The organism is Saccharopolyspora kobensis (genome assembly GCF_900108315.1).
In the GTDB taxonomy this organism is placed as follows: domain Bacteria; phylum Actinomycetota; class Actinomycetes; order Mycobacteriales; family Pseudonocardiaceae; genus Saccharopolyspora; species Saccharopolyspora kobensis.
Genome location: NZ_FNVB01000009.1, coordinates 171334 through 398089, shown reverse-complemented (window position 1 = coordinate 398089; position 226756 = coordinate 171334). Strand labels below are relative to the sequence as shown.

The 226756-nt window shown below is 71.2% G+C and carries 229 protein-coding genes, 3 tRNA genes, 1 other RNA gene, 2 pseudogenes and 2 riboswitches (2 of these 237 running past the window's edge); of the genes and pseudogenes, 88 read left to right on the top strand and 147 right to left on the bottom strand.

Annotated features, from left to right (window positions below; translation table 11 throughout):
• From C4T78_RS29090 to C4T78_RS29025, 14 genes are all read right to left on the bottom strand, one after another.
• On the bottom strand, positions 1 to 1034 hold the start of the coding sequence (locus C4T78_RS29090) for a DUF8728 domain-containing protein (protein ID WP_093351994.1). Its footprint begins 1186 nt before the window's first position; the window shows 1034 of its 2220 coding nt (coding positions 1–1034); its start codon is at positions 1032 to 1034; its stop codon lies off the left edge, out of view.
• A gap of 430 nt (positions 1035 to 1464) precedes the next feature.
• Positions 1465 to 1855: RNase P RNA component class A (rnpB, locus tag C4T78_RS29085), an RNA gene on the bottom strand.
• Between the two features lie 135 nt (positions 1856 to 1990).
• Positions 1991 to 2962, bottom strand: coding sequence for an N-acetylglucosamine kinase (locus C4T78_RS29080; protein ID WP_177247573.1), 972 nt, complete (start codon positions 2960 to 2962; stop codon positions 1991 to 1993).
• Positions 2959 to 4215: a 6-phospho-beta-glucosidase gene (locus C4T78_RS29075; protein WP_093352152.1), complete on the bottom strand. Its 1257-nt coding sequence runs from the start codon at positions 4213 to 4215 to the stop codon at positions 2959 to 2961. The genes C4T78_RS29080 and C4T78_RS29075 overlap by 4 nt, the downstream gene beginning before the upstream one ends.
• Before the next feature lie 2 nt (positions 4216 to 4217).
• The gene (locus C4T78_RS29070) at positions 4218 to 5069 is read right to left on the bottom strand and encodes a carbohydrate ABC transporter permease (protein WP_093351991.1); all 852 of its coding nucleotides are present in this window, start codon (positions 5067 to 5069) and stop codon (positions 4218 to 4220) included.
• Between the two features lie 90 nt (positions 5070 to 5159).
• Positions 5160 to 6140 (bottom strand): carbohydrate ABC transporter permease, encoded by a 981-nt coding sequence (locus C4T78_RS29065; protein WP_177247572.1) that lies wholly within the window; start codon positions 6138 to 6140, stop codon positions 5160 to 5162.
• On the bottom strand, positions 6140 to 7480 hold the full coding sequence (locus C4T78_RS29060) for an ABC transporter substrate-binding protein (RefSeq protein WP_093351989.1): 1341 nt from the start codon (positions 7478 to 7480) through the stop codon (positions 6140 to 6142). The genes C4T78_RS29065 and C4T78_RS29060 overlap by 1 nt, the downstream gene beginning before the upstream one ends.
• Positions 7477 to 8748 (bottom strand): ROK family transcriptional regulator, encoded by a 1272-nt coding sequence (locus tag C4T78_RS29055; protein ID WP_235863500.1) that lies wholly within the window; start codon positions 8746 to 8748, stop codon positions 7477 to 7479. Before C4T78_RS29055 ends, C4T78_RS29060 begins: the two co-directional genes overlap by 4 nt.
• A 310-nt stretch (positions 8749 to 9058) precedes the next feature.
• On the bottom strand, positions 9059 to 10153 hold the full coding sequence (locus C4T78_RS29050) for a bifunctional RNase H/acid phosphatase (protein WP_093351987.1): 1095 nt from the start codon (positions 10151 to 10153) through the stop codon (positions 9059 to 9061).
• Entirely contained in the window at positions 10150 to 10881 is a 732-nt protein-coding gene (locus tag C4T78_RS29045; protein ID WP_093351985.1) for a zinc ribbon domain-containing protein, read from the bottom strand. Before C4T78_RS29045 ends, C4T78_RS29050 begins: the two co-directional genes overlap by 4 nt.
• On the bottom strand, positions 10878 to 11759 hold the full coding sequence (locus tag C4T78_RS29040) for a Nif3-like dinuclear metal center hexameric protein (RefSeq protein ID WP_093351982.1): 882 nt from the start codon (positions 11757 to 11759) through the stop codon (positions 10878 to 10880). Before C4T78_RS29040 ends, C4T78_RS29045 begins: the two co-directional genes overlap by 4 nt.
• Positions 11740 to 12789, bottom strand: coding sequence for an Rv2231c family histidinol phosphate aminotransferase CobC (gene cobC / locus C4T78_RS29035; protein WP_093351980.1), 1050 nt, complete (start codon positions 12787 to 12789; stop codon positions 11740 to 11742). The genes C4T78_RS29040 and cobC overlap by 20 nt, the downstream gene beginning before the upstream one ends.
• Before the next feature lie 198 nt (positions 12790 to 12987).
• A complete protein-coding gene (locus C4T78_RS29030) occupies positions 12988 to 13653 on the bottom strand; it encodes a response regulator (protein ID WP_093351977.1) in 666 nt (221 codons plus the stop codon).
• Positions 13646 to 14731 (bottom strand): sensor histidine kinase, encoded by a 1086-nt coding sequence (locus tag C4T78_RS29025; RefSeq protein ID WP_177247571.1) that lies wholly within the window; start codon positions 14729 to 14731, stop codon positions 13646 to 13648. The genes C4T78_RS29030 and C4T78_RS29025 overlap by 8 nt, the downstream gene beginning before the upstream one ends.
• Before the next feature lie 110 nt (positions 14732 to 14841).
• Between C4T78_RS29025 and C4T78_RS29020 the strand changes: the two genes are divergently transcribed.
• The 8 genes from C4T78_RS29020 to C4T78_RS28990 all read left to right on the top strand — a co-directional run bounded on the left by C4T78_RS29020 (position 14842) and on the right by C4T78_RS28990 (position 20660).
• Complete coding sequence (locus C4T78_RS29020) at positions 14842 to 16242, top strand: serine hydrolase domain-containing protein (protein WP_235863499.1); 1401 nt, start codon at positions 14842 to 14844, stop codon at positions 16240 to 16242.
• A gap of 448 nt (positions 16243 to 16690) precedes the next feature.
• Positions 16691 to 17104 carry a low molecular weight protein-tyrosine-phosphatase gene (locus C4T78_RS29015; protein WP_235863511.1) on the top strand — a complete coding sequence of 138 codons (414 nt, stop codon included), beginning with the start codon at positions 16691 to 16693 and terminating at the stop codon, positions 17102 to 17104.
• Complete coding sequence (locus C4T78_RS29010; protein ID WP_177247570.1) at positions 17101 to 17970, top strand: fructosamine kinase family protein; 870 nt, start codon at positions 17101 to 17103, stop codon at positions 17968 to 17970. Before C4T78_RS29015 ends, C4T78_RS29010 begins: the two co-directional genes overlap by 4 nt.
• 132 nt (positions 17971 to 18102) lie before the next feature.
• On the top strand, positions 18103 to 18246 hold the full coding sequence (locus C4T78_RS36590; protein ID WP_177247569.1) for a hypothetical protein: 144 nt from the start codon (positions 18103 to 18105) through the stop codon (positions 18244 to 18246).
• A gap of 178 nt (positions 18247 to 18424) precedes the next feature.
• Complete coding sequence (locus C4T78_RS29005; RefSeq protein ID WP_093351970.1) at positions 18425 to 18628, top strand: cold-shock protein; 204 nt, start codon at positions 18425 to 18427, stop codon at positions 18626 to 18628.
• A gap of 250 nt (positions 18629 to 18878) precedes the next feature.
• Positions 18879 to 19175, top strand: coding sequence for a hypothetical protein (locus tag C4T78_RS29000; protein ID WP_093351967.1), 297 nt, complete (start codon positions 18879 to 18881; stop codon positions 19173 to 19175).
• A gap of 69 nt (positions 19176 to 19244) precedes the next feature.
• Positions 19245 to 19487 carry a hypothetical protein gene (locus C4T78_RS28995; protein ID WP_143185834.1) on the top strand — a complete coding sequence of 81 codons (243 nt, stop codon included), beginning with the start codon at positions 19245 to 19247 and terminating at the stop codon, positions 19485 to 19487.
• 270 nt (positions 19488 to 19757) lie between these two features.
• Positions 19758 to 20660 (top strand): SURF1 family cytochrome oxidase biogenesis protein, encoded by a 903-nt coding sequence (locus C4T78_RS28990; RefSeq protein WP_093351962.1) that lies wholly within the window; start codon positions 19758 to 19760, stop codon positions 20658 to 20660.
• Positions 20661 to 21045: 385 nt separating this feature from the next.
• Here C4T78_RS28990 and C4T78_RS28985 read toward each other — a convergent pair whose 3' ends face one another.
• On the bottom strand, positions 21046 to 21990 hold the full coding sequence (locus C4T78_RS28985) for a cobalamin biosynthesis protein (protein ID WP_093351959.1): 945 nt from the start codon (positions 21988 to 21990) through the stop codon (positions 21046 to 21048).
• 207 nt (positions 21991 to 22197) lie between these two features.
• Between C4T78_RS28985 and C4T78_RS28980 the strand changes: the two genes are divergently transcribed.
• The 5 genes from C4T78_RS28980 to C4T78_RS28960 are packed head-to-tail and all read left to right on the top strand — an operon-like array spanning position 22198 to position 31135.
• A complete protein-coding gene (locus C4T78_RS28980; protein WP_374703911.1) occupies positions 22198 to 23769 on the top strand; it encodes a TIGR02677 family protein in 1572 nt (523 codons plus the stop codon).
• Complete coding sequence (locus tag C4T78_RS28975) at positions 23766 to 24971, top strand: TIGR02678 family protein (protein WP_093351954.1); 1206 nt, start codon at positions 23766 to 23768, stop codon at positions 24969 to 24971. The genes C4T78_RS28980 and C4T78_RS28975 overlap by 4 nt, the downstream gene beginning before the upstream one ends.
• Positions 24968 to 29065, top strand: a complete 4098-nt coding sequence (locus tag C4T78_RS28970) for a TIGR02680 family protein (RefSeq protein ID WP_093351952.1) — start codon at positions 24968 to 24970, stop codon at positions 29063 to 29065. The genes C4T78_RS28975 and C4T78_RS28970 overlap by 4 nt, the downstream gene beginning before the upstream one ends.
• A gap of 19 nt (positions 29066 to 29084) precedes the next feature.
• On the top strand, positions 29085 to 29846 hold the full coding sequence (locus C4T78_RS28965) for an alpha/beta fold hydrolase (protein ID WP_093351949.1): 762 nt from the start codon (positions 29085 to 29087) through the stop codon (positions 29844 to 29846).
• Between the two features lie 26 nt (positions 29847 to 29872).
• A complete protein-coding gene (locus C4T78_RS28960; protein ID WP_093351947.1) occupies positions 29873 to 31135 on the top strand; it encodes a TIGR02679 family protein in 1263 nt (420 codons plus the stop codon).
• Here the strand turns inward: C4T78_RS28960 and C4T78_RS28955 are convergent.
• Entirely contained in the window at positions 31116 to 31604 is a 489-nt protein-coding gene (locus C4T78_RS28955) for a GNAT family N-acetyltransferase (RefSeq protein WP_093351944.1), read from the bottom strand. The two genes, C4T78_RS28960 and C4T78_RS28955, sit on opposite strands and share 20 nt — an antisense overlap.
• A 96-nt stretch (positions 31605 to 31700) precedes the next feature.
• On the opposite strand from C4T78_RS28955, the gene C4T78_RS28950 reads away from it, so the two are divergent.
• Positions 31701 to 32261 carry a VOC family protein gene (locus C4T78_RS28950; protein WP_093351942.1) on the top strand — a complete coding sequence of 187 codons (561 nt, stop codon included), beginning with the start codon at positions 31701 to 31703 and terminating at the stop codon, positions 32259 to 32261.
• 307 nt (positions 32262 to 32568) lie between these two features.
• Here the strand turns inward: C4T78_RS28950 and C4T78_RS28945 are convergent, their stop codons facing one another.
• Together C4T78_RS28945 and C4T78_RS28940 are read right to left on the bottom strand one after the other, a co-directional pair.
• On the bottom strand, positions 32569 to 33624 hold the full coding sequence (locus C4T78_RS28945) for a saccharopine dehydrogenase family protein (RefSeq protein WP_093351939.1): 1056 nt from the start codon (positions 33622 to 33624) through the stop codon (positions 32569 to 32571).
• Positions 33625 to 33721: 97 nt separating this feature from the next.
• Positions 33722 to 34468: an IclR family transcriptional regulator gene (locus C4T78_RS28940; protein ID WP_093351937.1), complete on the bottom strand. Its 747-nt coding sequence runs from the start codon at positions 34466 to 34468 to the stop codon at positions 33722 to 33724.
• 257 nt (positions 34469 to 34725) lie between these two features.
• Here C4T78_RS28940 and C4T78_RS28935 point away from each other — a divergent pair, with 257 nt between their 5' ends.
• On the top strand, positions 34726 to 35115 hold the full coding sequence (locus C4T78_RS28935) for a hypothetical protein (protein WP_093351934.1): 390 nt from the start codon (positions 34726 to 34728) through the stop codon (positions 35113 to 35115).
• Between the two features lie 125 nt (positions 35116 to 35240).
• Here C4T78_RS28935 and C4T78_RS28930 read toward each other — a convergent pair whose 3' ends face one another.
• The 4 genes from C4T78_RS28930 to C4T78_RS28915 all read right to left on the bottom strand — a co-directional run bounded on the left by C4T78_RS28930 (position 35241) and on the right by C4T78_RS28915 (position 39219).
• Positions 35241 to 35792 (bottom strand): TMEM165/GDT1 family protein, encoded by a 552-nt coding sequence (locus C4T78_RS28930; RefSeq protein ID WP_258958372.1) that lies wholly within the window; start codon positions 35790 to 35792, stop codon positions 35241 to 35243.
• Positions 35793 to 36196: 404 nt separating this feature from the next.
• A complete protein-coding gene (locus C4T78_RS28925) occupies positions 36197 to 36664 on the bottom strand; it encodes a hypothetical protein (RefSeq protein WP_093351932.1) in 468 nt (155 codons plus the stop codon).
• A gap of 348 nt (positions 36665 to 37012) precedes the next feature.
• Positions 37013 to 38599 (bottom strand): alpha/beta hydrolase, encoded by a 1587-nt coding sequence (locus tag C4T78_RS28920; RefSeq protein WP_235863497.1) that lies wholly within the window; start codon positions 38597 to 38599, stop codon positions 37013 to 37015.
• Between the two features lie 158 nt (positions 38600 to 38757).
• Positions 38758 to 39219 (bottom strand): DoxX family protein, encoded by a 462-nt coding sequence (locus C4T78_RS28915; protein ID WP_093352134.1) that lies wholly within the window; start codon positions 39217 to 39219, stop codon positions 38758 to 38760.
• Between the two features lie 108 nt (positions 39220 to 39327).
• Between C4T78_RS28915 and C4T78_RS28910 the strand changes: the two genes are divergently transcribed.
• Positions 39328 to 39936 (top strand): MerR family transcriptional regulator, encoded by a 609-nt coding sequence (locus C4T78_RS28910; protein WP_093351929.1) that lies wholly within the window; start codon positions 39328 to 39330, stop codon positions 39934 to 39936.
• Positions 39937 to 39981: 45 nt separating this feature from the next.
• Here the strand turns inward: C4T78_RS28910 and C4T78_RS28905 are convergent, their stop codons facing one another.
• The 5 genes from C4T78_RS28905 to C4T78_RS28885 all read right to left on the bottom strand — a co-directional run bounded on the left by C4T78_RS28905 (position 39982) and on the right by C4T78_RS28885 (position 44450).
• A complete protein-coding gene (locus tag C4T78_RS28905) occupies positions 39982 to 40764 on the bottom strand; it encodes a putative hydro-lyase (RefSeq protein ID WP_093351927.1) in 783 nt (260 codons plus the stop codon).
• Between the two features lie 234 nt (positions 40765 to 40998).
• Positions 40999 to 41853 (bottom strand): 5-oxoprolinase subunit C family protein, encoded by an 855-nt coding sequence (locus C4T78_RS28900; RefSeq protein ID WP_093351924.1) that lies wholly within the window; start codon positions 41851 to 41853, stop codon positions 40999 to 41001.
• Positions 41850 to 42461 (bottom strand): 5-oxoprolinase subunit PxpB, encoded by a 612-nt coding sequence (gene pxpB / locus C4T78_RS28895; protein ID WP_093351921.1) that lies wholly within the window; start codon positions 42459 to 42461, stop codon positions 41850 to 41852. Before pxpB ends, C4T78_RS28900 begins: the two co-directional genes overlap by 4 nt.
• Positions 42461 to 43222, bottom strand: coding sequence for a LamB/YcsF family protein (locus C4T78_RS28890; RefSeq protein ID WP_177247568.1), 762 nt, complete (start codon positions 43220 to 43222; stop codon positions 42461 to 42463). Before C4T78_RS28890 ends, pxpB begins: the two co-directional genes overlap by 1 nt.
• 7 nt (positions 43223 to 43229) lie before the next feature.
• Entirely contained in the window at positions 43230 to 44450 is a 1221-nt protein-coding gene (locus tag C4T78_RS28885) for an NRAMP family divalent metal transporter (RefSeq protein ID WP_093351916.1), read from the bottom strand.
• 160 nt (positions 44451 to 44610) lie between these two features.
• On the opposite strand from C4T78_RS28885, the gene C4T78_RS28880 reads away from it, so the two are divergent.
• Complete coding sequence (locus C4T78_RS28880; protein ID WP_374703910.1) at positions 44611 to 45321, top strand: GntR family transcriptional regulator; 711 nt, start codon at positions 44611 to 44613, stop codon at positions 45319 to 45321.
• A gap of 105 nt (positions 45322 to 45426) precedes the next feature.
• The gene (locus tag C4T78_RS28875; RefSeq protein WP_093351913.1) at positions 45427 to 46128 is read left to right on the top strand and encodes a maleylpyruvate isomerase family mycothiol-dependent enzyme; all 702 of its coding nucleotides are present in this window, start codon (positions 45427 to 45429) and stop codon (positions 46126 to 46128) included.
• Here the strand turns inward: C4T78_RS28875 and C4T78_RS28870 are convergent.
• Together C4T78_RS28870 and mshB are read right to left on the bottom strand one after the other, a co-directional pair.
• On the bottom strand, positions 46119 to 46676 hold the full coding sequence (locus tag C4T78_RS28870) for an AAA family ATPase (protein ID WP_093351911.1): 558 nt from the start codon (positions 46674 to 46676) through the stop codon (positions 46119 to 46121). The genes C4T78_RS28875 and C4T78_RS28870 overlap by 10 nt on opposite strands.
• Before the next feature lie 107 nt (positions 46677 to 46783).
• Positions 46784 to 47608 (bottom strand): N-acetyl-1-D-myo-inositol-2-amino-2-deoxy-alpha-D-glucopyranoside deacetylase, encoded by an 825-nt coding sequence (gene mshB / locus C4T78_RS28865; RefSeq protein ID WP_093352132.1) that lies wholly within the window; start codon positions 47606 to 47608, stop codon positions 46784 to 46786.
• 159 nt (positions 47609 to 47767) lie between these two features.
• On the opposite strand from mshB, the gene C4T78_RS28860 reads away from it, so the two are divergent.
• Positions 47768 to 48682, top strand: a complete 915-nt coding sequence (locus tag C4T78_RS28860; protein WP_235863496.1) for an endonuclease/exonuclease/phosphatase family protein — start codon at positions 47768 to 47770, stop codon at positions 48680 to 48682.
• Positions 48683 to 48728: 46 nt separating this feature from the next.
• On the opposite strand, the gene C4T78_RS28855 is transcribed toward C4T78_RS28860, so the two are convergent.
• The 5 genes from C4T78_RS28855 to C4T78_RS28835 form a co-directional block, all read right to left on the bottom strand.
• Entirely contained in the window at positions 48729 to 49688 is a 960-nt protein-coding gene (locus C4T78_RS28855; protein WP_177247567.1) for a DUF3048 domain-containing protein, read from the bottom strand.
• A 129-nt stretch (positions 49689 to 49817) separates the two neighbouring features.
• Complete coding sequence (locus C4T78_RS28850; protein ID WP_093351907.1) at positions 49818 to 50387, bottom strand: NADPH-dependent FMN reductase; 570 nt, start codon at positions 50385 to 50387, stop codon at positions 49818 to 49820.
• Between the two features lie 54 nt (positions 50388 to 50441).
• The gene (locus C4T78_RS28845; RefSeq protein ID WP_093351904.1) at positions 50442 to 51281 is read right to left on the bottom strand and encodes an arylamine N-acetyltransferase family protein; all 840 of its coding nucleotides are present in this window, start codon (positions 51279 to 51281) and stop codon (positions 50442 to 50444) included.
• 33 nt (positions 51282 to 51314) lie between these two features.
• Positions 51315 to 51656 (bottom strand): hypothetical protein, encoded by a 342-nt coding sequence (locus C4T78_RS28840; RefSeq protein ID WP_093351902.1) that lies wholly within the window; start codon positions 51654 to 51656, stop codon positions 51315 to 51317.
• Between the two features lie 48 nt (positions 51657 to 51704).
• Positions 51705 to 52154, bottom strand: coding sequence for an Lrp/AsnC family transcriptional regulator (locus tag C4T78_RS28835; protein ID WP_093151805.1), 450 nt, complete (start codon positions 52152 to 52154; stop codon positions 51705 to 51707).
• A 155-nt stretch (positions 52155 to 52309) separates the two neighbouring features.
• On the opposite strand from C4T78_RS28835, the gene C4T78_RS28830 reads away from it, so the two are divergent.
• Positions 52310 to 55735 carry an indolepyruvate ferredoxin oxidoreductase family protein gene (locus C4T78_RS28830; protein ID WP_093351899.1) on the top strand — a complete coding sequence of 1142 codons (3426 nt, stop codon included), beginning with the start codon at positions 52310 to 52312 and terminating at the stop codon, positions 55733 to 55735.
• A 93-nt stretch (positions 55736 to 55828) separates the two neighbouring features.
• On the opposite strand, the gene C4T78_RS28825 is transcribed toward C4T78_RS28830, so the two are convergent.
• The 4 genes from C4T78_RS28825 to C4T78_RS28810 all read right to left on the bottom strand — a co-directional run bounded on the left by C4T78_RS28825 (position 55829) and on the right by C4T78_RS28810 (position 59053).
• The gene (locus tag C4T78_RS28825) at positions 55829 to 56281 is read right to left on the bottom strand and encodes a GreA/GreB family elongation factor (protein WP_093351896.1); all 453 of its coding nucleotides are present in this window, start codon (positions 56279 to 56281) and stop codon (positions 55829 to 55831) included.
• A 64-nt stretch (positions 56282 to 56345) separates the two neighbouring features.
• A complete protein-coding gene (locus tag C4T78_RS28820) occupies positions 56346 to 57077 on the bottom strand; it encodes a Clp protease N-terminal domain-containing protein (protein ID WP_093351894.1) in 732 nt (243 codons plus the stop codon).
• Positions 57078 to 57126: 49 nt separating this feature from the next.
• A complete protein-coding gene (locus C4T78_RS28815; protein ID WP_093351891.1) occupies positions 57127 to 57432 on the bottom strand; it encodes a hypothetical protein in 306 nt (101 codons plus the stop codon).
• 109 nt (positions 57433 to 57541) lie between these two features.
• Positions 57542 to 59053, bottom strand: coding sequence for an SDR family oxidoreductase (locus C4T78_RS28810; RefSeq protein ID WP_093352125.1), 1512 nt, complete (start codon positions 59051 to 59053; stop codon positions 57542 to 57544).
• Positions 59054 to 59197: 144 nt separating this feature from the next.
• On the opposite strand from C4T78_RS28810, the gene C4T78_RS28805 reads away from it, so the two are divergent.
• Together C4T78_RS28805 and C4T78_RS36190 are read left to right on the top strand one after the other, a co-directional pair.
• Positions 59198 to 60520 (top strand): cryptochrome/photolyase family protein, encoded by a 1323-nt coding sequence (locus tag C4T78_RS28805; protein WP_093351889.1) that lies wholly within the window; start codon positions 59198 to 59200, stop codon positions 60518 to 60520.
• 164 nt (positions 60521 to 60684) lie between these two features.
• Positions 60685 to 62103 carry a hypothetical protein gene (locus tag C4T78_RS36190; RefSeq protein ID WP_143185832.1) on the top strand — a complete coding sequence of 473 codons (1419 nt, stop codon included), beginning with the start codon at positions 60685 to 60687 and terminating at the stop codon, positions 62101 to 62103.
• Between the two features lie 59 nt (positions 62104 to 62162).
• Here C4T78_RS36190 and C4T78_RS28795 read toward each other — a convergent pair.
• The 3 genes from C4T78_RS28795 to C4T78_RS28785 form a co-directional block, all read right to left on the bottom strand.
• Positions 62163 to 62234: transfer RNA gene (locus C4T78_RS28795), tRNA-Val, on the bottom strand.
• 105 nt (positions 62235 to 62339) lie between these two features.
• Positions 62340 to 62804 carry a peroxiredoxin gene (locus C4T78_RS28790; RefSeq protein WP_093351884.1) on the bottom strand — a complete coding sequence of 155 codons (465 nt, stop codon included), beginning with the start codon at positions 62802 to 62804 and terminating at the stop codon, positions 62340 to 62342.
• Positions 62805 to 62916: 112 nt separating this feature from the next.
• Positions 62917 to 63351, bottom strand: coding sequence for a DUF3052 domain-containing protein (locus tag C4T78_RS28785; protein ID WP_093351882.1), 435 nt, complete (start codon positions 63349 to 63351; stop codon positions 62917 to 62919).
• Between the two features lie 295 nt (positions 63352 to 63646).
• Between C4T78_RS28785 and aceE the strand changes: the two genes are divergently transcribed.
• Entirely contained in the window at positions 63647 to 66415 is a 2769-nt protein-coding gene (gene aceE, locus C4T78_RS28780; protein WP_093351880.1) for a pyruvate dehydrogenase (acetyl-transferring), homodimeric type, read from the top strand.
• A gap of 79 nt (positions 66416 to 66494) precedes the next feature.
• Here aceE and C4T78_RS28775 read toward each other — a convergent pair whose 3' ends face one another.
• The 3 genes from C4T78_RS28775 to C4T78_RS28765 form a co-directional block, all read right to left on the bottom strand.
• Positions 66495 to 68060 (bottom strand): alkaline phosphatase D family protein, encoded by a 1566-nt coding sequence (locus C4T78_RS28775; RefSeq protein WP_093351878.1) that lies wholly within the window; start codon positions 68058 to 68060, stop codon positions 66495 to 66497.
• 157 nt (positions 68061 to 68217) lie between these two features.
• Positions 68218 to 69495, bottom strand: a complete 1278-nt coding sequence (locus tag C4T78_RS28770) for a M14 family metallopeptidase (RefSeq protein ID WP_093351875.1) — start codon at positions 69493 to 69495, stop codon at positions 68218 to 68220.
• A gap of 154 nt (positions 69496 to 69649) precedes the next feature.
• A complete protein-coding gene (locus C4T78_RS28765) occupies positions 69650 to 70312 on the bottom strand; it encodes a nicotinamide mononucleotide transporter family protein (RefSeq protein ID WP_093351873.1) in 663 nt (220 codons plus the stop codon).
• Positions 70313 to 70404: 92 nt separating this feature from the next.
• Positions 70405 to 70538: riboswitch (FMN riboswitch) on the bottom strand.
• Between the two features lie 164 nt (positions 70539 to 70702).
• Here C4T78_RS28765 and C4T78_RS28760 point away from each other — a divergent pair.
• A complete protein-coding gene (locus tag C4T78_RS28760) occupies positions 70703 to 71890 on the top strand; it encodes an MFS transporter (RefSeq protein WP_093351870.1) in 1188 nt (395 codons plus the stop codon).
• Positions 71891 to 71973: 83 nt separating this feature from the next.
• The gene (locus C4T78_RS28755) at positions 71974 to 72210 is read left to right on the top strand and encodes a DUF3263 domain-containing protein (protein ID WP_093151851.1); all 237 of its coding nucleotides are present in this window, start codon (positions 71974 to 71976) and stop codon (positions 72208 to 72210) included.
• Between the two features lie 97 nt (positions 72211 to 72307).
• On the opposite strand, the gene C4T78_RS28750 is transcribed toward C4T78_RS28755, so the two are convergent.
• Positions 72308 to 73198 carry a peptidoglycan recognition protein family protein gene (locus tag C4T78_RS28750; RefSeq protein ID WP_093351836.1) on the bottom strand — a complete coding sequence of 297 codons (891 nt, stop codon included), beginning with the start codon at positions 73196 to 73198 and terminating at the stop codon, positions 72308 to 72310.
• A 175-nt stretch (positions 73199 to 73373) separates the two neighbouring features.
• Entirely contained in the window at positions 73374 to 74105 is a 732-nt protein-coding gene (locus C4T78_RS28745; protein ID WP_107916110.1) for a mechanosensitive ion channel family protein, read from the bottom strand.
• Between the two features lie 219 nt (positions 74106 to 74324).
• On the opposite strand from C4T78_RS28745, the gene C4T78_RS28740 reads away from it, so the two are divergent.
• The 5 genes from C4T78_RS28740 to C4T78_RS28720 all read left to right on the top strand — a co-directional run bounded on the left by C4T78_RS28740 (position 74325) and on the right by C4T78_RS28720 (position 79174).
• Positions 74325 to 75539 (top strand): PucR family transcriptional regulator, encoded by a 1215-nt coding sequence (locus tag C4T78_RS28740; protein WP_177247566.1) that lies wholly within the window; start codon positions 74325 to 74327, stop codon positions 75537 to 75539.
• A gap of 195 nt (positions 75540 to 75734) precedes the next feature.
• Positions 75735 to 76655 (top strand): ACP S-malonyltransferase, encoded by a 921-nt coding sequence (locus C4T78_RS28735; protein ID WP_093351831.1) that lies wholly within the window; start codon positions 75735 to 75737, stop codon positions 76653 to 76655.
• Entirely contained in the window at positions 76652 to 77632 is a 981-nt protein-coding gene (locus C4T78_RS28730) for a beta-ketoacyl-ACP synthase III (protein ID WP_093351828.1), read from the top strand. Before C4T78_RS28735 ends, C4T78_RS28730 begins: the two co-directional genes overlap by 4 nt.
• A gap of 61 nt (positions 77633 to 77693) precedes the next feature.
• Complete coding sequence (locus C4T78_RS28725; RefSeq protein WP_093151868.1) at positions 77694 to 77933, top strand: acyl carrier protein; 240 nt, start codon at positions 77694 to 77696, stop codon at positions 77931 to 77933.
• Positions 77930 to 79174 (top strand): beta-ketoacyl-[acyl-carrier-protein] synthase family protein, encoded by a 1245-nt coding sequence (locus C4T78_RS28720; RefSeq protein WP_093351825.1) that lies wholly within the window; start codon positions 77930 to 77932, stop codon positions 79172 to 79174. The genes C4T78_RS28725 and C4T78_RS28720 overlap by 4 nt, the downstream gene beginning before the upstream one ends.
• A gap of 179 nt (positions 79175 to 79353) precedes the next feature.
• Here C4T78_RS28720 and C4T78_RS28715 read toward each other — a convergent pair whose 3' ends face one another.
• Together C4T78_RS28715 and C4T78_RS37175 are read right to left on the bottom strand one after the other, a co-directional pair.
• On the bottom strand, positions 79354 to 79962 hold the full coding sequence (locus C4T78_RS28715; RefSeq protein WP_309599295.1) for a Rossmann-fold NAD(P)-binding domain-containing protein: 609 nt from the start codon (positions 79960 to 79962) through the stop codon (positions 79354 to 79356).
• A 42-nt stretch (positions 79963 to 80004) separates the two neighbouring features.
• On the bottom strand, positions 80005 to 80193 hold the full coding sequence (locus C4T78_RS37175; RefSeq protein WP_235863495.1) for an SDR family oxidoreductase: 189 nt from the start codon (positions 80191 to 80193) through the stop codon (positions 80005 to 80007).
• A gap of 272 nt (positions 80194 to 80465) precedes the next feature.
• On the opposite strand from C4T78_RS37175, the pseudogene C4T78_RS28710 reads away from it, so the two are divergent.
• Positions 80466 to 81386, top strand: a pseudogene (locus C4T78_RS28710) (AraC family transcriptional regulator); the annotation flags it as partial.
• 18 nt (positions 81387 to 81404) lie between these two features.
• On the opposite strand, the gene C4T78_RS28705 reads toward C4T78_RS28710, so the two are convergent.
• The gene (locus C4T78_RS28705) at positions 81405 to 81983 is read right to left on the bottom strand and encodes a hypothetical protein (RefSeq protein ID WP_093351819.1); all 579 of its coding nucleotides are present in this window, start codon (positions 81981 to 81983) and stop codon (positions 81405 to 81407) included.
• A gap of 58 nt (positions 81984 to 82041) precedes the next feature.
• Entirely contained in the window at positions 82042 to 82518 is a 477-nt protein-coding gene (locus C4T78_RS28700; protein ID WP_170210483.1) for a DUF3145 domain-containing protein, read from the bottom strand.
• Positions 82519 to 82936: 418 nt separating this feature from the next.
• Between C4T78_RS28700 and C4T78_RS28695 the strand changes: the two genes are divergently transcribed.
• Positions 82937 to 84175 carry a hypothetical protein gene (locus C4T78_RS28695; protein ID WP_093351817.1) on the top strand — a complete coding sequence of 413 codons (1239 nt, stop codon included), beginning with the start codon at positions 82937 to 82939 and terminating at the stop codon, positions 84173 to 84175.
• A 61-nt stretch (positions 84176 to 84236) separates the two neighbouring features.
• Here C4T78_RS28695 and C4T78_RS28690 read toward each other — a convergent pair whose 3' ends face one another.
• The 3 genes from C4T78_RS28690 to C4T78_RS28680 form a co-directional block, all read right to left on the bottom strand.
• Positions 84237 to 84848: a hypothetical protein gene (locus C4T78_RS28690; RefSeq protein ID WP_177247565.1), complete on the bottom strand. Its 612-nt coding sequence runs from the start codon at positions 84846 to 84848 to the stop codon at positions 84237 to 84239.
• A gap of 152 nt (positions 84849 to 85000) precedes the next feature.
• Positions 85001 to 86032 (bottom strand): hypothetical protein, encoded by a 1032-nt coding sequence (locus C4T78_RS28685; protein ID WP_235863494.1) that lies wholly within the window; start codon positions 86030 to 86032, stop codon positions 85001 to 85003.
• Entirely contained in the window at positions 86029 to 86571 is a 543-nt protein-coding gene (locus C4T78_RS28680) for a SigE family RNA polymerase sigma factor (RefSeq protein ID WP_235863493.1), read from the bottom strand. Before C4T78_RS28680 ends, C4T78_RS28685 begins: the two co-directional genes overlap by 4 nt.
• Before the next feature lie 226 nt (positions 86572 to 86797).
• Between C4T78_RS28680 and C4T78_RS28675 the strand changes: the two genes are divergently transcribed.
• From C4T78_RS28675 to C4T78_RS28665, 3 genes are all read left to right on the top strand, one after another.
• A complete protein-coding gene (locus C4T78_RS28675) occupies positions 86798 to 87622 on the top strand; it encodes an LLM class F420-dependent oxidoreductase (protein ID WP_093351814.1) in 825 nt (274 codons plus the stop codon).
• 178 nt (positions 87623 to 87800) lie between these two features.
• On the top strand, positions 87801 to 89942 hold the full coding sequence (locus C4T78_RS28670; RefSeq protein ID WP_177247564.1) for a carbon starvation CstA family protein: 2142 nt from the start codon (positions 87801 to 87803) through the stop codon (positions 89940 to 89942).
• The gene (locus C4T78_RS28665) at positions 89939 to 90145 is read left to right on the top strand and encodes a YbdD/YjiX family protein (protein ID WP_093151891.1); all 207 of its coding nucleotides are present in this window, start codon (positions 89939 to 89941) and stop codon (positions 90143 to 90145) included. Before C4T78_RS28670 ends, C4T78_RS28665 begins: the two co-directional genes overlap by 4 nt.
• Positions 90146 to 90190: 45 nt before the next feature.
• Here the strand turns inward: C4T78_RS28665 and C4T78_RS28660 are convergent, their stop codons facing one another.
• Positions 90191 to 90817 carry a LysE family translocator gene (locus C4T78_RS28660; RefSeq protein WP_093351812.1) on the bottom strand — a complete coding sequence of 209 codons (627 nt, stop codon included), beginning with the start codon at positions 90815 to 90817 and terminating at the stop codon, positions 90191 to 90193.
• A 221-nt stretch (positions 90818 to 91038) separates the two neighbouring features.
• On the opposite strand from C4T78_RS28660, the gene C4T78_RS28655 reads away from it, so the two are divergent.
• From C4T78_RS28655 to C4T78_RS28645, 3 genes are all read left to right on the top strand, one after another.
• Complete coding sequence (locus tag C4T78_RS28655; RefSeq protein ID WP_093351810.1) at positions 91039 to 91737, top strand: class I SAM-dependent DNA methyltransferase; 699 nt, start codon at positions 91039 to 91041, stop codon at positions 91735 to 91737.
• A 64-nt stretch (positions 91738 to 91801) separates the two neighbouring features.
• On the top strand, positions 91802 to 92119 hold the full coding sequence (locus C4T78_RS28650; RefSeq protein WP_103908171.1) for a hypothetical protein: 318 nt from the start codon (positions 91802 to 91804) through the stop codon (positions 92117 to 92119).
• A 46-nt stretch (positions 92120 to 92165) separates the two neighbouring features.
• A complete protein-coding gene (locus tag C4T78_RS28645) occupies positions 92166 to 92981 on the top strand; it encodes an LLM class F420-dependent oxidoreductase (protein WP_093351805.1) in 816 nt (271 codons plus the stop codon).
• A gap of 33 nt (positions 92982 to 93014) precedes the next feature.
• On the opposite strand, the gene C4T78_RS28640 is transcribed toward C4T78_RS28645, so the two are convergent.
• The 5 genes from C4T78_RS28640 to C4T78_RS28620 all read right to left on the bottom strand — a co-directional run bounded on the left by C4T78_RS28640 (position 93015) and on the right by C4T78_RS28620 (position 95532).
• Positions 93015 to 93470, bottom strand: a complete 456-nt coding sequence (locus C4T78_RS28640) for a VOC family protein (protein WP_218161574.1) — start codon at positions 93468 to 93470, stop codon at positions 93015 to 93017.
• Positions 93471 to 93639: 169 nt separating this feature from the next.
• A complete protein-coding gene (locus C4T78_RS28635; RefSeq protein ID WP_093351803.1) occupies positions 93640 to 94050 on the bottom strand; it encodes a DMT family transporter in 411 nt (136 codons plus the stop codon).
• A 62-nt stretch (positions 94051 to 94112) separates the two neighbouring features.
• Positions 94113 to 94433 carry a DMT family transporter gene (locus tag C4T78_RS28630; protein WP_093351800.1) on the bottom strand — a complete coding sequence of 107 codons (321 nt, stop codon included), beginning with the start codon at positions 94431 to 94433 and terminating at the stop codon, positions 94113 to 94115.
• A 26-nt stretch (positions 94434 to 94459) separates the two neighbouring features.
• Entirely contained in the window at positions 94460 to 94939 is a 480-nt protein-coding gene (locus tag C4T78_RS28625; protein ID WP_093351798.1) for a tRNA-specific adenosine deaminase, read from the bottom strand.
• The gene (locus tag C4T78_RS28620; RefSeq protein ID WP_093351795.1) at positions 94936 to 95532 is read right to left on the bottom strand and encodes a DsbA family oxidoreductase; all 597 of its coding nucleotides are present in this window, start codon (positions 95530 to 95532) and stop codon (positions 94936 to 94938) included. The genes C4T78_RS28625 and C4T78_RS28620 overlap by 4 nt, the downstream gene beginning before the upstream one ends.
• Before the next feature lie 121 nt (positions 95533 to 95653).
• Here C4T78_RS28620 and C4T78_RS28615 point away from each other — a divergent pair, with 121 nt between their 5' ends.
• Positions 95654 to 96013 (top strand): MerR family transcriptional regulator, encoded by a 360-nt coding sequence (locus tag C4T78_RS28615; RefSeq protein ID WP_093151912.1) that lies wholly within the window; start codon positions 95654 to 95656, stop codon positions 96011 to 96013.
• 26 nt (positions 96014 to 96039) lie between these two features.
• On the opposite strand, the gene C4T78_RS28610 is transcribed toward C4T78_RS28615, so the two are convergent.
• Positions 96040 to 96864, bottom strand: a complete 825-nt coding sequence (locus C4T78_RS28610; protein ID WP_093351794.1) for a TetR/AcrR family transcriptional regulator — start codon at positions 96862 to 96864, stop codon at positions 96040 to 96042.
• Between the two features lie 29 nt (positions 96865 to 96893).
• Here C4T78_RS28610 and C4T78_RS28605 point away from each other — a divergent pair, with 29 nt between their 5' ends.
• The 3 genes from C4T78_RS28605 to C4T78_RS36580 all read left to right on the top strand — a co-directional run bounded on the left by C4T78_RS28605 (position 96894) and on the right by C4T78_RS36580 (position 98233).
• On the top strand, positions 96894 to 97571 hold the full coding sequence (locus tag C4T78_RS28605; protein ID WP_235863492.1) for a GNAT family N-acetyltransferase: 678 nt from the start codon (positions 96894 to 96896) through the stop codon (positions 97569 to 97571).
• Positions 97572 to 97715: 144 nt separating this feature from the next.
• On the top strand, positions 97716 to 97889 hold the full coding sequence (locus tag C4T78_RS36585; protein WP_177247563.1) for a hypothetical protein: 174 nt from the start codon (positions 97716 to 97718) through the stop codon (positions 97887 to 97889).
• A gap of 170 nt (positions 97890 to 98059) precedes the next feature.
• A complete protein-coding gene (locus tag C4T78_RS36580; protein WP_177247562.1) occupies positions 98060 to 98233 on the top strand; it encodes a hypothetical protein in 174 nt (57 codons plus the stop codon).
• A gap of 70 nt (positions 98234 to 98303) precedes the next feature.
• On the opposite strand, the gene C4T78_RS28600 is transcribed toward C4T78_RS36580, so the two are convergent.
• Complete coding sequence (locus C4T78_RS28600) at positions 98304 to 98747, bottom strand: hypothetical protein (RefSeq protein ID WP_093351789.1); 444 nt, start codon at positions 98745 to 98747, stop codon at positions 98304 to 98306.
• 2 nt (positions 98748 to 98749) lie between these two features.
• Here C4T78_RS28600 and C4T78_RS37460 point away from each other — a divergent pair, with 2 nt between their 5' ends.
• Entirely contained in the window at positions 98750 to 98938 is a 189-nt protein-coding gene (locus C4T78_RS37460; RefSeq protein WP_093352115.1) for a sensor histidine kinase, read from the top strand.
• Positions 98939 to 98944: 6 nt separating this feature from the next.
• Here the strand turns inward: C4T78_RS37460 and C4T78_RS28590 are convergent, their stop codons facing one another.
• Complete coding sequence (locus C4T78_RS28590; protein ID WP_093351786.1) at positions 98945 to 99736, bottom strand: NAD(P)-binding domain-containing protein; 792 nt, start codon at positions 99734 to 99736, stop codon at positions 98945 to 98947.
• Entirely contained in the window at positions 99733 to 100704 is a 972-nt protein-coding gene (locus C4T78_RS28585; RefSeq protein ID WP_235863491.1) for a threonine ammonia-lyase, read from the bottom strand. The genes C4T78_RS28590 and C4T78_RS28585 overlap by 4 nt, the downstream gene beginning before the upstream one ends.
• A 72-nt stretch (positions 100705 to 100776) precedes the next feature.
• On the opposite strand from C4T78_RS28585, the gene C4T78_RS28580 reads away from it, so the two are divergent.
• Positions 100777 to 101262 carry an Lrp/AsnC family transcriptional regulator gene (locus C4T78_RS28580; protein WP_093351784.1) on the top strand — a complete coding sequence of 162 codons (486 nt, stop codon included), beginning with the start codon at positions 100777 to 100779 and terminating at the stop codon, positions 101260 to 101262.
• Between the two features lie 117 nt (positions 101263 to 101379).
• On the opposite strand, the gene C4T78_RS28575 is transcribed toward C4T78_RS28580, so the two are convergent.
• The 3 genes from C4T78_RS28575 to C4T78_RS28565 form a co-directional block, all read right to left on the bottom strand.
• Positions 101380 to 101454, bottom strand: a tRNA-Ile gene (locus C4T78_RS28575).
• A 205-nt stretch (positions 101455 to 101659) separates the two neighbouring features.
• A complete protein-coding gene (locus tag C4T78_RS28570) occupies positions 101660 to 101866 on the bottom strand; it encodes a hypothetical protein (RefSeq protein WP_093351781.1) in 207 nt (68 codons plus the stop codon).
• Positions 101867 to 102382: 516 nt separating this feature from the next.
• The gene (locus tag C4T78_RS28565; protein WP_093351779.1) at positions 102383 to 102988 is read right to left on the bottom strand and encodes a TetR/AcrR family transcriptional regulator; all 606 of its coding nucleotides are present in this window, start codon (positions 102986 to 102988) and stop codon (positions 102383 to 102385) included.
• A gap of 67 nt (positions 102989 to 103055) precedes the next feature.
• Between C4T78_RS28565 and C4T78_RS28560 the strand changes: the two genes are divergently transcribed.
• Positions 103056 to 103271 carry a hypothetical protein gene (locus tag C4T78_RS28560; RefSeq protein ID WP_093351776.1) on the top strand — a complete coding sequence of 72 codons (216 nt, stop codon included), beginning with the start codon at positions 103056 to 103058 and terminating at the stop codon, positions 103269 to 103271.
• Positions 103272 to 103347: 76 nt separating this feature from the next.
• On the opposite strand, the gene C4T78_RS28555 is transcribed toward C4T78_RS28560, so the two are convergent.
• Entirely contained in the window at positions 103348 to 104166 is an 819-nt protein-coding gene (locus C4T78_RS28555) for an alpha/beta fold hydrolase (protein WP_093351773.1), read from the bottom strand.
• 63 nt (positions 104167 to 104229) lie between these two features.
• On the opposite strand from C4T78_RS28555, the gene C4T78_RS28550 reads away from it, so the two are divergent.
• The 4 genes from C4T78_RS28550 to C4T78_RS28535 all read left to right on the top strand — a co-directional run bounded on the left by C4T78_RS28550 (position 104230) and on the right by C4T78_RS28535 (position 109750).
• Positions 104230 to 105252: a sigma-70 family RNA polymerase sigma factor gene (locus tag C4T78_RS28550; protein WP_093351771.1), complete on the top strand. Its 1023-nt coding sequence runs from the start codon at positions 104230 to 104232 to the stop codon at positions 105250 to 105252.
• Positions 105253 to 105476: 224 nt separating this feature from the next.
• Positions 105477 to 106532: a hypothetical protein gene (locus C4T78_RS28545; RefSeq protein WP_143185830.1), complete on the top strand. Its 1056-nt coding sequence runs from the start codon at positions 105477 to 105479 to the stop codon at positions 106530 to 106532.
• Positions 106533 to 106663: 131 nt separating this feature from the next.
• Complete coding sequence (locus C4T78_RS28540) at positions 106664 to 107515, top strand: SAM-dependent methyltransferase (protein WP_093351766.1); 852 nt, start codon at positions 106664 to 106666, stop codon at positions 107513 to 107515.
• A 231-nt stretch (positions 107516 to 107746) separates the two neighbouring features.
• Entirely contained in the window at positions 107747 to 109750 is a 2004-nt protein-coding gene (locus C4T78_RS28535) for a neutral/alkaline ceramidase (RefSeq protein WP_093351764.1), read from the top strand.
• A gap of 72 nt (positions 109751 to 109822) precedes the next feature.
• Here C4T78_RS28535 and C4T78_RS28530 read toward each other — a convergent pair whose 3' ends face one another.
• Positions 109823 to 110599, bottom strand: a complete 777-nt coding sequence (locus C4T78_RS28530) for a sporulation protein (RefSeq protein ID WP_093351761.1) — start codon at positions 110597 to 110599, stop codon at positions 109823 to 109825.
• A 114-nt stretch (positions 110600 to 110713) separates the two neighbouring features.
• On the opposite strand from C4T78_RS28530, the gene C4T78_RS28525 reads away from it, so the two are divergent.
• The 4 genes from C4T78_RS28525 to C4T78_RS28510 all read left to right on the top strand — a co-directional run bounded on the left by C4T78_RS28525 (position 110714) and on the right by C4T78_RS28510 (position 113832).
• Entirely contained in the window at positions 110714 to 112366 is a 1653-nt protein-coding gene (locus C4T78_RS28525; protein ID WP_093351759.1) for a caspase, EACC1-associated type, read from the top strand.
• Between the two features lie 93 nt (positions 112367 to 112459).
• Positions 112460 to 112957, top strand: a complete 498-nt coding sequence (locus C4T78_RS28520; protein ID WP_093351756.1) for a DUF2975 domain-containing protein — start codon at positions 112460 to 112462, stop codon at positions 112955 to 112957.
• Positions 112957 to 113166, top strand: a complete 210-nt coding sequence (locus C4T78_RS28515; protein WP_093151955.1) for a helix-turn-helix domain-containing protein — start codon at positions 112957 to 112959, stop codon at positions 113164 to 113166. Before C4T78_RS28520 ends, C4T78_RS28515 begins: the two co-directional genes overlap by 1 nt.
• A 393-nt stretch (positions 113167 to 113559) precedes the next feature.
• On the top strand, positions 113560 to 113832 hold the full coding sequence (locus tag C4T78_RS28510; RefSeq protein WP_093351753.1) for a hypothetical protein: 273 nt from the start codon (positions 113560 to 113562) through the stop codon (positions 113830 to 113832).
• Positions 113833 to 114058: 226 nt separating this feature from the next.
• On the opposite strand, the gene C4T78_RS28505 is transcribed toward C4T78_RS28510, so the two are convergent.
• From C4T78_RS28505 to dnaG, 5 genes are all read right to left on the bottom strand, one after another.
• Positions 114059 to 115123, bottom strand: coding sequence for a threonine aldolase family protein (locus C4T78_RS28505; protein ID WP_220389071.1), 1065 nt, complete (start codon positions 115121 to 115123; stop codon positions 114059 to 114061).
• A gap of 146 nt (positions 115124 to 115269) precedes the next feature.
• Positions 115270 to 115342: transfer RNA gene (locus C4T78_RS28500), tRNA-Asn, on the bottom strand.
• Positions 115343 to 115453: 111 nt separating this feature from the next.
• Complete coding sequence (locus tag C4T78_RS28495; protein ID WP_093351748.1) at positions 115454 to 116209, bottom strand: trans-aconitate 2-methyltransferase; 756 nt, start codon at positions 116207 to 116209, stop codon at positions 115454 to 115456.
• A 61-nt stretch (positions 116210 to 116270) separates the two neighbouring features.
• A complete protein-coding gene (locus tag C4T78_RS28490) occupies positions 116271 to 116801 on the bottom strand; it encodes a hypothetical protein (RefSeq protein WP_093351745.1) in 531 nt (176 codons plus the stop codon).
• Complete coding sequence (dnaG, locus tag C4T78_RS28485) at positions 116798 to 118687, bottom strand: DNA primase (protein ID WP_093351743.1); 1890 nt, start codon at positions 118685 to 118687, stop codon at positions 116798 to 116800. Before dnaG ends, C4T78_RS28490 begins: the two co-directional genes overlap by 4 nt.
• Before the next feature lie 104 nt (positions 118688 to 118791).
• Here dnaG and C4T78_RS28480 point away from each other — a divergent pair, with 104 nt between their 5' ends.
• Complete coding sequence (locus C4T78_RS28480) at positions 118792 to 119685, top strand: sigma-70 family RNA polymerase sigma factor (protein WP_093351740.1); 894 nt, start codon at positions 118792 to 118794, stop codon at positions 119683 to 119685.
• A gap of 47 nt (positions 119686 to 119732) precedes the next feature.
• On the opposite strand, the gene C4T78_RS28475 is transcribed toward C4T78_RS28480, so the two are convergent.
• The 5 genes from C4T78_RS28475 to C4T78_RS28455 all read right to left on the bottom strand — a co-directional run bounded on the left by C4T78_RS28475 (position 119733) and on the right by C4T78_RS28455 (position 125146).
• Complete coding sequence (locus tag C4T78_RS28475) at positions 119733 to 120827, bottom strand: serpin family protein (RefSeq protein ID WP_093351738.1); 1095 nt, start codon at positions 120825 to 120827, stop codon at positions 119733 to 119735.
• 293 nt (positions 120828 to 121120) lie between these two features.
• The gene (locus C4T78_RS28470; RefSeq protein WP_093152102.1) at positions 121121 to 121306 is read right to left on the bottom strand and encodes a hypothetical protein; all 186 of its coding nucleotides are present in this window, start codon (positions 121304 to 121306) and stop codon (positions 121121 to 121123) included.
• A gap of 149 nt (positions 121307 to 121455) precedes the next feature.
• Positions 121456 to 122736 carry a deoxyguanosinetriphosphate triphosphohydrolase gene (locus tag C4T78_RS28465; RefSeq protein ID WP_093351735.1) on the bottom strand — a complete coding sequence of 427 codons (1281 nt, stop codon included), beginning with the start codon at positions 122734 to 122736 and terminating at the stop codon, positions 121456 to 121458.
• A 259-nt stretch (positions 122737 to 122995) separates the two neighbouring features.
• On the bottom strand, positions 122996 to 123649 hold the full coding sequence (locus C4T78_RS28460) for a YdcF family protein (protein WP_235863490.1): 654 nt from the start codon (positions 123647 to 123649) through the stop codon (positions 122996 to 122998).
• Between the two features lie 111 nt (positions 123650 to 123760).
• Positions 123761 to 125146 carry a glycine--tRNA ligase gene (locus C4T78_RS28455; RefSeq protein WP_093351733.1) on the bottom strand — a complete coding sequence of 462 codons (1386 nt, stop codon included), beginning with the start codon at positions 125144 to 125146 and terminating at the stop codon, positions 123761 to 123763.
• A gap of 214 nt (positions 125147 to 125360) precedes the next feature.
• Between C4T78_RS28455 and C4T78_RS28450 the strand changes: the two genes are divergently transcribed.
• Both C4T78_RS28450 and C4T78_RS28445 read left to right on the top strand, forming a co-directional pair.
• Complete coding sequence (locus C4T78_RS28450) at positions 125361 to 125834, top strand: ArsR/SmtB family transcription factor (protein ID WP_093351731.1); 474 nt, start codon at positions 125361 to 125363, stop codon at positions 125832 to 125834.
• On the top strand, positions 125831 to 126247 hold the full coding sequence (locus C4T78_RS28445) for a Fur family transcriptional regulator (protein WP_093152114.1): 417 nt from the start codon (positions 125831 to 125833) through the stop codon (positions 126245 to 126247). The genes C4T78_RS28450 and C4T78_RS28445 overlap by 4 nt, the downstream gene beginning before the upstream one ends.
• Before the next feature lie 6 nt (positions 126248 to 126253).
• Here the strand turns inward: C4T78_RS28445 and C4T78_RS28440 are convergent, their stop codons facing one another.
• The 5 genes from C4T78_RS28440 to recO all read right to left on the bottom strand — a co-directional run bounded on the left by C4T78_RS28440 (position 126254) and on the right by recO (position 130267).
• Positions 126254 to 126952 (bottom strand): TIGR03943 family putative permease subunit, encoded by a 699-nt coding sequence (locus C4T78_RS28440; RefSeq protein ID WP_093351728.1) that lies wholly within the window; start codon positions 126950 to 126952, stop codon positions 126254 to 126256.
• Entirely contained in the window at positions 126952 to 127953 is a 1002-nt protein-coding gene (locus tag C4T78_RS28435) for a permease (protein WP_093351726.1), read from the bottom strand. Before C4T78_RS28435 ends, C4T78_RS28440 begins: the two co-directional genes overlap by 1 nt.
• Before the next feature lie 182 nt (positions 127954 to 128135).
• Positions 128136 to 128567, bottom strand: coding sequence for a hypothetical protein (locus tag C4T78_RS28430; protein WP_093351723.1), 432 nt, complete (start codon positions 128565 to 128567; stop codon positions 128136 to 128138).
• Positions 128567 to 129400, bottom strand: coding sequence for an isoprenyl transferase (locus C4T78_RS28425; protein WP_093351721.1), 834 nt, complete (start codon positions 129398 to 129400; stop codon positions 128567 to 128569). The genes C4T78_RS28430 and C4T78_RS28425 overlap by 1 nt, the downstream gene beginning before the upstream one ends.
• A gap of 69 nt (positions 129401 to 129469) precedes the next feature.
• The gene (gene recO / locus C4T78_RS28420) at positions 129470 to 130267 is read right to left on the bottom strand and encodes a DNA repair protein RecO (RefSeq protein ID WP_093351718.1); all 798 of its coding nucleotides are present in this window, start codon (positions 130265 to 130267) and stop codon (positions 129470 to 129472) included.
• Between the two features lie 116 nt (positions 130268 to 130383).
• Between recO and C4T78_RS28415 the strand changes: the two genes are divergently transcribed.
• Positions 130384 to 130746 (top strand): DUF4190 domain-containing protein, encoded by a 363-nt coding sequence (locus C4T78_RS28415; protein WP_093351717.1) that lies wholly within the window; start codon positions 130384 to 130386, stop codon positions 130744 to 130746.
• Here C4T78_RS28415 and C4T78_RS28410 read toward each other — a convergent pair.
• From C4T78_RS28410 to hrcA, 12 genes are all read right to left on the bottom strand, one after another.
• Entirely contained in the window at positions 130743 to 131174 is a 432-nt protein-coding gene (locus C4T78_RS28410) for a DUF2752 domain-containing protein (protein WP_235863489.1), read from the bottom strand. The genes C4T78_RS28415 and C4T78_RS28410 overlap by 4 nt on opposite strands.
• A complete protein-coding gene (locus tag C4T78_RS28405) occupies positions 131171 to 131560 on the bottom strand; it encodes a CD225/dispanin family protein (RefSeq protein ID WP_235863488.1) in 390 nt (129 codons plus the stop codon). The genes C4T78_RS28410 and C4T78_RS28405 overlap by 4 nt, the downstream gene beginning before the upstream one ends.
• A gap of 68 nt (positions 131561 to 131628) precedes the next feature.
• Positions 131629 to 132048 (bottom strand): CD225/dispanin family protein, encoded by a 420-nt coding sequence (locus C4T78_RS28400; RefSeq protein ID WP_093351709.1) that lies wholly within the window; start codon positions 132046 to 132048, stop codon positions 131629 to 131631.
• Positions 132049 to 132169: 121 nt separating this feature from the next.
• Positions 132170 to 133075 (bottom strand): GTPase Era, encoded by a 906-nt coding sequence (gene era, locus C4T78_RS28395; RefSeq protein WP_093351707.1) that lies wholly within the window; start codon positions 133073 to 133075, stop codon positions 132170 to 132172.
• Between the two features lie 279 nt (positions 133076 to 133354).
• Complete coding sequence (locus C4T78_RS28390) at positions 133355 to 133720, bottom strand: cytidine deaminase-like protein (protein WP_093351704.1); 366 nt, start codon at positions 133718 to 133720, stop codon at positions 133355 to 133357.
• A complete protein-coding gene (locus C4T78_RS28385; protein ID WP_093152144.1) occupies positions 133713 to 135035 on the bottom strand; it encodes a hemolysin family protein in 1323 nt (440 codons plus the stop codon). The genes C4T78_RS28390 and C4T78_RS28385 overlap by 8 nt, the downstream gene beginning before the upstream one ends.
• Positions 135036 to 135052: 17 nt before the next feature.
• A complete protein-coding gene (gene ybeY / locus C4T78_RS28380; RefSeq protein ID WP_093351701.1) occupies positions 135053 to 135616 on the bottom strand; it encodes an rRNA maturation RNase YbeY in 564 nt (187 codons plus the stop codon).
• Positions 135613 to 136695, bottom strand: a complete 1083-nt coding sequence (locus C4T78_RS28375) for a PhoH family protein (protein WP_093351698.1) — start codon at positions 136693 to 136695, stop codon at positions 135613 to 135615. Before C4T78_RS28375 ends, ybeY begins: the two co-directional genes overlap by 4 nt.
• A 167-nt stretch (positions 136696 to 136862) precedes the next feature.
• Entirely contained in the window at positions 136863 to 137228 is a 366-nt protein-coding gene (locus C4T78_RS28370; RefSeq protein ID WP_093351696.1) for a histidine triad nucleotide-binding protein, read from the bottom strand.
• Positions 137229 to 137628: 400 nt separating this feature from the next.
• Positions 137629 to 138372 carry a 16S rRNA (uracil(1498)-N(3))-methyltransferase gene (locus C4T78_RS28365; protein ID WP_093152154.1) on the bottom strand — a complete coding sequence of 248 codons (744 nt, stop codon included), beginning with the start codon at positions 138370 to 138372 and terminating at the stop codon, positions 137629 to 137631.
• A gap of 280 nt (positions 138373 to 138652) precedes the next feature.
• A complete protein-coding gene (gene dnaJ / locus C4T78_RS28360) occupies positions 138653 to 139828 on the bottom strand; it encodes a molecular chaperone DnaJ (RefSeq protein WP_093351693.1) in 1176 nt (391 codons plus the stop codon).
• A gap of 58 nt (positions 139829 to 139886) precedes the next feature.
• Entirely contained in the window at positions 139887 to 140909 is a 1023-nt protein-coding gene (hrcA, locus tag C4T78_RS28355; RefSeq protein ID WP_093152160.1) for a heat-inducible transcriptional repressor HrcA, read from the bottom strand.
• Positions 140910 to 141076: 167 nt separating this feature from the next.
• Here hrcA and C4T78_RS28350 point away from each other — a divergent pair, with 167 nt between their 5' ends.
• Positions 141077 to 141421, top strand: coding sequence for a type II toxin-antitoxin system VapB family antitoxin (locus tag C4T78_RS28350; RefSeq protein ID WP_258958371.1), 345 nt, complete (start codon positions 141077 to 141079; stop codon positions 141419 to 141421).
• On the opposite strand, the gene hemW is transcribed toward C4T78_RS28350, so the two are convergent.
• Positions 141411 to 142640, bottom strand: coding sequence for a radical SAM family heme chaperone HemW (gene hemW / locus C4T78_RS28345; RefSeq protein WP_093351690.1), 1230 nt, complete (start codon positions 142638 to 142640; stop codon positions 141411 to 141413). The two genes, C4T78_RS28350 and hemW, sit on opposite strands and share 11 nt — an antisense overlap.
• Before the next feature lie 66 nt (positions 142641 to 142706).
• Here hemW and C4T78_RS37335 point away from each other — a divergent pair, with 66 nt between their 5' ends.
• The 10 genes from C4T78_RS37335 (at position 142707) to C4T78_RS28305 (ending at position 156913) form a co-directional block, all read left to right on the top strand.
• A complete protein-coding gene (locus C4T78_RS37335) occupies positions 142707 to 142799 on the top strand; it encodes a putative leader peptide (protein WP_309599294.1) in 93 nt (30 codons plus the stop codon).
• 103 nt (positions 142800 to 142902) lie between these two features.
• Positions 142903 to 144600: a nitrite/sulfite reductase gene (locus C4T78_RS28340; RefSeq protein WP_093351688.1), complete on the top strand. Its 1698-nt coding sequence runs from the start codon at positions 142903 to 142905 to the stop codon at positions 144598 to 144600.
• Positions 144597 to 144755, top strand: a complete 159-nt coding sequence (locus C4T78_RS36575) for a hypothetical protein (protein WP_177247560.1) — start codon at positions 144597 to 144599, stop codon at positions 144753 to 144755. Before C4T78_RS28340 ends, C4T78_RS36575 begins: the two co-directional genes overlap by 4 nt.
• The gene (locus C4T78_RS28335; RefSeq protein WP_093351686.1) at positions 144752 to 145471 is read left to right on the top strand and encodes a phosphoadenylyl-sulfate reductase; all 720 of its coding nucleotides are present in this window, start codon (positions 144752 to 144754) and stop codon (positions 145469 to 145471) included. The genes C4T78_RS36575 and C4T78_RS28335 overlap by 4 nt, the downstream gene beginning before the upstream one ends.
• 217 nt (positions 145472 to 145688) lie before the next feature.
• Positions 145689 to 146627, top strand: a complete 939-nt coding sequence (cysD, locus tag C4T78_RS28330; RefSeq protein WP_093351683.1) for a sulfate adenylyltransferase subunit CysD — start codon at positions 145689 to 145691, stop codon at positions 146625 to 146627.
• Positions 146628 to 146920: 293 nt separating this feature from the next.
• The gene (locus C4T78_RS28325; RefSeq protein WP_235863487.1) at positions 146921 to 148258 is read left to right on the top strand and encodes a sulfate adenylyltransferase subunit 1; all 1338 of its coding nucleotides are present in this window, start codon (positions 146921 to 146923) and stop codon (positions 148256 to 148258) included.
• Positions 148255 to 149007 carry a sirohydrochlorin chelatase gene (locus C4T78_RS28320; RefSeq protein ID WP_093351681.1) on the top strand — a complete coding sequence of 251 codons (753 nt, stop codon included), beginning with the start codon at positions 148255 to 148257 and terminating at the stop codon, positions 149005 to 149007. Before C4T78_RS28325 ends, C4T78_RS28320 begins: the two co-directional genes overlap by 4 nt.
• A gap of 207 nt (positions 149008 to 149214) precedes the next feature.
• A complete protein-coding gene (locus tag C4T78_RS28315) occupies positions 149215 to 149460 on the top strand; it encodes a hypothetical protein (RefSeq protein ID WP_235863486.1) in 246 nt (81 codons plus the stop codon).
• Between the two features lie 230 nt (positions 149461 to 149690).
• A complete protein-coding gene (locus tag C4T78_RS28310) occupies positions 149691 to 154541 on the top strand; it encodes a type VII secretion system-associated protein (protein WP_093351678.1) in 4851 nt (1616 codons plus the stop codon).
• 5 nt (positions 154542 to 154546) lie between these two features.
• The gene (locus C4T78_RS28305; protein WP_093351675.1) at positions 154547 to 156913 is read left to right on the top strand and encodes an ADP-ribosylglycohydrolase family protein; all 2367 of its coding nucleotides are present in this window, start codon (positions 154547 to 154549) and stop codon (positions 156911 to 156913) included.
• Positions 156914 to 156980: 67 nt separating this feature from the next.
• Here C4T78_RS28305 and C4T78_RS37170 read toward each other — a convergent pair.
• A pseudogene (locus C4T78_RS37170) lies at positions 156981 to 157193 on the bottom strand (winged helix-turn-helix transcriptional regulator); the annotation flags it as partial.
• 6 nt (positions 157194 to 157199) lie between these two features.
• Between C4T78_RS37170 and C4T78_RS28295 the strand changes: the two are divergent.
• Positions 157200 to 157889 (top strand): alpha/beta fold hydrolase, encoded by a 690-nt coding sequence (locus tag C4T78_RS28295; RefSeq protein WP_235863508.1) that lies wholly within the window; start codon positions 157200 to 157202, stop codon positions 157887 to 157889.
• A gap of 112 nt (positions 157890 to 158001) precedes the next feature.
• A complete protein-coding gene (locus C4T78_RS28290) occupies positions 158002 to 158778 on the top strand; it encodes an enoyl-CoA hydratase family protein (RefSeq protein ID WP_093351673.1) in 777 nt (258 codons plus the stop codon).
• Between the two features lie 9 nt (positions 158779 to 158787).
• Here C4T78_RS28290 and C4T78_RS28285 read toward each other — a convergent pair whose 3' ends face one another.
• The 5 genes from C4T78_RS28285 to C4T78_RS28270 form a co-directional block, all read right to left on the bottom strand.
• Entirely contained in the window at positions 158788 to 159225 is a 438-nt protein-coding gene (locus tag C4T78_RS28285; RefSeq protein WP_235863485.1) for a Uma2 family endonuclease, read from the bottom strand.
• Positions 159203 to 159340: a hypothetical protein gene (locus C4T78_RS37165; protein ID WP_235863512.1), complete on the bottom strand. Its 138-nt coding sequence runs from the start codon at positions 159338 to 159340 to the stop codon at positions 159203 to 159205. Before C4T78_RS37165 ends, C4T78_RS28285 begins: the two co-directional genes overlap by 23 nt.
• 83 nt (positions 159341 to 159423) lie before the next feature.
• Entirely contained in the window at positions 159424 to 159792 is a 369-nt protein-coding gene (locus C4T78_RS28280; RefSeq protein ID WP_235863484.1) for a barstar family protein, read from the bottom strand.
• 50 nt (positions 159793 to 159842) lie between these two features.
• The gene (locus C4T78_RS28275) at positions 159843 to 160274 is read right to left on the bottom strand and encodes a guanyl-specific ribonuclease (protein WP_093351671.1); all 432 of its coding nucleotides are present in this window, start codon (positions 160272 to 160274) and stop codon (positions 159843 to 159845) included.
• Entirely contained in the window at positions 160271 to 160510 is a 240-nt protein-coding gene (locus tag C4T78_RS28270; protein WP_093351669.1) for a hypothetical protein, read from the bottom strand. Before C4T78_RS28270 ends, C4T78_RS28275 begins: the two co-directional genes overlap by 4 nt.
• 207 nt (positions 160511 to 160717) lie before the next feature.
• Between C4T78_RS28270 and C4T78_RS28265 the strand changes: the two genes are divergently transcribed.
• A complete protein-coding gene (locus tag C4T78_RS28265) occupies positions 160718 to 161917 on the top strand; it encodes a cytochrome P450 (protein ID WP_093351666.1) in 1200 nt (399 codons plus the stop codon).
• Positions 161918 to 161978: 61 nt separating this feature from the next.
• Here C4T78_RS28265 and mmsB read toward each other — a convergent pair whose 3' ends face one another.
• The 6 genes from mmsB to C4T78_RS28235 all read right to left on the bottom strand — a co-directional run bounded on the left by mmsB (position 161979) and on the right by C4T78_RS28235 (position 167937).
• A complete protein-coding gene (gene mmsB, locus C4T78_RS28260) occupies positions 161979 to 162866 on the bottom strand; it encodes a 3-hydroxyisobutyrate dehydrogenase (RefSeq protein WP_093351664.1) in 888 nt (295 codons plus the stop codon).
• Positions 162867 to 162898: 32 nt separating this feature from the next.
• On the bottom strand, positions 162899 to 163933 hold the full coding sequence (locus C4T78_RS28255; protein WP_093351661.1) for an enoyl-CoA hydratase/isomerase family protein: 1035 nt from the start codon (positions 163931 to 163933) through the stop codon (positions 162899 to 162901).
• Between the two features lie 172 nt (positions 163934 to 164105).
• Positions 164106 to 165275: an isobutyryl-CoA dehydrogenase gene (locus C4T78_RS28250; protein ID WP_093352101.1), complete on the bottom strand. Its 1170-nt coding sequence runs from the start codon at positions 165273 to 165275 to the stop codon at positions 164106 to 164108.
• An 86-nt stretch (positions 165276 to 165361) separates the two neighbouring features.
• Positions 165362 to 166861, bottom strand: coding sequence for a CoA-acylating methylmalonate-semialdehyde dehydrogenase (locus C4T78_RS28245; protein ID WP_093351659.1), 1500 nt, complete (start codon positions 166859 to 166861; stop codon positions 165362 to 165364).
• 294 nt (positions 166862 to 167155) lie between these two features.
• Entirely contained in the window at positions 167156 to 167599 is a 444-nt protein-coding gene (locus tag C4T78_RS28240) for an NUDIX hydrolase (RefSeq protein WP_093351656.1), read from the bottom strand.
• 50 nt (positions 167600 to 167649) lie between these two features.
• On the bottom strand, positions 167650 to 167937 hold the full coding sequence (locus C4T78_RS28235) for an ArsR/SmtB family transcription factor (RefSeq protein WP_143185827.1): 288 nt from the start codon (positions 167935 to 167937) through the stop codon (positions 167650 to 167652).
• A 66-nt stretch (positions 167938 to 168003) separates the two neighbouring features.
• Here C4T78_RS28235 and C4T78_RS28230 point away from each other — a divergent pair, with 66 nt between their 5' ends.
• Both C4T78_RS28230 and C4T78_RS28225 read left to right on the top strand, forming a co-directional pair.
• On the top strand, positions 168004 to 168441 hold the full coding sequence (locus tag C4T78_RS28230; protein WP_093351654.1) for a VOC family protein: 438 nt from the start codon (positions 168004 to 168006) through the stop codon (positions 168439 to 168441).
• Between the two features lie 172 nt (positions 168442 to 168613).
• Positions 168614 to 169618 carry a methyltransferase gene (locus C4T78_RS28225; protein WP_235863483.1) on the top strand — a complete coding sequence of 335 codons (1005 nt, stop codon included), beginning with the start codon at positions 168614 to 168616 and terminating at the stop codon, positions 169616 to 169618.
• On the opposite strand, the gene C4T78_RS28220 is transcribed toward C4T78_RS28225, so the two are convergent.
• Positions 169593 to 170246, bottom strand: a complete 654-nt coding sequence (locus tag C4T78_RS28220; protein ID WP_093351649.1) for an MOSC domain-containing protein — start codon at positions 170244 to 170246, stop codon at positions 169593 to 169595. The two genes, C4T78_RS28225 and C4T78_RS28220, sit on opposite strands and share 26 nt — an antisense overlap.
• A gap of 221 nt (positions 170247 to 170467) precedes the next feature.
• On the opposite strand from C4T78_RS28220, the gene C4T78_RS28215 reads away from it, so the two are divergent.
• Positions 170468 to 171088, top strand: a complete 621-nt coding sequence (locus tag C4T78_RS28215) for a GNAT family N-acetyltransferase (RefSeq protein ID WP_093351646.1) — start codon at positions 170468 to 170470, stop codon at positions 171086 to 171088.
• Positions 171089 to 171098: 10 nt separating this feature from the next.
• On the opposite strand, the gene C4T78_RS28210 is transcribed toward C4T78_RS28215, so the two are convergent.
• The gene (locus C4T78_RS28210) at positions 171099 to 171659 is read right to left on the bottom strand and encodes a Uma2 family endonuclease (RefSeq protein WP_093351644.1); all 561 of its coding nucleotides are present in this window, start codon (positions 171657 to 171659) and stop codon (positions 171099 to 171101) included.
• Between the two features lie 257 nt (positions 171660 to 171916).
• Complete coding sequence (gene aceA / locus C4T78_RS28205) at positions 171917 to 173230, bottom strand: isocitrate lyase (protein WP_093351641.1); 1314 nt, start codon at positions 173228 to 173230, stop codon at positions 171917 to 171919.
• Positions 173231 to 173348: 118 nt separating this feature from the next.
• Between aceA and C4T78_RS28200 the strand changes: the two genes are divergently transcribed.
• Together C4T78_RS28200 and C4T78_RS28195 are read left to right on the top strand one after the other, a co-directional pair.
• The gene (locus C4T78_RS28200; protein ID WP_093152223.1) at positions 173349 to 174815 is read left to right on the top strand and encodes an XRE family transcriptional regulator; all 1467 of its coding nucleotides are present in this window, start codon (positions 173349 to 173351) and stop codon (positions 174813 to 174815) included.
• A gap of 266 nt (positions 174816 to 175081) precedes the next feature.
• Positions 175082 to 175498: a YfbO family protein gene (locus tag C4T78_RS28195; protein ID WP_093351639.1), complete on the top strand. Its 417-nt coding sequence runs from the start codon at positions 175082 to 175084 to the stop codon at positions 175496 to 175498.
• Between the two features lie 5 nt (positions 175499 to 175503).
• Here the strand turns inward: C4T78_RS28195 and C4T78_RS28190 are convergent, their stop codons facing one another.
• Together C4T78_RS28190 and C4T78_RS28185 are read right to left on the bottom strand one after the other, a co-directional pair.
• The gene (locus C4T78_RS28190; RefSeq protein WP_143185825.1) at positions 175504 to 176058 is read right to left on the bottom strand and encodes a hypothetical protein; all 555 of its coding nucleotides are present in this window, start codon (positions 176056 to 176058) and stop codon (positions 175504 to 175506) included.
• A gap of 46 nt (positions 176059 to 176104) precedes the next feature.
• Positions 176105 to 176695 carry a TetR/AcrR family transcriptional regulator gene (locus C4T78_RS28185; RefSeq protein ID WP_093351634.1) on the bottom strand — a complete coding sequence of 197 codons (591 nt, stop codon included), beginning with the start codon at positions 176693 to 176695 and terminating at the stop codon, positions 176105 to 176107.
• Positions 176696 to 176763: 68 nt separating this feature from the next.
• Between C4T78_RS28185 and zapE the strand changes: the two genes are divergently transcribed.
• Positions 176764 to 177771 carry a cell division protein ZapE gene (gene zapE, locus C4T78_RS28180; protein WP_093351631.1) on the top strand — a complete coding sequence of 336 codons (1008 nt, stop codon included), beginning with the start codon at positions 176764 to 176766 and terminating at the stop codon, positions 177769 to 177771.
• A gap of 52 nt (positions 177772 to 177823) precedes the next feature.
• On the opposite strand, the gene C4T78_RS36570 is transcribed toward zapE, so the two are convergent.
• Positions 177824 to 177994: a hypothetical protein gene (locus C4T78_RS36570; RefSeq protein WP_177247559.1), complete on the bottom strand. Its 171-nt coding sequence runs from the start codon at positions 177992 to 177994 to the stop codon at positions 177824 to 177826.
• A 238-nt stretch (positions 177995 to 178232) separates the two neighbouring features.
• Positions 178233 to 180083 carry a translation elongation factor 4 gene (gene lepA, locus C4T78_RS28175; RefSeq protein ID WP_093351629.1) on the bottom strand — a complete coding sequence of 617 codons (1851 nt, stop codon included), beginning with the start codon at positions 180081 to 180083 and terminating at the stop codon, positions 178233 to 178235.
• Between the two features lie 130 nt (positions 180084 to 180213).
• Between lepA and C4T78_RS28170 the strand changes: the two genes are divergently transcribed.
• Positions 180214 to 180801 carry a class I SAM-dependent methyltransferase gene (locus C4T78_RS28170; RefSeq protein WP_093351626.1) on the top strand — a complete coding sequence of 196 codons (588 nt, stop codon included), beginning with the start codon at positions 180214 to 180216 and terminating at the stop codon, positions 180799 to 180801.
• A 60-nt stretch (positions 180802 to 180861) separates the two neighbouring features.
• Complete coding sequence (locus tag C4T78_RS28165) at positions 180862 to 181845, top strand: adenosine deaminase (RefSeq protein WP_177247558.1); 984 nt, start codon at positions 180862 to 180864, stop codon at positions 181843 to 181845.
• A gap of 19 nt (positions 181846 to 181864) precedes the next feature.
• Here the strand turns inward: C4T78_RS28165 and C4T78_RS28160 are convergent, their stop codons facing one another.
• Together C4T78_RS28160 and C4T78_RS28155 are read right to left on the bottom strand one after the other, a co-directional pair.
• Positions 181865 to 182104: a hypothetical protein gene (locus C4T78_RS28160; protein ID WP_093351624.1), complete on the bottom strand. Its 240-nt coding sequence runs from the start codon at positions 182102 to 182104 to the stop codon at positions 181865 to 181867.
• 4 nt (positions 182105 to 182108) lie between these two features.
• Positions 182109 to 182702 carry a TetR/AcrR family transcriptional regulator gene (locus C4T78_RS28155; protein WP_093351621.1) on the bottom strand — a complete coding sequence of 198 codons (594 nt, stop codon included), beginning with the start codon at positions 182700 to 182702 and terminating at the stop codon, positions 182109 to 182111.
• Between the two features lie 140 nt (positions 182703 to 182842).
• Between C4T78_RS28155 and C4T78_RS28150 the strand changes: the two genes are divergently transcribed.
• Positions 182843 to 184405, top strand: coding sequence for a carboxylesterase/lipase family protein (locus C4T78_RS28150; RefSeq protein WP_093351619.1), 1563 nt, complete (start codon positions 182843 to 182845; stop codon positions 184403 to 184405).
• A gap of 25 nt (positions 184406 to 184430) precedes the next feature.
• On the opposite strand, the gene C4T78_RS28145 is transcribed toward C4T78_RS28150, so the two are convergent.
• The 3 genes from C4T78_RS28145 to C4T78_RS28135 form a co-directional block, all read right to left on the bottom strand.
• Positions 184431 to 184811 carry a VOC family protein gene (locus C4T78_RS28145; RefSeq protein WP_093351616.1) on the bottom strand — a complete coding sequence of 127 codons (381 nt, stop codon included), beginning with the start codon at positions 184809 to 184811 and terminating at the stop codon, positions 184431 to 184433.
• Positions 184812 to 184902: 91 nt separating this feature from the next.
• Positions 184903 to 185766, bottom strand: coding sequence for an EamA family transporter (locus C4T78_RS28140; RefSeq protein ID WP_093351613.1), 864 nt, complete (start codon positions 185764 to 185766; stop codon positions 184903 to 184905).
• A 239-nt stretch (positions 185767 to 186005) separates the two neighbouring features.
• The gene (locus C4T78_RS28135) at positions 186006 to 186812 is read right to left on the bottom strand and encodes a TSUP family transporter (RefSeq protein ID WP_093351611.1); all 807 of its coding nucleotides are present in this window, start codon (positions 186810 to 186812) and stop codon (positions 186006 to 186008) included.
• Between the two features lie 208 nt (positions 186813 to 187020).
• Here C4T78_RS28135 and rpsT point away from each other — a divergent pair, with 208 nt between their 5' ends.
• Entirely contained in the window at positions 187021 to 187281 is a 261-nt protein-coding gene (rpsT, locus tag C4T78_RS28130; RefSeq protein ID WP_093152258.1) for a 30S ribosomal protein S20, read from the top strand.
• Positions 187282 to 187334: 53 nt separating this feature from the next.
• Here the strand turns inward: rpsT and holA are convergent, their stop codons facing one another.
• Positions 187335 to 188321 (bottom strand): DNA polymerase III subunit delta, encoded by a 987-nt coding sequence (gene holA, locus C4T78_RS28125; RefSeq protein WP_093351608.1) that lies wholly within the window; start codon positions 188319 to 188321, stop codon positions 187335 to 187337.
• Positions 188322 to 188417: 96 nt separating this feature from the next.
• Positions 188418 to 188551: riboswitch (SAM riboswitch) on the top strand.
• Between the two features lie 12 nt (positions 188552 to 188563).
• Between holA and thrC the strand changes: the two genes are divergently transcribed.
• Positions 188564 to 189820 carry a threonine synthase gene (gene thrC / locus C4T78_RS28120; protein WP_093351606.1) on the top strand — a complete coding sequence of 419 codons (1257 nt, stop codon included), beginning with the start codon at positions 188564 to 188566 and terminating at the stop codon, positions 189818 to 189820.
• Between the two features lie 62 nt (positions 189821 to 189882).
• On the opposite strand, the gene C4T78_RS28115 is transcribed toward thrC, so the two are convergent.
• The 13 genes from C4T78_RS28115 to C4T78_RS28055 form a co-directional block, all read right to left on the bottom strand.
• Positions 189883 to 192234: a DNA internalization-related competence protein ComEC/Rec2 gene (locus C4T78_RS28115; RefSeq protein WP_093351603.1), complete on the bottom strand. Its 2352-nt coding sequence runs from the start codon at positions 192232 to 192234 to the stop codon at positions 189883 to 189885.
• Entirely contained in the window at positions 192231 to 193010 is a 780-nt protein-coding gene (locus C4T78_RS28110; RefSeq protein ID WP_093351601.1) for a ComEA family DNA-binding protein, read from the bottom strand. The genes C4T78_RS28115 and C4T78_RS28110 overlap by 4 nt, the downstream gene beginning before the upstream one ends.
• A gap of 113 nt (positions 193011 to 193123) precedes the next feature.
• Positions 193124 to 193984, bottom strand: a complete 861-nt coding sequence (locus C4T78_RS28105) for a DegV family protein (RefSeq protein ID WP_093351598.1) — start codon at positions 193982 to 193984, stop codon at positions 193124 to 193126.
• Between the two features lie 54 nt (positions 193985 to 194038).
• The gene (locus tag C4T78_RS28100) at positions 194039 to 194434 is read right to left on the bottom strand and encodes an SdpI family protein (RefSeq protein ID WP_177247557.1); all 396 of its coding nucleotides are present in this window, start codon (positions 194432 to 194434) and stop codon (positions 194039 to 194041) included.
• A gap of 122 nt (positions 194435 to 194556) precedes the next feature.
• Positions 194557 to 195171 carry a histidine phosphatase family protein gene (locus C4T78_RS28095; protein WP_093351594.1) on the bottom strand — a complete coding sequence of 205 codons (615 nt, stop codon included), beginning with the start codon at positions 195169 to 195171 and terminating at the stop codon, positions 194557 to 194559.
• On the bottom strand, positions 195168 to 195557 hold the full coding sequence (gene rsfS, locus C4T78_RS28090) for a ribosome silencing factor (RefSeq protein ID WP_093152278.1): 390 nt from the start codon (positions 195555 to 195557) through the stop codon (positions 195168 to 195170). Before rsfS ends, C4T78_RS28095 begins: the two co-directional genes overlap by 4 nt.
• Positions 195558 to 195788: 231 nt before the next feature.
• Positions 195789 to 195962, bottom strand: a complete 174-nt coding sequence (locus C4T78_RS28085; RefSeq protein ID WP_093351591.1) for a DUF1737 domain-containing protein — start codon at positions 195960 to 195962, stop codon at positions 195789 to 195791.
• 76 nt (positions 195963 to 196038) lie between these two features.
• Complete coding sequence (locus C4T78_RS28080; protein ID WP_093351589.1) at positions 196039 to 196692, bottom strand: YdcF family protein; 654 nt, start codon at positions 196690 to 196692, stop codon at positions 196039 to 196041.
• Positions 196693 to 196710: 18 nt separating this feature from the next.
• A complete protein-coding gene (nadD, locus tag C4T78_RS28075; RefSeq protein ID WP_093351586.1) occupies positions 196711 to 197319 on the bottom strand; it encodes a nicotinate-nucleotide adenylyltransferase in 609 nt (202 codons plus the stop codon).
• 345 nt (positions 197320 to 197664) lie between these two features.
• Positions 197665 to 197886, bottom strand: a complete 222-nt coding sequence (locus C4T78_RS28070) for a ferredoxin (RefSeq protein WP_093351584.1) — start codon at positions 197884 to 197886, stop codon at positions 197665 to 197667.
• Between the two features lie 70 nt (positions 197887 to 197956).
• On the bottom strand, positions 197957 to 199150 hold the full coding sequence (locus C4T78_RS28065; protein WP_093351580.1) for a cytochrome P450: 1194 nt from the start codon (positions 199148 to 199150) through the stop codon (positions 197957 to 197959).
• Between the two features lie 217 nt (positions 199151 to 199367).
• Positions 199368 to 199952 (bottom strand): TetR/AcrR family transcriptional regulator, encoded by a 585-nt coding sequence (locus tag C4T78_RS28060; protein ID WP_093152290.1) that lies wholly within the window; start codon positions 199950 to 199952, stop codon positions 199368 to 199370.
• A gap of 1 nt (position 199953) precedes the next feature.
• Entirely contained in the window at positions 199954 to 201291 is a 1338-nt protein-coding gene (locus C4T78_RS28055) for a glutamate-5-semialdehyde dehydrogenase (protein ID WP_093351577.1), read from the bottom strand.
• Positions 201292 to 201393: 102 nt separating this feature from the next.
• Between C4T78_RS28055 and C4T78_RS28050 the strand changes: the two genes are divergently transcribed.
• On the top strand, positions 201394 to 203514 hold the full coding sequence (locus C4T78_RS28050; protein ID WP_093351574.1) for a RecQ family ATP-dependent DNA helicase: 2121 nt from the start codon (positions 201394 to 201396) through the stop codon (positions 203512 to 203514).
• Here C4T78_RS28050 and C4T78_RS28045 read toward each other — a convergent pair.
• The 3 genes from C4T78_RS28045 to C4T78_RS28035 all read right to left on the bottom strand — a co-directional run bounded on the left by C4T78_RS28045 (position 203511) and on the right by C4T78_RS28035 (position 206316).
• The gene (locus C4T78_RS28045; protein WP_093351572.1) at positions 203511 to 205142 is read right to left on the bottom strand and encodes a DUF885 domain-containing protein; all 1632 of its coding nucleotides are present in this window, start codon (positions 205140 to 205142) and stop codon (positions 203511 to 203513) included. The genes C4T78_RS28050 and C4T78_RS28045 overlap by 4 nt on opposite strands.
• Before the next feature lie 128 nt (positions 205143 to 205270).
• Positions 205271 to 205468 (bottom strand): DUF397 domain-containing protein, encoded by a 198-nt coding sequence (locus tag C4T78_RS28040; RefSeq protein ID WP_374703909.1) that lies wholly within the window; start codon positions 205466 to 205468, stop codon positions 205271 to 205273.
• On the bottom strand, positions 205465 to 206316 hold the full coding sequence (locus C4T78_RS28035) for a helix-turn-helix domain-containing protein (protein WP_093152301.1): 852 nt from the start codon (positions 206314 to 206316) through the stop codon (positions 205465 to 205467). The genes C4T78_RS28040 and C4T78_RS28035 overlap by 4 nt, the downstream gene beginning before the upstream one ends.
• Before the next feature lie 233 nt (positions 206317 to 206549).
• Between C4T78_RS28035 and C4T78_RS28030 the strand changes: the two genes are divergently transcribed.
• Positions 206550 to 206768 (top strand): HC3 family zinc finger protein, encoded by a 219-nt coding sequence (locus C4T78_RS28030; protein WP_093152304.1) that lies wholly within the window; start codon positions 206550 to 206552, stop codon positions 206766 to 206768.
• Positions 206769 to 206922: 154 nt separating this feature from the next.
• Positions 206923 to 208200 carry an MFS transporter gene (locus tag C4T78_RS28025; protein WP_093351569.1) on the top strand — a complete coding sequence of 426 codons (1278 nt, stop codon included), beginning with the start codon at positions 206923 to 206925 and terminating at the stop codon, positions 208198 to 208200.
• A gap of 44 nt (positions 208201 to 208244) precedes the next feature.
• Here the strand turns inward: C4T78_RS28025 and proB are convergent, their stop codons facing one another.
• From proB to rplU, 4 genes are all read right to left on the bottom strand, one after another.
• Positions 208245 to 209366: a glutamate 5-kinase gene (gene proB, locus C4T78_RS28020; RefSeq protein ID WP_093351567.1), complete on the bottom strand. Its 1122-nt coding sequence runs from the start codon at positions 209364 to 209366 to the stop codon at positions 208245 to 208247.
• Between the two features lie 39 nt (positions 209367 to 209405).
• Positions 209406 to 210890 (bottom strand): GTPase ObgE, encoded by a 1485-nt coding sequence (obgE, locus tag C4T78_RS28015; RefSeq protein WP_093351564.1) that lies wholly within the window; start codon positions 210888 to 210890, stop codon positions 209406 to 209408.
• A gap of 170 nt (positions 210891 to 211060) precedes the next feature.
• Positions 211061 to 211318 (bottom strand): 50S ribosomal protein L27, encoded by a 258-nt coding sequence (gene rpmA / locus C4T78_RS28010; RefSeq protein ID WP_093152311.1) that lies wholly within the window; start codon positions 211316 to 211318, stop codon positions 211061 to 211063.
• A 14-nt stretch (positions 211319 to 211332) separates the two neighbouring features.
• Complete coding sequence (rplU, locus tag C4T78_RS28005; RefSeq protein WP_093152314.1) at positions 211333 to 211641, bottom strand: 50S ribosomal protein L21; 309 nt, start codon at positions 211639 to 211641, stop codon at positions 211333 to 211335.
• Positions 211642 to 212052: 411 nt separating this feature from the next.
• Between rplU and C4T78_RS28000 the strand changes: the two genes are divergently transcribed.
• From C4T78_RS28000 to C4T78_RS27990, 3 genes are all read left to right on the top strand, one after another.
• Positions 212053 to 213756 carry a hypothetical protein gene (locus C4T78_RS28000; protein ID WP_093351562.1) on the top strand — a complete coding sequence of 568 codons (1704 nt, stop codon included), beginning with the start codon at positions 212053 to 212055 and terminating at the stop codon, positions 213754 to 213756.
• Positions 213753 to 214721 carry a glycosyltransferase family 2 protein gene (locus C4T78_RS27995; RefSeq protein WP_093351559.1) on the top strand — a complete coding sequence of 323 codons (969 nt, stop codon included), beginning with the start codon at positions 213753 to 213755 and terminating at the stop codon, positions 214719 to 214721. The genes C4T78_RS28000 and C4T78_RS27995 overlap by 4 nt, the downstream gene beginning before the upstream one ends.
• Before the next feature lie 191 nt (positions 214722 to 214912).
• The gene (locus C4T78_RS27990) at positions 214913 to 218080 is read left to right on the top strand and encodes an arabinosyltransferase domain-containing protein (protein WP_309599293.1); all 3168 of its coding nucleotides are present in this window, start codon (positions 214913 to 214915) and stop codon (positions 218078 to 218080) included.
• 52 nt (positions 218081 to 218132) lie between these two features.
• Here C4T78_RS27990 and C4T78_RS27985 read toward each other — a convergent pair whose 3' ends face one another.
• The 6 genes from C4T78_RS27985 to C4T78_RS27960 form a co-directional block, all read right to left on the bottom strand.
• On the bottom strand, positions 218133 to 219611 hold the full coding sequence (locus C4T78_RS27985; protein WP_235863480.1) for a carboxylesterase/lipase family protein: 1479 nt from the start codon (positions 219609 to 219611) through the stop codon (positions 218133 to 218135).
• 137 nt (positions 219612 to 219748) lie between these two features.
• A complete protein-coding gene (locus C4T78_RS27980; protein WP_093351553.1) occupies positions 219749 to 220369 on the bottom strand; it encodes a TetR/AcrR family transcriptional regulator in 621 nt (206 codons plus the stop codon).
• A gap of 128 nt (positions 220370 to 220497) precedes the next feature.
• Entirely contained in the window at positions 220498 to 223428 is a 2931-nt protein-coding gene (locus tag C4T78_RS27975) for a translation initiation factor IF-2 N-terminal domain-containing protein (protein WP_093351550.1), read from the bottom strand.
• Positions 223429 to 223593: 165 nt separating this feature from the next.
• Positions 223594 to 224388 (bottom strand): TIGR03936 family radical SAM-associated protein, encoded by a 795-nt coding sequence (locus C4T78_RS27970; protein ID WP_093351548.1) that lies wholly within the window; start codon positions 224386 to 224388, stop codon positions 223594 to 223596.
• A gap of 238 nt (positions 224389 to 224626) precedes the next feature.
• Entirely contained in the window at positions 224627 to 226591 is a 1965-nt protein-coding gene (locus C4T78_RS27965; protein ID WP_093351545.1) for a TIGR03960 family B12-binding radical SAM protein, read from the bottom strand.
• A gap of 112 nt (positions 226592 to 226703) precedes the next feature.
• Positions 226704 to 226756, bottom strand: partial view of a GNAT family N-acetyltransferase gene (locus C4T78_RS27960; RefSeq protein ID WP_235863479.1) — the 3' portion only. Its footprint extends 502 nt past the window's final position; 53 of the gene's 555 nt are visible here — the last part of the coding sequence; the start codon falls outside the window, past its right edge; its stop codon occupies positions 226704 to 226706.

Below are 226756 nucleotides of genomic sequence, written 5' to 3'. Positions count from 1 at the left end.
CACTGCGGAGCCCGGCGGAACAGCCCGACCACGCCGAGGATCGCGAGCAGCAGCGCGCCGGGGAAGACGTAGTCGTAGGTGGTCAGCCCGGTGAACGCGGTCAGGAAGATGCGCAGGTTGGTCAGCGCCTTGTCCGCGACCTCGAGCGGGTACACGGCGGGCATGTGCAGCAGCGACTTGGCCAGCACGCCGTTCTGCTCCGCCGAACCGGTCACGATCCGGTAGAAGGCGAACTGCGCCACCGCGGCGTACGCGGGCAGGCCGATCCACAGGACCCGGCCGAGCACGCGCAGCCACGGGGCCTTGGTGCCGCGCGCGTGCGCGACGATGTGCCAGACCATCGCCACGCTCAGCACGGCGGCGAACACCAGCAGCTCGGTGCGGGTCAGCGCCGCGGCCACCGCGACCACGGGCGTCCACCGGAAGCGGTTCTCCGCGCGCTCGCCGGTGAACACCAGCAGCAGCGCGACGAGCAGGAAGGCGACGAACGCGATCTCCATGCCGCTGGTGGCGCCCCAGGCCAGCGGGCCGCTCAGCGCGACCAGCAGGCCGGTGCTGATGCCGACGCCGCGGCCGGCGAGCCGGGTGCCGAGGCGGTAGGTCAGCGCGGCGGTCAGCGCCAGGGACAGCGCGCCGAAGAGCATCGCGAACGGCAGGAACGCCGAGCCCGTCACGCCCAGCGCGTAGGCACCGCCGAGGATCAGCACGTAGAGCAGGCTGCTCGCGCCGGTGCTGATCGGGTCACCGGTGTTGTACTGCAGGAAGTGCCCGCTGCCGATCTGGCGCGCGTACTGCAGGTGGATGTAGGCGTCGTCGACCGGCGGGATGAAGTTCCACTGGTTGTAGGCCAGGTTCACGACCAGGAACAGCACGCTGACCAGCAATGAGAGCCCGCCGATCAGCCACGCGGTGGCGTCCCGGAACGGACGTCCGGCCGGCTGCGGGCCGGTGCTGGTCCCGACCTCGGTCCCACCGGCCGACCCGGCCGGGATCTCGTCGTGCTCCCCGGCGCTGGGCGCCGCGAATCTCGTCATGGCTCGCTCTCCGGAAGAGGTGTATCAGCGCGCGCTGCGACCGCGCGCGAAAGAAAGGAGTGGTGGCGCCTGCTGGCGGCGGAATGTCCGGGCGGCGTTGCAGGTCCGTGAGGACGACGTGGTCGTCCGACATCGAGCATCCGATGCTAAGAACCCAACGCCGTCACCCTCCGCATCCGCGCGGGATACCCCTCGCAAAACGCCCATCCCACGCAGATCGAGATTAACCCGTCCGAGTCGAGAGCCGCACGCAGGGTCACCGACTCCGGACGACGGCCACCAGGCAGCCCATCGATGCGGGAAGCTGCGGCTTCCACCGAACGCCGACCGCTCGCCCCGAGACATCAGCGGTGCGGCGAGTTCGCAGATCAGGGTCCCGGAGTCCAGGCGGGCGCTGGGGTTCCGCCACGCGAAATGACCACCGGTATAGCGGATGAGTCGGCCTGTAAGCCGGATTCTGTTCTGGAGGCCTCGCGGCCTGCCCTTCGGTGACCATCCATCTCGACCTGCCGTTGCCGACAGGCTCGTGCGGCCTACCCGCGGACTCGGGCGGGCCGCCCTCGATCGTCCGCGCAGACGCCCTGGGGCGTCCTCTTGGCCTTGCTCCGGGTGGGGTTTACCCAGCCACCCCGGTCACCCGGGGTGCTGGTGGTCTCTTACACCACCGTTTCACCCTTACCCGGCGGAGTCCGCCGGGCGGTCTGGTTTCTGTGGCACTGTCCCGCGGGTCGCCCCGGGTTGCCGTTAGCAACCACCCTGCCCTGTGGAGTCCGGACTTTCCTCGACGGGATCGCTCCCGCCGCGGTCACCCAGCCGACTCATCCGCACCGCCGAGTCTAGATGATTGGTTCCGGGCTCCTCTTGCGAGGCGGTTCGGGTGGCGGATCCCGGACCGCGGGTGCCCGGCCCGATGCATGCCGGGTGCGTGCCGGGTTCCGCCCCCGGCACGCACCTGCTCAGCCAGCCGTCCGGCGGAGGTTGTCCGCCGCGGCCCGGTCGGCGCCGATGCGGTCCAGGCCGAGCAGCCCGGCGCCGATCACGGGAGGCGCTTCGACCAGGCGGACCTCCACCTCCGGGGCGACTTTCGCGCACCGGCGGTGGATGTCGGGGAGCAGCCGCCGCCCGGCTCCGGCCAGCACGCCGCCGCCGAGCACCACCGTCGGTGCGTCGAGGAGGTCCAGCCGCCGCAGCGACACCGAGGCCAGCAGCCCGATCTCCTCGGCCTGGCGGTCGACGAGTTCGGTGGCGATCGCATCGCCCGCCTCGGCGACCTCGAACAGCAGCGGGCACAGCTGGTGCAGCACGTCGTGGTCGAGTTCGCCGAAGTGCAGCGCCTCGACCACTTCAGCCGCGCTGCGCTTGCCGAAGTGGGCGACGACGGCGGGCAGCAGTTCGGTGGGTGCGCCCCGACCGTCCTCGGCCCGCACCGCCCACCACAGCGCTTCCTGGCCGAGGAACGCCCCGCCGCCCCAGTCGCCCGAGATCCGGCCGATCGCCGGGAATCGGGAGACCCGGCCGTCGGCGGCGACACCGACGCTGTTGATGCCCGCCCCGCACACCACCGCCACGCCGACGCCGTCGTCGGTCCCGGCGCGCAGCAGCGCGAAGGTGTCGTTGTCCACCGACAGCGTCTCCGACCAGCCGAGTTCGGCCATGGCCCGGCGCAGTTCGTCCTCCTCGCGCGGCAGGTCCGCCCCGGCCAGGCAGGCCGCGGTGTGCCGGGCGAACGGCGGGCCGGCGGGGAGCCCGGCCCGCGCCGCGGCCGTGGTCGCGAGCTCGGCGAGGGCTTCCATGCAGCGCCGCACACCGACGTGCTGCGGCGATGCTCCGGGCCCGCGCACCGAGGCCAGCACCGAGCCGTCGTCGGCGATGAGCAGGACGTCGGTCTTGCTGTTGCCGCCGTCGATGGCCAGCACCGCGGGCTTCATCGGGCCCACGGCAGGAACTGGGCGTTGCGCTGCACGAGCTCGTCGGCCAGCTGGTCGGCGATCGCGTGCTGGCCGATCAGCGGGTGCGCCAGCAGCGCGTCGGCCACCCGGTCGCGGCCGCCGCGCAGCGCCGCGTCCAGCGCCAGCTGCTCGTAGCCCGCGACGTGGCCGATCAGCCCGGCCAGCGCGGGTTCCAGCGGCCGCACCGGCAGCGCCTCAGCACCTTCGCCGTCCACAGTGGAGTTCGTCTCGATCACCATGTCGTCCGGCAGGAACGGCAGCGCGCCGTCGTTGCGGACGTTCACGACGTGCTCCTCGGCCGGCCCGCCGGAGGTCAGCGAGTGCACGAGCTGCACCGCCGCCTCCGAGTAGTAGGCGCCGCCGCGCTTGGACAGCTCCTCCGGTTTGGCGGTGAGCGCCGGGTCCGCGTAGCGCTTGAGCAGATCGCGCTCCACGTCGGCGACCACTGCGGCCCGCGGCGGCGATGTGCGCTGCTGGGCGACGACTTCGTCGTGCGCGTAGAAGTACTTCAGGTAGTACGACGGCACCGCGCCCAGCCGCCGGAACAGCTCCGGCGGCAGTCCGATGTGCTCGGACATCGCCTCGGCGTGCTCGCCGAGCAGGTCCGGCAGGACGTCGCGGCCGTCGACCTGCACACCGCGCACCCAGGTGAGGTGGTTCAGGCCGGTGTGCTCCAGCCGCACCGCATCCGGCGTGACGTCGAGCAGCTGCGCGATCCAGCGGCTGAAGGTGATCGCGACGTTGCACAGCCCCACCGCGCGGTGCCCTTCGGCGAGCAGTGCGCGGGTCACGATGCCGACGGGGTTGGTGAAGTTGACGATCCACGCCTCCGGCGCGACCGCACGCACGTGCTCGGCGATGTCGAGCACCACGGGCACCGTGCGCAGCGCCTTGGCCAGCCCGCCCGCGCCGGTGGTCTCCTGGCCGACGCAACCGCACTCCAGCGGGAACGTCTCGTCGCCGTACCTGGCCTGCTGGCCGCCGACGCGCAGCTGCAGCAGGACCGCCGCCGCCCCGGTCGCCGCCTCGACCACGTCGGGCGTGGTGCGCAGCCGGGCCGGGTGCCCGGCCTCCCGCAGCAGCCTGCGGCAGAACTCGGCCACCACGTCCAGCCGCTCGGCGTCCGGGTCGACCAGCACGATCTCCTCGATCGCCGGTTCGCGGCGCCGGGCCAGTCCGTCGATCAGCTCGGGCGTGTAGGTGGAACCACCGCCCACCACCGTCAGTTTCATGGTCACCCCTTGACTCCGGTGAAGGTGATGCCGCGGACGAAAGCACGTTGGGCGAACAGGAAGAGCACGATGACCGGCAGCATGACCAGGACGGTGGCGGCCATCGTCAGGTTCCACTCCACCCGGTGCATGCCGCGGAACGAGGCCAGCCCGATGGACAGCGTCCAGGACTGCTGGTTCTCCCCGGCGTAGAGCAGCGGGCCGAAGAAGTCGTTCCAGGTGTAGAGGAAGCAGAACATCGCCGCGGCCGCGATGCCCGGCCGGGCCATCGGCAGCACGATCCGCAGCATCGCGGTGAACTCCGAGCAACCGTCCACCTTGGCCGCGTCCACGTAGGACCGCGGGATGGTGAGGAAGAACTGCCGCAGCAGGAAGATGCTGAAGGCGTCGCCGAACAGGTGCGGGATGATCAGCGGCCAGAGCGTGCCGGTCAGCTCGAAGCGGGCCCACAGGATGTACAGCGGCACCGCGGTGACCTGCGGCGGCAGCATCATCGCCGCGATCACCAGCATGAACGACACGCCGCGGCCGCGCCAGCGCAGCTTGGCCAGCGCGTAGGCCACCGGGATGCTGGAGACCAGCATGAACGCGGTGGCCAGCGTCGAGTACAGCAGGCTGTTGAGCAGGAAGCGCAGCATCGGCGCCTCGGTGAAGACCTTCGCGAAGTTCTCCCAGTGCCACTCCTGCGGCCACAGGTTCGCGGTCAGCGCCTGCTCGTCGGACATCACCGCGGTGAGGAAGACGAACACCAGCGGCATCAGGAACATCACCCCGAGCGCCAGCCCGAGGCTGTGCACCGCGATCCAGTGCAGCCGCTGATGACGCCGATTCCGCGCGAATTCGGCGCGATTCACGCCTACCGGAGGGCGATTTCGCGCGAAGTCGCCGTCTCCCCCGCCCCGGTTCCGGGTCGCCGTGGAACCTCTCGCGTCGGGCTCGGACACTCAGCCCACCTCCTCGGCGTTGGTGCCGCCGCGCATCCGGCGGATCAGCAGGGCGGTGAAGCCTAGCGAGAAGACGAACAGCACGACGGCCATCGTCGCCGCGTAACCCATGTTGTAGTAGTGGAATCCCTGCTGGTAGAGCCAGGCGGGGAAGGTCAGCGTCGCGTTGTCCGGGAAGCCCACGACCTTGCTGCTGCCCACCACCTCGGCCTGCCCCGAGGCCACCGCCCCGGCCACCAGCGCCTGCGTGAAGTACTGCAGCGAGAAGATGATCGAGTTGACCACGCCGAAGAGCAGCACCGGCGCGATCGACGGCAGCGTGACGTGCCAGAAGCGGCCGATCGGGCCGGCGCCGTCCAGCGCCGCCGCCTCGTGCAGCTCCTGCGGGACGTCCAGCAGCGCGGCCAGCATGATGATCATCAGCTCGCCGCAGCCCCACAGCGTCAGCAGGGTCAGCGCCGGTTTCGCCCACGCCGGGTCGTTGAACCACAGCGGCCCGTCGATGCCCAGCGTCCTCAGCAGCCCGTTCACCGGCCCGGTGCCGGGGTTGAACAGGAAGGTGAACGCGAGCGTGGCGGCGACCGGCGGGGCCAGCGCGGGCAGGTAGCACAGCGTGCGGACCAGCCCCACGCCGCGGCGCAGCCGGGCGATCACCGCGGCGACCCCGAGGGCGAACACCACGCGCAGCACCGTGAGGACCAGGACCAGCCACAGCGTGTTCGCCGCCGCGATGCGCACCACCGGGTCGCCGAACAGCAGGTACGCGTAGTTGCGCAGGCCGACCCAGTCGGGCGGGCTGAGCAGGTCGTAGCTGGTGAGCGAGAAGTAGCCGGTGGCCAGCAGCGGATACGCGAAGAACAGGCTGAAGCCGATGATCCACGGCGACATGAACCCGATCACCTGCAGGCGCTTGCGGCGCGCTCTGCGGGACCGGGCCGGGGCGGTGCGCCCCGGCTCCGTCCTCTCCAGCGTCGCGGTCATCAGTTGCCGCCGAGCGCCTTGGCCGCGTCGATCTGGGCGTCCAGATCCCGCAGCCCGGCACCGAGGTCGCCGACCTGGCCGCTCTGCCACTTCACCGAGAAGTCCTCGGCGGACTTCATGTAGGCGCTGCCGTTCGGGCTCGGCGGGCTCGGCACCAGCTGCGGGTTGTCGAACAGGTCGAGGAAGGTCTGGTACTGCTCGCTGCGCTGCACCCGCGGATCGTGCAGCGCTTCGGTGGTGGTCGGCACGTTCTTCAGCCCGTTGCCCAGCTCGACCAGCGCGTTGGTGTCGGTGGTCAGGTAGCGGACCAGTTCCCAGGCCGCGCCCGCGTTCTCCGCGCCGCGCGGGATGCCGATGATGGTGCCGGTGACGAACCCGGTCCCGTAGAGCTCGGGCCTGCCGTCGGCGACCGGGAAGGGCGCCGTGCCGTAGCGCAGCTCCGGCGCGTACTGGTCGATGAAGCCGGTGCGGTACTCACCGTCGATCATCATCGCGATCTTGCCGCGCTGGAAGGCGTTGTCGGCGGAGTACTGCTGGCCCAGCCCGGAGGTGAACTGCACCAGCTTGTCCCAGCCGTAGAAGTCGACGAGCTCCTTCTGCCAGCGGTACATCTCCTGCCAGGCCGGATCCGTGCCCAGCGAGGACTTGCCCTGCTCGTCCATCCACGAGGCGCCGAAGTGGGGCGCCCAGTTCCACGGGTGGTTGGCCTGCGAGCCCAGCACCGGGAGGAAGCCGGCCACCTTGATCGAGCCGTCCGGGTTGAACTCGGTGAGGCGCTTGGCCATGTCGGTGAGCTCCGACATGGTCTTCGGCGGCTCGGTGATGCCCGCCCGGGCGAAGGCCTCGGCGTTGTAGTACAGGCCGTAGACGTCGGCCAGCAGCGGCATCGCGCAGCGCTTGCCCTCGTACTCGGTGTACTCCTGGGCGACCTTGACGATCCGGTTCATGTCGACCTGGTCGCGCTGCAGGTAGGGCCCGAGGTCCTGCCAGGCGCCGCTGGAGCAGAACTGGCCGAGGTTGATCGTCTCCGCCGAGATCGCCACGTCCGGCGGGTTGCCGCCGCGGATGGCCTGGGTGATCTTGTCGTCGTCCTGGTTGCCCTGGCTGTTGATGGTGATGTTGGGGTGCTTGGCGTGGAAGCCGTCGAGCACCCGGTTGAGCACGTCCAGCTCGCGATCGGTGAACTGGCTGGACACGGTGATGGTGACCTGCTCGTCCGGGCCCGGCGCGGGCTGCGGACCGTCCGCCGCGGACCCGGCGGTGCAGGACGCCGCCACCAGCGCCGCCGTCGCGGTCGCGAGGGCTAACAGACCGCGCTTGACCTGGGACCTCGATCTCATCGCGCCTCCTCCTCAGTGCCTTGCTGGACACCCGCACCCGGCCGGGACTGCTCCTCGTGCGGGACGGACCGAACCCCCACCGCGGTGACGGGCAGCCCGAAGACCTGTTCCCGGGCCAGCCCGAGAGCGACTTGCAGCGCACCGGCGCGCACCGCGTCATCGGTGCACTGCGCGGGTTCGACCGGTGTCCGCGGCACCACCAGGCGGTGCAGCTCGGCGGTCACCAGGTCGGTGAGCTCCGGGCCGCCGACCTGCGCGATCTCGGCGGTCAGCAGCACCAGCTCGGGGTCCAGGACGCTGACCACGCCGGCGACGCCGGTGGCGATCCGCCGCGCGAGGTCGGTCAGGAACGCCCGCCCGTCGGCCCCGCCGGCGCGCGCCGCCTGCACGGCGGCGACGGCGTTGCGGGCCTTGATCCCGTGCGCCCGGGCGAGCTTGTTGATCGAGCGGTAGCTGAGGAGCCGGCCCAGGCGGTCGCCGGTCCGGTCGACGCCGGTGTCCTGGCGCGCCCGGTCGGGCACCCGGATCCAGTCGATCTCGCCGGCGCCGCCGGTCGCGCCGCGGTGCAGCACGCGGTCGATCACCACCGCGGCGCCGAGCCCGTCGCCGAGCCAGACGAGGACGAAGTCCCGCACGTCGCGGGCGCGGCCGGTGGTCATCTCCACCAGCGCGACGAGGTTGACGTCGTTGTCGACGAGGACGTCGGTGCCCAGTGCTTCGCGCAGCCTGCCGGGCACGTCGAAGCCCTCCCAGCCGGGCAGGTGCGGGGCGAATCCGAGGTGCCCGGTGGCCGGGTCGACGCCGCCCTGCGCGCCGACGACGACCTTGGCGAGCTGATCGGAGTGCAGGCCGACGCGCCCGGCGGCCTCGACCACCGCTTCGGCGAACGCTTCGGGCGCACCGGCGCCGGAGGGCAGTGCGCTGCGGTGCTGCACGCGGATCTCGCCGGTGATGTCGGCGATCACCACGTCGACCTCGTCGGGCACCAGGCTGACGCCCGCGACGTGCGCGAGATCGCCGTTGACCGACCACATCTGGGCGGCCGGGCCGCGGTTGCCGCCGCGCAGCTCGCCGCGCCGCACCATGCCGGCCTTCTCCAGCCTGGCCAGCAGCGAAACGGTCGCCGGTTTGGAGAGCCCGATGGCCGCTTCGAGTTCGGCCCGGGTGAGCGCGCCGCGCCGCAGCATCGCCTCGATCGCGGCCCGATCGTTGATCTCCCGCAGCAACCGCGGGCTGCCGTCCCGCGATCCGCTCGCCTCCCGAACCACCAGCGCCCCTATCCGTTAACTTCCCATACGGTTTCAGGGACGCTAGTAACCCACCTCACACATGTCAATGGTCTGCACCAGAGACGGCCACCGGCCGCCGGCGGGCGAGGGCCGCGCGCGACGAGCGTGACCTACGCAATTTCAATGGAAATCAAGTCTTCGATTTCAATGGAACTTGCGGGAGCACCGGCGCGTCGGCGACCGACACGCCCGCGCGCGTCGGGATCGACGCGATTTCAATGGAAATCAGACGTCGAATTTCCATTGAAATCGCGTTGGACCCGGCACGGGACGACCTCGGCGGCGGGGGTCACTGCCAGTGCGAGATGTCGTTGACCAGCCGGACCGAGGAGTGGCCGTCCGGGTAGAACTCCACGATGGACAGCGACGCCAGGTCCAGGTGGAGGCTGTAGAACAACTCGGGGCCCACGCCCAGGCCCAGCCGGAGCAGCGCCTTGATCGGCGTCACGTGGCTGACCACGATGATCGTCCGGCCCGCGTAGCGCGCCACCAGGTCGTCGCGGGCGGCGGTGACGCGCCGGTAGACCGCGTCCAGGCTCTCGCCGCCCGGCGGCACGACGCTCGGATCGCCGAGCCACTCGCCGTGCAGCTTCGGGAACTGGTCGGCGGCTTCCTGGAAGGACAGGCCCTCCCACTCGCCGAAGTCGGTCTCCAGCAGACCGTCGTGGAAGTGCAGCTCGCCGCCGGTCGCGTCGACCACCGCCTGCGCGGTCTGGCGCGTGCGGGTCAGCGGCGAGGCGATCACCGGGGCCACGCCGTCCGGGGTGATCACCCCGTCCATCGCGGCCAGCCGCTCGCCCGCAGCACGCACCTGCCGCTCGCCCAGCTCGGTCAGCGAGACGTCGCCGCGACCGGAGTAGCGCCGTTCCACCGACAGCGGGGTCTGACCGTGCCTGAGCAGCAGCATCTTCGTGGGCGTGCCGTTGGCGCCGAGCCAACCGGACGGCCGGGTGCGCGCGCTCTGCTCGTTCCCGCCCGCCTGCTCGTCCATCGCTTCGTTGGCCAGCCGGTCCGCGTGCGCGTTCGCCGCCCGGGGCACCCACTCGAAGCTCACGCGGTCGAACCCGTCGACCAGGCCGCGTGCCTCGGCGGCCAGCGGCTGCAGGTTCGCGTGCTTGACCTTCCAGCGGCCCGCCATCTGCTCGACGACCAGCTTGGAGTCCATCCGCACCGCGACCTCGACGGCTCCGAGCTCGGCGGCCGCCCGCAGCCCGGCGATCAGCCCCTGGTACTCGGCGACGTTGTTGGTCGCGACGCCCAACCCGATCGAGCGCTCCGCCAGCACCGCACCGGTCTCGGCGTCGCGCACCACGGCCCCGCAGCCGGCCGGGCCGGGATTGCCGCGCGAACCCCCGTCGGCCTCGACGAGGACCGCCGAGCTCACCGGTTCTCCCCGGTGCGCACCAGGATCGCGCCGCACTCCTCGCACCGGACGACGTCGTCGTCGGCCGCCTCGCGCACCTCGTTCAGCGCCGTGCGGTCGAGCTCGATCCGGCATGCGCCGCACCGGGAGCCCTGCAGCAGGCCGGCCGCGACGCCGCCCCGCGACCGGATGCGGTCGTAGAGCGCGACGAGTTCGTCCGGGAGCGCCTTGGTGATCAGGTCGCGGTCGCGCTGCAGCCGGGCTTCCGAGGATTCGAGCCCGGAGAGAGCTTCGTCACGGCGCTCCTGCACCTCGGTCAGCCGCTCCTCGGCCTCGGTCAGCGCCTCGCGGGACCTGGTCACGTTGGTCTCCAGCGCTTCGCGCTGCTCCATGACCTCCAGCTGCTCGTCCTCCAGGACGCCCTGGCGGCGGGCCAGGGTCTGCAGCTCGTGCTCCAGGTCCTCCAGCTGCTTGGCCGAGGCTCCGGCGGCCATCAGGTCGCGGTCGCGCTGCTCCCGCTTGCGCACCTGCTCGACCTCGTTCTCCAGCCGCTTGACCTCGCGGTCGAGGTCGCTGAACGCGGTCTCGGCCACCACCAGCTCGTCGCGCTTGGCCCGCACCTCCCGCTCGGCCTCGCCGATCTGGTCCAGCTCGGGCAGCGACCGCCGACGGTGCTGGACGCGGTTGAGCTCCGCGTCCGCGTCCGCGAGATCGAGCAGCCGTCGTTGCACGGCGGGGTCGGCTTTCACGCCAGCGCCCTCCCTGGGTCTGATGCCGCACCGGCGTGGAGCGTCCACGGATCGGTTCGGCGGGTGGAAACGAGGACTTCGACTGTATCCGGCAGCGCGGCGGCCACGATGTCCGCGGCCTGCTGGCACCACGGCCACTCGCTGGCCCAGTGCGCCACGTCCACCAGCGCGGGCACGTCGGTGCCCGGCACACCGGCGCGCGCGATGTGCTCACCGGCCGGGTGGTGCCGCAGGTCAGCGGTCACGTAGGCGTCGACGCCGGCCGCCGCGGCGGTGGCCAGGTACGAGTCGCCCGCGCCGCCGCACACCGCCACGGTGCGGATCGGGCGCTCCGGGTCGCCGGCCCCGCGCACGCCCCAGGCCGTGGTCGGCAGGTTGTGCGCCACGCGCGCGACGAAGTCGCGGAACGGCTCGGCCGCGGGCAGCTCGCCGATCCGGCCCAGCCCGGTGCGCGCGCCTTCGGCGTGCGGAGCCAGCGGGCCGGTCACGGTCAGGCCGATCGCCGCGGCCAGCGCGTCCGACACGCCCTGCACCGCGCTGTCGGCGTTGGTGTGCGCGGTGTAGAGGCCGATGCCCGCGCGGATCAGCCGGTGCACGATGCGCCCCTTGGGATCGTCGGCGGGCACGCCGTGCACGCCGCGCAGCATCAGCGGGTGGTGCGAAACCACCAGCTGTGCGCCGAAATCCACCGCTTCGTCCACAGTGACCTCGACCGGGTCGACGCAGAACAGCACCCGCTGCACCACCGCCTCCGGGTCGCCGCAGGCCAGCCCGATCGCGTCCCAGCTCTCCGCCAGGTCGGCCGGGTAGGCCACCTCGAGCGCCTCGATCACATCACGAATCCGAACCGCCACCGGTTCACCCCCATCCCAGAACATCGCGAAAAGCCTTGACCAGCAAGGCGTTCTGCTCCGGATCGCGCACCGCGACCCGGATGTGGCCGTCGCTCAGGCCGGGGAAGGTGTCGCCGCGCCGGACGGCCACTCCCCGCGCCCGCAGCTCCGCCCGGACCTGCTCACCGCCGTCCACCCGCAGCAGCAGGAACGGCGCCCGCGCGGGCAGGGCGACGTGCAGGCCCGGGATCGCGGCCAGCTCGGCCACCAGCCCGGCCCGGTGCTCCTCGAACTCCGCCGCGGCCCGCTCGGACTCTTCCAGCGCGGGCGGCTCGCAGCAGGCGACGACCGCCTCCAGCACCAGCGAGTTGACCGGCCAGTGCGGGCGGGTCCGGCCGAGCTCGGCGAGCAGTTCCGGCGCACCGAGCGCGTAGCCCGCGCGCAAGCCGGGCAGCGCCCACATCTTGGTCAGGCTGCGCAGCACCAGCAGACCCGGCTCCCGGCAGCCCGCCAGCGACTCCGGCTCGCCGGGCACGGTGTCGCTGAACGCCTCGTCGACGACCACGATCCGGCCCGGCCGCAGCAGCCGCTTGATCTCGGTCGCCGGGTGCAGCACGGACGTCGGGTTGGTCGGGTTGCCGAGCACCACCATGTCGGCCTGCTCCGGCACGGCGTCGGCGTCCAGCCGGTAGCCGTCGGCCGGGTCCAGCTGGACCCGGGTGACCTCGACACCGGCGGTGCGCAGCGCCAGCTCCGGCTCGGTGAACGACGGGTGCACGAGCGCGGCCGACCGGGGGCGCAGCGACGGCAGGAGCGCGAAGCCCTCGGCCGCGCCCGCGAGCACCAGCACCTCGTCGGCGTCGCGACCGTGGCGGGCGGCGGCGGCCGCGCGAGCGGCGAGGTCGTCGGCGGCCGACGGGTAGCGGCCCAAGCCGTCCAGGGCCGCCGCGAGGCGCTGGCGGAGCCACGTCGGCGGGCGGTCCAGCCGGACGTTGACCGCGAAGTCGAGCAGTCCGTTCTCGGCGTCCACATCGCCGTGGTGGCGCAACAAATCCCGTTCGTGCCCGCTGCTCATCGCCGGAAGTCTAACCAGCGCGAAATCGTCCCCGTCGAGGCAAGCCGCCGCGTCCGCGCTCCGCACCCGCTCCGACGACATGCTCCGGAGTTTCCGCAGGTAGCGTCCCGTGAGTGCTTTGGGGTGCTATGACACCTCAAAACACTCACGGCCTCTGAACAGCGGAAACGGAGACTCTGCCGGGACGGGCCAGGGTGCTCAGGGGCGGTCGGCCAGGCCTGACTCGTAGCCCGCGATCACCAGTTGGGCGCGGTCGCGGGCCGCGAGCTTGCTCATCAGGCGGCCGATGTGGGTCTTGACCGTGCTGCGGCTCAGGTGCAGGGACTGCTCGATCTCGGTGTTCGACAAGCCGCGCGTGATCAGCGCCAGGACCTCCCGCTCGCGGGGTGTGAGCATGTCGAGTTCCCGGCGCGGCACGGCGCGCACCGCCGCCGACACGCGCGTGTACTCCGCGATGAGCCGGCGAGTCGCGCTCGGTGCTAGCAGCGCGTCCCCGGCCGCGACCACGCGCATCGCCTCCAGCAGCTGAGCGGGCGGGACGTCCTTGAGCAGGAAGCCGCTGGCTCCGGCGTGCAGCGCCCGGTAGACGTAGTCGTCGAGGTCGAAGGTGGTGAGGACCAGCACGCGGGGCGCGGGCGAGCGCGCGGTGATCCGCGCCGTGGCGGTGATCCCGTCCAGCTCCGGCATCCGCACGTCCATCAGGACGAGGTCCGGTTCCGCGACCGCTGCCTCCCGCACGGCGGCGGCACCGGTGGCCTCCTCCGCCACCACGGCCATGCCCGGGGTGGCGTCGATCAGCAGGCGGAGCGTGCTGCGCAGCAACGCCTCGTCGTCGGCCAGCAGCACGCGGATCGGGTCAGCCATCGGAAGCCTCCGCGAACGGCAGCCGGGCGCGCACGGCGAACCCGCCGCCGGGCTCTGGGCCAGCGCTGATCGTCCCGCCGTGCAGCGCGACCCGTTCCCGCATCCCGCGCAGGCCGTGGCCCGGCGTCGCCGTTCCGGTCCCGTTCCCGTCGTCGACGACGGACACGCTCAGCGCACCGGGCACCACCGCCAGGCCGAGCGAGCAGCGGGTCGCACCGGCGTGGCGCAGCACGTTGGTCAGCGCTTCCTGCGCGATGCGGTGCGCCGAGCTGCGCACGTCCTGCGGCACCGCCGACAGATCCGCCCGGTCGAGCACGACGTCCACACCGGCGGACCGCACGTCGGCCACCAGGCGGTCGAACTCGACCTCCTCCGGTCGATCGCGAAGCGCACCGAGCACCGCCCTGATCTCGTCGAGCGCCTCCCGGCTGACCCGCTCGATCGTGCCCAGCGCCTCGCGTCCCGCCGCCGGGTGGCTGTCCACCAGGTGGTTGGCGACCGCGGCCTTCATCGCGATCACGCCGAGGCTGTGCCCGACGACGTCGTGGACGTCCCTGGCGATGCGCAGCCGCTCCTCGGTCGCGGCCTGCCGCTCCCGCAGCTCGACGAGCTGCGCGGCCTGCTCGCGCCGCGCCCGCACCAAGCGGCCGAGCGCCCACGAGCCGCTGATCAGCACCGCGTTGAAGGCGAACACGGTGATCGGTGTCGTCTCGAACGACTCCGCCCCGGCCTGCGGCGCGACGAGCGGGAGACCCGGCACCGCGACGACCAGGAGCCCGGCGGCGGCGATCCCGGCCAGCGCACCCACCAGCGCCGAGATGGTCCTCGCAGCCGGGTGGACGGCGAGCGCGATCACCACCGCGGCGATCTCGTCGGCGACTCCGGCGACGACGGCTCCGGCGCCCAGCAGCACGACACCCGCGAGGACCGCGTTCGGCCGACAGCGGCGGGCCAGCAGCGGCGCGCAGAGCACGGCGGCCGAGATCCACCCGAGCGCGCCGGGCGTGCGCAGGCCCTCGACGACGACCAGCACGACCGCCACCGAGGCGTCCAACGCGGTCTGCCGGATTCTGCGCACCACGGCACGATATCCAGCTGGGACCGGCCCGCCATCGGACCACGGTCCGATCTTGGCTTTCGCCCTGCGGTCCGATGTGGACGCACGGGGTTCCGGCCAAGACTGGGCGCGTGATCTTCCGAACGCTCGTAGCGGCGCTCGCCCTCGCCGCACCGCTCCCACCCGCACCGGCCGACATCGACGCCACCGTCGAGGAGTACCTCCGGAGCACCGGCCTGCCCGGCGCGGCGGTCACCGTCACCCGGGGCACCGAGGTGCTGCACACCGCCGGCTACGGCCGGACTCCCGATGGCGAGCCGATCACCGAGCGCACGCCGATGGCGGTGGCCTCGGTCAGCAAGTCCTTCACCGCGCTGGCCGTGCTCCAGCTCGCGGAATCCGGCCGGCTGGAGCTCGACGGGCCGGTGCGCGCCCACCTGCCCGAGTTCCGGCTCGCCGATCCGCGCGCCGACCGCATCACGGTGCACCAGCTGCTCGACCAGACCTCCGGGCTGTCGGACTCGACGGTCCACCCGTTCACCCGGCCGCAGCCGGGCTCGCTGGCGGAGGCGGTGGCGAGCATGCGCTCGGCGACGCTGGTCGCCGAGCCGGGCGAGCGGTGGGAGTACCACAACCCGAACTACCAGGTCGCCGCCCGACTGGTCGAGGTGGTCAGCGGCCTGCCCTTCGACGACTACCTGCAGCGGCACGTGTTCGGGCCGCTCGGCATGGCCGACAGCCGCGCCATCGACACAGCCGACGAGCTGCCGTCGAGCGCGCGCGGCCACCTGCTGGTCCTCGGCGGCGCCATCGCGGTGCCCGAACCACCGGCGTTCGGCGGCGGCTCGGGCGGAGTGCTCAGCACTGCGCACGACATGGCGGCGTGGCTGATCGCGCAGAACAACCCCGGCCGGGCGCCGATCGCCTCCGCGGCGACCATCACCGAGGCGCACACGCCGTCACCGGAATCCGGGTCCTACGCGCTCGGCTGGTCGGTCGGCATCACCGAGTCCGGTGAGCGGCTGATCTCGCACAGCGGCGACCTGTTCACCTCGACCGCCTACCAGGCGCTGCTGCCGGATTCCGGGTACGGGATCGCGGTGATGAGCAACACCGGGCTCGCCCACGGCGATGCGGCCGCGCTCGCCGACGAGCTCATCGCACTGGTGACCGGCCAGCCGACGCGGCCTCCGAGCAGCGCTGCGCCCGCCATCGACGCCGTGCTGCTCGGGCTGGCCATCGCCGCAGCGCTGCTGGCCACGCGCGGTGCGGTGCGAGCACGCCGGTGGGCGGCCAGCCGAGCGGGACGCATCAGCACCGCGCTGCGCTTGCTGCCTCTGCTGGTCCCGGCCGTGCTGTGCGCATCGATCAACCGGATCGTCGGAGCCCTCTACCGGGGCCGCGACGTCGCCCTGATCCAAGTGCCCTACCTCTACCCGACGTTCACCGTGCTACTGGTCACCGCGGCCCTCGGCGGTGTCGTGGTGATCATCGCCCGGTTGACCGGGCTCGCCCGTGCCGTGGGCACGTGAACTCCGCGGACGATCCACCACCCGACGCGTTCCCAGCGGCCGCCCCGAGGACGGCAACCCGCGCTCGGGGACGGCTCCGCAGAAGAACGAATTCCTTCCGGTCCGGGATGGGGAGAAGAGAAACGGCCCCGTCCCCGGGGCCGTTCTCGCCTCGCTATTCGTTCTCCTCCGCCACGGCGTTGCCGCTCTCGTCCGTCATCTGGGTGCCGGACGTGAATCCCGCGGAGAGCACGTCGATCGGTCTGGCGAGGTAGACACCCGGCGAGTAGGCGAGGCCGGGGACGTCAGCGTTGGCCGCTGCCCCAGCGCCCCCGGACTAGAGCGCCGACGCGTACTCGCGAGCGTCGTAATGCCTGGTAGAAATGGCCCTGGCACCCAATCGCGCTGATCGGAGCTTCCGCACGTGCACATCTCCTTCATCTGCAGCGGCAACATCTGCCGGTCCCCGATGGCCGCGCTGGTGTTCCAGGAACAGCTGCGCCGGGCCGGGCTGGACGGGCAGGTCGAGGTCTCCAGCGCCGGGACCGGTCCGTGGCACGTCGGAGAGCCTGCCGATCCCCGGACCGGGAAGGTCCTGGCGGACCACGGCTACCCGACCGAGCACGTCGCCGCGCAGATCGACGACCGCCACCTGGACGCCGATCTGCTGGTGGCGATGGACGCCGGGCACCTGAGCGCGGTGCGCCGCCTCGCCGACGACCCGTCCAAGGTTCGCCTGATGCGCTCCTTCGATCCGGGTTCCGAGGAGGGCGCCGAGGTGCCCGACCCGTACTACGGCGGCCCGAACGGCTTCGAGGACGTGCTGGCCATGGTCGAGGCCGCGACGCCGGGGCTGCTCGACTGGGTTCGCGAGCGGCTGTGACGGCCCGCTCAGCGGTGGCGGACCTCACCGGCCGCACTCCCGTCGACGTGCAGCAGCTCAGCGGCGGGGATACCGCGGCGGCGTTCGCGGTGTCCCTCGACGACGGCGCGGTGGTGTTCGCCAAGACCGCGCCGGAGTCGATGCCGGGCGCGATCGCGGCCGAAGCCGCGTCCCTGCGCTGGCTCGCCGAGCCCGGCTCGGTCGCGGTGCCCGAGGTGCTCGGGCACTCCGAGCGCTGGCTGGTCACCGAGCACATCGCGGAAGCCGCGCCCACCGCGGCAGCGGCCGAGCAGCTGGGCCGCGGGCTCGCCGACCTGCACGCGGCCGGGGCACCGGCGTTCGGCGCCGCGCCACCGGACGGCCCGGTCGACGCCTGGATCGGCCTCGCCCCGATGCGCAACGAAACCGCGCCCGACTGGCCCGCCTTCTACGCGACGCACCGAATCGAGCCCTACCTGCGGAAGGCCGTGGACTCCGGTGTGCTGAGCACCGCCGACGGCTCGGTGATCTCGCAGGTCTGCGCGGACATCGACCGGCTGGCCGGTCCGGCCGAACCGCCCGCCCGGCTGCACGGCGACCTGTGGAGCGGCAACGTGCACTGGGGGAACGACCGGGCCTGGCTGATCGACCCGGCGGCGCACGGCGGTCACCGCGAGACCGACCTCGCGATGCTGCACCTGTTCGGCTGCCCGCACCTGGACCGCATCGTGGCCGCCTACGAGGAGAACCGCCCCCTCGCGGAAGGCTGGCGCGACCGCATAGCCCTCCACCAGCTGTTCCCGCTCCTGGTGCACGCCGTCCTCTTCGGCACCGGCTACGCCGCCCAAGCCGTCAGAGCCGCGCGTTCCGCCCTCCGAATCCGCTGAGGCGAGTTCGTCGGCGACTCCACCGGGGCAGTGCTCGACGCGGATGTCCCGGCTGCCGCGTGGGCCGAGAGGTGCGCCCCGCCGGTGCGACCGTCCCTCGATCGCCTTGCGCGGCAACGGGATCTGCCTCGGTTGGCCGCCGCTGGCGACACCCACCGCAGCTCCGCGATCACGACGCATGAGACCGCGCTGACCGAACCCGGCGGCCCGTGCGCCGCCCACCGGATCGGCGGCGCAGCGACGATCGGGATGGCCGAGGTCGTCAAAGGCGTGTAGCGTTCGTGTTGGTCGTTGTTTCTGGGTTCGTGTTTCGCGCATGCTCGCAGGATGTTGAAGCGGGCGAGCTGCTGTCTTTGGTGTAGCTGGAGTTGAGCCGCCGTCTGATCCCCCGGCCCGGGACGCCGCGCCGTGCGGTGCCCCGTGATACTTCCCCAGCTCCCGAACGGAGACGCACATGACTCAGGGAACCGTGAAGTGGTTCAACTCGGAGAAGGGCTTCGGCTTCATCGCCCCCGACGAGGGCGGACCGGACGTGTTCGTGCACTACTCGGCCATCGACGGCGCCGGGTTCCGCACCCTCGAGGAGAACCAGCCGGTGGCCTACGACGTCACCCAGGGCCCCAAGGGTCCGCAGGCCGAGCTCGTCCGCGCGATCTGAGCCGGCACCGCGCAGGGTGTCCCGGCTCCGCCGGGGCACCCGCCGCCTGCGGGCAGCGCCTCCGTGGTGGACACGTCGAGGCGCATGTTCTCTGTCCAGGTCGCCGGGCACCACTCCTCGCGCGAGCCTGGTCCTCAGCTCGGTCGAGCCGGATCGATGAGACGGCTCCCGGCACTTCGTTCTTCCCGTCCTCGGCCCGCGGCCGCGACACCGCTGTGTCCGCGCCGGGCCCGAGATCCCGCACAGTGCATTGGAGTTCGATGCGGACCGACCCCGCTCGATTCGACGTTCCCGACTCTTCCGCAGCGGATCACCGCGCCCTCCTCGAAGTGAGCACCGCAGCAGTGCGGTCCGCCGCGGTGGTGACGGCCTGATCCGGCACACCAGGCACGTCGCGCGGACGCTGTCCGAAGACGCCTGGCAGATCACCGATGCCGAAGGGCAGCACACCGCTCGGGTCACCGGCACCGTGGAGGAGGCCGTGGCCCGCGCCCACTGCCAACTCGCCGCCTACGGCGGGGGCGACGTGCGCATCACCGGTGACTGACCGCCCGCGTCACACCACTCCGCACCGCGATGCGGCAGCGGAAAAACCACTGCTTTGAAAGGACTTCCCATGAACCTGTCCAGTCCCGCGCGTCGCTGCGCCCAGCGACGAGCGCACCCTGCGCCCGCGGTGCGGCACGCACCGGGCTCCGGTCGGCCTCTCGGCGTTCTGGTGCCGCCGGTCCACCCGGTCGCGTTCGTCGAACCCGGCCGACCGCGCGGCAACGCCGGTCCGCCCCAGCCCCGCGCGGACCGCAGCCACGACACCATGCGGCGCCTGCGGACCCCGTTCACCGCACCCGAGGACGAGTGAGCACCGGCCCGTGAGTCACGCGGCCGGTGTCGTTCGTCACCGGCCCCGCAGAACCCACCACTCACCGCGGATCTCGTCGGCGGCCGCCGCTTGACGAGTGCACGGACCGGCGCGGTCGAGGCCGCCAGCCCAACGGGCCTTTCGGACATCCCGACCGAACCGGAAGAGGACGCGGGCTGACCTGCTGGGACGCAGCTGCGCGCCGTTCTCCGCCGCTCCGCAACCGGATCCGAAAACCGCAGGTCAGCATGGCTGAGCTACCGTAGTGGGGTGCGTCTGAAGTTCTTGCTGCGACCCGGCTGGCTCGGCTTGATCGCGCTGGTCGCGGTCTTCACCACGCTGTGCTTCACCCTGCTGGCACCCTGGCAGTTCAGCCGCAGCGATGAGGCTCAGGCCCGCAACAACGCGATCTCCGAGTCCTTCCACACGCCACCGCGCCCGCTGGGCGAAGTGCTGCCCGCCGGCCGAGCGCCGGACGAGCGCACCGAGTGGGCGCAGGTGCTGCTGCGCGGCCAGTACCTGCCCGAGGGCGAGACGCTGGGCTGGCAGCGCACCGTGCTCGGCGAGCCCGCGTTCGAGGTGCTGACCCCGTTCCGGCTGACCGACGGCACGACCGTGCTGGTCAACCGCGGCTTCATCCGGCCGGTGAACGGCACGCAGGCGCCCGCCTACGACGCGCCGCCGAGCGGCGAGGTCACGCTCACCGCGCGCGTCCGCACCGATGAGAACGACAGCAAGCAGCGCCCGCTGTTCGAGCACGACGGGCACCGCTGGGCGTACGCGGTCAACTCCGGGACCATCTCGCAGGGCACCGGCATCGCCCTGCAGCCCGGCTACTTCGCGCTCAACGAGGGTCAGCCCGGCGTGCTCGGCGCCCTGCCGCTGCCGCGCCTGGAGTCCGGGCCGTACTTCTCCTACGCGCTGCAGTGGATCGCGTTCGGCATCATGGCGGTCATCGCGATCGGTTACCTGATCTACTCGGAGCTGCGCCCCGGCGCCCGCCCGGCCTGGCGGGACGCGGAAGCCGGATCCGAGGAGGGCGCGAAGTCCGAACCGCAGCCCCGCCGCAAGAAGATGTCGGTGGCGGAGGCGATCGCCGAGGACGAGCGCCGCGAGCGCGAGGAAGCCGAGCGCCGCGAAGCCGCGGACGCGGAACCCAGCAGCAAGACCTGAGCACCACGAGCAACGCGAGGGCCGGAAGCGACGCGAGGGCCGCAGTTCCCACTCAGCTGGAACTGCGGCCCTCTCCGTGCATCAGGACCCCAGCACACCGACCGCAGTGCGTACTCTCCGCAATTTCAATGGAACTTGCGGACCCCGTCGGCGTGTCGGCACCCCGACACACCGACGACGGCAGGGACCTGTGCAATTTCAATGGAAATTGGACCTCTGATTTCAATTGAAATTGCGTCACCACGACCTCGGGTCCGCAGCCGGGTGCACGAGTCTCTCGGTTTCGAGGCCCGTTCGGTCTGCCGGGCGGGGTGCAGGTGGGTGTCCTCGGCGGAACCGTCGTGCGGTTGGGGCGCGGTTTCGGGCAGCCGTGTACCGATTGAGCTCAGCGGCGGCGGAGGGCCCTGGTCAGGGCGTAGGCCGCCGTCAGGACGCCCGTTGCCGAGCCGATCACCCGGGACAGCTCGACGCTCCTGGTCACGTCGCCCGCGTCGGCCGTGCGGCCTTCGCCCAGGACCGGGCGCTGCTCGACGACGTGGCCGTACACCGTCCGGCCGCCGAGGCGGATCTGGAGCGCTCCGGCGAAGGCCGCCTCGATCTGCCCGGCGTTCGGGCTCGGGTGCGCCGAGGCGTCACGGCGCCAAGTGCGCCACGCGCCCTTCGCCGAGCCGCCGACCACCGGCGCGCACGCCGAGGTCAGCACCGCCGCCAGCCGCGAGGGCACCAGGTTGAGCAGGTCGTCCAGGCGCGCGGAGGCCCAGCCGAAGTTCCGGTAGCGGGGCGAGCGGTGGCCGACCATGGCGTCCAGCGTGTTCGCCGCGCGGTAGGCGACCAGTCCGGGGATGCCCGCGACAGCGCCCCAGACCAGCGGGGCGACCACGGCGTCGGAGGTGTTCTCCGCCACCGATTCCACCGTGGCGCGGGCCAAGCCCTGGCCGTCGAGGACCGCCGAGTCGCGGCCGCACAGGTTGCGCAGCCGCTCGCGGGCCGCCTCGATCTCGCCGGCGTCGAGCAGCCGGGCCATCGCGGTTCCCTCGTCGGCCAGCGACGATCCGCCGAGCACCACCCAGGTCACCAGGCCGGTCGCGGCCGCTTCCAGCACCGGGCTGCGCTTGGACCAGCGCTGCGCGAGCACGCCCAGCCCGACCGTGCCGCCGACCAGCACGCCGGTGTAGACGATCCCGGCCGACTTCTGGTCGCGGTGCAGCAAGCGCTCCGCAGACTGCGCGATCCGGCCGAAGGCCGCGACCGGATGCCCGCGCTTCGGATCACCGAGGGCCGCGTCCGCAGCCACGCCGAGTAAGAGTCCGACCGCCCGTCCCGCGCTCACCGGTGCCGCTCCTCCAGAATCGTCCAGCCGGGGCCTCCCCCGCGCCCTGAGCCGTCCCGAAACGCTACCCCCGGGGCGCCCGCGGCCGGTCACCGCATGCCAGGTGACCGGCCGTGTCCGCCCCACGGGATATCGTGGCGGACCGTGACGGCCCCGGACCACGAAGCTGATGTGCTGCGCGCGGGCGTCGCGGGAACCGCGGCGGACGTGCCTGCGCACGCTCCCGACCAGACCCGCGACGACGGGCAGCGCCTGCAGCTGTTCGCCTACCTGCAGGCACCCGAGCACCGCACCTACCTGGCGATCATGCGGCTGTTCACCTCGACGCTGCTGGCGGACCTGTCGGCGGGCGAGGTGGGCGCGGCGCTGGCGGCCGCCGAGCGGGAGGGCCGGGTGGCACCCGGCGAGTCCGATGTGGACACCGTCATCGACCGGCTCAAGCGGCTGGTGAAGTGGGGCAACCTGGTGGTGGGCCGCCGCGAGACGATCGCGTCGAGCATCGCCGAGTTCCAGCACGGCAGCGTGCGCTACCAGGTCAGCAAGCTCGCGGTCCGCGTGCAGCGGGACGTCGACGCGCTGCTGCGGGTGCCCGAGGGCGCGCGCGAGGTGTCCCGCGAGCTGCTGCCCGCCATCGACCGCGGGTTGGCCGGGATCGGCAGCGCGCTGTCCGAGGCGCTGTCCGCCGAGGTCCGCGATCCGCGGGCGAAGGCCGCGCGGCAGGCCAGGGAGCGGCTCGCCGAGCAGGTCACCACGGTGTTCCTGCAGCACGCTGAGCTGGCCGCCACGGTCCGCGACTTCTACGCCTACCTGGGCCAGGTGGTGACCCGCCACCAGCTGGCGCCGGAGGAGATCTCCGGGTTCCGCAACCTGCTCGTCGAGTACATCCAGATGGTGGTGGAGGACGTGCTGCGGCACACCGAGACCATCGCCGGTTCGCTGGCGGGCCTGGCCGGGGTGCGCGGCGAGCTGCTGCGCCTGCTCGGCCCGGCCGACCAGCTGGGCACCGACGTCGAGCGGGCGCGCGGCCGGACCGCGGCGGACTGGCAGGAGCTCACCGACTGGTTCGTGGACTCGCCGGGCCGCCCCAGCCAGGTCGCGGCGCTGCGGGAGGCCACCGCGCGGGCGATCGGCTCGCTGCTGGCCAGCGTGAAGCGGGCCACCTCCGGCGGTGGGCTGGTGCCCGGTCGCCGCGGTGAGCTGCTGAAGCTGGCGAAGTGGTTCGACGGCGCCGACGAGGCCACCGCGCACCAGCTGCACTCGGCCGCGTTCGGCCTGCACTCCGCCCGCCACCTGCAGCCCGCCCCGGACTACGACACCGACAACGACAAGGTGTCCTGGCGCGACGGCCCGGTGCTCGACGTCACGGTCAGCGTGCGCAGCCGCGGCGATCGCGGCGCGCGCGGCCGGACTTCGCGGGTGCTCGACGACCCGATGACCGAGGAAACCCTGCTGGCCCAGGCCCGCGAGGCCGACCAGAAGCGCAGCGCGGCCGTCGCCGAGCTCGCCGCGGCCGGGCCGCGGCTGGCCGAGCAGGAGCTGTCGCCCGATGCGCTCGGTGTGCTGTGCGAGCTGCTGACCTTGGCGATGGCCCAGCGCGAGGGCTCCGACGAGCCGGGCACCGCGCTCGACCCGGTGCACCGCCTGCGCGTCACGGTGCGGCCCGCGGCCGGTCAGGACACCGAGATCGCCAGCGCCGCGGGACGCCTGACGTTGCGCGACACGGTGCTGGAACTCAGCGGGGACGGCGCGATCCCGCAGGAGCAGGGGGCCGCCCGATGACCACGACCTTCGACGAGCTGCCCGACATCGACGCGGCGAACGTCGTCCGCTGCGCCCGGGTGCTGCTGCGCCGCCCGCTGCTGCGCGCCGGCGGCCCGGACGGCGACCTGCTGCCGATGATCTACCGGCAGCGCGTGGTGCTCCAGGAGGTGTTCTCCTCGCTGCTGGGCTACCGGCTGGTGGTGGAGCGCCGCTTCGCCCGGCTGTACAAGTCGGGCGCGGGCGAGGACACCACCCGCGGCGAGGCGTCGCTGAGCCCGCGCGGCTACGCCTACCTGGCGCTGACGCTGGCCGCGTTGACCGGCATCGGCCGCCAGGTGCTGCTCTCCCGGCTGGTCAGCGACGTCCGCGCCGCCGCGGCCGAGGCCGAGATCGCGGTGGTCGACGACCCGGCGGACCGGCGCGCGCTGACCGCCGCGCTGCGGCAGCTGGTGGCGCTGGGCGTGATCACCGAGACCGAGGGCTCGGTGACCGCCGAGTCGTCCGCGGAGGCGCTGATCACCATCGACACCGACCTGCTCGGACAGCTCGTCGCCGGGCCGCTGGCCGAGGCCGAGAGCCCCGAGCAGCTGATCGAGCTGGCGAGCGCGGCCGGGCCGCGCAACCTGGAGCACGCGGTGCGGCGTCGGCTCGTCGAGGATCCGGTGGTGCTCTACGGCGACCTCCCGGCCGACCAGGCAGGCTGGCTGCGCGAGCACGTGACCGTGGAATCCCGCCGCCTGGAGCGGTTCTTCGGGCTGGTCAGCGAGTGCCGCGCCGAGGGCGTGGTGGTCTGCGACCCGGAGGACTACCTCAGCGACGTCGCCTTCCCCGGGCCCGGCACGGTGGCCCGCGTCGCGCTGCTGGCGCTGCCCGAGCTGCTCGACCGCGCCGCCGCGGACGCCGCGGGCAAGCACCCGGTGACCTGGCAGGACCTCACCGACGTGTGCCAGGAGCTCGTCGAGGCCTACCCTGCCGCGTGGTCGCGGCAGGCCACCGAGGACCACCAGGAGCTGGTGCACTCGGTGGTGGCGCTGCTGCGCAGGCTCGGTCTGCTGCAGGACGCGGGCGGGAGCTGGCTGCTCAGCCCGGCCGCGCACCGCTGGCTGCCGCAACCGGACGCCACCCCGGCCCCGGGCCGGGAGCCGGAACCACCCGCCCCCGAGCCGGCGGGCTGGTCCTTGTTCGACGAGATCGACGAGATGCGAGGGGAACAGCGGTGAGCGACGAGAGCACCGGGACCGGGGCGAACCGCTGGCGGCTGCACCGCGGCGGGATCGTCAACATCTGGCAGTACGCCGAGACGACCTTCGACCTCGACGGCGGGCGGGCGATCTTCCAGGGCACCAACGGCTCCGGCAAGTCCCGCACGCTGGAGCTGCTGCTGCCGCTGTGCCTGGACGGCGACCTGCGGCAGCTGGGCTCCAAGGGCTTCGACACGGTCAGCATCCGCCGGCTGATGCTCGACGAGTACCCGGGCGGGCCGAACCGGATCGGCTACGCCTGGATCGAGCTGCGCCGCGAAAACGCCGACGGCGGCGAGGAATTCCTCACCTGCGGCGTCGGCGTGAAGGCGTCCAAGACCTCGCAGTCGATCAGCGACTCGTGGCGGTTCATCACCAGCCGCCGCGTCGGCATCAACCTCTACCTGGTCGGCGCGGACCGGGTGCCGCTGGGCTCTGCGCAGCTGCGCGACCTGCTCGGCGCCGACTGCGTGCTCGACGACCAGGCGTTCCGCGCCAAGGTCGCGGCCACCGTCTACGGCGTGCCCGCCGCCCGCTACGGCGATCTGCTGCACCTGCAGCGCACGCTGCGCAACCCCGACGTCGGGCTGAAGGTGCTGGAGGGCCAGCTGGAGCAGATCCTCTCCGACGCGCTGCCGCCGCTGGACGCCGCGCTGATCGAGCGGCTGGCCACCTCGTTCGACGACCTGGAGTCGATCCGGGAGAACATCGTCCGGCTGACCGGCGCGGACAAGGCGCTCACCGCGTTCCTGTCGACCTACTCCGGCTACGCGTTCGGCGCGCTGCGCGACCGGGCCGAGGCGATGCGCACCGCGCAGCAGCGGCTCCGCGCGCTGCGCAAGGAGCTGACCGGCCTGGAGAAGCAGGTCAGCGGAAAGCAGCAGGACCGGGAGACCGCGGAGCGGACGATCGCCGAGCTGGAGCAGCGCGAGTCCGAGCTGGAATCCGGCATCGACGCACTGCGCTCCCACCCGGCCTACTCCGAGCTGCAGAACCTGCGCGACCGCGAGCAGCTGGTGGAGAGCGCCCGCAGCTCGGCGGTTTCCGCGCTGGACACCGCCGCCAAGCACCGCGCGCAGGAGCACCGATCGGCGGAGTCGGTCGTCGGCGTGCTGCGGCGGCTCTCCGGGGACGCCGAGGCAGCCGGTCAGGCCGCGCAGCGGGCGGCGCAGCAGTTGTCGACCGCCGGGCTGGACGGGTCGCTGGTGAGGCGACCGCCGGTGATCCCGGTCGCGGAGCTGCGCGCCGAGCAGGCCGAGGTGCGGACCTCGCCGGAACCGGATGCCGTCGCGCAGGAGGTGCGGCGCGCCGTCGAACCGCAGCTGGACGCGGAGGCGATCGCCGCCGAATTCCGCGCTGTGGTGGCGGATTCGCAGCAGCTCGCGGCCACCGCGCGGCAGCGTTCGGCACTGACGCTCGCCCTGCACCAGCAGGCCGTGGAGCTCGACGCCGAGCGGGACAAGGTCGCCGAGCTGCAACGGCTGGCCCGGCAGGCGCAGCTGACCGCGACCGAAGCCGCGGGGCGGCGCAACCAGGCGCAGCAGGAACTCGCCGACGCGGCCGCGGTCTGGGTCGAGCGGGCGCAGAAGTGGGCGACCGAATGGCCCTCCACAGTGGAGGATCCGGCGCCGGAACCGCCTGCCGCCGAGGAACTCGCCGAGAACCGCACCGCGACGCGGGGCGCCCGCGAGCAGGCGCGGCGGTGGGCGCGGCCGCAGCTGCACGAAGCTCGCCGCCAGGTCTCCGCCGTCGAGCAGGAGATCACCGAGCTGCGCGTGGACTCCCGCACCCGCGAACAGGAGCTCGCCGAGCTCCGCGCCGGTCACGAGCAGACACCGGGCCGCCCTGCCTGGGCCGAAGCCGAGCGGAACCCGGAGCAGGGCCGCGCCTTCTACGAGCTGGTCGACTTCCAGCCGTCCCTGACCGCCGACGAGCGGGCGGGGCTGGAAGCGGCGCTGCAGTCCAGCGGGCTGCTCAACGCGTGGGTCACCGCCGACGGCGCGGTTCCCGGGCTGGCCGACCTGCTCGCCGAACCCGCCGACGCGGGCAGCGGTGCCACGCTCGCCGACCTGCTCTCCCCCGCCGCCGTGACCGACTGCCCGGTGCCGCCGGAGCGGGTCGCCGCACTGCTGGCCGCGGTGTCGACCGACGGCAGCGCAGGGCTCTCGGTGTCCACCGACGGCAGCTGGCGCGCCGGCGTGCTCTCCGGCGCGTGGCGCAAGAGCGCCGCGGAGTACGTCGGAGCGGGCGCCCGCGAAGCGGCCCGCGCGCGGCGCATCGCGGAGCTGGAAGAAGACCTGTCACGGCTGCGCGCCGAGGTCGGCGAAGCCGAGCGGCGCCACCACGAGGCCTCCGAGCACGCTGCGGAGCTGGAGCAGCACCTGGAGGCCTACCCGGACGACGGTGACCTGCTGACCGCGCACGCGAAGCTGACCACCGCGATCGAGGCCGCCGCCGACAGCGAGCAGAAGGTGGTGCAGCTGCGCGAGCAGCACGAGAGCGCCGACCAGCGCTGGCAGGCGGCGCACGCCGAGCTGGTGCGCTCGGCAGGCGAGGCGGATCTGCCCGCCGACACCCGGGCGCTCGACGCGGCGAACCGGGCCGCCATCGACGCCCGCGGCGGGATCGACGCGCTGTGCGAGGCGATCGAGTCGCGCTGCTTGCCGACGCTGGCCGACCTGCAGGAGATCTCGCTGCACCACGACGTCGCCATCGCCGACCGGATGGAGGCCGAGTCCCAGGCCGAGCAGCGCTGCGCCGCCTACGCCGAGCAGGCGAGCGGGCTGGCCGAGCTGACCTCGGCGGTCGGCGGTGAGGCGCAGGAGATCTCGGACAAGGTCAGCGCGTTCGAGCGCGAGCGCGCCGACCTGCGCAAGCAGCTGCCGCAGGCGCGGGAGCAGATCAGCTCGCTGCGCGAGGCCGCCGCGCGGCTGGAAACCCAGCTGGAGAACAAGCAGGCGCAGCTGCCGGGCCGCGAGCACGACGCGTCCTCGGCGACCGAGACCTTCCAGCAGGCGCTGCGCATCCCGGGCCTGTGGTCGGCCGCCGAGGTCGGCGAGGAACTGCCCGAAGAGCTCGACGAAGCCGCCGCGCTGCTCACCGCCGCCGAGCGGCGCGGATCGTCGGAGGCCACCGTGCTCAACCGGCTGCAGACGCTGCAGCACTCGCTGAGCGGCAACTACGACATCACCGCCGCCGACCAGCACGGCCTGCTCACCGTGACTGTCACCGGTGAGGAGGGGCCGCAGCCGGTGGCCGAGGCGGCGCGGCGGGTCGGCGAACGGCTCGGCGAGCAGCGCGGCTACCTCAACGAGCGCTACCAGTCGATCTTCGCCGACTACCTGATCCGCGACCTCGCCGAACGCCTGCGCGGGCAGATGTCCATCGCCGAGGACCTGTGCAAGCGGATGAACGAGGTGCTCGACGGGGCCCGCTCCAGCCAGGGCGTGCACGTCCAGCTCGACTGGCAGCCGTCGGCCGCGCTGGGCGACGACATCAAGCAGGCCATCGACCTGGTGCGCACCCCGTTCGCCGACCGCAGCGACGACCAGGACGCCCTGCTGCGCCGGGTGTTCACCGACCTCATCGAGGCCGAGCGGGACAGCACCTCGGGCGGCTACGCGGAGATCCTGGCGCGAGCGCTGGACTACCGCTCGTGGTTCGCCTTCACCGTGCGGGTCCGCGACACCGGGCCGGACGGCAAGCCGCGGGTGCGGCGCCTGCGCCAGCTCTCCTCCGGCGAAACGCGCCTGATCTCCTACGTGACGCTGTTCGCGGCCGCGGCGGCGTTCTACGACGCGGTCAGCGTGTCCTCGGACGGCCGCGGCCCGCTGCGGCTGGTGCTGCTGGACGAGGCGTTCGAGCGCCTGGACGACCCGACGATCGCGCGGATGCTGGGCCTGCTGGTCGACCTGGACATGGACTGGTTGATCACCTGGCCCAGCGGCTGGGGCGTCTCGCCGAAGATCCCGAAGATGCACATCTACGACGTCCTCCGCCCCCGCAGCGGCCACGGGATCGCCTGCACGCACACGACCTGGACCGGCACCGCGCTGCACCGGGCGGACGCGTGAGCTGGATAGGATCTTTCGGATGAAGCTCGCACACGACGTGGCCGGTGACGGCGCCGCGCTGGTCCTCCTGCACGCCGGGGTCTGCGACCGGAGGATGTGGGACGGCCAGCGGCCCGCGCTGATCGACGCCGGATACCGGGTGGTGCGCTGCGATCTCCGGGGTTTCGGTGCGACTCCCGCGGCGGATCGGCCGTACAACGACGCCGATGACGTGCTGGCGCTCCTGGACGACCTCGGCATCGCGCAGGCCGCCTTCGTGGGGGCTTCGTTCGGCGGGCACGTCGCTCTGGAGATCGCCGCGCGCCGTCCGGAGCGGGTGGGCGCGCTCGCGCTGCTCTGCGCCGCCATGCCCGGGCACGAGCCCTCCGCCGAGCTGACCGCGCTCGGCGAGCGCGAGGAAGCGCTGCTGGAGGAGGGCGATCTCGATGGTGCGACGGAGCTGATGGTCGAGAGCTGGCTCGGCCCGGAGGCCGGCGAACCGGCCCGCGAGTCGGTGCGCCTGATGCAGCGGCACGCCTTCGAGCTGCAGTGCGCCGCCGAGGAGTTCGAGAAGATCGAGCACGAGGTGGACCTGGCGGCGGTGCAGGCGCCGTGCCTGGCCGTTTCCGGAGCGCACGACCTGGCCGACTTCCGGCGGATCGCCGCCCGGCTGCCCGAGATCCTCGTGGACGCCGAGCACGTCGAACTGCCCTGGGCGGGTCACCTTCCCGCCCTGGAGCGGCCGTCGGCGGTCGCCGAGCTGCTGATCGAGTTCCTGCGGAAGACGGTTCCCGTCGGCTGAGCCCGGCGTTGTTTGGAGGTTGTGCGGTGGGGATCGCGGACGACGTTCGCGCGGCGTGGGGCGTTGCTGCGCTGCGCGGCCTGTGGGAGCAGGCGCGGGAAGCGCTGGAATCGCCGAAGCCGCCGGCGACGTTCCGGCTGGAGTTGCCCGACGCCGAGGCGCAGCGGCTCGTCGGCGAGGTGTACGGGCGGCCGATGCTGGGGCGCGGAACGCGGATCAGCGTGTCCAAATTGGACGATGCGGTGCGCGGGAGCCGGTTCGGCCTGGGACTGGCGGAAGTCCTGGAGATCCTGCACGAGCGGCCGGTGGTCCAGCGGGAGTCGAGCTCGCGGGACGAGCAGCGGGAACTCGAACCGCTGCGCGCGGCGTTGGTGGCGCACGGGCTCGCGGAGACCGGTTGGGCCGTGCCGTGGATGCAGTGGATCCGCCAGTACGGGCGCGTGGCAGCGGACGAACTTCCCGCCATCGCGCGGAGCGCCGCTGGAGTTCTGTCCGCGCTCGCGCTGGATCGCGCGCCCGCGGCCTGGGTTTCGCGTGGTGAACTCGCCGCTCGGTTCGGTGATCCGCACCAGCTCGACAGCGGCACGACGTTGAGCCGGGTCGTGCTCAAGGCCGCTGCCCTGGCCCACGGAGTCGAGTCACCCGGGAACGAGCGGGAGCGGCGGGCGCTGTGGGAGCGCTGCGGCGTCACCCTCGACGCGGTGTCCGCGAGTGTGCTGACCTGGGCGTTGCCGCTGGTCGGCGCCGATTCGTGGTCGTGCGGTGTCCGGCAGCGGTCCGCGATCGGCCTGCCGACGCACCTGACCCACCTCGACCTGCGCGCGGCTCCGGCACGGCTCGTCGAGCCCGGTACCGCCGTCGCGGTGTGCGAGAGCCCGCGCGTGCTGGAATCCGCCGTGCAGGAAGGCATCGAGCACCCCGTGGTGTGCGTGTCCGGCCACCCGACGACGGTCGCGCTGGCCCTGCTGGACCGGCTGACCACCGAGGGCGCGACCCTGCACCACCACGGCGATTTCGACTGGGCGGGCATCGGCATCGCCCGGGCCCTCTGGGAGCACCACCGCGCCCGGCCCTGGCGGATGTCGGCCGCCGACTACCGCGAGGCGCTCGACCGCGCGGCCGCGGACCGCACCGACCTGCCGAACCTCGTCGGCGCCGCACTGGAGACGCCGTGGGATCCGGCGCTGGCCGAGCTGATGTCCACCGCGGCCCGCGCCGTCGAGGAGGAGGTCGTGCTGCCGAGCCTGCTCGCCGATCTCCGGGCCGGGCTCACAGCAGCTGGTACATGACGTGCAGGCCGACGTAGCCGTGCGCCGGGTGGTGGAAGGCCTGCGGGAGCGTCGCGACGATCTCCATGCCCAGTGAGCGCCACAGCGCGACCGCCCTGGTGTTGGTCTCCACCACGGCGTTGAACTGCATGGCGCGGAAGCCGTCGGCCCGCGCCTGGTCCAGCACGTGACGCCCCAGCGCCCGCCCGACACCGCGCCCGGCGCGCGCCGCGTCGACCATGAAGCTCGCGGTCGCCACATGACCGGCCGGGCCCTCGTGGTTCGGCCCGGACACCGCGGTGCCGAGCACCGCGCCGTCGTCGTCGACCGCCACCACCGTGCGCCCGGGCAGCTCCGGGAACCACCGCTCCCGGGCCCGTTCCTCGGAGATGTCCCGGTCCCAGGAGAACGTCTCCCCCGCCGCCGCGATGTCCCGCATGAACGGCCAGATCGCCGACCAGTCGTCGAGGCGCGCTTCACGAATCCGCATGGCAGCAGCTTCGCCCGCCCGGACGCCGGGACGCCAGTCCTTTTCGCCCCCGCCGCACGACGAGTTGCCGTCCGGGATCTGCGGTAGCTTTCGCCCATGGCATCGGTCGTCGTGGAGTTCTCGGCACGGGAGCCGCAGCGGCTCGCGCGGTGGTGGGCCGACGTGCTCGGCTGGAACCTCGATGCCGAATCCGGGACCGCGGTGCACCCGGGCGGTGCGGGCGTCGAGCTGCGGTTCGTGCCGGGTGCGGTGGACAAGACCGCCAAGAACGGTGTGCACCTGGACCTGCGCAGCGAGTCGCACGACGACCAGACCAAGCTCGTCGAGCGGCTGTTCAACGCCGGCGCCCGGTTCGCCGACATCGACCAGAGCAGCGACGTGCCGTGGGTGGTGATGGCCGACGTCGAGGGCAACGAGCTCTGCGTGCTCGAACCCCGCAAGATCTACGAGCGCACCGGCCCGATCGCCGCGATCGTGGTCGACACCCCCGATCCGCGCTCCCTGGCCCGCCGCTGGGCCGAGACCACGGGCATGGACCTCGCCACCGACAGCGCCGAATTCGCCGCCCTCCACCCGGCCTCCGGCGAAGGCCCCCACCTGGAGTTCCTGGCCGCGTCATCCGCCCCCACCGGGATGCTCCGCATCCTCCCCACCTGACCCGACAATGCCAACCACGCAACTTCAATTGAAATCACACCCGCAATTTCAATGGAAGTTGTGGACCGGTCCGGTGTGTCGGGCACCCGACACACCGACGGTGCGTCGGACATCGCGCAATTTCAATTGAAATCAGAGGTGTGATTTCAATTGAAATTGCACGACCACCGGAGGCAGCACCGGGCGAGGTAGCGTCCGGGCGGGTACCGGCAGGGCGTTGGAGTGCGGGTTTCTTCGGTAGGACGGGTCGGGCGGAGTGTCCGCGCCTCGGGGCCTGCTGATGTCCGCGCCTTGGGGCCTGCTGTTGTCAGCGGCGGGCTGGTTCGATGATGCGGATTCCGTGGAGGCGGCGGATGAAGTCCGCGCCGAATGCCGTGGACGGCGTGTGGGCGCCCGGTTCCGGCGGTTCGGACTGCAGGGCGTTGACCGCGCGCAGGACCGAGTCGGCCGTGAGGTCGTAGGTGTCCGGGCCGAGCAGGGCCGCGCAGACGCTGCGGCCGGAGTCGTCGGTGGCCTCGGCGTACACCTCCACCCAACTGCGCGAGCGGGCGGTGTGGCCGGGTCCGCGCACGACAGCGCCGATCGCCGCTTTGCCCAGCCGCTGCACCACGTGCGTGCGCATCAGCGCTTGGGACAGCCGGCTCGACCGCGCACCCGCAAGGTCCAGGCCCGGCAGGTGGGCGAAGGTGGTGATGTTGCCGATCCCGGTGCTGCGGTAGGCCGTGCTCACATCGCCCCAGGGCAGCGAGGTGACCCGCCGCGGGCCGGACGGGAACGGCACCTCGCGCCGCCGCCAGCCCATCGGCACCACTCGCACTTCGCCGTCGACGCGGGCGCGACCGCCCAGCGCCGCGCCCTCCAGCGCGCTCTTCAGCGTGCCGCCGCTGATCCCGCCGCTGGCGTGGAAAGCGAGGTCCAGGTGGGTCGCGGTGGGCAGCTCGGCGGCGACCATCGCGGCCAGGCAATCGGTCGGCACCACGTCGAAACCGGCACCGGGCAGCAGCACCGACCCGGCGCTGCGAGCCTCCTCGTGCCGCGCGAACACCGCCTCGAACACGTCGATCTCACCGGTGATGTCCAGGTAGTGCACGCCGTTTCGCAGGCAGCCGTCGACCATCGCCTCCGCGGTCGCGGAGAACGGGCCTGCGCAGTGCGCGACGACGTCCACGCCCTGCAGGCCGGCGTCCACCGCGTCGGGATCGGCGAGGTCGAAGGTGCGGTGGGGCAGCCCGCGCGGGGCGGCCACCGCGGCGACCTTCGCCGGGTCGCGACCCGCCAGCACCGGGCGTTCACCGCGATCGACCGCCAGGTCGGCGACCAGCCTGCCGGTGTAGCCGCTCGCGCCGTAGATCATCCAGGTCATCGCGATCCTCTCCGGGTTGCGCCGAACATCCTGCTAACGAACACCGTTCAGCGGGGTCACGGGTTGCCGGGAGTTTCGTCGATCACCCTGGCGGGTGTCAGCGCAGCGGGCGGCCGAGCGCGGTGGCGATCGCGTTCGCGGCCTCCCGCATCCGGTGCAGCGGCTTGTCCGGCACCGGTTGCTCGACCGACGCGCGGACGGTGGTCAGCGAGATCGCCGCGCCCAGCTGTCCGGTCGCGTCCGGGATCGCGACGCCGATGCAGTGCACCAGGGGCTCGAACTCGGCCTGGTCGGTCGCGTAGCCGAGGCGGGCGACCGTCGCGAGGTGTTCCCGGAACTCCGCCGGGTCGGTGATGGTGCGCTCGGTGAAGCGGGTGAAGGTGTGCGCGGCCAGCAGTCGGTCGCAGTGCGGTGCGGGCAGCGCGGCCAGGATCACCTTGCTGGCCGCCGCGGTGTGCAGCGGAACCGCTCGCCCGATGCGCGACCAGGTGCGGATCGTCGCCGCGCCCTCGATCTTGTCCACGTAGACGATCTGGTCGTCCACCAGCTGGGCCAGGTGCACGGTCGCGCGGGTCGCGTCGGCGAGCGCGATCAGGTGCGGCCGGGCGAGGACCCGCAGGTCCATCTCGTCGAGCACCTGCTGGCCGAGTTCCACCAGGCGCAGCCCGAGCCGGTACCGGTTGTCCGGCCCGCGGGCGATCAGCCCGCCGTCGGCCAGCGGCTGCACCATGCGCAGCGCGGAGGAGCTGTGCACGTCCAGCTCCCGCGCCAGCTCAGCGATCGTCTTGGGCGCCTCGGCGAGGGATTCGAGCACGTGAACCGCCTTGGCGACCGTCTTGGACATCCCCACCCCCTCCAGGGCTGCAAGATTAACAGACCTATTGCACATATTGCACAGTCGCCGAGATGTGACCACGATTCATATTCGACGGAATCGAGCGGAATTGCGCGGATCAAGACCGTGGACGACACGCCGAAAAGCCTTACTCGGTCGGGTGAAAAACTTCTCCCCACTCGACCCCGAATTGACAGCCATCACGCCGGGTGATCGACTTCCGATGCCCCTGACGGCAATTCGGCAGACGGAAAGAAGGCATCGGAATGCGACGTTCACCCGTCCTGTTCAGCATTGCGGCCGCACTCACCGCGTTCGCGATCGCGCCCGCGGTCCCGGCGATCGCCGCCACCCCCGAACAAGCCCCGGCGTGCGCGCTCTTCGCCTACCAACCGACGCGCGAGGGCAACACGCTGGTCGCCAACGGCGGGCGCACCGGATGTCTGAACACGGCGACGGTCAACGTCCGCATCGTGGTGTCCCAGAAGAACGCCGCACCCAAGGTGATCGGTGAGTTGGCTCAGAGCGGCACCGAAATCAACCTGACCGCGAAGGCGCCGTGCAACACCGGCGCCACCGTCGAGGTCTACACCGAAACGGCCAGCTCCACCGGAGCCGTCTACCGCTCTTCTTCGACCACGTTCGAGAAGTGCTGATCCCCCGGCGGCAGATTCCGCGAGGCGGTTCAGACAGCGGAAACCCGGCCGCCGCCTGAAATCCCGCCTGTGCATGCGCCGCAGGTGAATTGCTCGCCTGCGGCGCATGCCGCGGTCGCTCTCCCTCAGAGGAGGGCGAGTGCCGCGTCGACGACCAGCCAGGCCCCGAAGATCGCGAAGAGGGCCGCCGCGCCGTAGCGGATCAGGCGCTCCGGCAGGTGCTTGCCGAGCAGCAGGCCGATGCCGATGGCCAGCGCGTCGGCCACCACCATGCCGATCGTCGAGCCGATCCAGGTGCCGAGCCAGTCGTGGTGGGTGGCGAGCGTGACCGTGGCCAGCATCGTCTTGTCGCCCAGTTCCGCGAGGAAGAAGGCGACCGTCACCACCAGCACCGCCGAACCCGCGCGCCGGGAGGCCTTGCGCTTCTCCTCCTCGGTCAGGTGATCACCGCGCAGCGTCCACGCGGCGAAGCCCAGGAACGCCACTCCGGCGATCAGCGCGATCCACTCGGTCGGCAGCAGTTCGCCCATCCCGAAGCCCAGCGCGACCGAAACCGCGTGCACCACGGTGGTGGCGATGGTGATGCCGAGCAGCACCTGCCACGCGCGGTAGCGGGTCGCGAAGGTCATCGCCATCAATTGGGATTTGTCCCCGAGTTCGGCCACGAAGATCGCCACGGAACTCAGCGCAAGACTGCCCAGCACGATGAATACCCACCTCTTCGATCACGGCCAGGACGAAGGCGCGCAGCATCTTCGGCCCGGCATGCCATTGCCGGTTCCGAAGGTCTCGCCCACCTCTGGTCCAAGGCTCCGCGACCGGGTGCGCATCGAACGGGCACCAGCATGTCGACCGCGGGATTGCGGACTACTCCCCTTCTCCGCTCCGGAACATTACCTCCTTTCCGCGAAATATCCAAAGCCCAATCCGGACGCCGCACCCCATTCCATTATTCCGATTCGCCAAATAGAGTTTTCGGCGCGCCGAGAACCGGAATTTCGCCGAACCAATCGTGCTCTTCCCGAATTGCGAACCACCGGTGTTCGGAATTCAGCAGGAGCGGTCGCGACCTGCGCCGACGTCAGGCCTGCCCGAGCGGCCGCCCCGGCACGTCCGGGTCGCACCCGAGCCGGGGCAGCTGGGCGCGCACCGCCGCGCGGGTGCGGCCGAGCTCTTCGGCGAGCTCCCCGGCCAGCCGCGCCGCCGACTCGCCGAGCGCGCTCAGCCACCGCTCGCGCAGCAGTTCGCCGTCGGCATCGGTCCACGGCCGCCCCGCGTTCGGCGGCCGTGGCCGACTGCGCCCGCGACCGTTCGACCACGGCGCGTGCAGCGCCGCCAGGCCGTCCAGGGTCCGGGTCAGGAAGGCACCGGCATCGCCCAGTCCGTCGACGGCGATCAGCAGGTTGCCCTCCGCCACCACGCGGCCGTCCGCGTCCGCTCCGGCGAACTCCACCGCCACGCTCGCCGGCTGGTCCTGGCTGGCGGGCTCGCCCCTGGCCTTGACTCCGTAGGTGTGCTGTCCGACTCGAATCTCGTCGTGGAAATCCATGCCCCGAAGCTAAGGCCGACCACGGCGGAATCCCGGGAGTCAAGCATCGAACCGTCGCATGTCGGGATGGGCTCTCGGACGAGTGAGGGGCGGCTCACACCGGCACCAGGAACACCACCACCGCCCCGCCCGTTGAACAGGCTGGTCGATGCGCCCGTGTCCCCCGGGCCTCAACTATCGCCGTCGCGGAATACCGTTCGGCTGGAGCCGCGTCGCGCCACTCGCCGCAGAGGCGACCGGCGCGTCGACCCCTTACGAGAAAGATCCCCCGCCCTTCTCCTCGGACGGGGGATCTCTTCGTTACTCCCGGATCGGCGCTCCGTCCGCGACGAGCCGGCGGAACGCCGGTCAGCTGAACGGCTGCTCGTCGGGTTGGCAGACGAATCCCGGCTCCGGGACCTGCAGATCCACCAGGTAGTTCGCCGCGATCGTGTCCGCGCAGGAGCTGCGGCCGCCCAGGATGCAGTGGCCGTGTGCCTCGACGGTGACCAGGCGGGCGTTGCCCAGCTGCTGCTCCATCCGGCGGGAGAACTCGTAGCGGGTCGCCGGGTCGTAGCTGTTGCCGAACAGCAGGACCGGGTTCTCCGCCTGGTGCGCCCACGGACCGCGGTGCACGTCAGCGCTGGTCTCCGGCCAGGTCGAGCAGCCGGCCAGGTCGCTGAACGCCTGCGAGCGGCCGAACGTCGGCGATTCCGCCTCCCACTGCGCCGCGATCTCCGCCACCCGCTCGGGCTCGGCGGGGATCGGCTTGTCCGTGCAGTTCACCGCGAAGTAGCTGTCGTCCACGTAGCTGGACTCGGCGTCGGGCGCCGCGTCGAGCTTGCCGAGCGTGGTCGGCACGTTGAGGACCGTGAGAAGCTCCGGGACCAGCCCGGGCTTCGGGTTCAGCTGGCGGTGCAGGGACTGCAGGTCGGTGGCGAGCCGGCGGAAGTTCTCCGGTTTGTACAGCGCGCTGCCGGTGCTGTCGGTGAACTGGTCGAGAGTGATCTCCGTGCCGTCGGGCATGGTGATCGGCTCTTCGCGCAGGTGATCGCGGATCTCGTCGAACTTCGCCCGCGGGTCGCCCTCGCCGAATGCGCACTTCTTCGGGTTCTCGGCGCAGCGCTTCAGGAATCCGTCCAGCGCGAGCTCGAAGCCCTGCGCGCGCTCGCGGTCGTACTGAACGCCGTCGGAGGTCCGCAGCGCGGGATCGACGTTGCCGTCGAGGATGATCGCGCGGCTGCGTTCCGGGAACAGGTTGACGTAGGTCGCGCCGAGCAGGGTGCCGTAGGAGAAGCCGACGTAGTTGAGCTTCTCGTCGCCGACGCCCTGCCGCATCAGGTCCAGGTCCCGCGCGACGTCCTCGGTGGACATGTGCCGCAGCAGCTCACCGGCGTTCTTCGCGCAGGATTCGCCGTACTCCTGGTAGGCGTCCATGGTGGTGTCGATCTGCTCGTCGGTGACCGGCACCGACGAGATCCGGCCCAGCACCTTCTCCGCCTGCTGAGCGGACTTGAAGCAGCGCAGCGGATCGCTGTTGTTCACCCCGCGCGGGTCGAACCCGATGATGTCGAAGCGTTCCAGCACCTCCGGGTCGAAGCGCTCGACCGCCGTGGTCGGCCGGTTGTAGCCGCTGCCGCCGGGGCCGCCAGGGTTCAGGAACAGCGATCCGATGCGCTGGTCCGGGCTGGTCGCCGCCCGCCGCATCATCGCCAGCTCGACGGTGCCCTTGCCCGGGTCGGCGTGGTCGATCGGCACCGGGTAGGTGGCGCACCGGAAGAGGTGCCGCTCGGTGATCGGAACGCCGCTGAGGTCCGCTGAATCGCACTTCTCCCAGGAGACCGGCTCGGCGCCGGCCGGTTGGGCCGCGGCGGATGCCACCACCCCGGTACCCGCTACCAGCGCACTCGCCGCCACGGCCAGCACTTTGCGTAATCGGCCCGAATGCGCCGCCACGCGCACCTCCTCGTTCCACGGGTCAACTCCGCACCGGAGTCAACAGGCGGAACGGCCGCCGTCACACCGCAGAATGCAGGAACCCCGATGGCCACGGAACGCGGTATTCGGCCGAATCCCGCCTCCGCCAGCGCGATTCCGGGGTCCAAATCGGACGCTCAGCGCACCTCGTGCCGCCGCTCGCGCACGTGGTGGACGACGATCGACACCGAGGCGGCCAGGAAGACGACCTGCATCGAGGTGCGCGGGAGCAGCGCATCCGTGATGTCGGCCGGGGCGGTCAGAGCTTTGTGGACGTTCGCGGGGAACATCACCACCAGCAGCGCGGCGAGCCCGGCGGCCGACCACGGCGCGGTCCGCCGCAGCAGCAGTCCCGCCGCGCCGAGCAGTTCGAGCACACCGGTGATGGTCACGAGCAGGCCCGGCGCGGGCAGCGCGGGCGGGACCATCGCGATCAGCTGCTCCCGCATGTGGACGAAGTGCACGACGCCGGTCAGCACGAACATGGCGGCGAGTCCGCCGCGGACGGCCACCGGCCAGGGGCGCAGCTTGCGGACTCCGGCGGCTCCGGCCACCAGCAGCACAGCGGTCACGACGACGAGGGTGATGAGCGGTTCCACGCGCACGAGTCCCTTCAGCGGCGGCCAGGTCCGGCCGCACCGGTATATTGGAGAGCAGCGCTATCCAATATAAGAGAGTGACACTATCCAATTCAAGGAGCAGACGGCGTGCGCATCTCCGAGCTCGGCCGCGACAGCGGCGTCGCGGTGGCGACGATCAAGTACTACCTGCGGGAAGGACTCCTCCACGAAGGCCGGCGGACCTCGGCGACCCAGGCGCAGTACGACGAGAGCCACGTGGCGCGGCTGCGGCTGGTGCGCGCGCTCATCGGCGTCGGAGGGCTCAGCGTCGCGGCCGCCCGCGACGTGCTGGAGCAGCTGGACAACCCGCCGGAGACCATGCACGACCTGCTCGGCACCGCGCACCGGTCGCTGGGCCCGGCGGTCGACGAGGAGGTGGACACCGCTGCGGCGGAAGCGGTGCTGGAACGGCTCGGCTGGCGGGTGCAGAGCGCCGACCGCCAGGCCGTCCGCCAACTGGCCGCAGCGCTCGACGCACTCGAAGCGGCCGACTTCCCGCTGTCCGAGGAGGCCGTGACCACCTATGCGCGAGCGATGCGCGAGCTGGCCGAGGGCGAAGTCTCCGGCGTCCCGGTGGAGTCGAGAGAAGCCGCGGTGCGCTACCTAGTCCTGGGCACCGTGCTGGTCGAGCCGCTGCTGCTCGCGCTGCGCCGCCTGGCGCAGGCCGACGCCTCTCTGCGCCACCACGGGTCGTGAGTGCGCAACAGTGTTCGAGCACTGTTACGCGCTCACGACCTCCTGCTACGGGACCAGGTAGCGGCTGTCGCGGCTGTCGGTGATGGCCATGTGGCCCGGCGCGTGGCCGATGGCGAACGGCGGCTTGGACCGCATCACCGCTGCCTGCGGAGTCACCCCGCAGGCCCAGAACACCGGGATCTCACCGGGGCGGATCTCCACCGCGTCGCCGAAGTCGGGCCGGTCGATGTCGGCGATGCCCAGCGCTTCCGGCGCTCCGACGTGCACCGGAGCACCGTGCACGGACGGGTAGCGGGAGGTCACGCGGACCGCGGCGGGGACGAGTTCGGCCGGGACGGGCCGCATCGACACGACCATCGGCCCGGACAGCCTGCCCGCCGGGCGGCACTCGCGGTTCGTCCGGTACATCGGGACGTTGCTGCCCGCCTCGATGTGGCGCACCGGGACCTCCGCCTCCAGCAGCGCGGCCTCGAAGGTGAAGCTGCAGCCGACCAGGAACGACACCAGGTCGTCGCGCCACAGATCGACGACATCGGTGCGCTCCTCGACCAGCTCGCCGTCGCGGTAGACGGTGTAGGCGGGCAGATCGGTGCGCAGGTCGCCGGCGAAGATCCCGGCGCTGGTCTCGCCGGGCTCGGTCACGTCGAGCACCGGGCAGGAGCGCGGATTGCGCTGCGCGAACAGCAGGAAGTCGTAGGCGAACTCGCGCGGCAGCGCGATCAGGTTGGCCTGGGTCCAGCCCGCGCTGTAGCCCGAGGTGGGCACGCGCAGCCCGGCGCGGAACGCGGCGCGAGCCTGCTCCGGGGACATCTGCTGCGGTTCGGTCATCGCGGAACTCCTCGTCTATCAGCACTGTCGGCGAAGCCGACCGCGCTTGTATGAGCGGCGGCAGCCGCTCGGGCCACCTCGGCAAAGCGACCACCGGCGGGTTCTGGGTGCTTTCCTGGCGAGGACGGACCCTCCGCTGTGCATCGGACATGCATCAGGAGGGGCACCCGCAGTCCAGGGAAGCACTCGGGTTCCACCGGCAACCACCCGCGCAGAACAACCACCGACGGATTCTCAGCGGCGGAAGCGGATTCGCTGGCCGGGCCGGGCTTGCGCGGCCTTGTCCAGATCGGCGGCGACGACCACGGCGATCACCGGGTAACCGCCGGTCACCGGGTGATCGGCCAGGAACAGCGTCGGCCGGGCCGAGGGCGGCACCTGCAGCGCGCCCGCCACCATGCCCTCGCTGGGCAGTTCATCGGTGCGGCAGCGCTCCAGCGCCGGCCCGGACAACCGCATGCCGACCCGGTTGCTGTCCGGGGTGACCTCGTAGGAGCTGCCGACCAGCGCGGTCAGCGCGTCCTCGGTGAACCAGTCGTGCCGCGGCCCGAACGCCACGCGCAGCGTGATCTCGCCGTCCTCGCACGCCGCCACCGGTGCCAGGTCCACCTGCGGGAACCGCTGCGGCGGCGGCCCCACCGGCAGCTGTGCGCCCGGCGCCAGCGGCTCCGGGCCCAAACCGGCCAGCACATCGGTGGCCCTCGAACCGAGCACCGGTTCGACGGCGATACCGCCGCGCACGGCGAGATAGCTGCGCAAGCCGCGGTCGGGCATCCCCAACCGCACGACCGCGCCCGCGGGGATCCGCAGCACCGAGTTCACCGCGGCACCACGACCGTCCACAGTGACCGGACACGGCGCACCCGTCACCGCGGCGGTCAGGTCCCGGGTCGCGCGCACTTCCAGCCCGCCGAAGGTGACCTCGATCGCCGCCGCGCCCTCGTCGTTGCCGACCAACCGGTTGGCCAGCCGGAACGCACCGCTGTCGGCCGCGCCCGAGGACCCGACGCCGATCCCCGCCAGCCCCGGGCGCCCGAGGTCCTGGACCGTCGCGAGCGGCCCGGTGGCCAGCACCTGCAAGCAGCTCATCGGACCTCCTGAAAGCGCACCCGCACACCCGGGCGCAGCAGCGCGGGCGGATTGCGGTCCACCCGCCAGACCTCGAGATCGGTGCGCCCGATCAGCTGCCAGCCGCCGGGCGATTCGCGCGGGTAGATACCGCTGAACGCACCGGCCAGGCCGACCGAGCCCGGCGGCACCTTGGTCCGCGACTCGACCCGCCGCGGCACCGCGAGCTCCGGCGGGCCACCGGCGAGGTAGCCGAAACCCGGTGCGAAGCCGCCGAAGGCGACCGTCCACACCGCACTCGTGTGCCGGTCCACCACCTCGCGCTCGGTGAGCCCGGTCAGCTTCGCCACCTCCGCGAGATCCGCGCCGTCGTAGACGACCGGCACCTCCACCAGCGCACCGTCACCGCCGGTTGTTCCGCGCGGCTCGACCGCGCGCACCGCCGCCTCGATCGCGGCGACGTCGGCGCGCTGCGGATCCAGGTGCAGCAGCAACGTCCGCGCCGCCGGGACCAGATCCGTGACTCCTTCGGGCGGCGCCTCGGCGAGCGCGGCGTAGAGCGCCTGCACGGCTTCGAGGTCGGCCAGTTCGACGAGCAAGCCCGAATCAGCGCACCGCAGGAACCGCATCACAGCCCTCGCGCGGCGAACGGCTGCAGCTGAACTCCGCCGGCGACCAGCTGGTCCCGCACGGCTTGGGCGATGGCCACCGCGCCGGGGCTGTCGCCGTGCACGCAGATCGAGTCGGCGTCGACGCGGATCTGCGAACCGTCGACGGCCTCGATCGGCTCCCCGGCCGCCAGCCGCAGGCAGCGCTGCGCGATCAGCTCGGGGTCGTGCAGCACGGCACCGGGCTCGCGCCGCGACACCAGCGTGCCCTCCGGGGTGTAAGCGCGGTCGGCGAAGGCCTCGCGGAACACCCGCAGCCCGGCGCGCTCGGCCTGCTCCAGCCACTGCGAGCCGGGCAGCCCGAGCACCGCCAGCGACGGGTCGTAGGCGCGCACCGCCTCGACGACGGCGGCCGCCTGCTCGGCGTGGTGCACGATCGCGTTGTAGAGCGCGCCGTGCGGCTTGACGTAGGCGACCTCGGTGCCGGCGATGCGGGCGAACCCGGCCAGCGCGCCGATCTGGTAGATCACGTCGTTGGCCAGCTCGCGCGGCGGCACGTCGATGAACCGCCGCCCGAACCCGGCGAGGTCGCGGTAGCTGACCTGCGCGCCGACCACGACGCCCTGCTTGGCGGCCTGCTCGACGGCGGCGCGGATCACCGTGGCGTCCCCGGCGTGGTAGCCGCAGGCGACGTTCGCGCTGGTCACGATGCCCAGCAGCGCCTCGTCATCGCTGAGCTCCCAGCGCCCGAAGCCCTCCGCGAGGTCCGAGTTGAGGTCCATGCCCACCTCACTTCCACAGCGCGGCGATGCCGCCGAGCGCGTTGTAACCCAGGTACACCGTCAGCAACCAGGCGACCACACCCACGATCAGCAACCACCGCGGGTAGCGGTATCCCCCGAGCAGGTCGCGGCGCTTGGCGGCGACGAACATCAGCACCCCGAAGCCGACCGGCAGGATCAGCCCGTTGAGCGCGCCCGCCAGCACCAGCAGCGTGGTCGGGGCCTTGTCGAGCAGCAGGAACACCGCGGCGGAGATCGCCACGAAGCCCACCACGAGCCAGTTGCGGGACCGCTCCAGCTTCGGCGAGAAGGTCACCAGGAACGACACCGAGGTGTAGGCGGCACCGACGACCGAGGTGATGCTGGCCGCCCAGAGGATCATGCCGAACAGCCGCATGCCGAACTCGCCCGCGACGTGCTGGAACGCCTCGGCGGTCGGGTTGGCCGAGGTCAGCGCCACACCACCGGCGACGACGCCGAGGATCGCGAGGAACAGCACCAGCCGCATCACGCCCGTCACCAGCAGCGAGACGACCGAGCTGCGGCTGACGTCGACGATCCGCTCCGGGCCGGTCACCCCGGCGTCGACCAGGCGGTGCGCACCGGCGTAGGTGATGTAGCCGCCGACGGTGCCGCCGATGAGCGTGGTGATGGCCAGGAAGTCGACCTCGCTGGGCCACACCGCCTGCACCAGGGCCTGGCCGACCGGCGGCGCGGAGGAGAACGCGACGAAGGCGGTCAGCAGGATCATCACCACGCCCAGGACCACGACGATGCGGTCCATGGCCACGCCGGCCTTCTTGCTCAGGAAGATGCCGATGGCGATGACGGCCGACAGCGTGCCGCCGATCTTGGCGTCCAGGCCGATCAGCGCGTCCAGGCCGAGCGAGGTGCCCGCGATGTTGCCGACGTTGAACACCAGCCCGCCGAAGACGACCAGCGCGGCCATCACGTAGCCGAGGCCGGGCACCACCTTGTTGCCCAGGTCCTGGGCCCGCATGCCGGAGACGCCGATGACCCGCCAGACGTTCAGCTGGACGGCGATGTCGACCAGGATCGACACCAGGATCGCGAAGGCGAACGCGGCGCCGAGCTGGATGGTGAACTCGGTGGTCTGGGTGATGAAGCCGGGTCCGATCGCGCTGGTGGCCATCAGGAACACCGCGCCGAGCAGGGTGCGGCGCTTGGCCGCCGAGGATCCCTTCTCGGCCGTGGTCGTCTCAGCCATGGCACTCCGATCAGCTGCGCACCGGCCGGGGACCGGTGACGGGAACGTCGACTTGGAGACCGCAAGAGCAGGCGGTTCGGGCCAAGATAGAGAATTGTTGAACAATTCTGCAATACCCTGCGTGGAACTTTCTCGTTACACTCGAGATCAACTGCAATCGTTGGGAGCTGGATTGACCGCGGACCCGTGGGCGGACCTCCTGGCGGCCGACCGGTCGCTGCTCGACCGCACGAGCACGGCCGAACGGGTCGCCGACCTGCTGCGCCAGCGGGTCATCGACGGCGCGCTGGCGCCGGGCACCCGGCTGTCCGAGGAGAGCGCGGGCCGCGCGCTGGCGGTTTCGCGCAACACGCTGCGCGAGGCGTTCCGGCTGCTGGTGCACGAGCGGCTGCTGGTGCACGAGTTCCACCGCGGGGTGTTCGTGCGGGTGCTCAGCGACGAGGACGTCATCGACCTCTACCGGATCCGCCGGCTGCTGGAGATCAGCGCGGTGCGCCGGGCCGGCGGGGCTCCGGCGGAGCTGGTGGCGGCGGTGGACCAGGCCGTCACCGACGGTGAGCGCGCGGCCGCGGAGGAGCGCTGGTGGGACGTGGGAACCGCGAACATGCGGTTCCACGAGGCGCTGGCAGCGCTGGCCGGGAGCCCGCGGGTGAACGAGACGATGCGGCGGCTGCTGGCCGAACTGCGGCTGGCGTTCCACCGCATGTCCCGGCCGCGCGAGCTCCACGAGCCGTACCTGAAGCCGCACCGGGAGATCTCGGACCTGATCAGCGGCGGGCGGGTGCAGGAAGCCGCCGACCGCCTGGAGGGCTACTTCGACGCCGCCGAGGCCCAGCTCGTCGCCGCTTACCGCAGCTACACGCCGGAGTGATCCCCGGCGAGGACGGCCCTCCGCCGCGCATCGGAGCGGCCCACGGGTTCGGCCGAACCACCACCCCGGCAACGCGAGCACCAGCAGGCCCTAACATCGCCGTGCGTGAGGCTTCCGCTGAACGCCGTCGTCGAGGGGCACCAGTACCTCCGCGAGGCCATCTCCGCCCTGACCGATGAACAGGTCGCCGCGCCGTCGCTGCTCCCCGGCTGGAGCCGCGGGCACGTGCTCGCGCACCTGACCGACAACGCGCGGGCGTTCGCACGGGTCTCGGCGCACGCGCTGCGCGGTGAGCTCGTCGACGCCTACGACGGCGGGCAGGCGGAGCGCGACGCGATCATCGAGGGCCTCTCCGGGGACAGCGCCGAGCAGCACCGCGCCCGGCTCGACCGGCACAGCGCGGCGCTGGAGGCGGTCTGGTCGCAGGCGACCGACGCCGACTGGGACCGCCCGGTGCGTTTCCGCAACGGCGACCTGGCCGGGATCGTGCGGATGCGGTGGCGCGAGATCTGGATCCACCTGGTGGACCTGGACGTCGGCGTCGGCCCGCAGCAGTGGCAGCCGGAGTTCTGCGCGCACGCCATCGACTTCCTGCTCCCCCGCCTCCCGGAGGGCTTCGCGCTCCGGCAGACCGACGGCACGGGCACCTGGGCGGACGGTCCGGTCGAGATCAGCGGCCGGGCCCACGACCTCGCCGCCTGGCTGGCGGGCCGGACCCCGCAGCGCACGCCGACCGGCCCGCTCCCCGAGCTGGGACCGTGGCCTCCCCACCCGATCCCGGACCAGCGGTCGAGCGCTCAGGACTGAGCGTCGAGGACCTCGACCAGGGCTTCGTAGGTGCGCTGAACCGCGCCCGCCTCGCTGACGAGGACGGTCGCGGTCGGCCGCGTCCGGATCACCTCGGTGAGGCGGTCGTGCATCTCGGCGAGGAAAGACGCGCCGCCTTCCTCGGCGACGATCTCCTTGATCTGCCCGTGCCACGGCAGGTCGTCGTCCTCGCCGCGCCGCGCGAAGCGCTCGACGGACCGCTCCTTGCTGTCCATCAGGACGATCTCGCGGAACTCGGCGCCGTTCTCGCGCGCCACGGCCTCGAAGCGCTCGATCTCGCTCGACCGGGCCAAGAACTGCGGCATCACGACATCGCGCCCGGCGGCGAGGTGGGTGCCCGCCATGCTCAGGGCGATCGGGCGAACGATCTCGCCGGTCTCCGCGAAGCGGTCCCGCCAGCCGCCGATCAGCCCTCGCAGCTGATCGATGTCGAGGTTGAGCACACCGACGTGGTCGTCGACGTAGCGCCGCGCGAGCGTCGACTTCCCGATGCCGGGCGGTCCGTTGAGGTGGATGAGACGCGGCATTCCGCGCAGTCTAGGGATCGCCGCGCCCGCGCGGGGTGGTGATGCTGGCGATTCGCCCGAGCGGCCGCCCCGTGAGCGACGATGTCGGCACCGCCGCTCACGACGGCTCAGGCGAGACCGGCGAAGAGGTCCGATTCCCAGTTGTTCGGGCCGGATCCAGGTCCTCGGTCGCCGCGGACCAGCAGGTAGTGCTCCAGGGCGAATTCCGGGCGCAGGACCAGCTTGGCGAAGAACTCCCCGTCGTCGAGGTTGACCTGGCTGGGGTACGCGCGCAGTGCGGCGATCTTGGCGGCGTGGAAGGCCCGGCCGTCGACCATCGCGGTCAGCTCCTCGTCCGGCACCGTGAACGGCTCGAAGCCCTCCACCCCGGCTTCCTCGACCTGCTTGAGGATCGAGCGCGGCAGCGTCGTCCAGTACACCTTCGGCACCTGCCACGCCTCGCCGAGCTCCGGCGCGTAGTCCGGGTCGGCGGCCGGGTCGAGGGAGGTCATCACGGCGCGGTGCGCGGCGATGTGGTCCGGGTGCCCGTAGCCGCCGTTCTCGTCGTAGGTCACCACGACGTGCGGCCGCTCCGCGCGCAGGATCTCCACCATGGCCCTGGTGACCTCGGCCGGATCCGCCGCGGCGAATGCGCCGGGTGCGGAATTGCCGTCCTCGCCCGCCATGCCACTGTCCCGGAAGCGGCCCGGGCCGCCCAGCCAGTGGTGCCGGATCTCGCCGAGCTCGGCCAGCGCCGCGCGGATCTCGCCGCGCCGGTGCTCGCCCAGCGCGTCCTGGTCGCCGCGCAGGTGCGCGAGATCGTCGCTGACGACCTCGCCGAGCTCGCCGCTGGTGCAGGTCACCAGTGCGACGGAGGCACCTTCCGCGCTGTAGCGGGCCATCGTGGCCCCGGTCGCGGTGGCCTCGTCATCGGGATGGGCGTGCACCAGCAGAAGACGACGATCGTTCATGCTTCGAGCCTAGCCGCGCTCACCGACAGCCGGTGGGAAAATCCGGATTCGCCGGGAAGTTCCGGCAATGTTCGCTCATCGGTCGACGACCGCGGGGCCGGGCCCGGGTGAAGATCTCCAGACGCAGAAGAAGGAGGCATCGTGTCTGGACTATCCCGACGAGGCGTGTTCGGCCTGGCCGGCGCCGCAGCGGTCGCGGGCGCGCTCGGCACCGGGCAGGCGGTGGCCGCACCGGCAGGCGTGGCGCTGATCGGCCCGGCGAAGGGCCCGCAGCTGCACGTGATGAGCTTCAACATCCGCACCGACACCAAGGCCGCGCCGCCGGACCCGGACTCGTGGCGCACCCGCCGCCCGATCCTCGCCGAGCTGCTCGGCACCGAGCAGCCCACCGTGCTGGGCGTGCAGGAAGCCCTGTACACCCAGGTCAAGCAGGTGCTGCAGGACATCCCGCCGTTCTACGACTGGATCGGTCTGGGCCGCGAAGGCGGCGGCCGCGGCGAGTTCATGTCGATCTACTACGACACCCGCCGCCTGGAACCGCTGGACTACGACCACTTCTGGCTCTCCGACACGCCGTCGGTGATCGGCTCCAAGTCCTGGGGCAACAACGTGATCCGGATGGTCACCGCGGTGCGCTTCCACGACCGCCGCAGCGGCCGCGAGTTCGTCCACGTCAACACGCACTTCGACCACCGGTCGGAGCCGTCCCGCCAGCGCAGCGCGCAGCTGGTGCGCGAGCGGATCGCCGGGTTGGACGCCGACCTGCCGGTGGTGCTCACCGGTGACTTCAACACCCCGGCCGGTGACTCGGAGTCCTACCGGATCCTCACCTCGGGCGGTCTGGCCGACACCTGGACGACCGCGCAGCGGCGTCTCACCCCGGCGTGGGGCACCTTCGGCGGCTACAAGGAACCGGTCGAGGGCAAGGAGCGCATCGACTGGATCCTGCACAACGACCGGGTGGCGGTGCGAGCCGCGGCGATCAACGACTTCCGCCGCGACGGCCACTTCCCGTCCGACCACCTCCCCGTCCAAGCCCTGATCGACCTGCGCTGACCACGCCCGCACCCGGCACTGCGCCGATTTCGCGTGAAATCGACCATCACGGCGCCGGGACGAGGACGATCCAGATCTGGCCGGGGGCGAAGGGGATCGGTTCCCCGGCCGGAGTCGCGTAGGTGGTGCCGAGTTCCGGGGCCGGGCGGTGCCAGCGGCCTTCGAACGCCGCGCCGTCGCGGAGCACCACGGCACGTCCGGTGCCGACGGTCTCCGCGAACGGCGAGGCGTTGCCCACCACGTCCTGGAACGGCGAGTCCGACACCGGAACCTCCTGCAGCACAACGGTGCTCGCCGCGAGGCGTCCGCTGTCGGTGGCCGCGTAAGGCCGCCCGTCCATCGACACCAGCCACCGCTGCTGCGCCGGGGACCAGGTGAAACCCACCCGCGCCGACCGGTAGGCGACTTCCTCGGCGCTGGCCGGGACACCGCCGCCGGGCACCGGCCCGAACGTCAGCGCGGCGTTCGGCGACCACCCTCCGCCCGCGGGCAACCGGGCCGGACGCACGTAGAGGTTGTGCGGCTTCTGGCCCGGGCCGCGGTAGAACGCGCCGGGCACCGCTTCCGGCGGCGCGCTGACCACCGGCGTCCGGCCGATCTCCGGCAGGAGTTCCGGTGCCGCGCCGGAGAACGCCAGCGCGGGGCGGCCGAACTGCGGCAGCAGCCGGAGATCGGTCTGCCGCGCGCTGCGCACCGGCCCGACGACCGGTGGCCGCCGGGTGCCGAAGACCGCGATCAACCGGCTGATCCCGGCTTCCACCGGCTCCACGTACACGATGTCGGCCGCACCGATGCCGGTCGGCGGGCGGGCCGGTGGCGCGTTGTCCACCTTCACCGCGAGCACCGGCGGTCCGGCGGGCGGCGGCGCGGGTGGCGGTTCGGGCGGTGGTGGCGGCGGCGGTCCCGCTATCGGCACCGTTCGCGTGCCGGCCGGTTGCAGGGCCAGCCCGCCGAGCATCACGGCCCCGACGGCGACCAACGTGCCGAACACGCGCAACCACCACATCGCGCCTCCCCCTGCGGAGCGGTCCGCTGCCGGGTAGCTTCACCCGCTGCAACGGCAGCGACAAGGGGCCGACTGGCGTCTTTACCCGGCAAGAGCTCCGCGAGCGGCAGCCCGGAGCACTCGCCCGGTTCAGCTGTACGGACGCCGGTCGCGCGCCTCCGCGGTCGCCCGCGCCCACCACACGAGCTGGTCCAGCATCACCTTCGCCGCCGCGGCCGGACCGGTGGTGTCGTGCGGGTTTCCGGACGCGTCGAAGCGCTCGTGGGCGTAGTGGAAGCTGACCGTGTCGCGGACGGTCACCGCGTGCAGCTCGGCGAAGACCTGCCGCAGCTGCTCCACCGCCCGCAATCCGCCGGAAATGCCGCCGTAGCCGACGAATCCGACGGGCTTGGTCTGCCACTCCGCGTGCGCCAGGTCGATGGCCGCCTTCAGCGGCGCCGGGTAGCCGTGGTTGTACTCCGGGGTGATCACCACGAAGCCGTCGGCGGCGTCCAGCCGGGCCGTGTAGTCGCGCAGCTGCTGGGTTTCCGACGCGGGCATCACCGCGGGCAGATCGACCTCCGCCAGGTCGATGAGGTCGATGTCCAGCTCCGGGTGCTGCCGGGCCTGCGCGGCGAACCAGTCGGCCACGGTCCGGGCGAACCGCCCTTCCCTGGTGCTGCCGACGATGATGCCCAGGCGCAGTCGGTTCTCGGTCATGTCTTCCTCCCATGGTGATCGGCTTCCAGACCATCATGGAATCTCCACATTACTTTAAGTCAAGGACGAATCGGCCGAGACTTCGAAGGACTTCCGCAGCGCCGCGAACTCCTGTTCCGACAGCTCGACGCCCAAGCCGCGCAACACCTCCCGCAGCTGGCCCGGCGCCACCTCGGCCACCTCGCGCTCGCCCGAGGCCCGCTCCACGGTCAGCTTGTTCCCGACCAAACCCCGGCTCACCCCCGGTTCCAGCCGGAACACCACGGGTTTGGCGACGAACGGCGAGTTCGGGTGGGTGGCGACGTAGTGGTGCGCCACCTCGTAGTCGGTGAACCGCTGCGGCAGCTCGTCGGAGGCGTGCAGCACCTCCCACCCGTCCGCGCCCGCCTTCTCCAGGTTCCACAGTGGACCGTTGCGGACCAGCCGGTGCCGCCAGCCCGCCTGGTCCACCACCGCGCCGTCCTCGAACGGCATCGGCGAGAGCATTCCGGCGCCGAAGCCCACATCGGCCAGGTGGTCCGCGCCCTCGACCCGGACCCGAAGCACCATGTGCGTCCGGTAGCCGGAGCCGTCGGGATCGACCCGCGCCATCCGCCGCTCGACGTCGAAGCCCAGGTTCTCCAGCACCGCCGCGAACAGCAGCGCGTGCTCGAAGCAGTACCCGCCGCGCCGGCTGCGGACGAGCTTGTCGTAGATGGTGCCCAGTTCGATCCCGGGGTGCTGCCCCAGGACCACGTCGACGTTCTCGAACGGGATGGCCTGGACGTGCGCCTCGTGCAGCGAGCGCAGCGCCGCCACCGAGGGGCCGGGAACCGCCGGGTGCCCGATCCGCGCCAGGTAGCCCTCGAGATCGGCCTTCTCCGTCCGCCACTCGTCTTTCGCGTGCTTTCCCATGCGCTCAGGCTGGCAATTCGAGCGCGCTGGAAGTCAACGCAGGTGCTCGCACTCCTCGGGCTCGGCGTGCAGGCCCCCGAGGGAGTGCCAGAAGCCGAGCGCCTCGGTCGTCGGCTCGAACGGCCCCGCGCTCCACCGGTAGTCCGGCCAGGAATCGCGCAGCATGCCGACGGCGAGGGTGGCCAGCCCTCGGCGGCGGCAACGCCGGTCGATGCGGACGTGCTCGAGCACCACGACCTGGCAGGCGTGGCAGACCCGCAGCTCCAGCTCGCCCACGACGAGCCCGTCCAACCTGATCTCGATCCCGGGCGGCCCGGCGGGCAGCAGCGCCGGGACCGCGGCCAACTCCAGATCACCGAGCATGCGGTCCAGCATGTCCGGTCCAGACCGGTTTGTCCTCCGGAAGAACGGGGTATTTCCGGCTCACTTGACGCCGCGCTGCCAGGAGTCCAGGGCGATCAGCGTCTTCGTGCTCGTCACGCGGTGGCTGCGGCGGATCTCGTCGATGGTGCGCTGCAGGTGCGCCATGTCCCGCACCCGCATCCAGACCAGCGCGTCCGGATCTCCCGCGATGGTGAAGACCGCCTGCGCCTCCGGCATCCGGGTGGTGGTCTGGACGATCTCGTCCACGTTGCTGGTGCCCAGGAAGCGCAGCTCGATGAAGGCCTCCACCGGCCAGCCGAGCTTGGCGTGGTCGAGCTGGACGGTGTAGCCCAGGATCACGCCCAGCTCCTGCAACCGGTCGATGCGCCGCTTCACCGCGGCTGTGGACAGCGTCACGCGGGTGGCGATGTCCGAGAGCGTGCGGCGTGCGTCCTCGCGCAGCAGCGCCAGGATCTCGTGGTCCGTCGCATCGAGCGTCTGATCGGCCATGCGCAGCGATGGTACGCAAAATTCAGCGGTGCGGAAGGGCCTCATCGACCGAAGTTTGCGTGCGCGTCACCGTTTCGGGTCGCGGTGTTGTGCGCCACACCGATATGAGTTGGAGTGTCGGCGATCACGATGCCTGCCGGGAGAAGGAGTTCGACATGGCCGGGTTCACGCTGGACGACCGCTACCTCCGGGAGGCGGGCACGGTCTACGTGACGGGGGTGCAGGCCCTGGTGCGGGTGCTGTTCGACCGGATCCGGCTGGACCGGCGCGCCGGATCGAACACCGCGGCGTTCGTCTCCGGCTACGAGGGCTCCCCGCTGGGCGGGTTCGACCTGGAGCTGGCCCGCCGCGCGAAGCTGCTCGGCGAGCACGACGTGGTGCACCGGCCCGGCGTGAACGAGGAGCTGGGCGCCACCTCCGTGCTGGGCAGCCAGCTCACCGGACGCCTCAGCACGCAGCGCCCGGACGGCGTGCTCGGCGTCTGGTACGGCAAAGCCCCCGGCCTTGACCGGGCCAGCGACGCCCTGCGGCACGCCAACCTCGCGGGCGCCGACCCGCGCGGTGGCGCGGTCGCGCTGGTCGGCGACGACCCGAACGCCAAGTCGTCGACGGTTCCGGCCGCGTCCGAGGCCGCGCTGGCCGACCTGCACATCCCGACGTTCTTCCCGGCGGATTCCCAGGACGTGCTGGACTTCGGGCGGCACGCGGTCGAGTTGTCCCGGGCGAGCGGGCTGTGGTCGGCGCTGAAGGTGGTGGCCAACGTCGCCGACTCGGCCGGGACGGCGACCGTCACCCCGGACTGGACCCCGCCCGAGATGCGCGCGGAGGCCTACTCCCACCGGCCCAGCGCCCGGCTGCTCGGCGCGGAGCTCGCCGGGTTGGAGAGCAGCCTCTACAACATCCGGATCCCGCTGGCGCTGGAGTACCTGCGGGGCAGCGACGTCAACCGGATCACCCGCTCCGCGGCCGGGGACCGGATCGGCATCGTCGCCGCGGGCAAGTCCTACCTGGACCTCCGCCAGGCGCTGCGCACTCTCGGCCTCGACGAGCAGGCCCTGGCCCAGCTCGGCATCCGGCTGCTCAAGCTCGGCGCGATCCACCCGCTGGAGCCCGGCATCATCCGGGAGTTCGCCGCCGGGCTGACCGAGATCGTGGTGGTCGAGGAGAAGCGGTCGTTCCTGGAGCAGGCGATCAAGGAGATCCTCTACGGCCGCCCGGACGCCCCGCAGGTGCACGGCAAGAAGACCCCGGACGGCCGCACCCTGTTCACCGAGCTCGGCGAGCTCGATCCCGACCGCATCGCCCGCGGCCTGGCCGACCGGCTGACCGCGCACGGCGAGGTCCCGCAGGTCGACGCGTGGCGCAAGCGGCGCAGGCGCGAGCGGATCTCCGTTCCGCTGCTGGCCCGCACGCCGTACTTCTGCTCGGGCTGCCCGCACAACTCCTCGACCAAGGTGCCCGACGGCACCGTGGTCGGCGCGGGCATCGGCTGCCACACCATGGCGCTGTTCATGGACCCCGACCAGGTCGGCGACGTCGTCGGCATCACGCAGATGGGCGGCGAGGGCACCCAGTGGATCGGCATGGCGCCGTTCGTCAGCACCGAGCACTTCGTGCAGAACATCGGTGACGGCACCTTCACCCACTCCGGCAGCCTGGCGGTGCGCGCGGCCGTCGCGGCGGGCGTGAACATCACCTACAAGCTGCTGCACAACTCGGCGGTGGCGATGACCGGCGGGCAGGACGCGGTCGGCGCGCTGCCGGTGGGCAAGATCGCCGAACTCCTGCTGCTGGAAGGGGTTTCGAAGGTCATCGTCACCAGCGACGCGCCGAAGCGGTTGCGCGGCCTGATGCCCCGCGGCGTGACCGTCCGGCACCGCGACGAACTCCTCGCCGCGCAGGCGGAACTGGCCGAGGTACCGGGCGTCACGGTGCTCATCCACGACCAGGAGTGCGCGGCGGAGAAGCGCCGCAAGCGCCGCCGCGGCAAGCAGCCGACGCCGGCGGAGAAGGTGCTGATCAACGAGCGGGTGTGCGAGGGCTGCGGGGACTGCGGCGCGAAGTCCAACTGCCTGTCGGTGCAGCCGGTGAGCACCGAGTTCGGCCGAAAGACCCAGATCCACCAGTCGTCCTGCAACGTCGACTACTCCTGCCTGGCCGGGGACTGCCCGTCGTTCCTGACCGTGGTGCCCAGCGGCCGCAAGCAGCACCGCGAGATCAGCGAGCTGGCCGCCTCCGAGCTGCCGGAACCGGAGCGCGGCGAGGACGACTTCACCGTCCGCATCACCGGCATCGGCGGCACCGGCGTGGTCACGGTGACGCAGATCCTGGCCACGGCCGCGGTGATCGACGGCCGCCAGGTGCGCACCCTGGACCAGATCGGCCTCGCGCAGAAGGGCGGCGCGGTGGTCTCCGACCTCAAGATCACCTCGGCGCCGGTCGAGCAGGCGCCGAAGCTCGCCGCCGGCGAGTGCGACCTCTACCTGGGCTGCGACCTGCTGGTGGCCGCCGACCCGGTGCACCTGGCGGCGGCCGCCGCGGAGCGGACGACCGCGGTGGTGTCCACGACCGAGGTCCCGACCGGCCGGATGGTGGTGGACACCGAGGTGTCGTTCCCGGCGCAGTCCGGCATCCGCTCGGCGCTCGACGACGCCACCGCCCGCGCGTTCTACCTGGACGCGCGCGGCCTGGCGGAGGAGCTGTTCGACGACGACCAGTTCGCCAACATCCTCCAGCTCGGCGCGGCCTACCAGTGCGGCGCGCTGCAGCTGTCCGCCGAGAGCATCGAGCAGGCGATCGAGCTCAACGGCACTGCGGTGGCCGCCAACATCCAGGCGTTCCGCCGCGGCCGCCAGGCCATCGCCGACCCGGACGCGCTGCGGGCCGAGATCACCCCGGCCCCGGTCGAGCCGCCGGCGCCGAGCGCGGCCGCCCGGCGGGTGCGGGCGCTGGTCAAGGCCGACGAGGGCTCGGAACTGGCCCGACTGCTCGACATCCGGATCCCGGACCTGGTCGACTACCAGGACGAGGCCTACGCCCGCGGCTACGCCGAGTTCGTCGAGCGGGTGCGGCGCGCGAGCTCGGCGGAGGTCGCCGAGGCGGTGGCCCGCAACCTGTACAAGCTGATGGCCTACAAGGACGAGTACGAGGTGGCGCGCCTGTCGCTCGACGAGCGCCTGCAGGCCGACATCGAGGCCCAGTTCGGCCCGGGTTCCCGCTACGCCTTCCGCCTGCACCCGCCGGTGCTGCGCGCGCTCGGCATGAACCGCAAGATCAGCCTCGGCCCGTGGTTCCGGCAGGTCTTCCGGCTGCTGCGCGCGATGCGCAAGGTGCGCGGCACCCGCCTGGACCTGTTCGGCTACGCGAAGGTCCGCCGCGTGGAGCGCGAGCTGGTCGAGCAGTACCGCGCCGTCATCGAGCGCGCCGTGGCCGCCGACCACCCGGCGCTGCTGGAGCTGGCGGAGCTGCCGGACGTGATCCGCGGCTACGAGGAGATCAAGCTGGCCAACGTCGAGACCTACCGCGCGAAGCAGTCCGAACTGCTCAAGTCGCCGGCGCCCGAGCGGGTCGTCGCGGTCTGAGGCACGGCGAGGGGCCGGGGATCCCGCGATTTCAATGGAAATCGGACGTCTGATTTCCATTGAAATCGCATCCGGGAACCCCGGCCCACCGCTTCAGCTCGGCCGGCGGATGCTGAGCACTTCGACCTCGACGGCCCCGTCCGGTGTCGGATACCGAACGGTCTCGCCCTGCTGGCCGTGCGCCAGCGCCAGGCCCAGCGGGCTGTCGGAGGTCACCGTGATGTCCTCCTCCCCGGCCAGCACCTCCTCCGGAATCGCCACGACCTTGAAGGTCTGCGTCGAACCGTCGGAGAACCGCAGCACCACCTCGGTGCCCGGAGCGACGCCCTGCACGTCGATCCGGCCGGCCCGCAGCTTCTCCAGCTCGGCGATGCGCTCGTCGATGGCGGCGACCTCGTCCCCGCCCTGCAACTCCTGCGAGGCATCACCGCTGTCGCCCGGTCCCGAGCTCTGCACGAGCTCGTCGACCAGCCGCTCGCGCCGCGCGCGCAGCGAGCGGATCTCCTCCGCCAGCCGCTCCCGGGTGGCCTGGTCCGCACCGCTCATCGCCGCTCCTCCCCGAAGTTTTCGCAGCTGATGCTCGGCGTCGGTGCCCGGGAGCACAACTCGATCAGGCCTGCTCGCCGGTGATCTCGGCCAGCGCGGCTGCGACGTTCTCCTCGACGGCGCCCTTCTCGATCCCGAGACTGCTCAGCACACCGGTCCCGGCCTCGTTCTCCAGCAGCGCGAGCAGCACGTGCTCGGTCCCGATGTAGTTGTGCCCGAGCCGGAGGGCCTCCCGGAAGGTCAGCTCCAGCACCTTCCGCGCCCCGGCGTCGAAGGGAACGAGGTGCGGCACCTCGTCGACGGCGGTGGGCAGCGCCTCGACCGCGGCCTGCCGCACGTCGTCGAGCGAAACCCCCTGCGCGACGATCGCTTTGGCGCCGAGCCCGTCGGACTCCCCGATCAGCCCGAGCACCAGGTGCTCGGTCCGGATCTCGGCGTTCCCGGCGTCGCGGGCCTCCTTCTGCGACACCACCACGATGTTGCGGGCGCGCGGCGTGAACCGGCTGAACCCCTGCGACGGGTCGAGGTCGGAGACCTCGCCCGGTCCCTTGGGCACGAACCGCTTCTGCGCGGCCTGCTTGCTGACGCCCATGCTCTTGCCGATGTCGGTCCAGGAAGCCCCGGACCGCCGGGCCTGGTCGACGAAGTGCCCGATCAAGTGATCGGCGACCTCGCCCAGGTGCTCTCCGGCGACGACAGCGCTCGACAGCTGCTCAAGAGCATCCCCGTGCACCTTCTTGATGGCGGAGATCAGCTCGTCCAGCGAAACGTGATCCGAAATCTTCAACTCATCCATACGTCAACCATAGGTTGACGATAGCCACGCGTCAACCTCAAGTTGACGATCAGCCCAACCGCTCCTGCACGACCCGCGCCAGAGCCAGCGCAGCCGGATCGACCTCCGCCGCCCGAGCGGCCGACCGAAGCCACTCGACGAGCGGTCCCGCCACCGCGGGCGAGAAGACGGCGATCCACCGAGCACTCCTCGCCCGAGCCTCGGCGACGTGCTCGGTCGAGCCATCGGCGAAGTGCGCGACGACGTCCGGCCGAGTGGCGAGCAACCCGCCACCCCGCCAGTCCCCACCGGTGGAAGCACCGGCAAGCCGCTCGATCCGATCGGCCACCGCAAGAAGCTCATCCCGCTCGCTCATACCCACATCATCCGACGTGGGCCGAAGCGGTCCACGCCGCGCTCGACGAGGCAGGCCTCGAAGGCGACGCTCTGGTGCGGCTCGCTGCGACACCCCCAGCGCCCCGCACTCATCGAGACGGCTCCGCCGAGACCGTCCCGCGCTTCCCGGCGGGTGCGCGTTCCGCCGCAGCACCGAGGATCCGGCGCACCATCCCGCCGAATACCAGCCCGTGGAAAGGCGCGACCGCCCACCAGTAGAGGTGCCCGAGCAAGCCGTGCGGGATGAACACCGCTCGCTGCCGGTAGCGGGTGCCGCCGTCCTCCGGTTCGACCGACAGCTCCAGCCAAGCCCGACCCGGCACCTTCATCTCCGCCCGCAGGCGGAGGAAACGTCCTTCCACCAGCTCTTCGACCCGCCACCAGTCCAACGCGTCGCCCGTGCGCAGGCGCTGCGGATCGCGTCGGCCGCGGCGGAGCCCGACTCCGCCCAGCAGCCGGTCGATCCAGCCGCGCACCGCCCAGGCCAGCGGGAACGAGTACCAGCCGTGACGGCCGCCGATGCCTTCCACCACGCGCCAAACCGCTGCCGGCGGCGCATCTGTCACGCGCTCGCGCACATCCCGGTAGACCGTGCCACCGGACCACGCCGGGTCGGACGGGATCGGTTCCCACGGGGCGCTGACCGGTGACGCGTCCGACCACCGCGTCTCCACCTCGCCGCGCTGGATCCTGCGCAACGCCAGGGCGATCGCGTCCGCGAGCCCGGTCAGGCCTCCCTCGGGGCGCGCGATGTGGTCGTCGATGTCGTGCTCAGCGCAGACGGCCTCGTTGATCAGCGATTCGATGAGCGGAACGCCGACGCTGCGCGGCACCGGAGTCACGATGTTGATCCACAGCGAGCTGAGCTTCGGTGACAGGACCCGCACCGGCAGCATCACCCGGCGCGGCAGACCGGCCACCGCGGCGTAGGTGCGCATCATCTGCGCGTAGGTCAGGACGTCCGGGCCACCGATGTCGAAGGCGCGGCTGACCACCTCGGGCAGGTCGGCCGCCGCGACCAGGTAGTGCAGCACGTCGCGCACGGCGATCGGCTGCACCCGGTTGCTCACCCAGCGCGGCGTGACCATCGCGGGCAACCGCTCGGTGAGGTACCGCAGCATCTCGAAGCTCGCCGAGCCGGAACCGATGATCACCGCGGCTTGCAGCACAGCGGTCGGCACCCCGCTGCGCAACAGCGTCTCCCCCACCTCGGCCCGCGACCGCAGGTGCTCCGACAACTTCCCGGCGGGATGCACTCCGCCGAGGTAGACGATCCGCGACACCCCGGCCTGCCGAGCGGCCCGCCCCGCACCGGCCGCGGCACGCCGGTCGAGATCGCCGAACCCCTTCTGCTGCAAGGAATGCACCAGGTAGTACAGGACGTCCACGCCGTCGCACGCCGCGCGCACCGCGTCCTCGTCGAACAGGTCCCCGCGCACCACCTCGACCTGATCGCGCCACGGAACATCGCGGAGCTTCTCCGGAGTCCGCACCAAGCACCGCACCCGATACCCGCTGACCAGCAACTGCGGCACGAGCCGCCCGCCCACGTAACCGGTAGCCCCGGTCACCAGGCACAACTTCGACTCCCCAGTCCCCATCCACACCTGGCTACCCGACTTCGCCCCCGACCACGCGGCCGCCGCGTCGTGGGCGTCGACCGGCAGCGGCGCGCGACCACGGCCTGGCGCTTCGTCCGCTGGTAGCCTCGGCGGGATTCCGCTCGCGAGACGGGGTCGAGGCCATTGCGCACGGCGATCTGCCTGTTCACCCGCGACCTGCGGGTCCACGACAACCCGGTCCTGCAGCACGCCGCACGGGCCGATCGAGTGGTTCCGCTGTTCGTGCTCGACGAAGCCGTCCTCCGCCGATCCGCCCCCAACCGCACCGCCTTCCTGCTGGACTGCCTCCGCGATCTCCGCGGTTCGCTCCGCGCTCTCGACGCCGGGCTGGTCCTCCGAGCAGGTGCTCCCGCGACCGAGGTGGCGCGACTGGTCGAGGAGGTCGGCGCTTCAGAGGTCCACGTGGCCGCCGACGTCAGCGCATACGCGCAGGTCCGCGAGAACAACCTGCGACAGGCCCTGACCGATTGCGCGCTGCTCGTCCACGACGCCGTGGTGACGGCGCACCCACCAGGGCACCTCGTCCCGAGCGGCAAGGATCACTTCGCCGTGTTCACCCCGTACTTCCGCCGCTGGTCAGCAACGCCCCTCCGGCCCATCGCGGCCATGCCGGAGGCGCTTCGGACGCCGCGGCTGCGCACCGGGAAACTGCCGACCCGCGAGGAGCTCTGCCCAGGCGAACTGTCGCCGAAGCTGCCTCCCGGAGGCGAAACCGCGGGCCGCGATCTCGTGCGGCGGTGGTACGCCGAAGGCGTCGCGGACTACGGCGACCTGGACGGTGCGACCTCGCGGCTGTCGCCATACCTGCACTTCGGCTGCGTGTCCCCGATCGAGCTCATCGACCAGGCCGGGGACGCCGAACCGGAACGCGCGTTCGTCCGCCAACTCGCCTGGCGCGATTTCCACCACCAGGTGCTGGCCGCCCGCCCCACCGCCGGCCACCGCGACTACCGCCCACGAGGAAGCCGGTGGCGCGAAGACCCGGAGGCGTTCCAGGCCTGGCGCGAAGGCCGCACCGGCATCCCGATCGTCGACGCCGGAATGCGCCAACTCGCGACGGAGGGCTGGATGCACAACAGAACCCGCATGATCACGGCGAGCTTCCTGACGAAGACCCTCCACCTCGACTGGCGCCTCGGCGCCCAGCACTTCCTGAACCTCCTGGTCGACGGGGACATCGCGAACAACAACATGAACTGGCAGTGGATGGCAGGAACAGGAACCGACACCCGCCCCAACAGAGTCCTCAACCCATGCCGCCAAGCCCAGCGCTACGACCCGGAGGGCACCTACATCCGCCGCCACCTCCCAGAGCTGGCCGACCTCCCAACACGAGCCCTCCACGACCCGAACCGCATGGAACCCGAACAGCGAGTAGCCCGCGGCTACCCACCCCCGATAGTCGACGTGACCGAAGCCAACGCCCACTCCCGAACCGCGCGTTGAATTGCAGCTTGCGCCTTCCAGGAATTAGCGCGCAAAATCTCGATCCGGTTCCCTGCTCCAGATGGCCCGCAGCCGACCCGGTGAGAACAAAGGTGGAAGCTTGCAGCACCACGGCCTCCTCAGTACTTTCAATTCGGCAGCGAGGCTTCCAATCACGGAGGGCGATGCGCGTGACCATCGACAGGGCATTGCGCCTCTTGCGAGGAGAAGGAACCGTCGATCTGGAGTCATCTCATCGCCTTGTCGACAAAGTCGTCGAATTTTCACGAAAGGAATCCAAGAAGAACCCCGCCTACTCCTTCCGCAAAGATCCGACACCGGTCCCGATCCCGCTTCCACGAATCATGCGCACCAGCCCATTAGAAGTACTCCGCCAAGTCGGAGTTGCGACCGCATTCGACGGGAACTCACCGTTCGCCGCGGTTTCTCGCCACTGGGCACAGTTGCGCTATTGCGCCACCATGGAGACGAAGTCCGGCCGCCTTGCGGTTTCAGCCTTGGGAAACGACGTGGTCTACCACCACAAGGTGGCCCAGTCCGAGTACTTAGGCATCGGCTTTGCGCTCGTCGTGGCCCGGGAGATCCTGCGAAGGCAATACCCCAATTGGGAATTCCATCCCGTCGATGCAGAATACGCGCTCACCCGCGGGATACCGGAAGCCGGATCCGCAAACCAGCTGAACGGCACGCAGAGCCGACCGGACTACTTTCTTATCGGACGCCCGAACAGCGGACGCGGAGGGCTCAAGATCGTAGTCCTGGAGTGCAAGGGCACGCATTCAGAAGGAGAACAACAGGCGGTCAGGCAACTGGCGAAGGCATGCACGCAGGTCCGGTCCGTTGAGATAGAAGGTCATGATCTCTCATCGTTGATGTGCGTATCCCGCCTACTGAGATCCGGCATCAAAATTCTCGTAATAGACCCGCCAGGGGACGCCGATCTCTGGTCGGGAACGCCAGGAGAGCTGAACGCTCTCCTGGATGGAACCATCGAGGAACCACCTGAGTTTTTCAGCGTTCGCCCGCCAGCCGTCTCCGAACCGGAGGAACCCGACTCCCAGACGGCATCGGCAGGCGAGGCATCCGAGGACACCGAGTCGCCGGAAGAAGAGTTGCGCACTCCACATGTCGTGACGGTTCCACGAGCGAGCCGCAACTGGTTCGCGCAGGTCCTCGCTCGCACCTTCGCCTCGTCGGTATTGGCATTCGCCGGGGACGACAAGGCCGCCGCCGACTACCGGCTGCCAAGGCGCTACGAAGGTCAGAGCGGCCAGCAAGGCCTGCCGCTGGACGAGCCCATCGAGGTCGAGAGATCCGCGAGCATCAGCATGCAGGACGGCTTCCGCGCCCGAGGAACCAGCTACACGATGCCGCTAACGGGAGACCGGCACCTCGAAGTCTTCAGAGGCATCGAAGAAGGCATATACGCGGATCTGGGCGAGCAGCGGTTGAGTTCTTACTTCCAGACTTCGCGCCGCTTCTGGGACAAATGGCGGCACCGCTCACGACGCCAGGCTTCCGACAACACCACGATATCGGTCGGCCGGGACGGGACAGTGCTCGCGATCCGCGTCAGGGGATGACTCTCGGCAGGGCAAGCTGTCACATCAAATCCAGCGCGGATGCAGGAATCCGCCAATTGTGGGCGCAGTAGGGTTCGAACCTACGACCCCTTGCTTGTAAGGCAAGTGCTCTTCCGCTGAGCTATGCGCCCTGGGTGGTGGCCGTCCGGGCCGGGGGCCCGGTTGATCACCGCCGACACCTTACCTCCGGGTCGGGGCGAACCGGGCACCCGGTCGGCCACCTGGTGCTCGCCGGATCAGGCCTTGAGCTCCGCCAGGGCCTTCTTCCAGACCTCCTGATCGCGGGCCTCGCCCGGCTGGTTCGCCTCCGCGAAGCGGACGACGCCCTCGGTGTCGATCAGGAACGTACCGCGGTTGGCCATGCCCGCCGCCTCGTTGAACACGCCGTAGGCCTTGGCGACCTCGCCGTGCGGCCAGAAGTCCGACAGCAGCGGGAAGGTGTAGCCCTCCTTGTCCGCCCACGCCTTCAGCGCGAACGGGGAGTCGACCGACACGCCGAGCACCTGGACGTCGTCGTTCTGGAACTCGCTGAGGTCATCCCGGACCTGGCAGAGCTCGCCCTGGCAGATCCCGCTGAACGCGAAGGGGTAGAAGACCAGCAGGACGTTCTTCTTGCCGCGGAAGTCGGCCAGCGAGACCGACTCCTTGTTGTAGTCCGGCAGCGTGAAGTCCGGCGCCTGCGCACCGACCTCGACCGTCATGAGCGAACCCTCCTGTTCGACGTGACCATGTCCTCGCCGAACCTACACCGAACAGACGAACGTGGGCACCGATGGCGGCCACCGGTGCCCACGTGCTGGACGTCCTGGGCCGTCAGCGCTTGGCCTTCGCCGAGCGCAGGGCCAACCGGGTGCCCTTCCACCCCTCGCTGACGGTGACGTTGCCCGTCTGGGCCAGATTCGCCGTCGATGCCGCTTCCGTGATGTCGGCCGGGTCGACGGACCCGTCCCGACCGGTCTTCGGGGTCAGCACCCAGATGACCCCTTCGTCGGACAGCGGCGTCATGACGTCGAGAAGAGTGTCCGTCAGGTCGCCGTCGTCTTCGCGCCACCACAGCAGCACGACATCGACCACTTCATCGGCATCTTCGTCGAGCAGATCGCTCCCGCAACGCTCCTCGATCGCGGCCCGGACATCATCATCGACATCCTCGTCCCAGCCGATTTCCTGGACAACCATCTCGGGCTCGATGTCGAGCCTCTCGGCGACGTCGGCTTCGCCTTTACCGGCGTCTCCCGCGGCGACCACGGTTTGCTCACTCCTCCAATGCACCGGCGCGGCGCCCGCTGGCGCCGCACAGCTTTCAGATATGGCCGATAGCGAACACTGCGGACCGCCCTCGGCGCAACTGCTGACGGCACGACACGCCGCAGCAGCGGTCAGGCCATGACTGTAGACCGGGAAACCTCGCACCAACAGCCTGGTCCGCGGCGCGGCCGCTGTCGATGCACGCATCCGTGGCCGAAATGGGGGACGATGACAGTGTTCGACATCACTGTTCGAACACCCTGCCACCGCCACCGAAGCAGTCGAGGAGTTCCTCTTGTCCCCGCTCAACAACGACGCCGGTGCCGTCCCCACCCAGCGGGTGCGGGTCATCCGCGACGGTCTCGCCTCCTACCTGCCGGACATCGATCCGGAGGAGACCGAGGAGTGGCTGCAGTCCTTCGACTCGGTGCTGTCCGGCCACGGCCAGCAGCGCGCGCGCTACCTGATGCTCCGGTTGCTGCAGCGCGCCCGCGAGAACGGTGTCGGCATCCCGTCGCTGACCAGCACGGACTACGTCAACAGCATCGCCACCGAGCAGGAGCCCTGGTTCCCCGGCGACGAGGAGACCGAGCGCCGCTACCGCGCCTGGATGCGGTGGAACGCGGCGGTGATGGTGCACCGGGCGCAGCGCCCGGGCGTCGGCGTGGGCGGCCACATCTCGTCGTTCGCCTCCTCGGCCAGCCTCTACGAGGTCGGGTTCAACTGGTTCTTCCGGGGCAAGGACCACCCGGGCGGGGGCGACCACCTCTACATCCAGGGCCACGCCTCCCCCGGCATCTACGCCCGCGCCTTCCTGGAGGGCCGGCTGTCGGCCGATCAGCTCGACGGCTTCCGCCAGGAGTACTCGCACGCGGGGCCGGGCGGCGGATTGCCGTCCTACCCGCACCCGCGCCTGATGCCGGACTTCTGGGAATTCCCCACCGTCTCCATGGGGCTGGGCCCGATGAACGCCATCTACCAGGCGCGGTTCAACCGCTACCTGCACGATCGCGGCATCAAGGACACCAGCCGGCAGCGGGTGTGGGCGTTCCTCGGCGACGGTGAGATGAACGAGCCGGAGTCGCGCGGGCTGCTGCAGGTCGCGGCCAACGACGGCCTGGACAACCTCACCTTCGTGATCAACTGCAACCTGCAGCAGCTGGACGGGCCGGTCCGCGGCAACGGCAAGATCATCCAGGAGCTGGAGGGCTTCTTCCGCGGCGCCGGGTGGAACGTGATCAAGGTGATCTGGGGCCGCGAGTGGGACGCGCTGCTGCACGCCGACCGCGACGGCGCGCTGGTCAACCTGATGAACACCACCCCGGACGGCGACTACCAGACCTACAAGGCCAACGACGGCGCGTTCGTCCGGGAGCACTTCTTCGGCCGCGATCCGCGCACCAAGGAGATGGTCAAGCACCTCTCCGACGACGAGATCTGGGGCCTGCGCCGCGGCGGGCACGACTACCGCAAGATCTACGCGGCGTACAAGGCGGCGACCGAGCACCACGGCCAGCCGACCGTGATCCTGGCCAAGACGATCAAGGGCTACGGCCTCGGCCCGCACTTCGAGGGCCGCAACGCCACCCACCAGATGAAGAAGCTGACCCTGGACGACCTGAAGCAGTTCCGGGACAGCCTGCGGATCCCGATCTCCGACGACCAGCTCGACCCGTACCTGCCGCCGTACTACCACCCCGGCCAGGAGGCACCTGAACTCCAGTACCTGCAGGACCGGCGCCGGAAGCTGGGCGGCTACCTGCCGGAGCGGCGGGCCAAGGCCAAGCCGCTGGTGCTGCCCGGCGACAAGGTCTACGAGGTGGTCAAGCGGGGCTCCGGCAAGCAGGAGGTCGCCACCACGATGGCGTTCGTCCGGCTGCTCAAGGACCTCGCCAAGGATCCCGAGATCGGGCCGCGGATCGTGCCGATCATCCCGGACGAGGCGCGGACCTTCGGCATGGACTCGATGTTCCCGTCCCAGAAGATCTACAACCCGCTCGGCCAGCTCTACACGCCGGTGGACTACCAGCTGATGCTGGCCTACCGGGAGAGCGACCAGGGGCAGATCCTGCACGAGGGCATCAACGAGGCCGGGTCGACCGCGTCGTTCACCGCGGCGGGCACCAGCTACGCCACGCACGGCGAGCCGATGATCCCGATCTACATCTTCTACTCGATGTTCGGCTTCCAGCGCACCGGCGACAGCTTCTGGGCCGCCGCCGACCAGATGGCGCGCGGGTTCGTGCTCGGGGCGACGGCCGGGCGCACCACGCTGACCGGTGAGGGCCTGCAGCACGCCGACGGGCACTCCCAGCTGATCGCGGCGACGAACCCGGCGGTGGTGGCCTACGACCCGTCGTGGGCGTTCGAGGTGGCGCACATCGTCAAGGACGGTCTGCGCCGGATGTACGGCGAGGACGCCGAGAACGTCTTCTACTACCTGACCGTCTACAACGAGCCCTACCAGCAGCCCGCCGAGCCGGCCGACCTCGACGTCGACGCGCTGCTGCGCGGCCTGTACCGCTACCAGGCGGCGCCGGGCGGATCCGGGCCGAAGGCGCAGATCCTCGCCTCGGGCGTGAGCATGCCGCTGGCGCTGAAGGCCCAGCAGCTGCTCGCCGAGGAGTGGGGCGTGCAGGCCGACGTGTGGTCGGCGACCTCCTGGTCGCAGCTGCGGCGCGAGGCCGAGGCCGCCGACCGGCACAACCTGCTGCACCCGGAGGCGGATCCGCAGGTGCCGCACGTGACGCGGGTGCTGGCGAACGCCGAAGGGCCGGTCGTGGCGGTCAGCGACTGGATGCGCGCGGTGCCGGACCTGATCCGGCCGTGGGTGCCGGGCGAGATGGTCAGCCTCGGCGCGGACGGGTTCGGCTTCTCCGACACCCGACCGGCCGCGCGGCGGGTGTTCCTGGTCGACGCGGAGTCCACCGTCGTCGCGACGCTGGCCGCGCTGGCGCGCTCCGGCCAGGTGGACAAGTCCAAGGTCGTCGAGGCCACCCGCCGCTACCGCCTGGACGACGTCCAGGCCGCGGGACCGCAGACCTCGGACGCCGGGCTCGCCTGATCGACGCGGGGGCATCTCCGAGCGGAGGTGCCCCCGTCGTCGTCCTGGTCCGCGATCTCGGTGGAGATCGCCGGGCGGGTCAGACCGCGTGGAGGCCCGGGTCGCGGTCCTGGGTGATGAAGCTGGCCGCCGTCGTCACCGGGGCGTTCGGCTTCGAGACGTACGGCAGCACCCGGTAGTCGGCGCGGACCTGCTCCGGGGTGAACTGCGTGCGCACGTAGCCGCGGCGAGCGCTGTAGAAGTGCACGTGCTCGTTGGCGGCCTTGAGCTTGTCGCCGCCCTCGTTGGTGTCCGCGCCGTCGCGGCCGGAGGTGACCGAGGTGGTGGTCAGCTCCACGGCGACGGTGCGCGAGCGGGAGTCGTCGAAGTCGTCCTTGAGGTCGGCCGCCCAGTGCGAGTGCACGTCACCGGTGAGCACCACGACGTTGCGGGTGGTGCTGAAACCGGCCTTGATCCGCTGGCGCGAGGCCTGGTAGCCGTCCCAGGCGTCCATCGGCAGGATCTTCGCCGGGCCCGGGTCGTGGTCCATCTGGGCGAACCAGACCTGCTGGCCGAGCACGTCCCACCGGGCCCGCGACTGGCGCAGCCCGTCCAGCAACCACACCTCCTGGTCCTTGCCGGTGATGGTGCGCTCCGGGACCTTCAGGTCCGGGCCGTCGGGCTTGTTGCCGTCGCCGTAGGCCTGGTCGTCGCGGTACTGGCGGGTGTCGAGCATGTGGAAGTTCGCCAGCGAGCCCCACTGGCGGCGCCGGTAGAGCCTGATGCCGTTGCCCTGCGGCATCGACTCCCACCGCAGCGGCATGTTCTCGTAGTAGGCCTGGAACGCGGCGCGACGGCGCTCGAGGAACGCCTGCCCCGGCGTCTCGGACTTGTCCTCCGGGACCTCGGCGGCCCAGTTGTTCTCGATCTCGTGGTCGTCGAAGACGACCAGCCACGGCGCGGTGGCGTGCGCCAGCTGCAGGTCCGGGTCGGTCTTGTACTGGGCGTGCCGCTGCCGGTAGTTGGCCAGCGTGACGGTCTCGGGGCCCTCCACCTTGCGCACGTTCTTGGACGGGTTGTCGGCGTACTCGTACTGGTAGTCGCCCAGGTGCAGGATCAGGCCCGGCTCGTCCTCGGCCATCCGCCGGTAGGCGGTGAAGAAGCCCTCGCCGTAGTGCGCGCAGGAGGCGAAGCACATGGTCAGCGCGCCGAGCGTGCCGGGCGCCGGCGCGGTGCGGGTGCGGCCGACCGGCGAGAGCTCGCCCCGGGCGCGGAACCGGTAGAAGTACTCCGTGCCCGGCCGCAGGCCGTTGGCCTCGACGTGCACGCTGTGCGCCCACCGCGGCGAGGCCTCGGCCTGCCCGCGCTGCACGACGTTCTTGAACCGCTCGTCCGTCGCGACTTCCCAGTCCACCTTGATCGCCTGGTCCGGCATGCCGCCGAGGCCGTTCTCGGCCAGCGGATCGCGGGCCAGCCGGGTCCACAGCACGACGCCGTGCGGCAGCGGCTCACCCGATGCGACGCCGAGCGTGAACAGCTGGCCGGGGCGCATCGGACGGCCGACACCGCGGAGTTCGGAAGCCGCGGCGGGGACGGCGGGCGCGGCTGCGGCGAGCACGGCGCCGCTGAGCAGCACCGACCGGCGGGACAGGGAATTTCCGGGCACTTTCGATCCTCCAGAGATGTGGTGGTCGGACCGATCTTCATCGGCGCGGCCTAACGGCAGAGCGCTCGCGCATGGCCGTCGGATGAACAGTGCCGTCCGGATGATCCGGACTGTCCGGGTGCCGTGAGCGGCGGTGCTCGCCGCTCACGGCAACGGCTCAGCAGGACAGCGGTCGCCCGTCGGTGAGGCGGAACTCGGCGCGGGAGTCGAGCAGCAGGGCGACCAGCGAGCGGGCCTCCTGGCGCATCGGCACCACGCGCCCGCCGTCCGGGGCGGGGATGCTGCGCACGCCGTGCAGGTCGAGCTCGTCGCGCACCTCGCCGAACTGGTCGGCCGTCAGGCGGTAGGCGCACGGCGGGTTCTCGTCGACCTCCTCCGGCGCGGGCGGTTCGTTGTCGGCGCCGCCGAAGTAGACCGGCCCCTCCCCGCGCAGACCGGCCAGCCGGGCCTGCGCCGTCGCGGTCGCGATCTCGGCGCGGCGCTCGGACATCATCCGCAGCGTGGCGCTGATCCCGGCGAGCTGGGAGTCCACGCGGCGGTGGTTGTTCACCGCCGGATCCGCCTGCTCCTCCTCGGTCAGCGGGTCGACGCGCGTCTCCACCAGCAGGCCGATGGCGTTCTTGACGCCGGTGGTGTTGCGCAGGATCCGCTCCTGCCCGTCGCCGGCGACCTGCTTGATCGGCTCACCGGTCTCCGGGTCGGTCCAGATCCCGTAGACACCGGTGGAGAACCCGATGTCCTCGACCGCGGGCCGGACGTACTCCTCGGACAGCCGCTCCGACTCCCCGTGCACGCCCTCGGCGGTGTTGAGGTTGCGCGGCCACAGCGCGAGGAAGTCCTTCACGTAGTAGGGCGGTTTCGCGCCGTACTCGTGCAGGTCGTGCACGACGTCGGGCTGCTCGTCGCGCAGCACCTGCGCGAGTGCCCGCGCCTCCGGCGACTTCAGCGCAAGATGGTCGCGGTTGATGTCCACGCCGTCGGCGTTCTCGCGCGTGTCGGCGACGTTTCCGTCCGGGTTGGCGTTCGGCACGAACAGGACGCTCGTCGTGCGCAGGAACTGGCGCACCGCCGGGTCTTCGGAGAAGCCCAGGTCGCGGATGCTGCTGAGGCAGGCCTCGCGGCCGGACGGCTCGTCACCGTGCTGCGAGCAGGTGAACAGGACGCTGGTGCGGGCCGACGGCGCGCCGATGCGGACCAGCCGCAGCGGGCGGTCCTGCGTGCTCGCGCCGATCTGCTCGACGGAGACGTTCCTGCTGCCCTCGTCGACGGCCCGCAGGAACTCCGCCTCCTCCTCCGGTGTCGTCCACCGGCTGCCGTCGCTCTGCTCGAAACCCGTGGTGGGTGCAGCGGTCCGCTCCTGCGCGGACGCCATCGGCGCTGCCAGCAGAGCGCAGACCGCCAGCGGAACCACCGCGCTTCGCGCGAGACGCCCCATTTCGACCCCTTTCGGCGATTGTGATCACTGCGTATACACCATCGCCGAACATCAGGAGTCAAGCCTTGACGGCCCAGCTGCACGCTGGTGCTCGCTGGCGGAACCCGAGTGCTTCCCGGGGATAACCCCGTGCTCCAAGCGGCCAGCGCCGCTTCTAAAGCGGACGGCTGCCGCCGACAGGTTCTAAGGCCTTCCGGGCGCGCTGCACGCGCGCCGTGCGGTTCCAGCTCCACCAGCCGTGGATCACCAGCGCCGCGAACACCACGTAGATCGCCGCGCTGAAGTGCAGGCCCGAGGCGATCTGCAGCGGCACGCCGACCGCGTCCACGGCCAGCCACACCAGCCAGAACTCGACCAGACCGCGGCCCTGCGCCCAGAAGGCGACCAGCGTGCCGACGAAGATCCAGGCGTCCGGCCACGGGGCCCACGAGGCGTCCAGCGCGGACAGCAGCAGCGCGAACGCGGACGTGCCGATGGCCAACGCGCCGATCAGCACCAACCGCTCCACGCCGCTGGCCTTGCGCACCACGACGCCGTAGACGGGATCGCTGCGGCGGCTCCAGGCCCACCAGCCGTAGACGGAGATCAGCAGGATCATCACCTGCCGGACGGCCAACCCGCCCAGGTGCGCCGAGGCGTAGACGGCGAACAGCAGCACCGTCGCCGAGACCTGCACCGGCCAGGTCGCCAGGGTTCTGCGCTGGGCGAGGAAGACCACGGCCAGGGCGCACAGCTGCCCGACGAGTTCCGCCCACGAGATCTGCTGGCCCAGCACGGTGATCCCGTTGCCGAGCAACCATTCCGCGACAGTCCGCACGCCCGCTCCTCCCACCGGCGACGTGCACACCGGGGTACGCGAGCAGCGCGAGGGCGCAGCCGGCTGTGGTTACAGCTCCGCCCTGGCCACCCGTGCGCTGCCTCTCATCCGGACTTTCACCGTCGGTACCGGAATTCCACCGGATCGGCCGACACCTCGTTGCGGGAGGCGCCGGTTCGCGGACTTTCACCGCCGGTTCGGATTTTCACCGAGCCCCGGAGCGCACGACTTCGTTCGTTCTGCGCAACATCGTGCGCCTGTCGATCTGTTCCCGGGTGCGGACGTGGGCCGCATCACACCACCGGCCGGTGCGAAAACCGGTTGCGCGAGCGCCGGTGCGCGCTGGATCTTCCGCAGGTGACCGAACCTGCTCGACAACCTGCGCGCGGGATGAGCCGCCCCCTCGTCCTGCTGCTGTCGCTCACCTGCGGGATCAGCGTGGGCAACATCTACTTCCCGCAGGCGATCAGCCCGCTGGTCGCGGTCGGGCTGGACGTCCCGCCCGACGCCGCGGCGCTGGTCGCCACCGCCGTGCAGCTCGGCTACGCGGTCGGGATCTTCCTGCTGGTGCCGCTGGGCGACCGGGTGCCGTACCGGCCGCTGATCGCGTGCTTGCTCGTCGCCACCGGCCTGGGCCTGCTGGCCGCCGCGGTGGCTCCCGCGCTCCCGCCGCTCGTGGCCGCCAGCGCCTTGATCGGCACCACGACCGTGATCGCGCCGCTGGTCAGCCCGCTGGCCGCGGGACTGGTCGGCGAGGAGCGGCGCGGCGCGGTCATCGGGATGCTGCTGAGCGGGTCGATCGGCGGGATGCTGCTGTCCCGCGCGTTCGGCGGCCTGCTCGGCGACTGGCTCGGTTGGCGGGCGCCGTACCTGGTGGCCGCCGTGCTCGTCCTGATCGTCGCCGGGGTGCTGGCGTTCGCGGTGCCGCGCACGGCACCACCGTCGGCGCAGCGCTATCCGGCGTTGCTCGGCGAATCGCTGCGGCTGCTGCGCACCGAGCCCGAGCTGCGCCGTTCCTGCTTCTACCAGGCGATGGTGTTCGCCGGTTTCACCGCTGTCTGGACCGGTGTGGCGCTGCTGCTCACCGGCCCGGCCTACGGGCTCGGGGCGCCGGCGGTCGGGGCGCTCGCGGTGGTCGGCGCGGCGACCATGTTCTGCACCCCGATCGCCGGTCGGCTGGCCGATCGGCGGGGGCCGGACGCCGTCAACCTGGTGTGCCTGATCGGCGCGATCGTCGCGGCCGCAGTCCTCGTCGGCGGCGCCTCCGGCGGGATCGCGGGGATGGCGGCGCTCGTGCTCGGCACGCTAGTGCTCGACGTCGCGATGCAGTCGGGCATGGTCGCCAACCAGGTGCGGATCTACGCGCTGCGCCCGGAGGTCCGCAGCAGGCTCAACACGGCCTACATGACCTGCGCGTTCCTCGGTGGCAGCGCCGGGTCGTGGCTCGGGGTGCGGGCTTTCGCGCAGTTCGGCTGGGCGGGCGTGTCCGGGCTGGTGGCGCTGCTGGCCGGGACGGCGCTGGCCGGGCACCTGATCGCGATGCGGCGACTGCGATTCCGCGCGAGATCGGCGGTGTGACCGACCCCTCCGGACGGCCGATCGAACAGGCGTGCCCCTACCGGTAGACTCGATCAGCAGCTCGTCGAGGAGGGGGACGCCGGATGAACGACACCGATCACGCGATCCTCGCCTTCGAGCTCGAGCACTGGCAGTACCAGGGCAACAAGGAACGCGTCATCCAGGAGCGCTTCGGCTTCTCCCCGAACCGCTACTACCAGCGGCTGAACCGCCTGCTGGACGAGCCCGAGGCCTTGAAGCAGCAGCCGGCCCTGGTCAAACGCCTGCTGGACCGCCGCGACGAACGCGCCGCCCGACGCCGCGCCCCGCGCGAATCCTGACGCCCCGCCGCGAAGAGCGCGCCGAAACTGATCCGCCCGGAACGCGGGAGCCCCGCGACACCTGTGCGGTGGCGCGGGGCTCCGGGTTCTGCTGCCGCTACTGCTGAGCGCGCTCGGCGTACTGCTCCGGGGTGAGCTGGCGGTCCTGCTGGATGCGGACCAGCTCGGCCAGCAGCGGTGCCGCCTGGTCCGGTGGCAGCGCCTGGAACGCCTTCTTGATCGCCTCCGGGTCGCCCGCACCGGTCTGCGGCGGGATCTCCGGCGCCTGCCCCTTGGCGATCACGGTGTTCACCAGGTCGACGAGCATCGCGACGATGGTGCGCGGTCCGACCTCGGTGTGCCAGCCCTGGATCTCGCCGTTCGGCCCGCGCGGGCCGAGCAGCTCGTGCTCCAGCCGCCGCAGGATCGCGTCCTGTTCCGGGTTCATCTGGTCCTCCTGGTCCTTGTTCCCGAGGTCGGCGCGGAACCGGTCCATGTCCACGTGGCCGGGATCGATCTTGCCGGTGACGCTGGTCTCCTTGTGGCCGCGCGCGGCGTCCGCCGGACGGCCCAGGTGTTCGAGCACCGCGCGGGTCGCCTTCAGCGCCGCCGAGTACTGCTCCGGGCTCGGCCCCTGGTCGACGCCCTGGTAGTCCCACTCGAAGCCGACGTAGAGCGTGTTGCCGTCACCTCCCGGATTCGGGCCGGACGCCTTCGCCTCGCCCGCGTGGTTCGCGCGGCCCGCGGCGATCACGTGCACCGTCCCGTCGAAGCCGATCACCGCGTGGCAGAGCGGACCGGCGAGGTCCGGACGGCCGTCGATGCACAGCTGAACGCTGGGTGCTGGGTTCTCGTAGGACGCGGGCGTGGCGGTGTGGTGCTCGAGCACGCCGACCGGTGCCGGCTGCGGTCCCGAGGAGGCGGTGCGTTCCCGCCAGCCATCGGTTTCGACCACCGCCAGTCCGACCGAGCGCAGCGCGTCCGCCAGCCAGACGAGGGGCAATGCCAACCTGATCACTCTCCTGGCTTGATCCGTTCCCTCATGGTGTCGCGATCGAATGCGGGCGACCACGGCCAAGTGCGTGAAAATGGTCGAGACCCACCCAACGGGTGAGCCTCGACCACCGAATGAGTTTTCCCTATCCGTCGCGCGCGGGAGCCGTTCAGCGCGCCTTCCCGCTTTTCTAGAGCCCGCTGGTTCCGGTGTTCGGGGTGACCTGCTCCGTCGGTTCCGCGCCGTTCTTGGTGCCGTTGGGAGTGCTGAACTGCTTCTCCACGCCGGACAGCCACTTGCCCCAGCGCTGCTGCATCGGCCCGATCAGCCCGCCGCCGACGCCCACCACGATCACGCCGCCGACGGTGGCCAGCACGGTGATCAGGATCGGGGTGGTCACGGTGAGCGCGATGCCCATCTGGTTCAGCGCGGCGATCACGCCGAGCGCCACGATGAAACCGAAGGTGATCTTGCTCAGCACGCCGCCGACCGGGCGGCCGCCGAGCGCGCCGCGCACCAGGTCGCCGACCACGCGGCCCACCGCGGCGGCCACCAGCACCAGCACGATCGCGACCAGCACGCGCGGCAGGAACAGGACGATCTGGTCGATCAGGTCCTTGACCGGGTTGGGGCCGAACGCGCCGAGCGCGAGCTGCAGGAAGATCAGCAGGATGAAGTAGTAGACGACCTTGATCAGCAATCCGCCGAGGTCGACCTGCGTCTTGGCCGCCATGTCGGCCAGCCCGGCGCGCTTGAGCAGCCGGGTGAAGCCGAGCCGCACGAAGGCCACCTGGATGGCCTTCGAGACCGCCTTGGCGATCAGCCAGCCGATGAGCAGGACGACCAGGAACATGGCGAGCTTGGGAACGAATGTGGCGATGTTGGCCCACGCCTGGGCCAAGCCCGTTTGCAAGGTATCCACGATTTCACCTCGGAAAAGCCCAATGGAGACGTTTGATGGGTGATCGTTTCTGCTATTCGGCCGAGGGACAAACCGAAAGCCCGCCTCGAACGGGCGATTTAGTTACTCGAACGGATTAAGACAAATCACGCCGAGTCAACACCGCTCGGACTGTGAGCCCGCGCGCACCGCCGACCGGTGGCCGCACTGGGCTGATCGGCGGCGTGCGATTCTGACAGCATGAGTACCGAACGCGCAGGTGAGCGGGACAGCGGTGCGCAGCGGCAGATCTCCGCGCCCACGCTCCGCCGCCTGGAGCGCGGTTCGGGCGGGCTGGCCGGGGCCAGCGTCAGCGCGATGGAGCAGCGGCTGCCGTGGTTCCGCCGGATGCCCGCCGACCAGCGCGCCAGCGTGCTGCTGGTGACCCAGACCGGCGTGGCCAACTTCGTGGCCTGGCTCCAGGATCCGACCGAGGCGATCCGGTTGACCGCCGAGGCGTTCCGGGCCGCACCGCGCGACCTGTCCCGCTGGGTCAGCCTGCGGCAGACCCTCGAACTGGTGCGGGTCGCCATCGACGTGTTCGAGCAGCAGCTCCCGGAACTGGCCGACGAGCAGCACGAACGCACCATGCTGACCGAGTCGATCCTGCGCTACACCCGCGAGATCGCCTTCGCCGCGGCGACCTCCTACGCGGCCGCCGCGGAGGCTCGCGGCGCGTGGGACGCGCGGCTGGAAGCGCTGGTGGTCGACGGGATCGTGCGCGGCGACGCCGAGGAATCCCTGCTGTCCCGCGCCGCGGCGCTGGGCTGGGAGCCCTCCTCCGAGGCGACCGTGCTGGTCGGCAACGCGCCGTCCGACGATCCGCCCACCATCGTCTACCAGGTGCGCAGCCGCGCCGCGCGGCTCGGCTGCCCGGTGCTGCTCGGCGTCCAGGGCACCCGGCTGGTGGTCGTCTTCGGCAGCTCCGGCGAGGAGCGCTCCGACGAAGAAGCGGTGCCGCGGCTGGCCGAGGCCTTCGACGAGGGCCCGGTCGTCGTCGGGCCGACCGTGTCGAACCTGGCCGAGGCGCACCGCTCGGCGGCGGACGCGATGTCCGCGCTGCGCGCCGTGGCGGCCTGGCCGACCGCGCCCCGCCCGGTCCCGGCCGGCGACCTGCTGCCCGAACGGGCGCTGGCCGGCGATCCGGAGGCCGAGCGGCAGCTGGTCGAGCGGATCGTGCTGCCGCTGGTGGACGCGGGCGGGTCGCTGATGGAGACCGTCGACACCTACCTGGAGGTCGGCGGCGTGCTGGAGAACTGCGCCCGCCAGCTCTACGTGCACCCCAACACCGTCCGGTACCGGCTGCGCAGGGTGGCGGAACTCACGGGCCGCACCCCGTCCAACGCGCGGGACGCGCACGTGCTGCGGGTGGGCCTGGCGGTCGGCAGGCTGGCCAAGGCGCGCGGCCTCTGGTGACGCGGCGGTCGTGCCTGGTCCCAGGCCTCCACCGTTGTTCACCGATGAGTCACCGACCGGACACTGCCGACAACGAATCGCGGTCCGGACCAGCTCGGCTCCAGAACCGCTTGTAGACACCCCACAAGTTTGCGCGCCGGACTTCGTCCGTCTCGGCATCACTCCGATCGCACCCCGCCGTGTTCAGTAGCAAGGGTGATCGCGCTTCTAGCTCCCGGACAGGGGTCGCAGACCCCGGGGATGTTCAACCCGTGGCTCGAACTGGACGGTGTCGCCGAGCGACTCGGCGCCTGGTCCGAGCTGACCGGCCTCGACCTGCTCCGCCTCGGCACGACCGCCGAGGCCGAGGAGATCAAGGACACCGCGGTCACGCAGCCGCTGGTGGTGGCGCTGTCGCTGATCGCCGCCGAGGAGCTGCGCCGCCGCGTGACCGTGCCCGCAGGCACCCCGGTCGCCGGGCACTCCGTCGGCGAGCTGGCCGCGGCGGCGGTCGCGGGCTCGCTGAGCGCCGACGACGCGGTGGCCCTGGCCGCGGTCCGCGGCCGGGAGATGGCCGCCGCGTGCGCGCTGGAGCCCACCGGCATGTCCGCCGTGCTCGGCGGCGACACCGCCGACGTGGTGACCCACCTCGAACACCTCGGGCTGGACCCGGCCAACCGCAACGGTGCAGGTCAGATCGTCGCAGCCGGTCGGCTGCCCGCGCTGGAGCAGCTCGCCGCCGAACCGCCGGCCGGTGCTCGCGTCCGGCCGCTGCCGGTCGCCGGCGCCTTCCACACCCGCTTCATGGCGCCCGCGCAGGAAGCCCTGGCCAAGCACGCCGAGGAGATCAGCGCCACCGACGCCGAGCTGCCGCTGCTGTCCAACGCCGACGGCGCGGTGGTCACCGGCGCCGACGAGATCGTGCGCCGCCTGATCGCCCAGGTGACCAGCCCGGTCCGCTGGGACAGCTGCATGGCGGGGCTGGCCGAGCGCGGTGTCGAGGCCGTCGTGGAACTTCCGCCCGCAGGCACCCTCAGCGGCCTGGTGCGCCGCGAAATCAAGGGCGTCAAGACCGTCGCTCTGAAGACCCCCGCCGACCTGGACAAGGTCGCCGAACTGCTCGGGAGCGACGAGTGACCAAGCCCCGCATCGCCCAGAACGCCACTCCGGCGGGCACCCGGCTGCTCGGTTTCGGCAGCACCCAGGGCAACCGGATCGTCACCAACGACGACCTGGCCAAGCTGGTGGACACCAACGACGAGTGGATCCGCCAGCGCGTCGGGATCATCCACCGCAGGCTCGGCGACGAGAGCCAGACCGTGGTCAGCATGGCGGTCGAGGCCGGCGCCAAGGCGGTGGCCGACGCGGGTCTGACGCCCGGCGACATCGACCAGGTCATCGTGGCCACCTGCACCATGCCGGGCGGCATCCCGAACGCCGCGGCCCAGGTCTCCGACCAGATCGGCATCAAGGCCCAGAGCGCCTTCGACGTCAACGCGGCCTGCGCCGGGTTCGTCTACGCGCTGTCGGTCGCCTCGGACGCGGTGCGCGCCGGTTCGGCCCGGAACGTGCTGGTCATCGGCTCCGAGCGGTTCCAGGAGTGGCTGGACTGGGAGGACCGCGGGAACTGCATCATCTTCGCCGACGGCGCGGGTGCGGCGGTCGTCGGTCCGGCCGAGGAGCCCGAGATCGGGCCCGGCGTGCTGGGCAGCGCGGGCGACCTGGTCGACACCATCTACCTGCGCGAGGGCAAGTACATCTACCAGGAGGGCCAGTCGGTCTTCCGGTGGGCGACCACCCAGATCGCCCCGGTCGCGGCCCGCGCGGTCGAGGCCGCCGGACTGAAGCTGTCCGATGTGGACGTCCTGGTGCCGCACCAGGCGAACCTGCGGATCGTGGAGGCGATCGCCCGGAAGCTGCAGAGCCAGGGTGCGCGTGACGACCTCGTGGTCGCCCGTGACATCGTCTACTCCGGCAACACCTCGTCGGCATCCATCCCGCTGGCCATCGACCACATGCGAGGAGCCGGGGAGATCTCCAGCGGTGACGTGATGCTGCTGGTGGGCTTCGGGGCCGGGCTGTCGTACTCGGCCCAGGTCGCCGTCTGCCCCTGACCCCAGAACTGCCGCGGGCCGCACGCCCGCGGTGAGCAAGCAAGAACCAGGAAGGAACACCGTGTCCAACGAGGAAATCACCAAGGGTCTGGCCGGGATCGTCGAAGAGGTCGCCGGTGTCGACGCCGCCGACGTGACCGTCGACAAGTCCTTCGTCGACGACCTCGACATCGACTCCCTGTCCATGGTCGAGATCGCCGTGCAGGCCGAGGACAAGTTCGGCGTGAAGATCCCGGACGACGAGCTGGCCAACCTCAAGACCGTCGGTGATGCGGTGGACTACATCACCAAGAACGCATGACGACCGAAGTCGTCATCACCGGGCTGGGCGCGACGACGCCGCTGGGCGGCGACGTCGCGTCCACCTGGGACGGACTGCTGAACGGCGCCACCGGCATCAAGCGCCTCGAGGAGGAGTGGCTCGACCGCTTCGAGCTGCCCGCCAAGATCGGTGCGCCGCTGGCGGTGGAGCCCGCTGACGTCCTGCCGCGCGTGCAGCTGCGCCGGATGGACCGCTGCGAGGCGATCGCCGTCATCGCCGCCCGCGAGGCGTGGGCGGACGCCGGTTACGAGCTGCCGTCCGACGATTCCGAGCCGGTCGACCCGGATCGGCTCGGCGTGGCGCTGGGCACCGGCATCGGGGGTCCGCTGACCCTGCTGCAGCAGGACGACCTGCTGGAGTCCCAGGGGCTGCGGAAGGTCTCGCCGCTGACCGTGCCGATGCTGATGCCCAACGGCCCGGCCGCGATGGTCAGCCTGGACCTGCGGGCCCGCGCCGGGGTGCACTCCCCCGCGTCGGCCTGCGCGTCGGGCGCCGAAGGCCTGGCCAAGGGCTTCGAGATGATCCAGCAGGGGCACGCGGACGTCGTGGTGGCCGGTGGTGCGGAGGCCTGCATCCACCCGATCACCATCGCCGGCTTCGCCCAGGCCCGGACCCTGAGCACCCGCAACGACGACCCGGACCGGGCATCGCGCCCGTTCGACGTCGACCGCGACGGGTTCGTGATGGGCGAGGGCGCCGGGGTGATCGTGCTGGAGAGCGCGGAGCACGCCAAGGCGCGCGGCGCGCGGATCTACGCCCGGCTGGCGGGCACGGGCATCACGTCCGACGCCTACCACATCACCGGCAGCCACCCGGACGGTCGCGGCCAGATCGGGGCGATGCGCAAGGCGCTGCTCAGCGGCGGCCTGGAGCCGTCGGACATCGGGCACGTCAACGCGCACGCGACCTCGACCGTGGTCGGTGACGTCGGAGAGGCCAACTCGGTGCGCCAGGCCATCGGTGACGGCGCCGTGGTGACCGCCCCGAAGGGCTCGCTCGGCCACCTGGTCGGCGGCGCCGGTGCGGTGGAGAGCATCGTGACGGTCCTGTCCCTGAAGCACGGCGTCATCCCGGCGACCCGGAACCTGGAGAAGCTGGACCCGAAGGTCGAGCTCGACGTGGTCGCCGACAAGCCGCGGCACGTGGAGCAGACCGCCGCGATCAACAACGCCTTCGGCTTCGGCGGGCACAACGTGGCCCTCGCCTTCGCCAAGGCCTGACCGCAGGCAACCGGAAAGCGGGCTGAGCGCGACTCAGCCCGCTTTCCACTTTTCACCGGCGACTCGGGCACCCCCAGCCGCCCGACCGCCGTGCCCCCACATTCGCAGCGGAAGCTGTGAATCTCCGAAGCCCAAGATCGAAGTTTCCTTTGAAACCGCGATCCGACGGCGAACCTCCTTCAGGCGCGCGGGTTCCAGGTGCTGGTCGCGGCGGTGCGGCGGGCGTAGTCGGCGAAGTCGCGCGGCTCCCGGCCCAGCGCCCGGCGGACACCGTCGGTCAGGTGCGCGTTGCGGCCGTCGAGCACCTCGGTGAACAGGTGCTCCACCATCGACACCACCTCGGGCGGCACACCGTGCTCGGCCATCGCCGCCCGGTACTGCTCCGCGCCGATCGACGCGAACGCGACGTCCCGGCCGGTTGCGGCGGCGATCTCACCGATCGCCTCGGCGAAGGTGAGCAGCCGCGGCCCGGTCACCTCGTACACCTGCCCCGCGTGCCCCTCCTCGGTCAGCGCGGCCACGGCGACGTCGGCGATGTCATCGGCATCGACGAACGGCTCGCCCACCGCACCGACCGGCAGCGCGACCTCGCCCGCGCGCACCGCTTCCACCAGGAAGTCCTCGCTGAAGTTCTGCTGGAACCAGGCCGCTCGCACGACCGTCCACTCCGCACCGGAGGCCCGGACGGCCGCCTCGGCCCGCTGCGCACCGGCCTCCCCGCGACCGGACAGCAGCACCACCCGCCGGACCCCGCTGCGCACCGCCAGCTCGGTGAACTCCCGGACCACCTCGGCAGCGCCCGGAACGGCCAGATCCGGCTGGTAGGACAGCTACACCGCCTCGGTGTCCGCCAGCACCGCCGGCCAGGTGGCGGGCTCGGTCCAGTCGAAAGGCGGCGTCGCCGAGCGGGATCCGGCCCGGACCGGCCGCCCCGCGTTCGAGAGGCGTTCGAGGACGCGGCGACCGGTCCGGCCGGTAGCGCCGAGGACGAGCACCGGCTTCTGTTCGTTGGCTGACATGCCCCCAAGTCAAGTCGACCCCGCCTGGACGCCCCATAGCCGAGAAGCCACACCCCATAATCGATCGTCCAACCTCAAACAGCTCCCCACGACCACCCCCGCCCCTCCGCAACTTCAATTGAAATCACACGTCGAAATTCAATTGAAATCGCGCGCCGTCGGCGTGTCAGAGCCCGACACGCCGATCAGGCCCGCAATTTCAATTGAAATCGGACGGCCAATTTCAATTGAAATTGCGGATCGCCTCGCCCGGCAGGGCATAGGCTCGTGCTGTGGACACTCTGGCCGGGTTGCTGGACGGGCCTCGGGCGCGCGGTGCCTTCCTGCTCCGCTCGATCCTGGAACCGCCCTGGTCGCTGCGCATCCAGGACCGCGCCCCGCTGACGCTGGTCGCGGTGGTGCGCGGCTCCGCCTGGGTGCTGCCGGACGGCGGCGAACCGGCGCTGCTGGAGCCCGGCGACGTCGCGGTGGTGCGCGACCCGGGCCACTACACCGTCGCCGACGATCCGGGCACCCCGTGGCAGGTCGTGATCCACCCGGGCCAGCGCTGCACCAGCCCGAACGGCACGCCGCTCGACGGGCTGTCCGACCTCGGCGTCCGCACCTGGGGCACCGGGCGCGCGGGCACGACGACGCTGCTCACCGGCACCTACCAGGTGGTCGGCGAGGTCAGCGACCGGGTGCTCACCGAACTGCCGGATCTCGCCGTGGTCCGGCACGAATCGCTGGACGCGCCGCTGATCGACCTGCTCGCCGCGGAGATCGGCAAGAACGCGCCGGGCCAGGAAACCGTGCTGGACCGGCTGCTCGACCTGCTGCTCATCGCCGCGCTGCGGGCCTGGTTCGCCGGATCGCCGGATCGCACTCCGGCCTGGTACAGCGCGCAGTGCGACGAAGTCGTGGGCCAGGCCCTGCAGCTGATCCACGACGCCCCAGCCGAGCAGTGGACCGTCGCCGGGCCGGCCGCGCGCTGCGGGCTGTCCCGCGCCGGTTTCGCGCGGCGGTTCACCGAGGTGGTCGGCGAACCGCCGATGACGTACCTGACGTCCTGGCGGCCGGCGCTGGCCGCCGACCTGCTGCGGGAATCCGACGCGACGATCGGCGCGGTCGCCCGCCAGGTCGGCTACGGCAGCGCGTTCGCGCTCAGCAACGCCTTCAAGCGGCGCTTCGGCACCAGCCCGCAGGAGTACCGGCGGCACGACCGGCCGGAGTCACTCCTGGCAGGCGGCGCGCAGGGCGCTGTTCGGCAGCTTGCTGGTGTCCAGGCGCAGTGAGCGGCCCGAGTCGGTGATGACCATCGGGTACACCAGGTTCCACTCCAGGCACCGGTACGGCATGTCCGGGGGCGCGTCCTCGGGGGACTGGTGGCTCTTGAAGGTCAGCATCGCCAGCAGCGACCCGTCCGGGCCGGGATCGATCCGGTGCACCTTCATGTCGAGGTCCTCGGTGGTGCCGTAGGCCTGGTTCCACTTGGCCTCGGGCAGCTCGTCCCACTTGCTCTCGACCACTGTGGACTTCCACAGGTCGTAGTCGCGGTCGTTGATCGAGCGGAAGTGGTTGTCCAGCAGCACCATGACCGCCTGCTGGTCGGGATGCCCGGCAGCGCCCCGCGTGTAGTCCACGCCGCCGGGGCTGGTCACCGACACGACCTCGTCCGTCGGCTGGAACTTCGTCGAGCCGGACCGCTCCGGCCCGCGGTAGAAGTTCTCGGCGAGCACCACGCCGCCACCGGCACCGGCCAGCAGCACGACGATCGAGACCGGCAGACCCCACTTCACCCAGGAACGCACGGCACCAAGCTTCGCACATCCCGATCAGCGCCACGGACGGTTCCGGCGGCCCCGCGGCTCAGCCGACGCGGTGCAGCCAGGTGACCGGAGCGCCGTCCCCGGCGCGGCGGAACGGTTCGAGCGCGTCGTCCCACGCCGCGCCCAGCAGCTGGTCCACCCGGTGCGCGAACGCCTCCGGCCCCTTGGCGTTGGCCGCGAGGGTGCGCAACTGGTCCTCGCTGACCACGATGTCGCCGTTGGCGCTGGTGCAGGCGCGCCACAGGCCCAGGCCGGGAGCGTGGCAGAACCGCTGCCCGTCTTCCCCGGGACTGGGGTCCTCGGTGACTTCGAAGCGCAGCATCGGCCACGCGCGCAGCGCGGTGACCAAGCGTGCGCCGGTACCCGGCTCGCCTGTCCAGTTGCACTCCGCGCGGAGTTGCCCTGGGGCTGCCGGTTGGGCCGTCCAGCGGAGTTCCGTCCGGATGCCGAGTGCGCCAGAGATCGCCCACTCGACGTGCGGGCAGACCGCAGACGGCGACGAGTGGACGTAGACCACACCAGCGGTGTGGCCACGGTCGCTGCCACGGGTGCTCACTGCTGACCTCCGCTGTTCGACGAGGGACGTCTTCCCCTACGACCTCGCGAACACGACGATCAACAGATGCGGCGTCATTCTGCATCGCACGTCGCGCGCTCCGCCACCAGAACTCCGCATCCCGCCACCGGCGCACGACGTCCCGGGTTGCGGACCGCCGATCGGCGGTCACTGCTCCGATCAGGCGAAATCGCAGATCCCAGGGGTTGTCACGAGTTCGGGCATCGCTCGACAGCAGCACCGGAACAGCGTCGAGCGAGTGGCGGATACCACTCGATCGGACGAATATTGGATCTCCTCCACAACCCGGTGGCGACCCGACTAACGTCAGGGCTCGAACAGGTGCGCGCTCACCGGGCTGCTGGAACGGGAGGTCCTCATGCGACTGGTGCGGCTCGGTGCGGACCCGGCCAAGGTCGGCGCCGACATCCGGGCGGCCATCTCCGCGTGGGGAGCCGGCCCGTCGGTGCTGGGCGGGGTCGCCGTGTTCGGCTGCCGCCCGCCGGGCGCTCCCCGCCCGCTGGACGCGGTGATCGTGCTGCCGCGCGGCGTCGTCGTGGTGCTCGGCGTGGACCTGCCGGAACCGGCGTTGAAGGTGGAAGCCCCGCTGCGGACGCCGTGGACGGTGGACGGCTGGCCGATGGTGCGCGCCGAAGGTGCGGTCAACCCAGGGCTGGAGGGGCTGGAATCCGCCGCGGCGCTGGCGCGCAGCCTGCAGTCCCGCGGGCTGGAGCCGCTGCCGGTCGCCGCCGTCGTGGTCGTCGGCCCCTACGCCGGGCAGGTCACCCAGCCCACGACCGACCTGCACCGCGGGGTCCGGGTCGTCTCGCCGAACACCACCGCGATCCTCGCCGCCGCCCGCGAGCTGGCCACCTACGAGCGGTCCTGCCCGGTCGAACCCGCGCAGCAGCTGCTGCAGGTGCTCGACGAGGACTGCCGGCTCAGCGCCGCCGACCTGGTCGAGGAGGGCTTCCCGGAATCGGCCGCCACCGACCTGGCCACGGCGGACACGATGCTGATCCCGAAGTTCACCGAGCCTTCGGCGCTCCGCCGGTTGTCCCGCCGCACCTGGCTGATCGCGGCCGCCGCGGTGCTGGTCGTGGTGTGCGCCGCGCTGATCACCTGGCTCTCCGCGGACAGCCCGTCCGCCGACCCGCCCGCCGCTGCGCCGGTCCAGCGGGTCGACGGCGTGGAGTTCGCGCAGCGGGTGACCGACCGCGCGAAGACCTGCGACCAGCACTCCTTCGGCGACGTCCAGCGCTGGTTCGAGCAGCAGCGGTGCTGGAACCTGACGCGCGCGGTGTTCGAGACCCAGGTGTCCGGCCGGCCGGCGGCGGTGTCGATCGCGATCGTCGAGCTGCCCGACGAGCAGGCGGCGCGGGAGCTCCGGGAGCTGGCCGACGCGGCGGGCACCGGCGGGGTCACCGACCTGGTGGCCGAGGGCCGGGGCTGGCCGGGCGGACCGGACGGCTTCGACGACGCTGCCCAGGTCGTGCAGCAGAGCGGGAAGGAGGTCCGCATCGCCCAGACCGTCTGGCGGCACCGCGCCTCCACCCCGGACGACGTGAGCCTGCGCGCGCTGGCCGAACGCGCCCTGCGCCTGACCCCGCGCGCCTGACCGAGCACCGTCACCCCGCGAGACGTCGACTTCTCGCGAATTTGCCCCCGGGTGACGCGGGTTAGGGGTGTTCGGGTTCTCGGGTCGGTTCCGGCGGTGTTGCCTGCTCGGGGATGTTCGCCGCGGGGAAGACGCGGCGCGGCGGTTTCGTGACGTACGGCCTGCCCAGGCGGTTCAGGAAGAATCCCGGGGCGAACAGCGGCACCACCGCGGACAGCGCGGCCGCGGTCACCCCCGCGCGCAGCACGTCGCGCGGCAGCAGGACCGCCCGCCGGTCGACGAACCGGCTGCTGGTCAGCGCGGCCAGCCACAGCACGACCACGAAGGACACCATCGTCGTCACCGCCAGCAGCATCGCGGGCTGGTAGCCGAGGCGTTCCGCGCCGATCATCACCGCGATCCAGCCGAGCAGCGCGGGAACCTGACCGCGCTCGGTGGTCGCCGCCCACAGCAGGCCGCCGAGCACCGCCAGCCCACCGCCGCCGCTCTGCCACACCTCCGACAGGCGCTCGGACCACTCACCGGTGGTCAGGCCGAGGCGCGACGCGAAGTGGCCGAGGACGTCCAGCGCGCTCGGCCGCTGCCCCGGGAACAGGGACTGCCCGAGGATCCAGCCCAGCGCCCACAGCGACACCGCGAACGCCAGCACCTGCTGCCACCGGGGGCGGTCCATCGCTGCTCGGTACAACCGCGCCAGTTCCCGTTGTCGCGCTTGCACATCCACCCCTGTCGTCGATGTCGGCGGCGGTACCGATGGTCGGTCAGCGGCGGGCGGGAGGACGGGGATTGCTCAGATCAGGGGCGTGTCCGGATCGCGGAGCGTGATCAGCTCCAGAAGGTGCCGGGGCCGGTCGCGCAGCCCCCGTCGCCGGTGCAGGCGGGTGGCAGCGGGCGCACCGCGGAGCCGTCTACCAGCCACTGCCCGCGGCCGTCGGTGGAGACCAGGAACCTGCCCAGCGGGTCGGCGGAGATCCGGACGGCGCCGACGGCCAGCTCCGGTGTCCGGAAGGGCACCCCGGCGCCGATCTTGCGGCCGCTGTCCGCGGCGAAGGTGGCCACCCGCGCCTGCCCGTCGCCGCAGGCCGGTGGCTCGAGCGCGGCGATGTCGCGACCGGACCAGGTGATCGCCACCGGGCCGCAGTCCTCGGACGCCGCTTCGACGTGCCCGGCCAGCGACGTCGCGTCGCGGGCGAGCACCAGCACCGACGCCTGGTCGCGACCCGGCTCGGCCGCCAGCAGCGCCAGCCGGCCGTCGTCGGACAGCGCGAGGTCGTCCACCCGCGTCCCGGCCGGGAGCGCGATGCGCTGCTGCTGACCGCCGCGCAGCAGGACGACGGAATCGGCGTCCGGGTAGGCGATCCGGCCGCCGCCTGCGGCCAGCAGCCGGAGGTCGCCGGGCGGCACCGGCAGCACGTGCTGAGCCCCGTCGGCCGCGATCTCGACGAGCCGCCTTCCGTCCGATGTGGACGTCGCCGCCAGCACTCGGTTCCGGTCGGTGGTCAGCACCTCCGGGTCCGCGCCGGGGACGTCGGCGAGCACGCCGTTCTGCTGCCCGGAGAAGATGTCGAAGGAAGCGATCACACCGGGTTCGAGCGTCGCCAGGTAGCTGTTGGGCTGCGCGCTGACCGGAGCGGGCTGCTGCTGACCGGGCATCACCACCAGCGCCACGACCAGCGCTACCGCCGCCACCGCCACCGCGCCGATCGCGGCGAACAGCGGGCGCCGGGGCGCCTTGCGCCGCCGGGTGCCCGCCAGCAGCTTGGGCAGCGCGTCAGGGCTCGGCTCGACGTCGTCCACCATCCGGTGCAGCTGCGCGCGCACCATCTCCACGTCCCACGTGCTGTTGCCGTCCTTCACACCCGCTCCCCCAGCAGCTCGGACAGTCGCGAGATCCCCCGCGAGCAGTACGACTTCACCGCTCCCTGGCTGCATCCCATCACCTCGGCGGTGCGGATCTCGCTGAGGTCGGCGTAGTAGCGCAGCACCACGGCCTCCCGCTGCCTGCGCGGCAGCTTGGCGAGCGCGACCTTGAGCACCGCTCGGTCGACGCCGCGGCCGGTGTCGTCGGGCTGGCTGTCCTCGGTGGCCAGCTTGGGCTGGTACTTCTTGGCCACCATCCGCCGCCGCAGCATCGAGCGGGCGCGGTTGAGCACCGCCTGCCGCAGGAACGCCAGCGCCTTGTCGGGATCGCGCAACCTGGTGCGCGAGTCGAACACCCGCACGTAGGCGTCCTGCACGATGTCCTCCGCGGCGGCCCGGTCGTCCACCAGCAGAACGGCGATGCGCAACAGCTGCTTGTAGTGCTCCTGGTAGAGGTCGGTGAGCTTGCTCGTCAGTTCATCCATGGCCGCCAGCCCGTCGCCCGGCCAGGCGGTCACGGGCAATGCGATCGACACCGTCACATCTCTGCACGACGCGCAAGACCCCCTCCGTGGTTGCGGCCGGATTCCACTCGTTATCGATCGGTGCCACCCAGCCGGCGGCGGAGTTTACCGATCCAGTCCGCGAAGATCATCTCGTGGCGCTTTTTGCGCAGGTACCCGCACCCGGATGGATCACGCCGGCTCGGCCGCGCCGCACTACCGTCTACCGCAGCCGGCCCAAGAGCCCGGGGAGGACACGATGCAGTTCGGCGTCGCCGCGTTCATCACCGACGAGAGCATCGGCCCGGCCGTTCTCGGCCGCGCGCTGGAGGCGCGGAATTTCGACGCGCTGTTCGCCGCCGATCACACGCACATCCCGGTGAGCCGGGAGACGCCGTATCCGCTCGGCGGTGACCTGCCGCGGAGCTGCTACCGGATGCTGGACCCGTTCGTGGCCCTGACCGCCGCCGCGGCGGTCACCGAACGCCTGCTGGTGGGCACCGGGATCTGCCTGGTCGTGCAACGGGATCCGATCACCACCGCCAAGGAGGTGGCCAGCCTCGACCTGGTCTCGGGCGGCCGGTTCCTGTTCGGGGTGGGCACCGGGTGGAATCGCGAGGAGATGCGCAACCACGGCACCGACCCGGCCACCCGCGGCGCGCTGATGGACGAGCGGATCCGGGCGATGCGCGAGATCTGGACCCGGGAGGAAGCGGAGTTCCACGGCTCCCACGTCGACTTCGACCCGATCAGCGCGTGGCCGAAGCCGGTGCAGGAGCCGCACCCGCCGATCTACGTCGGCGGCGAGAGCGAGCGGTCGATCGCGCGGGTCGCCGAGTACGGCGGCGGCTGGCTGCCGCGCGCGGCCGCGGAGAACCTCACCGAGCTGGTGCCGCGGGTGCGCGACCGCGCGGGCCGGCGGGTGCCGGTGTCGGTGTACGGAGCGCCGCCCGACCCGGCGGTCGTCGAGTCCTACGCCGCGGCCGGCATCGACCGGGCCCTGTTCCTGCTGCCCGACCTCGGCCGCGACGAAGCCCTGCGCGAGCTCGACGAGCTGGCCGAGTTCGCCGCCCGCCTGCGCTGAGCGCGTCTTACATCCTGGTTACTTCCCGGCCACGGACTGGACATTCCGCAGTTGCGCGCCGATCCTCGTCTCTGCTGCGCACCTGTCGTCTCGCGCAGTTCGCAACCCGCAGGAATGGAGTCCGAGGACGGTGTCAACGAACACGGCGCCGAGCGGTGGGACAGCTCGGAAACGCAAGATGACTCCCAAGGAGATCGCCATCTGGGTGCTGGTGGCGATCGTCGGCGCGGTCGCCTGGGGCGTCATCGCGCTCGGCCGCGGCGAGGAGATCTCCGCGGCCTGGCTGGTCTTCGCCGCCCTGGCGTCCTACGCCATCGGTTACCGCTTCTACGCGCGGTTCCTCACCTACAAGGTGCTCAAGGCCGATGACACCCGCGCGACTCCGGCCGAGCGGCTGAACAACGGCACCGACTTCCAGCCCACCGACCGCCGGGTGCTGTTCGGGCACCACTTCGCCGCGATCGCCGGGGCCGGGCCGCTGGTCGGCCCGGTGCTGGCCGCGCAGATGGGTTACCTGCCGGGCACCATCTGGATCATCGTCGGCGTCATCTTCGCCGGCGCGGTGCAGGACATGGTGGTGCTGTTCTTCTCCACCCGCCGCAACGGCCGCAGCCTCGGGCAGATGGCCCGCGAGGAGATCGGTCCGGTGGGCGGCATCGCGGCGCTGATCGCGGTGCTGGCCATCATGATCATCCTGCTGGCGGTGCTGGCGCTGGTCGTGGTCGGCGCGCTGAAGGGTTCGCCGTGGGGCACCTTCTCCATCGGCATGACCATCCCGATCGCCCTGTTCATGGGCTTCTACCTGCGGTACCTGCGGCCGGGCAAGATCGTCGAGACCTCGGTCATCGGCGTGGCGCTGCTGATGCTGAGCATCGTCGCGGGCAGCTGGGTGGCCAACTCCGCGCTGGCCGGGTTCTTCACCCTCTCGGGCAACCAGCTGACCTTCGCGCTGATCATCTACGGCTTCATCGCCTCGGTGCTGCCGGTGTGGATGCTGCTGGCGCCGCGCGACTACCTGAGCACGTTCATGAAGGTCGGCGTCGTGGTGATGCTGGCGGTCTCGCTGCTGATCGCGCTGCCGGTGATGAAGACGCAGGCGATCACCGAGTTCGCGCTCAACGGCCAGGGCCCGGTGTTCTCCGGTTCGCTGTTCCCGTTCGTGTTCATCACGATCGCCTGCGGTGCGCTCTCCGGCTTCCACGCGCTGGTGTCCTCGGGCACCACGCCGAAGATGCTGGAGAAGGAGTCGCAGGTCCGCGTCATCGGCTACGGCGGCATGCTCACCGAGTCGTTCGTGGCGATCATGGCGCTGGCCGCGGCGTGCATCATCGACCCCGGCCTGTACTTCGCGATGAACATGCCCGCGACCGCGCTCGGCGACACGCTGGAGTCGGCGTCGCAGGCGGTGGCCGGCATCGGCTTCCAGATCACGCCGGAGCAGCTCGCGGCGGCCGCGGCCTCGGTCGAGGAGGAAACGCTGGTCGGCCGCAGCGGCGGCGCACCGACCCTGGCCGTCGGTCTGGCCGAGGTGTTCTCGCAGGTGCTCGGCGGGGACGCGATGAAGGCGTTCTGGTACCACTTCGCGGTGATGTTCGAGGCGCTGTTCATCCTGACCACTGTGGACGCCGGTACCCGCGTCGGCCGGTTCATGCTGCAGGACACCGTGGGCAACGTCTGGAAGCGCTTCGGCGACGTGAGCTGGAAGCCGGGCAACTGGATCGCCAGCGCGGCGATCGTCGGCGCCTGGGGCTACTTCCTGTGGGCCGGCGTGAACGACCCGCTGGGCGGCATCAACCAGCTGTTCCCGCTGTTCGGCATCGCCAACCAGCTGCTGGCGGCGGTGGCGCTGGCGGTGGCGACCACGCTGCTGATCAAGTCCGGTCGCGCCAAGTACGCGTGGGTGACGCTGATCCCGCTGGCCTGGGACGTGGCGGTGACGCTGACGGCGAGCTGGCAGAAGATCTTCTCCGCGGACCCGTCGATCGGCTTCTTCGCCCAGCGCGCGGCCTACCAGGCGGCGCTGGCCGCGGGCGAGACGAGCAAGGGCACCGCGCACAGCGTGGAGGACATGCAGCGGGTCGTGGTCAACTCCACGGTCACCGGCGTGCTGAGCATCCTGTTCGCGGTGCTGATCGTGATCGTGCTGGTGGACGCGGTCCGCGTCTGGATCAAGGCGCTGCGGGCAACCGAACCGCTGCCCAGCACCGAGGCCCCGTACGTCGAGTCGAAGCTGTTCGCCCCGTCCGGCCTGGTCCCGACGGCCGAGGAGCGCCGCATCCAGAAGGAACTGGAAGCGGAGAAGGCCGGGGCGAGCACGTGACGACGACGGTCCTGACCAGGTTGCGCGGCACCGCCCGCGCGGCCTGGCAGATCGTGCGCGGTGTGGTCGGCGAGAACGCCTACGAGCGCTACCTCGCCCACCACCACCGCAACCACCCGGGCGAAGAACCGCTGGGAGAGCGGGAGTTCTGGCGCCGCCACGTCGACAGCCAGGACGCCCGCCCGGGCTCCCGCTGCTGCTGAGGCGGAACGAGCTGAGGGGCACTCGCGAGTGCCCCTCAGCTCGTTCTACCGGAGGTCTTCGGTGGCCAGGCGGAGGGCCAGGCCGCCGAAGAGGGCACCGGCGGCTCTGTCCAGCCAGCGCTGGATACCGGGTCGGCGGACCAGCAGGTTCGACAGGCCTCCGGAGGCCAGGCCGACCGCGGCGTCCACGCAGATCCCGACCGCGATCAGCACGCCGCCGAGGGCCAGCAGCTGCACCGGGACCGGCCAGGCGGCGTCGGTCGAGACGAACTGCGGGACGAACGCCAGGTAGAACAGGATCACCTTGGGGTTGGAGACGTTGGTCAGCACCGCCAGGGCGTAGATCCGGCCCATCGACCTGGACGGCGCTGCGCGCACGTCCGGCAGTACCGATGAGCGCAACGACTGGACCGCCAGGTAGAGCAGGAACGCGATCCCGGCGATCCGGACCACTTCCAGCGCGGCGGGCACCGCCTGGAAGACGGCGGTCAGGCCGAGCGCGGCTGCGACGGTGTGCACGAGCACGCCGGTGGACATGCCGACCGCGGCCACCACTCCCCCGCGCGGCCCGGAGGAGATTCCGTTGGCCAGGATGAACATCATGTCCGGGCCCGGCACCAGCGAGATCACCGCTGCCGCACCGATGAACGCCAACACGATTCCGAGATCCACGTCAGTCCCCGATCCGCTGGGCCGACGATGAGGTTCGCGTCAGTTGGGGCTTCCTTTCCAGCACCGGCACCGGAGGTGCCGCCATCCCGACTTGGGATTCCTCGGAAGCGTACGACTCGCCGCTCCGCGCGCATCTGGTTTTTCGCCGCCGTCCCGGAGCGGACCGGCACCGGGTGGAAAACCGGTTTCGAGGTGGTGCGCCCGGCTGGATAATCCGGGGAATGGAGTTCAGTGGGTTTGACTCGCGCGGGTACCGGACCGTTGATGTGCGCACCGGCTACGGGGAGTGGGTCGGCAAGTACGAGGACACCGTCGAGGACGTCATGGACCTCGCGCTGCTGGAGCGGTTGCGGGAGCCGGAGTGGAACGCCGTCGGGCGGGCCGCCGACCTCGGCTGCGGGACCGGGCGGACCGGGCAGTGGTTGCGGGGCAAGGGAGTTCCGGCGATCGACGGTGTCGACCTGACTCCGGAGATGCTGGCGCTCGCCGAGCGGCGCGGGGCGCACGACAGCCTCACCGAGGCCGACGTCACCAGCACCGGGCTGGAGGCCGGCGCCTACGACCTGGTGATCTCCTCGCTGGTGGACGAGCACCTCGACGACCTGGCGCCCTTCTACCGGGAGGCGTGGCGGATCGCCGCGCCGAAGGCCGCGTTCGTGCTGGTCGCGTTCCACCCGCACTTCATCATGACCTCCGGCATGCCCACCCACTTCACCAACGACGCCGGCGAGTCGGTGGCGATCACCACCAACGTGCACCTGATCAGCGACCACGTCACGGCCGCGGTGGCGGCGGGCTGGCGGCTGGCCGAGCTGCACGAGGGCCTGATCGACGACGCCTGGCTCGCGGTGAAGCCGAAGTGGGCCCGCTTCCGCAACCACCCGATCTCCGCCGCCTACGTCTGGCGCAAGGACGGCTGAGGCCCTGCCCGGTCGAGGACTTCCGTCCTTTCCCCGCCGGGCCGGTCCGGTGGATCATGTGCTCATGAAGCGCATCGCGGTGGAGCGGCTGGCCGACGTGGTCGGGCCCGTGACCTTGGGCATGGGCGTCGGCCTGGCTGCGGCTCCGGAGAAGGTCGGCGGAGCGCTCGGCCTCGACCGCCGGTTCGCCAGGAGCGTCGGGATCATCGATCTGGCCCTCGCCCCCGGCCTGCTGCTGGGGCGTCCGAAGTGGCCGTGGATGGCCGCCCGGGCGGGGCTCAACCTGGTGCTCGTCGGCCGCTACCGGGCCCGGCGGGTTCCGGCCGGGACAGCGGGATGGCCACGCTCACCGCGGTCGACGGAACGCTGGCGTTCGTCCTGAAGCGCCGGTCCGGGAATGAGGTTCCGGGTCGGCGCGTTTCCCGGGAATGACCACCTCGCTCGGCAAGACCGGTATCTGGCAGATCTCCGCGCAGCTGGATCCTGAACTGGCAGCGGAAGTCGAGAAACTCGGCTATGGCACGATCTGGCTGGGCGGTTCCCCGCCCGCGGACCTCGCCATCGCCGAACAGCTGCTCGACGCCACCCGCCGGATCACCGTCGCCACCGGCATCGTGAACATCTGGAGCGCTGCCCCGGGCCCGGTCGCCGAATCGTTCCACCGGATCAACGCCAAGCACCCTGGCCGCTTCGTGCTGGGCATCGGCGCCGGGCACCGCGAGATGAACGATGACTACCGCAAGCCGTACCAGGCGCTGGTCGACTACCTCGACGTGCTGGACGCCGCCGGGGTCGCGCAGTCGCAGCGGGTGCTCGCGGCCCTCGGCCCGAAGGTGCTGGAGCTCGCGCGCGACCGCGCGGCCGGTGCGCACCCGTACCTGACCACGCCCGGGCACACCCGGCACGCCAGGGCGATCCTCGGTGACACGCTGCTCGCGCCGGAGCAGAAGGTCGTCGTCGACACCGACCCGCAGCGCGCCCGGGAAACCGGTCGCGACATCGTCGGCAGGTATCTGCAACTGGCGAACTACACCCGCAACCTGGAGCGCCACGGCTTCACCGCGGAAGACGTCACCCCGCCGGGAAGCGACCGGCTCGTCGACGCGCTGGCCCTGCACGGCACTCCGGAGCAGATCGCCCGCGGCATCGATGCGCATCTCCAGGCGGGCGCCGACCACGTGGCGGTCCAGGTCCTCGGCGACCCGCTGCCCGGCTACCGCGCCTTGGCCGCGGCGCTCCGCTGAGGCCGTTCTGCCCTGCCGGCGGGGCAGGACTCGTCAGGTGCGGGGCCGGTGAGCCCGGACGTCCACCGGGCGTCCGTCGGGATCGCGAGCGGTCATCGTCCACTGCGCGGGCAGTTCCTCGATCTGCCCCACCTGCCACCCGGCATCCACGATCCGTTCGCGTACCTCGCGCAGCTGCGCGAGCGTCGCCACCCGCAGGCCCCAGCCCGCTTGGTCCAGGGGATCGAGTTCGGTGCTGGGAGCGGTGTCGGTTTCGACGATCATCAGGTGGTCGGCGCCGCCGACGTCGAGGACCGCGATCCGCGGATCGGTGGAGGTGGCGGCGCGCCCGAAGGCGAACGTCGCTCCGAGCAGCTCCGTGTAGTAGCCGACGAGCCGGTCGAGATCGGTCGTGGACAGGGTCAGGTGGTTGATTCCGAGGAGATCGGGCATGATCTCCCCACCGTACCGCAGCCACCGGGCCAAGCGGCCGAATTCTCCGAGCGCCAACGGACTCCTGCTTCCTGGGTCGTTGAGTCCGATGTGGACTTCGCGACGCCGGGAACGGTTCCGCGACCACGTCCGGCCCGAGCCGGCCTCTCTCCGGCATTCACCGGAACGAACGGCCGGAGCCGCGAGATCGACCCGGGGGGGGATCTCGCGGCTCCGGCCGCGGTCATCAGGCATTCTCGGCCTGCGGTCGCTTGAGGCTGTCGGAGAGCTTGAGCCAGACGACACCGGCGATGATCACTGTCAGCCAGAGGGCCTTGACCGGTGTGAATGTCTCGTCGAAGAAGACCGGCCCCAGCAGTGCGGCTCCAACTGCGCCGATCCCGGCCCAGACGGCGTAACCGATGCCCACGTCGATGGTGCGCAGGGCGAGGCTGAGGGCGAAGAGCGTCAGGAGGAAAAAGACGACCGCCACGACCGAGTAGGAGAGCACGGTGAATCCCTGGCTGCCTCCAACGGCGAGGGCGTAGCCGATCTCGAAGACTCCGGCCAGGAGGAGCATGAGCCAGGCACGGGTCCGGCTGCGGGCGGTGGCGGTGGCGGTGGCGGTCGGGGCGGCGACGGTGGCGGTGGCAGTCATGGGATTTCCTTCTTCGTGATCGATTACGGCGAGCTGCTTCGGTGCGTGGGTGTCCCGGACCATCACGCCGCTCCGCTGAGCTGGAGGCCGACGACGCCGACGATGACGGCGGCGATGCCGAGGAGCTTGCGCCAGTCGAGTCGCTGGCCGAACAGGAGCGCGCCGAGGACGACGATCCCGACACCGGCCGCGGAGGTCCAGATCGCGTAGCCGACGCCGACGTCGAAGGTCAGCAGGGCCAGGCTGAGGAAGTAGGTGGCGATGCCGCCGCTGACCAGCGTGGCCGCGGTCCAGGCGGGCTTGGTGAAGCCTTGGGCCTTGCCCGCGGCGATGGCGACGGAGATCTCGAAGGCGACGGCGACGGCGAGGTAGAACCACTGCATGACGAATGTCCTTTCGGTGAAACGAGTTACGAGTTGGTGGTGAGGTCGGGGTGGTGCAGGGCCCGATATCGGGCGAACGGGGCCAGGCCGCGGTCCACGGCGAGGTGGCCAGCCGTCTTCGCGAGGAGCAGCCGGTCTGCTTCGCGATAGCCGGCCCGGTAGTCGAAGCCCCACTCGGCGGCGTCGTCGCGTCCCACCGCGAAGTGGACGGCGGCGATGCCGTGCGCAGCGGCAACGCGGTAGCACAGGCCGCACGGTTCTCCCGTGGCCAGCAGGGTGAGGCCTTCGAGACCACGGGTCCGGGCCGCCTCGCGCATGGCGACGATCTCCGCGTGCGCAGTGCGATCACCGGTCTCGCGGACGAGGTTCACGCCGGGTTCGGAAACCCACCCGTCGTCGCCGACGAGCAGTCCGACGAAGGGAATCCCGCCCGACTCGACGTGGCTGATGCAGATCTCCACGGCTTCGGCCATCAGCGCCGCGAGCCGGGTCGTCCCCGCGTTCATGCCGCGAACGCTTCGTGCAGCGCCCGGCGGATCACGCCTTCATCGGCGACGCCCTGGATGCGCCGGTCGCCGATGGTGATCGTGGGCACGACGGTGATGTCCAGGCGTTCCGACTCGGCCAGCTCCTGCCGGTGTCGCTCGGCGTACTCCGCATCGTCGAGAGCCGCGGTGTAGGCGACCGGGTCGAGCCCGGCTTCCCCGGCCAGCCGGGCCAGGACCTCGCGGTTCCCGATGTCGAGGTCCTCGCGGAAGAACGCCGTCATGATGCGGCGGTGGTACGCGTCGGCCCGCCCCTGGTCCAGGGCGTACTGTGCACCGCGGAAGGCCAGCTCGGTGTACGGCTGCGGAGAGACGCTCGGCAGTTGCACCGGCACGTCGTGGCGGCGTGCCATCGGGTAGACGACTCGACGCCAGATGTCGGGCAGATAGGGATCCTCCGCTCTGAGAGTCGGCGCTGGACGGGGACGGAGTTCGTGGGCGTGGTGGACGACCTCGACGTCGGGCAGGTCGGCGATCGCGCGCTCGATCACCTCGTCGGCGATCAGGCAGAACGGGCAGACGTAGTCCGACCAGATGTGGATCTGAGCGGTCATGGCGAACCTCCGGTTTTCTCGGATTCCCTGCTGCGTTGACTCCTAGATGGTGAAACCTCACACCGGTGTCAACTGCAAGAAGTGCGAGGATGGGAGTCGGCAACAAGGCCCAGGAGGTTTCATGCGCATCGGTGAGCTGGCGGATGCCAGTGGTGTCAGCACCCGGTCCCTGCGGTACTACGAGCAGCAGGGACTCATCCGGTCCGAGCGCACGCCCGGCGGATGGCGCGACTTCGACAGCTCCATGGTCGAGCGGGTCGTCATGATCCAGCACCTGTTCGCAGCCGGCCTGAGCAGCAGCACCGTCGACGAGGTGCTGCCCTGCCTGGAAGCCCCGCTCGATGAGCGAAACGGCGTCATGGAAGAGCTGTTCGCCCAGGAAGCCGAACGTCTCGCAGCCAAGCGGCGCGACATCGATCGCGAGATCGACACCTTGCAGGCGCTCCGCAGCGACACGGCCCTGCCCGACGCGGTCCGCTGATCGACGAGCAGTCCCCCAGCCGCTGATCAGTCCGGTGTGGAGAGTTCGCCGAGGAAGACCGCTATGCCGTCGAGGACTCGCTGCAGGCCGAAGTCGAACCAGCCGTCGACCGGGTCCGGGCCGGGGAAGTCGTCGACCGCGAGCTCGGTCAGCCACGGGTACCAGCCCGAGTCGACCAACCCGGCGAACCGGCCGGATCTGGCCTTGGACCACCAGGTCTCGGACCGCACACCGGTTTCCCGCACCGCCTGCGACTCCGCGGCCACCAGCAGTGCCATGCCCTGCACGTAGCCGCTCACCAGCAGGTAGGTGGACAGCGCCGCGCGGTGGTCGAGGCCGCGTCCGGACAGCGCCGCCAGCGACCGGTCGACGGCGGCCAGCACCGCACCGCCCAGCGGCGGGCGGGTGCTCGCCAGCACCGGCAGCACCCACGGATGCCGCTGGTAGAGCTGCCATTCCTGGCGGGCCTCGTGTTCCAGCTGCGCCCGCCAGCCGCCGGAACGCGCCGGTGGTGACTGCTCGGCGAGCACGGCGTCCACCATCGCCGTGACCAGCTCGTCCTTGCTCCGCACGTGGCGGTACAACGTCATCACGGCGATTCCGAGCTGCGCGGCGACGCGCTGCATCGACACCGCGGGCATTCCCTCCGCATCGGCGAGCCGGATCGCGGCCCGAAGAACTCCGGCTCGGTTGATCTCGGCCGCCCGGGCCTTGGTCGCCGAGCGCCGGTTGATCGCGACGCCGTCCTTGCGCGCCCGGTACGCCCGCGCCTGGCAGGACCGCCCGCAGTAGCGGCGGGGCCTGCCCCGGCTCGCGACCGGGAGTTCGGCACCGCACTGGGCGCACCGCATCCGAACCTCTTTTCGTCACAACGCGTTCCGTGACGAAACTACTCGGAACCGGCACGTTGCGCCGCAATCCTGGTGAACCGGAACACCCGTACGACGACGGAGACGCCATGATCGCCAACGGACTGCTCGTCCGAACTGCCGAGCCCTCGGAGCTGGACCGGATCGCCCCCGCCTACGCGGCCGCCTTCGCCGACGAAGCGGTCGTCGACTGGGTCATGCCGTACACCACCGGGATCGATCTCGCCGAGTTCTTCCGCCCGTCGGTCAGCAGCGCCCTGCACGAGGAGGAAGTGCTGGTCGCCGAACACCTGGACGGCACCATCGCGGGCCTGTCGATCTGGTCGGAGACGATGTCGGCCACCCGCCTCCGGAGCGCGGCCGCGGAGATCGCGAACGCCGCCGAACCGGCTCTCCAGCGCACCGCCACCGTCCTCGGGCTGATCGCCGAGCACCACCCGGAGAAACCGCACCTCTACCTGTCGGCGATGGCGGTGGTACCCGAATTCCGTGGAAGTGGCGCGGGAACCGCGATGCTGCGCCACCGGCTCGCCGCGGCCGACGCCGATCGCCGGCCCGCCTACCTCGAAGCCAGCACGCAGCGCAGCACGCACCTCTACGCCCGCCACGGATTCCGCCCGGTCGGAGCCCCGCTCGAACTCCCCGACAACGGCCCTCGGCTCCAACCCATGTGGCGCGATCCAGTGTGAGGATGAGGGCCGAAAACCCCGGCGAGTGACGGCATTCCAGTGGCTCGCCACCGAGAAGAGCCATCAGGGAGAACGACATGCCCCGGATGAACGGGAAGTGGCGACCGAGTGAACCGGTGAGACCGTCCGGGACGTCTTCCTTCCATGACGATTGAAATTGGCGCTGACGTCCTGGGTTTGCTGCCGATCCTGACCACTGGCGGCTTGATGGTCGCGCTGGTCGTGTACTCAGTGCGCCGGGCGAAGCGGGGCGGCGGCAATGGCGTTGGTGGCCATGGTGGCGGCGGCAATGACGGCGACGGTGGCGGCGGCGAGTGACAGACGAGTCCAGGACTCTGGGAACGCGGACGGGGCTAGTCGCTGCGAGACCCCGACCGTGGCCTGGGCAGGCCCGTGGCCGCTGAAGTGGGCGGCCGTCGACCAGCACCGCTCCGGACATCAGCGGGCACGAGCAACCCCGGAACACCTCCGGACGTCTCCCTCGTGTGATGAGTGACAGCGGGATGTTCGTGCTGCTGCTGGTGGCATTCGTCGTTCTGCTCGTGGTGGCGGGGCCGAAGCGACGGCGTGGGCCCCGCGGCCGCCGCCGAGTCGGCGGGTTCAGCGACGGCGGTGGCGGGAGCGACGGAGGTGGCGGCGGGGGCGACGGCGGCGGGGGATGACCGGGCGCCAGGTGCAGAACAACCGGGCAGCTCGTGGAGAACCACCACGAGCCACCCGGCCCCGGCCTGGTTACTTCACCGGCTCGGCCTGTTCCGCGGACTCGCCGGGAGTGCCGGGCGGCAGCACCTCGGCGCCCGGCTCGGTCGGGTGGGACGGAACGCCGGGCAGCGGCCCGTCCACCTGCCTGCACTCGATCGCCTCACCAGCGCCAGGCTCCAGCGGCTTGGTCGGTGCTTCCTCGATCGGCTTCGCCGGAACAGCGGGGGCGCCGGGCTCCAGCGGCTCCGCCGGGGCATCCTCGACCGGCTTCGCCGGTTCGAACGGGACACCGGGTTCCAGGTGCTCGACCTTGCGACACTCGATCGCCGTCGGCTTTCCCCCATCGGTCGGTGCGTCCCCGGTGTTGGCGAACGCGACTCCGCCCGCGCCGAGCATGACGGCCAGTCCGGCGACGGCCACGGCGATCCGCGAAGACGACGAGCTGCGCACCCCGCTGGCGACCACCCGCACCATGCATCACGCCCGAGGACGCCGAGCGGCTGTTCGAGCCGTTCCACCGCGTCCGCGCCCGCACTCACCCAGGCGGGCACGGCCTCGGCCTCACCCTGGTCCGGGCGATCGCCCACAGCCACCACGGCACCGCCACCGCCACGCCCAACCCGGACGGCGGCCTCACCGCGACGATCACCCTGCCGCGGTCCTGAACCGCCTCACCGGGCCCATTCGCTCGTGCTGGCGGCGACCCGCCGGCGGATGTGCTCCAGCGCCTCGTCGAGCGCTGCCCTGTTCTGCGAGTCGAACCACCTCGCGCGCAGGGCCTCGTTGTTACCGCCGGGAGTTTCGTGCGCTCGGCCGAGCTCGGACAGCCCGGTGCTCTGATCGGCGAGAGAGACGTTGACGCCCGAGAACATGCTGCGCACGTAGCTCTCCGCGGCGCGCGGCTCCATGCCTTGGCGTGCGATCCAGTCGGCAACGGCGCCCAGGTAGTGCAGGTGGGTGGAGATCGTCGCCGTTGCGGCGGAAAGCGCGTCGAAGGTGGTGGGGTCGTCGACCGCCAGAGCGCCGCCGAGCCGGTCGAACACCTCTTCCGCGGCCGGATGCGCCGGGTGGAGTGCGGTGACGCCGCGCTGGTGCCGCACCGCTGGCAGCGGGATCGAGCGGACCACCGTCACGTCGGCATCGAGCTGTGCCCGCAGCGCCTCGACGGACCATCCCGCGACGGCGCTGATGAGCACTCGGCCATCAGGTACCCGGAGCCCGGTGAGGGCCTCGCGCACAGCATCGGGGCGAACTGCGAGGAGCAGCAGCTCCGCGGCATCGACGACCGACTGGTTGTCGATGCAGACGTGGACGTCGGGGTGGCGGCGGGCCAGCGCTTCGGCGATCCGGGCGTTGCGCGGGGAGAGGTGGATCGCCGGGCTCGGCTCGGGCGCGGTGCACAGCCCGTCCACGACGTCCGCGGCGATGGATCCGGTTCCGATGATGCCGATGGACTCGATCACGCGCGCTCCAGGTGGGTGCGCAGGGCTTCCGCGACAGCGGGCCGGGGATTGCCCCCGGTGATGAGGGTGGCGATCTTGCCGTGCGGGATGCGCCCGGCGGCGATCGCCGCGATCCCGGCGGCTCCGGCCGGTTCCGCGAGCACCGAGAGGTGCTGCGCGATGAGACTCATCGCTTCGCGGAGTTCGCGCTCGTCGACCAGGACGATGTCGTCGACGAGCGCCCGCACGCGAGCGACCGATTCGGGGTGGGGCTGCGGGATCGAGATGCCCTCCGCGAAGTTGCTCGCCGGCGCGACGGCAACCGGTCGACCTGCCTGGACGCTGCGCTGCATCGCGGGCGCGTCGGTGGTGTTGACGCCGATGATTCGGGTGCGGGGAGCGTGCTCGCGCAGCCAGAGCGCGATCCCGCTGATCAGGCTGCCGTCGCCGATGGGCGCGACGACCGCCTCGAACTCGCCCGCGCGGGAGAGCTCAGCGGCGATCGTGGCCGCGCCTTCGGCGACGCCCGGATGGACACCGTCGACGATCAGCTGGGCCCCGGTCTCCTCGGCGAAGGCCTCGGCAGCGCGGTGCGCCGCCTCCGCGGTCCCATCGACCTCGACCACCTCCGCGCCGAAGGCCGCCATGCGCGCGCGTTTGGCGGGATTGACGTCGGTGGTCGTGCACACGACGACGCGCAGGCCGCGAGCGCGGCCGATGTAGGCCACCGCCTGACCGAAGTTGCCCGACGAAGCGCAGACGACCGTGCCACCGGCCGGCAGCCCGGCGAGCGCGAGGCCGACGCCGCGTCCCTTGAAGCTCCGGATGGGGTTGGCGATCTCCACCTTGACGGTGACGCGGCGCCCGAGCACCGCGTTGAGCAGTTCGTCCTCGTACTGCGGGGTGTCCAGGAAGCAGTCGGGAATGGCGGTCCTGGTCCGCGAGATGTCGCCCAGGACGAGATCGGTGGGTGCGTTGAACTGGTTCACGGCTCGTGACGCTAGGCATTCCGGCCCGGCAACCGCTTGCTTTGTTCGGGCTCGCACGCAATATTTTTGCGCGTGAGCACCCGGAGGAGACCGCTGGACGAGATCGACGTGCAGCTGCTGGACCTGCTGCAGGCCGACGCCGACCAGACGCTCCGCGAGCTCGGCGACCAGGTCGGCCTGTCCCCCAGCGCGGTCCAGCGCCGCATCACGAGCTACAAGTCCGCCGGTCTCCTGCGCACCGTCGCCGTCGTCAGCGCCGAGCACGCCCCGGCCCTGACCCAGGCGCTCGTGGTGCTCTCCCTGGTCGAGGAATCCCTCGACCACCACCGGCGCATCGCCGACCGGCTCCGCGCCCGGCCGGAGGTCCAGCAGTGCTACGCCCTCTCGGGCCGGTGGGACTACGCCGTGCTGCTCACGGCGACCTCGGTGCGAGCCCTCCGCGACCTGAGCGATGAGCTGTTCAAGAGCGACGACAACATCCGCCGCTACGACACGATGTTCCTCATGGACACGGTCAAGAGCGGCGCAACCCTCCCGAGCGCGTTCCTGCTCCCCTGACCGATCCGCTTTTCCACGCCGATGCGAAAAGCGCGCAGAACCGGCGGACGAAGTCCGGGAAATCCACCGGACCGACCGAGCAGCGTCAAGTCCGCGACCGTTCCACCTGGTGTTTTGTGGGGCAGGTGGGACTTGAACCCACGACCTGACGGATTATGAGTCCGCTGCTCTGACCTGCTGAGCTACTGCCCCCGTGGCGTTGGCAACACTGGCGATCGTAGCGAGGTCCCGGGTTGTTCCGACCTTCGGGTGGACCCGCCGAGCGGCCTAGCGGCCGGTTGGTCGGACCGGTCGAATGCCCTGCGCACGGCGTTGCGCCGACCGGACTAGCGGGTCGCGCGCGGGCATGAGAAAGGGCGGCGCACCGGTGGTGCGCCGCCCGTTGGTCGCGAGCCGTTCAGCCGATGAAGCTGAAGACGTCGAACGCGCCGGTGAACTGACCGATGACGACCATCGCGGCCATCAGCGCGGCGATCCCGGCCACGGTCAGCACCGACAGCATGACCAGGTAGACGAGCGCCTTGATCGGCTTCGGCAGCTTGGTCACCGAAGCGAAATCGGGCAGCGAGAGGTGCGAGTTCTTGCCGATCCCTGGAGCGGACATCCTGACTTCCCCCGTCCTGTAGTCAGTCCCGTTGGACGAACCACCAACTGCTAGAGAGACGAAGCGCAACGGCAGCCCGTTGCGCGCAAACGCATCACGAGTTCGTTTCGGTCAGCAATCGGGCGGATCAACCAGCGTGGCCGATCGGCGGTCCGCAGGTCACGCGGCTTGCACAAATCATCTGCGCCGGCGACGTTGACCGCGAGTCGAGCAAGGACATGATCGCGCACTGATCCGGGATTGTTATCCATCCCGACCCCGAGTCGCCCGGACAGGTGAACTGCTGCCGCCTCGACCGCGATGCCGCGACGGTTCCCGCCCGGGTACCGCGACTGCGAAAAACCGCCTCAGCGCACCGCTTCCCGCGTTCGCATCCGCCGCCGATCACCCCGATTGCGGTACCGAAGTACCCACCACCGATCTTAGCGAACGCGGAGGCGGCACCTGCGGTGCGGCACGTGTAACCGCCATCACCCGGCGACGTCCGCATCGGACACCTCGAGTCCACTGTGCGCATCAGCTCCCGGCGAGCGGCGACGCCAGCTCGGCCAGGTGCTCGTGCAAGATCTTCTTGAGCTCCTTGGGCGGATGCCGCTCCGGCCAGAGCGCGCCCTGGAACGCGAGTCCGTCCAGCAGCGCGTAGGTGCTGCGCGCCGCGCCACCGATCGACCGCCCCTCGCCGAGGCCGCCGGACGCGCGCAGCGCCTCCATCGCGGTGCGGACCAGGCCGGCGAGTTGCGACTCCACTTCCTCGCCCACCGCGCGCAATCCCGGATGGGTTTGCGCGCGCACCACGAAAGCCAGGTAGACGCCCTGCTCCAGGCGCCGGTCGTCGTCGAGCGGGACGAGCTCCTCCAGGAGCCGCCGGACGCCCTCCGGAGTTCCGGCGGCGTCGAGGCGCGACCGGACGCGGACCGCCACGCGGTCGGCGACCGCGTGCATGGCGAACTCCAGCAGCTCGTCCTGGGTGGTGAAGAAGTAGCGCAGGGCCGTCGGCGACATCCGCGCCTGCGCCGCCACGGTTCGCACCGACACCGCGTGGATCCCGTCGCGCCGAGCGACCTGCCACAGCGCTTCGGCGATCTCCAGCCGGCGCTCATCGTGGTCCACGATCTTCGGCACACCACTTTTATAGCACAGCTGTACTGTTTACTATTCAGCACAGCTGTGCCAAAAAGAGGAGGCGTCGATGCGAACGCTGCTGTGGATCGTCGGTGTCGTGCTGCTGGTGCAAGGCCTCGCGCCGCTGGTGCAGAGCACCTTCGGCACCGATCCCGCGGAGAGCGCCTTCCTGGTCAACCTCGTTCCGGGAGCTCAGCCCTGGACGAACCTGGTGCTGGCCGCGCTCGGCGCGGGCGCGGTGCTCCTCGCCGAGCGGAACCACCGGCGCCGGAGCCGCGGGTGAACCGCCCGGTCGTCGACCAGGGCTCGGCGGTCGTCCCGCGGACCGCCGTGGCCGTCCCGGTGCTCGGCGTCGCCGCCTAGCTCGGCAGCACTTCGCGGAGGCGGGCTTCGAACTCGGCCGGGGCGCCGACGAAACCGATGTGATCGCCGGGGAACATCACCGGGTCGGCGCCCAGCTCCGCCGCCAGCGCCTTCGAGGTGCGCTCGCACAGCTGCCCGCCCGACTCCTCGCCGATGCCGACCACGATCCGGTCCGCCACCGCGCGCAGGGCGTCGAGATCGGGCGTCCAGTGCGAGGTGCCGCGGAGCATGTGCGCATGCTGGTAGTGGTCGTCGGCGGTCTGCTGCGCGTCGCGCTCGCCGCCGAAGATCTCGCCGACCGCCTCCGGCGGCATGTCGATGTTGGCCATCGCCAGGAACTTCCGCCATCCACCCAGGTAGTCGCCGGACAGGTGGGTGGCGATGATGTCCTCGGTGCTCTCGCGCAACTGCTCGCGGTCCGGCAGCAGCTCGCACAGCGGCGGCTCGTGCGCCACGACGGCGCTGATCAGCTCCGGCCGCGACTGCGCCAGGGCCAGGGCGCTGACCGCTCCCCCGCTGGAGCCGAGGACCGCGGCGGGACCGGCGTCGACGTGCGCGATGAGGCGGGCCAGGTCGTCGGCGCGCAGCTCCGGCGTCGAGTCCTGCTCGGGGTCGTCCAGCGGGCTGCGGTTGATGCCGCGCGGGTCGGTGGTGAGCACCGCGTGGTCGACGGCCAGCAGCTCGGCCAGCGGCTCGAAGGACCGGGCGTCCATCGGGGCACCGGTCAGCACCACGAGCGGTCCGCGGCCGCGCACCTCGAAGTGCAGCCGGCCGTCGGGCACCCGGAGCAGGCCGGTGGTGGGCGCGTTCGTCATGGTGATCCTCCTAGAAATCGGTTCACCGGTGTTGACCGGCGGAGCCGGGGCAGAATCATCGCCGTGAGCGAGATTTCTTCCAGCACGGCCGACGACCTGGCCCTGGCCCGCGCAGGGGACGGCGCGGCGTTCGACCGGCTCGTGGCACCGCTGCGCCGGGAGCTGCACGCGCACTGCTACCGCATGCTCGGCTCGTCCTACGACGCCGACGACGCGCTGCAGGACGCACTGGTGCGGGCGTGGCGCGGGCTGGAGCGGTTCGAAGGCCGCAGCTCCGTCCGCACCTGGCTGCACACCATCGCCACCCGCACCTGCCTGGACACCATCGAGAGCCGCGGCAAGCGGGCCTTGCCCGTCGACCTCGGGCCGTCGAGCGCCCACGCCGTCGTCGATTCCGCCCCGCTCACCGATGTCGCGTGGCTGGGGCCTTACGCCGACGCCGGGCTCAGCAGCGGCCGGGCCGCGCCGGAGGCGCACTACGAGCAACGCGAGGCCGTGGAGCTCGCCTTCGTCGCCGCGCTGCAGCACCTGCCCGGCAACCAGCGGGCGGCGCTGCTGCTGTTCGAGGTGCTCGGCTTCTCCGCCGCCGAGATCGCCGAGGCGATGGACACCTCGACCGCGTCGGTGAACAGCGCGTTGCAGCGCGCCCGCCGGATCGTGGCCGAGAAGGTCCCGTCCCGCACCCAGCAGCAGGCGCTGAGCCGGCTCGACGACGGGCGGATCCAGGAGATCGTCACCGGGTTCGCGACCGCGCTGGAGCGCGGCGACGCCGATCTCCTGCTCTCCCTGCTCACCGCCGACGTCACCTGGTCGATGCCGCCGCTGCCGCACTGGTACCGCGGTGTCGACGCGGTGATGGACTTCGCCGTCGAGGTGCCGCTCTCCTCGTGCGGGGCCTGGCGGCACATCCCGGTCAACGCCAACGGCCAACCCGCGGTGGCCTGCTACCTGCGCCGCGACGGCGAGACCTCGCACCGCCCGTGGTCGATCAACGTGTTCACGCTGCACGACGGACTGATCCGGGAGATCACGTCGTTCATCGGCGCCGAGCAGTTCGCGGGCTTCGGGCTGCCCGAGGAGATCTAGAAACCGCCCGGGCAGCGCAATGCTGGTGCGGTCGGGCGATGCCCGCGACGCCCGGAACACGACGATCCGCCATCGGCGCCCCGCCGCTCGCCCCGTCCGGCCGAGGTCGCGCCCCGGGTGCCGAAGTGCTGATCACCCGGCGCGATCCGCGGCGCGGCAGGGGTTTCCGCGCGGACGGCACCATGGTGGGTGCGAGCCGGAAACCGGGATGCTGGGGAGCAGCCGTGACTCTGATCGCGTTCTCCGACGACGAGCACGAACACGAGCTGGACGCGCACCGACCGGACCTGGGTCATCCCGGGAAGTTCCAGCGGGAACGCTTCCGGCCCCACCGGGCGAACCCGTACCGGCGCTACGCGCGCTGCATCGAACGCCATCCCGTCTACTTGCGGCGGAATCCCGGATCCGGCCGCGGCTTCCACTGGTCGCACCTCGCCGGGCGCACCTGTTCCCACCCCGTGCCGCCGGAGCCGTCGGACCGGCAGGTGCGGCAGATGCTGCGCGGCCGGGCGGCCCGGGCGTTCAACAAGGCGGGCAACGAGCGCCGGAGCTCGGTCCTGCGGTTCGAGTGCCCGGACGGCACCCGGTTCACCCTGCGGGTCCAGATCCGGGGAGCGGCGCAGCGCGCGGTGCCGTGCGTGCGGCTGATCCGGCCTGCGCGCAACCAGCGCCGCGACATCGCCGAGATCGAAGTCTTCGTGACCGGTGTCGTGCACCCGAGCTGGGAGGACTGCGGACGCGGTGGGCAGTGCTGGCGCCGGCGGTTGTGCGGCACCGACCGCTGCCCCGGACACCTGCGGTGGCGGGCCACGGTGCACGACGAGGAGGTCGTCAGCCCGACGACCTCGCGCTACGCGGGGCGGGCCGCGATGCTCGGCATCGACACCTTCGCCGAGCGCATCACCACCGGCGAGCTCGTGATCGTCGACGCGCCCCGGGACGACCGGGCGGACACCTTCCCGGTGATCTCCACCCCGGCAGGCGCCGCGCAGGCCACGAGGTACGGCGCGGAGCTCGCGCAGTGGCGGGACCGCAGCGCCATCGACCGCATGGCGCACCGGGCGCGGAAGATCGCCGCCGGGCGGCGGTCGCTCGTGCGGATCGTCCCCGATGTGGACCGGTTCCTGGACCAGCTGGCGCTGCCCGGCACCACCGTGGTGACCGGCGAGGTCTTCCTGGTGCCGACCGAATCCGACCGCGACCGGATCGCCGCAGCCGGAGCCGCGCGGGAGTGGTCGCGGCGGCTGCGGGCCGTGATCGCGATGCCGTTCGGGTATTGACAAGATCGCCGAGATCGCTGGAATATTCCAATTCAAGTCGTTCTGGACAATTCCCGGCAAACGCGAAACGCCGTTGAGTTGATGTTGTACCTTGGGTCGATCTCCGGCCTTCGCACGAGGGGACAACAACGATGGCGGAAGCCCCGGGACCGCTGGAACGACTCCTCGGATCCGAATCCGGAATCGAGCACGTGCCCGCGGAGATCAACACCGAGAAGGTCTCGATCGCCCGCATCTACGACTACTCCCTCGGGGGCAAGGACAACTTCGCGGTGGACCGGGCCGCGGCCGCGGCGATGATGGAAGTGGTGCCGGAGGCCATGCTGCTGGCCAAGGCGAACCGGTACTTCCTGCGGCAGGCCGTGCGCTACCTGGTCGGCGAAGCGGGCATCCGGCAGATCATCGACATCGGCTCCGGGCTGCCGACCGCGGGCAACGTGCACGAGATCGCGCAGGACATCGCGCCCGAGACCCGCGTGGTCTACGTGGACAACGACCCGATCGTGCTCGCCCACAGCCGCGCCCTGCTCGCCTCCAACGACCGGACCACCTTCCTCAACGCGGACCTGCGCGAACCGGATGCGATCTTCGAGCACCCGGACACCGCGCGGCTGATCGACCAGTCGCAGCCGTTCGCCGTGCTGCTGGGCGGCATCCTGATGCACCTGGAGGACGAGGAGGATCCCGAGGGCGTGGCCGCGGGCATCCGCGACCGGTTGCCCTCCGGCGGTTTCCTGCTGGTGTCCAACACCTGCGACAACGGCGAACCGCGCGCCATGGAGCTGTCCCGCGTGTTCGCCGAGAGCGGCATGGGCAGCCGGTGCTTCCGCAGCTGGGACGAGCAGATCCGCTACTTCGACGGCCTCGAGCTGGTAGAGCCGGGACTGGTGCCGCACAACCAGTGGCGCGCGGGCCCGGACATCCCCGAGCCGGACAGCCCGGCGCACAGCATGCACATCGGCGGCGTCGGCCGGAAGGCCTGATCGCGCACCGGCGGACGATCCCGACCAGGTGGGACGCGATTTCAATGGAAATCAGGCGTCCGATTTCCATTGAAATCGCGGAGCTTCGGCGTGTCGAGCGACGACACGCCGACGGTCGCGCCATCGCGTCCAGGCCGTGAACATGCCCCTTGGCAGGGTGAACTGAATCACGTAGCCTCCTGTCACCCAAGAACGTGAAATTGGTTCGCATTCACCGAGGAGTGCAGGCCCATGCCCGTTGCCAGGAGGCAGGTGCTGGCGGCCGCGGCGGCGGCACCGCTGGTCGCTTCGACGCTCGGCGGCACCAGCGCCGCAGCCGAAACCGTCCGCGAGACCGGGGATTACCTGGTGGGCCGGGGCATGGCCGACGTCACCGGCCCGGCCGCCGAGAACGGCATGATGGGCTACTCGATGCCCCAGCAGCAGACCGCGGGCATCCACCTTCGCACCCTCGCGCGCGCGTTCGTGGTGGCCGACGGGGAGAAGCGCATCGCGTTCGTCACCGCCGAGCTCGGCGCGGTGTTCCAGTCGGTGCACCAAGGAGTGCTGCGCAAGCTCCGGGAGACCTACGGCGACCTCTACACCGAGCAGAACGTGCTGCTCAACGCCACGCACACGCACGCGGCCTGCGGGGGCGACTCGCACTACGCCGCCTACGACCTCGCGATCCTCGGCTTCCAGGAGCAGACCTACAACGCCGTCGTGGACGGCATCACCGAGGCGATCTCCCGAGCGCACGCCGACCTCAAGCCCGGCACCGCGCACCTCGGGCGAGCCGTGCTGACCGACGCCAGCGCCAACCGGTCCCGCAGCGCCTTCGACCTCAACCCCCAGCCGGACAAGGACCACTTCCCGCTGGGCATCGACCCGGCGGTGACCGTGCTGCGCTTCGCGCAGGGCAGCCGGGACGTCGGCGCGATCACCTGGTTCGCCACCCACGGCACCTCGATGACCAACACGAACCGGCTGATCAGCTCGGACAACAAGGGCTACGCCGCGTTCGCCTGGGAGCAGCTCGACCCGGACTTCGTGGCCTGCTTCGCGCAGACCAACGCCGGCGACATGTCGCCGAACCTGAACCTCTCGCCCGGTTCCGGCCCGACCGAGGACGAGTTCGAGAACACCCGGATCATCGGCGACCGCCAGTTCCGCGCCGCCAAGCGCGCTTTCGACGCGGCCCAGGAGCAGATCACCGGCGCGGTGGACCACCGGATGTGCTTCGTCGACCTGTCGAAGGTCACTGTGGACGGTCGCTTCACCCCGGACGGCCAGCAGCACACGACCTGCACGGCGGCGATCGGCGTGTCCATGCTCGCCGGGAGCCGCGAGGACGGCCCGGGACTGCCGATCCCGGAGGGCATCCGCAACCCGTTCCTCGACTGGCTCGGCGGCGCGGACGCACCGATCCCCGACGGGCTCGCCGACGCGCAGGCGCCCAAGCCGATCGCGGTGCCCTTCGGCGCGATGAAGCCCTACCCGTGGTGCCCGGAAGTCCTGCCGCTGCAGCTGGTCCGCATCGGCCAGCTGCACCTGGTGGCGGTGCCCGCCGAGTGCACCATCGTCGCCGGGCTGCGGCTGCGCCAGGCGGTGGCCGACGAGCTGGGCGTGCCGCTGGAGAACGTGCTGGTGCAGGGCTACGCCAACGCCTACAGCCAGTACGTGACCACGCCGGAGGAGTACGACGCGCAGCAGTACGAAGGCGCCTCGACGCTGTTCGGCCGCTACACGCTGCCCGCCTACCAGCAGGAGTTCGCCCGGCTGGCCGCGGCGATGCGCTCCGGCGCCTCCGTGCCGCCGGGCCCGACCCCGCGCGACCTCCGCGGCAAGCTGATCAACTTCCAGCCGGGCGTGGTCTTCGACGACAAGCCGCCGGGCCGCGAGTTCGGCGACGTGCTCACCGAACCGGCCGCCCGCTACCGCCGCGCCGAGCAGGTGACCGCGGAGTTCGTGACCGGCCACCCGAAGAACGACCTCCGCACCGGCGGCACCTTCGCCGAGGTGCAGCGCCAGGTGGGCGGCGAGTGGCGACGCGTGGCCGACGACCGCCACTGGTCGACGAAGTACCACTGGACGCGCAGCGGCGCGGCCACCTCGACGGCCAAGATCACCTGGGACATCCCGCCCAACACCCCGGCGGGCCGCTACCGGATCGTCCACCACGGCAACTGGAAGAACGGCTGGAACGGCGAGATCAGCGCCTTCACCGGAACCAGCAGGACCTTCGTGGTCACCTGACCGGTGGTCGAGGCGGGCGGGGTCGTGAGTGCACAACGGTGTTCCAGCACCGCGAAGCACTCACGACCTCTTTCACAGCCAGCCGCTGCCGATCCGGTCCAGGCGCTGGTGGATCTCGGCCGACCAGTCCACCTGGTGCACCGTCGCGTAGTCGACGTGCAGGACGTTGGCGACGTCCCGCTCGCCCGTGAGCAGGCCGGGCCTGCGGTCGGCTTCCAGGACCACGTCCATGCCGTCCGGTCCGGCGAGGAAGGACACCTCGAGCTCGTTGATCCGGCGATACCTCGGCGAGCCGCGGAACTCGATCTCCTGGTGGAACGGCAGCTGCTGCCGGGTCCGGCGGAACCGGCCCATCTCGACGTCGGCGTGGTGCAGGTGGAAGCCCAGTCGCTCCACCGCCTCCAGCAGCACGTGCTGCGCGGGCAGCGCACCGATGCCGATCGGATCGGTGTCGGTCGCGTCGAACGCCCCCTTGATCTCCAGCTGGGTGCGCACCGCGACGACCATGCCCGGCAGCGGTCGGTCCTTGTAGTGCGTGATGGGCGTTTCGAACGGGGCCTGGGCCTGGAAGGGGAACTCGACGACCTGCCCCGGCTCCAGCACGACCCCGCGCTGCACGTCGACCCGCCCGACGGGGCGCATCAGCTCGCGCTCCCGGTCGTCGGCGGTCTCGTGCTCGACCCGCGTGACGAACTCGACGAAGACGCCGTCCAGATGTTGCTGGATCTCCCCGCTGCGCAACCGGATGCTCCCGTGCACGACACCACCTGGCTGCACTCCGGGCGTGTGCAGCACGGTCTCCACCTCAGCGCCACCAATCCCCACGGCGGCCAACAACTTCTTGAACATGCCTCCCAGTCTCCCGTCCCGCGGACTCCGAAGTCGGCCGAACGGCCGAATCCGCGCTGAGGGCTTCGCTACTCTCCCATCACTGGCGCTTTCCGCCTTGGGGAAGGTGATGTCGTGGGTGAGAAGCGACGCGCGCTGCTCATCGCCACCGATACCTACTCGGACAAGACCTTCCGCCGGCTCCGGACGCCCCGCGCCGATGCCGACGCCCTGGCGGCCGTGCTGACCGATCCGGCCATCGGCGGGTACGAGGTCGAGACGCTGCACAATCCGCCCGCGCACGAGGCGAACCTGACGATCGAGGACCTCTTCGCCGCAGCACGGTCGGACGAACTCGCCCTGCTCCACATCTCCGGGCACGGCATCAAGGACGACTACGGCCGGCTGCACCTGGCGATGACCAACTCCCGCCACGACCGGCTCAACGCGACCGCGGTCAACGCCCAGTTCGTCCGCAACCAGATGGACAACACCCGTTCCCGAGGTGTCGTGGTCCTGCTGGACTGCTGCTTCGCCGGCGCGTTCCCGGCCGGATCTGCGCACCGGACCGGCGAGAACGCCGGAGTCCTCGACCAGCTGGGCGGACGCGGCAGCGCGGTGATGACGTCCTCCTCGGCGTTGGAGTACTCCTTCGAGCCGGACGACCCGGACGGCTCCACCGTCACCGGCACCGCGCAGTCATCGGTGTTCACCGCAGCACTGGTCAAGGGCCTGCGAACCGGCGCCGCCGACCGCAACGGCGACGGCCTGGTCGACGTCGACGAGCTTTACGAGTTCATCTACGAAGAAGTCCGAGCGGCCCGGAAACCCCAGACTCCCGGGCTCGACAGCAGGTTCCAAGGCCGCTTGATCGTGGCCAGCAGCAACGCGCCCCGCTTGCCCGCCGATCTCGGCCGAGCCGCGCGCAGCACCCTGCCCGCGGTGCGATCGGCCGCCGTGGAGGAGCTGGCCGCCCTGCTGAGTTCAGGAACGCCCAGCACAGCGGACGCTGCGCGCACTGCACTCGCGGAACTCGCCGACGACGACAGCCGAACCGTGTCCACTGCGGCGAAGGCCGCTCTCGGAGGCATTGGCACCGCCGCCCCCGAAGAACCCACCCGCTCGACATCGCCTCCGGTGAGACTGCGCCGAAAGCGCCTGACGTTCGGGCGACTGCTCATCGGCGCAGCGCTCGCTGCTGCGGCGATAGCACTCGCATCGCTGATCGTCGACGCGATCGGCGGGCGGGGCACCACTGCCGGAGAAGATCCGGCCACCAAGTCCTGCGCCTACCAGCCGAACGAAGCGGCTGCGAGCGGCCCGCCACCGCCCAGCGGCGAGGTGCCGACGACCGGCATCGTGCACGCCACCATCAACACCAACATCGGCCCGATCCCGGTGGCGCTGAACCGCTCGCTGGCCCCGTGCGCGGTGGCCAGCTTCGTCGCGCTCGCGGAGTCGGGCTTCTACGACCGGACCGGGTGCGCTGATAGCGGGCAGTACGCGTTGCGGTGCGGGTTCGACCGCGAGCCCGGTTATGCGGTGCCTGTCGAGACCCGCTCCGAACCGCAGATCCGCAGCGGGGTCCTGTGGCAGATGCCGGGCCACTCCACCGAGCTCATGTTCAGCTTCGCGGATCCCGTCGCACAACCGGTGGAGTTCACGGCGCTGGGCACCGTCTCCCGAGAGGGTTTGGTGGTCATCGGCAACAAGGTCCACGAGAACCTGGCGGCGAGCAACGAGCACTTGGCCGACGTGGTGATCAACGACGTCGTCGTCCAGGAATAGCGGCGCCCGGTCCGACCACGTCGCACGTGACCTGCGTCACCACACTACAGTTGATCTGTTGATTTTCGATAGATACCGATCGACAATCGATACATGCACTCGTTCATCATCACCGCCCTCCGGATCGGCATCGTCGGCGCGATCGCGGCCGGACTCTTCGGTCAGATCGTGGTCATCCCGACGACGGCGGCCGACGAGGTCGAGCTCTTCCCGCCGTACGCACCGCTCGCCGTGCCCTACGCGACGGCCGCGATCATCGGCGTGGCCTGCGTCCAGGTCGTGCTCCTGGCGGCGTGGATGCTGCTCGCGATGGTCCAGCGCGACGCGATCTTCAGCTCGCGGGCCTTCCGCTGGGTCGACGCCATCATCGGCGCGACGCTCCTGGCCACGCTGGTCGCGGCCGGAGTCGCCGGTCACCTGGCGGTGGCCGAGATCCCGTCGCCCGACGACGGCATGGCGGTCGTCGGCGCGCTGGGTGCCGCGACCGCGTGCGTCGGCGTGGGCGCTTCGTTCGCGATGGTCGTGGTGATCCTGCGCAGCCTCCTGCGCAAGGCGACGGAGATGAAGACCGAGATCGCCGGGGTGATCTGATGGCGATCATCGTCGACCTCGACGTCCAGCTCGCCAAGCGCGGCATGTCCGTCGGCGAGTTCGCCGAGGCCGTCGGCATCACGCCCGCCAACATCGCGGTGCTGAAGAACGGCCGGGCCAAGGCGGTCCGGTTCACCACGCTCGACGCGATCTGCCGCACGCTCGACTGCCAACCCGGAGACGTCCTCCGCTGGGTCCCCGACGACTGATCCGGCGCGGAGAACCGTTCGCGCAGCGGCATTCCGTCCGCGGTGGCATGCGTCGGCGAATTCACCGCCATACGAGATGCCGCCGAATCCCGCGAGCCGAAATCGGCACCAGCACCTCATCGATCGGCGCGGAAATCGTGAAACTCCTTATCCCCAGCTGCCGCAACGGTTTTCGCTGTGGGGAAGCGGTTTTCCAGCTTCGCGCCGCCAGATCAGCCGATGGAACGGCGCAATCATCCTCAAGGGTGGCGAAAGATTCCCTATGGGGTGGTTGCGAAGGCGCACCGACCCGAACCGATGCACCGTACATCTTGCCGCTCGGCGTGCACCCCCCAGGTCCCGGAAATCCGGGACAGCCGCCGAACGGCCCGAATATGGATGGGAGTTCATGCAATGCGCACTACGCTTCGTCTGATCGGTGTCACTGCTACCTGCGCCGCGGCTCTGGCGATCGGGTCCCCCGCCTTCGCTGGTGGGCACCACCACGGGGACAACGCCGGGTCTTACGCCCAGGGCGGCAACGGCGTCGGCGGCAACGGCGGCGTCGGCGTCAACGTCCTGAGCGGCATCAGCCTGCTGTCCAGCGGTGACGGCGGCAACGCCTCCGCGGGCAACGGCGGCGCGGGTGTCGGCGGCGACGCCAGCTCGGCGGCGTTCAACGACTGACGTCTGATCCACGCCTGATCGAAGAGTGCGCCGACCGGCTCCCACCGGTCGGCGCACTCGCGCGCCCAGCCGGAAAGGTCTTCACACCAGAGCGCAGTCGATCCCGCAGTGCAGGACATCGGATCCGCCACTCCACCATGGCCCTCCAAGACCCACACCAGTCCGCCGACCACGCACCCGTGCTTCGAGCGTCCCGGCCCGGAACTGCGACGGGCGGCCGGGTGGGTCATCCGGCCTGCGCTCGGTTCACCAGGTCTCGGGCGAGTTCCACCACCTCGTCAGGGTCGAACTCCATCGCGTTCTCGCCAACCGTGATCTCGAACGAGCACCGCGACGGATCCGGCGATGAGCGGACCTTGATGAACAGCTGCGTGCCCGTCTCGGCGAGCATTCGGGCACCGGCCCGCTCGACCGCCGCTTTGGCGGCGGGAACGTGGACGTGGAACAGCGGAGTCTGCGGCGGATCGGGAAACACGCGCACGGTCCCGTCCGCGTTGAGCGCGGCGGCGATCGCGACGGCGTGATCGCGGAACTCCGCCATCCGCGGCACGAGCCGGTCCAGCCCTGCCAGCGCGCCCAGCGCCAACGGCCAAGCGTTCGGGATCGCACCGCCAAGGCGCTTTCGCCACACCGCGGCCTCGGCCACCGTCTCCTCATCGCCGGCCAGCACGGCGCCGCGAACACCTTGCAGACCCTTGTAGAGCGACACGTAGACGGTGTCGAAGAGCCCGGCGATCTCCGCGTGCGGGCGGTCGTAGAACGGTTGCGCTTCGAAGATCCGCCCACCGTCGAGGTGCACCGCCGCACCGCGCGACCGGACCAGGTCGACCTGCTCGCACAGCTGCTCCCACTCCGGGAGCAGCCCGCCGAGATCCCGCTGCGGCAGTTCCCACACCACGGCGGCCAGCGGTTCGCCGACGGCGGCCAGATCCGCCTTGCGCAGCAGCTGATTCCGGTCCCCGACCGGGTGGAACCGCAGTCCGTGAACCGCGTTGTAACCCTGCAGCTCCCAGTTGTCGAGGTGCAGATGCGGATGCCCGGCGAACGTCCACCGCCCCCGCCGCTGCGCGTGCACCCGCAACGCCACCTGCTGAGCCATCGCGCCGGTGGGGAAGAACAACGCCGCGGGAGTCCCCACCAGCTCGGCGATCCGCGCCTCCAGCACGGCCACCGGTTCCTCCGGCAACGTCTCCGGACCGACCAGATCGGCCCACTGCCGCAACAGGTCGTGCGGCTTGAGCCGAAGAACGGAGTGCAAGGCCAGCGAACGCCGAACCACCGAACCACCCATGACCCGGAAGCCTGCCAACAACCACCGACATCCCATGACGGCGGTGAACACCGGCTCAACCGCTGTCAGGCGGCCACCACCCCGCGGCGCGCGCCCGACGAGAGCGCAATACAAGAAGCCCCAGATCGTGGATCTGGGGCTTTGCGCTCCTCCGACTGGACTCGAACCAGTAACCCTTCGATTAACAGTCGAATGCTCTGCCAATTGAGCTACGGAGGAATGTTCTTTTGTTCCGTCAGCTCGTCTCGCTGACATGGACTACTTTAGCGCATCCCCCGCGGAGCTTTCACGGGACCCCCCTCTTATCGATCGTCGGCGTGTCTTCGCAGGTCACAGGCGGTGCACCACCGCGAAGACGCGGCGGAACGGGAACCACGTCACCCCGTCGGGGCGCTGCGGGTAGGCCGTTGCGAGGCGGGACGCGAGCTCGGCGCGGAATTCCTCCCACTCCTCGTCGCCCAGGGCGTCGCGGACCGGGCGGAGCGCCGTTCCCGTCACCCATTCCAGGACCGGGTCGGGGCCTTGCAGGGCGTGGACGTAGGTCGTCTCCCAAGCGTCCACGGCAACACCGAGATCCGCGAGGGCGTCGGCGTAGCCCACCGGCGTGAGCACCGTGTCGGCTCGCAGGACGCCCGCCCGGCCTCGCCAGCGCGGCTCGGCGAGCAGTTCGCGGATCGCCACGTAGGACGGCGATTCGAAGTTGCCCGGGACCTGGAAGGCGAACCAGGCGCCCGACGGCAGTTCGGGCAGCCAGCGGCGCAGCAGTTCCACGTGCTCGGGAACCCACTGCAGGACCGCGTTGCACAGCACGACATCGGTGTCCGGCAGCGGTTTCCAGTCCCGGACGTCCTCCAGGCGGGCGGGGACTCCGCGGGCTCGCGCGGCTTCGACCATCTCCGAGGACGAGTCGGTGGCCTCGACCTCGGCGTCCGGCCAGCGGTCGGTGAGCAGCGACGTCAGGTTGCCCGCGCCGCAGCCGAGGTCGACCACCCGGCGCGCTCGCTCGGCCCCGACCCTGGCCATCAGGTCGTGGGCCGGGCGGTCCCGCTGTTCGCTGAACGTCAGATACTTCTGCGGATCCCACATGCCGAGCCTCCCTAGCAGTACGCTCGTACTGTATTCCTGGAGGTGCTCGGATGTCGAGCGATCAGCGCTCTTTCGCGCGGTTCAGCTGCTCGACGACGGTGGCGGCGAACTCCGCGACCGCTGCTTCGTCCGCTCCCCGATCCGGCCGCACCTGGAGCACGATCCCGTCCTGACCGGGGACTTTGCGCTGCACGAACCACGCTCCCCCGCCGGGCAGGTCGCGGTGGTGGCGGGAGCGGATCGACTTGTTCACGCGCTCGTGCACGACGTCGGGCAGGCGCCTGGGCTCGGTCAGCTGCAGGCGGCGGTCCGGCAGGTCGCGCAGCAGCACCGCACCACCCGCATCGCCGGTCTCCTCTGCCTCGACCAGCGTGAGCGCGCCGTTCTTCCAGGTGGCCTTGCTCAGCAGGTGCCAGCCGATGCGGCGTCCCTCCGGCAGCCAGAGGCCGAGGTGCGTGGCGACCAGCGCACCGTCCGACGTCCGGGCCACCGCCAGGACGTGCTCCTCCGGCGCGAGCTCTCCGGCGAAGTCGGCCGGCAGCTCGGCCGTGCCGCTCAACCGGGCGCCCAGCCGACGCAGCCAGGTGATCACATCGTCCCCATGATCTTTTCCAGCAGGGCCTTTCGGTAGCCCTCCAGCGCGATGAGGTCGCCGAACAGCGCGTTGTACTCCTCGGCGTCCTCCACCGGCGAGATCCGCTGGACGTTCGACTTGATGTCCGCGATCTGCCTGCTGACCAGGCGCTCCTGCATGCGAGTGATCAAGTCCGCGACGTAGCGCGGGCCGTCATCGCTCTGCACGTCCAGCGGCTCCGCGACGAGCTCGGTGAGCAGCCGGGCGACGACCTCGTTGCCGCACTGCTGCGCCACCGCGCCAACCAGGGAAGCGCCGTCGAGCCCGGACGCGGTGCCTCCGGCCAGCAGGATCGCGCGGTGCAGCTCGGCGTAAGCGCGCTCGGTGAAGGCATCTTCCGGCAGCGCGTCGTACGTCGGCCCGGCCAGCGCAGGCAGCTGCAGCGCCGCCTTCAGCGCCTCCCGCTCCACCAGCAGCCGGGGATCGTTGCGCGGCGGCCTGCGCGGCAGGTCGACGTCGATGCCCAGCGCGACCTGGTTCTTCGGGGCCTGCTTGCGCACGGGCCGAGCCTGTCGTCCACTGCCGCCCTTGACCCGGCGCACGACGTCGTTCTCGCTGTGCCAGCCCGACCAGCCGGCCAGCTGGACCGCGTAGTTCTCCTTGCTGCTCTGGTCCTTGATCTGCTGGACCAGCGGAATCGTCCGCTTCAGCGCGGCGACCCGGCCCTCGACGGTGGTCAGGTCGTGCTCGTTGAGCAGGCTGCGGATGGCGAACTCGAACAGCGGCCGGCGGCGGGCCACCAGATCGCGCACCGCCGCGTCGCCCTTGGCCTCGCGCAGCTCGCACGGATCCATCCCGTCCGGCGTGATCGCCACGAACGTCTGGGAGGTGAACTGCTGCTCGCCCTCGAAAGCCTTGAGCGCGGCCTTCTTTCCCGCCTCGTCGCCGTCGAAGGTGAAGATCACCTCGCCGCGGAACACGTCGTCGTCCAGCATCAGCCTGCGCAGCACCGCGATGTGCTCGTCGCCGAAGGCCGTGCCGCAGGAGGCCACCGCCGTCGGCACCCCGGCCAGGTGCATCGCCATCACGTCGGTGTAGCCCTCGACCACCACCGCCTGACGGCGCTTGGCGATCTCCCGCTTGGCCAGGTCGATGCCGAACAGCACCTGCGACTTGTTGAAGATCGGCGTCGCCGAGGTGTTGACGTACTTGGCCTGGATCGGGTCGTCGTCGAAGAGCCTGCGCGCGCCGAAACCGACCACGTCACCGCCGAGATCCTTCAACGGCCACAGCAACCGGCGGTGGAACCGGTCGATCGGGCCGCGGCGGCCCTCCTTGGAGAGCCCGCACTTGATCAGCTCGTCGAGCTCGAAGCCCTTCTGCAGCAGGATCTTCGTCAGCTTGTCCCAGCCCGCGGGCGCGAACCCGCAGCCGAAGCGCTGGGCCGCCGCCTCGTCGAAACCGCGCTCCGCCAGGTATTCGCGGGCCTTCAGAGCTTCCGGCGAGCGCAGCTGCTCGGCGTAGAACTCGGCGGCGATGCGGTGCGCCTCGACCATCCGCGCCCGCGTGCCGCGGTCGCGCTTCGGCCCCGGTGCGCCGCCCTCGTACTGCAGCTGGATGCCCGCCTGATCGGCCAGCCGCTCGACCGACTCCACGAAGCCGAGGTGCTCGATCTTCATCAGGAAGGCGATGACGTCGCCGCCCTCGCCGCAGCCGAAGCAGTGGAAGGTGCCGTGGCTGGGGCGCACGTTGAACGACGGCGTCTTCTCGTCGTGGAACGGGCACAGGCCCTTCTGCGCGCCGCCCCCGGCGCTGCGCAGGGCGACGTATTCGCCTACGACGTCGTCGATCCGGATGCGATCGCGCACTTCGGCGATGTCGCTCTCCCGGATCCTGCCTGCCACGCGGCCCAGTCTAGGGGCATTGCGATCGGCACCGTCCAGGTGTCCGCTCCTGGAGGCTGGCGCGCCACACTTCGGTCTGCTCGCGCTGCCGCTGCGGCAGAATCATCGACGTGACCGTCACCAGCACCGAGCTCGCCGCGGAATTCGACCAGCACCGGAACCGGCTGATCGGCCTCGGCTACCGGCTCACCGGCCGGATCGCCGACGCCGAGGACGCGGTGCAGGACGCCTGGCTGCGGCTGGCGACGGTCGACCGCGACGACATCCGCGACCTGGGCGCCTGGTTGACCACGGTGGTCAGCAGGCTGTGCCTGGACCGGATGCGCTCGGCGGCGGTGCAGCGCGAGCAGTACGTCGGCCCGTGGCTGCCGGAACCGCTGGTGACCTCGCTCGACGACGACCCGGGCGACATCGTGGCCGGTCAGGACGATCTGCGGATGGCCGCGTTGCGCGTGCTGCACGAGCTGCCGCCGGACCAGCGGCTGGCCTTCGTGCTGCACGACGGCTTCGAGGTGCCGTTCGCCGAGATCGCCGAGGTGCTCGGTTGCAGCGTCGTCGCGGCCCGGCAGCACGCCTCGCGGGCGCGGCGGGCGATGGCCGACGCCGACCCGCCGCAGCGGGTGCCGCTGCCCGAGCAGCAGCGGGTGGTGGAGGCGTTCCTCGCCGCGCTGGCGTCGAAGGACGTCGACGCGGTCGCCCGCACGCTGCACCCGACGGTCGTGGTCCTCGGCGACAGCGGCGGCAAGGCGCGCACCGCCCGGCGCCCGGTCGTGGGCATCGACAAGGTGGCCCGGTTCGCCGTGGGGCTCATGCAGAAGTACGACGACAAGCTGCTGGAGAACATCCGCCTGGTGCTGGTCAACGGCGACCTCGGCGTCCTGCTGCCCGGCTCTCCCGAGGTCGCGCCGCGCGTGTTCACCATCGCGATCCGCGACGGTCGGCCCGCGGAGATCTTCGACGTGGTCAACCCGGACAAGCTCACCCGGATCCCGTGGTGACCGTGAGCGCTTCGGGGTGTTCTGGCCCCCGAAGCGCTCACGGGCTGTCAGCTCGGGTCGGTGATCCGGGCGAGGAAGTAGAGGGCTCCGGTGGCCTGGTGGCGGACCAGGAACAGGAAGGGCCGGTCGACCTCGACCCGGATCGGCTCGGGCTCCTGGACGATCGCCGTCAGGCGCATCATCACCGCCGTCGCCGCCGCGCCCTCCAGGCCCTTCTCGTCCACCTCCAGCACCGACTGGTGCAGCACCGCGGAGACCCGCAACGACCGGTCGGTCAGCGGCGAGAAGTCCGCAGCCGGGGTGAACAGGTCGTGGACGCCGAGGGCACCGAGCGGCTGGGTCAGCTCGGCGTCACCGGTGACGTCGAACTTCGGCAGGAACAGCTCCACGCGCTGCTGCTTCACCGCGTCCAGGAGTCCGCTCAGCCGGGCCGCGTCGAGGTCCGGCTCGGCCCGGTCGAGGCCTTCGTCCGGGAGCAGGACCACGGCCTCCACTCCCCCGGCGGCGGGCAGGCTGACCGCTTGCCAGCCATCCGCCGCGGCGTAGCCGAAACGCCTGGTGACGTGCATCGTCGACACCTCGCGGGTGCCTGCCGGGGCGTGGAAGGGACGCGCGGTGGTGGCGTGCTCGTCGAACGCCTCGCGCCACGAGACCTTCAGGTAGAGCGCGTTGACCAGCGCGGCGACCGTGTCCGTGCGCACCGAGCCGGCGGGCAGCAGCTCCGGGATCAGCTCCCGGGTGGTTTCCGCGACGTCGGTGTTGATCAGCCGTCGGGACTTCTCCGGGTCGGTGCGGAACGGCGCGTTGCGCACGTCGCTGCCGGGCCAGTCCTTGAGCGCGCGCACGTAGGACTCCTCGACGTGCAGGTCCTCGTGCGCCCACAGCGTGTTCGCCACCGCCAGCACCGGTGGTTCGGCCGCGCCGCCCGCGGTCAGCTCGGCCGCGCCGCCGAGCACGTCGAGCAGTGCGGTCGGGTCCGCGCGCAGGGCGGTGATCAGTTCTTCCCTGGTCCGGCCGCCGGTCGCGGCGGCGGCCAGGCCGAGTGCGCTGGACACCGAGTACGGCGACCAGCAGAACTGCTCGTCCGGCTGCGGGGCGAGCTTCCGGTGCAGGGACAGGCTGAAGTCGAGGTGTTCGCTCACGGCCGCTGGGCTCCGTTCCGCGTCGGCTGGCTCCGGGCTGATCCCGAGTCTGCCAGCCGACCGGCCCACCCGGCCGCCCTCGCACGCGAATCGTTGGCTTCCACGCGAACCGTGGTTGGCCACCGCAGGCGCACGACTCGCCCTCGCAACTCGCACCGCCGCGGGTTCTCAGACGTCGCTCGGCGAGGACGGCCCGCTCGCCGTGTTGGGACTGCGGGAGCCCGCGGCCAGGCGGTCTCCGAGCTTCCGCCACCCGCACCGCAACGCAGAACGAGACTGGAAACCCGCAGCGGTCAGCGGAGGGATTCTTCGATGTCGGACAGGCCCATCAGGCGGAGTTCCTGGGCGATGTAGCTGGCCGCGCGCTGGGCCGCCGGGTCCTGCCAGTGCAGGTCGTTGACCCAGTCGGCCAGGTTGTCCGTGTTGACGTAGGGCTCGCCGCCGACGACGAGCTTCTGGATGTAGTGCCGGTTGCGCATCGGGGTCTCCTCGCGACCCGGTGATGTCGGGGGCCGGGCCGCTGGCGTGTTCGGGGGTCGGGCACCGCCGGCGGTCGGGACCTACCAGCGGACACTCTGCGTAAGCGTCAAGGAGAAACCCAGATCAACTCACCCCTTTCGGATGAACGTCACACGGATTCGGGCACTTTCCGTACATGCTTTCGATGCCAGCGCACCGCCTGCGCGTCGGTCAGCGAGGCCACCTGGTCCAGCACCACCCGCAGCCGCGCGGCATCGTCCCCGGCGCGCCGCCACGCCGCCGCCATCGCCGGGTCCAGCGACTCCGGGGCGCCCTCGGCCAGGGCGTCCACCAGCTCCGCCAGCATCGACCGCTGCCGCTCCTGCATCCGCAACCGCTGCGGATCGCTCATCACGTACCGCAGCGCCACCGCCTTGAGCACCGCGACCTCGGCCACCACCGGCTCGGGGACGACCAGGTCAGCGCGGTACCGGGTGAGCGGACCCGGACCGAACCGCTGCACCGTGCCGGTCACCGCGGCGGCCACGAACCGGCCCACGAGCTCGCTGGTGAGCCGCTTGAGCGCCACCTGCGCGGCGAAGGTGCCGTCGTAGTCCAGCACCGCCGCCACCACCGGCCAGCGCACCAGCTCCGCCGCGGCGTGATCCAGCAGTCCCGAGGCGTCGCCGGGGCCGCTGAAGTACTTCGCGGCCATCCGGACGATCTCCGCGCGCTCATCACCGCTGGTCAGCGAGCGCAGCGAGATCCGGCCGGACAGCACCCCGTCCTCGACGTCGTGCACCGAGTAGGCCACGTCGTCGGCCCAGTCCATCACCTGCGCCTCCAGGCAGCGGCGCTGCGCCGGGGCGTCCTGCCGGAGCCACTCGAAGACCGCCACGTCGTCCGGGTACACGCCGAACTTGGCCTCGCCGGGCCGCTTCGGCCACGGGTACTTGGTCGCCGCGTCCAGGCACGCCCGGGTCAGGTTCAGCCCGCGGCCGACGTCACCGGATTCGGCCAGCTTCGGTTCCAGCCGGGTGAGGATCCGCAGCGTCTGCGCGTTGCCCTCGAAACCGCCGCAGGCCCCGGCCAGGTCGTTGAGGGCGCGCTCGCCGTTGTGGCCGAAGGGCGGGTGGCCGATGTCGTGCGCGAGCCCCGCCGTGTCGACCAGGTCCGGATCGGCGCCCAGCGCCGCGGCGATGCCCCGCCCGATCTGCGCGACCTCCAGCGAGTGCGTCAACCGGGTGCGCGGCACGTCGCCCTCTTCCGGGCCGACCACCTGCGTCTTGCCCGCCAGCCTGCGCAGCGCCGCCGAGTGCAGCACGCGCGCTCGGTCGCGGGCGAACGGTGTGCGGTCGTCCGAGCGCGCGCCCTCGGGCAGGGCGAGCTTCGGAGACTCGGGCAGCAGCCGTTGCAGATCGTGTGCGCGGTAGCCGGGCGTGGTGTCCATCGCGGTTCAGACTACGGCCGGAACCCGACGAATCGCCGCAGGCCGCAGGCGTTTCGCGGCCGCCCCACCGGGTGGCGTCAGAACTCGCCCCGGCCTCTCGCCTTCGAAGCGGCGCAGCCGCTCAGCCCAGCTCGCACCGCCGCGAGTCCTCAGCGTTCGCCTGGCGAGGACGCCGCCGTGCATTGCGTGCACAAGGGCACCGGCAGTCCAGGCGGGAACTGAGGTTCCGCCACGCAGAACGAGTTCGCCGGACCGGCCCTCAGCCCAGGCCGTCGCCGTTGAGCTCGGCCGGGGCGTGCGTCAGCCGGTAGTACAGCAGCGCGCCGGTCTCCCGGACGATGTAGCGGAACTGGAACTCGCGGGTCTGCACCGCCGGGCCGGAGCGGGCGGGCGAAGCCCACGCCTGCAGCCCGAGGTCGTTGGCCATCGTCCGCGCCCGCAGCGAGTGCCACGGGTCGCTCACGATCAGCGCGCTGTCCCAGCCGCGGTCCGCGGCCAGATCGGCCACGGCCTGCACGCTGCCCAGGGTGTCCTCGCCGACGTCGACCTCGACGATGTGATCGGCGGGCACCCCGTTCTCGCTCAGCCACTTCTTGCCCGCCTGGGCCTCGGTGTAGGCGTCGCCGGTCTGCCTGCCGCCTACGGTCACGACGTACTCCGTCAGCCCGGCCCGGTACAGCTTCAGCGCCTGGTTGAGCCGCGCCTCCAGCACGTCGGAGGGTTTGCCGTGGTACTGGGCGGCGCCGAGCACGACGACGATGTCCACCGGCCGCCGGTCGTCGAACCGCGCGACCTGCCACACCCGGAACGCGGTGCCGCCGCCGACCAGCAGCGCCACCAGCAGCGTGCCGACCAGGACCCGGCTCAGGGTGCGCCCCGAGCTGGACCGGTGGGCGGCGCGGTGGTGACTCACGCGGGCAAACCTCGCAGAACTTCGGGGCCGGTGCCCGGATCGGCCGGCCGACCCGGGCACCGCTCGGCATCTCCGCCGGCGGAGATCCCCGCCGGGTGAACTGGAACGGTCTCAGCAGCCGAGCAGGCGGACTGCCAGGTACTCCTCGAGCTTGTCCATCGCCACCCGCTCCTGGCTCATGGTGTCGCGCTCGCGAACCGTGACCGCGTGGTCGGACAGCGTGTCGAAGTCGACCGTCACGCAGAACGGGGTGCCGATCTCGTCCTGGCGGCGGTAGCGGCGGCCGATCGCACCGGCGTCGTCGAAGTCGACGTTCCAGTTGCGGCGCAGCTGCGCGGCGATGTCGCGGGCCTTCGGCGACAGCTCGGCGTTGCGGGACAGCGGCAGCACCGCGACCTTCACCGGCGCCAGCCTGCGGTCCAGCTTCAGCACCACGCGCTTGTCCACGCCGCCCTTGGCGTTGGGCGCCTCGTCCTCGTGGTAGGCGTCGATCAGGAACGCCATCATCGGACGGCCCACACCGGCCGCGGGCTCGATCACGTACGGCCGGTAGCGGGAGTTGCTGGCCTGGTCGAAGTAGGACAGGTCCACCCCGGAGTGGTTGGAGTGGGTGGTCAGGTCGAAGTCGGTGCGGTTGGCGATGCCCTCGAGCTCACCCCACTCCTGGCCGCCGAAGCGGAACCGGTACTCGATGTCGACGGTGCGCTTGGAGTAGTGCGACAGCTTGTCCTTCGGGTGCTCGTACTCCCGCAGGTTGTCGCTGCTGATGCCCAGGTCGGTGTACCAGGACATGCGCTGGTCGATCCAGTACTGGTGCCACTGCTCGTCCTCGCCCGGCTCGACGAAGAACTCCATCTCCATCTGCTCGAACTCGCGGGTCCGGAAGATGAAGTTGCCCGGCGTGATCTCGTTGCGGAAGGACTTGCCGATCTGGCCGATGCCGAACGGCGGCTTCTTGCGCGCCGTGGTCATCACATTGGCGAAGTTGACGAAGATGCCCTGCGCGGTCTCGGGGCGCAGGTAGTGCATCCCCTCCTCGCTCTCGACCGGCCCCAGGAAGGTCTTGAGCATCATGTTGAACTCGCGCGGCGCGGTGAACTGGCCGCGGGTGCCGCAGTTCGGGCACGGGACGTCGGACAGGTCGTCCTCGGCGGTCTCCTTGCCGGTTCGCTCGGAGTACTCCTCGGCGAGCTGGTCGGCGCGGAAGCGGTGGTGGCAGGACGTGCACTCCACCAGCGGGTCGTGGAACGCGGTGACGTGCCCCGAGGCCTCCCAGACCTGGCGCGGCAGGATCACCGAGGAGTCCAGGCCCACGACGTCGTCGCGGCCCTGCACCATGAACTTCCACCACTGGTGCTTGATGTTGTCCTTGAGCTCGACACCCAGCGGACCGTAGTCCCAGGCCGACCGGGTACCGCCGTAGATCTCACCGGACGGGAAGACGAAACCACGGCGCTTGCAGAGATTGACGATCGTGTCGATCTGGTCGGCGGGCACGTTAACTCCGGAAATCATTCGCTGGATGAGTCGAACCAGCTGGTCGGGCTGGAGTTTCCCAGCGTACCGATCGCGGCGCGGCGAGCGTGCGCCCGGGCCGTGGTGTCGATGCGATCGACCGTAAGTGTGTTACCCGTAGGATGGGTGCGTGGAGCGCCACCGCGCGACGGCGCGGCGCGACGGCCCCGCGCCAAGACACCTCGGAGAGGAACCGATGCCCGCTATCAGCCCGGATGCCGAGCCGGCCCAGCCGACCGCGCGGCCCGGTCTGGAGCGCCCCGAGGACCACGTGCACTCCCCGGACCGGGACGCGCACCCGGCGCCGCTGTGGGACCAGCAGGTCCTGGTGGAGGCCGGTGAGCTGCTGCGGGCGCTGGCCGCCCCGGTGCGGATCGCCATCGTCCTGCAGCTGCGGACCTCCGAGCGCTGCGTGCACGAGCTGGTCGACGCCCTCGGCGTCGCCCAGCCGCTGATCAGCCAGCACCTGCGGGTGCTGAAGTCGGCCGGGGTCGTGCACGGCGAGCGGCACGGCCGGGAGGTCGTCTACCGGCTCGTCGACGAGCACTTGGCGCACATCGTGGTGGACGCCGCCACGCACGCGGAGGAGACCTCCGGAGCCCGGTCGCGCGGACCGGCGGCGGTGCGCTCCACCGAATCCGACGGCGGACAGGAGACGGAGACAGCGTGACCACCGGTGAGGGCCCTGCGGTCGGGGTACCGGGACTGCGGGCCACCAAGCAGCGAGCGGCGGTGTCGAACCTGCTCGACCAGGTCGACGACTTCCGCTCGGCGCAAGAGCTGCACGAGGAGCTGCGGCGGCAGGGCGAGGGAATCGGGCTGACCACGGTCTACCGGACCCTGCAGACCCTGGCCGACGCGGGCGAGGTCGACGTGCTGCGCAACCCGTCGGGCGAATCGGTGTACCGGCGGTGCTCCAGCCACCACCACCATCACCTGGTGTGCCGGCACTGCGGCCGGACCGTCGAGGTGTCCGATCCGCCGGTGGAGAACTGGGCGGAGCGCATCGGCCAGGAGCACGGCTTCACCGATGTCAGCCACACCGTGGAGATCATCGGCACCTGCCCCGACTGCGCGGGCTGACCTCGGTCAGTACTCGTAGGTGTCCGGCGGGGCCGGGATCGTGCGGAGCGCGAGCACGTCCACGGTGGGGACGTAGTCGTTGGACTCGGTGGCCGTGCCCGGGCGCAGGCGGACCGCCACCTCGATCCAGGTGTCCGCCGGGAGCTGCGCCGCCTGCGGCGCCCCGGCCAGGTCGATCTTCACCGGTGCCGCGTCGGCGGCGCAGCAGGTGATGCGCATGCGCGCGAGCTGCGTCGTCTCCGGCGTCGGGTGCACCACGAAGCCCTGCAGGCGGACCGTCCGGCCGTTGAGCGATCCGCTGTCGTCCCAGATCACCCGGGTGATGAACTCCGAGGCGCTCAGCAGCGGGGCCTGCTCCGGCGGCAGCTCCGGGAACAGCGGTTCGGCCGGGGCCTGCGGTGCCGCGGCGCGGTCCCGGGTGACCGAGTCCGAGCCCAGCGCGGGCGGGGCCACCAGGAAGATCGCGAACACCGGCAGCAGCAACAGCCACGGGCTGCGCGTGTCGTGCTCGTGGTGCCCGGGGCCCCCGGCCCGGATGTCGCGGACGATGGCGAAGGCCGCGAGCCCGATCATGACCGCGCCCGACACCAGCAGCCACGGGAACAGCGAGGGCTTGACGTAGCGCAGGTAGCTGCCGCCCAGCGCGATCTTCAGCAGCGCGCCGCCGAGCAGCAGCAACAGCAGGTTCTGGGTCTCCCGGCGCATCACGAACCTCCTAGCAGCACGGCGCCGACGCCGACGGCGCAGGCGATCGCGACCACGAACGTCACCGGGGCGAAGCGGGCGGCGAAGCCGCGGCCGAAGGCGCCGGACTGCAGCGCGATCAGCTTCAGGTCCACCGCGGGGCCCACCACCAGGAACACCAGCTTCGGGATCAGCGGCAGGCCGGGCATCGACGCCACCACGAACGCATCGGCCTCGCTGCACAGCGCCAGCACCACCGCGAGCACGGCCATGACCAGCACGCCGAGCAGGAGCTGACCGGCCAGCGAATCCAGCCACTCGGCGGGCACCAGGACGTTGAACACCGCCGACGTCAGACCGCCCAGCACCAGGAAGCCACCGGCCTCGACCAGGTCGTGCCGCGCGGACTCGGCGAACACCACCCAGCGGCTGCCGCCGGGCCGCGCTTCGACCCGGCGCAGCGCGCGCTCGGCCAGCCACTCCGCCTTGCCCAGCCGCGCCCAGAGCCAGCCCATCGCGCAGGCCGTCAGCAGCGAGCCGAGGAACCTGGCCAGCACCATCCGCGGTTCGCCGGGGAACGCGACCGCGGTGGAGACCAGGACGATCGGGTTGATCGCCGGCGCGGCCAGCAGGAACGCCAGCGCCGCGGCGGGCGCGACGCCCTGCTGCATCAAGCGGCGCGCGACCGGCACCGAAGCGCACTCGCACCCCGGCAGCGCGACGCCCGCGATCCCGGCGACCGGCACCGCCGCACCGGGTTTGACGGGCAGCACGCGGCGCAGCGCGTCCGGTGGGACGAACGCCGCGATCAGCCCGCTGACCAGCACGCCGAGCACCAGGAACGGCATGGCCTGCACGCAGACCGCGACGAACACCGTCGAGCCGGTGCGCAGCGCGGGCACGTCCAGCAGCGCGGTCACCTGCGACTGGAACACCGCGGCGAGCACGATCAGGACGCAGAGCACCTCCAGGGAGGTGATCAGGGGCCGCCGCACGCGCGGCGGATCGGCGATCTCGGTCACCCGCCCATCGTGCCAGTTCGAACTGATAATCGTTCGCACTAGTGCGCTAAGGCGGCTGCGAAGACCCGTCACCGCTGGTCGAGCACGGCAACCCAACACACCGACGCATCCCCCGAAGGGGGCAGTGGGCCGCGATTTCAATGGAAATCAGACGTCTGATTTCCATTGAAATCGCATCGTGGCTACGGGGCCCCGGTGCCCTCGGGCTCGGTCAAGAGCTCCGTGCGCAGCTGGGACGCCGTCGCGACGACGAGCATCAGCAGCGTGCCCAGCGGCGCCGGTGCCATGCCCTCCGCCGGGAAGGCGTAGCGCAGCGTCACGTCCATGCCCCGCTCGGTGCGGACCACGCCCAGCGTGCCGAACAGCCCCTGCCCGGCCCGCTCCGCGACCGACTGGGCGAGCTCGTCGGTCGCCGGGAGGTCCCAAGCGACCACGCAGGTCAGGCTCAGCACGGTCAGCCCCTCGGCGAGCTGCATCGCCTGCACCGCGCACGGCACCTCGGAGTGCCGGAAGGTGAGCGCGCCGTCGTCGTCGACGTGCACGTCGTGGTAGGTCTCCAGTGCTTCCTTCGCCGCGGTCATCAACCGCGCCGTGGTAGCAGCCTCCTGGGTCATCAATTGCCCTCCTGGGCGGATTCGGCGTTCGCCGCCCGGTCGATGGCCCCGCCGAACCGCCGGTCGCGGCGCGCGTACTCCTCGCACGCCTGCCACAGGTGCCGTCGGTCCACGTCGGGGAACAGCGTGTCCTGGAAGACGAACTCCGCGTAGGCGGACTGCCAGAGCATGAAGTTCGACGTCCGCCGCTCCCCGGAGGGCCGGATGAACAGGTCCACGTCCGGCATCTCCGGCTGGTACAGGTACTTCGCGATGGTGCGCTCGTCGACCCGCTCCGGATTGATCTTCCCCGCCGCGGCCAGCCGCGCGATCTCCCGCGCCGCGTCGCCGACCTCGGCCCGCCCACCGTAGTTCACGCACATGGTCAGATTCATGACCTCGTTGTTCTTCGTGCGCTCTTCGGCGTCCTGCAGCTGGTTGACCACGCTGCGCCACAGCTTCGGCTTACGCCCGGCCCAGCGCACCCGCACACCCATCTCGTCGAGCTCGTCGACGCGCCGCGCGATCACGTCGCGGTTGAAGCCCATCAGGAACCGCACCTCGTCCGGGCTGCGCTTCCAGTTCTCGGTGGAGAAGGCGTACAGCGACAGCCACTTGACGCCGAGCTCGATCGCCCCGCGGGCCAGCTCCAGCACGACGGCCTCGCCGCGCTTGTGCCCCTCGATGCGGGGCAGTCCGCGCTCGTTGGCCCACCGGCCGTTGCCGTCCATCACGACCGCGACGTGGTTGGGCACGAACTCGGCGGGCAGCGCCGGCGGCTTCTCCCCCGAGGCGTGCGGGTCGGGTGCCCGAACGCTCGGGTCGTCCTTGCCCCGCCCACGGCGTCGCAACATAACTGGCTTCTCCTCTTCGGACTGCTGAGCGTGCGGACCACATTGTCCCCGCACGCGTCGATCAACAGTTCAGCGCCCGTCCTCGGCGGTGCCGACCAGCGCGGCTTCCGCCGCACGCTCCCGGATCAGCTCGGGGACGGTCCGCTCGACCAGCGGCAACGAGCGCAGCTGGCGCTCCATGTGCCACTGCAGGTGCGCGGCGATCAGCCCGCTGCCCTCGCGGCGGGCCGACTGCTCCGCCCGCTCCGCGCCGGCCCAGTCACCTTGCAGCAGCGCCTCCATCAGCGGCAGCGTGTGCGCGGACGGCCGCACCGAACCGGCCGGGCGGCAGCGCACGCACACCGCGCCACCGGCCTGCACGTTGAACGCCGCGTGCGGCCCGGACTCGCCGCACCGCGCGCACTCCGACAGCGCCGGGGCCCACCCGGCGAACGACATCGCGCGCAGCAGGAACGCGTCGAGCACCTGCGAGGAGTCGCGCTCGCGGCCGGCCAGCGCCCGCAGCGCGCCGATGGCCAGCAGGTAGAGCCGCAGCACCGGTTCGCCCTCCTCGGCGGCCAACCGGTCCACCGTCTCCAGGACGGCGCAGGCCGAGGTGTAGCGCTGGTAGTCGTCGACGATGTGCAGGCCGAAGGCGTCCACGGTCTGCACCTGGGTGATCACGTCGAGCGTGCGACCGGTGTAGAGCTGCACGTCGACGTGGCAGAACGGCTCGACGCGGGCGCCGAACCGCGAGGTGGTCCGGCGCACGCCCTTGGCCACCGCCCGCACCTTGCCGTAGCGGCGGGTCAGCAGGGTTATGATCCGATCCGCCTCACCCAGCTTCTGCACCCGCAGCACGACAGCGGTATCCCGGTAGAGGCTCACGCCCCCATCGTCGCACCTCCGTGCGAGCACCTCGCGGGCAAGGCGAAGGATTCGGGGGATCCGGTTCGCCGTCCCGAACGTCCCATTTGCGAACCGGACGAGCTGAAGAGGAACGGATGACCTACCCGTACGACCCGAACAACTCCTACTACCAGACGCCGCAGCCCTACGGCATGGGCGGCTACCCGCCGATGCCGCGCAACAACGGCATGGCGATCGCATCGATGTGCGTCTCGCTGGCATCGATCTTCACCTGCTACGGCGCGCTGCTCATCGGGCCGATCGGCGCGATCCTCGGGCACGTGTCGCTGCGCGAGATCAACCGGGATCCGCAGGCCTACACCAACCGCAGCATGGCGCTGACCGGCATCATCGTCGGCTGGTCGCTGTTCGCGGCGTGGGCGCTGCTGCTCACCTTCGTGATCCTCGCCGCCACCGGTGTGCTCGGCGCGGACCTGCAGGAAGGCTTCGACAGCTAGACGTAGAGCGCGTCGAACGGCGGGAAGGGGAGGTTCCTGATCACCGACCAGATGGCGATCAGGACCAGTCCCACGTGCGGCGCCCAGCGCCACTGCTCCCAGGTGACCACCCGCCGACCGCGCCAGCGGCCCAGCACCCAGGCGCCCCAGGTCCACAGGAAGAACGGGATGAACAGCATCGCCGCCGCGTTGTAGTGCAGCGCGGTGAGCACGTCGCCGTGGAGCAGGCTGTAGATCATTCGCGTCACGCCGCAGCCCGGGCAGTCCAGCCCGGTCAGCAGCTTGACCGGGCAGGGCGGCAGCGGGAAGCCGGCGTCGGAGGTCGGGTCCGCGGCCAGCACCACCGCCGCGCCGACGCCGGCCACGAGCACCGTGGCCGCCGGGAACAGCATGGCGCGCATGCGGGCCGCGTGCGGTGGAGTCGTCATTGCTGCGTCACGGCGGTCACGCTGGCACCGATGATCACGAAGATGAAGACGAAGTAGAGCACCATCAGCAGGACCATCGCGCCGTAGCCGCAGGCCCCGACGATGACGCCGATCTTGCCCCACTTCTTGGCCTCGTCCGCTGCTGCCTGGGCCTGCGGGTGCTGGCCCTGGTACCACAGCGAGCTGACCTGCAAGGCCTTGATCAGCGACGGGATCCCGAACGGCCAGCAGATGAGCAGGCTCGCGATGGCCCAGCCCAGGTTGTTGTTCAGCGGCATCGGCGCCACGCCGAACTGCGCCCCGTACGAGGACGGCGGCGGCATCGGTGCGGGCAGGTCGGCCGGTTCCTGCGGCGGTACCGGTTCCGGCCCGGACGGCTCGCTCACGTTCTCTCCCCCTCGTACGACCATGCCGTTGCGAGCGGGGTTTCCGCGCGCAACGGCATGGGTGTGGATCAGTAGCTGCTGTAGCTGCTCGCCGTGGCGGCGAGGATGACGAACACCACCACGTAGAACAGGATGAGCAGGGCCCAACCGGAGGCACCGACGATGATGCCGATCTTGCCCCACTTCTTGGCCTCGTCCGCGGCCTCCTGGGCCTGCGGGTACTGGCCCTGGGCCCACAGGTTCTGCACCGAGGTGGCCTTGATCAGCGACGGGATCGCGAACGGCCAGCAGAGGAAGATCGAACCGATGCCCCAGCCGATGTTGTTGTTCGGCGGCGCGGCGCCGTAACCGGGCTGGCCGTAGGGCGCGGGCTGACCGTAGGGCTGCTGGGGGATCGGTCCCGAGGGCGGGCCGTATCCACCGGGCTGCTGGCCGTACGGCTGCTGCGGGTTGGGACCCGAAGGCGGGCCGCCATAGGGATTCGTCACGTCAATTCCTTAAAGAGTTCCACGAGAGCCGCCTTGCGGCTGAGCGCAAAGACCGGCAGCAACGTACCTGAGACGCAGGGCATCGCAGGCCAGTTCCGGCGAATCCGTCGCCGATGTGTGATCAGAACCCCAGTTTGCGCAGCTGCCGCGGATCGCGCTGCCAGTCCTTGGCCACCTTGACGTGCAGGTCGAGGTAGATCTTGCTGCCCAGCAGCGCCTGGATGTGCTTGCGCGCCTGGGTGCCGACCGCGCGCAGCCGCTCGCCGCCCTTGCCGATGACGATCGACTTCTGGCTGGAGCGCTCGACGTAGACCACCGCGTGCACGTCGATCAGGTCGTCGCGGTCCTCGCGCGGGATCATCTCCTCGATGGTCACCGCCAGCGAGTGCGGCAGCTCGTCGCGCACGCCCTCCAGCGCGGCCTCGCGGATCAGCTCGGCGATGAGGGTGGTCTCCGGCTCGTCGGTCAGCTCGCCGTCCGGGTACAGCTGCGGGCCCTCCGGGAGCTGCTGCACGAGCAGGTCGGAGAGCACGTCGACCTGGTAGGAGTCCTTCGCCGACACCGGCACCAGGTCCGCGAAGTCCATCACCTGCTGCAGGTCGAGCAGCTGCTGGGCCACCTGCTCCTTGGGCACCAGGTCGGTCTTGGTGACCACGCCCAGCACCGGGGTGCGGCGGGACACCTTCTTCAGCTGCTCGGCGATGAACCGGTCGCCCGGGCCGACCTTCTGGTCGGCGGGCACGCAGAACCCGACCACGTCGACCTCGGACCAGGTCTCGTAGACCAGGTCGTTGAGCCGCTTGCCGAGCAGGGTGCGCGGGCGGTGCAGGCCGGGGGTGTCGACGATGATCAGCTGCGCGTCCGGGCGGTGCACGATGCCGCGGATGGCGTGCCTGGTGGTCTGCGGCTTGCTGGAGGTGATCGCCACCTTGGAGCCGACCAGGCGGTTCGTCAGCGTCGACTTCCCCGCGTTGGGGCGGCCGACGAAGCAGGCGAATCCGGAGCGGTGCACATCAGAGCTGGTCACCGACCCATTGTGACCGCTGCGCCCGCGCCCCGGCGCACCGGGCACCGTTCGCACCACCGCGCGCCCGGTCCCGCCCAGAACCCCGGAGCCCCGGCCGTCCGGAATCCGCGATTTCAATGGAAATCAGACGTCTGATTTCCATTGAAATCGCGTGGAATCCGACCCACCGTCGGCGTGTCGGGTGCCCGACACGCCGACGGGAGGTGCAACTTCAATGGAAATCGCATGTCCGATTTCCATTGAAATTGCGCGAGTTACCCCGCGCCCGGGCGTGTCGGGTCAGTGGGAGAGGACTCCGAGGACGTCGCCTCGGGCGTCGGCGCGCAGGATCGGCGCCGTGGGCGTGAGGTCGCGGACCGCCGCCGCCGAGCCCGCGTCGACCGAGTCCGCGTCGGTGACGACCGCCGCCGCTTCCAGGCCCTCGGCGCCGCTGGAGACCGCTGCCGCCACCGCCGCCTGCAGCGCCGTGAGGCGCAGTGACGGGAGGGCGATCGTGGTGGCCGCGTAGGTCCTGCCGTCGGTGTCGCGGACGGCCGCGCCCTCGGCGGCGCCGTTGCGGGCGCGCGAGGCCCTCGCCAGCGTGACGATCTTGGCGTCCTCGGGATCGATCTGCTGCGGCGCCGCCGCCTCCACGTGCTCAGCCACGGGTGTTGCTTCCCTCCTGGTCAGCACCGCGCAGCGGTGCTTGGTCGGTGTTGGCGGGGCGGACCAGCAGCGCGTTGATGCGGATCCGGCCGCGGTGGTCCTTGCCGCCCTCGGCGCGCAGCTTCAGCCCGGCGATCTCGGTCTCGGCCCCCGGCAGCGGAACCCGGCCGAGGCGCTGCGCCAGCAGACCGCCGACCGTCTCCACGTCGGAGTCGTCCAGCTCGACGCCGAACAGCTCGCCGAGGTCCTCCACCGGCAGCCGCGAGCTGACCCGGACCGTGCCGTCGTCGAGCTTCTCGACCGGGCGGTGCTCCTCCAGATCGGACTCGTCGGTGATCTCGCCGACGATCTCCTCGATGATGTCCTCGATGGTCAGCAGCCCGGCGGTGCCGCCGTACTCGTCGACGGCGATGGCCAGGTGGCTGCGGGACAGCTGCATCTCGCGGAGCAGCTCGTCCACCCGCTTGGTGTCCGGCACGAAGCTCGCCGGGCGCATCAGCTCCGACACCGGCGGGCCGGCCTCGTCGCGGGCGGTCAGCACCGTGCGGGTGAGGTCCTTGACGGTGACCACGCCGACGATGTCGTCGACGCTCTCGCCGATCACCGGCACCCGGGAGAACCCGGAGCGCAGGCACAGCGCCAGCGCCTGCCGGGCGGACTTGGTCTGCTCGATCCAGATGATCTCGGTGCGCGGCACCATGACCTCGCGGGCCAGCGTGTCGCCGAGCTCGAAGACCGAGTGGATCATCTCCCGCTCGCCCGCCGCCACCACGCCGCGCTCCCCGGCCAGGTCGACCAGCTCGCGCAGCTCCACCTCGGTGGAGAACGGCCCTTCGCGGAACCCCTTGCCCGGGGTGATCATGTTGCCGATCAGGATCAGCAGCCTGGTCAGCGGGTTGAGCAGCCGGGCCAGCACCCGCACCGGCGCGGCCACCTTCAGCCCGATGCCGTAGGGGTGCTGCCTGCCGAGCGTGCGCGGCCCGACGCCGACCAGCACGTACGAGGCCACCAGCATGATCAGCCCGGCGATCACCACCGCCCAGGCCTCGGAGTCCGCCAGCCGCAGCGCGACGACCGTGACCAGCACCGTGGCGCCGAGCTCGCAGGCCAGCCGCAGCAGCAGGAGCAGGTTGACGTGGCGGGGCCGGTCGGCGAGCAGCAGCGCGAACTGCTTGGCCCCGCCCCGGCCCTCCCGCACCAGCTCGTCGACCCGCGCTCGGGAGGCCACCGCGATGGCGGCTTCCGAAGCGGCGAACACCCCGGCGGCCAGCACCAGCAGCACTGCCGTGACCAGGAACGCGGTGGAATCGGTCAATCCCAACGCCGACTCCCTCAGCCGGCCGGCGTCGGGCCGCCCTGCGGCTCCGACTCGTCCAGACCCACCGCGCCGAGCACCTTGTCGTCGGCGTTGCGCTGCGCCTCCGCGCGCTCCGCCTCGGCCCGGGCCTCGCGGAACTCGGCCAGGATGCGGTTCTGCAGGCCGAACATCTCCCGCTCCTCCTCCGGCTCGGCGTGGTCGTAGCCGAGGAGGTGCAGGACGCCGTGGACGGTGAGCAGGTGCAGCTCGTCGAGCAGGCTGTGCCCCGCCTTGCGGGCCTGGTCGCGGGCGAACGCCGGGCAGAGCACGATGTCGCCCAACAGCGCCGGGCCGGCACCGGCCGAGTCGGGCCTGCGGGCCGAGTCGTACTCGTCCATCGGGAACGACATCACGTCGGTGGGGCCGGGCAGGTCCATCCACCGCTCGTGCAGGTCGGCCATCACGTCGAGCTCGACGAGCACGATGGACAGCTCGGCGAGCTGGCTGACGCTCATCTTGTCCAGGGCGAACCGGGCGACCGAGACGATCGTCGCCTCGGGCACTGCGACGCCGGATTCGTTGGCGATCTCGATGCTCATGCTCGTCCTCGTCGCTGCCCGTTGCGCCGACCGGAGCGGTCGTGCGGCTCGGCTTCTTCCAGTGCGTGCCAGCGGTCGTACGCGTTCACGATGTCGGTGACCAGCCGGTGCCGCACCACGTCGTGGCTGTCCAGCTGCGCGAAGTGCACGTCGTCGACACCGCCCAGGATGTCCTGCACGATCTTCAGCCCGCTGCGCTGGCCACCGGGCAGGTCGATCTGGGTGACGTCGCCGGTGACCACGATCTTGGAGCCGAAGCCCAGCCGGGTCAGGAACATCTTCATCTGCTCGGGCGTGGTGTTCTGCGCCTCGTCGAGGATGATGAACGCGTCGTTGAGGGTGCGACCGCGCATGTAGGCCAGCGGCGCGATCTCGATGGTGCCCGCCTGGGTCAGCCGCGGCACCGACTCCGGGTCGACCATGTCGTGCAGCGCGTCGTACAGCGGCCGCAGGTACGGGTCGATCTTCTCGTAGAGCGTGCCCGGCAGGAAGCCGAGCCGCTCACCGGCCTCGACCGCGGGGCGGGTGAGGATGATCCGGTTGACCTGCTTGGCCTGCAGCGCCTGCACCGCCTTGGCCATCGCCAGGTAGGTCTTGCCGGTGCCCGCCGGGCCGATGCCGAACACGACGGTGTGGTGGTCGATGGCGTCGACGTAGCGCTTCTGGTTCAGCGTCTTGGGGCGGATGGTCCGGCCCCGCCGCGACACGATGTCCAGGCTCAGCACGTCGGCCGGCGATTCCTCGTGGTCCGCGGTGAGCATCCCGACGCTGCGGCGGACGATGTCCGGCGTCAGCGGGCTGCCCTTGCCGATCAACGCGATGAGCTCGGCGAACAACCGCTCCGCGAAGGCGACCTCGGCGGGTTCGCCGGACAGCGTCACCTCGTTGCCCCGAACGTGGACATCGGCGGTGAGCAGGTCTTCCACGACCCGCAGGTTCTCGTCCCGGGATCCGACCAACGTCAGCACGACGTCGTCCGGAACGGTCACCTTGGACTGCGCCCGTGCGGTCTGGGCTGTTGCCGTCTGGGGGGGTTCTCCGGACTGGGCGGCAGCGCCACCCGCTGCAATACCGGCCACGTGTGTTCGGGCCTGCTTTCTGCGCGTTCCGCGCCGGTCGTTCCGTCAGTTCTGCCTGGCACCGATGGTAGTCCACGCGGCAATCGGATTGCCGCTGTCACCGCCACGCCGACGACGTGGATCGCGCAACACCCCGGGGCGGGCCGGGGAGTTGCGCGGAGGCGTGCTCAGGACTTGAGGGGGCCGCCGGTGAGGCCGCCGAGGGGTTCACCGCCGAGCAGGTGGAGGTGCACGTGGAAGATCGTCTGCCCCGCGTCTTCGTTGGTGTTGAACAGCAGCCGGTAGCCGGACTCCTCGATGCCCTCCTGCGCGGCGATCTCGCGGGCCACGGTGATCAGCTCGGCGAGCAGCTCCGGGTCGGCGGCGGCCAGTTCGGCGGCGTTGCGGTAGCGCTTCTTCGGCACCACGAGCACGTGCGTGGGGGCCTGCGGATTGATGTCGCGGATGGCGATGACCCGCTCGTTCTCCCGCACGATGTCGGCGGGCAGCTCGCGCTCGATGATCCGCAGGAACAGGGAATCCATGTCGCTCATGCCCGAAGACTAAATGCCTGTTGGTGGTCGCGTTGCCGAGGTGGTCGCTTGGCGGAACCTGAGTGCTTCCCTGGACTGCGGGCGCCCCTCCTGATGTATGCCCGCCCCGTCCCGGGTGGCGGTCGTACCCGGCACGCTGCGCCGCAACCGGGTCTGGGGGTATTCCCGTTTGCGGCGCAGCTCTCGCCGGACCGAGGGGGGAGGTGTCCGACGAGTGCTGGGGTCCGATGCCCCGTGCGGCACCGGTCGCGGCAGAGCCGCTATAACCGACTTTCAACACCGAGCGTAGCGTCCCGTCAACCGATCGCGCTACGAGAACGAGAAAAGTTCTTGATCTTCTTCGTGCATCGTCACCGATCGAACACGAAACGGGCAATCCAGGCGATCCGTTCGCCCTTTTTCACGCCCAGCGGTCGGTGCGGACTCCGAGAGCGCCGAGGGCGACGGCGGCCGCGGTGGACGCGCGCAGGACCGTCGGCCCCAGCCGCACCACGTGCGCACCGGCCTCGGTCAGCGCCGCGAGCTCCGCACCGGTGATACCGCCCTCCGGGCCGACCACCAGCACCAGCTCGCCGGACTCCGGCAGCTCGACCGACGCCAGCGGCTCGGTCGCCGACTCGTGCAGCACCAGCGCCGCGTCCGCGCCGCCGACCAGCGCGGCGAGCTGCTTGGTGCTCACCGGCTCGGCCACCTCCGGCGTCCACGCCCGCCGCGCCTGCTTCGCCGCCTGCTCCGCCGTGCTGCGCCACCGAGCCAGCGCCTTCGCGCCGCGCGGGCCGTCGTCCCACTTCGCCACGCAGCGCGACGCCCGCCACGGCACGACCGCGTCGACACCGGCTTCGGTCGCCAGCTCCACCGCCAGCTCGCCGCGATCGCCCTTCACCAGGGCCTGCGCGAGCCGCACGCGGAGCGCAGGCTGCGGCTCCCGCCAGGTCTCGGCGACCGCCAGCTGCAGGGAGTCCTTGGCCGCGGCCACCACCTCGCAGCGGGCCATGCCGCCGCTGCGGTCGGAGAGCAGCAGCTGCTCCCCCGCCCGGAGCCGGCGCACGGTGGCCGCGTGCTTGCCCTCCGGCCCGTCCAGCGTGGCCGGGCCGACGCCGGGCAGCTGCTCGACGGTGAACACCGGCAGCGAGGATTCCGACACGTCGTCAGTCCTTGTCCGTGGGCCACCTGGCGTCCCGAGGTCCGCCAGGTGACCGCTGTCTCGAGTCCGACCGGTGTTCTCAGAGCCTGTCTTCGATCCTGGTCTTTGTCCTTGAAGCGGCGCAGCCGCTCAGCCCAGCCCGCACCGCCGCGGGTTCTCCGAGGCCACCCGGCGAGGACATCCCGTTCGACGTGAACCGGACGCGCGCAAGAACGGGATCCCGCAGCCAGGCGGCCTCTGGGGCTCCGCCACCCGCAGAACGAGTTCGACGGGCGGTTCCTCAGCGGTTCCCGAAGGACCGGAACCGGGAGAACAACCCGTGCCTGCTGCCGTTGCCGTTCGCGGTCACGGTCGGCTCCGGCTGCTCCTCACCGCGCAGCGCGGCGAGCTGGCGCAGCAGGTCGGCCTGCGCGTCGTCGAGCCGGGTCGGCACCACGACGTCCAGGTGCACGTGCAGGTCGCCGTGCCCGCTGACCTTGCCGTTGGAGCGCAGCTTCGGCAGGCCGCGACCGCTGAGCACGTGCTCGGTGCCGGGCTGCGTGCCGGGCTCGACGGTGAGCTCCTCCTGCCCGCCGTCGAGGGTCTCCAGCGTCAGCACGGTGCCCAGCGCGGCAGCGGTCATCGGCAGCTCGACGGTGCAGTGCAGGTCGGCGCCGTCGCGGGTGAACCGCTCGTGCGGCAGCTCCTCCACCTCGACGAACAGGTCGCCCGCCGGGCCGCCACCGGGCCCGACCTCGCCCTCGCCGGCCAGCCGGACGCGCATCCCGTCGCCGACGCCCGCCGGGATCTTGACCGTGATGGTGCGGCGCGCGCGGACCCGGCCGTCGCCGCTGCACTGCTGGCACGGGTCGGTGATGACCTCGCCGAAGCCGCGGCAGACCGGGCACGGGCGGGAGGTCATGACCTGGCCGAGGAACGACCGCTGCACCGACTGCACCTCGCCGCGGCCACCGCAGGTGTCGCAGGTCGACGGCGCGCTGCCCGCCTTCGAGCCGCCGCCGTCGCAGGAGTCGCAGAGCACCGCCGTGTCGACGGTGATGTCCCGGTTGACGCCGCTGGCGCACTCCTCCAGCGTCATCTCCAGGCGCAGCAGGGCGTCCGAGCCCGGCTGGACCCTGCTGCGCGGGCCGCGCCCGCCGCCACCGGCACCGCCGCCGAAGAAGGCGTCCATGATGTCGCCGAGCCCGCCGAAACCGGCGAACGGATCGCCGCCCATCCCGCCGCCGGCGCCGCCGCCGTTGCCCAGCGGGTCACCGCCGAGGTCGACGACCTGCCGCTTCTTCGGGTCGGACAGCACCTCGTAGGCGGTGGTCACCTCGCTGAACCGCTCCTGCGCGGCCTCGTCGGGGTTGACGTCCGGGTGCAATTCCCTCGCGAGCTTGCGGTACGCCCGCTTGATCTGCTCGGGCGTCGCGTCCCTGGACACGCCGAGAGTCGCGTAGTAGTCCCTGGCCACCTTCTCCGTACTTCCTCTGCTCGATCAACGAGTACACGCCGGTCCGGCTGGTGAAGCGTCACCGACCGACCAGGATCTCACCCACGTACCGGGCGACCGCCCGCACCGCCGCCATCGTGCCCGGATAGTCCATCCGGGTCGGCCCGACGACACCGAGGCCCCCAAGCACCATGCCATCTGAACCGTAACCGGTCGAAATCACCGAGGTCGTCTGCATCTCCTTGGCCTCGTTCTCCATCCCGATGCTGACCCGGACGGTGCCGGAGTCGCGGGAGGCGGCGAGCAGCTTGAGCACCACCACCTGCTCCTCCAGCGCCTCCATCACCTGGCGCAGCGAGTTGGGGAAGTCGGCGACGTTCGCGGTGAGGTTCGGGGTGCCGCCGAGCACCATCCGCTCCTCCGGGTGCTCCACCAGGGAGTCGATGAGCACGCTGCACACCCGCACCAGCGCGTCGCGCAGCTCCGCGGGGGCCTGCTCCGGCAGCTCGGCCACCGCCGCGGAGGCGTCGGCGAGCCGCTTCTCGGCCATCGTGGAGTTGAGCACGTTGCGCAGCCGCGCCACGTCGTCGTCGGTGATGACGTCGCCCAGGTCGACCATCCGCTGGTCGACGCGCCCGGTGTTGGTGATCAGCACCAGCATCAGGCGGGCCGGGGTGATGGTGACCACCTCGACGTGCCGCACGGTGGAGCGGGTCAGCGTCGGGTACTGGACGACGGCGACCTGGTGGGTGAGCTGGGCCAGCAGCCGCACGCTGCGCCGCATCACGTCGTCGAGGTCCAGCGCGCCTTCCAGGAAGGTGTGGATGGCGCGGCGTTCGGCGCTGGTCAGCGGTTTGATGTCGTGCAGGCGGTCGACGAACAACCGGTAGCCCTTGTCGGTGGGCACCCGTCCGGCGCTGGTGTGCGGCTGGACGATGAACCCGTCCTCCTCCAGCGCCGCCATGTCGTTGCGGACCGTTGCACTGGACACGCCGAGGTTGTGGCGATCGACGAGCGCCTTCGACCCGACCGGCTCCTTGGTCGAGACGTAGTCCGCGACGATCGCCCGCAGGACCTCGAACCGGCGTTCATCCGCGTTCACCCCGCGCCACCTCCTCCTGCACCAGCAGCAGCACCTGCCCAGCCCGATGCGCCCAGGCCCGGCCCGGGTCGCACCGACGAGTTTACGGTGTTGTTCGCCCAGGACCGAGCGCCGCAGGTCGGCACGGGTAGCCTGCCGGATGGCCGAGCGCCTGGCGGTCCCGGGCGGTGAGCCTGCCGTTCGCCAGGAGGTACCAGCACGTGATCTTCAAGGACGTCCGCGAGGGCCGGCCGTATCCGGAGCTCCGGATGTCCCTGCGGGACTGGGCCGCGGTGCCGCCGCGGCCGGTGCGGATGGAGGAGCTGGTCACCACGACCAAGGTCCTGCACCTGGATCGCCTGCTGAGCCCGGACTCGACCTTCTTCGGCGACCTGTTCCCGCACGTGGTCGCCTGGCGCGGCGAGCTGTTCCTGGAGGACGGTCTCCACCGGGCCCTCCGGGCGGCCCTGCACCAGCGGACGGTCCTGCACGCACGGGTCCTGGACCTGGACGTGCGATCCGTCACGCGATGAGGCGCTGGACCACTCCGTCGGCGAGCAGCCGGCCCCGGTCGGTGAGCACGCAGCGGCCTCGCGTCAGCGCTTCGCGATCCAGGAGGCCGTCGGCCACCGCCTGCTTGGCCGCGAGGGTTCCGGATTCGTCGAGGGCCGTCACCGGAAGTCCTTCCGCCACTCGGAGTTCCAGCATGATCCGCTCGATGCGCTGGTCTTCGGCGCTCAGCCGCTCGCGGCCCGCCGCCGGGGAGTCGCCTCGCGCCAGCAGGGCCGCGTAGCGGGCCGGGTGCTTGACGTTCCACCAGCGGACTCCGCCGACGTGGCTGTGCGCGCCCGGCCCGGCGCCCCACCAGTCGCCGCCCTGCCAGTAGCCGAGGTTGTGCCTGCACGCCGCCGCGCCGTCGCTCGCCCAGTTGGACACCTCGTACCAGCGCAGGCCGACTTCGGCGAGCGTCCGGTCGATGAGCTCGTAGCGGTCGGCGAGCACGTCGTCGTCGGGCATCGGGAGTTCGCCGCGGCGGACCTTGCGGGCCATCGCGGTGCCGTCCTCCACGATCAGCGCGTACGCCGAGACGTGGTCCACGCCGGTGCCCAGCACCGCCTCCAGCGAGCGGCGCAGGTCGTCGTCGGTCTCCCCCGGCGTGCCGTAGATCAGGTCGAGGTTGACGTGCTCGAAACCGGCCGCGCGCGCCTCGCGGGCCGCCGCCACCGCGCGTCCCGGCGTGTGCCTGCGCTCCAGGATCCGCAGCACGTGCTCGGCGGCCGACTGCATGCCGAGCGAAACACGCGTGTAACCGGCGGAGCGGATGGTGTCGAAGAACTCCGGCGAGGTCGACTCCGGGTTGGACTCGGTGGTGATTTCCGCCGCATCCGCCAGCCCGAAGGTGTCGCGGATCGCATCCAGGACCTCGCCCAGGCGTTGCGCGCCGAGCAGCGACGGGGTGCCTCCGCCGACGAACACCGTCTGCGCCGCGGGCACCAGCGCGCCCTCCGCCGACAGGACCCGCGCGCCCAGCTCCAGCTCGGCCCGCAAACCGTCCAGCCAGCTGCCGAAACTCGCCGATGAACCCAGCTCATCGGCGGTGTAGGTGTTGAAGTCGCAGTACCCGCAGCGGGTCGCGCAGAACGGCACGTGGACGTAGACCCCGAAGGGCCGCGAACCGAGCCCGGTCAGGGCCTCGGGCGGCAGGGTTCCGTCGGCCGGAGCGGGTTCGCCGGTGGGCAGTTGAGCAGGCACAGCACCACTGTCTCACCATTCGGATGGCCCTGGACCGGCCGGTGGGCGCGTGGCACGCTCCTTCACATGGGCGCAACATTGCCGAGGCTTCTGCTGGTCGCCCGCCGCTACGTGGACCTGCGGCGGGTCTCCAGCGCGCTCTGCCGCGCCACGGATTGATCCCGCGCTGCTGCACTGTCCAGCCGGCGCCGGGGCGCCGGGCAGTGCGATCCGTCACCGGATGACACGCGGCGCCGCTGCGCCCGAATCCCGGAGGTCGGACATGGTCCCCCCGACGGAAGCTGCCACCCGGCCCGCCCGCAAGCGCAAGACCCGCGGTGAGGGCCAGTGGGCGCTCGGCTACCGCGAACCGCTGAATCCCAACGAGCGCTCCAAGAAGGACGACAACCCGCTCAACGTCCGGCAGCGCATCGAGACGATCTACGCCCACGGCGGTTTCGACTCGATCGACCCGGCGGACCTGCGCGGCAGGTTCCGGTGGTGGGGCCTGTACACGCAGCGCGCGCCGGGCATCCCGGGCGCGCGCACCGGCACGATCGAGCCCGAGGAGCTCGACGACCGCTACTTCATGCTGCGGGTGCGCGTCGACGGCGGGGCGCTGACCACCGAGCAGCTGCGCACCATCGGTGAGATCTCGCAGACCTACGCGCGCGACACCGCCGACATCACCGACCGGCAGAACATCCAGCTGCACTGGGTGCGGGTGGAGGACGTGCCGACGATCTGGCAGAAGCTGGAGGGCGTCGGGCTGTCCACCACCGAGGCCTGCGGCGACTGCCCGCGCGTCGTGCTCGGCTCGCCGGTGGCCGGGATCGCCGCCGACGAGATCGTCGACGCCACCCCGGCGATCGCCGAGATCGCCGAGAAGTACATCGGCGACCGGTCGCTGTCGAACCTGCCGCGCAAGTTCAAGACCGCCATCAGCGGTTCGCCGCGCTGGGACACCGTGCCGGAGATCAACGACATCTCGCTGGTCGGCGTGGTGCACCCGGAGCACGGCCCCGGTTTCGACCTGTGGGTCGGCGGCGGCCTGTCCACCAACCCGAAGCTGGCCGTGCGGCTGGGCGCCTGGGTGCCGCTGGACGAGGCCGCCGAGGTGTGGCGCGCGGTGGTGGAGATCTTCCGCGACTACGGCTACCGGCGGCTGCGGCACCGGGCTCGGCTGAAGTTCCTGGTCAGCGACTGGGGTCCGGAGAAGTTCCGGCAGGTGCTGGAGGACGAGTACCTGGGCCGCAAGCTGATCGACGGCCCGGCGCCGGAGACGCCGACCGGGTACCGCGACCACATCGGGGTGCACCCGCAGGTCGACGGCAACTTCTACGTGGGCGCGAAGTCGCAGGCCGGTCGGGTCAGCGGTTCGACGCTGGTGGAGGTGGCCAAGGCCGCCGAGCGCGTCGGGTCGCGGCGGGTGCGCACCACCGTGGAGCAGAACCTGCTCGTGCTGGACGTCGCGCAGTCCGAAGTGGACGGTCTGGTCGCGGATCTCGGCGAGCTGGGGCTGCAGGTCGACCCGTCGCCGTGGCGGCGCAACGTGATCGCCTGCACCGGCATCGAGTTCTGCAAGCTGGCCATCGTGGAGACCAAGGAGCGGGCGATCGCCCTGGTCCACGAGCTGGAGAAGCGGCTGGCCGACATCCAGGGCGACATCGCCGACCCGGTGACGATCAACCTCAACGGCTGCCCGAACGCCTGCGCGCGCACCCAGGTCGCCGACATCGGCCTGAAGGGCCAGCTGGTGCCCGACGGCGAGGGCAACCAGGTGGAGGGCTTCCAGGTGCACCTGGGCGGCGGGCTCGGCGTCGACGCCGGGTTCGGCCGCAAGATCCGCGGCCACAAGGTCACCTCGGCCGCGCTCGGCGACTACGTGGAGCGCCTGGTCCGGAACTACCTGGCGCAGCGCGGCGACGGCGAGCGCTTCGCGCAGTGGGTCGCCAGGGCCGACGAGGACGACCTCAAGTGAGCCGGGCGACGCCGTTCTACTGCCCGTACTGCGGAGACGAGGACCTGACGCCCGAGGCCGAACCGGCCGGGGCGTGGAAGTGCCAGTCGTGCCAGCGAGTGTTCGCGGTGCGGCTCATCGGGCTTGCTCTGCTGGGAGGGGACGAACGACGATGACTGCCGACACCACCACGAACATCGGCACCCGGCGCGGCGACGACGAGCTGCGCGCTCTGGTCGATGCCGCCGACCTGGCCGAGGCCGGCGCCGAGGAGGCGCTGCGCTGGGCGGCGGAGAACTTCGGCGACAGCCTGATCGTCGCCTCGAACATGCAGGACGCGGTGCTGGTCGACCTGGCCGCCAAGGCCAAGCCCGGCGTGGACGTCCTGTTCCTGGAGACCGGCTACCACTTCGCCGAGACCATCGGCACCCGCGACGCCGTGGCGCAGGTCTACGACGTCACGATCGTCGACGCGCTCCCGGAGCAGACCGTCGCCGAGCAGGACGCCGCCGAAGGCCCGCGGCTGCACGAGCGGGACCCGAACCGCTGCTGCTTCCTGCGCAAGGTGGTGCCGCTGCGCAACACCCTGGCCCGCTACGAGGCGTGGGTGACCGGCGTGCGGCGGGTGGAGGCGCCGACCCGCGCGAACACCCCGGTCGTCACCTGGGACGAGCGCAACGGGCTGGTCAAGATCAACCCGCTGGCGGCCTGGTCCGACGAGGACATGCAGCGCTACATCGACGAGCACGGCGTGCTGGTGAACCCGCTGGTGGCGGCGGGCTACCCGTCGATCGGCTGCCAACCGTGCACGGCCAAGCCCGCACCGGGCGCCGACCCCCGCAGCGGCCGCTGGGCGGGCAGCGCCAAGACAGAGTGCGGGCTGCACGGCTGAAGAACATGCATCCCGACTCGTTTTGCGCAGCGGTGCCGGTAGCGGAACCTCAGCGACTGCGGGTGCCCGGCTTCGTGCATGCCGATGCACGGCAGCCGGGCCGTCCTCGCCAGGCGAACGCTGAGAACCCGCGGCGGTGCGAGCGCCGAGGGCGGGCTGAGCGGCTTCGCCGCTTCAAGGACAAGGACAACGCAGCCCCAGAACCCTGGGAGGGGACATGACCGCGATCGATGCCGAGGTCGAATTGCCGGGTGAGGCACCGCCGCAGGTGGACAACCTGGACGCGCTGGAGTCCGAGGCGATCCACATCTTCCGCGAGGTCGCCGGGGAGTTCGACCGGCCGGTGATCCTGTTCTCCGGGGGCAAGGACTCCACGGTGCTGGTGCACCTGGCGCTCAAGGCGTTCCGGCCGGCACCGGTGCCGTTCCCGCTGCTGCACGTCGACACCGGGCACAACTTCCCGGAGGTGCTGGCGTTCCGCGACGAGATCGCCGAGCGGCACGACCTGCGCCTGGTGGTCGCCTCGGTGCAGGACTACCTCGACGACGGCCGGCTGCAGGAGCGCCCGGACGGCACCCGCAACCCGCTGCAGACCACGCCGCTGCTGGACGCGATCGGCGACAACAGGTTCGACGCGGTGTTCGGCGGCGGTCGCCGCGACGAGGAGCGGGCGCGCGCGAAGGAGCGGATCTTCAGCCTGCGCAACGCGTTCGGCCAGTGGGACCCGCGCCGCCAGCGCCCCGAGCTGTGGAACCTCTACAACGGCAGGCACCGGCCGGGCGAGCACGTGCGGGTGTTCCCGCTGTCGAACTGGACCGAGCTGGACATCTGGCGCTACATCCAGCGGGAGAAGATCGAGCTGCCGGACATCTACTACGCGCACCGCCGCGAGGTGTACCAGCGCGACGGCATGTGGCTGACCTCCGGGCCGTGGGGCGGGCCGCGCGAGGGCGAGGTGCCCGTGCTCAAGACGGTCCGGTACCGCACGGTCGGCGACGGTTCCTGCACCGGCGCGGTGGAGTCCGAGGCGTACACGGTGGACGACGTGATCGCCGAAGTCGCGGCCAGCCGCCTCACCGAGCGCGGCGCGACCCGCGCGGACGACCGGATCTCGGAAGCGGCGATGGAAGACCGCAAGCGCGAAGGCTACTTCTGACAAAGAGGGTGTGGACTCATTTTGCGCAGCGGTGCCGGTAGCGGAACCTCAGCGCCCGCCTGGACTGCGGGTGCCCGACTTTATGTATGGCCAATACACGGCAGTCGGGCCGTCCTCGCCTGGCGAACGCTGAGAACCCGCGGCGGTGCAAGCGCCGTAGGTGGCTAAACGCCTCCGGCGTTTTCAAAGACAAAGACCAGACCACACTCAAGGACGGGCTCTGATGTCGTGAGCGGTCATGTCGCTCCGCCGACGACCACCGATCACGCCCCGGAAACAGGAACGGGTTCCCCATGACCGAGACCACGACCCGCACCGCGCCGGACAGCGGCACCGAGGTGACGCTGCCGGTGCAGACCGACCTGCTCCGGCTGGCCACCGCCGGTTCCGTAGACGACGGCAAGAGCACCCTGGTCGGGCGGCTGCTGCACGACACCAAGTCGGTGCTGGCCGACCAGCTCGACGCCGTGCACCGCGCCAGCGCCGACCGCGGCCTGGCCACGCCGGACCTGTCGCTGCTGGTCGACGGGCTGCGGGCGGAGCGCGAGCAGGGCATCACCATCGACGTGGCCTACCGCTACTTCGCCACCCCGAAGCGCTCCTTCGTGCTGGCCGACACGCCCGGACACGTCCAGTACACCCGGAACACCGTCACCGGCGCTTCGACCGCGCAGCTGGCGGTGCTGCTGGTGGACGCGCGCAACGGCGTCGTCGAGCAGACCCGGCGGCACGCGGCGGTGCTGGCGCTGCTGGGCGTGCCGCAGCTGGTGCTGGCGGTGAACAAGATCGACATGGTCGACTTCGACGAGGCGGTGTTCACCCGCATCGCCACCGAGTTCGCCGAGCACGCCCGCGCGCTGGGATACCGGGACGACGCCGTGGTGACCATCCCGGTGTCGGCGCTGCTCGGCGACAACGTGGTGGAGCACTCGGCGAACACGCCGTGGTACGAGGGCCCGTCGCTGCTGGAGCACCTGGAGCGGGTGCCGGTCGCGCCGGACCCGCACGACGCGCCGTTCCGGCTTCCGGTGCAGTACGTGATCCGCCCGCGCACCGCCGAGCACCCGGACTACCGCGGCTACGCCGGCCAGGTGGCGGCGGGCGTCGTCGCCGAGGGCGACGAGGTCGTCGTGCTGCCCGCCGGGGTGCGCACGCGGGTGTCCAAGGTGGACACCCCGAACGGCCCGAAGCCGCGCGCCGCCGCCGGTCACTCGATCACCCTGCTGCTGGCCGACGACGTCGACATCTCGCGCGGTGACCTGATCGCCGCCGCCGACACCGCGCCGGAGCTGACCGACGAGCTCGACGCCACGGTGTGCTGGCTGGCGGAGAAGCCGCTGAAGCCGGGCGCGAAGGTGCTGGTCAAGCACGGCACGCGCACCGCCCAGGCGATCGTCACCGAGCTGTCGGCCCGCTTCGACGAGCAGCGCCTGTCCAGTGTGGATGCTCCGGATTCGCTGCAGCTCAACGAGATCGGCCGGGTGCAGCTGCGCACCTCGGAACCGCTGCCGGTGGACACCTACGCGGCCAGCCGCCGCACCGGCTCGTTCCTGGTGATCGACCCCGCCGACGGCACCACGCTGGCGGCCGGCCTGATCGGGGTGCCGCTGGCACCGTTCGCGGCGCGATGACCGCACCGCTGGTGGCCGTCGCCCACGGCAGCCGCGACCCGCGCTCGGCCGCGACCATCCACGCCCTGCTGGACGTGGTGCGCGCGAAGCGCCCGGACCTCGACGTGCGCGTGGCGTTCCTGGACCTGTCGGCACCGCGCTTGGGCGACGTGCTCAGCGCGGTGCACGGCGACGGCCACGACACGGCAGTGGTCGTCCCGCTCCTGCTCGGCCGCGCCTTCCACGCGCGCGTGGACGTCCCGGCGGCCGTGGCCGAGGCCGAGCGGCGCCACCCGCGCCTCCAGGTCCGCGTGTCCGACGTCCTGGGCCCGGATCCGCGTCTGGACGCCGCGGCCTGGCGACGCCTGCTCGAAGCCGGAGCGGATCCCGAGGACCCGGAACTCGGCGTCCTGCTGGCCGGCGCGGGCTCCTCGCACGCCCCGGCCAACCAGCTGGTCGCCGACGTCGCCGAGCGCTGGCAGGAGAAGACGTCCTGGGCGGGAGCGATGGCGACCTTCGCGGCGGCGGCCGATCCGGCGGTCCCGGCGGCGATCGAGCGCCTCCGAGCCCGCGGCGCCCGCCGGATCGCGGTCGCCTCCTGGTTCCTGGCCCCCGGCCTCCTCCCGGACCGCATCACGGCCCAAGCGCGCGCCCACGCGCAGAGCCCGGTGATCGCGACCCCGATGGCCGACGACGAAGACCTGGCCGAGCTGATCACCACCCGCCACGCCGAGGCACTCGGAACTCCGCACCTGTCCGTCGCCTTATGACCCGGCCGGACCCGGCATGAATGCGCCAGACCACTCCTCCGGGGGAGCGGGTTCGGCCGAAAAGACGTCCGGCTGAGCAAAAGACGACAACTCGGGTCTGGTGGGCAACGTCCGGGGCATGATGGCGCTCGTGTCCACCAGCTGGGTACACGATGACCGGCAGCGACCCGGAACACCCCGACATCCCAGGTCGCTGCCGGACCCGTCTTGGCAGCCTCCCGCGAGCGCCGCGTGATCCCGCAACCGCACCTGATCGCGCGAGTGCGCCCCGAGTTCGCCCGCGGCGAGCGGGACATGTGCTGCCACTTCTTCCCGCTGCCCGCGCAAGGCGTCGTGCCCGAGGTGCTGCGCGCCTACTGCGGGTTCGACATCCACCCCGGCGAGGCCGAATCCCTGGAGGAGCCCGCCGGCATGCCATGCCTCGGTTGCCTGATGGCCGCCGTGCTGCCCTGACCCCGGGAGTCGGGCAAAAGCGGCTGATCACCCGTTAACGGTGAGTTGTTCTTCCGAACACTAAACTTCACCCCATGTGGTCATGAGAGAGTTTGATATCAGTGTCTGGACGGGGAACCGGCCGCTCCCTGTGTCCGTCGGATCCGCCAGACCCGCGCTATCGAGTGACCGCCGTGGTGTGGGGGCGATCAATGCAAGGCTGGATGAGGAGTCGGGGACAACAGCGCGAGATGAACACGACGCAGCAGCCGAATCGACCGGTCATCACGCCCGCGATGCGGGAGCAGGCCACCAAGCAGCCCAACACCTGGTTGTACGTGGTCGACCCGATCTTCACCGATCCGAACGCCGAGGTGCCGCCGTGGGGCTTCATCGGCGGCTACCGGGTCGACGAGCAGGGCGAGATCACCGACGACTTCTCCCCCAATCCGAACTACCGCCCGTCGCCGGTCGCGCTGCGGCTGCCCGCGCCGACCAACGACGTCGAACGCGCCCTCCAGCTGACCACCACCGGCTACGCGCAGGGCCACGCGCTGCTGACCGCGATGCTCGACGCCGAGCTGATCCTGTTCGCGCAGCCGCAGGGCACCGGTCTGTTCACGATGGAGCACGAGTCCGGTCGCAGGCAGCTGCAGGTCTTCACCTCCGAGAACTTCCTCCCGCCCAACTGGACCAGCTGGCAGCGGATGACCGGCCGCCAACTGGCCGGGCACAACCCGGCGGGCATCGACATCCAGGTGAACCCCACCAGCCCGGTCAAGGCGCGGCTGCCCGCCGAGGACCTGATCAAGGCCGCCGCCGCGGTGCCGCCGAAGCCCGGCGGCGCCCCGGTGCCCTCCCCCGCGACCGGCACCCCGGTGATCGCGCCGCCGTCCCCGCCCACCGGCACGCCGGTGCCGCCCGGAGCGGCCGCCGCGCCGGTGGAGCCGCCCGCGCCGACGGCGATCGACCCGACCGAGACGGAGTTCGGCCGCCGCTTCATCGGGTCGGTGCTGGCCGGGGCGATCGGCGACGCGCTGGGCGCACCGGTGGAGTTCTACCCGGTGGACCAGATCCGCAGCCGCTTCGGCGCGATGGGCGTCACCGAGTACGACCGCACCGGTGACCAGCCCGGCGAGTTCACCGACGACACCCAGATGGCGCTGTTCACCCTGGAAGGACTGATCCGCGGCCACATCGCGGTCCGGGCCGGGGCCAGCAGCCCGCTGTCGGCGATCCAGCTGGCCTACCAGCGCTGGTTGCACACCCAGGGCTACGCGTGGATGCGGGCCGCCGGGCCGTTCGCCATCAGCCATCCCAAGCCGAACGGCTGGCTGGTCGAGCAGCACGACCTGTTCGCGGTGCGCTCGCCGAACAGCAGCTGCATCACCGCGCTGCGCGAATTCGCCTCGGTCGGCGCGCCCGGCACCTTCGAGCGGCCGATCAACGACTCGCCCGACTGCGGCGGCGTGGTGCGCGCCGCCCCGGTCGCGCTGTGGGCCGAGGACCCGAAGCAGGTCTTCGAGCTCGCCGCCGCGACCGCGGCGCTGACCTACTCGCAGCCCAACGGCTACCTGCCCGCCGGCGTGCTCGCGGTGATCGTCCACCAGCTGCTGCGCGAGGCGACGCTGGAGGACGCGGTGCGGCACGCCCGCGAGCTGCTGGTCCAGTACGCCGACCACGAGGACACCGACCGCGCGCTGCAGGCCGCCGAAGACCTCGCCCAGCAGGGAAAACCGAGCCCCGAGCAGCTCAAGGACACGCTCGGCGGCGGCTGGGCCGGGCACGAGGCGCTGGCGATCGCGGTGTGCGCGGCGCTGAGCACCGACAGCATCGCCGCCGCGCTGATGGTGGCGGTCAACCACTCCGGCGACAGCGACTCCACCGGCGCGATCTGCGGCAACATCGTCGGCGCCCGCTACGGCGCGCCCGCGCTGCCCGGCGTGTGGCTGCGCGACCTCAAGCAGCGCGAGATCGTCGAGACCCTGGCCAAGGACGCGCTGCTGGAGTTCGGCCCGACTCCGCCCAGCGGCGACGCCTGGACGGCGCGCTACCCGGCGGCCAAGGACGTCTCCGACCTGGAGTTCGCCTCGGCGCTGCCGCTGGCCTCGGAGAAGGCCGCCGCCGAGCCCGCGGCTCCGGTCGCCGAGCCGGCGGAACCGGCCGCCGCTGCCGAGGAGTCCCCGGTCGACGAGGAGACCACGTCGATCAGCGAGGAACAGCTGGCGGCGGTCGCCGAGAGCATCGCAGCTGCTCCGGCCGCCGAAGAACCCGCAGTCGCCGAAGAGCCCGCGGCGGACCCGGTCGCCGAAGAGGAATCCGAACCGGTCGCCGACGAGGAACCCGCTGCTGAGACGGTCGCCGAGACGGCCCCGGAGCCGGAGATCGCCGACGAGCCGAGCGCCGAGCAGGACGCTCCGGCCGTCGACCCGGCGGAGCTGCACGCGCAGCGGATCTTCGGCTTCCTGCTCGGCGGCGCCGCGGGCGACGCCCTCGGCTACCCGATCGAGGACGACTCGCTGCAGGACATCCGCCGCAAGTACGGCTCGGGCGGGCTGACCGACTTCGTCGACGCGCACCGCCCCGGCGGTTCGGTCAGCGACGAGACCCAGATGACGCTGTTCACGCTGGAAGGCCTGATCCGGGCGAGCATCCGCCGTCGGCTGTTCGGCGAGAACGAGCCGGCCACCCAGGTCCAGCACGCCTACCAGCGCTGGCTGCACACCCAGGGCTTCGACTGGAAGGAGGCCGGCGGCCCGCTGGCCACCACGCCGCCGGACGGCTGGCTGATCCGGCAGAAGGGCCTGTTCGTCCGCCGCGCACCGGGCACCACGTGCATACAGGCGCTGCACGGCTACGCCAACGGCAAACCGCAGGGCTCGTTCAGCAACCGGCTCAACGACTCCAAGGGCTGCGGCGGCGTGATGCGGGCGGCCCCGGCCGCGCTGTGGTCGTCCGATCCCACCGAGGTGTTCCAGGTCGGGGCGATGACCGCGGTGCTCACGCACGGCAACCCGAGCGGCTACCTGCCCGCCGGTGCGCTGGCGGTGATCGTCCAGCAGCTGCTGGACGGCCGCTCGCTGCCCGAAGCGGTGGACGGCGCGCTCACCCAGCTGTCCACTTGGGACGGTCACGAGGAGACGTCGGCGGCGCTGCGCGCTGCGGTCGAGCTCGCCGCGGGCGACCCGAGCCCGGAGCAGCTCCAGGAGGTCCTCGGTGACGGCTGGTTCGGCGAGCAGGCGCTGGCGATCGCGGTGTGCGCGGCGCTGGCCCACCCGCAGTCGTTCGCCGATGCGGTCGTGCTGGCCGCCAACCACTCCGGCGACAGCGACTCCACCGCCGCGATCTGCGGCAACATCATGGGCGCTGCGCTGACCGCGGAGGCGATCCCGCAGACCTGGCGGGACAAGCTGGAGCTGCGCGAGGTCATCGAGCAGCTGGCCACCGACGCGATCCGCGAGTTCGGCCCGAACCCGCCGCGCGACGCCGACTGGCTGGACCGCTACCCGATCGGGACCGCCGAGCCCGCCGTCGCCGAACCCGCACCTGCCGAACCGGCCGTCGCGGAAGCCGTCGTCGCCGAACCCGCACCCGCGGAACCGGCCGTCGCCGAACCCGCACCCGCCGAACCGGCCGTCGCCGAACCCGCACCCGCCGAACCGGCCGTCGCGGAGCCCGCACCCGCCGAAGAACCGGCCCTTGCACCCGTCGAGGAGCACGTCGTCGCCGAACCCGAGCCCGAGACGGTCGCCGAACAGCCCGCACCCGCCGAGCCCGCGCCCGACCCGGTCCCGGAACCGCCCGCGGCCGAACCGGTCGACGACGCCGACGACGGGCTCTCCGACGAGGAGCTGCGGCTGCTCATGGCCTGGCGGAAGTTCCGCGACAACGAGGACGGCACCTCCGCGGATCTCACCCAGGACCTGCACAAGCTGCTCGTCGAGGCCTTCGGCCCGGAACGCGCGGCGCAGCTGATCGGCGAGGCCACCGAGATCGGGGACGAGCCCGAGCTGGTCGCCGAGACCCAGGTCCAGCTCGGCCGCGACGAGCGGCTGGCCGGCTGCGTGCTGGGCACCGCGGTCGGCGACGCGCTCGGCGCGCCGTGGATGTTCGCCGACCTGAGCACCATCCTGCGCGAGAACCCGGAAGGCGTCCGGACCATGGCCGAGGCGTTCGGCACCCGGGCGGCGGCGACCGCGCACGGCCAGCAGACCGCGTTCGTGCTGGAAGGCCTCATCCGCAGCCGCATCCGCTCGGTACTGCGCGGGGTCAGCGCGCACTGGCCGTCGATGGTGCGCGGAACCCTGCTGCACTGGATGCACACGCAGGGCGTGAAGCTGCGCAGCGGCGTCTTCCAGCTCGGCGTGCTCGCCGAGACCGAGGTCCTGCACGCGCAGCGGTTCCCGGACGAGGCGACGCTGACCGCGCTGGCCCGCTCCTCCGACCGCCGCGAGGTCCCGACGCCGAGCAACCCGCCGAACTCGGCGCGCACCGCCGCAGCCGCGGTGCGCGGCGCCGCGGTCGGCTTCGAGTTCACCTCGCCGCAGGACGCGATCATCCACGGCGCGGAGATCGCCGCGGTCACCCACGGCCACCCGGACGGCTACCTGTCCGCCGGTGCGCTCGCAGGACTGGTGTGCTCGCTGAACAACGGGCAGACCCTGATCGACGCGGTGCACTCGGTGCTCGCCGAGCTCGACCAGATGGAGGTCGCGGAGGGCATCACGCAGGGACTGCGCTCGGCGATCGAGATCGTCGGCAGCGGGCCGGTCTCGCCGACCCGCTTCGAGGAGCTGGGACTGGGCTGGCACGCGCCGGAGGCGCTGGCGATCGCCGTCGCCTCGGCGCTGGCGCACCCGAACTCCTTCGCCGACGCGGTCTCGCTGGCGGCCACCCACTCCGGCAACACCGCGGCCAGCGCGGCCATCTGCGGCAGCCTGCTCGGCGCCGCACGCGGCACCGAGCAGATCCCCGCCGACTGGTTGGAGGAGCTCGAACTGCGGGAGGTCCTCACCCAGCTGATCACCGACGAGCAGCGGGCCCGCACCGAGATCTTCACCGACCAGCCGGTGCCCGACTGGGCGCAGCGCTACCTCGGATAGCCCGCGTGGACGAATCCCGGTTGGACGACTCGGAACGAGCACTGCTGGCCGCCTGGCGCGCGGCGCGCGCCGGTGAGCGGCACCGCGACCCGGTGGAGCAGCGGCTGCTGGAGACCTGGCGGCAGTGGCGGGAGCGGCCCGCCACCCGGCCGCTGTGGGCGACGGCCCTGCAGCACCGGCTCGGCGACGAGTCACCACCGGTTCCGGCCACCGGGCTGGCCGACCGCGACGGCCCGCTGCCCGAAGCCCCCGGCCGCGTGCTGGGCATGCTGCTGGGGGGCGCGGTGGGCGAGTTCGTCGCCCTCGGCGAGGTCGGACACCGCACCGGTGCGCTGCTCTTCGCACTGGAGGGCCTGATCCGCGCGCACACGCAGGCGCGCGCGTCCGGCGACGGCGAACCGCTCGGCTTCGCGCTCAGCGGTCTGCGCCGCTGGATGCACACCCGAGGTGTCCCGTGGCAGGACTGCGGGACCGACATCGCGCACCCGAACGGCTGGCTGGTCCGCGAACGGCTGCTGCACTCCCCCCGCACCGACGAACCGACGATGCTCACCGCGCTGGCGCGCGTCGCCGCCGGGCACGCTCCGGGATCGCGGAAGCACCCCATCAACAGCTCCGACTCGGCCACCGCCGTGCCGCTGGGCGCGCTCGCAGCGCTGTGGTCGGGCGATCCGGGCACCGTCTTCGCGCTGGGCGGCGACCTCGCCGCGCTCACCCACGGACACGTCAAGGGGCACAGCCCGGCCAGCGTCCTGGCCACCGCGATGCTGTGGCTGCTGCGCGGCAACTCGCTGGAAACCTCGCTGCGGCAAGGAATTTCCGGGTGGCAGTCGGCCCGCACCACCCTCTCGCACGCGCTGCGCCTCGGGCTCGTCAGCCCGGCAGGCTCCCATCCGGGCCCGGCGAACCTGGACGCCATGCAGTCCGGCCGCAGCGGACTGGCCGCCCTGGCGATCGCGATGCGCGTGGCACTGGCCTGCGAGGACGACTTCGCCGCGGCCGTCCGCTCGGCGAGCGATCACAGCGGTGACACCGCCAGTTCCGCGATGCTGTGCGGGCAGCTGCTCGGCGCGCTGCACGGCCCGACCGCCATCCCCGCGGAACTGCTCGACGAGCTGCCGATCACCGCGCTGGTCGAGCGGATCGCCGGTGACGCGGCGGCGGAGTTCGGTCCCTACCCGGACGAGTCCGACGGCTGGGAGCTGCGCTACCCGACCACCGACACCGCCGAACCCGCACCGTCCACAACGGACTACCGCACCGGGCTGACCGCGGTGCCCCGGCTGGCCGCGTCCCGCGACCGGTTCCTGGGCGCGGTGCTGGGCTGCGCGGTCGGCGAAGCCCTCGGCATCCCGGTGGCCGCGGACAGCTGGGACGAGATCCGGTCCCGGCACGGCGCGGAGGGCCTGACCGGCTACGTCCCCGCCGGGCACCCCTCCGGCCGCCTCGGCAGCGACACCCAGCTGCTGCTGTTCTCGCTGGAAGGCACCATCCGGGCCAACATCAGCCGCCGCACCACCGGCACCGCCGACCCGACCCGGCACATCCAGCACGCCTACCAGCGCTGGCTGCACACCCAGCACCTGAGCTGGCCGCGCGCGGCGGGCGAATTCCTGCGCGGCACGCCCGAACCGGACGGCTGGCTGGTCCAGCAGCGCGCGCTGTTCCAGACCCGCAACCCGGGCCGGACGATGATGCGCACGCTGATCGCCTTCGCCAAGGGCCAGCAGCCGATGGGCACCCCGGAGCAGCCGGCCAGCGACTCGCCGGGCAGCAGCGCGATCATGCGCGCGGTGCCCGCGGCGCTGTGGAGCAGCGATCCGGCCGAGGTGTTCGACGTCGGCATGCGCACCGCGGCGCTGACCCACGGCCACCCGACGGCCCGCCTCAGCGCGGGCGCGCTGGCCTTCCTGGTGTCCCGGCTGCTGGCCGGCGAATCGCTGGCCGCCGCCGTGGACGACGTGCTGGGCCAGCTCGCCCCGCACTCCGGGCACGACGAGGTCACGCGCCGGATCGGCACCGCGGTCCGGCTGGCGCGCGAAGGCCGGGTGCCGCCGGAGGACCTGGAGCGCAGCCTCGGAACCGGCTCGACGGCGGCCGAATCCCTGGCCATCGGCCTGTACGCGGCGATGATCAGCGACGGGGACTTCGACGCCGCACTGCCGGTGGCGGTGAACCACTCGGGCAACAGCGCGACCACCGGAGCCGTCTGCGGCAGCCTGGTGGGCGCGGTGGCCGGAGCACGGCGCATCCCGGAGCGCTGGACGGCGGAGCTGGAGCTGCACGAGGTGATCGAACGCCTCGCGCACGACGCGGTCCTGGAGTTCGGCCCCCGCCCGCCGGCGTGGGCCGACCGCTACCCGCCGACCTGACCGGTGGGGCGTGGAGCGCCGGCTCCACGTCGAGTCCCCCAGCCACCAGTGCTGGGCGCGGAACCGGCTACCTCTCATCGGCCTCCCGGTCGGCGGCTTCGTTGGCGCGGTCGATCTCGGCCATGTTCTCCTCCGCCCGGTTCCGCAGCACCGCGAGCGCGGCTTCCAGGGAGAGCCCGAGTCCGGTGAGCCGGTAGAAGACCCGCGGCGGCACGGTCGGTTCGACCCGGCGCGCCACCAGCCCGTCGCGGGTCAGGCTTCGCAGCGTCCCGGACAGCACCGGGTCATCGCCCCGGACCTGCGGGGCTTCGGTGCCAGCGCACGTGCCGCCGAGGGTTACGACGCAGGCACCCTGGCCGCTGACGCCGGAGGGCTGCTCGACGCGCTCGGCGAGCCCTCGGCAGCGGTGGTCGGCATCGACGCGGGCACCGCCCCCGCCGTCCTGCTCGCGCTGCGCCGACCAGACCTCGTCCGGCGCCTGGTCGTGATGGAGGCGCTGCTCGGCCGCTTGCCCGGAGCAGAGCACGTCGTCGCGGGCGGTGCCCCGTGGTGGTTCGGCTTCCACGCCGTCCCCGGCCTCGCCGAGACCGTCCTGGCCGGCAACGAGGCCCCGTACATCGACTGGTTCCTCGACTCGGGAACGCTCGGTCGAGGAGTACCCGACGACATCCGTGCTGCCTTCGTCCACGCGTACACCGGGACCGAGGCCCTGCGCTGCGCGTTCGCCTACTACCGGGCCCTGCCCACCAGCGCGCAGCAGATCCAGGACGCCGTCACGACGGCTCGGCTGACCATGCCCACCATGACCATCGGCTCGCACCCCGTCGGCACCGGGCTCGAGCACCAACTCCGCCCCATCGCCGACGACCTGGTCGGACACCACCTCCAGGACTGCGGCCACATCATCCCGCTCGACCGCCCCGACGCGTTGTTCGCGCTCCTCGCTCCCTTCCTCGCCGCCGATCCGCCGGAATGACCGAACGGCGGTGCGGGCGTTGGCACCAGCCCGGGCCGAGCCCGGAACTGCGGAAACCGGTGCGACGTGGATCACTGGCCGGTCTGTGGTTAGCGCGGTTAACGTGCCTGTCATGGATGAACTCGTGCACCTCGCGGTGGCCGACGGCGTCGCCACGATCACCCTGGACTCGCCGCACAACCGCAACGCCCTGTCCACCCGGCTGCGCCGGGAGCTGCGGGAGCACCTGACGACCGCGATCGCCGACGACGCGGTGCGCGTGATCGTCCTGGACCACACCGGGCCGGTGTTCTGCGCCGGGATGGACCTCAAGGAATCGCGCTCGGCCGACGCCGAGAACCAGGGCGTGCAGGAGTTCCCGGCGATCCTGCAGCAGATCTGGACCAGCCCGAAGCCGGTCGTGGCCAAGCTCGCGGGCCCGGCCCGCGCCGGCGGGGTGGGCATCATCGCGGCCTGCGACATCGCCGTCTCGGTGGACACCGCCACCTTCGCGTTCTCCGAGGTGCGCATCGGCGTGGTGCCCGCGGTGATCTCGGTGACCGTGCTGCCCCGGCTGACCACCCGCCAGGCGCACGAGCTGTTCCTCACCGGCGAGACCTTCGACGCCCGCCGCGCCGCCGACATCGGCCTGATCAACTCCGCGGTGCCCGCCGACGGCCTCGACGCGGAGGTCAAGCGCTACGCGGACATGCTCGCCCTCGGCGCCCCGAAGGCCCTCGCCGCGACCAAGGAGATGCTGACCGCCCAGCGCCCGGCGGCGATGACCGAGGCGTTCGACCAGATGCTGGAGCTCTCGGCCGAGTACTTCGCGGGCGAGGAAGGGCAGGAAGGCATGCGGGCCTTCGCCGAGAAGCGCAAGCCCTCCTGGGTCCCGGACGCCCTCAAGTGACCTGACGGCTCAAGCGCCTTCGCCACTGAGATCCCACGGACCATCCGCGCCCGCCATCAGCAGGTCAGGGATGATCGTCACCTGAAACGGGAACTCAGTGGTGAAGGCGTTCTCTCCGACAGCGTCCTGAACCACGCGGTAGTCGCCGCCGTCCAGCCGAAGTTCGAGCATCCTCGCCGCCTCCAGCAATGGGTTGACGACCCAGTACGCCGGGATCCCGAAGTCCGCCTGCTCGCGTGCCTTCGTGTTGTAGTCGCGGAAGAAGCTGCTTTCGGAAACGACCTCGATAGCGAGCAACGGCGGTGCTGTGAGGCGCGGCTTCGAGAAGTTCTTGGTCTCAAGAACGACTACGTCCGGAATGCGGTGGTGCGTGCGTTGAAGTCGATACCAGCTCCCTGCAGAGCGAGGTACCCCTTCGGTGCGATCACGTAGTTGAAGTATCCGCACAGGCCTCGATCAGCGAATGCCCGCTGAGTGGCGCTGGAGACACGTCAAGCGTCCTGTCGACCAGCTCGTAGCGGCGCCCGTCGTCGGGTAGCTGCTTCAGGTCGTCGACGGTCATCGGCTCGTGCTCACGACGCTCATACCGCCTCCTGTTCTGCACAGCAGCCAGTATTGCGACAGGCGGGTTTCCCGATCGAGCGATCAGCGCTCGGTGAGCACCGAGGTGAAGGTCCGGCCGCAGATCGGGTGCTCCGCCGCGTCGCGCAGGACCGCCTTGATCCGGCCGAAGGCCTTCGGATCGTGCGCGGCCAACGTCTGGGCGCCCGACCAGATCAGCACGTGCTCGCCCTCGGACAACCAGGACAGGTCGGTCAGGCAGTCGTAGAGGGCGTCGAGGTTGCGGCCGGTCCACTCCGGGAAGTTCAGCACCGCCGCGATGCCTTCCAGCGTGGTGCGCTTGCTGGTCAGGTCCGAACCGTCGAGGACGTGCGCGGTCGCCCCGCGTTCCTCTGCTTCTCGCGCGGCCTCGCGCGCCGTGATGTCGGCGGAGGGCATTTCCACCTCGCTCACCGGCTGCTCCTTCCGCACCCTGCTGGCCCATTTAGTCGCAAACATCGCACTCAACCCGTGGTGTCGACAACCACGAAAGACTCGTAGTGATCGCTGGTGTAGTAAAGCTCAGAACGGTCGCCGGTGACCAGCCGTCGGGCTCCGCGATCTCGGGAACCCGGCGTCGGCACGGTGTACTCGTGGTAGTAGCCCGCCTTCTCGTCGGGCAGGACGCCCTCCCGGTTGCCGAAGACCGTCCCGTCCTTGTTCGGGTACGGGAACGGCCCGCCGCTCTGGATCAGCTTCCAGGTCTGGCCGGCTTCCGGCGGCAGCGAGGACAGCTCCTGGATCGGCAGGCCGGATTCGGCGCCGGGAACCGCCGCCGCGGGCTGGCTCCCGGCGGGCGGGGCGTCGGTGACGGCGTAGTCGCGGACGAACCAGCCGACGACGACCAGGGCGATGAGCCCGATCAGCGCGGTCGAGATGCGCTTGCGCGAGGTCACGCCGTCTCCTTCCGGCCCCGGGCGGATTTGCCGTCGCGGCGGCCGACCGGGGGCTCGGCGTCGCTGACGCGGGTGAGCTTCGCGCCCAAACCGTCGATGCCGCGGTCGATCACGCGAGCCAGGCCCCAGCACAGCGGCAGCAGCACGGCGAAGACCAGCGTCACCTGCAGCGGGTAGGGCAGCTGCACGAGCCACAGCTCGACGCCGTCGTACCACTCGACAAGCCACTCCAACACAAGGCGCCAGGGTACGCCCGGCCCGGTGGGCCGCTGCGGCACCCCGCCCGATCGGGACGAACGGCACTCCGCACGAAATGTCCGACCCGAGCCATCTAGCGCCATCATGGCTTGATCTGGCACCAAAGTGGTGCCATTCTTATGCCATGTGGAGCCGGAGAGGGGTCCGGCCCCACCCCGGACTTCCGCCCAGCAGAGGGGAAAACCATGACGACGACGCTCGCCGAACGGTGGGGCATCGATCAGCGGCACTTCTGGATGCACGGCGAGCAGCCCGCGCAGCCGGTGCGCCATGACGAGGCGAGGAAGCTGTGGGCCGTCTCCGGCTACCAGGAGGCGGTTCAGGTCATCGGCGACCCGCAGCGGTTCTCCTCCGACCTGGTGCCGCTGCTGCCGATCGACATCGACCCGGCGCTCACCGACGGCAACCTGATCCAGATGGACCCGCCCGGTCACCGCGAACTGCGCACCCTCGTCAGCCACGCCTTCACCAGGAAGGTGGTGGCCGATCTCGAACCGCGGATCGCCGAGGTCACCGGCGAACTGCTCGACGAAGTCACCGGGCAGGACCGGTTCGACCTGGTCACCGCGCTCGCCTACCCGCTACCGGTGATCGTCATAGCCGAGCTGCTGGGCGTTCCCGCGAGCGATCAGCAGCTGTTCAAGGAATGGGCGCACGCGCTGTTCGCCAGCCAGGCCGAGCTCTCGATGAACGAGGACGACCTGGCGGAGCAGGAAGCCGGCATGTCGGAGCAGAACCGGCCCGCGGCGGAGATGGGCGAGTACCTGCTGGCGCACGCCGCCGAGCGGCGCAGCAAGCCCAGGGAAGACCTGCTGACCAAGCTGGTCGAGGCGGAGGTCGACGGCAAGGGCCTCACCGACGCCCAGCTGGCCAACTTCGCGAGCCTGCTGCTGCTCGCCGGGCACGTCACCACCACGATGCTGCTGGGCAACACCGTGCTCTGCCTGGACGCGCACCCGGAGCAGCTGGCGCGGCTGCGGGCCGACCGCGCGCTGCTGCCCGGCGCGATTGAGGAGTCGGTGCGCTTCATGACCCCGTTCACCGCGCTCTACCGGGCGACCACCACCGAGGTGGAGATCGCCGGTCAGCGGATCCCGGAGAAGCAGGTCGTCACGGTGCAGCTCGCGGCGGCGAACCGGGACGCGCGCCAGTGGGCCGACCCGATGACCTTCGACATCACCCGCGACCCGAACCCGCACCTGGGATTCGGCCGCGGCATCCACTTCTGCCTGGGCGCACCGCTGGCCAGGCTGGAGGGCCGCGTCGCGCTGAACCTGCTGCTGGACCGCTTCCCGGCCCTGCGCACGGACCCGACGACACCGCTGAAGTTCATGTCGTCGCCGGACGCGATGGGAGTCAGCGAGCTGACGCTGCTGACGTCGTGAGCGGGTGAGGTTCGTGAGCGGTCCGGGGCGCTGCGGCACTCCGAACCGCTCACGACCTCAATCACGCACCGGAGTGCTCCCGGACGGACTTGATGATCGCGGCGAAGTCCTGGTCGCCGCCGCCCTCCTCGTTGAACCGGCGGTAGAGCTCGGTGGCCAGGCGGCCGATCGCGATGTCGGTGCCGCTCTGCTCGGCCGCCGAGGTGGCCAGCCGCAGGTCCTTGAGCATCAGCGCGGCGGCGAAGCCGGGCTCGTAGTCGTGGTTGGCGCGGCTGGTCTCCACCAGGTCCGGCACCGGGCAGTTCGTGGTCAGCGCCCAGCACTGGCCGGTGGAGATCGACGCCACGTCGTAGAGCGCCTGGTGCGACAGCCCGAGCCGCTCGCCGAGCACGAACGCTTCGCTCACCGCGACCATCGAGGCCCCGAGGATGAGGTTGTTGCACATCTTGGTGACCTGGCCGTTGCCCGGCCCGCCGCAGTGGATCACCTTGCGCGCCATCGGTTCCAGCAGCGGTTCGGCGCGGTGGAAGTCGTCCTCGGAGCCGCCGACCATGAACGTCAGCGTGCCCGCCTCGGCGCCGGCGGTGCCGCCGGAGACCGGGGCGTCGACCGAACCGAACCCGGCTGCCACCGCCCGCTCGTGCGCCGCCCGCGCGTCCGCAACGTCCACGGTGGACGAATCGATCAGCAGCGCGCCGGGCTCGGCCGCGGCCAGCACCTCGTCGTAGCACTCCAGCACGTGCTTGCCGCTGGGCAGCATGGTGATCACCGCATCGGCACCGGCCACCGCGTCGGCCACCGAGGCCACGGTGGTCACGCCGTGGCCGGTGGCGACCTCCAGCGCAGCCGGGATCAGGTCGTAGCCCTGCACGGTGTGCCCGGCCTTGACCAGGTTCGCCGACATCGGACCGCCCATGTGGCCCAGCCCGATGAAACCGATGACAGCCATTGTCACAACCTTTCTGCGCTGGAAATTCGAGGTCAGCCGAACAGCTTCGGCTCGTCGGCGGCCGGGGCGAAGAACTCCGCCACCCGCGCATCGTCCACTTCGGACAAGGTGGCGGGCGTCCACCGCGGGTTGCGGTCCTTGTCGACCAGGGTCGCCCGCACGCCCTCGACGAAGTCACCGATCCGCACGCAGGCCATGGCCAGCCGGTACTCCTGCGCGAGCGCCTCCTCCAGCGAGGCGTAACCGCTGCGCAGCGCCTTGAGCGTGACCTTGAGCGAGGTCGGCGACTTCTGCTCGATCACCTCGGCGGCCTCGCGGGCCGCGGCTTCCGGCCGCTCCCGCAGCCGCTCCAGGACCTCCTCGACGCTGTCGGCCGAGTAGGCCGCGTCGATCCACTCCCGGTGCTCGGCCAGCGGCGCGTCCGGGGTGGGCGCGGCGAACTTGCGCAGCACCTCGTCGACCTGGCCGCCGGCCAGCGCGTCGATGAGCTCGGGCAGCGTGGCGCTGTCCAGGAAGTAGTCGGCGATGCCGCAGTGCACCGCGTCCGCGCCCCCGATCGGGGTGCCGGTCAGGGCCAGGTGCGTGCCGAGCTCGCCAGGCGTGCGGGAGAGCAGGTAGGTGCCGCCGACGTCCGGGATGAAGCCGATGCCCACCTCCGGCATGCCGACCTTGGAGCGCTCGGTGACCACCCGGTGCGAGCCGTGCGCGGAGATGCCGACGCCGCCGCCCATGCAGATGCCGTCCATGATCCCCACGACCGGCTTCGGGTAGCCCGCCAGCGCCGAGTTGAGCCGGTACTCCTCGGTCCAGAACGCGGTGGGCAGCGACTCGTCGCCGGCCTTGGCCGCGTCGTGCAGCGCCCGCACGTCACCGCCTGCGCACAGCCCTCGCTCGCCCGCCCCGTCGATCAGGACGGCCGCGATGTGCTCGGCGTTGCGCCACTGCTCGATGGCCTCGGTCATCGCCCGCACCATGCCCAAGGTCAGCGAGTTGAGCGCCTTTGGCCGGTTGAGCGTGATCCGTCCGAGTGAATCCTGTTCGCGAACCAGGACCTCGGGCTCCGTCATGTTGCGACTCCTGTGTCTCTCGTGCGCGCGAACCTGCCCTACGCTCCCACCGCAATTTCAATTGAAATCAGACGTCCGATTTCAATTGAAATTGCGGAACACCGGGCTCACGTCGAGCACTGCGGGGCCTCCCAGTCCGCGCCGGTGCGCCGGTCGTTCCCGTGCTGCGGCGTCACTCCGCCAGCAGGCTCCGGGAGACGATCAGGCGCATGATCTCGTTGGTGCCTTCCAGGATCTGATGCACCCGCAGGTCGCGGACGATCTTCTCCAGGCCGTACTCGGCAAGGTAGCCGTAACCACCGTGGATCTGAAGCGCTTCGTTGGCCACCGCGAACCCGGTGTCGGTGGCCAGCCGCTTGGCCATCGCGCACAGCCGGGTCGCCGCGGGCTCCTTGGCGTCCAGCGCCGACGCCGCCCGCCACAGCAGCAACCGGGCGGCCTCCAGCTCGGTGGCCATGTCGGCCAGCTTGAACTGCAGCGCCTCGAACTCGCTGAGCTTGACGCCGAAGGCGGTGCGCTCCCGCACGTAACCGAGGCTCTTCTCCAGCGCGGCCTGCGCTCCGCCCAGCGAGCACGCGCCGATGCTGAGCCGTCCGCCGTCCAGCCCGGTCATCGCGATCCGGAAGCCGATCCCCTCCTCGCCGAGCCGCTGGTCGGCGGGCACCCGGACACCGTCGAAGATCACCTGCCTGGTGGGCTGGGCGTTCCAGCCCATCTTCTTCTCGTTCGCCCCGAACGACAGCCCCGGCGCACCGGCTTCGACGACGAAGGTCGAGATGCCCTTCGCGCCCTGCTCGCCGGTGCGGGCCATCACCACGTAGACGTCCGAGCTGCCACCACCGGAGATGAACTGCTTGACGCCGGTGAGCAGGTAGTCGTCGCCGTCGCGGACCGCGCGGGTCTGCAGCGCGGCGGCGTCCGAACCGGCTCCCGGCTCGGTGAGGCAGTAGCTCGCCAGGCGCTCCATCGAGCACAGCTGCGGCAACCATCGGGCGCGCTGCGCGTCGGTGCCGAAGCGGTCGATCATGCCCGCGCACATGTTGTGGATGGAGATGTAGGCGGCGATCGACGGATCACCGCCGGCCAGCGCCTCGAAGATCAGCGCCGAGTCGAACCGGCTGAGGCCGCTGCCGCCGACCGACTCGTCGACGTAGATCCCGCCCATGCCGAGCTGCCCGGCCAGCCGCAGCGTCTCGACCGGGAAGTGCTTGGCCTGATCCCACTCCACCGCGTGCGGCGCGAGCTGTTCGGCGGCGAACTCCCGCGCGGCATCGCGGATCGCGCGCTGGTCGTCGGTGAGCTCGAACGCCGACGCCGGGCCGGCTACCGCTGCAACGGACACGTCCACTCCTTCGCATTCGGTGGTCTCGACGCGAAACCGCCGGTTCCTGCGCGGCGGCACCGGCCCTCCGGTGCCGCCGCCCGGGTTCAGTGCATGGTCGGGATGGTGAAGCTGGCGCCTTCCTTCAGCCCGGAGGGCCAGCGCGAGGTGACCGTCTTGGTCTTGGTGTAGAAGCGGATCGAGTCCGGGCCGTGCTGGTTCAGGTCGCCGAATCCGGAGCGCTTCCAGCCGCCGAAGGTGTGGTAGGCGATCGGCACCGGGATCGGCACGTTCACGCCGACCATGCCGGTGTTGACCCGGGAGACGAACTCGCGGGCCGCGTCCCCGTCGCGGGTGAAGATCGCCACGCCGTTGCCGTACTCGTGCTCGCTGGGCAGCCGCAGCGCCTCGTCGTAGTCGGCGGCGCGCACCACCGACAGCACCGGGCCGAAGATCTCCTCGCGGTAGATCCGCATGTCCGGGGTGACGTGGTCGAACAGCGAAGCGCCGAGGAAGAAACCGTCCTCGTGCCCGGCGAGCGCGAAGTCCCGTCCGTCGACCAGCAGCTGAGCGCCCTCCTCGACACCAGCCCCGATCAGGTCCAGCACCCGCTGCCGCGCTTGCCCGGTGACCAGCGGGCCGAAGTCGGCGTCGGCGTCGAAGCTGGTGCCGATCTTGAGCTCGCCGACCCGCTCGACCAGCTTCTCCACCAGCGCGTTCGCGGTGGCCTCGCCGACCGGAACGGCCACCGAGATGGCCATGCAGCGCTCCCCCGCCGAGCCGTAGCCGGCGCCGATGAGCGCGTCGACGGCCTGGTCGAGATCCGCATCGGGCATCACGATCAGGTGGTTCTTGGCGCCGCCGAAGCACTGCGCGCGCTTCCCGTGGGCCGCGGCGGTGGTGTAGATGTACTCGGCGATCGCCGACGAGCCGACGAACCCGACGGCCTGCACGCGCGGCTCGGTCAGGATCGCGTCGACCGCGGTCTTGTCGCCGTTGACCACGTTGAAGATGCCCGGCGGCAGCCCGGCCTCGACGAACAGCTCGGCCAGCCGCAGCGGCACCGAGGGGTCCCGCTCGGAGGGCTTGAGCACGAAGGCGTTGCCGCAGGCGATGGCCGGCGCGGCCTTCCACAGCGGGATCATCGCCGGGAAGTTGAACGGCGTGATGCCCGCGACCACGCCCAGCGGCTGCCGCATCGAGTACACGTCGATGCCGGTGCCCGCGCTCTCGCTGTACTCGCCCTTGAGCAGGTGCGGGATGCCGACGGCGAACTCGACGACCTCCAGCCCGCGCTGGATGTCGCCCTTGGCGTCGGCGACGGTCTTGCCGTGCTCGGCGGCCAGCAGCCGGGCCAGCGAGTCCATCTCCTCGTTGACCAGCTGCAGGAAGCGCATCAGCACCCGCGCCCGCTTCTGCGGGTTGAGCGCGGCCCAGGCCGGCTGCGCCTCGGCGGCGTTGTCGACCGCCGCCACGACCTCCGCCTCCGACGCCAGCGGCACCCGGGCCTGCACCCGCCCGGTGTTGGGGTCGAACACGTCGCCGAAGGAACCCGAGGTCCCCGCGACGCGCTTGCCGCCGATGAAGTGCTCCAGCTCGTTGGTCATCTCGCAACGCACCTTCCGCCGTACCGGCCGGTAATTACTCGGAAGTCAAACCTTTGGTACCCCAATCATTCCCAGAAGCGAGCCACCCGCAACAGGGTGTGACGCGTCACACTTTCGCTTCAACTGGGGCGCGAACCACCCCGACGGGCCCGAGGACACCCCTGAAACCACGCCCGCTGCCGCCCGGCGAACGCGAATCGACGGCATACCGCCCACCCCGGGCCGGACCGGTGGCGATTTCGCGCGTGATCGGCACCGAGCAGACCGCCGCGCAGGATAGGCGCGGCGAACGGGTCAGAGCTCGGAGCCGAGGTACTTCTCGAGGATTTCGGCGAGTTCGGGGCCGAGCGGGTACTCGTCGGGCTTGGCCACCCAGGCGTAGGCGTCGTGCTCGGTCAGCCTCACTTCGACCACCGGTTCGACCAGGACCGACCAGGTGTGCTGGCGGTTGAAGCGGCCCTTCTTGGTCGTGTAGTCGAAGGCTCCCAGGTACCCGGTGATCTCCTTGACCCGGAGGCCGGTCTCCTCGCGGACCTCGCGGTGCAGCGCGGTGGTCAGGTCTTCGCCTGGATCGACCTTGCCGCCGGGGAACTCCCACTCCCCGCCGCGGGAGTCCTCCGCGCACCGGCGCACCAGCAGGGCCCGTCCGTCGACGTCGATGAGGGCCGCGACGATCTGCTGCTCGACACCGTCAGCGGCGTCGTGGCGAGTCAGGTCGGCCATGTCGGCCAAGTGCATGCGGGCCGTCCTCCCGGGCTTTCGGCCACGGTACCGCAGGGCAGATCCGGCTATTCGGCCGTGCAGAGCGCGTCAGACATCCGGCGGACGACTTCCAACCCGTCCGGGGCCAACGAGTAGCAGATCTGGGTGCCATCGCGACGGGTGCGCACCAGACCCGCGTCCCGGAGCGTGCGCAGGTGCCCGGAGATCGTGGGCTGGCTGACGCCGAAGTGATCGGTGAAATCGCAGGCGCAGATCTCGCCCTCCCGGCGCAGGCGTTCGAGCATGCCGAGGCGGATGGGATGCCCCATCGCCCGGAACAGCGCCGCGGCGCGCGTCAGATCGTCGTTGCCCACCCTCACATCGTATCGCCAACTTCCTATACATTGATCATAGGCACATCCCTATATAGGAGGACGGCGATGGCGACAGGTGTGAACGAGCTGGTCCTGGAGGTGGCGGACCTGGCCGCCGCCGAGCGCTTCTACACCGAGGTCCTCGGCTTTCCCGTCATCGAGCGCTGGGAAGGCGATCACTGGCGGCACCGGGAAGCGGTGTGGGTGCTGGCCGGAGGAACCCGGATAGGCCTGTGGAAGCCGGCCCTCGGCATCGCGCGCGCCCGCGGCGGCGTGCACGTGCACTACGCGCTGTCGGTGGACGACCAGGAGTACGACGCGGTGGTCGAGCGGATCCGCGGCCTCGGTGTGCAGGTGGACGAGGTCGAGTTCGGCCCGGGCAACGCGCGCTCGGCGTACGTGGCCGATCCGGACCACAACGTCGTCGAGTTCTGGACCTGGGACGTGACCGCGGGCAGCCCCGGCGCTCCGCGCGCGATCAGCGAAGCCGTTCCCGGTCTCTGATCCGACGCTGGCCGGCCGGTCCGCGCAGGCTCGTCCACAACGGACTCGACGCGCGGGCCGGCTGCGCAGCCCGCCGCGCCCGCTGGACTCGCGGCACGGGCCGCCGGGCACCTGAGTCCACAAAGCACGGCGCAGCGCGCTGATCGGCGGCCGCGGGCTTACCCTGCAACGCATGTCCTCCGAATCACCGGACATCTGGGCGATGGCCGACCTGGCCACGCCGTTCGCGGTTCGGACCGCGGCCACCCTGCGCGTGCCGGACGTGGTCAAGGACGGCCCGCTGCCGCTCGCCGAGATCGCGCGCCGGTGCCACGCCGTGGCAGATCCGCTGGGCCGGGTGCTGCGTTTCCTGGTGCACCACGGCATGTTCACCGAACCGGAGCCCGACGTCTTCGGACCCAACGACGCCTCCAACGCGCTGCGCAGCGATCTGGTCGACGGGCCGCGTTCCTGGCTCGACCTCGACGGTGCGGTCGGCCGCGCCGATCTCGCGTTCGTCGAACTCATCGAGCAGGTGCGCGGGCACCACCCCGCGTACGCGGCAGCGTTCGGCCGGTCCTTCTGGGAGGACCTGGCGCACAACTCGCAGCTGTCGGAATCCTTCGACACCTTGATGGAGACCAAGACCCACGGGATCGCTCCGCTGGTCGCCGACGCGCACGACTGGACCCGCTACGCGCAGGTCGCCGACGTCGGCGGCGGCAAGGGCGTGCTGCTCGCCGAACTCCTCCGCCGGTACCCGCAACTGCGCGGCGTCCTGGTCGATCTGTCCGGGCCCGCCGGCCACGCCACCGCCTACCTGCGGGAGCAGGGCGTCCTGGAACGGGCCGAGGTGGTGGCGGCGAGCTTCTTCGAACCACTGCCCGCCCGCGCCGACGCGGTGATCATCTGCGATGTCCTGGGCGATTGGGACGACGAGGACGCCGCCCAGATCCTGCGGCACTGCGGTCAGGCGATGGAACCCGGCGGCCGGGTGCTGATCGTCGAACTGCTGCCCGACACCGACCGGATGGCCACGTTCACCGAGATGGACCTGCGGATGATGGTCTACGTCGGCGGCCGGATGCGCGACCTCGACCGCACCCAACGGGTCGCGGCCGCGGCCGGGCTGTCCGTCGAGGACTTCACCCCGCTGGACAACGGCTACGCGATCATCGAGTGCCGCTCTGCGCCCTAGCCACCTTGGCGGCGACCGGCTCGCGCCAGTCCTCCGGGAGATCGGCCAGGCCGCGCGCGACGTGGTCGAGCAGCTCCGCGCCGCGGTTCATCAGCACCGCGAACACCTCGGCCACCTGCACGCCGTGCTCCGGGCGCGAGAGCACCTCGACGGCGTCCCCCGCGGTGACCTCGCCCGGCTCCTCCACCGCGAGGTAAGCCCCGGTCCTGCCGTGCGCGGTGAACTCCTTCACCAGTGTCTGGACGTCCCAGAACCCGGCGAAGACCCGGCACGGGGTGCGCGGTCCGGTCACCCGGAGCACCGCCCCGCCGATCCGCCACCGCTCGCCGATCACCGCCGAGCTGCTGTCGACGCCGGTCAGCGTGAGGTTCTCCCCCGCGTTGCCCGGCACCAGCTCCCGCCCCAGCACCCGGGACCAGTGCGCGAGTTCCTCCCGGTCGAAGGCGTAGGCGGCCTGGTACCACGCACCGTGGTGCTTGCGGTCGCACACCGTGTCCCCGCGCACCCCGGTCGGCTCGAACAGGACCGGACGCGCCACCGGCTGCTTGTCGATACCGCTGCGCCCGACTCGCCCGGTCCACTCCCCGGTCCGCACCACCGCGACGTTCACCGACTGGACGATCCCCATACCCAGAACCTACGTCGCGGCCCATCCGCGCCGGCAACCGACACCCGCATTCACCGGAAGCGGCGAGCGGAAGACCCGCTCGTCGAGCCTGCTCCGACGCGGTTCCGCGGCGCAGGCGAACCGGAACGGGCGCCAACGGGTGATCCGGCACTCTTTCAACGGCATTCCTCCTCCCTGTTCGGCATAACGGAATTGAGGCGCTGATCCGAAGGGCAACAACCATGCAGACCACCACGCGCGACGACCTCCTGCTCCGCACCGCCGGCGGTGAAGACACCGCGAGCCTCGTGGAGCTGCTCGGCACCGCTTACCGCGACGAGCCCCGCATGGCTTCTCTGCTTCCCGATCGGACGCACCGGGAATCCCGGCTGCGCAAGCTTTTTCCCCTGCTGCTCAGCAACGACCACAGCACCGAGATCGCGGTGGCCGACGGTCGGCCGCAGGCCGCGGCGGTGTGGGAGCGACCCGGTGGCCAGGCACCCGCTCTCGGCCAGCGCCTCGCCCACCTCCCCGCACTGCTCTCCGTCTTCCGGTGGCGCCTCCGGGACACCGCGCGGGCGATCCAGACGTTCAACGCGACCGACAGCCACCGCCCGGACGAGCCGCACTGGCACCTGTTCGCCCTCGCGACCGCGCCGCAGGCGCGCGGCGGCGGAATCGCCCGCGCGCTGCTGGAGTCCGGGCTCGCCCGCGCCGACACCCACGACACGCCGGTGTACCTGGAAACCACGGCGCACGCCGGAGTGGCCCACTTCGAGCGGTTCGGCTTCCGGGTGATCCACGAGTTCCCGATCGCCGGCGGCCTGACCGCGTACGGGATGTGGCGCCCGGCCCGGCGCTGATCCGATCGCGTCAGGGTCGCAGCCCGGCCACCAGGTCGGCGGGGGCGAACCGGACCGGGAATGGTCGCTCCGGTTCGAAAAGCTCCTCGCCGACCACCCGCGCCACCCGCTGGTAGTCGCTGCCGCCGACCAGCTCCCACGCGGTCACCGAGGGCACCTCCAGGTCCGGATCGACGAGCCAGAAGTGCTGGCTGCCCAATCTGGCGTGGGCGGCCTTCCGCAGGCTGATGTCGTTCAGCCTGCTGCTCGGCGATGCGACCTCGACCGCGAGCACCGGTGCGGCCTGCAGGTTCTTCAACGTCAGATCGGCGTAGCGCGCGACCACGAGGTCCGGCCGCAGCTCGGTGTAGAGGTCCTGCCGCACCGCGAACGGCGCGGCGAGCACCCGGTAGGCGGGCGGACTCGCCCTGTGCAGGCGGACGAACAGGGCACCCAGCGCCTCCTGGTGCGGCCATCCAGCTGCCGCGCCCACCAGCAGCTCACCGTCTACGAGCTCGTACCGGCGCCCGTCCTCCGGAAACGCCTCCAGGTCCTGGACCGTGAACCGACGGCCACCAAGATCGATCGACATCGCGTGCTCCCTCCACTCGTGCGGCCCCGGTTTTCGAGGTCCCGCATATAAAGAGGAGCGAAGGTGCCGCACAGATACAGCCGGCGCCGATGATCACCTGAACGGGTTGAAAACCCCTGCTGCAAAAGAGAAGTGGGCGGGAACCCGACGCCTGGGTTCCCGCCCACTCGCACCATCGCGATATTTCCGACACCCCGCCACAGGGCCGCTGGTGCGTCTCGGGTGGCCGGCTGCGCGCCGACCACGGTCTCAACCGGTCAGTGGAACTGCGCGGCCTCGGTCGAACCGGCCAGCGCCGTGGTCGAGGAGTCCGGGCTGACCGCGGTGCTGATCAGGTCGAAGTAGCCGGTGCCCGCCTCGCGCTGGTGGCGGGTCGCGGTGTAGCCGTCGGCCTCGGCGGCGAACTCGCGCTCCTGCAGCTCCACGTAGGAGGTCATGCCGTCCGCCGCGTAGCCCTTGGCCAGGTCGTACATGCCGTAGTTCAGCGAGTGGAAGCCGGCCAGCGTGATGAACTGGAACTTGTAGCCCATGTGGCCCAGCTCCCGCTGGAACTTGGCGATCGTCGCGTCGTCCAGGTTCTTCTTCCAGTTGAACGACGGCGAGCAGTTGTAGGCCAGCATCTGGTCCGGGAACTTCGCCTTGACCGCCTCGGCGAACTTGCGCGCCACCTCCAGGTCCGGGGTGGAGGTCTCCATCCAGATCAGGTCCGAGTGCGGCGCGTAGGCCAGCGCGCGGGTGATGCACGGCTCGATGCCGTTGCGCACCTTGTAGAAGCCCTCCGGAGTGCGCTCACCGGTGGTGTACTGCTGGTCGCGCTCGTCGACGTCGCTGGTCAGCAGCGTCGCGGCCTGCGCGTCGGTGCGGGCGATGACGAGGCTGGGCACGCCGGCGACGTCCGCGGCCAGCCGCGCCGCGTTGAGCGTCTTGACGTGCTGGCTGGTGGGGATGAGCACCTTGCCGCCCAGGTGGCCGCACTTCTTCTCGGAGGCCAGCTGGTCCTCCCAGTGCACGCCCGCCGCACCAGCGGTGATCATGCCCTTCATCAGCTCGTAGGCGTTGAGGACGCCACCGAAGCCGGCCTCGGCGTCGGCGACGATCGGCGCCAGCCAGTGGATGTCCTCGCGCTCACCGCCCGGCGTCTCCGGGTCCAGCGCCTCGGACCAGTTGATCTGGTCGGCGCGCTTGAGCGCGTTGTTGATCCGGCGGACCACCGACGGGACCGAGTTCGCCGGGTAGAGGCTCTGGTCCGGGTAGGTCTCACCGGCCAGGTTGGCGTCGGCGGCGACCTGCCAGCCGGACAGGTAGATGGCCTGCAGACCGGCGCGGACCTGCTGGACCGCCTGGTTGCCGGTCAGCGCACCCAGCGAGTTGACGTAGTCGGTCTCGTGCAACAGCTTCCACAGCCGCTCGGCACCCTGCCGGGCGAGGGTGTGCTCCTCGCGCAGCGAGCCGCGGAGGCGGATCACGGTCTCGGCGGAGTGGGTGCGCTCGATGCCCTTCCACCGCGGGTTGGTGTCCCAGTCGCGCTGCAGCTCCTCAGCGGCCTGCTTCGCCTGCTCGCGGATGCTCATCTTGTTCCCCTTCCGGGCTCTCCTGCGGCCTGTTGCAACCCAGTTTTGCCCCCGCTCCGGCCAAACACGACCAGATTTTCGCGGTAATTTTCGAGATTTTTCTGCTAGCATCAACGCCATGACGGAGTTCGCCAGCGAAGAAGACCGCAATTTTTCGACGGAACACGACCTTCTGGTGTTCGGTCAGCGCCTGCGGCACTTGCGCCGCGCCGCCGGGCTCACCCTCGTCGAGCTGGGTGAACGGGTCGGGCGCGCGCCGTCGCAGCTGTCGCTGCTGGAGAACGGCCACCGCGAGCCGAAGCTGTCGCTGCTGCGCGGGCTGGCCGATGCGCTGGGCACCTCCGTCGACGAACTGCTGTCCAAGAAGCCGCCGAACCGGCGCGCCGAGCTGGAGATCGCCGTGGAGAAGGCGCAGCTCGACCCGATCTACCAGCGGCTGGGCGTGCCGCCGCTGAAGGTCGGCAAGCGCGTGCCCACCGAGGCGCTGGAGCACGTGCTCGCGCTCTACGAGGAGCTCAGGCGCCGGGAGACCAAGCAGGTCGCCACCCCGGAGGAGGCCCGCAAGGCCAACGCCGAGCTGCGCCGGATGATGCGCGAGCACGGCAACTACTTCCCGGAGATCGAGAAGGCGGCCGCGGGCATCCTGGACAAGGTCGGCTACCACGGCGGACCGCTGTCGGAGGGGCAGATCCAGGCGATCGCCACCCACCTCGGCTTCGGGCTGCGGTTCGTCACCGACCTGCCGCGGTCGGTCCGCTCGGTCACCGACCTGAAGAACCGCCGGATCTTCCTGCGCCGCGAATCGCTGGGCATGCACAGCCCGCGGACCATCCTGCTGCAGACGCTCGGCCACCTCACCCTCGGCCACAGCCAGCCCCGCGACTTCGCGGACTTCCTGCGCCAGCGCGTCGAGGCGAACTACTTCGCCGCGGCCGTGCTGGTGCCCGAGCAGACGGCGGTGCCCTTCCTGCAGGACGCCAAGGCCGAGCGCGACCTCGCGGTGGAGGACATGCGGGACGTCTTCTCGGTGTCCTACGAGATGGCCGCGCACCGGTTCACCAACCTGGCCACCCAGTACCTGGACCTGGTCTGCCACTTCGTGCGCAACGACGAGACCGGCATCATCTACAAGGCCTACGAGAACGACGGCCTGGTCTTCCCCAGCGACGCGACCGGCGCGATCGAGGGCCAGCGGATGTGCCGGTACTGGTCCGGCCGCCAGGTGTTCGCCTCCCAGGACCGCTACTCGACCTACTACCAGTACACCGACAAGCCGGGCGCGACCCACTGGTGCGTCGCGCACGTCGACCCGAGCCGCGGCCGCGACTTCGCCATCACGCTCGGCGTGCCCTACGCCGAGTCGCGCTGGTTCCGCGGCCGCGACACCAACAACCACTCCAAGTCCAAGTGCCCGAACGGCGAGTGCTGCCAGCGTCCGCCGGCGGAGCTGGCCAGCCGCTGGGAGGGAATGGTGTGGCCGTCGGCGCGGGCGCACTCGCACGTGCTCGCCGCGCTCCCCGCCGACACCTTCCCCGGCGTCGACGAGGCCGACGTCTACGCGTTCGTGGAGGCCCACCAGAGCTGACCAATGTGGACCGACGCGCTAGGCCCGGCCGGGCGGCCCGCCCGTCGACGCCAACCGCTCGCGGAGCTCCGCGTTGACACCCAGGCCGAACTTCGCGACCGTGCCGGACGTGCTGGCCGAAGCTCTCGGCCGGATGATCCGCGCCCTGACGTAGCGCTTCGCGCTGATGCCCTCCTGGATCGGGGATCCCGCGCCGGGAGGGCATCTGCGCGAGCGGCGGTCGTCTCCGCACGCGGTCGTCGCCCGTTCTGCCTACTATGCCGGTTGTGATCTCGCACGCCGATGTCCTCGCCCGCGCGGAAGCCGATGACGCCACCCTCCCGCTGCTCACCATCGACGAGTTCTTCGCCGGCAACACCGACGAGGCGTCCCTGGCGCCGAACCAGTGGGGGTACGGACGCCCGGAGCTGAGGGAGATCGAACGGCGGCTCCGCGAGCTGGCGGAGGAACCCGGCGTGCGCTGGGTGCGGGTGCAGCTGCACGGCGACACCCACGACCTCGACGGAATCGTCGCCGAAGCCATCGCGATCTGCACGGACAAGGAAGCCGCCGAGATCGCGGAACTCCTCGACACCGAATCGCTGCAAGCGGACGGCGTCATCGACGGCTACGCGACCGAGGACACCGGCGACGAACCCGAGATCCCGGCCGGAAGCCGCGTCCTCTCCGTCGTCTGGGACTGAACAGCTCAGATCGTTGACCGGATGTGCGGCAGCGCGATGTTCCACAGCGGTGGCATCGCACCGTCGGCGGGCATCGGTTGCTCGGGCGGCGCAGCCTCGGTCCGGTGCTCACCGGTGAAGTCCGGGCTCGGTCCGACCCGCGGTGCGCGAACGCGCGAACGCGCCGCGAGCTCCTTCCCGCGCTCTAGGTCTCCGGCCGCAAGCTCGGCCAGCCATTCGGGGCCGTCCGTCGCGGCGGTCAAGTCGTCGAGGGCGCGGATCGGATCGCCCACCTGATCGCGCACCAGCACACCGCGGGCGTACTGGAGGACGCGGCGGTCCAGCGGCCGGTCGATCCACGTCGTGAGCGCCATGTCGCAGCAGTGGACGGCGGTCTTGGGCTGCCCGTGCAGCAGTGCCGAGCAGATGTCCATCAACCACGCGTCGGGAGTCCACATGCCACCACCGGCGACCCGCCATTGCATCGCCATCCGGTAGAGGCCGTACCAATCACCCTTGTCCAACAACGCCGTGCAGGCTTCGCGGAACGACGAATGCGGAGCAGGTGGTTTGACGCGCACCGGTTCAACCTACTCCCGCGTTCGGACGCATCACCGGGCATGACCTTCACGCCAGCACGCCGCGCAGGAATGCTTCGACCGCGCGGGAGAGTTGCGCGCGGCTGGCCGCGCTGCCGGGTTCGGGCGCGTCCAGCGATCGGCTGCCGATGATCCGGTCGAACACCAACCCCTCGCACAGGCTGACCAGATCAGCGCCTGCCGCTTCCGGGTCCGGCGCTTGCAGGGCCGCCATCAGTCCCACCGCCAGCTGACGGGAAAACGCTGCCCGCGCCAGTGGTTCGTGCAGGTCAACGCTCGCGTTGACCTCGGCTACCAGCGCATATCTCGCGATGGTGTCGCTGCGCCGCTCCCCCAGCATGCGATCCAGGTGGGTCGCGATCCGATCGGCCGCAGCACGAACATCCGGCGGAGGTGCCGAACCGCCGAAGGCGTCGAAGTCCGCCCGCGCTCGGACCGCCAAGCGCGCCACCGCGGCTTCCAGCAGCGCTCGGCGGGTGCGCATGTAGTACGACGTGGAACCGCGCGGCAGCTCCAACCTCGCGTCCACGGCCAAGTGCGTCAGCGCCCGGACGCCGTGCTCGGCGACGAGCTCGATCGCGGCATCGGCGATCCGCGTCCGGCGGTCCTGCTCACACATGGCTCGGCCTCCTCATCAGCACCGCTACTCTACATCCATAGAGGCTCTATGGATGTAGAGGAGCGGTGATGCGCAACCGACCTGATCTGCGCGAACGCTTCGACGTGGCCGCCGCGCGCGAAGGCTTCGAACTCGACGCCGTGCAGCAACTGGTGGCCGACGAACTCGCCGAACTGGGCACCGCCCTGCAGAAGCGCTTCCGCCGACCGCGCGGCCTGTACCTGCACGGCCCGGTGGGGCGCGGCAAGAGCTTCCTGGTGAACACGTTCTTCGCCGAAGTGCCCGTCCAGGCCAAGCTGCGAGTGCACTTCCACGACTTCTTCGACCGGCTGCACCGGATCATCGCGCGCATCCGAGCGTCGAACCGGGCGAACGCTGTGAACAGCGCGCTCGCCGAGCTCGTCGGAGGCACGCGACTGCTGTGCTTCGACGAGTTCCACGTGCACGATCCCGGCGATGCCGCACTGGTCACCAAACTGCTGCGCGCCCTGCTCGCACGCCGCGTCGCGCTCGTGACCACGTCGAACTACCGCCCCGCCGATCTCCTGCCCAACCCGCTGTTCCACCACCTGTTCCAGCCCGCGATCGAACTCGTCGAAGGGCATCTGAACGTGGTCGAGCTCGGCGGCGGCCCGGACTACCGACGAGCCGGCGGGCGCGGGAATCCGGGCTTCGCGAGCGGAACCTGGTCGACGTCGCCGCCCGGGGAGCTCCGCACCCCCACCACAGCCGAACGAACGATGATCGAGATCGACGGACGGCCCCTGCGCGCTTCGGCCGTGCGCGACGGCTTGGTGTGGTTCGACTTCGACGAGCTTTGCGCGACCGCCACCTCGACGAAGGACTACCTCGCGCTCGCCGCGCGGTTCAGCACCTGGGTGATCACCGGTGTTCCGCGGTTGACCCACCGCGACGCGGAAGCCCAGCAGCGATTCGCCAACCTCGTGGACGTGCTGTCCGAAAAGGACGCGACCCTGCACGTGGTGGCCCAGCAGGACATCGCGGGCACCCTGGCCTGCGGCCGCGACACCGACCGGACGGAGAGCCGCCTGGCGCTGCTCGAATCCCGCAGCTGAACAGCGGAGGCCCCGCACCTGCGATGCGGAGCCTCGCTGCTGATCAGCGCTGTCAACCGAGCACGGTGACTTCCAGCTTCCGAACCGGGTCGACGACGCTGTCGGTCGTGGCGACAGTGCCATCGATGACGTCGTGAACGCCATCGGCGAGGGCTGTGCCGCCGCCCAGCAGGCCGAGGCCCGTTGCCGCCAACATTGCGATCACGAACGAACGCAAGCGCATTGCTCAGTCTCCATTCCGGGGTTGAGGTGTGCGCCTCGAAGTCTGGTTCGCGGTGCCACCGCGCGCCCGTGCACGCACCCTTCTGGCCCGGGGCCTCACTCGATCAGCGTGGCCACCTCGCACGATCGGCGACCGCGAGCCGCTGCGGCCGAAGCACTCCCGAAAGCGCGAAAAGGCCACCAGAACGCCAAGTGCCTTCCTCCCCGGCCGGGAAGGAAGGCACCTGCGGGAGATCTCGCTACTTCTTGCCCTTGGCCTTGTCGTCCTTGGACTCGTCGGTGGACAGCGCGGCGACGAAGGCCTCCTGCGGGACCTCGACGCGACCGATGGTCTTCATCCGCTTCTTGCCCTCCTTCTGCTTCTCCAGCAGCTTGCGCTTCCGGCTGATGTCACCGCCGTAGCACTTGGCGAGCACGTCCTTGCGGATCGCGCGGATCGTCTCGCGGGCGATGATCCGCGAGCCGATCGCCGCCTGGATCGGCACCTCGAACTGCTGGCGCGGGATCAGCTCGCGCAGCTTGGTGGCCATCTTCGTCCCGTAGCCGTAGGCCGCGTCGCGGTGCACGATCGCGCTGAAGGCGTCCACCGGCTCGCCCTGCAGCAGGATGTCGACCTTGACCAGGTTCGACGACTGCATCCCCGACTCCTCGTAGTCCATCGAGGCGTAGCCGCGGGTGCGGGACTTGAGCTGGTCGAAGAAGTCGAAGACGATCTCCGCCAGCGGCAGCGTGTAGCGCAGCTCGACGCGGGTCTCCGACAGGTAGTCCATGCCGGACAGCTGACCGCGGCGGCTCTGGCACAGCTCCATGATCGTGCCGACGAACTCCGACGGCGCGATGATGGTGCACTTCGCGACCGGCTCGAAGACGTCCTTGATCTTGCCCTCCGGCCAGTCCGACGGGTTGGTGACGACCAGCTCGCTGCCGTCCTCCATGCCCACCTCGTAGACCACGTTCGGCGCGGTGGAGATCAGGTTCAGCTTGAACTCGCGCTCCAGCCGGTCGCGGGTGATCTCCAGGTGCAGCAGCCCGAGGAACCCGCAGCGGAACCCGAAGCCCAGCGCGCCGGAGGTCTCCGGCTCGTAGGTCAGCGCGGCGTCGTTGAGCTGCAGCTTGTCCAGCGCCTCGCGCAGCAGCGGGTAGTCGGTGCCGTCCACCGGGTAGAGCCCGGAGTACACCATCGGCTTGGGCTCGCGGTAGCCGCTCAGCGCGTCCTCGGCGCCCTTGCGCTCGGAGGTGATCGTGTCGCCGACCTTGGACTGGCGGACGTCCTTCACACCGGTGATCAGGTAGCCGACCTCGCCGACGCCGAGGCCTGCCGAGGGCTTGGGCTCGGGCGAGATGATGCCGACTTCCAGCAGCTCGTGGGTGGCATCGGTGGACATCATCCGGATCCGCTGCCGCGGCGTGATCTTGCCGTCCACCACCCGGATGTAGGTGACCACACCGCGGTAGGTGTCGTAGACCGAGTCGAAGATCATGGCGCGCGGCGGGGCATCGGCATCGCCCTGCGGCGCCGGGATCTGCCGCACGACCTCGTCGAGCACCGCGTCGACGCCCTCACCGGTCTTCGCCGACACGCGCAGCACGTCCTCCGGCTCGCAGCCGATGATGTGCGCCAGCTCGGCGGCGTACTTGTCCGGCTCCGCGGCGGGCAGGTCGATCTTGTTCAGCACCGGGATGATCTGCAGCTCGTGCTCCATCGCCAGGTACAGGTTGGCGAGCGTCTGCGCCTCGATGCCCTGCGCGGCGTCGACCAGCAGGATCGCGCCCTCGCACGCGGCCAGCGACCGGCTGACCTCGTAGGTGAAGTCGACGTGACCGGGCGTGTCGATCATGTGCAGCACGTGGTCGACACCGTCGGAGGTCCACGGCAGGCGCACGTTCTGCGCCTTGATCGTGATGCCGCGCTCCCGCTCGATGTCCATCCGGTCGAGGTACTGGGCCCGGTACGCGCGTTCCTCCAGCACACCGGTCAGCTGCAGCATGCGGTCGGCCAGCGTCGACTTGCCGTGGTCGATGTGCGCGATGATGCAGAAGTTCCGGATCCGCTCCGGGGGCGTGAACGTGGTGTCGGCGAAACTGCTCACTCAGTGTTCCTCGCGGATGTCGGCTGGTGCGGGGGTTCACCCCATGGTCCCACGACACGCCAAGTGCCCGATGTCCAACTCCGGGTCATCCCCGATGCCACCGCCGCTCGCACGGTGCTGAGCTGGTCGTATGAGTGGTTTTCCGGAGTTCGCCCTGGACCGTGCTTTCGGTCACCCGCGCGGTTTGCTGGGCACCGTGGGCGGCTGGCTGATGGCCCACCACAACGCGGCGACCGAGCAGCAGGTCGTCCGGCTGGCCCGGCTCTCCGGCTCCGAGCGGGTGCTGGTCGTCGGGCCGGGCCCGGGTGTGGGACTGCGGGCGGCCGCCGGGCAGGCGGCGCAGGTGGTGGGCGTCGAGCCTTCCGAGCAGATGCGGCAAGCCGCCGCGCACCGCTGCACCGGCTTGGCGAACGTGGCGCTGCAGGACGGCGACGCCGAGTCGACCGGCCAGCCGGACGCGGCGTTCGACGTGGCGCTGAGCGTCAACAACGTGCAGCTGTGGCCCGACCGGATCGCGGCGCTCACCGAGCTGCGCCGAGTGCTGCGGCCCGGTGGCGCTCTGCTGCTGTCCACCCACGCCCAGTGGCTGCCCGGTGGACGCGCCGGGCTCGACTCGGACGTGCGCGCGGCCGGGTTCACCGACGTGCAGGTGTGGGCCTGGCAGCCGCCGGGCCGGGCCGGCGCGCAGGTGCAGGCCCGCGCCGTTCGCCCGGAATGACCGGTCGTTACCGTTGACGGCCGGTGACCCGACCGGACGAGCTCTTTGGAGGACCACCAGATGTCGTTGGGCTTGACGCTGCCCAAGGCCGAGCTGCACCTGCACATCGAAGGAACCATCGAACCGGAGCTGGTGTTCGGCCTGGCCCGGCGCAACGGCGTGGAGCTGCCCTTCGCGACCGTGGACGACCTGCGCCGCCGGTACGTCTTCGACGACCTGCAGTCCTTCCTCGACCTCTACTACCTGTCGATGGCCGTGCTGCGCACCGCGCAGGACTTCACCGACCTCACCGACGCCTACCTGGCCAAGGCCCGCGAGCAGGGCGTCCGCCACGCGGAGATCTTCTTCGACCCGCAGGCCCACGTCTCCCGCGGCGTCCCGCTGGCGGAGGTGCTGACCGGCCTGACCGAGTCGCTGCGGACCAGCCGGGAGCGCTTCGGCATCTCCACCCGGCTGATCGCGTGCTTCCTGCGCGACCTCGGGCCGCAGGAAGCGCTGGCGACCTGGGAGACGTTGCAGCCGCACTTGGAGCACATCGACGGCATCGGCCTGGACTCCGCCGAGGTGGGCCACCCGCCGCAGCTGTTCGAGCCGGTCTTCACCCGGGCCCGCGAAGCAGGTCTGCACGTGGTCGCGCACGCCGGTGAGGAAGGGCCGCCGGAGTACGTCTGGCAGGCCATCGACGTGCTCGGCGTGGAGCGCGTCGACCACGGCATCCGGTCGGTGGAGGACGGCGCGCTGCTCAAGCGCCTCGCCGCTGACCGCACTCCGCTCACGGTGTGCCCGCTGTCGAACGTCCGCTTGCGCTGCGTGCCGGAGCTCTCCCGGCACCCGCTACCGCGACTGCTGGAGGCCGGCGTGCTGGTGACGATCAACTCCGACGACCCGTCCTACTTCGGCGGCTACGTCGGCGAGAACTTCACCGCGCTGCAAGAAGCCCTGAAGCTCGACGACTCGGTGCTGCGCCAGTTCGCCGCCGACTCCTTCCGGGCCTCGTTCCTCCCCGAGGCGGAGCGCGACGCCCTGATCGCCGAGATCGAGTAGCGATCGCCGCAGCGCGCCGTCAGGCCCGGGCGAGCTCGACCAGGTGATCGGCGAGCTCGCCCGGCCTGGTGAGCGGCACCAGGTGGCTGGTGTCGAGATCGCGCACCGCGAACGGGTTCTCCGGAGTCGCGCACGGTCGGAGCGTCGACGCAGACGTAGACCAGCACGCCAACTCGCCCGGCACCACGTTGGCGACCCGGGTGACCACGTTGCCGCCGAGCGCCTCCGCATAGGCTCGCCGGGCGCCGAGAACGAGCAATCGCTCAGTTCTCGGCGTCCGGCCAGACCACACCGGAGAGCGCCCGCAGCCCCCGCGCCACTTCAGCCGCGCTCGGGGCGTCCTCGGGCGAGACCATCCACTGCAGCATCACCCCGGACAGCAGCGCCATGTGCACCGATCCCAGGCTGCGCACCTGGTCGTCCGGGAGGGAACCCTCGGCGGTGACCAGCAGCGCTGCCGCCTGTCCCGCCCTGCCCTGCCGCATCCCGTCGGCCAGCCGGTCGCGCAGCTCCGACGAGCGCGCGGCCTGCATGAAGGCCTCGACGCTGGCCAGCCACAGCGGGCGGTGGCTGGTGAACGAATCGATCATCCGCGTCCACATCGCCTCGAACCGCTCCGCCGTCCCGGCGTCGCTCCCACCTTCGGCACCGAGGGTGCGCGCCACTTCGGCACCCCACTCGTCCATCGCTTCGAACAGCGCGGCGTTGAGCAGGTTCTCGCGGGATCCGAAGTGGTAGCCGATCGCGGCCATGCTGACGCCCGCCTCGGTCGCGATGTCGCGCACCGTCGAGCGCTCGTAGCCCTTGTCGAGCAAGCAGCGCTTCGCCCCGGCCAGCAGATCCTCGCGGTTTCCCATGGCCGGACCCTAGCAGTCGATGGCACGAACGCCTCAGACGATCGCCTTGCACAAGTGTATTGCGCGTTTGCCCAAATCCTGTATAGCGTTCCTCCGCACCGGACGCCGACCCGGCGGTCCACGACGGAGAGGAGCGGCCAATGACCGGCCGCACGCGACATTCGAAGACGTTCGCCGTTCTGCTGGCGGCCGGACTGACCGCAGGGCTCGCCGCGTGCGGACCGCAACAGCCGGACGACCCGGTGGTGCTGACCGATTCCGGTCCTGTGCGCGGCGCCGTGACCGAGCAGACCCGGTCCTTCAGCGGCATCCCGTACGCGGCCCCGCCCACCGGTTCCCGCCGCTGGGCACCGCCGCAGCCCGCGCAGCCGTGGAACACGCCCCGCGATGCGACGCGCAAGGGCAACTCGTGCCCGCAGGTCGGCGTGGAGATCGGCGAACCGAGCACGACGGAGGACTGCTTGTACCTCAACGTCACCGCACCGCGGCAGGCCGCGGACCGGCCGCTACCGGTGATGGTCTACCTCCACGGCGGCAGCTTCGTCGACGGCGTCGGGCACCGCTACGACCCGACACCCCTGGTGACCAGGGGCGATGTCATCGTGGTGACCGTCAACTACCGGCTCGGCGTCTTCGGCTTCCTCAGCCACCCGGCCCTCGGAGCCACCGGCGATTACGGGCTCCAGGACCAGCAGGCCGCGCTGCGCTGGGTCCAGCGCAACGCGCGGGCTTTCGGCGGTGACCCGGGCAACGTGACGCTGTTCGGCGAGTCGGGAGGCGGGTTCTCGGTGTGCGACAACCTGGTCTCACCCGGCTCCGCCGGGCTCTTCCACCGCGCGATCATCCAGAGCGCCCCGTGCGCTGTTCAGTGGTCCCCCGAAACGACCTCCGCACCGCGCCCGAGGGCCATCGCCACGCAGCAGGGAGTCGGACTGGCAGCTCGCGCCGGGTGCGCCGATGAGGCGACAGCGGCGGACTGCCTGCGGCGCAAACCGGTACCGGAACTGCTGGAAGTCGCCGAGGGGGACAACTTCAGCCCCGCGCTCGGCGGCACCGCGCTGCCGTTGGACCCGGCGACCGCGCTGGAAAGCGGCCGGTTCGAACGAGTTCCCGTGCTGCACGGCATCAACCGCGACGAAGAGCGCTTCATGACCATGGGCGCGGAGCTGATGAACGGCCGGCCGCTGAGCTTCGAGCAGTACCGCGCGGAAGTGGCGCAGCTGTTCCCGGCCCACGCCGATGCCGTGATCGGCGAATACGGCTGCTACGACGACAGTTGCGCGAGCCTGGCGAGATCAGCCGCGATCACCGACCACCGCTGGGCGAAGGCCTCGCTGGACACCGCCACCGCACTGGCCCGCTGGACACCCACCTACAGCTACGAATTCGCACCGCAGGAAGCGCCCTGGCACGCAGGAGTCCCCCGGCCGCCCTACCCGATGGGCGCCTACCACACCGCCGAGCTGCCGTACCTGTTCAACGCGGACTGGGCCGAGCCGCTGGACCAAGCGCAGCGGGAGCTCGCCGTCCAGATGATCGGCTACTGGACGCGGTTCGCGGCCACCGGAGATCCCAACGGTGACGGCGCCGCGCGGTGGGACCGGCATGCGGTCTTGGCGCTGGAATCCGGCCGGCCGGGCGGCATCGCGGCCCGGGACTTCGCCGCCGAGCACCGCTACGAGTTCTGGACCGCGATCGGCTGAACCGGGCGTTGCGGTTCCACTCTCGTCAGAGGTTCCGGACGTCGACGCGCAGCGGGTGGTCCGACGGGATCTCCACCAGCACGATTCGCATGCCGTCGGGGTCGGCGATCCAGGCCTCGTGCAGGCCCCACGGCTTGCACTCGGGCTCGGCCAGCACGGTGACGCCGCGCTCGCGGAGCTGCTCGAACTCCGCCCGCACATCGCGCACCTGCACCCAGAGCACCTGGTCCGGGCTCGGCCCGGGGCCGCCGCTGCCGGAGATCTCCAGCAACCCCTGCCCGAGGAAGAACACCGTGCCACCGGGGAACTCCCGGGCGATCGCCAACCCGAGCACGTCCCGGTAGAAGCGCAGCGAACGGTCCCGCTCGCGCGGCCGGAGGATCAACCGGCTGGCCAAGACATCCATGCCCCATTCCTACCCGGCCGAACCGCGAATCGCCGGATCAGCTCGCCGCAGCCACCGAACGCTCCGCTCCGCGAAGCGGTTCGCGGGCTGATCAGGCGATGCCGAGGAGAACGACCCCGGTGAGGACGACGAGCGCTCCCGCCATGCGGCGGCCGGGTTGGGACTCGCCGAGGAAGCGCCAGGCCAGCAGACCCGCGATGACGATGCTCAGCTCGCGGGCCGGGGCCACCAGGCTCACCGGGGCGAGCTGCATCGCGAACAGGACGAGGACGTAGGCCAGCGGCGAGAGCAGCGCCACCGCCAGCACCGCCGCGCGGTGCTCGGACCAGACCGCGGCGATCTGGGCCCGGCGGCGGGCCGCGTAGGGGGCGAGCAGTCCGGAGCGGGCGAAGTTGTTCGCCCAGTCGTACAGCAGCGGGGACAGCGCCAGGCCGGTCACCGCATAGGCGTCCCACACCGTGTAGATCGCGATCAGTGAACCGGTCAGGACGCCGAACCCGACCCCGGCCAGGCTCGCACCGGAGCGGGGCAGACCATCGGACAGCCCGATCACCAGCACTCCCGCGATCACCAGCAGACCCCCGGCGACCCCGAGCCAGCCCGGCCGCTCGCCCAGCACCAGCACCGCGATCAGCATCGCCAGCATCGGGCCGGTGCCCCTGGCCAGCGGGTAGACCACCGACATGTCACCGACGGCGTAACCGCGCTGCAGCAGCAGGAAGTAGGCCAGGTGCACGACCGCGCTGGCGAGCACGCCCAGCACCCAGTCGCCCAGCGGCGGAACGCCGGACAGCAGCAGCGCCCCGGCGGCCACCGGCAGGTACAGCACCGCCGAGCAGGTGGCGGTCAGCCAGACGAAACCGGCGCCTGCCGATCCGGCCCGCTTGGCGAAGAAGTTCCAGCCCGCGTGGGCGAACGCAGCGGCCACGACGAGAACAACGGCGACCAGACCCATGGAACCCTCTCCGCACCGCGCGGGCGCGCGGCAGCCGGGTTCCTCCAGGCTTTTGTCCCGTCAGATGTACGACCGCGTCCGTTCGGCGGTCGCCGGTGCCGCTCGGACCGGTCCCCCGCGCTCCTGGTTGTGGCGATCTGCGTCGGAGCGGGAGCGGAACCCTAGGCACAGCCAGCCGTGATGCTACGCCGCGCGGACCTCCTGGCTGAAGGATCTTGTGGGCTGCGGCACCATCGCCGCTACGCGCCGGCGGCCATCTTCCAGCCGAGGCTGATGACGAGGCCGACGACCACGGTCAGGAAGACCCGGCGCACGAAACCGGATCCGCGCCGGGCGGCCAGCATCGCGCCGAGCACGCTGCCCGCGATGTTGCTCAGCGCCATCAGGATTCCCAGGCCCCAGAGCACCTTGCCCGCCGGGATGAAGAAGATCAGCGCGCCGATGTTGGTCGCGACGTTGACCACCTTCGCCGTGGCCGATGCCGTGAGGAAGGCGAAGCCGACCAGGCCCACCAGCAGGAACACCAGGAACGATCCGGTTCCGGGACCGGCGATGCCGTCCCAGAAGCCGATCACCGCACCGCCCGCGAGCATCACGAGCAGCTGGACGCGGCGCTGGAAGCGCGGCGCGTCCACCGACCCGAGATCGGGCTTTCGCCAGGTGTAGATGCCCACGGCCACCAGCGCCGCCAGCACGATGATGTTGAGCACGTACGAGGGCAGCGCGTTGGCGAGCATCGCTCCGCCCAGCGATCCCAGCAGCGCCACCAGCGCCATCGACAGCGCGGCGCTCCAGTCGATCGGCGTGCGCTTGGCGTAGGTGCGGGCGGCCGCGGCGGTGCCCGCGATCGCCGCGACCTTGTTGGTGGCCAGCGAGTAGATCACCTCGCCGCCCGGCAGGAGCAGCAGCATCGCGGGCAGCTGGATCAGCCCGCCGCCACCGACGATGGCGTCGACCGCACCCGCGAGGAACGCCGCCGCGCAGAGGAAGAGCAGTCCGGCGAGGGTGAGATCGGCGAAACCAGGCCAGTTCAGGGCATCCAGCACGAGGATCGACCTTATGGTCTGCGGGGACCGGTTCCGAGCCGATGTGATCGCTCTCGCGCCCGCTCGCCCGGCCGACATCCGCCCAGGTCGCGGCTGTTAACATGGTCGACCGTGCCGTGCGGCGTTCCGCCGTGGAGGAAACCTGCCCCCGGGCAGGGCCGAGTCAAGCGCGGCACGACCGATTCGACAGACGCGAAAGAGGCGAACAGTGGCCAACATCAAGTCCCAGATGAAGCGGATCAAGACCAACGAGAAGAACCGGCAGCGCAACAAGGCCGTGAAGTCCTCGCTGAAGACCGCGATCCGCAAGTTCCGCGAGGCCGCTGCCGCCGGTGAGAAGGACAAGGCCATCGAGCTGCAGCGCGCCGCCAGCCGCGAGCTGGACAAGGCCGCCAGCAAGGGCGTCATCCACCGCAACCAGGCCGCCAACAAGAAGTCGGCTCTGGCGCAGCGCGTCAACGAGCTCTGAGTTCGGTCTGCTCAACGGCCCCTTCCCCGCGCGGGGAAGGGGCCGTTCGCTCGTCAGGAGCGCTGGTTGCGGAGTTCGACCAGGCGCAGGACGGTGCGTTCCAGCGCGTAGGTGGCGTCCGCGGCCATGCCCTTGACCCCGGCGTTGACCTCGGCGACGGCCTGGAGCGCGGCCGCGAGGGACTTGGGCGTCCAGCCCCTGGACTGCGCCAGCGCCTTCTTCACCTTCCACGCGGGCATGCCCAGCTCACCGGCCAACCGGAACGGGTCGTTGCGACCGCCGGCCGCGGCGACCCGGCCGATGGTTCGGACCGAATCCGCGAGCGCGTCGGCGATCAGCACGTGCGGGACGCCGAGCTGCACCGCCCAGCGCAACGCCTCCAGCGCGGCCGCCCGGTCGCCGGTCACGGCCTTCTCCGCGACGGCGAACCCGGTGACCTCGGCGCGTCCCCGGTGGTAGCGGCGCACCGCGGTCTCGTCGACCTTCCCGCCGGTGTCGGCGACCAGCTGGGTCGCCGCCGCGGAGAGCTCGCGCAGGTCCGAGCCGACGGTCTCGATCAGCGCGGCGACCGCGGCCGCATCCGCCTTGCCGCCCGCCCGGCGGACCTCGTCGCGGACGAAGGCCTCCCGCTCGGCGGATTTGGTGATCTTGTTGCACTCGGTGACGCGCGCGCCCAGCTTGCGCAGCGCGTTGGGCAGTTCCTTCGCGTACTTCGACCGCCCACCACCGGTGTGCACGACCACGAGCGTCACGCCGTCGACCGGCTGCTTGGCCTGGGCCAGCAGGGCTTCGGCGATCTCCTTGCCCGCGTCCTGGGCGGACTCCACCGCCAGCACGCGCCCCTCCGCGAACAGCGACGGGCTCAACAGCTCGGCCAGCTCCGGCGGCGTGAGTTCGCTCACCTTCACCCGGCGCAGCTCGGCGTCCGGGTCCGCCGCGCGGGCCGCTCCGACCGCCGCCCACAGCGCGCGTTCCACCAGCAGTTCCTCGTCGCCGAGCACCAGGTGCAGCGGATCGGTGACCACGGACGGTGAGCTCATGCAGGCATCGTCCCACGCACCCGCGACGATCCCGGCATCTGGATCGGCCTGGCCAGAACCGCGCGCGATCCATTAGCGTTGCGGGCACAACCGAATAGCTCATCCAGAGGGGCAGAGGGAACGGCCCGATGAAGCCCCGGCAACCGTTCGTCCGGCGAATCGTGTCTTCTTCCGCGAGGTCTCCGGCGAAAGCGGTGCCAATTCCGACCCGTCCGCGGGACAGATGAGGAGAGGACCTCGCGATGACCGCTGCTGCCCCTGCCCAGAAGACCTACGACCTGGGCAACGCCGTCGAACTGGTGTCCAAGGAAGAGGGGCACCGGCAGCCGCTGGCCCCCGAGTTCGTTTCGCTCGAAGACTTCTCGCCGCTGGAAGTGGCCTACGACTTCCCGCGAATCCGCCGCGAGGACATCGAAGCAGGTCCCCGGTCGATCTGGCGCTACAAGCAGCTGCTCCCGGTGCCGACCAACGTCGAGGAGCACCCGAACACCGACCCGGGCTGTACGCGCCTGATCCGCGCCGACAACCTGGCGAAGGCGTTGGGCGTCAAGCGGATCTGGATCAAGGACGACACCGGCAACCCGACCCACTCGTTCAAGGACCGCGTGGTCGCCGTCGCGCTGGCCGCCGCCCGCGAGTTCGGGTTCAAGGTGCTGGCCTGCCCGTCGACCGGCAACCTGGCCAACGCGGTGGCCGCGGCCGCCGCCCGCGCCGGCTGGGACTCGGTGGTGCTGGTGCCGAAGACCCTGGAGCGCGCCAAGATCCTGATGAGCGCGGTCTACGACGGCTCGCTGCTCGCCGTCGACGGCAACTACGACGACGTCAACCGCCTGGCCACCGAACTGGCCGGCGAGCACGAGGACTGGGCGTTCGTCAACGTCAACGTCCGCCCCTACTACTCCGAGGGCTCCAAGACGCTGGCCTTCGAGGTCGCCGAGCAGCTCGGCTGGCGGATCCCCGAGCAGATCGTGGTGCCGATCGCCTCCGGTTCCCAGCTGACCAAGGTCTACAAGGGATTCAACGAGCTCGGCCAGGTCGGCCTGGTGGAGCCGAGCCCGGTGCGGATCTTCGGCGCGCAGGCCACCGGCTGCTCCCCGGTGTCCACCGCGTACAAGGGCGGGCACGACGTGGTGCAGCCGGTGCGGCCCGACACCATCGCGCGCTCGCTGGCCATCGGCGCGCCCGCCGACGGCCCGTACGTGCTGGACATCGTGCGCAAGACGAACGGCGCCATCGAGGACGTCACCGATGACGAGGTGCGCGACGGCATCCGGCTGCTGGCCCGCACGGAGGGCATCTTCGCCGAGACCGCCGGCGGGGTCACCGTGGCCACCGCGAAGAAGCTCATCGAGACCGGTCAGATCGACCCGGACGCCGAGACCGTCCTGCTGATCACCGGCGACGGGCTGAAGACCCTGGACGCGGTCCAGGACCAGATCGGCCCGAAGGCCACCGTGGCGCCGACGACCGAGGCCGTCAACCAGGCCCTCGGCCTGTAACCCTCCTCCGGGCAGTGCGCGGCACCAGCGGAGTGCCGCGCACTGTCCACAAGGGACTGCGTTCAGCGGTCCACCGCGCGCAGCGGGTTTCCTCGTGAGACGTGCCGAGGGCCGTCCGGCCCCGGCAGGATCGCGATGTCTCCTTCCTGGTCGGTGCGCAGCACTTTCGCGCCCGCGCGCGTGAGCAAGTCCACCACGAACGGGCTGGGATGCCCGTAGCTGTTGCCGTCGCCGACGCTGATCAACGCCGTCCGCGGGCGGACCGCGTGCAGGAATCTCGGTGTGGTGTAACGAGATCCGTGGTGCGGCACCTTGAGCACATCCGCCCGCAGCTCGAGCCCGGAGGCGACGAGCTCGCCCTGGGCGGGCAGCTCGATATCACCGGTGAGCAGCACTCGCCCGGCCGACGTGGTGGCCAGCACCACGATCGAAGCGTCGTTGGCGTCCTCCGCTGTTTGCGTCCTGGCCAGCGCCGGATCCGGCGCCAGCACGTCGAGCACCAGGCCCGGCCAGCTCGCCCGCTGCCCGGCCTGCATCGGCACGACCGGAACCCGGTGCGCCATGGCGTCCCGCACCACCTCCCGCATCGCCCACGCCGGTTCCCGCAGCGGCCCCACCGCCACCGCACCGACCGGGAACCTGCCCAGCAGGCCGGCGAGTCCGCTGACGTGATCGGCGTGCAGGTGGGTGAGCACCGCCAGCGGAATCCGGCGCACTCCCAAGCGTTCCAGGCACGCCGCGGACCGCTCCAGGTCCGGGCCGGTGTCGACCACCACGGCTTCTTCCGGCCGTCCGGTGGCGAGCACCAGCCCATCGCCCTGGCCGACGTCGCAGGCGACCATGCTCCAGCCGGGCACCGGCCAGCCGGACACGGCGCTGCGCACCGGCACCAGCAGGAGCACCACCACCAGCAGGGCCACCGCCGCCAGAACGCGGAACCGCTTGCCCCGCAGCATGAACAGGCCGATGACGACCACGGCCGCCAGCAGCAGCCCACCGGCGGTGCCGGGCAACCACTCGAACGATCCGCCGGGTACGGCGGCCGCTCGGTCGGCCACCACCGCCAGCCACTCCAGCTCTGGCGCGGCCAGCCAGCAGGACGCGCCTGCCAGCCAACCGGAGAGCGGCGCGATCACCGTTGCGAGCACTCCGAGCACGGTCGCCGGTGCGACGACCGGACCCGCCAGCAGGTTCGCCGGTACCGCGACCAGGCTGACCGTCCCGGACAGCGCCGCGACCAGCGGAGCCGTGACGACGTGCGCGGCCAGCGGGACCGCGATGGCCTCCGCGGCGCCGATCGGAACGCCGCGATCCCGCAGCACGGCCGCCCACGCCGGTGCCAGCACGACCAGCCCGGCCGTCGCCGCGACGGACAGGGCGAACCCGGCGCTCGTGGCCAGCTCCGGCAACAGCAGCAGCAAACCGATCACGCTCGCCGACAGGACGGGCAGCGCCGAGCGCCGTCTGCCCAGCACCAGCGCCAGCAGGGTGACCGCACCCATCGCCGCCGCCCGCAGCACGCTGGGCTCCGGACCGGCCAGGACGACGAATCCGACCAGTGCCGCGCCCGCGCCCAGCACCGACAGCACCGGCCCGGCGCCGATCAGGTGCAGCACCAGGAGCACGGCGCCGCACACGATCGCCAAGTTGGCCCCCGACACCGCCATGAGATGCGTGAGGCCTGCGGTTTCGAAGTCCTGCGCCACTTCCGGCGGCAGCGCGCCGGTGTCGCCGATCACCAGTCCGGGCAGCAGTCCGGCCGCGGCCGGGCTCAGCTCCGCGGCCGCCGTTCGGCGCAGCCCCTCCCGCAGGTCCGCCGCGGTCCGCTGCCAACCCGGCGGTGCACCGACGTCGGTGGGCGCCCCGAACACCTGCAGCGCGGCGATCGTGAGCTCACCCGACCGCGGTGGTGCGGCCTTGCCTCGCACGGTCACGCTCTGCCCGGCGATGAGGTCGCGCCACTGGTCGGTCGGCACCAGCAGCACCACCGAGCCACCAGCCCGAACGTGCCTGCCCGCCACGTCGGCGGTCTCCAGCGCGGCCCGGACCAGGGCGCGGTCCTGTGCTCGCTGCGCTCCGAACGACGGACCGCGCAACGGGATCGGCGCACTGGTCAAGGTCACCCTCGCCGTCAACCGCTCGCCGTGGTGGGCCGCCTGGCGCACCGGGTGGTGCTCGGCGCGGTGGCCGCGGACGGCCATGCCGGTTGCCGCGACACCAGCCAGCACCAGGACCACGAGCATTGCCCTGCCCCAGGCCCGGTTTCGCGAAGCCGGCCACACCAGCGGCATCGCCAGCAGCGCGAGCACCGCTGCCACCGCTGCCGCGAGCCACCCGGCCAGCAGGCCGATCAGCGTCACCGCCCACACCGCGACCGCGGTCGGCGCGAGCCGGAGGTCGAACCCGGGGCTCACACCCGCACCAACTCCCGCAGCCGGGCGAAGCGGGAACTGCCGATCCCGCCCACCTCCCGCAGCTGCTCCACCGACTCGAAGCGGCCGTGCTCGGACCGCCACTGCACGATCCGCTTGGCGGTGACCTCGCCGACGCCTGGTAGTTCATCGAGCTGCTCCTCCGTTGCGACGTTCAGATCGACCTTGCCGTCCCCGGTCTGCCCGCCCTGGGCCTGCGGAGGGACCGGCACGGCGACGTAGAGCTGCTCGCCGTCGGTCAGGCGGCGGGCGAGGTTGAGCCCGGTCAGATCGGTGTCCGGCAGCGCGCCACCGGCGGCCTCGACCGCATCGGCGACCCGGCTGCCGGGCTCGACGGTGACCAGGCCCGGGCGATCGACCTGGCCGACGACGCTGATCACGAGGTCCGGTTCGGCCGCGGTCGTCACCGGTGGCGGCGGCAGCACCGGTGGCGGCGCCGGTTCGGCGACCGATCGCGATGTCCACGCCATCGCGGCCACCCCGAGCAGCACGACGACGGCCACCAGGGCGATCGCGAGCACACCAGCCCGGCCGGGGTCCACTCTGGACCGCAGCAGGGACTCGGGCAGCCATCGCTCGGCGAGCCTGCGCACGCGGGTGCGCGGCACCGGTTCCGGCGGTGCCACCGAATAGTCGGGACCGGCCCGTTCCGCCGCGTCGTCGCGGGCGGCGTGCCGGCGCAGCGTCTGCAGCCTGCTTCGCGGATCGAGGACTTCGTCGGGTTCACCGGCTGCGCGGAATGCTTGCACGTCGAACATGGCGACGAAGGTAGAGCAGACGAAAGGCGTTGTGCAGCTTTATTTTTCGCCGAACTGGCCACAGTGGACGCGGATTCGGCCCGATGGTGTGGAATCCGCCCACCGAAAGATTTTCAAGCGCCCGAACGCCACCCGTTCGGGAGAACCACGACGCCCACCGCACCGGGCCCGATGTGCGCCCCGATCACCGCACCCACCTCCGAGACCACGCACTCCGCGGCGGCACCGAGATCGGCGCGGATCCGGCTCGCGAGCTGCTCGGCGCGCTCCGGGGCCGCCAAGTGGTGGACCGCGATGGCCGCCGGCCCGGAACCCGCTGCGGACGAGGAGATCTCCAGCAACCGGGACATCGCCCGCGTGGTCGTCCGCACCTTCTCCAGCGCGTCGATCCGCCCGTCGTGGACGTGCAGCAACGGCTTGATCGCCAACGCCGTGCCCAGCACCGCGGCGGCGGTGCCGATCCGGCCACCGCGCCGCAGGTACTCCAGCGTCTGCACGGAGAACAGGGTCGTGGTGCGCTCGGCGGTGGCCGTCGCGGTGCGCACCACCTCGTCCAGGCCGGCGCCCGAGTTCGCGGCCTCGGCAGCGGCCAGCACCGGGAAGCCGAGCCCCATCGCCGCGGACCGCGAGTCGACGACCCGCACCCGGCCCGGGTCGACCTCGCGGGCGGCCAGCCGAGCCGCGTCCCACGTGCCCGAGAGCTGCCGGGACAGGTGCACCGCGACCACCCCGTCAGCACCTTCGTCGAGCGCGGCCCGGAAGGCGCGCGCCAGCTCCTGCGGCGTCGCGCCCGCGGTGGTCACGCGGTGCTTGCGGGCGAAGGCCCGCGCCAGGTCGTCCGGACCGAAGTCCGGCTCGCCGACCGCCACCGCCCCGTCCACGCTGACGTGCAGGGGGACGGTCCGCACCGCGTACCGCTCGGCGTATCCCGCCGGCAAGTACGCCGTCGAATCGGTGACGACTGCAATGGGCACCCCGCAACCCTACGACGTCGTGCACGGGGTCCGATCAGCGCTCGCCCAGCGCGGTCAGTCCTCGCTCCGGCTGACCTTCGCGGCCCGCCCGGCGGCGTTTGCATCGCGGGTGCCGAGCAACAGCAGCACGACCACGACGACCAGCCCGGCAGCCGGAAGCAGCAGCAGGATCGGCGAGCCGGTGCCCGCGATCAGCTGGCCCGTCGCGATCACCGCCGTCACGGCCGCCGAGGAGCAGCCGACCCACACGCCGGCGCGCGTCCAGGGCCGCGCCGCGAGATGCCCGGCCTCCCACGCCTCGTCGGAGGACATCGTGACCTTCGTCCTGATGCCGAGCATGCCGTTGCGCTTGAGGTTCCCCCTCGCGACCGACCGCTGGATGCCGTGCACGACACCGGATATGAGAACGAGGCCCAGCGCCAGGACGAGCGAGCTTCCCGCAGCCTCCACCGACCGACCCCCAGCGCATCGAACGTGCCGGACCGAGACCATGAAACCAGGCAAAACGACCACGGGACGCAGGCGGTCGGCAGATCACTCCGAGCGGCTCAACCCGTTGCGCCGTTCAGCGGTCAGCTCTCGGCGGGTACACCGGCGTTGTAGGCCATCAAGCGCCAGTGGGTGTCGCTGCGGCGCTTGAGGAGCACCCAGTGGCAGTTGCCGATGCCGCCCAGACCCGGCCACAGCTCCAGCGGGAGGCCGACGAGCTTCGCGGTCAACGCGGTGATCAGCCCGCCGTGCGCGCACAGCAGCGCGGTACCCCGGTGCTGGTGGTCGAGTTCCTCGACCACCTCCGCCGCGCGCTCGGCCACCTCGACGCGGGTCTCCCCGCCGGGTGGCGCCCACGTCGGGCTCGACCGCCAGGTCTCCAACGCCCCGGGCCAGCCGTGCTCGACCTCAGCTCCGCTGAGGCCCTGCCACTCCCCCAGGTGCGTCTCGCGCAGTCGCTTGTCCAACCGCACTGAAGCCCCGCTGACCTCGACGAACGCTTCAGCGGTGGTGCGTGCCCGGTTCAGGTCGGAGCTGACCGCGGTGTCCGGCGCGAAGCGGGCGATCAGCGGCGCCGCGCGGCGGGCCTGCTGACGACCGGTCTCGGTGAGCGCGCTGTCCAGGTGCCCTTGCAAGCGTCCGGAAGCGTTGTAGTCGGTCTCCCCGTGCCGCCAGAGCACTAACCGGTCGAGGCTCACGCCTCGTCCTCCGGCGAGTCGGGCACGTTCGCGTCCTCGAACTCGATCCGCGGGCAGTCCTTCCACAGCTTCTCCAGCTGGTAGAAGGCGCGCTCGTCGGCGTGCTGGACGTGCACCACGAGGTCGACGAAGTCCAGCAGTACCCAGCGCCCCTCGCGCGCGCCCTCCCGGCGGACCGGCTTGGTGCCGGATTCGCGGACCTTCTCCTCGATCTCGTCGACGATCGCCGCGACCTGCCGTTCGTTGGGCGCCGAGGCGATCAGGAAGCAGTCGGTGATGACCAGCTGCTCGGAGACATCCAGCAGGACCACGTCGGTGGCCTTCTTGTCCGCCGCGGCCTGCGCCGCGATCAGAGCCAGTCGGCGAGCGTTCTCGGTGGCTGCCACGTCACTCCTCTCGAGGTGGGCCCGGTGTGCGACCCACACCGGTTAGAGGATAGGCCAGCCCGCAGCGCGCCAGGACGGACCACCTCGGCCGACCACCGGCCGCGACGTCCGGGACTCGCGATCGTTCTCAACGCGCGATCCCGGGCACCGGCCGCGAAGCCGTCCGGGCTGAGGCGCCGGGGTCGCCACGTCGGACGAGCTCACCCATCAGCTCGCGTCCGCGATCGGAGATCAGTCCTGCTCGGAGGGCAGGATCACGGCCTGCCCGGCGATCACGCTGTCGCCATTGCACGTCAACGTCGGCGAGCCGTGGAGCACGTAGCCCTCCTCCAGCAGCGCGCTGATCCGGCGGCAGAACTCGGCGTTGTCAGGTCCGGTGATGAGGCGGTAGCGCAGTCTTTCCACGACGACGAGGGTAAGGCGCCACCGACGGACCGGAGTCGTTCCCGCCTCGCCGACGCAGCCGGCGGGACGGGTCCCGCTACTCGGCGACGAGCCTGCCCGTGTAACCGGCTTCGACGAGGCGGTGGAAGGCCGCGTCGACCTCGGCAGGCACCTCCTGCGCGATGGCGAAACCGCGCTCGGCGTAGGCGGTGATCCGCTGGGTGTCGCCTACGAGCATGGTGATGACGCGGTCGACGTCGCCGATCGACCGGACGTATTCGTCCAGCGGCAGCCGCTGCGCGCTGCAGATGAACTCGACCTCCGGCCAGATCTTCCTGGCCGTGGCGATGGCGCGGCGCTGCTGGTAGGGGCGCGACACCAGCAGCGCGGAGCCGACCCGGACACCGGAATCGGCGAGCAGCGCGCGGGTGAACTCGATGTTCTCCGCCGTGTTCGTCGCGCGGGGCTCGACCAGGATCGCCGAATCCGGCATCCCGCGTTCGAGCGCGCGCTCGCGGTAGTGCACGGCCTCGCCGCGCGGGAACCGCTCGGCGGTCGTCGCGACGTTGGCCCCGGTGAACACCGCCAGCGGGAAGAAACCGGCCCGGTGCAGGTCGACGACGTGATCGGCGACCCCGAGGTCGTGCCCGCCCAGCCCGATGGCCACGTCGCAGGCGCGGATCTCGTGCGGCACGCAGTGGTAGTCCCACAACAGCTCCACGTCCGCGCGGAGCTCCGACGGCACTTCCACCACGACCTCCGGAAAAAGCTACGGACCCCACTCCGGGGTGAGTTCGCGGTAGAGGCCGCGCTTGGAGATGTACTGCACGATCCCGTCCGGGACCAGGTACCAGACGGGCAGCCCGGCGCGGACGCGGTCGCGGCAGCCCGTCGAGGAGATCGCCATCGCCGGGATCTCCACCAGGGACACCGCTCCGGCGGGCAGGTGCGCACCGTTGAGCGAGTAGCCCGGCCGCGTCACACCGATGAAGTGCGCGAGCTCGAACATCTCCTCCACCCGGTGCCAGGACAGGATCTGCTCCAGCGCGTCGGCACCGGTGATGAAGTACAGATCGGCGTCCGGGTACTCGGCGTGCAGATCGGTGAGGGTGTCCGCGGTGTAGGTCGGGCCCGCGCGGTCGACGTCGACCCGGCTGACCAGGAAGCGCGGGTTGGACGCGGTGGCGATGACCGTCATCAGGTAGCGGTCCTCGGCCGGGCTGACCGCCTCGTGGCTCTTCTGCCACGGCTGCCCGGTCGGCACGAAGATCACCTGTTCCAGGCCGAACTGGGCCTGCACCTCGCTGGCGGCCACCAGGTGACCGTGATGAATGGGATCGAAGGTGCCACCCATGACCCCGATCCGGCGACGAGACATAGCTGCAAAGCCTAGGAAAGGATCCCTGCCGAGCGCTCGGTGGGGCATCGCGAAGTGTCGCGGATCGCACCGCGCGGCCCGGTTCAGCCCCCCCGCCGAACCGGGCCGCGCGCCCCTCATCAACCGTGGGGTCCGAGTTGGGACTCCCCTCCCAACCCGGGCCGCACGGCCCCCGCCGACCGCGGAACCCGGCCCAAGCTCCCCCCTGGGCCGGGCCCCGCGGCCCTGCACGACCTTCGGCGGCTGGGGGCCCACCTCCGGTCGCGGGCGCTGCCGTTTCTCAGGCGCGCACGGGTGTGACCCCGCAGCTGAGGGGCTATGACGCGACCTCGAACGTGTCCTGCGTCACTCCTCCGGGGCGATCACCCGCCCCGACCCGACCTCCTTGACCAGGATCGCCTCGACCGGGCACGACTCGGCCGCGTCGACCACCTCGTCGGACGGCTCCACCTGCGACTGCTTGGCGCTGGCGTACCCCTCCACCAGCTCGAACTGATCCGGCGCCACTCCGGCGCACATGCCGCTGCCGATGCAGGTGTTCGCGTCGATCTCGATCGACCAGCTCATCTGCCACCTCTTCCAGTACTCGTCCTGACCGTTGATCGGTGCAGCCCACGCCGCGCGAGCATGAGCTGGATCACTCGCCACCTTGCCACGCCAGCAGCATCTTCTGGGGTCCGCGGACCAGCATTCCGCGCTTCCACTCGACGTCCTCGGCGGAAGTCGCGAAGCGCAGGCCCGGCAGCCGCGCCAGCAGCGTGCTCAGGGCGACCTGCAACTCCATCCGCGCGAGCTGGGCGCCGAGGCAGTGGTGCGGGCCGTGGCCGAAACCGATGTGCGAGGCCTCCTGGCGGGTCAGGTCGAGCAGCTCCGGGTCGCTGAACACCGTTTCGTCGCGGTTGGCCGCGGAGGTGCTGACCATGACCGGTTCGCCCGCGCGCACCAGCACCCCGCCGAGTTCGACGTCCTCGGTGGCGTACCGGGGGAATCCCGCACCGCTGCCGAGCGGCACGAACCGCATCAGCTCCTCGACCGCACTCGGCACCCAGTCCGGGTTCGCGCGGAGCTCGGCCAGCTGATCGGGGTGGGTGAGCAGCACGTAGACGAAGTTCGGGATCTGGCTGGCGGTCGTCTCGTGCCCGGCCACCAGGATCCCGGCCGCCAGCCGGACCAGTTCCTCCTCGGAGAGCTTGTCCTGCTCGTCGCGGGCCGCGATCAGGGCACTGAGCAGGTCGTCGGCCGGTTCCGCGCGACGCTCGGCGATCAGCCCGGCCATGTAGTCGAGCATCCGGTCGATGTAGTCGGTGACCTGCTCGGCGGTGAGCTTGGTGGTGGACAGGAACGCGTCCGACCAGATCCGGAAGTCCGCGCGGTCGGTGTAAGGCACGCCGAGCATCTCGCAGATGACGGTGATCGGGAGCGGCAGCGCGAAGTCCTCGACCAGATCGGCCGGTGCGCCGCGCTCCAGCATCCCGTCGACCAGGCCGTCGGCGATCTCCTCGACGTGCGGGCGCATCCGTTCCACGCGGCGCGCGGTGAAGGCCTTGGCGGCGAGCTTGCGCAGGCGCGTGTGCTCGGGCGGGTCCATGGTCAGCAGCCCGCCGCTGGAGGTGTTCGGCCGCATCCTCGGTTCGTCGTGGTGCAGCGCCGCGGCTCTGCTGAACCGCGGGTCACCAAGGACGATCTTGGCGTCTTCGTAGCGGGTCGCCAGCCACGCGGTCTCCCCGTAGGGCAGCTGGATCCGGCTCAGCGGCTCCTGCTTGCGCAGTTCGGCGTAGAGGGGGTCCAGGTCCAGGTCTTCGACTTGGCTGAACGGGTAGGTCCTCGGCACGGTTCCGCCTCTCCGCGATTCTCGGTGGTGGTTGCGCCCGGGATCAACCTCGCGTTTCGCGGTTTCTCGCGGCTGGTTCGCATCACGGTCCCCCTGAAGAGGTGCTGTTGAGCAGGACTCGGCACAAGGGGCGTCATGCACAGCTCCCGGTCGGCGCTTGTAAGCGTTTGCTTACATCTTCACCGTACGCAGCCACTCGGTTACCCGCACCTGCCGGTCACCTTTCGTCCGGAAGATCCGTTCGCTCCAGCAGGACCGAGATCCCGCGCGTGACGTAGCGCGCCACCACGTCCGGGTCCGCTTGCGCCAGCGGGCTCTTGCCCAGCACCGAGCGCACCATGCCGAGCCCGAACAACCACGCCAGCACCAGATCCGCGCGCAGCTCGGCGTCCTCGGCATCGGTCAGCTCCGCCAGCCCGGCGGTGTACCGGGCGCCCAGCTCCTCGCGCAGCACGTGCGCGGCGCGCTCATCGCTGTAGGAGCGCAGCATCGCGGCGATCGGGTGCTCGTCACCGCTGAGCCCGTCGGCGGCCAGCAATCCGTCGAGCATCCGCCGCGGCAGCCCCTCGGGCGGCTGCGCGTCGAGCAACCGGGTGCTGTTGTGGCTGAGCACCGCGGCGAACAGCTCCTGCTTGGAGCCGAAGTACCGGAACAGCAGCGCCTGGTTGACCTCGGCCCGCGCGGCCACGTCGCGCACCGTCGTCGCGTTGAAGCCGCGCTCGGCGAACAACTCCGAGGCGGCTTGCAACAGCGCTTGCTTGGTGGCCGCCGAATCCCGCTTGCGGCGCGGCGGCTGGGTCACCTCAGCTCCCCGGGCAGGAACTCGGGTTCGCCGGGGCGCTGCCCGGCCGCACGTGCCCGTCGCCGAAGGCCAGCCACTTGGTCGAGGTCAGCTCCGGCAGCCCCATCGGGCCCCTGGCGTGCAGCTTCTGCGTGGAGATGCCGATCTCGGCGCCCATCCCGAACTCACCGCCGTCGGTGAACGCGGTGGAGGCGTTGACCATCACCGCGGCGGCGTCGACCTGCGCGGTGAACTGCCGCGCGGCGCGGACGTCGCTGGTCACGATGGCCTCGGTGTGCCCGGAGCCGTGCTCGCGGATGTGCTCGACCGCGGCGGGCAGCGAATCGACCACGGCCGCGGCGATGTCCAGGGACAGGAACTCGGCGTCCCAGTCCTCGTCGGTCGCGGCCACCACGTTGGAGCCGCCCACGGCCACCACCCGCTCGTCACCGCGCACCGTGACTCCCGCGCTGCTGAGCTCGGCGAGAGCGCGCGGCAGGAACTCCTCCGCGATGGCCTCGTGCACCAGGAAGGTCTCCGCGGCGTTGCACACGCTGGGGCGCCGCGCCTTGGAGTTGAGCAGGATGCGCAGCGCGGTGTCGATGTCCGCGGTGGCGTCGACGTAGACGTGGCAGTTGCCCACCCCGGTCTCGATCGCCGGAACCGTCGCGTTCTCCACCACCGCGGAGATCAGCCCGGCACCGCCGCGCGGGATCACCACGTCCACCAGGCCGCGCGCGGTGATCAGGTGCTGGACCGAGGCCCGGTCGTGGCACGGCAGCAGCTGCACGGAATCGGCGGGCAGACCGCGCTCGACCACCACGTCGGTGAGGATGCCCACCAGCGCGGTGTTGGAGTTCTCCGCCGACGACGACCCGCGCAGCAGCACGGCGTTGCCCGCCTTGAGGGTGAGGCCCGCGGCGTCCACCGTGACGTTCGGACGGCCTTCGTAGACGATCCCGACCACGCCCAGCGGCACCCTGACCTGCTGCAGCTGCAAGCCGTTGGCCAGCACGCCGCCGCGCAGCACCTCGCCCACCGGGTCCGGCAGCCCGGCGACCGTGCGCAGCCCGTCGGCCATCGCCTCGATGCGCTCGGCGCTCAGGCTCAACCGGTCGATCAGGCCCTCCGCCATGCCGGACTCGCGGCCTGCTGCGACGTCGAGCTCGTTGGCGGCGAGGATCTCCGGCGCGCGCCGCACCAGCGCATCGGCCATCGCGTGCAGCAGCGCGTCCTTGTCGCCCCGGGTGGCCTGCGCGAGTTCGGCGGCGGCCCGCTTCGCCCGCCGCGCCGCGTCGCGGACCTCGTCCCGCAACTGCTCGCCGGACGCCTTGCCTGTGGTGGTGGTCGTCGTGGTCACGCGCCCAGACTAGTCCGTTCGGCCACCGGTCCAGCACCCGATTTTCGCCGCGCCGCGGCCCCCGGACGACGCACGTCGGAGGCGTCCGGTAGGAATCGGGGCGTGGACGAACAGGCGCTTCGCGAACTCGCCGACGAACGACTCCGCGCGCTGGCCGGACCCGAGGCCTCGTTGCGCGAGGACCAGTGGAGCGCGATCCGCGCCCTGGTGCTGGAGCGCCGCCGCGCGCTGGTCGTGCAGCGGACCGGCTGGGGCAAGTCGGCCGTGTACTTCATCGCCACCGCGCTGCTGCGCGAGCTCGGCGAGGGACCGACCGTCATCGTCTCCCCGCTGCTCGCGCTGATGCGCAACCAGGTCGAGGCCGCCGCCGCGGCCGACGTGCACGCCGCGACGATCAACTCGGCCAACCCCGAGGAGTGGGCCGACATCGAGGAGCGGGTCGCCGCGGGCGAGGTCGACGTTCTGCTGGTCAGCCCGGAGCGGCTGAACAACCCGGACTTCCGGGACACCATCCTGCCCGAGCTCACCCAGAACGCCGGGCTGCTGGTGGTCGACGAAGCGCACTGCATCTCCGACTGGGGCCACGACTTCCGCCCGGACTACCGGCGGCTGCGCACCCTGCTGACCGAGCTGCCGGAGGGCGTGCCGGTGCTGGCCACCACGGCCACCGCCAACGACCGCGTCGTGCAGGACGTCGCCGACCAGCTCGGCGTCGGCGGCGAGCACACCGACCCGCGGGAAACGCTCGTGCTGCGCGGCACCCTGGACCGCGAGAGCCTGCGGCTGGGCGTCGTGCGGCTGCCGTCCGCGGAGGCCCGGCTCGGCTGGCTGGCCAGCCACCTCAAGGAGCTGCCGGGCTCCGGCATCATCTACACGCTGACCGTGGCCGCCACCGAGGAGATCTCCGCCTACCTGCGCGACCAGGGCTACGAAGTCGCCTCCTACTCGGGCCGCACCGATCCGGCCGAGCGGCAGCAGGCGGAGGCGGACCTGCTGGCGAACAAGGTCAAGGCGCTGGTGGCGACCTCCGCGCTGGGCATGGGTTTCGACAAGCCCGACCTCGGATTCGTCGTGCACCTCGGCGCGCCGTCCTCGCCCATCGCCTACTACCAGCAGATCGGTCGCGCCGGTCGCGGTGTGCAGCGCGCCGAGGTCCTGCTGCTGCCCGGCCCGGAGGACCGCGACATCTGGAGCTACTTCGCGTCGCTGGCGTTCCCGCCGGAACCCACCGTGCGCGCGGTGCTCGACGCGCTGGCGCAGCACGGGAAGATGTCGACGGCCGCGCTCGAACCGCACGTGGAGCTCGGCCGCAGCCGGCTGGAGATGGTGCTCAAGGTCCTCGACGTCGACGGCGCGGTGCAGCGGGTCAAGGGCGGCTGGGAGGCCACCGGCGAGCCGTGGCACTACGACGCCGAGCGCTACCGGCGCATCGCCGCCGAGCGCAAGGCCGAGCAGCAGGCGATGCTCGACTACCTCGGCACCTCCACGTGCCGCATGGAGTTCCTGCGCCGCCAGCTCGACGACGCGCAGGCCGCGCCGTGCGGGCGCTGCGACAACTGCACCGGCACCGGCTACTCCAGTGACGTCGACGACCAGGCCGTGCAGCAGGCCGAGGAGCGGCTGCGCAGGCCCGGCGTCGAGGTGTCGCCGCGCAAGATGTGGCCCAGCGGCATGAACGCGCTGGACGTTCCGCTGTCCGGCAAGCTGCCCGCCGACGAGCAGGCAGGCACCGGCCGGGCGGTCGGGCGGCTCACCGACATCGGGTGGGGCAACCGGCTCCGCGACCTGCTCGCCACCGGTGCCCCCGACCAGCAGCTGCCGGACGACCTGTTCCAGGCGGCGATCAAGGTGCTGGCCGCGTGGGACTGGCAGCAGCGCCCCGTCGGCGTGGTCGCGCTCGGCTCGCGGACTCGCCCGGTGCTGGTGCGCAGCCTCGCCGAGCGGATCGCGGGCATCGGGCGGCTGCCGCTGCTGGGCGAGGTGCTGACCAACCCGAACACCACGCCGCGCAGCGGCACCAACAGCGCGCAGCGCGTCGCTTCGCTGTGGTCGCAGTTCAAGGTGCCGGAGGAGCTCGCCGCGAAGCTGTCCGCACTGGACGGACCGGTGCTGCTGATGGACGACTACGCCGACACCGGCTGGACCATCACGGTGGTCAGCCGCCTGCTCCGGCAGGCAGGCGCGCCCTCGGTGCTGCCGTTCACCCTCGCCACCACGAGCTAGCCGGTCCAGTCGGCGACGACGAGGTCCAGGACCGGCATCGGCAGCGGGCCGGAACCGAGGACCAGGTCGTGGAACGCGCGCAGGTCGAAGGCCGCGCCCAGCGCTGCCCGGGCGCGGTCGCGAAGCCGCTCGATCTCCAGCCTGCCGACCATGTAGGACAGCGCCTGCCCGGGCATCTCCAGGTAGCGGTCGGTTTCGGACTGGACCTCGACCTCCGGCATCAGCGTGTTCTCGCGCAGGTAGTCCACCGCTCGCTGCCGGCTCCAGCCGAAGGCGTGCAGGCCGGTGTCCACCACCAGCCGGGCCGCGCGGTTGGAATCCATCGCGAGCATGCCCAGCCGGGCCACGTCGTCGGTGTACCAACCGGCCTCGTCGGCGAAGCGCTCGGAGTACAGGCCCCAGCCCTCCATGTAGGCGTTGACCCAGGCGAGCTGCCGGATCTTCGGCACACCGGTCAGCTCCTGGGCGAGGGTGATCTGGAAGTGGTGCCCGGGCACGGCCTCGTGGAAGGCGGTCGCCTCGGCGAGGAAGCGCGGGCGCTGCTCGGCGAGGTGGGTGTTGGCGTAGTAGGTGCCGGGCCGGGAGCCGTCGACCGGGCCGGGCAGGTAGTACGCCGCGGAGGTGTTCGGGGCCCGGTCGGCCGGGACCGGTGCCACCTGGCAGCGCTGGGCGGGCAGCCGGCCGAACCACTCCGGCGCGCCGCGCTCCGCCCGCTCGATCGCCGCCTCGGCCGCGGCCAGCAGTTCGCGCCCGTCCGACCAGCGCAGGCCGGGGTCGGTGCGCATCCGCTGCTGCACCTCGGCGGCCGTGCGCAGCCCGAAGATCCGCGAGCCGATCTCCGCGTACTCCTCGGCCAGCTCCGCGAGCAGCTCGACACCGGTCCGATGCAGCTCTTCCGGGGTGCGGCCGGTCGTCGTGTGCATCCGGACCAGGGCCGCGTAGGTCGCCTCGCCGTCCGGCAGCCAGCACAGCCCCGCGCGGTCGTCCGGCCGTCCGCGTTCCAGGGCTTCCGCGTGCAGGACCTCGCGGTACGCGGCGAAGGCCGGGCGGACCTCCGCGGCGAGCAGGTCGTCGCGTTCTGCCGCGGCGTTCAGCGGCACCAGGTGCAGCGGGTCCGCTTCCGGCGCGGCCAGGTGCGCGTCGAGGTAGTCGACGGCGGCGCGCACGCGGCCGGCGATCGGCAGCCGCCCGGTGGACAGGCCGTGCCGCAGGCGATCAGCGCCTTGGGCCAGGAACTCGGGTATCGCCGCGAGTCTGGTCAGGAAGTCCTGCTCCTGCTGCGCACCAGTGGGCCGCGAGCTGGCGAGCAGTTCCAGCAGCTTGCCCAGCGGAGCGGTCTGGCCGTCGTGCACGGTGTGCTCGACGAGCCTGGCGTCGATCCGGGTGATGAGCGATTCGGTCTGCTCCACCAGCACGCCGAGCGTGATCGCGTCCTGCCCGGTCGCCTCGATCCGGCTCGCCGCGTCGAGAACGCGGACCGCGCGGTCGCGGAGCGATTGTTCGGCTGCTTCGGAGAGATCGTTGAGGCGGTCCTCGGTGCCCGGGAATCCCACGAGCAGTTCGTTCAGCGGGTCAGCGGTGGCGAGGAGTTCCAGGGCTTCGTCGGCGAGTTCGCGCACTGTCGTCACGACAGCAGTCTGCCGTTGAGCACAACGCCTTTTTCACTCGATCGATCCGGAAACCGCACATTTTTTCGCAATTCGCCGGCGCGCGGCCGGATCGGCGGTGCCCCCTCCCCTCGGGGCACCGCGGGTCGTCAGGCGTCGAACCGGCCTGCTCGGATCCCGGCGACGAAGGATCGCCACTGCGCACCGGAAACGGCGAAGTAGCCGCCCGCCCGGTGCTTGGAATCGCGAACCGCCGCACCATCACCGCAGCGACCGACCTCCACGCAATCGGTCTCCTGCGCCGACCTGCTCGACTTACGCCAACCGACCGGCTGTGCCGTAATCACGCAATAGCCTCCATCTCGTTCGCACACTTGGTGATGAACGCGATCGACTCGGCGTCGTCCATCGCGAACGAGAGCAGGGTAGTGATCGCTTCCAGGTATTCCTGCGCGAGTCCGGGGTTGTAGAGGAAGGCGGAGGAGCGGTAGTGCTCCAAATGCACGATCGGCTGCGCCTTGGGGAATTCGAACAGCACGAACGGCCCGACGTGCCCGGGGTGCCAGGTGGTGCTGCCGCTGGGCAGCACCCGGACGTCGATGCTGGGCCACGCCGCCAGTTCCGCCACCTTGTGCAGCTGCTCGGCCATCACCGCGTGCCCGCCGATCGGTTCGCGCAGCGCGTTCTCGCTGATGATCGCGGTCAGCCGCGGCGCATCGCGGGCGGCCAGCACCTCCCGGCGGCCGAGGCGCATGAGCACCAGCTTCTCCACCTCGCCGACCGGTTTTCCGTGCATCACCGCCCGCGCGTAGTCGGAGGTCTGCAGCAGGCCGGGGATCAGCCCGGTGGCGACGTTGGTGATGCGGGTCGCGGTGCGCTCGAACTCGATCAGCGCGGTCAGCTCCTGCCGCACGCCCGCCCGGTCCGCGGTGAGCCAGTTCGGCGCGTCGGCGTCGCGCGCCATCTCGACGAGTCGATCACGTTCGGTAGCCGAAACGCCCAGTGCTGTCACGAAAGCGGCAACCACTTCCGGCGGAGGCACGGACCGACCGGTCTCGTACCGCATCAGCTTGACGTGGTTGGTGTCGAGCTCGTGTGCCAGCGCACGCAGGCTCCGACCGACCGCTTCCCTGGCTTCGCGCAGCTCAGCGCCGAGCGCGCGGGCCTTCGGCGTACCGCCAGTGGTACGGGTCATGAAACACAGCGAAACAGAATTCCGCGCCGGTAACTACTACCTGTTCAGGTAATTGGCCCCGCGTTTCAGTACCAGCAGAATGGTACGCGCGACGACGACCGGTCAGGAGCACGAGATGCGGACACCAGCGACCAGCTCCTGGACCTCCGGCGTCTCGCCACCGAACCCGGCTGCCAGGACGCGACCCACTCCCGGTGGTCGTCTCCGGTCGACTTGGAACAGGCGGTGATCGCATGCCACACCCGTTTCGCTGGCAACCCGGTGAAGGTCAGCGGCACGCCACGCTGAAACCGCGCCCGAAGGGCGGCTTTCCGGACGACGCGCAGATCGAGGCGCTGTGCGGCACGCAGATCACTGTGGACAACTCCGACGTGGCGTGGCTGTGGACGACCTGCCCGGAGTGCAACAAGGGCGCGCACGAGCTGGCCGGAACGCCGATCGTCCCCCGTTGAGCACCGCGGGGCGGGCGCAAGTCCTTCCCACTGGCTGAGTTCGCACCTTCCGAACGGACGGCCCAGACCGTACTGTGTCGTCACCCGTTCGGGCTCCGGAGCGCGTCAACGCGCCTCCAGGGGGCGGGCGGGTTGCCACGACACGGAGGATGCGATGTCCCAAGGCACGGCGGCGACCGGCGAATCCCGGCTGCCCTTGCGCACCCTGATCGCTGCGAGCATCGGCAACGCCGTCGAGTGGTACGACTGGACGATCTACACCGCGTTCAGCGTCTACTTCGCGCACGCGTTCTTCCCCGGTGAACTCGCGCTGATCAACACGCTGGCCACGTTCGCGCTGGCGTTCTTCTTCCGGCCGCTGGGCGGTTGGCTGCTCGGCAGGTTCGCCGACCTGCGCGGCCGCAAGACCGCGATGCTGGTGACCATCTCGCTGATGGCGGGCGGCTCGCTGGTGATCGGGTTGCTGCCGACGTTCGAGACGATCGGCTGGGCGGCGGCGATCCTGCTCGTCCTGGCCCGGGTCAGCCAGGGGCTCTCGCTGGGCGGCGAGGTCTCCAACGCCTCGGCCTACCTCGCCGAGATCGCACCGGCCGCCAAGCGCGGCCGGTACTCGGCGTTCTTCTACATCTCGACCGGCACCGCGCTGCTCATCGCCTCGCTGCTGGGCTACCTGCTGACCGCGCTGCTGACCGAGGAGCAGCTCACCGACTACGGCTGGCGCATCCCGTTCCTGATCGGCGGCGTGCTCGGCCTGCTGGGCATCTGGTTGCGCCGGACGCTGGAGGAGACCGAGCAGTTCGAGGAGAACCAGGAGAAGGCCAAGGCGCTCCGGAGTCCACTGTGGACCACGCTGACCCACCACCCGAAGGCGGTCGGGCAGCTGGTGGGCTTCAGCATGCTCTCGACGCTGTGCTACTACACGTTCTTCAGCGCGCTGACGCCGTTCGCGGTGAAGAACCGCGATGCCGACGCCACCGACGTGTTCCTGGCGCTGTCGATCGCCACCGCGCTGTTCATCGCACTGCAGTACCCGATGGGCGCGCTGTCGGACCGCTTCGGCCGCAAGCCCCAGCTGCTGGTCTGGTCGGCCGCCACCGCGATCCTCATCGTCCCGCTGTCGACCCTGGTCCGGCCCGGTCTCGGCAACCTGCTGGTGGTCTTCTGCGTCGGAATCGCGCTCTACACCGCGATGACCTCGATCGCCCCGGCGATCATGTCCGAGCTGTTCCCCACCGAGCTGCGCGGCCTGGGCATCGGCGCCTGGTACAACCTCACCGTCGCGGTGTTCGGCGGCACCGCGCCGCTGGTCATCCAGATGCTGGCCCAGTACGAGCTGTCGTCGCTGTTCTTCTGGTACATCGCGGTGGGTGCGGCGATCGCGTTCTTCGTGATCCGCACCCTCCCGGAGACCCGCGGCACCGAACTCCGCTGACCAGCCCGGTGAAGGGCACGTCGGGGCGTGCCCTTCACCGGGCTTCAGCGGAGGGGGACGAGGTCGTCGGCGTGGACCACCTCGCGGCGCTGTTCCGGGGGCAGCTGGTGGCTGGAGCGGCCGATGAGCTCCGGGAGCTCCGCCGCGTCGTAGGCGACCACTCCCCTGGCCACCACCGCGCCCGCGGGATCGACCAGTTCGACCACGTCACCGCCGTCGAAAGCGCCCTCCACCGCGGTGATCCCCGCGGCCAGCAGCGAGCGGCGGCGCTTGACCACCGCTGCGACGGCACCGTCGTCCAGCCAGAGGCGGCCGCTGGCACCGGCCGCGTGCGCCAGCCAGAAGCGGCGGGCCGACAACCTGCTTCCGGTCGCGGCGAAGGCGGTGCCCACGTCCGCCGGGCCCAGTGCGCGCTCGGCCTGCGCGGCCGAGGTCAGCAGGACCGGGATTCCCGAGGAGCAGGCGACCCGGGCCGCTCCCACCTTCGAGGCCATGCCGCCGGTTCCGAGCCCGGAGGCGCCGGTGCTGCCCGCCCGCACGCCTGCCATGTCCGCGTCACCGTTGACCTCGCGGATCACCGAAGCACCGCCGTGCCGCGGATCCCCGTCGTACAGCGCGTCCACATCGGACAGCAGGATCAGCGCGTCGGCGCCGACCAGGTGCGAGACGAGCGCGGCGAGCCGGTCGTTGTCGCCGAAGCGGATCTCGGTCGTGGCCACCGTGTCGTTCTCGTTGACCACCGGCACCGCGCCGAGGCCCAGCAGCCGGTTCAGCGTGCGCTGGGCGTTGCGGTAGTGGCCGCGGCGCACCACGTCGTCGGCGGTCAGCAGGACCTGCCCGACGATCAGCCGGTAGCGCGAGAAGGACTCGGCGTAAGCGTGCGCCAGCGCTTCCTGCCCGACGCTCGCCGCCGCCTGCTGGGTGGCCAGATCTCGCGGTCTGCGGCTCAACCCCAGCGGCGCGAGACCAGCGGCGATGGCGCCCGAGGACACCAGCACCACCTGGCAGCCGGACGCCACCCGCCGGGCCACCGAGTCGACCAGCGCGGACAGCCGTGCGGTGTCCAGACCGCCTTCGGTGGTGGTCAGCGACGAAGAACCGACCTTCACCACGACCCGCTGCGCGGTCGCGACCGCCTGCCGGGTCGCCGAGAGCTCAACGCTCACCGGACTTCCTCCTTCAGGTGAGCGCTAAGGGCGCAGCGCTCACTCGTCGCCCTCCCGGAACTGGCCGAACTCGTCCAGCGAGCTGCGCCTGGTCTTCTTGGCCGCCTTGCGCTCGTGGGCGGAGACCCGGTCGTCCTGGTCCACGCGCAGGTCGGTGCCGCGGCGGCCGAGCACACCGGCCACCCCGGCCGGCGTCGACGGCTCCCAGTCGAAGGTCATCGAACCGATGGTCACCTGGCTGCCGGGCTCCGCGCCCTGCTTCGCCAGCGCGTCCTCCACGCCCAGCTTGGCCAGCCGGTCCGCCAGGAAGCCGATGGCCTCGTTGTTGCCGAAGTCGGTCTGCCGCACCCAGCGCTCCGGCTTCTCGCCGCGCACCACGTAGGCGTCCTCGACCTCGGGGTCGGGCTCGACGGTGAACCCGCCGTCGTCGACCGCGGTCGGGCGGACGACCACGCGCGCGGCCTCCGGTTCCGGCAGCTGCTCCCGGTAGCGCTCCACCTCGGCGGCCATCGCGAAGCTCAGCTCGCGCAGGCCCTCGCGGGAGGCGGTCGACACTTCGAACACCGGCCAGCCGCGCTCCTCGACGTCGGCGCGCACCAGGTCGGCCAGCTCGCGGGCTTCCGGCACGTCCATCTTGTTGAGCACCACCATGCGCGGGCGCTCGGCGAGGTCGACCCCGCCGTGCTCGGCCTTCAACGCCGGTGTGTACTGCGCGAGCTCGTTCTCCAGGGCGTCCACATCGGACATCGGATCGCGGCCGGGCTCCAGCGTGGCGCAGTCCACGACGTGCACCAGCACGGCGCAGCGCTCGATGTGGCGCAGGAAGTCCAGGCCGAGGCCGCGGCCCTCGCTGGCGCCCGGGATCAGCCCGGGCACGTCGGCCACGGTGAACACGGTCTCGCCCGCGGTGACCACGCCGAGGTTGGGCACCAGCGTGGTGAACGGGTAGTCGGCGATCTTCGGGCGCGCGGCGGAGAGCACCGAGATCAGCGACGACTTGCCCGCGGACGGGAAGCCGACCAGGCCCACGTCGGCGACCGACTTGAGCTCCAGGACGAGTTCGCCCTGGTCACCGGGCTCGCCGAGCAGCGCGAAGCCCGGGGCCTTGCGCGCCTTGGAGGCCAGCGCCGCGTTGCCCAGGCCACCGCGGCCACCGGCGGCGGCGACGAACGTGGTGCCGGTGCCCACCAGGTCGGCCAGCACTTCGCCGTCCGGGGTCATGACCACGGTGCCGTCCGGAACGGCCAGCACCAGGTCCTCGCCCTGGGCGCCGTTGCGCATGCCGCCCTGCCCCGGCTTGCCGTTGGAGGCGCGGGCGTTGGGCCGGTAGTGGAAGTCGAGCAGGGTGTGCGCGTTGGGATCGACGACGAGCTGCACGTCGCCGCCCTTGCCGCCGTTGCCGCCGTCCGGCCCGCCCAGCGGCTTGAACTTCTCCCTGTGCACCGAGGCGCAGCCATTCCCGCCGTCGCCAGCCGCGACGTGGATGGTCACGCGGTCAACGAACCGCGACACGAATGCCTCCAGGAAGATCGAGCCGGGTGGGCCCGGCGGTAGAACACGGGCGAATCCGATTCAACAACGGCGGGGCCGATTCGCATCCCGGCGCCGGAGCGGATCCGCGAACAGCAACGAGGGGCGGGCCGGACTAGCCGGACCCGCCCCTCGTCGGGAAGTACTCGCAGTCGAGAGCCGGATCAGGCCTCGACCGGCTTCACGCTGACGGCCTTGCGGCCCCGGTAACGTCCGAACTCGACGGTCCCGGCCTCCAGCGCGAACAGAGTGTCGTCGTTGCCGCGACCCACGTTCAGACCCGGGTGGAACTTGGTACCACGCTGACGGATCAGGATCTCGCCGGCCTTGACGACCTGGCCGCCGTAGCGCTTCACCCCGAGGTACTTGGGGTTCGAGTCGCGGCCGTTCCGAGAGCTGGATGCGCCCTTCTTGTGTGCCATGACTACTCAGGTCCTCACTTGTTGATGCCGGTGACCTCGACGCGGGTCAGCTTCTGGCGGTGACCCTGTCGCTTGTGGTAGCCGGTCTTGTTCTTGAACTTGTGGATGCGGATCTTGGGGCCCTTGGTCTGCTCGACCAGCTTGCCGGTCACCGACACCTTGGCCAGCGCGTCGGCGTCGGTCGTGACATCGGTGCCATCGACGACCAGAAGTGCCGGGAAACTGACCTCGGAGCCCAGCTCGCCTTCGAGCTTCTCGACCTCGACGACGTCTCCGACAGCCACCTTGTACTGCTTGCCGCCGGTCTTGACGATCGCGTACATGAGTCGGAAGTCTCCTGCTGCTCGGTTTCGCTACTTTCACCAGGTCTGCGGCGGACGTCCACCTCGACCCGAAGAGGATCGAGGATTCCTACCACGCCGCTGGTGCAGCGCCTCGGTGGGGTTCCCGTCCCGGCAGCGCGGAGCACCACTCGAAACAGGCGTTTTTTCTCTCCGCCCGTCCGGCGGCGAGAAGTTCTCACCCATCATACAGACCGCGTTCCGGACCCCGATCGGGCGGGGCCGCTCCACGCGGGGCGCACGACTGCGGGAGCCGGGCGACAGGCGAGCCGCGCCAGCCTAAGTCGGCCCGGTTCACGCGGTCAAATCGACCCCGGCCGAAAGAAGGTGCCGGGCCCCGCCGAGCGCTTGCTACGGTAGGTCGCCGTTCTACTTGATCTGGGGAAACAGCTCGTGACTGACATCGCACCGGAGGCCGAGCGGGACGAGGGCGCCGCCTCCGGGACCGCACCGCGCCGGAGCCCGCTGCACCGGTTCGGCCCGCTGCTGCTCGGCCTGTCGGCGATCGTTCCACCGCTGATGATGCTGCGGGAAGTGCTGCGCTACTCGCAGATGCACTTCTACGACTACTGGTGGGTCCTGCTCGACCTCACCAACGACGACGGGACGCTGCGCCCGGAGGCCCTCCTGGGCTTCCGCAACGAACACCCGTTCGTGCTGCCCAGCCTGCTGTTCTGGCTCAGCGCCCGCTACGGCAACGGGCTCAACCAGCCGCTCGGCCTGGCGATCCTGGCCTTCGGCGTGATCAGCGTGCTGCTGGTGTGGGCGATGCTGCCGAAGGAGCTGAACGGCTGGCAGCGGGCCGGGCTGGTGGCGGCCACCTCGACGCTGGTGTTCAACCCGCACGGCATCCACAACTACGTGCGTTCGATGAGCGGCGCGTCCTGGATCCTCGCGCTGATGCTGGTGCTCGCCGCGCTGCTGGCGATGCAGCGCGGGCACCGGCTGTGGGCGATCGTCTTCGGCCTGCTGGCGTCGATCAGCTACGGCACCTCGTTCGCCGTGTGGCCCGCGCTGGCCCTCATCGCGTGGCTGCGCGGGGACCGGCGCCGGTGGGTGGCGACTCCGATGGTGGTCGGTGCGGTCGTGGTGCTCTCCTGGCTGGTGCTGCGCGGCCCGCAGGGCGGCGGCGGCGCGTCGCCCACCGACGATCCGGCGCAGGCGCTGCTGGCCGGGCTGAGCATGCTCGGCATGGTGTGGACCGGCACCGAACCGGCGATCGCGCTGATCGCCGGCGTGGCCGGGCTCGCGGCGCTGGTGGTGCACGCCCGGCAGACGCCGGAGCAGCGGCGCAGCGCGGCACCGTGGTGGGGTCTGGCGGTCTACGCCGTCGGCTGCGCGGTGATGATCTCCGGCTCGCGCGCCGCGTTCGGCGAATCGGCCGGGCTGCAGAGCCGGTACAACAGCATGACCGCCGCGCTGTGGATCGCGCTGCTGGTGATCGTGGTGACCTGGCCCAAGCTGCCGAAGCTGCGCACCGTCACCGTCGCGGGCACCGTGCTGGCCACCGTGGCGCTGGGCGCGCCGATGGCGCAGAGCGTCCGGGCCGACTCGGCGAACCAGGACCTGCTGGCCATCGCCGCCCGCATCGGGCACCCGGAGCACTTCTCCGACCGGTTCCCGGAGCCGGAGCGGTTGCTGCCGAGGCTGCAGGCGCTCGGCCACTACCCGTTCTCCCCCGAGTTCACCCTGAACTGCCCCGACGGCTTGGAGATCGGTGACCGGATCAGCACCGCGAACTGGCGCACGCCCAGCGAGGGCGCGTTCCGGGAGCCCCGCCCGGACGGCCGGGACGTGATCCTCAACGTCGAGACCGACCAGGTCGAGGATGGCGCGCGGATGCTCAAGGGCTGGGCGATCTCCGGCATCGAGCGGGCGAGCTGCGTCGCGGTGCTCGACCAGAGCGGCACCGTGATCGGCGGCGGCGTCGTCGACATCCCGCGCTCCGACGCCGAAGCGCAGACGCCGGGCATCGAGATCGGGCTCGGGTTCGAAGCGGCCGCGCCCGCCCAGCCGGGCCTGCTGCGCGTCGCCTTCCACTTCCCCGACGGCTGGTGGATCCGGCCCCTCACCGAAAGCCCGCAGGTCGCGTCATGACGCAAACCCCGTTACCGCAGGTGTCGTTGCTCGCCCCGGCGAAGAACGAGCAGGAGAACCTGCCCGAGCTGTTCGCCCAGATCAGCGAGGCCATGCAGCAGCAGGACCGCAGCTGGGAGCTGGTGGTCGTCGACGACGGCAGCACCGACGGCAGCTGGCAGGTGATCAGCGAGCACGCGGCGCGGGATCCGCGGATCCGCGGCATCCGGCTGCGCCGCAACTTCGGCAAGGCCGCCGCGCTGGCCGCCGGGGTCGCCGAGGTGCGCGGTGAGCTGCTGGTCACGCTGGACGCCGACCTGCAGGACGACCCGGCCGAGATCCCCCGGCTGCTGGCCGAGCTCGACGCGGGCGCCGACCTGGTCAGCGGGCACAAGGCCAACCGGCAGGACCCGCTGGGCAAGCGGCTTCCGTCGAAGGTGTTCAACTGGTTCACCGGGCTGATCACCGGCCTGAAGCTCTCCGACCACAACTGCGGGCTCAAGGCCGCGCGGACCGAGGTCTACCGGCGGGTTCCGCTGTACGGCGAGCTGCACCGCTACATCCCGGCGCTGGCGCACCAGCTCGGCTACCGGGTCGCCGAACTGCCGGTGCACCACCGGCCGCGGCTGCACGGCAAGTCCAAGTACGGCCTGGAGCGCTACTTGCGCGGCGCGCTGGACCTGCTCACGGTGGTGGCCCTGACCCGCTACGGGCGGCGGCCCGCGCACCTGTTCGGCGGGCTGGGGATGCTGGCGGGCACGATCGGCACGCTGATCCTGCTGTACCTGACCGGCGTGTGGTTGTTCACCGACCAGCCGATCGGCACCCGGCCGCTGCTGACGCTGGGCATCCTGCTGGAGATCTTCGCGGTGCAGATGATCTCGGTCGGGCTGCTCGCCGAGCTCGTGCTGCACCGCACCGGCCGCGATCGCGACGTCGACGTGCTGGTCGCCGACCAGACACCGGCCACCCCGGCCGCCGCCTGAGCGGTGTCGCGGAACACGTTCGCGCGAAGATCAACTACTGCGGGGTAACGACGTGAGGACCAGCCGGTAACGGCGTGCTCACCGCCGGGGGTGCACTCGTCCGCGCTCGGTCACAGCCCCGTAAGGTGCTGCGCGTGCACTCGGCGAAGCGACTTCGGCTGTCTGCCGCAATCCTCGGAATCTTCGGGACGGTGCTCGCGCTCCTGATCCCGTTCCTCCCGGTGAAACACGACGTCACCACGCTCAAGTGGCCGACGGCGGAAGGCACCAGATCGGTGTCCGCGCCGCTGGTCGCCTACTCACCGCTGTGGTTGGACGCGGAGGTGCCCTGCGCCGCCGTGCGGAGCCTCGACGAGCGCACCGCCGGGCCCGGCATGCTGCTGAGCACGAACCCGCCGTCCTCGGACTTCGGCAAGCTGACCGGTCTGGTGCTGCAGGTCGACAACGGCCAGGTGGCGCTGTTCTCCAAGGGACGGCAGGTCAGCACGACCCAGCTGCCGCCCGGTGACTGCACCATCGCGGTGCGCGCGGACGCCTCCGGCACCACCGCCACCGTCGGCGGCGAGCAGTGGGCGCACGTGCTCGGCGACCAGCGGCCCCAGCTGACCGGCGTCTACTCGGCGCTGGACAACGCGGTCGACGACGTCCGGGGCCTGTCCTTCGAGGCCCGCGTCGACAACCGGTTCAGCACCGAACCGACGGTGCTCAAGCTGGTCGTGATGGCGCTGACCGTCGCGGCGTTCATCGGCTCCGTGGTGTGCCTGCGGCGGCTGGACGTCCGGGCCGGGCGGCGCGCGCCGCGACTGGCCCCGACCGGCTGGTGGAAGCCGACGCTGCGCGACGCGGCGGTGTTCGCCGCGCTCGGCGTGTGGTGGCTGATCGGGGCGATGACCTCCGACGACGGATACGTGCTCAGCATGGTCCGTTCGGAGGAGAGCGCCGGGTACGTCAGCAACTACTACCGCTGGTTCGCCAACCCCGAATCACCGTTCGGCTGGTTCTACGAGCTGTACGCGCTGTGGGTGCAGGTCTCCACGGCGACGCCGTGGGTGCGCCTGCCCGCGCTGCTGATGGGCATCGTGTCCTGGCTGCTGATCAGCCGTGAGGTCCTGCCGAGGCTCGGTCAGCAGGTGCGGCGCTCCAACGCCGCCGGCTGGGCCGCCGCCGCGGTGTTCCTGGCGTTCTGGCTGCCCTACAACAACGGTCTGCGCGCCGAGCCGGTCGTGGTGCTGTTCTCGCTGCTGGCGCTGTGCGCCGTCGAGCGCGCGGTGGCCACCGGCCGACTGGTTCCGGCGGCTCTCGGCCTGGTCGGCGCGGCCCTGTCGGTGGGCGTCAACCCGCACGGCCTGGTCGCCGTGCTGCCCTACATCGCAGCGATCAAGCCGCTGTACCGGCTGGTGCGCAAGCGCGCTCAGGAGTTCGGCTGGCTGCCGGTGCTGGCGCCGATCGCCGCCTCCGGGTTCGTGATCCTGACGCTCGTCTTCTACGACCAGACCTTCCGGTCCGTGCTGGACTCGATGGAGCTCAAGACCACCTTCGGGCCGAACGGCCGGTGGTACGAGGAGCTCAGCCGCTACAGCCTGCTGTTCAGCCAGAGCCCGGACGGTTCGCTGACCCGCCGGTTCCCGGTGCTGCTGGTGATCCTGTGCCTGGTGACCTGCGCCGTGGTGCTGCTGCGCCGCAACCGCATCCGGGGCGCGGCGCTGGGCCCGAGCCGGCGGCTGCTGGCGATCGTCGCGATGTGCTTCGTGGTGCTGGCCCTGACCCCGACCAAGCACACGCACCACTTCGGCATCTTCGCCGCCTTCGGCGGTGCGCTGGCCGCCCTGACCGCGCTGGCCACCAGCACCACGGTGCTGCGCTCGCGGCGCAACCGGGCGGCGTTCGTTGCCGGGCTGATGGTGATCCTGGCGTTCGCGGCCACCGGGCCGAACGCCTGGTGGTACGTCTCCGGCTGGGGCATCCCGTGGTTCGACAAGCCGCCGTCGATCGGCGGCTACAACTTCAGCACGCTGTTCCTGATCTTCGCCGCGGTCGCGGGCGTCATCGCGCTGATCGAGCACCTGCGCATCGACGAGAACAACCCGAAGGTCGTCGACGAGAGCTGGAACAGCCCGGAGAAGCGCAGCCGGGCGCTGCGGCTGGGCACCGCGCCGCTGTCGGTGCTGTGCGCGCTGCTGGTGCTCGGCGAGCTGGCGGCCTTCGGCAAGGCCATCCAGAAGCAGGACGACACCTACAACCTGGGCGTGGACAACATCAGGCAGCTCGCCGGATCCAGCTGCGGGTTGTCCGACTACATCGACGTGGAGACCGATCCGCGAGCGGGTGTGCTGCCGGTGTCGCCCGAGCAGCCGACGGTGGCCGCCCGGGCGACCGACAAGGCCGTGCCGGTTCCGCCGCGGCGGCTGGTCGGCCACGAGACGGCCGCGGAGTACCTGCGGTCGAAGGAGACCGGCTTCACCCGGCCCGGCGTGCCCGTCGGCAACGGCGGCGACCCGGAGGAGCCGAGCTGGCGGCCGCCGCACCAGTTCGGCGACGACGCCGCCCCGGCGTGGGGCAGCTACGACGAGGCCGGGCTCGGCACCGGTGAGCTGCGCACGCCCTGGTACGACCTGCCGGAGGAGGCGCTCAGCGGCAAGACCCCGGTGGTGCTCAGCCTGGCCGGCTCGGAGACCGGCGCGAACTCGCTGGTGATGGAGTTCGGCCGCGACACCGAGCGCGGCTTCGAGATCACCGGTCGCTACGAGGTCGAGCAGGGTCCGCCGCCGGGCTGGCGCGACCACCGCTACTCGCTGGGCGCCGAAGCCGAGGGCGCCACGAAGATGCGCGTCATCGCGGTCGACCAGGCGCTCGGCGCGGAGGGCTGGCTGGCGGTGACCGCGCCGCGCGTGCCGAAGCTGGCCAGCATGACCGATCTCGTCGGCGACTCCCCGACGTTCGTGGAGTGGCCCGCCGCGCTGGTGCACCCGTGCCTGCGGATCTCCGGCCTGTACAACGGCGTCGCCGAGATGCCGCACTTCCGGGTGTCGGCCGGTGAGCTGGTGCGCGACGTCGGCGAGGGCTGGTCCTCGCCGGACGCGGGCGGGCCGTTCGGCTGGCTCAACGTCGCTTCGAGCGTGCGGGAGCTGCCGACCTACCTGCGCGGCGACCCGCAGCAGGACTGGGGCTCGCTCTACGTCGTGCACCCGTACGACGCGGACGCCCTGCCCGCGCAGGCGGCGTTGGACATCCGGCCGGAGACCCACTGGGGCACCTGGTCGCCGGGGCCGCTGACCGAGGCGGTGGAGCTGCCGGGCGACGTGCCCAGCTCCGACGACCGGACCGACATCCCGACCTTCGACACGCCAGAGCAGAACTGATCACCCGAGCGAAGGGCCCCCGTCGCGCGTTGGCGACGGGGGCCCTTCGCCGTCAGCGGGTCCAGAACTCCATCCGGTGGTCGGCGGCGAAGTCGGTGGGCCCGATCTGCTCCGGGTGCAGCGACTGGACGTGCTGGTCGGCCGATGTGAAGCGCGGCCAGCAGATCAGGCCGGGCCCGTTGGGGTCGCCGCTGCGCGCGAAGTTGGCCCAGTAGCGGTGCATCGTCGCCGCCAGCCGCCACTGCTCCGCCGACAGCGGCGCGAGCCCGCCCATGTCGAACTGGTACGGGAGTTCGGACCCGTGGTAAGCACCGGGTGGGAAGCCCTCCGGGAACGGCACCACCGGCGGCGCGTTCCGGTCCGCGAACTCGTAGACGTAGGTGGGAGTGCGCTCGTGCAGGGCATGCGCGAGGTCCCAGAGCGAGCGCGCCCACGCGGCGTCGTCGAGCACCGTCGACCAGGCGAGGCTGGGCGACGCGCAGGCGTCGATCGGATACTCGCGCGCGATGTCCTCGGCCGCCGCGTCGAAGCCCTCCGCCAGCAGCTCGGCGTAGCCGTCCGGGGTGACCGGCTGGCCGGTGCCGTCGAAGAACATCGCGACGAACAGCCTGGCTTCGTCCCGGGTGTTGCCCGCGAGCACCGGCACGCGGTGGAAGCGACCGGCCGTCAGCGCCCGCACCGGCGACTCCGGCAGCACCTCGTTGCCGAACCCGGAGCGGGTGAACACCGGGCTCAGCTGGAGCAGCTGCTCGACCGGGAGCGCGCGCAGCTGGTCGACAGCGCTGCCGCGCCCTGGTCGCAGCCACCCGGCCTCACCGATCACGTGCTCGGCCAGCCCTTCGAGCTCGGCCGCCGACAGCCACAGCGACGGCATCTCCGGCGAGCCGGGCACGTAGGCGTTCGCCGGAGCGCGCATCAGCGGGAAGCCGCTCTGCACGATCGCCCGGTGGAACAGGCCCGCCGAGCCCGGAGCCACCAGGTGCGCGCCGATCGAGAGCCCGCCGTAGGACTCGCCGAACAGCGTGACGTTGTCCGGGTCGCCGCCGAACGCTCCGATGTTTCGCCGCACCCAGCGGAGCACCTCCTGCTGGTCGGCGATGCCGAAGGCGCCGCCGGGCAGCCCCGGATAGCCGAAGTTGCCGAAGATGCCCAGCCGGTAGTTCGCGGTCACCACCACGACGTCCTCGGCGACGGACAGCCGTCGCGCGTCGAAGACCGACCCTTCACCGTTGGTGCCGCCGCCACCGTGGAGCCACACCATGACCGGCTTGCGACCACCGGTGCGCGGTGCGGTCACGTTCAGGAACAGGCAGTCCTCGTCCACGCTGCCCACGTCGGCGAAGGACTGCGGGAGCTGCGGGCACGGGCTGCCCGGAGCGATCGCGTCCCGCACCCCGGCCCACGGTTCGACCGGCCACGGCAGGCTCCAGCGCAGCTCGCCGACGGGCGGCGCGGCGTAGGGGATCCCCTGGAAGAGCCGGTGCTCCTCGAAGATCAGGCCCCGCACCCGGCCGGAGTCCAGCTCCAGCACGTCTGTCCCGCTTCTCCGCGATTCGCAGTGGTGGTCGCGTTCGCGATCGAGCTCCCGGTTCGCCGCTTCTTGTGGCTGGGGCACGTCACGGTCCCCCGAGCCGCGGTTGAGCGGGAGCGACGTCGGTCCAGGGCCGCTCATGGCTTCTCCTGGTCTGCGCGGGTCGCGAGGTCGAAGGTGGTCGCGAGCTCGCGGGCGTAGAGGTCCGCGTCGGTGTCCGCTTCCGTGCCGAGGCGCAGCGCGACGCCGTCCAGCGCGTGGCGCAACGTCACCGCCATGACGTGCGGGTCGAAGTCCCGGAACTCCCCCGCCCGCTGACCGGCGCGGAACAGCTCGGCGAGGCCTTCGATCTCGCGGCGGTGCGGCAGCACCGGATCGCCGCCGCGCTCGTTGATGAGGATCTCCGTGAGCGCGCGGAGCTGGGGGTGGTGCGTGCGGTAGAAGTCCGCGCTGGCCTCGATGAACGCGCGGAGCTGCCCGCGCGCGGTGTCGGCGGCGACGACGCGGGCGCCCACCAGCTCCTCGGCCGTCCGGTAGACGTCGGCGACGACCTGCCGCATCAGCTCGGCCTTGTTCTTGAAGTGGTAGGAGATCATCCCGGTGCTGCTCAGCCCGGCGCGCTTGGCGATCTGCCCGAAGGAAGCGCGCGGGTAGCCGAGCTCGACGATCGCCTCGATGGCCGCCGCGACGATCTGCGCCCGCCTGCCCTGCTCGGTGAACGACCTGCTTTGCTCATCCGAGCTAAAATTTGCTCGCATGAGCAAAATCTAGCACGACCGAGCAAACCGGTCGGCGAATTCGGAGTCCGCGCAGGTCGGAGAGGCCTACCGGAAACGCGAAATGGCCGACCCGTTCGAGAACGGATCGGCCATTCCAGCTCGTCGGCTCAGCCTTCGACGGGCGGCCCGGCGGGCCGCGACGCGGCCCGGCGGCGAGTCCGGCGCACCGGCGCGGCCGGAGCCACCTCGGCCAGGCCGTTGTCGGCCGGCTGCACCGGCTCCGCCGGCTTGCTGACCACCAGCGGCGCCACCGCCGCGCCGGCGCTGCCGGCCGCTCGCGTCGCCTTCCGCCGTCGGCCGTTGGCCTCCGGCGCGGCCGTCGGCTTCGCCTCCGCGACGGCTGCCGCCGGCTGCTCGACCGGCTTCGCGGCCTCAGCGGGCTTCGCCGCTTCGACCGGCTTCGCCTCGACGGCCTCCGCCTTCGGCTCGGCCTGCACCGCTGCCGCGGGCGTCGCCTCCGCTGCCGCTTCGGCCTTCACCTCCGCGGGCTTCGCCTGCTCGGGCTTCTGCTCCTCGGGCTTCGCCGACTCGACCTTCGCCGACTCGACCTTCGCGGCCTCGGGCTTCGCGGCCTCGGGCTTCTCCGGCTCGGGCGCCTTCGCCGTCTCCGGCTGCTTCGGCTCCGGCTGCTCGGCTTCGTGCTGCTTGCCGCGGTTGCGGTTGCGGCGCGAGCCGTTGTTGCTGCTGCCGTTCCCGCCGCCGTGGCCGCCGTTCGGGTGGCTGGTGGGCTCGGTGGAGACCAGCAGGCCGCGGCCGCGGCAGTGCTCGCAGGTGCTGCTGTAGGCCTCCAGCAGGCCGGTGCCGACCCGCTTGCGGGTCATCTGCACCAGGCCCAGCGAGGTCACCTCGGCGACCTGGTGGCGGGTGCGGTCCCGGCCCAGGCACTCGGTGAGGCGGCGCAGCACCAGGTCGCGGTTGGACTCCAGCACCATGTCGATGAAGTCGATGACGATGATGCCGCCGATGTCGCGCAACCGGAGCTGGCGGACGATCTCCTCGGCCGCTTCCAGGTTGTTGCGGGTGACGGTCTCCTCGAGGTTGCCGCCCGAGCCGGTGAACTTGCCGGTGTTGACGTCGATCACCGTCATGGCCTCGGTGCGGTCGATCACCAGGTAGCCGCCGGAGGGCAGCCAGACCTTGCGGTCCAGGGCCTTGGCGATCTGCTCGTTGATCCGCTGCTCGGTGAACACGTCGTTCTTGCCGACGTGCTTGACCAGCCGCTGCGCCAGGTCGGGCGCGACGTGCTGGACGTAGGCCTCGATGGTGTCCCAGGCGTCGGAGCCCTGGACCGTCATCTGCGAGAAGTCCTCGGTGAACAGGTCGCGGACGACCTTGATCAGCAGGTCCGGCTCCTCGTAGAGCAGCTGCGGGGCCTGCGCGCCGGGGATCTCGGCCTTCTCCTTGATGACCTCCCACTGCGCCTGCAGGCGCCGCACGTCGCGGTCCAGCGCTTCTTCGCTGGTGCCCTCCGACGCGGTGCGGATGATCACGCCGGCGTTGTCCGGGACGATCCGCTTGAGGATCTCCTTGAGCCGCTTGCGCTCGGTGTCCGGCAGCTTCCGGCTGATGCCGGTGGCGCCGCCGCCCGGCACGTACACCAGGAACCGGCCCGGCAGGCTGATCTGGGTGGTCAGCCGGGCGCCCTTGTGGCCGACCGGGTCCTTGGTGACCTGCACCAGGACGCTGTCGCCGGTCTGCAGCGCCTGCTCGATGCGGCGCGCCTTGCCCGCCAGCCCGGCGGCGTCCCAGTCCACCTCACCGGCGTAGAGCACCGCGTTGCGGCCGCGACCGATGTCGACGAAGGCGGCTTCCATGCTGGGCAGCACGTTCTGCACGCGGCCGAGGTAGACGTTGCCGACCAGCGAGCCGGTGCCCGACGAGGTCACGAAGTTCTCGACGAGGACGTTGTCCTCCAGCACCGCGATCTGCGTCTGGTCGCCGTTCTGCCGGACGACCATCTTGCGGTCCACCGACTCGCGACGGGCCAGGAACTCGGCTTCGGAGAGCACCGGGGCCCGGCGGCGACCGGCCTCGCGGCCGTCCCTGCGGCGCTGCCGCTTGGCCTCCAGGCGGGTCGAGCCCTTGACCGCGCGGACCTCGTCGTCGCTGCTGTCCTGGCGGGTCTCGGTGGACGGCTCGCGGACGTGCACGACGGTGTTCGGCGGGTCGTCCTCGCGGGCACCGGTCTCGTCGTCGGCCGAACCCTTGCGGCGACGACGGCGACGGCGGCGGCGGTTCGACTCCCCCGCGCCCTCGGACTCGGCTGCGGGCTGCTCCTCGGCGGGCTCCTCCGCCGCGGGCTGCTCAGCGGTCTCGGAGTCCTCGGAGGCCTCCGAGTCGCCTTCGCCACCGGTCTCGGAGTCGGCACCGCGGCCACGACCGCGACCGCGGCGACCACGACGGCGGCGGCGCCGACCGGTGCCCTCGCCGTCCTCGTCGCTGTCGGCGGAGTCCTCCGGGGCCTCGGTCTTGGCCTCCGCGGGCTCCTCGGCCTCCGCAGCGGCGGCGGGCTCCGGCTGGGCCTTCGGTTCGGGCCGCGACTCCTGCGGAGCCGCGGACGGGGCCAGGAACATCGCCTCCGGCGCGGCGAAGACCGGCGTCAGCCCGGCCAGCGCGTTGCTCTCCGGAGCCGGCTCGTTCGCGGCCGCCGCGAAGTGCGCGGCCGGGATCGCGGGCTCGACGGCCGCGGGCTCCTGAGCAGCCGGTTCCTCGGCGGCCGGCTGCTCGGCCTCGGCCTGCTCCGGCTGAGCGGCCGCGGCCTCCGGCTCGGCCGGGGCCTCGGATTCGGCCACCAGCTCCGGGTTCAGGGCCTCGACGACCTGCAGCGCCACCTCGCGGGTGATGTTCGACTGCGCGCTGCGGACCGACTCGCCGATCGACTCCAGCGTGTTGATGATCTCCCGGCTGCTGGAACCCAGCAGCTTGGCCAGTGCGTGCACCCGGAGCTTGGCGGGCAGCTCGATCGTGCCCCGCTCTTCTCCGGTGGGTGTGGGCGATTGCCCGCTGGCGCTTCCAGCGGGGTTGTCCGTGTTCAACATCCAGCTCCTCCGCCCCCGGGCGCGTCCGGTGGACGCGGCCGCACAGAGGCATGTGCGTTCTTCGGTCTCCGCCGCCCGCGGGCGACGGCAATTCTGGTGTTCCCTCCGCCCCGGGCCTTCAGGCCGGGAAGTCACACGGCGGGTCGGCGACGTACGCGCCGTCCGTCATCCGGCCGTGGGCTCCCCTGCCGGACTCCGCTCGGCGCCTGAGTCCTGGGCCAACGGGTCGGCGATGCCGCCTCCGCCGTCGAGCCGACCCTGTTCCAGCCGGGTCGCGCTCGCGGCGGCCGACGGTTCCAGACCGGCGACGACACGCAGGGCGCTCAGTACGTCGTCGGGTCGTACGACGGGTGTTGTCTGCCGAACGACCGTTACAAGTATCCCATACGGTTCCGATGCCTTCGGCCAATCGTCCACCTGGGCGGTCGCGACGGAATTTTGATCACTCTCAGCGACCTCCGGGTGAGCGGTCTGGACCTCTGCGCTGAGCAGCGCCGCGCGGGCGTCGATGGTGCGGCGACCGTCCTTGGTCATCCGCTCCACCAGCGCCGTGTCCGCGGCCATCAGCGCGGTGACGGCGTCGCGCAGCTCCGCGACGTCCGTGCCGGGCAGGTCGATCCGCCACCGGCTCACCTCCAGCCGGTCCGCCAGCGCACCCGGCCGGGCCTCCGCGGCTTCGAGCACGTCGATGCCGTCGGGCAGCGCGGCGTTGAGCTCGGCGCGCAGCGCCTCGGGCTCCACCCGCTCCACGAGCTGCAGCTCCACGTACTCGGCCACGCTGGACACCCCGGTGGGCACCGCGCCCGCCCAGGACACCTTCGGGTGCGGGCTGAAGCCCTGGGAATACGCCATCGGTACCCCGGCCCGTCGCAGGGCGCGCTCGAAGGATCGCGCCACGTCCCGGTGCGAGGTGAACCGCAGCCGCCCCCGCTTGGCGTAGCGGAGTCGCAGCTTCTGCACCGGTGGAGCCGAGGGATTCGGATGATCTCGCCGACTCAGGATGCCCTCCCGACCATGATCGTCATCGGCGGTCCAGCGGACCGCTCCGATGCCGATGCTTGCTTGCTCAACCGCAGTGTGACAACACCTGCGGCCCAGTTTTCGAAGGAACGTACAACGCCTGCCGCTCCCGCACCGGGCCGGCGGGACCGGCGAGCGGCTCGGCCAGGAGGTCCTGACCAGCGCTCGCCGACCGCTCTCAGCCCTGGTTGAAGGCCGGGTTGCGGACCGGGGAGCCCTGCCCGACCGGGGAGATCGGCAGCAGCTTGCGCCCCGTCGGCCCGACCTCGATGTCGGTGCCCATGGTCGGGCACACCCCGCAGTCGAAGCACGGCGTCCACCGGCAGTCGTCCTGCTCGCGGGCGTCCAGCGCGTCCTGCCAGTCCGCCCACAGCCATTCCTTGTCCAGGCCGGAGTCGAGGTGGTCCCACGGCAGGACCTCGCCCTCGGTCCGCTCCCGGGTGGTGAACCAGGCCAGGTCCACGCCCAGCGGCTCAAGCTCGGCCGCGGCGCAGTCCACCCAGCGCTCGTAGGAGAAGTGCTCGTTCCAGCCGTCGAACCGGCCGCCCTCGCGCCACACCCGCTCGATGACCCGGCCGAGCCGCCGGTCACCGCGGGAGAGCAGGCCTTCGATCATCGACGGCTTGCCGTCGTGGTACCGCATGCCGATGTTGCGGCCGATCCGGCGATCGGAGTTGATCGCCTCGCGGAGCTTGCGCAACCGCGCGTCGACGGTGTCCGGGTCGGTCTGCGCGGCCCACTGGAACGGGGTGTGCGGCTTGGGCACGAACCCGCCGATGGAGATCGTGCAGCGGATGTCCTTGCGCCCGGAGGCCTCCCGGCCGGCGCGGATGACCTCCTTGGCCATCTCGGCGATCTGCAGCACGTCCTCGTCGGTCTCGGTGGGCAGACCGCACATGAAGTACAGCTTGACCTGCCGCCAGCCGTTGGCGAAGGCCGCCGAGACGGTGCGGATCAGGTCCTCCTCCGACACCATCTTGTTGATCACGCGGCGGATCCGCTCGCTGCCGCCCTCCGGGGCGAAGGTCAGCCCGGAGCGGCGGCCGTTGCGGGACAGCTCGTTGGCCAGGTCGATGTTGAACGCGTCCACCCGGGTCGACGGCAGCGAGAGGCCGGTGTTGGTGCCCTCGTAGCGGTCGGCCAGGCCCTTGGTGATCTCGGCGATCTCGGAGTGGTCGGCCGAGCTCAGCGACAGCAGCCCGACCTCCTCGAAACCGGTGGCCTCCAGACCGCGCTGCACCATCTCGCCGATGCCCTCGATGGAGCGCTCCCGCACCGGCCGGGTGATCATGCCTGCCTGGCAGAACCGGCAGCCGCGGGTGCAGCCGCGGAAGATCTCCACGCTCATCCGCTCGTGCACGCTCTCGGCCAGCGGCACCAGCGGCTGCTTCGGGTAGGGCCAGTCGTCGAGCTCCATGGTGGTGCGCTTGAAGACCCGGTACGGCGCGCGCTCGTTGTTCGGCACGACCTGGTCGATCGCGCCGTCGGCCCGGTAGGAGACGTCGTAGAACTTCGGCACGTACACGCCGCCGGACTCCGCCAGCCGCAGCAGCAGCTCGTCGCGGCCGCCCGGTCGCCCCTCCGCCTTCCAGCGGCGGATCGCCTCGGTGATCTCCAGGACGGCTTCCTCGCCGTCACCCAGCACGGCCGCGTCCAGGAAGTCCGCGATCGGCTCCGGGTTGAACGCCGCGTGCCCGCCGGCCAGCACGATCGGGTGATCATCGGTGCGGTCGGCGGCGTGCAGCGGGATCCCCGCCAGGTCCAGCGCGCCGAGCAGGTTGGTGTAGCCCAGCTCGGTGGCGAAGCTGACGCCCAACACGTCGAAGGCACCGACCGGCCGGTGCGCGTCCACGGTGAACTGCGGGATGCCGTGCTCGCGCATCAGCGCTTCGAGGTCCGGCCACACCGCGTAGGTGCGCTCGGCCAGCACGTCCGGCTGCTCGTTGAGGATCTCGTAGAGGATCTGGACGCCTTGGTTGGGCAGGCCGACTTCATAGGCGTCGGGGTACATCAGGCACCACCGGATGGCGGTGTCGTCCCACGCCTTCAGCGTCGCGTTGAGCTCCCCACCCACGTACTGCACGGGTTTGGAGACGCGCGGCAGCAGCGGTTCCAACCTGTCGAAAACGGACTCCACACGCACCCAACCAGGGTAAAGGCCCCGGCCCCACCGAGGAGCCCGGGGCGAATTCCGATGAGGTCTTCCATGCACTTCTCGCGCCCGCGATCATCCGGCGCGAGCCGCTCGTTCCGGATCACCGCACCCGGGATCCGACGTCCCGGGTGAACCAGATCTCGTCCCGGTCGT

Bases quoted from the DNA above. Each gene is read 5' to 3' on its own strand.
- C4T78_RS28620 (WP_093351795.1), bottom strand. From the start codon at position 95,532: ATGACCGCTCAGATCCACATCTGGTCGGACTACGTCTGCCCGTTCTGC.
- C4T78_RS28675 (WP_093351814.1), top strand. From the start codon at position 86,798: ATGCAGTTCGGCGTCGCCGCGTTCATCACCGACGAGAGCATCGGCCCG.
- C4T78_RS28815 (WP_093351891.1), bottom strand. From the start codon at position 57,432: ATGAGCGAGCGGGATGAGCTTCTTGCGGTGGCCGATCGGATCGAGCGG.
- C4T78_RS28450 (WP_093351731.1), top strand. From the start codon at position 125,361: ATGCCCGCTATCAGCCCGGATGCCGAGCCGGCCCAGCCGACCGCGCGG.
- C4T78_RS28905 (WP_093351927.1), bottom strand. From the start codon at position 40,764: ATGACCGAACCGCAGCAGATGTCCCCGGAGCAGGCTCGCGCCGCGTTC.
- C4T78_RS29075 (WP_093352152.1), bottom strand. From the start codon at position 4,215: ATGAAACTGACGGTGGTGGGCGGTGGTTCCACCTACACGCCCGAGCTG.
- cysD (WP_093351683.1), top strand. From the start codon at position 145,689: ATGACCGCGATCGATGCCGAGGTCGAATTGCCGGGTGAGGCACCGCCG.
- C4T78_RS28185 (WP_093351634.1), bottom strand. From the start codon at position 176,695: ATGTGTGAGCAGGACCGCCGGACGCGGATCGCCGATGCCGCGATCGAG.
- C4T78_RS28150 (WP_093351619.1), top strand. From the start codon at position 182,843: ATGACCGGCCGCACGCGACATTCGAAGACGTTCGCCGTTCTGCTGGCG.
- C4T78_RS29080 (WP_177247573.1), bottom strand. From the start codon at position 2,962: ATGAAGCCCGCGGTGCTGGCCATCGACGGCGGCAACAGCAAGACCGAC.
- cobC (WP_093351980.1), bottom strand. From the start codon at position 12,789: ATGAGCAGCGGGCACGAACGGGATTTGTTGCGCCACCACGGCGATGTG.
- nadD (WP_093351586.1), bottom strand. From the start codon at position 197,319: ATGTCTCGTCGCCGGATCGGGGTCATGGGTGGCACCTTCGATCCCATT.
- C4T78_RS28320 (WP_093351681.1), top strand. From the start codon at position 148,255: ATGACCGCACCGCTGGTGGCCGTCGCCCACGGCAGCCGCGACCCGCGC.
- C4T78_RS36570 (WP_177247559.1), bottom strand. From the start codon at position 177,994: ATGCGCTTGCGTTCGTTCGTGATCGCAATGTTGGCGGCAACGGGCCTC.
- zapE (WP_093351631.1), top strand. From the start codon at position 176,764: ATGCGCAACCGACCTGATCTGCGCGAACGCTTCGACGTGGCCGCCGCG.
- C4T78_RS28830 (WP_093351899.1), top strand. From the start codon at position 52,310: ATGGCCGGGTTCACGCTGGACGACCGCTACCTCCGGGAGGCGGGCACG.
- C4T78_RS28845 (WP_093351904.1), bottom strand. From the start codon at position 51,281: ATGGGAAAGCACGCGAAAGACGAGTGGCGGACGGAGAAGGCCGATCTC.
- pxpB (WP_093351921.1), bottom strand. From the start codon at position 42,461: ATGCGGTTCCTGCGGTGCGCTGATTCGGGCTTGCTCGTCGAACTGGCC.
- C4T78_RS28840 (WP_093351902.1), bottom strand. From the start codon at position 51,656: ATGCTGGACCGCATGCTCGGTGATCTGGAGTTGGCCGCGGTCCCGGCG.
- C4T78_RS28850 (WP_093351907.1), bottom strand. From the start codon at position 50,387: ATGACCGAGAACCGACTGCGCCTGGGCATCATCGTCGGCAGCACCAGG.
- C4T78_RS28820 (WP_093351894.1), bottom strand. From the start codon at position 57,077: ATGGATGAGTTGAAGATTTCGGATCACGTTTCGCTGGACGAGCTGATC.
- C4T78_RS28885 (WP_093351916.1), bottom strand. From the start codon at position 44,450: ATGGCTGAGACGACCACGGCCGAGAAGGGATCCTCGGCGGCCAAGCGC.
- C4T78_RS28215 (WP_093351646.1), top strand. From the start codon at position 170,468: ATGCAGACCACCACGCGCGACGACCTCCTGCTCCGCACCGCCGGCGGT.
- C4T78_RS28425 (WP_093351721.1), bottom strand. From the start codon at position 129,400: ATGTTGCGACGCCGTGGGCGGGGCAAGGACGACCCGAGCGTTCGGGCA.
- C4T78_RS28210 (WP_093351644.1), bottom strand. From the start codon at position 171,659: ATGTCGATCGATCTTGGTGGCCGTCGGTTCACGGTCCAGGACCTGGAG.
- holA (WP_093351608.1), bottom strand. From the start codon at position 188,321: ATGAGCTCACCGTCCGTGGTCACCGATCCGCTGCACCTGGTGCTCGGC.
- C4T78_RS27995 (WP_093351559.1), top strand. From the start codon at position 213,753: ATGACGCAAACCCCGTTACCGCAGGTGTCGTTGCTCGCCCCGGCGAAG.
- C4T78_RS28870 (WP_093351911.1), bottom strand. From the start codon at position 46,676: ATGCCGCGTCTCATCCACCTCAACGGACCGCCCGGCATCGGGAAGTCG.
- C4T78_RS36190 (WP_143185832.1), top strand. From the start codon at position 60,685: ATGCGCGTGACCATCGACAGGGCATTGCGCCTCTTGCGAGGAGAAGGA.
- C4T78_RS28230 (WP_093351654.1), top strand. From the start codon at position 168,004: ATGGCGACAGGTGTGAACGAGCTGGTCCTGGAGGTGGCGGACCTGGCC.
- C4T78_RS28610 (WP_093351794.1), bottom strand. From the start codon at position 96,864: ATGCGGTGCGCCCAGTGCGGTGCCGAACTCCCGGTCGCGAGCCGGGGC.
- C4T78_RS28510 (WP_093351753.1), top strand. From the start codon at position 113,560: ATGCGCACTACGCTTCGTCTGATCGGTGTCACTGCTACCTGCGCCGCG.
- C4T78_RS28070 (WP_093351584.1), bottom strand. From the start codon at position 197,886: ATGAGCTGGTCGATCGAGATCGACGCGAACACCTGCATCGGCAGCGGC.
- C4T78_RS28810 (WP_093352125.1), bottom strand. From the start codon at position 59,053: ATGGGGACTGGGGAGTCGAAGTTGTGCCTGGTGACCGGGGCTACCGGT.
- C4T78_RS28655 (WP_093351810.1), top strand. From the start codon at position 91,039: ATGGAGTTCAGTGGGTTTGACTCGCGCGGGTACCGGACCGTTGATGTG.
- C4T78_RS28540 (WP_093351766.1), top strand. From the start codon at position 106,664: ATGGCGGAAGCCCCGGGACCGCTGGAACGACTCCTCGGATCCGAATCC.
- C4T78_RS28600 (WP_093351789.1), bottom strand. From the start codon at position 98,747: ATGGTGCGGGTGGTCGCCAGCGGGGTGCGCAGCTCGTCGTCTTCGCGG.
- C4T78_RS29005 (WP_093351970.1), top strand. From the start codon at position 18,425: ATGACTCAGGGAACCGTGAAGTGGTTCAACTCGGAGAAGGGCTTCGGC.
- C4T78_RS36580 (WP_177247562.1), top strand. From the start codon at position 98,060: ATGAGTGACAGCGGGATGTTCGTGCTGCTGCTGGTGGCATTCGTCGTT.
- C4T78_RS28035 (WP_093152301.1), bottom strand. From the start codon at position 206,316: ATGACCCGTACCACTGGCGGTACGCCGAAGGCCCGCGCGCTCGGCGCT.
- C4T78_RS28935 (WP_093351934.1), top strand. From the start codon at position 34,726: ATGCGACGTTCACCCGTCCTGTTCAGCATTGCGGCCGCACTCACCGCG.
- C4T78_RS28415 (WP_093351717.1), top strand. From the start codon at position 130,384: ATGACCTACCCGTACGACCCGAACAACTCCTACTACCAGACGCCGCAG.
- thrC (WP_093351606.1), top strand. From the start codon at position 188,564: ATGACCGCTGCTGCCCCTGCCCAGAAGACCTACGACCTGGGCAACGCC.
- C4T78_RS28470 (WP_093152102.1), bottom strand. From the start codon at position 121,306: ATGCGCAACCGGCACTACATCCAGAAGCTCGTCGTCGGCGGCGAGCCC.
- C4T78_RS28695 (WP_093351817.1), top strand. From the start codon at position 82,937: ATGCGACTGGTGCGGCTCGGTGCGGACCCGGCCAAGGTCGGCGCCGAC.
- C4T78_RS36585 (WP_177247563.1), top strand. From the start codon at position 97,716: ATGACGATTGAAATTGGCGCTGACGTCCTGGGTTTGCTGCCGATCCTG.
- C4T78_RS28225 (WP_235863483.1), top strand. From the start codon at position 168,614: ATGTCCTCCGAATCACCGGACATCTGGGCGATGGCCGACCTGGCCACG.
- ybeY (WP_093351701.1), bottom strand. From the start codon at position 135,616: ATGAGCATCGAGATCGCCAACGAATCCGGCGTCGCAGTGCCCGAGGCG.
- C4T78_RS28770 (WP_093351875.1), bottom strand. From the start codon at position 69,495: ATGGGGCGTCTCGCGCGAAGCGCGGTGGTTCCGCTGGCGGTCTGCGCT.
- C4T78_RS28265 (WP_093351666.1), top strand. From the start codon at position 160,718: ATGACGACGACGCTCGCCGAACGGTGGGGCATCGATCAGCGGCACTTC.
- C4T78_RS27975 (WP_093351550.1), bottom strand. From the start codon at position 223,428: ATGTTGAACACGGACAACCCCGCTGGAAGCGCCAGCGGGCAATCGCCC.
- C4T78_RS29060 (WP_093351989.1), bottom strand. From the start codon at position 7,480: ATGAGATCGAGGTCCCAGGTCAAGCGCGGTCTGTTAGCCCTCGCGACC.
- C4T78_RS28670 (WP_177247564.1), top strand. From the start codon at position 87,801: ATGACTCCCAAGGAGATCGCCATCTGGGTGCTGGTGGCGATCGTCGGC.
- C4T78_RS28370 (WP_093351696.1), bottom strand. From the start codon at position 137,228: ATGAGCGACATGGATTCCCTGTTCCTGCGGATCATCGAGCGCGAGCTG.
- C4T78_RS28220 (WP_093351649.1), bottom strand. From the start codon at position 170,246: ATGGGGATCGTCCAGTCGGTGAACGTCGCGGTGGTGCGGACCGGGGAG.
- C4T78_RS28155 (WP_093351621.1), bottom strand. From the start codon at position 182,702: ATGGGAAACCGCGAGGATCTGCTGGCCGGGGCGAAGCGCTGCTTGCTC.
- C4T78_RS28505 (WP_220389071.1), bottom strand. From the start codon at position 115,123: ATGGGTGGTTCGGTGGTTCGGCGTTCGCTGGCCTTGCACTCCGTTCTT.
- C4T78_RS27980 (WP_093351553.1), bottom strand. From the start codon at position 220,369: ATGCGAGCAAATTTTAGCTCGGATGAGCAAAGCAGGTCGTTCACCGAG.
- C4T78_RS28975 (WP_093351954.1), top strand. From the start codon at position 23,766: ATGACCACGACCTTCGACGAGCTGCCCGACATCGACGCGGCGAACGTC.
- C4T78_RS28240 (WP_093351656.1), bottom strand. From the start codon at position 167,599: ATGCACTTGGCCGACATGGCCGACCTGACTCGCCACGACGCCGCTGAC.
- C4T78_RS37165 (WP_235863512.1), bottom strand. From the start codon at position 159,340: ATGACCGTCGACGACCTGAAGCAGCTACCCGACGACGGGCGCCGCTAC.
- C4T78_RS28465 (WP_093351735.1), bottom strand. From the start codon at position 122,736: ATGGACACCACGCCCGGCTACCGCGCACACGATCTGCAACGGCTGCTG.
- C4T78_RS28755 (WP_093151851.1), top strand. From the start codon at position 71,974: ATGAACGACACCGATCACGCGATCCTCGCCTTCGAGCTCGAGCACTGG.
- C4T78_RS28145 (WP_093351616.1), bottom strand. From the start codon at position 184,811: ATGGATGTCTTGGCCAGCCGGTTGATCCTCCGGCCGCGCGAGCGGGAC.
- C4T78_RS28790 (WP_093351884.1), bottom strand. From the start codon at position 62,804: ATGACGGTCGAGGTCGGTGCGCAGGCGCCGGACTTCACGCTGCCGGAC.
- C4T78_RS28310 (WP_093351678.1), top strand. From the start codon at position 149,691: ATGAACACGACGCAGCAGCCGAATCGACCGGTCATCACGCCCGCGATG.
- C4T78_RS28950 (WP_093351942.1), top strand. From the start codon at position 31,701: ATGGCATCGGTCGTCGTGGAGTTCTCGGCACGGGAGCCGCAGCGGCTC.
- C4T78_RS28940 (WP_093351937.1), bottom strand. From the start codon at position 34,468: ATGTCCAAGACGGTCGCCAAGGCGGTTCACGTGCTCGAATCCCTCGCC.
- C4T78_RS28335 (WP_093351686.1), top strand. From the start codon at position 144,752: ATGACTGCCGACACCACCACGAACATCGGCACCCGGCGCGGCGACGAC.
- C4T78_RS28740 (WP_177247566.1), top strand. From the start codon at position 74,325: ATGAGTACCGAACGCGCAGGTGAGCGGGACAGCGGTGCGCAGCGGCAG.
- C4T78_RS28430 (WP_093351723.1), bottom strand. From the start codon at position 128,567: ATGACCCAGGAGGCTGCTACCACGGCGCGGTTGATGACCGCGGCGAAG.
- C4T78_RS28900 (WP_093351924.1), bottom strand. From the start codon at position 41,853: ATGAGCTGCTTGCAGGTGCTGGCCACCGGGCCGCTCGCGACGGTCCAG.
- C4T78_RS28855 (WP_177247567.1), bottom strand. From the start codon at position 49,688: ATGTGGTGGTTGCGCGTGTTCGGCACGTTGGTCGCCGTCGGGGCCGTG.
- C4T78_RS28140 (WP_093351613.1), bottom strand. From the start codon at position 185,766: ATGGGTCTGGTCGCCGTTGTTCTCGTCGTGGCCGCTGCGTTCGCCCAC.
- C4T78_RS29065 (WP_177247572.1), bottom strand. From the start codon at position 6,140: ATGACCGCGACGCTGGAGAGGACGGAGCCGGGGCGCACCGCCCCGGCC.
- mmsB (WP_093351664.1), bottom strand. From the start codon at position 162,866: ATGGCTGTCATCGGTTTCATCGGGCTGGGCCACATGGGCGGTCCGATG.
- C4T78_RS28690 (WP_177247565.1), bottom strand. From the start codon at position 84,848: ATGGACCGCCCCCGGTGGCAGCAGGTGCTGGCGTTCGCGGTGTCGCTG.
- rplU (WP_093152314.1), bottom strand. From the start codon at position 211,641: ATGTACGCGATCGTCAAGACCGGCGGCAAGCAGTACAAGGTGGCTGTC.
- C4T78_RS29015 (WP_235863511.1), top strand. From the start codon at position 16,691: ATGGCCGCGCTGGTGTTCCAGGAACAGCTGCGCCGGGCCGGGCTGGAC.
- C4T78_RS28650 (WP_103908171.1), top strand. From the start codon at position 91,802: ATGAAGCGCATCGCGGTGGAGCGGCTGGCCGACGTGGTCGGGCCCGTG.
- C4T78_RS28030 (WP_093152304.1), top strand. From the start codon at position 206,550: ATGCCACACCCGTTTCGCTGGCAACCCGGTGAAGGTCAGCGGCACGCC.
- C4T78_RS28165 (WP_177247558.1), top strand. From the start codon at position 180,862: ATGTCGTTGGGCTTGACGCTGCCCAAGGCCGAGCTGCACCTGCACATC.
- C4T78_RS28570 (WP_093351781.1), bottom strand. From the start codon at position 101,866: ATGTCCGCTCCAGGGATCGGCAAGAACTCGCACCTCTCGCTGCCCGAT.
- C4T78_RS29040 (WP_093351982.1), bottom strand. From the start codon at position 11,759: ATGTTCTGGGATGGGGGTGAACCGGTGGCGGTTCGGATTCGTGATGTG.
- C4T78_RS28325 (WP_235863487.1), top strand. From the start codon at position 146,921: ATGACCGAGACCACGACCCGCACCGCGCCGGACAGCGGCACCGAGGTG.
- C4T78_RS28630 (WP_093351800.1), bottom strand. From the start codon at position 94,433: ATGCAGTGGTTCTACCTCGCCGTCGCCGTCGCCTTCGAGATCTCCGTC.
- C4T78_RS28825 (WP_093351896.1), bottom strand. From the start codon at position 56,281: ATGAGCGGTGCGGACCAGGCCACCCGGGAGCGGCTGGCGGAGGAGATC.
- C4T78_RS28555 (WP_093351773.1), bottom strand. From the start codon at position 104,166: ATGACGAACGCGCCCACCACCGGCCTGCTCCGGGTGCCCGACGGCCGG.
- C4T78_RS28625 (WP_093351798.1), bottom strand. From the start codon at position 94,939: ATGAACGCGGGGACGACCCGGCTCGCGGCGCTGATGGCCGAAGCCGTG.
- C4T78_RS28530 (WP_093351761.1), bottom strand. From the start codon at position 110,599: ATGTTCAAGAAGTTGTTGGCCGCCGTGGGGATTGGTGGCGCTGAGGTG.
- C4T78_RS28520 (WP_093351756.1), top strand. From the start codon at position 112,460: ATGCACTCGTTCATCATCACCGCCCTCCGGATCGGCATCGTCGGCGCG.
- C4T78_RS28890 (WP_177247568.1), bottom strand. From the start codon at position 43,222: ATGGACCTCAACTCGGACCTCGCGGAGGGCTTCGGGCGCTGGGAGCTC.
- C4T78_RS28200 (WP_093152223.1), top strand. From the start codon at position 173,349: ATGACGGAGTTCGCCAGCGAAGAAGACCGCAATTTTTCGACGGAACAC.
- C4T78_RS28255 (WP_093351661.1), bottom strand. From the start codon at position 163,933: ATGACGGAGCCCGAGGTCCTGGTTCGCGAACAGGATTCACTCGGACGG.
- C4T78_RS28495 (WP_093351748.1), bottom strand. From the start codon at position 116,209: ATGTGGGATCCGCAGAAGTATCTGACGTTCAGCGAACAGCGGGACCGC.
- C4T78_RS28170 (WP_093351626.1), top strand. From the start codon at position 180,214: ATGAGTGGTTTTCCGGAGTTCGCCCTGGACCGTGCTTTCGGTCACCCG.
- C4T78_RS28410 (WP_235863489.1), bottom strand. From the start codon at position 131,174: ATGACGACTCCACCGCACGCGGCCCGCATGCGCGCCATGCTGTTCCCG.
- C4T78_RS28645 (WP_093351805.1), top strand. From the start codon at position 92,166: ATGACCACCTCGCTCGGCAAGACCGGTATCTGGCAGATCTCCGCGCAG.
- C4T78_RS28340 (WP_093351688.1), top strand. From the start codon at position 142,903: ATGGTCCCCCCGACGGAAGCTGCCACCCGGCCCGCCCGCAAGCGCAAG.
- C4T78_RS28635 (WP_093351803.1), bottom strand. From the start codon at position 94,050: ATGACTGCCACCGCCACCGTCGCCGCCCCGACCGCCACCGCCACCGCC.
- C4T78_RS28615 (WP_093151912.1), top strand. From the start codon at position 95,654: ATGCGCATCGGTGAGCTGGCGGATGCCAGTGGTGTCAGCACCCGGTCC.
- C4T78_RS28965 (WP_093351949.1), top strand. From the start codon at position 29,085: ATGAAGCTCGCACACGACGTGGCCGGTGACGGCGCCGCGCTGGTCCTC.
- aceA (WP_093351641.1), bottom strand. From the start codon at position 173,230: ATGAGCATCCGCGAGCAGGCGAAGCAGGCCGCTGAGGAGCTGCAGCGC.
- C4T78_RS28835 (WP_093151805.1), bottom strand. From the start codon at position 52,154: ATGGCCGATCAGACGCTCGATGCGACGGACCACGAGATCCTGGCGCTG.
- C4T78_RS37175 (WP_235863495.1), bottom strand. From the start codon at position 80,193: ATGTCAGCCAACGAACAGAAGCCGGTGCTCGTCCTCGGCGCTACCGGC.
- C4T78_RS29030 (WP_093351977.1), bottom strand. From the start codon at position 13,653: ATGGCTGACCCGATCCGCGTGCTGCTGGCCGACGACGAGGCGTTGCTG.
- C4T78_RS28560 (WP_093351776.1), top strand. From the start codon at position 103,056: ATGCGAACGCTGCTGTGGATCGTCGGTGTCGTGCTGCTGGTGCAAGGC.
- rpmA (WP_093152311.1), bottom strand. From the start codon at position 211,318: ATGGCACACAAGAAGGGCGCATCCAGCTCTCGGAACGGCCGCGACTCG.
- C4T78_RS28440 (WP_093351728.1), bottom strand. From the start codon at position 126,952: ATGCGCCGGGAGACCCAGAACCTGCTGTTGCTGCTGCTCGGCGGCGCG.
- C4T78_RS28245 (WP_093351659.1), bottom strand. From the start codon at position 166,861: ATGACCAACGAGCTGGAGCACTTCATCGGCGGCAAGCGCGTCGCGGGG.
- C4T78_RS28025 (WP_093351569.1), top strand. From the start codon at position 206,923: ATGTCCCAAGGCACGGCGGCGACCGGCGAATCCCGGCTGCCCTTGCGC.
- C4T78_RS28955 (WP_093351944.1), bottom strand. From the start codon at position 31,604: ATGCGGATTCGTGAAGCGCGCCTCGACGACTGGTCGGCGATCTGGCCG.
- C4T78_RS28925 (WP_093351932.1), bottom strand. From the start codon at position 36,664: ATGGATTTCCACGACGAGATTCGAGTCGGACAGCACACCTACGGAGTC.
- C4T78_RS28995 (WP_143185834.1), top strand. From the start codon at position 19,245: ATGAACCTGTCCAGTCCCGCGCGTCGCTGCGCCCAGCGACGAGCGCAC.
- C4T78_RS28945 (WP_093351939.1), bottom strand. From the start codon at position 33,624: ATGACCTGGATGATCTACGGCGCGAGCGGCTACACCGGCAGGCTGGTC.
- C4T78_RS28515 (WP_093151955.1), top strand. From the start codon at position 112,957: ATGGCGATCATCGTCGACCTCGACGTCCAGCTCGCCAAGCGCGGCATG.
- C4T78_RS37335 (WP_309599294.1), top strand. From the start codon at position 142,707: ATGGGCGCAACATTGCCGAGGCTTCTGCTGGTCGCCCGCCGCTACGTG.
- C4T78_RS28760 (WP_093351870.1), top strand. From the start codon at position 70,703: ATGAGCCGCCCCCTCGTCCTGCTGCTGTCGCTCACCTGCGGGATCAGC.
- C4T78_RS28535 (WP_093351764.1), top strand. From the start codon at position 107,747: ATGCCCGTTGCCAGGAGGCAGGTGCTGGCGGCCGCGGCGGCGGCACCG.
- C4T78_RS28110 (WP_093351601.1), bottom strand. From the start codon at position 193,010: ATGTTCGACGTGCAAGCATTCCGCGCAGCCGGTGAACCCGACGAAGTC.
- C4T78_RS28720 (WP_093351825.1), top strand. From the start codon at position 77,930: ATGACGACCGAAGTCGTCATCACCGGGCTGGGCGCGACGACGCCGCTG.
- C4T78_RS28290 (WP_093351673.1), top strand. From the start codon at position 158,002: ATGGATGAACTCGTGCACCTCGCGGTGGCCGACGGCGTCGCCACGATC.